The organism is Photobacterium atrarenae (genome assembly GCF_024380015.1).
GTDB lineage: Bacteria > Pseudomonadota > Gammaproteobacteria > Enterobacterales > Vibrionaceae > Photobacterium > Photobacterium atrarenae.
On the sequence record NZ_CP101509.1, the window covers coordinates 1,378,892 to 1,609,577 of the forward strand.

General features: G+C 51.1%; 183 protein-coding genes, 1 tRNA gene and 1 pseudogene (2 of these 185 cut by a window edge). 108 read left to right on the forward strand and 77 right to left on the reverse strand.

What is annotated here, in order from left to right; translation table 11 throughout:
• A protein-coding gene (locus tag NNL38_RS22255) for a hypothetical protein (protein ID WP_255391048.1) crosses the window boundary here: on the reverse strand, positions 1-542 show its 5' portion. It extends 67 nt beyond the left edge of the window; 542 of the gene's 609 nt are visible here — the first part of the coding sequence; its start codon is at positions 540-542; its stop codon lies off the left edge, out of view.
• A gap of 567 nt (positions 543-1,109) precedes the next feature.
• On the opposite strand from NNL38_RS22255, the gene NNL38_RS22260 reads away from it, so the two are divergent.
• A complete protein-coding gene (locus NNL38_RS22260; protein WP_255391049.1) occupies positions 1,110-2,318 on the forward strand; it encodes a NupC/NupG family nucleoside CNT transporter in 1,209 nt (402 codons plus the stop codon).
• Positions 2,319-2,432: 114 nt separating this feature from the next.
• On the opposite strand, the gene NNL38_RS22265 is transcribed toward NNL38_RS22260, so the two are convergent.
• Entirely contained in the window at positions 2,433-3,305 is an 873-nt protein-coding gene (locus NNL38_RS22265; protein WP_255391050.1) for an NAD(P)-dependent oxidoreductase, read from the reverse strand.
• 238 nt (positions 3,306-3,543) lie between these two features.
• On the opposite strand from NNL38_RS22265, the gene NNL38_RS22270 reads away from it, so the two are divergent.
• The 6 genes from NNL38_RS22270 (at position 3,544) to NNL38_RS22295 (ending at position 9,769) form a co-directional block, all read left to right on the forward strand.
• Positions 3,544-4,089: a hypothetical protein gene (locus tag NNL38_RS22270; protein ID WP_255391051.1), complete on the forward strand. Its 546-nt coding sequence runs from the start codon at positions 3,544-3,546 to the stop codon at positions 4,087-4,089.
• A gap of 245 nt (positions 4,090-4,334) precedes the next feature.
• Entirely contained in the window at positions 4,335-6,152 is a 1,818-nt protein-coding gene (secD, locus tag NNL38_RS22275; protein ID WP_255391052.1) for a protein translocase subunit SecD, read from the forward strand.
• Position 6,153: 1 nt separating this feature from the next.
• On the forward strand, positions 6,154-7,050 hold the full coding sequence (secF, locus tag NNL38_RS22280) for a protein translocase subunit SecF (protein ID WP_255391053.1): 897 nt from the start codon (positions 6,154-6,156) through the stop codon (positions 7,048-7,050).
• 266 nt (positions 7,051-7,316) lie between these two features.
• Positions 7,317-8,021: a hypothetical protein gene (locus NNL38_RS22285; protein ID WP_255391054.1), complete on the forward strand. Its 705-nt coding sequence runs from the start codon at positions 7,317-7,319 to the stop codon at positions 8,019-8,021.
• Between the two features lie 83 nt (positions 8,022-8,104).
• Positions 8,105-9,295, forward strand: a complete 1,191-nt coding sequence (locus NNL38_RS22290; protein ID WP_255391055.1) for a cystathionine beta-lyase — start codon at positions 8,105-8,107, stop codon at positions 9,293-9,295.
• 132 nt (positions 9,296-9,427) lie between these two features.
• Complete coding sequence (locus NNL38_RS22295; protein ID WP_255391056.1) at positions 9,428-9,769, forward strand: hypothetical protein; 342 nt, start codon at positions 9,428-9,430, stop codon at positions 9,767-9,769.
• Positions 9,770-10,044: 275 nt separating this feature from the next.
• Here NNL38_RS22295 and NNL38_RS22300 read toward each other — a convergent pair whose 3' ends face one another.
• Positions 10,045-10,320 (reverse strand): hypothetical protein, encoded by a 276-nt coding sequence (locus NNL38_RS22300; protein WP_255391057.1) that lies wholly within the window; start codon positions 10,318-10,320, stop codon positions 10,045-10,047.
• A gap of 343 nt (positions 10,321-10,663) precedes the next feature.
• Entirely contained in the window at positions 10,664-10,879 is a 216-nt protein-coding gene (locus NNL38_RS22305) for a hypothetical protein (RefSeq protein ID WP_255391059.1), read from the reverse strand.
• 210 nt (positions 10,880-11,089) lie between these two features.
• Here NNL38_RS22305 and NNL38_RS22310 point away from each other — a divergent pair, with 210 nt between their 5' ends.
• The 4 genes from NNL38_RS22310 to NNL38_RS22325 all read left to right on the forward strand — a co-directional run bounded on the left by NNL38_RS22310 (position 11,090) and on the right by NNL38_RS22325 (position 16,388).
• Positions 11,090-12,013, forward strand: a complete 924-nt coding sequence (locus NNL38_RS22310) for a cation diffusion facilitator family transporter (protein WP_255391060.1) — start codon at positions 11,090-11,092, stop codon at positions 12,011-12,013.
• Positions 12,014-12,220: 207 nt separating this feature from the next.
• On the forward strand, positions 12,221-12,607 hold the full coding sequence (locus tag NNL38_RS22315) for a hypothetical protein (RefSeq protein ID WP_255391061.1): 387 nt from the start codon (positions 12,221-12,223) through the stop codon (positions 12,605-12,607).
• Positions 12,608-12,963: 356 nt separating this feature from the next.
• Positions 12,964-14,301 carry an N-succinylarginine dihydrolase gene (astB, locus tag NNL38_RS22320; protein WP_255391062.1) on the forward strand — a complete coding sequence of 446 codons (1,338 nt, stop codon included), beginning with the start codon at positions 12,964-12,966 and terminating at the stop codon, positions 14,299-14,301.
• Positions 14,302-14,678: 377 nt separating this feature from the next.
• Positions 14,679-16,388, forward strand: coding sequence for a phospho-sugar mutase (locus NNL38_RS22325; RefSeq protein WP_255392311.1), 1,710 nt, complete (start codon positions 14,679-14,681; stop codon positions 16,386-16,388).
• A gap of 83 nt (positions 16,389-16,471) precedes the next feature.
• Here the strand turns inward: NNL38_RS22325 and NNL38_RS22330 are convergent, their stop codons facing one another.
• On the reverse strand, positions 16,472-16,924 hold the full coding sequence (locus tag NNL38_RS22330; protein ID WP_255391063.1) for an exoribonuclease R: 453 nt from the start codon (positions 16,922-16,924) through the stop codon (positions 16,472-16,474).
• A gap of 179 nt (positions 16,925-17,103) precedes the next feature.
• Here NNL38_RS22330 and mrcB point away from each other — a divergent pair, with 179 nt between their 5' ends.
• The 8 genes from mrcB to NNL38_RS22370 all read left to right on the forward strand — a co-directional run bounded on the left by mrcB (position 17,104) and on the right by NNL38_RS22370 (position 28,769).
• A complete protein-coding gene (gene mrcB / locus NNL38_RS22335) occupies positions 17,104-19,458 on the forward strand; it encodes a penicillin-binding protein 1B (RefSeq protein ID WP_255391064.1) in 2,355 nt (784 codons plus the stop codon).
• A 52-nt stretch (positions 19,459-19,510) separates the two neighbouring features.
• Positions 19,511-20,059: an NUDIX domain-containing protein gene (locus tag NNL38_RS22340; protein WP_255391065.1), complete on the forward strand. Its 549-nt coding sequence runs from the start codon at positions 19,511-19,513 to the stop codon at positions 20,057-20,059.
• A gap of 273 nt (positions 20,060-20,332) precedes the next feature.
• The gene (locus NNL38_RS22345; RefSeq protein WP_255391066.1) at positions 20,333-23,581 is read left to right on the forward strand and encodes a CHASE domain-containing hybrid sensor histidine kinase/response regulator family protein; all 3,249 of its coding nucleotides are present in this window, start codon (positions 20,333-20,335) and stop codon (positions 23,579-23,581) included.
• Entirely contained in the window at positions 23,562-24,767 is a 1,206-nt protein-coding gene (locus NNL38_RS22350) for an EAL domain-containing response regulator (protein WP_255391067.1), read from the forward strand. Before NNL38_RS22345 ends, NNL38_RS22350 begins: the two co-directional genes overlap by 20 nt.
• A gap of 466 nt (positions 24,768-25,233) precedes the next feature.
• Entirely contained in the window at positions 25,234-26,871 is a 1,638-nt protein-coding gene (locus tag NNL38_RS22355; protein ID WP_255391068.1) for a methyl-accepting chemotaxis protein, read from the forward strand.
• 158 nt (positions 26,872-27,029) lie between these two features.
• A complete protein-coding gene (locus NNL38_RS22360; RefSeq protein WP_255391069.1) occupies positions 27,030-27,614 on the forward strand; it encodes a YceI family protein in 585 nt (194 codons plus the stop codon).
• Between the two features lie 242 nt (positions 27,615-27,856).
• Positions 27,857-28,474 (forward strand): fumarylacetoacetate hydrolase family protein, encoded by a 618-nt coding sequence (locus NNL38_RS22365; RefSeq protein WP_255391070.1) that lies wholly within the window; start codon positions 27,857-27,859, stop codon positions 28,472-28,474.
• Positions 28,475-28,550: 76 nt separating this feature from the next.
• Complete coding sequence (locus tag NNL38_RS22370; RefSeq protein ID WP_255391071.1) at positions 28,551-28,769, forward strand: DUF3820 family protein; 219 nt, start codon at positions 28,551-28,553, stop codon at positions 28,767-28,769.
• Between the two features lie 75 nt (positions 28,770-28,844).
• Here NNL38_RS22370 and NNL38_RS22375 read toward each other — a convergent pair whose 3' ends face one another.
• Complete coding sequence (locus NNL38_RS22375; RefSeq protein ID WP_255392312.1) at positions 28,845-29,267, reverse strand: DUF3010 family protein; 423 nt, start codon at positions 29,265-29,267, stop codon at positions 28,845-28,847.
• Positions 29,268-29,473: 206 nt separating this feature from the next.
• On the opposite strand from NNL38_RS22375, the gene NNL38_RS22380 reads away from it, so the two are divergent.
• Entirely contained in the window at positions 29,474-29,926 is a 453-nt protein-coding gene (locus NNL38_RS22380; RefSeq protein ID WP_255391072.1) for a methyltransferase family protein, read from the forward strand.
• Between the two features lie 72 nt (positions 29,927-29,998).
• Here NNL38_RS22380 and NNL38_RS24815 read toward each other — a convergent pair whose 3' ends face one another.
• Together NNL38_RS24815 and NNL38_RS22385 are read right to left on the reverse strand one after the other, a co-directional pair.
• On the reverse strand, positions 29,999-30,262 hold the full coding sequence (locus NNL38_RS24815; protein WP_369414625.1) for a Rho-binding antiterminator: 264 nt from the start codon (positions 30,260-30,262) through the stop codon (positions 29,999-30,001).
• Positions 30,263-30,326: 64 nt separating this feature from the next.
• A complete protein-coding gene (locus NNL38_RS22385; RefSeq protein WP_255391073.1) occupies positions 30,327-31,109 on the reverse strand; it encodes a RelA/SpoT domain-containing protein in 783 nt (260 codons plus the stop codon).
• 332 nt (positions 31,110-31,441) lie between these two features.
• Between NNL38_RS22385 and NNL38_RS22390 the strand changes: the two genes are divergently transcribed.
• A complete protein-coding gene (locus tag NNL38_RS22390; RefSeq protein WP_255391074.1) occupies positions 31,442-31,780 on the forward strand; it encodes a UbiA prenyltransferase family protein in 339 nt (112 codons plus the stop codon).
• An 84-nt stretch (positions 31,781-31,864) separates the two neighbouring features.
• Here the strand turns inward: NNL38_RS22390 and NNL38_RS22395 are convergent, their stop codons facing one another.
• The 3 genes from NNL38_RS22395 to NNL38_RS22405 form a co-directional block, all read right to left on the reverse strand.
• Positions 31,865-32,221 carry a HopJ type III effector protein gene (locus tag NNL38_RS22395; RefSeq protein WP_255391075.1) on the reverse strand — a complete coding sequence of 119 codons (357 nt, stop codon included), beginning with the start codon at positions 32,219-32,221 and terminating at the stop codon, positions 31,865-31,867.
• A 150-nt stretch (positions 32,222-32,371) separates the two neighbouring features.
• A complete protein-coding gene (locus tag NNL38_RS22400; RefSeq protein ID WP_255391076.1) occupies positions 32,372-32,767 on the reverse strand; it encodes a DUF2750 domain-containing protein in 396 nt (131 codons plus the stop codon).
• 104 nt (positions 32,768-32,871) lie between these two features.
• Complete coding sequence (locus NNL38_RS22405; protein WP_439651428.1) at positions 32,872-33,912, reverse strand: transporter; 1,041 nt, start codon at positions 33,910-33,912, stop codon at positions 32,872-32,874.
• A 482-nt stretch (positions 33,913-34,394) separates the two neighbouring features.
• Between NNL38_RS22405 and NNL38_RS22410 the strand changes: the two genes are divergently transcribed.
• The 6 genes from NNL38_RS22410 to NNL38_RS22435 all read left to right on the forward strand — a co-directional run bounded on the left by NNL38_RS22410 (position 34,395) and on the right by NNL38_RS22435 (position 39,059).
• The gene (locus NNL38_RS22410) at positions 34,395-35,000 is read left to right on the forward strand and encodes a hypothetical protein (protein WP_255391078.1); all 606 of its coding nucleotides are present in this window, start codon (positions 34,395-34,397) and stop codon (positions 34,998-35,000) included.
• A gap of 41 nt (positions 35,001-35,041) precedes the next feature.
• Positions 35,042-35,374 (forward strand): carbon storage regulator, encoded by a 333-nt coding sequence (locus NNL38_RS22415; protein WP_255391079.1) that lies wholly within the window; start codon positions 35,042-35,044, stop codon positions 35,372-35,374.
• Between the two features lie 208 nt (positions 35,375-35,582).
• A complete protein-coding gene (locus NNL38_RS22420) occupies positions 35,583-36,128 on the forward strand; it encodes a hypothetical protein (protein WP_255391080.1) in 546 nt (181 codons plus the stop codon).
• A gap of 106 nt (positions 36,129-36,234) precedes the next feature.
• Entirely contained in the window at positions 36,235-36,909 is a 675-nt protein-coding gene (locus tag NNL38_RS22425) for a C39 family peptidase (RefSeq protein WP_255391081.1), read from the forward strand.
• Positions 36,910-36,917: 8 nt separating this feature from the next.
• Positions 36,918-37,421 (forward strand): hypothetical protein, encoded by a 504-nt coding sequence (locus tag NNL38_RS22430; RefSeq protein WP_255391082.1) that lies wholly within the window; start codon positions 36,918-36,920, stop codon positions 37,419-37,421.
• Positions 37,422-37,715: 294 nt separating this feature from the next.
• The gene (locus tag NNL38_RS22435; RefSeq protein ID WP_255391083.1) at positions 37,716-39,059 is read left to right on the forward strand and encodes a sigma-54-dependent transcriptional regulator; all 1,344 of its coding nucleotides are present in this window, start codon (positions 37,716-37,718) and stop codon (positions 39,057-39,059) included.
• Positions 39,060-39,201: 142 nt separating this feature from the next.
• Here the strand turns inward: NNL38_RS22435 and NNL38_RS22440 are convergent, their stop codons facing one another.
• Positions 39,202-39,333: a hypothetical protein gene (locus NNL38_RS22440; RefSeq protein WP_255391084.1), complete on the reverse strand. Its 132-nt coding sequence runs from the start codon at positions 39,331-39,333 to the stop codon at positions 39,202-39,204.
• 400 nt (positions 39,334-39,733) lie between these two features.
• On the opposite strand from NNL38_RS22440, the gene nrdD reads away from it, so the two are divergent.
• The 3 genes from nrdD (at position 39,734) to NNL38_RS22455 (ending at position 42,840) form a co-directional block, all read left to right on the forward strand.
• Positions 39,734-41,854, forward strand: a complete 2,121-nt coding sequence (gene nrdD / locus NNL38_RS22445; protein ID WP_255391085.1) for an anaerobic ribonucleoside-triphosphate reductase — start codon at positions 39,734-39,736, stop codon at positions 41,852-41,854.
• Between the two features lie 69 nt (positions 41,855-41,923).
• Positions 41,924-42,406 carry an anaerobic ribonucleoside-triphosphate reductase-activating protein gene (gene nrdG / locus NNL38_RS22450; RefSeq protein ID WP_255391086.1) on the forward strand — a complete coding sequence of 161 codons (483 nt, stop codon included), beginning with the start codon at positions 41,924-41,926 and terminating at the stop codon, positions 42,404-42,406.
• A gap of 170 nt (positions 42,407-42,576) precedes the next feature.
• Positions 42,577-42,840 (forward strand): DUF2960 domain-containing protein, encoded by a 264-nt coding sequence (locus NNL38_RS22455; RefSeq protein ID WP_255391087.1) that lies wholly within the window; start codon positions 42,577-42,579, stop codon positions 42,838-42,840.
• Positions 42,841-42,885: 45 nt separating this feature from the next.
• Here the strand turns inward: NNL38_RS22455 and NNL38_RS22460 are convergent, their stop codons facing one another.
• The 3 genes from NNL38_RS22460 to NNL38_RS22470 form a co-directional block, all read right to left on the reverse strand.
• On the reverse strand, positions 42,886-43,692 hold the full coding sequence (locus NNL38_RS22460) for a ceramidase domain-containing protein (RefSeq protein ID WP_255391088.1): 807 nt from the start codon (positions 43,690-43,692) through the stop codon (positions 42,886-42,888).
• 3 nt (positions 43,693-43,695) lie between these two features.
• On the reverse strand, positions 43,696-44,112 hold the full coding sequence (locus NNL38_RS22465) for a globin (protein ID WP_255391089.1): 417 nt from the start codon (positions 44,110-44,112) through the stop codon (positions 43,696-43,698).
• 143 nt (positions 44,113-44,255) lie between these two features.
• Positions 44,256-44,852, reverse strand: coding sequence for a class I SAM-dependent methyltransferase (locus tag NNL38_RS22470; RefSeq protein ID WP_255391090.1), 597 nt, complete (start codon positions 44,850-44,852; stop codon positions 44,256-44,258).
• A 240-nt stretch (positions 44,853-45,092) separates the two neighbouring features.
• Here NNL38_RS22470 and NNL38_RS22475 point away from each other — a divergent pair, with 240 nt between their 5' ends.
• The 4 genes from NNL38_RS22475 (at position 45,093) to NNL38_RS22490 (ending at position 47,533) form a co-directional block, all read left to right on the forward strand.
• A complete protein-coding gene (locus NNL38_RS22475) occupies positions 45,093-45,446 on the forward strand; it encodes a DUF2750 domain-containing protein (protein ID WP_255391091.1) in 354 nt (117 codons plus the stop codon).
• A 222-nt stretch (positions 45,447-45,668) separates the two neighbouring features.
• Positions 45,669-45,917, forward strand: a complete 249-nt coding sequence (locus NNL38_RS22480) for a hypothetical protein (RefSeq protein WP_255391092.1) — start codon at positions 45,669-45,671, stop codon at positions 45,915-45,917.
• A 102-nt stretch (positions 45,918-46,019) separates the two neighbouring features.
• Entirely contained in the window at positions 46,020-46,610 is a 591-nt protein-coding gene (locus tag NNL38_RS22485) for a TetR/AcrR family transcriptional regulator (protein WP_255391093.1), read from the forward strand.
• 77 nt (positions 46,611-46,687) lie between these two features.
• Positions 46,688-47,533, forward strand: a complete 846-nt coding sequence (locus NNL38_RS22490; RefSeq protein WP_255391094.1) for an alpha/beta hydrolase — start codon at positions 46,688-46,690, stop codon at positions 47,531-47,533.
• 50 nt (positions 47,534-47,583) lie between these two features.
• Here the strand turns inward: NNL38_RS22490 and NNL38_RS22495 are convergent, their stop codons facing one another.
• Positions 47,584-48,339 (reverse strand): 1-acylglycerol-3-phosphate O-acyltransferase, encoded by a 756-nt coding sequence (locus NNL38_RS22495; protein ID WP_255391095.1) that lies wholly within the window; start codon positions 48,337-48,339, stop codon positions 47,584-47,586.
• Positions 48,340-48,926: 587 nt separating this feature from the next.
• Here NNL38_RS22495 and NNL38_RS22500 point away from each other — a divergent pair.
• Together NNL38_RS22500 and NNL38_RS22505 are read left to right on the forward strand one after the other, a co-directional pair.
• The gene (locus tag NNL38_RS22500) at positions 48,927-49,466 is read left to right on the forward strand and encodes an NlpC/P60 family protein (RefSeq protein ID WP_255391096.1); all 540 of its coding nucleotides are present in this window, start codon (positions 48,927-48,929) and stop codon (positions 49,464-49,466) included.
• A 129-nt stretch (positions 49,467-49,595) separates the two neighbouring features.
• Positions 49,596-50,108 (forward strand): aminoacyl-tRNA deacylase, encoded by a 513-nt coding sequence (locus NNL38_RS22505; protein WP_255391097.1) that lies wholly within the window; start codon positions 49,596-49,598, stop codon positions 50,106-50,108.
• A 114-nt stretch (positions 50,109-50,222) separates the two neighbouring features.
• Here NNL38_RS22505 and NNL38_RS22510 read toward each other — a convergent pair whose 3' ends face one another.
• From NNL38_RS22510 to NNL38_RS22535, 6 genes are all read right to left on the reverse strand, one after another.
• Entirely contained in the window at positions 50,223-50,756 is a 534-nt protein-coding gene (locus NNL38_RS22510; protein WP_255391098.1) for a protein disulfide oxidoreductase, read from the reverse strand.
• Positions 50,753-52,900, reverse strand: a complete 2,148-nt coding sequence (locus NNL38_RS22515) for a protein-disulfide reductase DsbD family protein (protein WP_255391099.1) — start codon at positions 52,898-52,900, stop codon at positions 50,753-50,755. Before NNL38_RS22515 ends, NNL38_RS22510 begins: the two co-directional genes overlap by 4 nt.
• A gap of 60 nt (positions 52,901-52,960) precedes the next feature.
• Positions 52,961-53,365, reverse strand: a complete 405-nt coding sequence (locus NNL38_RS22520) for a hypothetical protein (protein ID WP_255391100.1) — start codon at positions 53,363-53,365, stop codon at positions 52,961-52,963.
• Between the two features lie 187 nt (positions 53,366-53,552).
• On the reverse strand, positions 53,553-55,547 hold the full coding sequence (locus NNL38_RS22525; protein ID WP_255391101.1) for a flavohemoglobin expression-modulating QEGLA motif protein: 1,995 nt from the start codon (positions 55,545-55,547) through the stop codon (positions 53,553-53,555).
• Positions 55,531-56,559: a glutathione synthase gene (gene gshB / locus NNL38_RS22530; RefSeq protein ID WP_255391102.1), complete on the reverse strand. Its 1,029-nt coding sequence runs from the start codon at positions 56,557-56,559 to the stop codon at positions 55,531-55,533. Before gshB ends, NNL38_RS22525 begins: the two co-directional genes overlap by 17 nt.
• A 145-nt stretch (positions 56,560-56,704) precedes the next feature.
• On the reverse strand, positions 56,705-57,055 hold the full coding sequence (locus tag NNL38_RS22535) for a MaoP family protein (protein ID WP_255391104.1): 351 nt from the start codon (positions 57,053-57,055) through the stop codon (positions 56,705-56,707).
• 164 nt (positions 57,056-57,219) lie between these two features.
• Here NNL38_RS22535 and hdfR point away from each other — a divergent pair, with 164 nt between their 5' ends.
• The 3 genes from hdfR (at position 57,220) to NNL38_RS22550 (ending at position 58,931) form a co-directional block, all read left to right on the forward strand.
• The gene (gene hdfR, locus NNL38_RS22540; protein WP_255391105.1) at positions 57,220-58,080 is read left to right on the forward strand and encodes an HTH-type transcriptional regulator HdfR; all 861 of its coding nucleotides are present in this window, start codon (positions 57,220-57,222) and stop codon (positions 58,078-58,080) included.
• A gap of 305 nt (positions 58,081-58,385) precedes the next feature.
• On the forward strand, positions 58,386-58,559 hold the full coding sequence (locus NNL38_RS22545) for a 60S ribosomal protein L13 (protein WP_255391107.1): 174 nt from the start codon (positions 58,386-58,388) through the stop codon (positions 58,557-58,559).
• Between the two features lie 186 nt (positions 58,560-58,745).
• A complete protein-coding gene (locus NNL38_RS22550; protein ID WP_255391108.1) occupies positions 58,746-58,931 on the forward strand; it encodes an ATPase in 186 nt (61 codons plus the stop codon).
• A gap of 236 nt (positions 58,932-59,167) precedes the next feature.
• Here NNL38_RS22550 and brnQ read toward each other — a convergent pair whose 3' ends face one another.
• Both brnQ and yjjG read right to left on the reverse strand, forming a co-directional pair.
• Positions 59,168-60,460, reverse strand: a complete 1,293-nt coding sequence (gene brnQ, locus NNL38_RS22555) for a branched-chain amino acid transport system II carrier protein (protein WP_255391109.1) — start codon at positions 60,458-60,460, stop codon at positions 59,168-59,170.
• Between the two features lie 412 nt (positions 60,461-60,872).
• Positions 60,873-61,547, reverse strand: coding sequence for a pyrimidine 5'-nucleotidase (gene yjjG / locus NNL38_RS22560; RefSeq protein ID WP_255391110.1), 675 nt, complete (start codon positions 61,545-61,547; stop codon positions 60,873-60,875).
• A gap of 280 nt (positions 61,548-61,827) precedes the next feature.
• Here yjjG and ribA point away from each other — a divergent pair, with 280 nt between their 5' ends.
• Positions 61,828-62,880, forward strand: a complete 1,053-nt coding sequence (gene ribA, locus NNL38_RS22565) for a GTP cyclohydrolase II (RefSeq protein ID WP_255391111.1) — start codon at positions 61,828-61,830, stop codon at positions 62,878-62,880.
• Positions 62,881-62,950: 70 nt separating this feature from the next.
• Here ribA and NNL38_RS22570 read toward each other — a convergent pair whose 3' ends face one another.
• Positions 62,951-63,709, reverse strand: coding sequence for a substrate-binding periplasmic protein (locus NNL38_RS22570; protein ID WP_255391113.1), 759 nt, complete (start codon positions 63,707-63,709; stop codon positions 62,951-62,953).
• A gap of 43 nt (positions 63,710-63,752) precedes the next feature.
• Between NNL38_RS22570 and NNL38_RS22575 the strand changes: the two genes are divergently transcribed.
• Entirely contained in the window at positions 63,753-66,221 is a 2,469-nt protein-coding gene (locus NNL38_RS22575; RefSeq protein WP_255391114.1) for a response regulator, read from the forward strand.
• A gap of 26 nt (positions 66,222-66,247) precedes the next feature.
• Here the strand turns inward: NNL38_RS22575 and NNL38_RS22580 are convergent, their stop codons facing one another.
• Complete coding sequence (locus NNL38_RS22580; protein WP_255391115.1) at positions 66,248-66,541, reverse strand: hypothetical protein; 294 nt, start codon at positions 66,539-66,541, stop codon at positions 66,248-66,250.
• A gap of 142 nt (positions 66,542-66,683) precedes the next feature.
• On the reverse strand, positions 66,684-67,586 hold the full coding sequence (locus NNL38_RS22585) for a chemotaxis protein (RefSeq protein WP_255391116.1): 903 nt from the start codon (positions 67,584-67,586) through the stop codon (positions 66,684-66,686).
• 486 nt (positions 67,587-68,072) lie between these two features.
• Between NNL38_RS22585 and NNL38_RS22590 the strand changes: the two genes are divergently transcribed.
• From NNL38_RS22590 to NNL38_RS22600, 3 genes are all read left to right on the forward strand, one after another.
• Positions 68,073-70,268, forward strand: coding sequence for a glycosyl hydrolase family 18 protein (locus NNL38_RS22590; RefSeq protein WP_255391118.1), 2,196 nt, complete (start codon positions 68,073-68,075; stop codon positions 70,266-70,268).
• 193 nt (positions 70,269-70,461) lie between these two features.
• Positions 70,462-70,644, forward strand: coding sequence for a hypothetical protein (locus NNL38_RS22595; protein WP_255391119.1), 183 nt, complete (start codon positions 70,462-70,464; stop codon positions 70,642-70,644).
• A gap of 228 nt (positions 70,645-70,872) precedes the next feature.
• Positions 70,873-70,947: transfer RNA gene (locus NNL38_RS22600), tRNA-Gly, on the forward strand.
• Between the two features lie 216 nt (positions 70,948-71,163).
• Here NNL38_RS22600 and NNL38_RS22605 read toward each other — a convergent pair.
• Positions 71,164-71,327, reverse strand: a pseudogene (locus NNL38_RS22605) (helix-turn-helix domain-containing protein).
• A gap of 225 nt (positions 71,328-71,552) precedes the next feature.
• Here NNL38_RS22605 and NNL38_RS22610 point away from each other — a divergent pair.
• The 12 genes from NNL38_RS22610 (at position 71,553) to NNL38_RS22665 (ending at position 110,748) form a co-directional block, all read left to right on the forward strand.
• Complete coding sequence (locus NNL38_RS22610) at positions 71,553-80,309, forward strand: non-ribosomal peptide synthetase/type I polyketide synthase (protein ID WP_255391120.1); 8,757 nt, start codon at positions 71,553-71,555, stop codon at positions 80,307-80,309.
• A 17-nt stretch (positions 80,310-80,326) separates the two neighbouring features.
• Positions 80,327-83,644: a non-ribosomal peptide synthetase gene (locus tag NNL38_RS22615; protein WP_255391121.1), complete on the forward strand. Its 3,318-nt coding sequence runs from the start codon at positions 80,327-80,329 to the stop codon at positions 83,642-83,644.
• Positions 83,645-83,647: 3 nt separating this feature from the next.
• The gene (locus tag NNL38_RS22620) at positions 83,648-89,182 is read left to right on the forward strand and encodes a non-ribosomal peptide synthetase (protein ID WP_255391122.1); all 5,535 of its coding nucleotides are present in this window, start codon (positions 83,648-83,650) and stop codon (positions 89,180-89,182) included.
• Entirely contained in the window at positions 89,175-93,623 is a 4,449-nt protein-coding gene (locus NNL38_RS22625; RefSeq protein WP_255391123.1) for a type I polyketide synthase, read from the forward strand. The genes NNL38_RS22620 and NNL38_RS22625 overlap by 8 nt, the downstream gene beginning before the upstream one ends.
• Positions 93,620-97,627 (forward strand): non-ribosomal peptide synthetase, encoded by a 4,008-nt coding sequence (locus tag NNL38_RS22630; RefSeq protein WP_255391124.1) that lies wholly within the window; start codon positions 93,620-93,622, stop codon positions 97,625-97,627. The genes NNL38_RS22625 and NNL38_RS22630 overlap by 4 nt, the downstream gene beginning before the upstream one ends.
• Positions 97,624-100,986: a non-ribosomal peptide synthetase gene (locus tag NNL38_RS22635; protein WP_255391126.1), complete on the forward strand. Its 3,363-nt coding sequence runs from the start codon at positions 97,624-97,626 to the stop codon at positions 100,984-100,986. Before NNL38_RS22630 ends, NNL38_RS22635 begins: the two co-directional genes overlap by 4 nt.
• Before the next feature lie 11 nt (positions 100,987-100,997).
• Positions 100,998-101,744 (forward strand): thioesterase II family protein, encoded by a 747-nt coding sequence (locus NNL38_RS22640; RefSeq protein ID WP_255391127.1) that lies wholly within the window; start codon positions 100,998-101,000, stop codon positions 101,742-101,744.
• A 686-nt stretch (positions 101,745-102,430) separates the two neighbouring features.
• Positions 102,431-104,524, forward strand: coding sequence for a TonB-dependent receptor (locus tag NNL38_RS22645; RefSeq protein WP_255391128.1), 2,094 nt, complete (start codon positions 102,431-102,433; stop codon positions 104,522-104,524).
• A gap of 33 nt (positions 104,525-104,557) precedes the next feature.
• Positions 104,558-105,766 (forward strand): MFS transporter, encoded by a 1,209-nt coding sequence (locus tag NNL38_RS22650; protein ID WP_255391129.1) that lies wholly within the window; start codon positions 104,558-104,560, stop codon positions 105,764-105,766.
• 108 nt (positions 105,767-105,874) lie between these two features.
• Positions 105,875-107,062 carry a thiolase family protein gene (locus NNL38_RS22655; RefSeq protein ID WP_255391131.1) on the forward strand — a complete coding sequence of 396 codons (1,188 nt, stop codon included), beginning with the start codon at positions 105,875-105,877 and terminating at the stop codon, positions 107,060-107,062.
• A gap of 27 nt (positions 107,063-107,089) precedes the next feature.
• Positions 107,090-108,940 carry an ABC transporter ATP-binding protein gene (locus NNL38_RS22660; RefSeq protein ID WP_255391132.1) on the forward strand — a complete coding sequence of 617 codons (1,851 nt, stop codon included), beginning with the start codon at positions 107,090-107,092 and terminating at the stop codon, positions 108,938-108,940.
• Positions 108,940-110,748 (forward strand): ABC transporter ATP-binding protein, encoded by a 1,809-nt coding sequence (locus NNL38_RS22665; RefSeq protein WP_255391133.1) that lies wholly within the window; start codon positions 108,940-108,942, stop codon positions 110,746-110,748. Before NNL38_RS22660 ends, NNL38_RS22665 begins: the two co-directional genes overlap by 1 nt.
• A gap of 98 nt (positions 110,749-110,846) precedes the next feature.
• Here the strand turns inward: NNL38_RS22665 and NNL38_RS22670 are convergent, their stop codons facing one another.
• The 3 genes from NNL38_RS22670 to cysI form a co-directional block, all read right to left on the reverse strand.
• Positions 110,847-111,836, reverse strand: coding sequence for an AraC family transcriptional regulator (locus NNL38_RS22670; protein WP_255391134.1), 990 nt, complete (start codon positions 111,834-111,836; stop codon positions 110,847-110,849).
• Positions 111,837-112,264: 428 nt separating this feature from the next.
• Entirely contained in the window at positions 112,265-112,975 is a 711-nt protein-coding gene (locus NNL38_RS22675) for a type 1 glutamine amidotransferase family protein (RefSeq protein WP_255391135.1), read from the reverse strand.
• An 18-nt stretch (positions 112,976-112,993) separates the two neighbouring features.
• Entirely contained in the window at positions 112,994-114,700 is a 1,707-nt protein-coding gene (gene cysI, locus NNL38_RS22680; RefSeq protein WP_255391136.1) for an assimilatory sulfite reductase (NADPH) hemoprotein subunit, read from the reverse strand.
• 322 nt (positions 114,701-115,022) lie between these two features.
• Here cysI and NNL38_RS22685 point away from each other — a divergent pair, with 322 nt between their 5' ends.
• Together NNL38_RS22685 and NNL38_RS22690 are read left to right on the forward strand one after the other, a co-directional pair.
• On the forward strand, positions 115,023-116,222 hold the full coding sequence (locus NNL38_RS22685) for an MFS transporter (protein ID WP_255391137.1): 1,200 nt from the start codon (positions 115,023-115,025) through the stop codon (positions 116,220-116,222).
• 165 nt (positions 116,223-116,387) lie between these two features.
• Positions 116,388-116,732 (forward strand): DMT family transporter, encoded by a 345-nt coding sequence (locus tag NNL38_RS22690; protein ID WP_255391138.1) that lies wholly within the window; start codon positions 116,388-116,390, stop codon positions 116,730-116,732.
• A 234-nt stretch (positions 116,733-116,966) separates the two neighbouring features.
• Here NNL38_RS22690 and iolB read toward each other — a convergent pair whose 3' ends face one another.
• Entirely contained in the window at positions 116,967-117,791 is an 825-nt protein-coding gene (gene iolB / locus NNL38_RS22695; RefSeq protein ID WP_255391139.1) for a 5-deoxy-glucuronate isomerase, read from the reverse strand.
• Between the two features lie 419 nt (positions 117,792-118,210).
• Between iolB and iolD the strand changes: the two genes are divergently transcribed.
• The 8 genes from iolD to NNL38_RS22735 all read left to right on the forward strand — a co-directional run bounded on the left by iolD (position 118,211) and on the right by NNL38_RS22735 (position 130,337).
• Entirely contained in the window at positions 118,211-120,145 is a 1,935-nt protein-coding gene (gene iolD / locus NNL38_RS22700) for a 3D-(3,5/4)-trihydroxycyclohexane-1,2-dione acylhydrolase (decyclizing) (protein WP_255391140.1), read from the forward strand.
• Between the two features lie 473 nt (positions 120,146-120,618).
• Entirely contained in the window at positions 120,619-122,529 is a 1,911-nt protein-coding gene (locus NNL38_RS22705) for a bifunctional 5-dehydro-2-deoxygluconokinase/5-dehydro-2-deoxyphosphogluconate aldolase (RefSeq protein ID WP_255391141.1), read from the forward strand.
• Positions 122,530-122,557: 28 nt separating this feature from the next.
• The gene (gene iolE / locus NNL38_RS22710) at positions 122,558-123,448 is read left to right on the forward strand and encodes a myo-inosose-2 dehydratase (protein ID WP_255391142.1); all 891 of its coding nucleotides are present in this window, start codon (positions 122,558-122,560) and stop codon (positions 123,446-123,448) included.
• An 82-nt stretch (positions 123,449-123,530) separates the two neighbouring features.
• A complete protein-coding gene (locus NNL38_RS22715) occupies positions 123,531-124,289 on the forward strand; it encodes a sulfite exporter TauE/SafE family protein (protein WP_255391143.1) in 759 nt (252 codons plus the stop codon).
• A gap of 517 nt (positions 124,290-124,806) precedes the next feature.
• On the forward strand, positions 124,807-125,793 hold the full coding sequence (gene iolG, locus NNL38_RS22720; RefSeq protein ID WP_255391144.1) for an inositol 2-dehydrogenase: 987 nt from the start codon (positions 124,807-124,809) through the stop codon (positions 125,791-125,793).
• A 123-nt stretch (positions 125,794-125,916) separates the two neighbouring features.
• The gene (locus NNL38_RS22725) at positions 125,917-127,605 is read left to right on the forward strand and encodes a solute:sodium symporter family transporter (RefSeq protein WP_255391145.1); all 1,689 of its coding nucleotides are present in this window, start codon (positions 125,917-125,919) and stop codon (positions 127,603-127,605) included.
• Positions 127,606-127,752: 147 nt separating this feature from the next.
• Complete coding sequence (locus NNL38_RS22730) at positions 127,753-129,615, forward strand: DUF294 nucleotidyltransferase-like domain-containing protein (protein WP_255391147.1); 1,863 nt, start codon at positions 127,753-127,755, stop codon at positions 129,613-129,615.
• The gene (locus tag NNL38_RS22735) at positions 129,612-130,337 is read left to right on the forward strand and encodes an exonuclease domain-containing protein (RefSeq protein ID WP_255391148.1); all 726 of its coding nucleotides are present in this window, start codon (positions 129,612-129,614) and stop codon (positions 130,335-130,337) included. Before NNL38_RS22730 ends, NNL38_RS22735 begins: the two co-directional genes overlap by 4 nt.
• Here the strand turns inward: NNL38_RS22735 and NNL38_RS22740 are convergent.
• Entirely contained in the window at positions 130,328-131,194 is an 867-nt protein-coding gene (locus NNL38_RS22740; protein ID WP_255391149.1) for a MurR/RpiR family transcriptional regulator, read from the reverse strand. The two genes, NNL38_RS22735 and NNL38_RS22740, sit on opposite strands and share 10 nt — an antisense overlap.
• A gap of 451 nt (positions 131,195-131,645) precedes the next feature.
• On the opposite strand from NNL38_RS22740, the gene NNL38_RS22745 reads away from it, so the two are divergent.
• Positions 131,646-132,485 (forward strand): MurR/RpiR family transcriptional regulator, encoded by an 840-nt coding sequence (locus NNL38_RS22745; protein WP_255391150.1) that lies wholly within the window; start codon positions 131,646-131,648, stop codon positions 132,483-132,485.
• A gap of 620 nt (positions 132,486-133,105) precedes the next feature.
• Positions 133,106-134,398, forward strand: a complete 1,293-nt coding sequence (gene ltrA / locus NNL38_RS22750; RefSeq protein WP_369414645.1) for a group II intron reverse transcriptase/maturase — start codon at positions 133,106-133,108, stop codon at positions 134,396-134,398.
• A 146-nt stretch (positions 134,399-134,544) separates the two neighbouring features.
• Here the strand turns inward: ltrA and NNL38_RS22755 are convergent, their stop codons facing one another.
• The 4 genes from NNL38_RS22755 to NNL38_RS22770 form a co-directional block, all read right to left on the reverse strand.
• Positions 134,545-135,717, reverse strand: a complete 1,173-nt coding sequence (locus NNL38_RS22755; RefSeq protein WP_255391151.1) for a Gfo/Idh/MocA family protein — start codon at positions 135,715-135,717, stop codon at positions 134,545-134,547.
• A gap of 207 nt (positions 135,718-135,924) precedes the next feature.
• On the reverse strand, positions 135,925-136,947 hold the full coding sequence (locus NNL38_RS22760; RefSeq protein ID WP_255391152.1) for an ABC transporter permease: 1,023 nt from the start codon (positions 136,945-136,947) through the stop codon (positions 135,925-135,927).
• An 81-nt stretch (positions 136,948-137,028) separates the two neighbouring features.
• Complete coding sequence (locus tag NNL38_RS22765; RefSeq protein WP_255391153.1) at positions 137,029-138,522, reverse strand: sugar ABC transporter ATP-binding protein; 1,494 nt, start codon at positions 138,520-138,522, stop codon at positions 137,029-137,031.
• Positions 138,523-138,603: 81 nt separating this feature from the next.
• A complete protein-coding gene (locus NNL38_RS22770) occupies positions 138,604-139,617 on the reverse strand; it encodes a sugar ABC transporter substrate-binding protein (protein ID WP_255391154.1) in 1,014 nt (337 codons plus the stop codon).
• 635 nt (positions 139,618-140,252) lie between these two features.
• Here NNL38_RS22770 and NNL38_RS22775 point away from each other — a divergent pair.
• Together NNL38_RS22775 and NNL38_RS22780 are read left to right on the forward strand one after the other, a co-directional pair.
• Complete coding sequence (locus NNL38_RS22775; RefSeq protein WP_255391155.1) at positions 140,253-141,764, forward strand: CoA-acylating methylmalonate-semialdehyde dehydrogenase; 1,512 nt, start codon at positions 140,253-140,255, stop codon at positions 141,762-141,764.
• Between the two features lie 357 nt (positions 141,765-142,121).
• Positions 142,122-142,904, forward strand: coding sequence for an alpha/beta hydrolase (locus NNL38_RS22780; protein WP_255391156.1), 783 nt, complete (start codon positions 142,122-142,124; stop codon positions 142,902-142,904).
• Positions 142,905-143,055: 151 nt separating this feature from the next.
• Here NNL38_RS22780 and NNL38_RS22785 read toward each other — a convergent pair whose 3' ends face one another.
• The 6 genes from NNL38_RS22785 to NNL38_RS22810 form a co-directional block, all read right to left on the reverse strand.
• Entirely contained in the window at positions 143,056-143,772 is a 717-nt protein-coding gene (locus tag NNL38_RS22785; RefSeq protein ID WP_255391157.1) for a glutamine amidotransferase-related protein, read from the reverse strand.
• A gap of 5 nt (positions 143,773-143,777) precedes the next feature.
• Positions 143,778-144,947: an iron-containing alcohol dehydrogenase gene (locus NNL38_RS22790; protein WP_255391158.1), complete on the reverse strand. Its 1,170-nt coding sequence runs from the start codon at positions 144,945-144,947 to the stop codon at positions 143,778-143,780.
• Positions 144,948-145,058: 111 nt separating this feature from the next.
• A complete protein-coding gene (locus NNL38_RS22795; protein ID WP_255391159.1) occupies positions 145,059-146,447 on the reverse strand; it encodes an aldehyde dehydrogenase family protein in 1,389 nt (462 codons plus the stop codon).
• Between the two features lie 11 nt (positions 146,448-146,458).
• Positions 146,459-147,826 carry a glutamine synthetase family protein gene (locus NNL38_RS22800; RefSeq protein WP_255391160.1) on the reverse strand — a complete coding sequence of 456 codons (1,368 nt, stop codon included), beginning with the start codon at positions 147,824-147,826 and terminating at the stop codon, positions 146,459-146,461.
• Positions 147,827-147,953: 127 nt separating this feature from the next.
• Positions 147,954-149,387, reverse strand: a complete 1,434-nt coding sequence (gene eat, locus NNL38_RS22805; RefSeq protein WP_255391161.1) for an ethanolamine permease — start codon at positions 149,385-149,387, stop codon at positions 147,954-147,956.
• A gap of 187 nt (positions 149,388-149,574) precedes the next feature.
• On the reverse strand, positions 149,575-150,531 hold the full coding sequence (locus NNL38_RS22810; RefSeq protein ID WP_255391162.1) for a LysR family transcriptional regulator: 957 nt from the start codon (positions 150,529-150,531) through the stop codon (positions 149,575-149,577).
• 392 nt (positions 150,532-150,923) lie between these two features.
• Between NNL38_RS22810 and NNL38_RS22815 the strand changes: the two genes are divergently transcribed.
• Entirely contained in the window at positions 150,924-153,236 is a 2,313-nt protein-coding gene (locus tag NNL38_RS22815) for an FdhF/YdeP family oxidoreductase (protein ID WP_255391163.1), read from the forward strand.
• A 114-nt stretch (positions 153,237-153,350) separates the two neighbouring features.
• Here the strand turns inward: NNL38_RS22815 and NNL38_RS22820 are convergent, their stop codons facing one another.
• Positions 153,351-155,024: an asparagine synthase-related protein gene (locus NNL38_RS22820; protein WP_255391164.1), complete on the reverse strand. Its 1,674-nt coding sequence runs from the start codon at positions 155,022-155,024 to the stop codon at positions 153,351-153,353.
• A gap of 117 nt (positions 155,025-155,141) precedes the next feature.
• On the opposite strand from NNL38_RS22820, the gene NNL38_RS22825 reads away from it, so the two are divergent.
• The 8 genes from NNL38_RS22825 (at position 155,142) to NNL38_RS22860 (ending at position 163,617) form a co-directional block, all read left to right on the forward strand.
• Positions 155,142-155,714, forward strand: a complete 573-nt coding sequence (locus NNL38_RS22825; RefSeq protein ID WP_255391165.1) for a nucleotidyltransferase family protein — start codon at positions 155,142-155,144, stop codon at positions 155,712-155,714.
• Between the two features lie 333 nt (positions 155,715-156,047).
• Positions 156,048-157,235 carry an ectoine hydrolase DoeA gene (doeA, locus tag NNL38_RS22830; protein ID WP_255391166.1) on the forward strand — a complete coding sequence of 396 codons (1,188 nt, stop codon included), beginning with the start codon at positions 156,048-156,050 and terminating at the stop codon, positions 157,233-157,235.
• Between the two features lie 61 nt (positions 157,236-157,296).
• Positions 157,297-158,301 carry a N(2)-acetyl-L-2,4-diaminobutanoate deacetylase DoeB gene (doeB, locus tag NNL38_RS22835; protein WP_255391167.1) on the forward strand — a complete coding sequence of 335 codons (1,005 nt, stop codon included), beginning with the start codon at positions 157,297-157,299 and terminating at the stop codon, positions 158,299-158,301.
• Between the two features lie 29 nt (positions 158,302-158,330).
• Positions 158,331-158,810, forward strand: coding sequence for an Lrp/AsnC family transcriptional regulator (locus NNL38_RS22840; protein ID WP_255391168.1), 480 nt, complete (start codon positions 158,331-158,333; stop codon positions 158,808-158,810).
• Between the two features lie 241 nt (positions 158,811-159,051).
• Positions 159,052-160,572: an NAD-dependent succinate-semialdehyde dehydrogenase gene (locus NNL38_RS22845; protein ID WP_255391169.1), complete on the forward strand. Its 1,521-nt coding sequence runs from the start codon at positions 159,052-159,054 to the stop codon at positions 160,570-160,572.
• A 34-nt stretch (positions 160,573-160,606) separates the two neighbouring features.
• Positions 160,607-162,013, forward strand: coding sequence for an aspartate aminotransferase family protein (locus tag NNL38_RS22850; protein ID WP_255391171.1), 1,407 nt, complete (start codon positions 160,607-160,609; stop codon positions 162,011-162,013).
• Positions 162,014-162,192: 179 nt separating this feature from the next.
• Positions 162,193-162,627, forward strand: a complete 435-nt coding sequence (locus tag NNL38_RS22855) for a RidA family protein (RefSeq protein WP_255391172.1) — start codon at positions 162,193-162,195, stop codon at positions 162,625-162,627.
• 54 nt (positions 162,628-162,681) lie between these two features.
• Complete coding sequence (locus NNL38_RS22860; RefSeq protein WP_255391173.1) at positions 162,682-163,617, forward strand: DMT family transporter; 936 nt, start codon at positions 162,682-162,684, stop codon at positions 163,615-163,617.
• Positions 163,618-163,716: 99 nt separating this feature from the next.
• Here NNL38_RS22860 and NNL38_RS22865 read toward each other — a convergent pair whose 3' ends face one another.
• From NNL38_RS22865 to NNL38_RS22885, 5 genes are all read right to left on the reverse strand, one after another.
• On the reverse strand, positions 163,717-164,955 hold the full coding sequence (locus NNL38_RS22865) for an NRAMP family divalent metal transporter (protein WP_255391174.1): 1,239 nt from the start codon (positions 164,953-164,955) through the stop codon (positions 163,717-163,719).
• A gap of 104 nt (positions 164,956-165,059) precedes the next feature.
• A complete protein-coding gene (locus tag NNL38_RS22870; RefSeq protein WP_255391175.1) occupies positions 165,060-166,031 on the reverse strand; it encodes a 5-oxoprolinase subunit C family protein in 972 nt (323 codons plus the stop codon).
• Positions 166,028-166,816 carry a 5-oxoprolinase subunit PxpB gene (gene pxpB / locus NNL38_RS22875; RefSeq protein WP_255391176.1) on the reverse strand — a complete coding sequence of 263 codons (789 nt, stop codon included), beginning with the start codon at positions 166,814-166,816 and terminating at the stop codon, positions 166,028-166,030. The genes NNL38_RS22870 and pxpB overlap by 4 nt, the downstream gene beginning before the upstream one ends.
• Positions 166,816-167,625, reverse strand: a complete 810-nt coding sequence (locus tag NNL38_RS22880) for a 5-oxoprolinase subunit PxpA (RefSeq protein WP_255391177.1) — start codon at positions 167,623-167,625, stop codon at positions 166,816-166,818. Before NNL38_RS22880 ends, pxpB begins: the two co-directional genes overlap by 1 nt.
• A gap of 16 nt (positions 167,626-167,641) precedes the next feature.
• Entirely contained in the window at positions 167,642-168,451 is an 810-nt protein-coding gene (locus NNL38_RS22885; RefSeq protein WP_255391178.1) for a putative hydro-lyase, read from the reverse strand.
• 172 nt (positions 168,452-168,623) lie between these two features.
• Between NNL38_RS22885 and NNL38_RS22890 the strand changes: the two genes are divergently transcribed.
• Both NNL38_RS22890 and hemB read left to right on the forward strand, forming a co-directional pair.
• On the forward strand, positions 168,624-169,526 hold the full coding sequence (locus NNL38_RS22890) for a LysR family transcriptional regulator (protein ID WP_255391179.1): 903 nt from the start codon (positions 168,624-168,626) through the stop codon (positions 169,524-169,526).
• 160 nt (positions 169,527-169,686) lie between these two features.
• Positions 169,687-170,676 carry a porphobilinogen synthase gene (hemB, locus tag NNL38_RS22895; RefSeq protein ID WP_255391180.1) on the forward strand — a complete coding sequence of 330 codons (990 nt, stop codon included), beginning with the start codon at positions 169,687-169,689 and terminating at the stop codon, positions 170,674-170,676.
• Positions 170,677-170,733: 57 nt separating this feature from the next.
• Here the strand turns inward: hemB and NNL38_RS22900 are convergent, their stop codons facing one another.
• Positions 170,734-171,204 carry a Dps family protein gene (locus NNL38_RS22900; RefSeq protein WP_255391181.1) on the reverse strand — a complete coding sequence of 157 codons (471 nt, stop codon included), beginning with the start codon at positions 171,202-171,204 and terminating at the stop codon, positions 170,734-170,736.
• A gap of 235 nt (positions 171,205-171,439) precedes the next feature.
• Here NNL38_RS22900 and NNL38_RS22905 point away from each other — a divergent pair, with 235 nt between their 5' ends.
• Positions 171,440-171,910 carry a dCMP deaminase family protein gene (locus tag NNL38_RS22905; protein WP_255391182.1) on the forward strand — a complete coding sequence of 157 codons (471 nt, stop codon included), beginning with the start codon at positions 171,440-171,442 and terminating at the stop codon, positions 171,908-171,910.
• A gap of 67 nt (positions 171,911-171,977) precedes the next feature.
• Here the strand turns inward: NNL38_RS22905 and NNL38_RS22910 are convergent, their stop codons facing one another.
• The 3 genes from NNL38_RS22910 to NNL38_RS22920 form a co-directional block, all read right to left on the reverse strand.
• Entirely contained in the window at positions 171,978-172,547 is a 570-nt protein-coding gene (locus NNL38_RS22910; protein WP_255391183.1) for a YceI family protein, read from the reverse strand.
• Complete coding sequence (locus tag NNL38_RS22915; protein WP_255392314.1) at positions 172,544-173,086, reverse strand: cytochrome b; 543 nt, start codon at positions 173,084-173,086, stop codon at positions 172,544-172,546. Before NNL38_RS22915 ends, NNL38_RS22910 begins: the two co-directional genes overlap by 4 nt.
• A gap of 220 nt (positions 173,087-173,306) precedes the next feature.
• Positions 173,307-174,011, reverse strand: a complete 705-nt coding sequence (locus NNL38_RS22920; RefSeq protein WP_255391185.1) for an HAD family hydrolase — start codon at positions 174,009-174,011, stop codon at positions 173,307-173,309.
• A 268-nt stretch (positions 174,012-174,279) separates the two neighbouring features.
• Between NNL38_RS22920 and NNL38_RS22925 the strand changes: the two genes are divergently transcribed.
• Positions 174,280-175,086 carry an EAL domain-containing protein gene (locus NNL38_RS22925; RefSeq protein ID WP_255391186.1) on the forward strand — a complete coding sequence of 269 codons (807 nt, stop codon included), beginning with the start codon at positions 174,280-174,282 and terminating at the stop codon, positions 175,084-175,086.
• A gap of 25 nt (positions 175,087-175,111) precedes the next feature.
• On the opposite strand, the gene NNL38_RS22930 is transcribed toward NNL38_RS22925, so the two are convergent.
• Both NNL38_RS22930 and NNL38_RS22935 read right to left on the reverse strand, forming a co-directional pair.
• Entirely contained in the window at positions 175,112-176,500 is a 1,389-nt protein-coding gene (locus tag NNL38_RS22930) for a class II fumarate hydratase (RefSeq protein WP_255391187.1), read from the reverse strand.
• An 11-nt stretch (positions 176,501-176,511) separates the two neighbouring features.
• Positions 176,512-176,895, reverse strand: coding sequence for a hypothetical protein (locus tag NNL38_RS22935; RefSeq protein WP_255391188.1), 384 nt, complete (start codon positions 176,893-176,895; stop codon positions 176,512-176,514).
• 226 nt (positions 176,896-177,121) lie between these two features.
• Between NNL38_RS22935 and NNL38_RS22940 the strand changes: the two genes are divergently transcribed.
• Positions 177,122-177,403: a PepSY domain-containing protein gene (locus NNL38_RS22940; protein ID WP_255391189.1), complete on the forward strand. Its 282-nt coding sequence runs from the start codon at positions 177,122-177,124 to the stop codon at positions 177,401-177,403.
• A 16-nt stretch (positions 177,404-177,419) separates the two neighbouring features.
• Here NNL38_RS22940 and NNL38_RS22945 read toward each other — a convergent pair whose 3' ends face one another.
• Positions 177,420-178,808 (reverse strand): alpha-amylase family glycosyl hydrolase, encoded by a 1,389-nt coding sequence (locus NNL38_RS22945; RefSeq protein WP_439651430.1) that lies wholly within the window; start codon positions 178,806-178,808, stop codon positions 177,420-177,422.
• A 368-nt stretch (positions 178,809-179,176) separates the two neighbouring features.
• On the opposite strand from NNL38_RS22945, the gene glgC reads away from it, so the two are divergent.
• Positions 179,177-180,394 carry a glucose-1-phosphate adenylyltransferase gene (gene glgC / locus NNL38_RS22950; RefSeq protein WP_255391191.1) on the forward strand — a complete coding sequence of 406 codons (1,218 nt, stop codon included), beginning with the start codon at positions 179,177-179,179 and terminating at the stop codon, positions 180,392-180,394.
• A complete protein-coding gene (gene glgA / locus NNL38_RS22955) occupies positions 180,384-181,922 on the forward strand; it encodes a glycogen synthase GlgA (protein WP_255391192.1) in 1,539 nt (512 codons plus the stop codon). Before glgC ends, glgA begins: the two co-directional genes overlap by 11 nt.
• Before the next feature lie 92 nt (positions 181,923-182,014).
• Here the strand turns inward: glgA and NNL38_RS22960 are convergent, their stop codons facing one another.
• Positions 182,015-182,935 (reverse strand): LysR family transcriptional regulator, encoded by a 921-nt coding sequence (locus NNL38_RS22960; protein WP_255391193.1) that lies wholly within the window; start codon positions 182,933-182,935, stop codon positions 182,015-182,017.
• Positions 182,936-183,177: 242 nt separating this feature from the next.
• On the opposite strand from NNL38_RS22960, the gene NNL38_RS22965 reads away from it, so the two are divergent.
• The gene (locus NNL38_RS22965) at positions 183,178-184,827 is read left to right on the forward strand and encodes a glycoside hydrolase family 13 protein (RefSeq protein WP_439651402.1); all 1,650 of its coding nucleotides are present in this window, start codon (positions 183,178-183,180) and stop codon (positions 184,825-184,827) included.
• 167 nt (positions 184,828-184,994) lie between these two features.
• On the opposite strand, the gene glgX is transcribed toward NNL38_RS22965, so the two are convergent.
• Positions 184,995-186,944: a glycogen debranching protein GlgX gene (glgX, locus tag NNL38_RS22970; protein ID WP_255391194.1), complete on the reverse strand. Its 1,950-nt coding sequence runs from the start codon at positions 186,942-186,944 to the stop codon at positions 184,995-184,997.
• 371 nt (positions 186,945-187,315) lie between these two features.
• Here glgX and NNL38_RS22975 point away from each other — a divergent pair, with 371 nt between their 5' ends.
• The 3 genes from NNL38_RS22975 (at position 187,316) to NNL38_RS22985 (ending at position 191,488) form a co-directional block, all read left to right on the forward strand.
• Complete coding sequence (locus NNL38_RS22975) at positions 187,316-188,599, forward strand: carbohydrate porin (RefSeq protein ID WP_255391195.1); 1,284 nt, start codon at positions 187,316-187,318, stop codon at positions 188,597-188,599.
• A gap of 129 nt (positions 188,600-188,728) precedes the next feature.
• Entirely contained in the window at positions 188,729-189,592 is an 864-nt protein-coding gene (locus NNL38_RS22980) for a MalM family protein (RefSeq protein ID WP_255391196.1), read from the forward strand.
• Positions 189,593-189,682: 90 nt separating this feature from the next.
• Positions 189,683-191,488, forward strand: a complete 1,806-nt coding sequence (locus tag NNL38_RS22985; RefSeq protein ID WP_255391197.1) for an alpha-amylase family protein — start codon at positions 189,683-189,685, stop codon at positions 191,486-191,488.
• Positions 191,489-191,559: 71 nt separating this feature from the next.
• On the opposite strand, the gene NNL38_RS22990 is transcribed toward NNL38_RS22985, so the two are convergent.
• Positions 191,560-191,709, reverse strand: coding sequence for a hypothetical protein (locus tag NNL38_RS22990; protein WP_255391198.1), 150 nt, complete (start codon positions 191,707-191,709; stop codon positions 191,560-191,562).
• Positions 191,710-192,113: 404 nt separating this feature from the next.
• Between NNL38_RS22990 and malE (NNL38_RS22995) the strand changes: the two genes are divergently transcribed.
• Both malE (NNL38_RS22995) and NNL38_RS23000 read left to right on the forward strand, forming a co-directional pair.
• Positions 192,114-193,295: a maltose/maltodextrin ABC transporter substrate-binding protein MalE gene (gene malE / locus NNL38_RS22995; protein ID WP_255391199.1), complete on the forward strand. Its 1,182-nt coding sequence runs from the start codon at positions 192,114-192,116 to the stop codon at positions 193,293-193,295.
• A 118-nt stretch (positions 193,296-193,413) separates the two neighbouring features.
• Positions 193,414-196,233: an amylo-alpha-1,6-glucosidase gene (locus NNL38_RS23000; RefSeq protein ID WP_255391200.1), complete on the forward strand. Its 2,820-nt coding sequence runs from the start codon at positions 193,414-193,416 to the stop codon at positions 196,231-196,233.
• 133 nt (positions 196,234-196,366) lie between these two features.
• On the opposite strand, the gene NNL38_RS23005 is transcribed toward NNL38_RS23000, so the two are convergent.
• Complete coding sequence (locus NNL38_RS23005) at positions 196,367-196,546, reverse strand: hypothetical protein (RefSeq protein ID WP_255391201.1); 180 nt, start codon at positions 196,544-196,546, stop codon at positions 196,367-196,369.
• 147 nt (positions 196,547-196,693) lie between these two features.
• Complete coding sequence (gene malK, locus NNL38_RS23010; RefSeq protein WP_255391202.1) at positions 196,694-197,803, reverse strand: maltose/maltodextrin ABC transporter ATP-binding protein MalK; 1,110 nt, start codon at positions 197,801-197,803, stop codon at positions 196,694-196,696.
• Positions 197,804-198,436: 633 nt separating this feature from the next.
• On the opposite strand from malK, the gene malE (NNL38_RS23015) reads away from it, so the two are divergent.
• The 3 genes from malE (NNL38_RS23015) (at position 198,437) to malG (ending at position 202,158) form a co-directional block, all read left to right on the forward strand.
• Entirely contained in the window at positions 198,437-199,618 is a 1,182-nt protein-coding gene (malE, locus tag NNL38_RS23015; RefSeq protein WP_255391203.1) for a maltose/maltodextrin ABC transporter substrate-binding protein MalE, read from the forward strand.
• Between the two features lie 63 nt (positions 199,619-199,681).
• On the forward strand, positions 199,682-201,256 hold the full coding sequence (gene malF / locus NNL38_RS23020; protein ID WP_255391204.1) for a maltose ABC transporter permease MalF: 1,575 nt from the start codon (positions 199,682-199,684) through the stop codon (positions 201,254-201,256).
• 11 nt (positions 201,257-201,267) lie between these two features.
• Complete coding sequence (gene malG, locus NNL38_RS23025; RefSeq protein ID WP_255391205.1) at positions 201,268-202,158, forward strand: maltose ABC transporter permease MalG; 891 nt, start codon at positions 201,268-201,270, stop codon at positions 202,156-202,158.
• Between the two features lie 499 nt (positions 202,159-202,657).
• On the opposite strand, the gene NNL38_RS23030 is transcribed toward malG, so the two are convergent.
• From NNL38_RS23030 to NNL38_RS23040, 3 genes are all read right to left on the reverse strand, one after another.
• The gene (locus NNL38_RS23030; protein WP_255391206.1) at positions 202,658-203,824 is read right to left on the reverse strand and encodes a GGDEF domain-containing protein; all 1,167 of its coding nucleotides are present in this window, start codon (positions 203,822-203,824) and stop codon (positions 202,658-202,660) included.
• A 141-nt stretch (positions 203,825-203,965) separates the two neighbouring features.
• Positions 203,966-204,535 carry a DUF1415 domain-containing protein gene (locus NNL38_RS23035; RefSeq protein WP_255391207.1) on the reverse strand — a complete coding sequence of 190 codons (570 nt, stop codon included), beginning with the start codon at positions 204,533-204,535 and terminating at the stop codon, positions 203,966-203,968.
• 145 nt (positions 204,536-204,680) lie between these two features.
• Entirely contained in the window at positions 204,681-206,705 is a 2,025-nt protein-coding gene (locus NNL38_RS23040; RefSeq protein ID WP_255391208.1) for an exoribonuclease II, read from the reverse strand.
• A gap of 374 nt (positions 206,706-207,079) precedes the next feature.
• Between NNL38_RS23040 and NNL38_RS23045 the strand changes: the two genes are divergently transcribed.
• Positions 207,080-208,978 (forward strand): DEAD/DEAH box helicase, encoded by a 1,899-nt coding sequence (locus tag NNL38_RS23045; protein WP_255391209.1) that lies wholly within the window; start codon positions 207,080-207,082, stop codon positions 208,976-208,978.
• A gap of 111 nt (positions 208,979-209,089) precedes the next feature.
• Here NNL38_RS23045 and NNL38_RS23050 read toward each other — a convergent pair whose 3' ends face one another.
• Both NNL38_RS23050 and NNL38_RS23055 read right to left on the reverse strand, forming a co-directional pair.
• On the reverse strand, positions 209,090-210,058 hold the full coding sequence (locus NNL38_RS23050) for an alpha/beta hydrolase (protein ID WP_255391210.1): 969 nt from the start codon (positions 210,056-210,058) through the stop codon (positions 209,090-209,092).
• The gene (locus NNL38_RS23055; protein ID WP_255391211.1) at positions 210,021-210,980 is read right to left on the reverse strand and encodes a LysR family transcriptional regulator; all 960 of its coding nucleotides are present in this window, start codon (positions 210,978-210,980) and stop codon (positions 210,021-210,023) included. The genes NNL38_RS23050 and NNL38_RS23055 overlap by 38 nt, the downstream gene beginning before the upstream one ends.
• A 261-nt stretch (positions 210,981-211,241) precedes the next feature.
• Here NNL38_RS23055 and fabG point away from each other — a divergent pair, with 261 nt between their 5' ends.
• Positions 211,242-211,976 carry a 3-oxoacyl-ACP reductase FabG gene (gene fabG, locus NNL38_RS23060; protein WP_255392316.1) on the forward strand — a complete coding sequence of 245 codons (735 nt, stop codon included), beginning with the start codon at positions 211,242-211,244 and terminating at the stop codon, positions 211,974-211,976.
• 158 nt (positions 211,977-212,134) lie between these two features.
• On the opposite strand, the gene NNL38_RS23065 is transcribed toward fabG, so the two are convergent.
• The 8 genes from NNL38_RS23065 to NNL38_RS23100 form a co-directional block, all read right to left on the reverse strand.
• A complete protein-coding gene (locus tag NNL38_RS23065; protein WP_255391212.1) occupies positions 212,135-212,737 on the reverse strand; it encodes an MliC family protein in 603 nt (200 codons plus the stop codon).
• A 115-nt stretch (positions 212,738-212,852) separates the two neighbouring features.
• Complete coding sequence (locus NNL38_RS23070; RefSeq protein WP_255391213.1) at positions 212,853-213,860, reverse strand: substrate-binding domain-containing protein; 1,008 nt, start codon at positions 213,858-213,860, stop codon at positions 212,853-212,855.
• Positions 213,861-213,941: 81 nt separating this feature from the next.
• Entirely contained in the window at positions 213,942-214,859 is a 918-nt protein-coding gene (gene rbsK / locus NNL38_RS23075; protein WP_255391215.1) for a ribokinase, read from the reverse strand.
• A gap of 145 nt (positions 214,860-215,004) precedes the next feature.
• Positions 215,005-215,883: a ribose ABC transporter substrate-binding protein RbsB gene (gene rbsB / locus NNL38_RS23080; RefSeq protein WP_255391216.1), complete on the reverse strand. Its 879-nt coding sequence runs from the start codon at positions 215,881-215,883 to the stop codon at positions 215,005-215,007.
• A gap of 78 nt (positions 215,884-215,961) precedes the next feature.
• On the reverse strand, positions 215,962-216,945 hold the full coding sequence (rbsC, locus tag NNL38_RS23085) for a ribose ABC transporter permease (RefSeq protein WP_439651403.1): 984 nt from the start codon (positions 216,943-216,945) through the stop codon (positions 215,962-215,964).
• Positions 216,942-218,447, reverse strand: a complete 1,506-nt coding sequence (gene rbsA / locus NNL38_RS23090) for a ribose ABC transporter ATP-binding protein RbsA (RefSeq protein ID WP_255391217.1) — start codon at positions 218,445-218,447, stop codon at positions 216,942-216,944. Before rbsA ends, rbsC begins: the two co-directional genes overlap by 4 nt.
• Positions 218,448-218,479: 32 nt before the next feature.
• Positions 218,480-218,899 carry a D-ribose pyranase gene (rbsD, locus tag NNL38_RS23095; protein ID WP_255391218.1) on the reverse strand — a complete coding sequence of 140 codons (420 nt, stop codon included), beginning with the start codon at positions 218,897-218,899 and terminating at the stop codon, positions 218,480-218,482.
• A 170-nt stretch (positions 218,900-219,069) separates the two neighbouring features.
• A complete protein-coding gene (locus tag NNL38_RS23100) occupies positions 219,070-219,279 on the reverse strand; it encodes a hypothetical protein (RefSeq protein ID WP_255391219.1) in 210 nt (69 codons plus the stop codon).
• On the opposite strand from NNL38_RS23100, the gene NNL38_RS23105 reads away from it, so the two are divergent.
• Positions 219,272-219,502 carry a hypothetical protein gene (locus tag NNL38_RS23105; protein WP_255391220.1) on the forward strand — a complete coding sequence of 77 codons (231 nt, stop codon included), beginning with the start codon at positions 219,272-219,274 and terminating at the stop codon, positions 219,500-219,502. The two genes, NNL38_RS23100 and NNL38_RS23105, sit on opposite strands and share 8 nt — an antisense overlap.
• Here the strand turns inward: NNL38_RS23105 and NNL38_RS23110 are convergent.
• Entirely contained in the window at positions 219,499-220,302 is an 804-nt protein-coding gene (locus NNL38_RS23110; RefSeq protein ID WP_255391221.1) for a TOBE domain-containing protein, read from the reverse strand. The genes NNL38_RS23105 and NNL38_RS23110 overlap by 4 nt on opposite strands.
• A 185-nt stretch (positions 220,303-220,487) precedes the next feature.
• Between NNL38_RS23110 and def the strand changes: the two genes are divergently transcribed.
• Entirely contained in the window at positions 220,488-220,991 is a 504-nt protein-coding gene (gene def, locus NNL38_RS23115) for a peptide deformylase (protein ID WP_255391222.1), read from the forward strand.
• A gap of 88 nt (positions 220,992-221,079) precedes the next feature.
• Here the strand turns inward: def and NNL38_RS23120 are convergent, their stop codons facing one another.
• Both NNL38_RS23120 and NNL38_RS23125 read right to left on the reverse strand, forming a co-directional pair.
• Positions 221,080-221,703, reverse strand: coding sequence for a hypothetical protein (locus NNL38_RS23120; protein ID WP_255391223.1), 624 nt, complete (start codon positions 221,701-221,703; stop codon positions 221,080-221,082).
• Positions 221,704-222,026: 323 nt separating this feature from the next.
• The gene (locus NNL38_RS23125) at positions 222,027-222,473 is read right to left on the reverse strand and encodes a hypothetical protein (RefSeq protein WP_255391224.1); all 447 of its coding nucleotides are present in this window, start codon (positions 222,471-222,473) and stop codon (positions 222,027-222,029) included.
• A 313-nt stretch (positions 222,474-222,786) separates the two neighbouring features.
• Between NNL38_RS23125 and NNL38_RS23130 the strand changes: the two genes are divergently transcribed.
• The 9 genes from NNL38_RS23130 to NNL38_RS23170 all read left to right on the forward strand — a co-directional run.
• Positions 222,787-223,551 (forward strand): DUF3450 domain-containing protein, encoded by a 765-nt coding sequence (locus NNL38_RS23130; RefSeq protein ID WP_255391225.1) that lies wholly within the window; start codon positions 222,787-222,789, stop codon positions 223,549-223,551.
• Positions 223,552-224,886: a MotA/TolQ/ExbB proton channel family protein gene (locus NNL38_RS23135; RefSeq protein ID WP_255391226.1), complete on the forward strand. Its 1,335-nt coding sequence runs from the start codon at positions 223,552-223,554 to the stop codon at positions 224,884-224,886. It abuts the gene before it with no gap.
• Positions 224,887-224,963: 77 nt separating this feature from the next.
• On the forward strand, positions 224,964-225,446 hold the full coding sequence (locus NNL38_RS23140) for a MotA/TolQ/ExbB proton channel family protein (protein ID WP_255392318.1): 483 nt from the start codon (positions 224,964-224,966) through the stop codon (positions 225,444-225,446).
• A complete protein-coding gene (locus NNL38_RS23145; RefSeq protein WP_255391227.1) occupies positions 225,446-225,850 on the forward strand; it encodes an ExbD/TolR family protein in 405 nt (134 codons plus the stop codon). Before NNL38_RS23140 ends, NNL38_RS23145 begins: the two co-directional genes overlap by 1 nt.
• Positions 225,850-226,467, forward strand: coding sequence for an energy transducer TonB (locus tag NNL38_RS23150; protein WP_255391229.1), 618 nt, complete (start codon positions 225,850-225,852; stop codon positions 226,465-226,467). Before NNL38_RS23145 ends, NNL38_RS23150 begins: the two co-directional genes overlap by 1 nt.
• Complete coding sequence (locus tag NNL38_RS23155; protein ID WP_439651431.1) at positions 226,467-227,627, forward strand: tetratricopeptide repeat protein; 1,161 nt, start codon at positions 226,467-226,469, stop codon at positions 227,625-227,627. The genes NNL38_RS23150 and NNL38_RS23155 overlap by 1 nt, the downstream gene beginning before the upstream one ends.
• Before the next feature lie 299 nt (positions 227,628-227,926).
• The gene (gene fusA / locus NNL38_RS23160) at positions 227,927-229,951 is read left to right on the forward strand and encodes an elongation factor G (RefSeq protein WP_255391231.1); all 2,025 of its coding nucleotides are present in this window, start codon (positions 227,927-227,929) and stop codon (positions 229,949-229,951) included.
• A gap of 242 nt (positions 229,952-230,193) precedes the next feature.
• A complete protein-coding gene (locus tag NNL38_RS23165; RefSeq protein WP_255391232.1) occupies positions 230,194-230,568 on the forward strand; it encodes an MmcQ/YjbR family DNA-binding protein in 375 nt (124 codons plus the stop codon).
• 27 nt (positions 230,569-230,595) lie between these two features.
• A protein-coding gene (locus tag NNL38_RS23170; protein WP_255391233.1) for a VOC family protein crosses the window boundary here: on the forward strand, positions 230,596-230,686 show its 5' portion. It continues 278 nt past the right edge of the window; only the first 91 of its 369 coding nucleotides appear in the window; it begins with the start codon at positions 230,596-230,598; the stop codon falls past the right edge of the window.

Sequence of the window (230,686 nt, forward strand, 5' to 3'; positions counted from 1 at the left end):
TAGACATTTCCCTTCACTACCAGATATTGAGGTAACTCGGAGATTGCTGTGTTCGCCAAATACAGATCGCCCCCGACATATAAGTAGGGAGGTAGTTGTGTAATTTTGGTCCCCATCAGGCTTAAATCCCCCGGAACCTGTAACCCATTGTTAAGTGACGTTATCTCTGAGTGAGCCAGGTTAATGTAACCTTGAACAACCAGTTGCAATGGCAGCTTTTTGATCTTGCTGTAGGCGAGGTTCAGGTTGCCTTCAACCGTCAGTTTCCGGGGTAAATACTCAATATTGCTGTACTCCAGGTTCATGTTTCCCTGGACAACGAGAGGATCTGGCAGCTTGAGATGCTTGGCATTTCTAAGAAACAGGTTGCCATAGCTATCAAGATAGTTGAGTAGTTTTCGTTCTGAAATATATTGATTGGCCTGGGAGGCTGGAGAGAGAAGTAGGGCTGTGACCAGCAGAAAAAAAGTCATGCCCAGCCGCTGCGGCGTGGCTTGCCGCGCCAAACGCATGCCTGATAACTGGCTGGTTGCTTTGGACATCAAAAATTCCCGGATGATAACTCTTGGTTCATTATGCCTGGGTGCGGCAATGAGTCAATCTTCAGCTAAGTTTGTGATGAATCAAGGATCTATTGAGTTGTTCTTGATAACCCGCAGCAGGCCATCTGAGTTTTGATTTTATGAACTGGGCTGAGTCGAGCAAAATGCCTTAACATCGCGCAGGAGCAGCTTTCCCAAGGGGGCTGCTGATTTTCTATCCAAAGAAGCACCGATCACAAAAATATCAGTCTTTGGGGTTGTTAATGTGAGCTATATCTCTATATACTCCGCTTCCGGCCAGAACCCTTAAGTTCAGCCACCTTAGTTACAAGCTGTCACCATGGAAATGTGAACGACCCACGGAGTTGGACCGGCGTTACTTTAGCTTGTTATCAAGGTGACTTGTATGTTGTACATGTGGGCGGAAAACACGTCATTGACTGAACGTTATTGTTCAGCTCCTTCCTATTTTGCTTTTTCCCCGAAAGCGTTCGCTCCTTTGTTGCAACAGGCAGTAAAACCTTCATATTTCGGCTTTTCATTTATTCGAAGCAACAGGACGAAATAATGCAGTTGTTCATTAGTTTGGCTGGTATCCTAGTACTGGTCGCATGCGCTTGCGCGTTATCTGAAAATCGCAAAGCCATCAACTGGCGTACGGTCGGTGGAGCCTTGTTCTTACAAGCCAGCTTTGCCGCGCTGGTGTTGTACATACCGGTCGGACAGATGATGCTGGGCGCGATGAGTAGTGGTGTCGCCAGCATCTTGGGGTTTGCCGACGAAGGGATCAAGTTCCTGTTTGGTGATCTCGCTAATTCCGGCTTTATCTTTGCTGTTCGTGTCCTTCCTCTCGTGATTTTCATTAGTGCTCTGATCTCTCTTCTTTATTACCTGGGCGTCATGCAATGGGTTATCAAAGTGATTGGCGGCGGGATCCAAAAAGCACTGGGGATCAGCCGCGCCGAGTCTCTGGTGGCAACGGGGAATATCTTCCTGTCTCAGGGCGAGTCGCCATTGTTGGTCAAACCGTTTCTGTCCCGGATGACCCGCTCAGAATTGTTTGCCGTAATGACCGGTGGAATGGCCTCGGTTGCCGGTAGTGTGCTGGGTGGCTACGCTGGCCTGGGGGTTGATCTGAAGTACCTGATTGCCGCCAGCTTCATGGCTGCCCCGGGCAGCCTGCTGATGGCGAAGATCCTTGTACCAGAGCAAGGCAAGCCGATGGAGCAGACCGATATTGAAATGGCGACAAGCGATCACAGCAATGCCATCGATGCGCTGGCTGCCGGTGCCATGAACGGGATGCGGGTTGCGGTTGCGATTGGGACCATGCTGATTGCATTTATCAGTGTGATTGCGATGGCCAATGCCGGGCTGGAAATGGTCGGGGAGTGGTTTGGCATGCAGAGCCTGACGATGCAAAGCATTCTGGGTTACCTGTTCTCGCCGCTGGCTTTTATTATCGGAGTACCGGCGACTGAAATGCTGCAGGCGGGCGCGTTTATCGGCCAGAAACTGATCCTGAACGAGTTCGTGGCTTTCTTGGATTTCGTCAATATCAAAGATACCCTGTCTCAGAACAGCCAGGTGATTATTACTTTCGCGCTATGCGGATTTGCGAATATCGGCTCGATTGCGATTCAGCTGGGCTCAATTGGTGTGATGGCACCAGAGCGTCGCAGTGATGTTGCAGGCTTGGGCTTTAAAGCAGTACTGGCTGCAACGCTGGCGAATCTGATGAGTGCTGCACTGGCCGGGATCTTCGTGATGCTATAAGGCTGTTGCATGGGTTACAGGCAACAAACACAAAAACCGCCAGTGGTTGGCGGTTTTTTATTTCAGCTGGTGGATGCCAGCAAGTCGCAGCGTCTCTAAACACTGCGCTTATTGCTACTGATCAAACTGCTTGATCAGCACTGACGTATCCGCGCGGTTATAGCCGCGTGCTTGCAGCGCTTCGTACTTTTCATCGACCTGCTTGGTCAGGGGTAGCGCTACGCCTAGTTTTTCCGCAGCCTCAAAACAGATCCCGAGATCTTTGCGCATCCAGTCGATGGCAAAGCCGAAATCAAACTTATCTTCAGCCATGGTCACCGCCCGATTTTCCAGCTGCCAGGAGCCGGCGGCGCCGTGTTTGAGCACTTCCGTCATTTTTTCAATATCCAATCCGGCTGATTTGGCCAGCGTGATTGCTTCGGACAAACCTTGCAACACCCCGGCAATACAGATCTGGTTAGCCATTTTGGTGATCTGCCCGTAACCAACATCTCCCATCAGGGTGGTGGCTTTGGCAAAGCTGTCCATGACGGGTTTGGCGATAGCAAAGACGTCTGGCTTGCCGCCAACCATGACAGTCAGGCAGCCATTGACCGCACCGGCTTCGCCACCGGAAACCGGGGCATCCATAAATGCCATCTCTTTTGCTTCAGCCTGGCTGGCAATCTCGCGTGCAATCTCCGCCGAAGCGGTGGTGTTGTCGATCAGAATGGTGCCTGGCTTGGCGTGGGTGAGAATACCGGATGGGCCGCAGTAGACTTCACGCAGATCGTCGTCATTGCCGACACAGGTGAAGACAAAGTCAGCATTTTTGGCGGCATCGCCCGGTGTAAGCGCATACTGACCGTCATAAGTTCCGACCCACTGCTCTGCTTTGGCTGTGGTGCGGTTAAAGACGGTGACTTGGTGCCCTGCTTTGGCCAGATGTCCGGCCATTGGGAAGCCCATAGTTCCCAGTCCGATAAATGCAATGTTCTTAGGTGTCATCTTTTGCTTCCCTGTTTGTCTGAGTCGTCAGGCGATTGGGCATCACTATAAAGAACCCGCCTCGCGTCAGCAACGAAAAATCGGTTTAGTCCCTATGGGGCGCAACGTCAGGATATTGCAACATTTTCAACCTGAACTCGAAAAGTGTGCGCTAGCGCAAATATTTTCTTGTTTCATGGCAACAAGCATCTTATGATGCGAACATTGATGCATTGTGGCGATTGGGAGTGCTTGTCGTATGCTCCGGAAGTTTCTGAGCATGGTTTTGTTGGTGTTGTGGATTGGGCTGGGTGCAATTGTGCCGGCTTCTGCACATCTGCCAACACCGGTACAACCTGAATTGTCATCGGCGACGCAAGCCCACGCACGGTTGGCTGTGGCCGATCATTCCCCCTTTGAACAATCTGCATCGCAAGACTTTTGCCATACACTGGCAGATGTATTTATGTGGCATGCACCATGTGCGAAGACGACAGCGTCGCAGGATAGTGATAATCATCAACATGCACCCGCTGAGCGGCAACTGGATCCGGCGCTGATTGGCCCTTCCCGGATCGGAATTGGCAGCCGGGATGACGCGGACGACACCGAGCCGCTGTATCTGCTGGCCATTGAGTTGCCGATTGAGCCAGTACCGAGTTTTGTCGTCGGTTATCGTATCGATTTTCATGCCACACGGGACTGGACCCGCCGGGTGCGCCCATCTGCCGGGCGTATTGGCGGTTGGAAAGACAGTAACCGGCTCTATCAACCCTATCAACATCGCTTTTCTCTTCTCGACTGATCGCGTCTGATTGGACGCGATAACAGGCTTGCCGTTTTTGCAGCACCTGTCATACCAATCTGAAAACATTTCGGGTCATTTTCCTCATGAAAAGTTGTTCACCGACCGAGTCAGATTGGTATCACGATCAAGCGCCGCCAGGCCCTCAACAGTGGGCTGGCGTAACATCATTTTCCGACCACTGTCGGATATTGGACTTTGGCTTCTGTCTGACAGGGCCGGAGCCTCGTGTATGGTGAAAAACAATGAGAAAGAGACAAACCCAACGGCGGATGAATCACTACCCGGCATGGAAATATGCCGTGTTAGTGCTCTCCCTTGCCGTCATGCTACTGAGCGCCTTACCGAGCTGGTACGGTGAAGATGCTGCTGTTCAGATCGCAGCCACTGCCGGAGCCGGACCTGATATCGTCCAGCTTCAACGCGATTTAACTTCAAGGGGGATTGCGGTCAAACGGATTGATCAGCAACCGGATAAAACCGTGGTTATCCTGCAGCAATCCACCCAGCAGGCCGCAGCCAAGCAAGCACTGGCTGAACTGCTCGGCGTAAAAGGGAGTGATGCCCGGTTGACGCTGGCAATGTCAGCGGCGGCACCAGACTGGTTGCAGCGGCTGGGCTTTGCGCCGATCAAACTGGGACTGGATTTGCGCGGCGGGGTTCAGTTTCTGCTGGATGTTGACCTTGCACCCGTCTATCAGGCACAAGCGGAGCAGCTTCGCGAGAGTCTGCAGCAGGCCTTGCGCCAGCAAGGGATCCGCCAGGTCCGGGTGGCATTGGCCGGAGCGGATCACCTGACTGTGTCTGTGCCCTCATCGGAAGCGGCAGGGAAAGTTCGGCAGTACCTGCGACAACAAGCGCCACAATGGCAAGTGGCCCATGGCGTTGGGAATCAGCTGACCTTAACGCTGAGCCCGGAGGAGCAACGCGAGCTACGCCAACTTACGGTGCAGCAAAACTTGCAAATTATGCGCAGCCGGATTGAAGAGTTGGGGATCACCGAAGCGCTGGTGCAGCGTCAGGGAGAAAACCGGATCCGAATTGAGTTGCCCGGGGTTCAGGAACCTGCGGCGGCCAAACGGGTCATCGGGGCGACAGCCAGCCTGGCATTTCATGCTGTGCAGGCAACCGGGAGAACGATTGTTATCCCTGACGAGCAGGGGCAGTCGGTCCGCCTTGCGCGTCAGCCGGTGTTGACCGGCGAGCATATTGTTGATGCCCGGGCCGGTTTTGGTGAAATGGGCACCGCGGAAGTGAATATTACGCTCGACAGGGCGGGCGGACGACAGATGTCGGTATTTTCCCGTCAGCATATTGGTCAGGCGATGGCGACAGTTTTTCGTGAATACCGCCCGAATGCAGTCGGGGGCACTGAGCAGCACAGCAAAGTGATCAGTGTCGCCACCATTCAGAGCCAATTGGGGCATCGGTTTCGGATCACGGGGGCCGGCAGTATTACCGATGCCCAGGAGCTGGCCCTGTTGCTACGAGCCGGCTCGCTCACCGCGCCGGTGACGATCGTAGAAGAACGGACGATTGGTCCGACGCTTGGGGCCGAGAATATTGAAAGTGGATTTGCCGCTCTGGGGCTGGGCTTGGGGTTGACTCTATTGTTTATGGCGCTGTGGTACCGGCGTTTGGGCTGGGTGGCGAATGTCGCGCTGATCGCCAATATGGTGATGCTGTTCGGTTTGTTGGCACTGATCCCTGGCGCTGTGCTGACCTTGCCAGGGATTGCCGGTCTGGTGCTGACGGTAGGAATGGCGGTCGATACCAATGTGCTGATTTTTGAGCGGATCCGCGACAAGCTCAAAGTGGGGCATAGCCTGGCACAAGCCATTGACCAGGGCTTTCGAAGTTCCTTTACGACTATCTTTGATGCGAATTTCACCACGATGATCACCGCAGTGGTGCTTTATGCTGTGGGAAATGGCCCGGTTCAGGGGTTTGCCCTTACCCTGGGTCTTGGCCTGCTCACCAGTATGTTTACCGGTATTTTTGCTTCCCGTGCTCTGATTAACCTGGTCTGGGGCCGTGATGTACGACACGAGGTGCGAATTTAAGATGATGATTTCGATGAAAAATGCTACTCAGTGGCGCTATGTTACAACGGCTATTTCCGTGATTTTTCTGGTTGTATCTCTGGTCATGATCGGGGTGCGTGGCTTGAACTGGGGACTGGATTTTACCGGCGGGGTGGTCGCTGAGGTTCAGCTTGATCCGGTGGTGACTAACCATCAACTGGATCAGGTGCTGGAGACCGCGCTGCATCAGGATGTTAGTGTGATTGCCGCGGGAGAGCCCGGCCGCTGGGTACTGCGCTATGCCATCCCAGAGCCAGGCGCGCAAGTGGATATTACGGCGTCCCTGAAAACGCTGGATGCTGAAGGGTTGGTGCTGAACACCAGTATGGTCGGGCCGCAGGTGGGGCAGGAGCTGGCAGAGCAGGGGGGATTGGCGTTGCTGGTCTCTGTCTTGTGTATCCTGGGTTATCTCAGCTACCGCTTCGAGTGGCGGCTGGCTTCCGGTGCTGTGATTGCCCTGTTTCATGATGTTACTTTTGTGTTGGGCTTTTTTGCCGCCACACAAACGGAGTTTAATCTGACTGTGCTGGCGGCAGTGCTGGCTATTCTCGGTTATTCCCTCAATGACTCGATCATTATTGCGGATCGTATCCGGGAAGTGTTGCTTGCCAAGCCTCAGGCGCCGATCCGCCAGATCAGCAATGAAGCGTTAGCTGCAACCATATCTCGCACGCTGGTGACCTCCGGGACAACGCTGATGACGGTGGGGGCTCTGTGGCTGTTGGGCGGTGGAGCGCTGGCAGGGTTTGCTTTGGCGATGTTTATCGGCATCCTGACCGGAACCTGGTCGTCGATCTCTGTCGGGACAGTGTTGCCTGAGTTGCTGAAGTTGCAGGCCCGGCATTATCTGCCACCCCCGGTCAGCGAAGCACCGTGACTCTCTAGACAAAGGCCGCTCCAGCGGCTTTTGTCTTAGTTTTGAGACGAATAGAACTCTTTTATGACACTATTCATTTTTTGTGTGCAAATTTATCATTGCTTGTCGATACTAAATTTAAATTCACTTTTTAAACTGTACGGTTTGTCACAAGGTTGGGTTGCTTGAATCGCGATGGAAAGTGAATAGCAACCGAGGTTGCATTGATTGTTCGTGAGCGTGACGAGTCTCAACTGAATAAACAGATAGATGACAAAGGCAGTATTATGTACGACACAGAAATGAAGTTAAATCATCGAATTGTCCAGTTTGTTGATGCGCAATTGCATGAGCTACTTGACACTGAGTCGGTGACAGAGAGCTGTGCGGACAGCGGTAACCAAGCCATGCATGACGCCATGGTGTCGATCCTGACGCAGTACTTATCTGGGTTGAAGGCGATCAATTGTCTGCTGAATAAAGGATTTGTGGCCCAAACGCGAGGGATTTTTCAAACCCTAGGGGATGATTACGAAGATATTATTTTCCTTAGTCTGCCGTGCCAGGACGGGCAAATGACGCCGCTTCATCATGCGTACCTTAAAAGTGTTGCCGGCGCAGAATATCATGGTTGCTATAGCCCGATTTCCCGCTGTGAAATTCGCAATATGATCAAGCAGGCGAAAAACATCAATCATAATGTGTTTCAGCTCTATCCTAAGAAGCAGGCACTTCAGGTGCTGCGCCCTCATGGTGGGAAACCCTGCTCGGTTGAGGTGGCGATCGATCTGCACCGACATTTTGCCTATAAAGCCATTTTGCTGGCCGTGCTGACGGCTAAAGTGGCCGGCAACCTCGAGGTTATGGGAGCCTGCCTGAACTTCCGCGCCCATTTGGAAATGACTGACTCTCGGGCTGTGATGTTCGATTTGCCAAGTATGCCGCAGCCGCAAACAGTTCGCTCAGAACCGCGTTATGCTGCGGTGAGATAAAGTATAACTCCCTCGGCTACCCAAGATAATCTGAATTGTGTTAACGTCAAAGTAAGCCGTTCATAAGGGAATTTGGGTAGACCATGGGAAAAAAACAGTTAGACACCAAAATTATTACTGCCGGTCGCGATAAAAAGTGGACCCAGCAGCTGGTAAATCCGCCAGTCAGCCGCGCCTCAACGGTTGTATTTGACTCCGTTGCAGAGATGAATCATGCAACGGCAAATCGAGCCAATAAAACGTTATTTTACGGACGCCGGGGAACCAATACCCACTTTGCTTTTCAGGATGCGATGGTGGCGCTTGAAGGCGGGGTCGGCTGCGCATTGTATCCCTGTGGTACCGCAGCCATCACCAATGCGATTTTGTCTTTCGTCAAAGCGGGTGATCACATTCTGATGGTTGACGGGGTGTATGAGCCTACCCGGGATTTCTGTGACAAGATCCTCGACAAAATGGGGGTGGAAACCACCTATTATGATCCGATGATTGGAGAAGGGATCCGCGATCTGATCCGTCCGAATACCACGGTCCTGTTCCTGGAATCACCTTGTTCGATCACCATGGAAGTACAGGACGTGCCGACGCTGGCCAGGGTCGCTCATGAGCACGATCTGGTGGTGATGCTGGATAACACCTGGGCATCACCGATCCACTTCCAGCCGTTTGAACACGGGGTTGATATTTCGATTCAGGCTGCGACTAAATATATTGTCGGTCACTCGGATGTGATGCTGGGAACGGCGACGGCCAATGAACGCTGCTGGGACCAACTCCGTGAAAGCAGCTACCTGATGGGGCAGTGTACTTCTCCGGATGATATCTATCTGGCGATGCGTGGTCTGCGTACGTTGGGTGTACGCCTGAAACAGCATGAGCAAAGTAGCCTGAAAGTTGCGCAATGGCTGGCAGCGCGTGAGGAAGTGGATCATGTTCGCCACCCGGCCATGGAAACTTGTGAGGGGCATGCGTTCTTTCAGCGTGATTTCAAAGGGGGGAATGGCCTGTTCTCTGTGGTGCTCAACCGCGGCAATACCGAGGCACTGACGGCAATGCTGGACGGGATGGAGCACTTTAGTATGGGGTACTCCTGGGGCGGATTTGAAAGCCTGATCCTGGCCAATGAGAATATCAATGCATTGAGAACGGCAAAGAAGAAGGATTTCGCTGGGCCGATGTTGCGCCTGCATATTGGCTTGGAAGATGTCGATGATTTGATCCGAGATCTCGAAGCTGGCTTTGAACGCTTTAATGCGGTGCTCAATCACCAATAATCCGGCAACGTAAGCCCCAGGCTGCGCGAGCCGTAGCCTGAACCTCTCCCGCCCCTCACCGTTTCACCATACTTTTCAAAGAACTGTCTAGACTAATAAGACATTCGGTAAATAAATCAGTAGGGGCCTTTCATGAAGTACATTTTTCACTGGAGCGTTTTGACGACACTGATAGTGACACTTTTGGGGTGTAGCAGTTCAGAAATCGACGAATACCGGCTTTTTCCTGATGAATATGTCAGTGAGGTCGAATACGACAGTATTTATTACTATGGGTATAATCAGGGCTGTGAAAGCGCGCTAAATATCAGCGGTGTTGCGGACATGGATTATCTCAAAGATATCACGCTAGATAATAGTGACACCCGGTTTAACGAAGGGTGGGAAGACGGGAATACAGCTTGTGAGGGAGGCAATCGACAGATAATGCCGTCCTTGTTGATGACTGGCCAGGTTTCAGAGAAGGGCTATTGAACGAATTGACGTCATGATATTGTCGGAGAGTAGAAGGTATTTTGGCGGTTTGGTGATCAGGTTGAAGCCATGGCAAAGGCCGAAATTCAAACGACTCAATCTAGTTCGGATGATAAATATATGATACTGGTTTTATAATTGGTTGTGTTTGATGAGATAAAAAAAACAGACCATGATGGTCTGTTTTATTTACCAATATTACAAAAGCAAAAAATTAAACCTAGCCACATACTTCATGGTTATTCATTTTTGAACGTAATATTTTTTACAGTTGCTTATGCAGCATTAGGTTGGGTCAATGTGTGAACCTGGCCTTCTTGGAACGCTACGGGAACCACTGCATGGACTTCGGGCAGTAAAAGGAACGCATCTTGATTCGTTTCAATCACGACTTGCAGATGCTGATCCAATGCCTTGTATAGCTGAGGAGTTCGTAGTTGTTTACCTTGATTGCCAAACTGACTGTATTGACCTTTACTGGCGTAGACCCAAATCTTGAAGGGATCTTTGCCCCGTTCGAGCTGCTCGATAAAATCGGCAATATGTCTCATAAAAGTCCTTTTTGTTATCATCAATATTTTAATATTGACTGTCCTATTATGGGAGCAAGGTAATTTTTTTCAATTTGAAATCAGCTGTTCTTAGTAATTAATGTGATCTTGGTATTGTTCTGTGAAAATATCGAATGAAAAATTCATCAAACTGATAAGTCAGATAATAATAAGTGATTCAGTTCTGATTGATGAATATTTTATTAAAAGCTGAAGAACCATTTGTGATTCACACAAGATTTTAAACTGGTTGCATATTTTGGTGTCTGTTTATTGTTTCGGATTTACTCGGTCTTACTGAGCAACTTAGTCCGTCAGATCTGGCTGGCTTGGGATAGCGCCCTTAGCTGCTTGGTGTTGGCTTGAGGAGCAGAATGGGTTGCGGTTGCGGCATGGCTTCCTGCGTCCGGTACAGCTCCATATATTGTTGGCGGAACTGGTGTGCATCCACTCCGTGAGGCAGGCTGGTTTGAGTCAATGACGTTGAGCTGCAACCGGATAAGCTGAGGAATGCGGCCAAAACGAACTGACGTGAAAATGGAACGTGCTTACTGATCATTGGCTGTTCCGTGCTGTGTCATAACGACGACAATATTCGCCGTGATTTGGTAAACCTTCTGCCATACAATTATAACTCAATCTTAAGACATGTCGCTTTTTTGAGACGCGATGAAGTGTCATGATGCATCCTTCTGTTAAATATGCGACCGGTATTGCGTGTTTGTTGATACCACAACGCAAAATTGGTAATTCGTAAGCGAGTGAAAATATGTCTGAAAGCCCGGTTCAAGTGATTCGCAAAGCTACCTGGGTGGGCTCTGTGGCGAACGTTGGTCTGGCCATCGTTAAAATTGGGGTCGGGAAGCTGACTGGCAGCCAGGCTCTGGTAGCTGATGGCGTCCATAGTTTTTCTGATCTTGTGACAGATACGGCAATTTTGATTGGGTCCAGGTACTGGACGGCGCCGGCGGATAAAAATCATCCTTATGGTCACGGTCGCTTCGAAACCCTGACCAATATCTTTATCGGCATGCTGCTGGCTGCTGTCGGGCTGGGGATTGGATGGGATTCTCTCCAGGCGTTGGGCCAGCCGCCCTCTGCAACACCTGGCCTGCTTGCTTTTGCGGCGGCAGTAGTCTCCATCGTGGTGAAAGAAGGCCTGTATCGCTGGACGTTGGTCCAGGCGAAGCGGATTAACAGCCGCGCCTTGCACGCCAATGCCTGGCATCATCGCACGGATGCGCTGAGCTCACTACCGGTCGCTGTGGCCGTGATCGTCAATTACCTGGTCCCTGATTTGCATTATCTGGATCAAGTTGCAGCACTGCTGGTGACCGCGATGATCTTGAAAGCGGCTGTTGAGATCCTCTGGCCGGCTTTACTCGAACTGACGGAGGCAGAAGCGGATAGCCAGATTGAAACGAAGATCCAGCAATATGCGGCTGATGATCCGGATATCTGTGAAGTCCATGCCATTCGTAGCCGCCGAACCGGCAGCACGATATTACTGGATTTTCATTTATTGGTGGATCCTGCGATGAGCGTGGATCAGGCGCATACCATCAGCGAAAACTTTAAATCCCACATTCTGGTTAAGCTTGATGAGGTGGTGGATGTGATTATCCATATTGAGCCCTACACGTGCGCCGAGCGGGTGATTAATCCGTGTTGTGATGACCATTCCTGTGATTGATGCCCCAGGCCTGCGCTAATGTTGCACGGCGCAGGCCTGAAGGGAGATTTTCTTAGCTGTTTTTGTGGTTTTGGTACTTTTTTGCTGTTGTCTTATCGATGAGATAGGGGGTGCCCGCAGGTTTTCACTAGGCTTTAGTTGTTCCGTCAAATTGCGTCTTGGACGCTACAGGCACCAAGCGCCTGCAGGTTGAAGAAGGGATATACTATGCCGTTAATTCGAATTAAGTCGTTGCCGTTTGCACAGGAAGCCAGAGTGACTGAAACGGTGACCACCTTATCACAGGCCGTCTCGGATGCCGCTAAGATTCCGCTGCATCATATTATGATCACATGGGAATATTTGCCTGCCGGACATTTTGCCCATCACGGTAAAGTGGTCGACTGCCAACCTGAAGCCACGCATCCGTTACTGGTGGACCTGATCGCGCCGAATTTCAACACCGAAGCACAAATTGCGGCGATGCTGGAGCTGATCGCCCATACGATTGCCGAGCAGGTTCCCGTCGAAAAAAATAATATTTTCATCAATTTTACGCCGGCATACAGTGATGGCGTTTATGACGAAGGCCATGTCGTCGAGTGGGATTTATAACCTAATCGACGCTCAGAAGCCTGATCGCGTACACAAAATTGAAAAAAGTCAGCGTATTTTGGGCTGACTTTTTTGTATTGAGAAATGGGTAAATATGTATTCGTTATTTTACGCTGTTTACTGGCGAGCACAGGTAAATCGAGGCCTTGGTGGGTGAATAGGCTGAAAAATTCTAGCCTGGCATCGGTAGGGAGTATACATGGGGAAAATGGCAATTTCTTAACGGGTGAATAGTCATGCTATGTAGTAGTGATACTATCTAATATATGAGTAGAGCATGGCATATTGTGCCGCACTTGTTGATATTGTAAATGTTTTGTTATCTTTACGATGTTATGAACAAACATGGAATGTCTATGAAAGCACTTGAAGCAAATTTCGATGGGTTGGTGGGGCCAACTCATAACTACAGTGGATTATCTTACGGTAATGTGGCGTCGGCAAAAAATCAGGCTGCCCCGTCAAACCCGAAAGAGGCTGCTAAGCAAGGGCTGTCTAAAATGAAAGCTCTGGCCGACATGGGCATGGTACAAGGGGTATTAGCCCCGCAAGAGCGTCCGGATGTTCAGACGCTTCGTCGCCTTGGTTTTACCGGGAGTGATCAGACGGTGATTGAGCAAGCCGCAAAACAGGCGCCGAAAGTGCTGGCTGCGTGTTGCTCAGCCTCAAGTATGTGGACGGCTAACGCGGCGACAGTTTCACCGTCGGCAGATACAGCAGACGGTAAGGTCCACTTCACGCCGGCAAACCTGACTAATAAGTTCCACCGTTCGATTGAGCACGATGTCACCGGTCGGATCCTGAAAGCGACGTTTGCCTCTCCGGAACACTTTGCGCACCATCCGGCACTGCCAACCGTTGAACATTTTGGCGATGAAGGTGCAGCGAACCACACGCGTTTCTGCCATCAGTATGATGAGCAGGGCGTGGAGTTCTTTGTCTTTGGTCGGTATGCATTTGACAGTCGTCATCCGGCGCCGAAGAAATTCCCGGCCCGCCACACTTTTGAAGCTTGTGAGGCTGTTGCGCGTTTGCATCAACTGGATCCAAATAAAGTCGTGATCGCGCAGCAGAATCCGGATGTGATTGATCAGGGTGTATTCCACAATGACGTCATTGCGGTCGGTAACCGTGACATCCTGTTCTGTCACGAGCAGGCCTTCCTGGATCAGCAAGGTGTGTACAGCCAGCTGACGGAGAAAATGGGCGGTCAGTTCAATGTGATTGAAGTACCGACCAATGCGGTGTCGGTAGAAGATGCCGTGCACAGTTACCTGTTTAACTCTCAGCTGGTATCGCTGCCATCGGGTGAGACCATGCTGGTGCTGCCGGAAGAGTGTCGTAACAATCTAAATGTCTGGGCGTATGTCGAGCAATTGCTGGCTGAGAAGCGTGGCATCGATAAGGTTCAGGTGTTTGACCTGAAGCAAAGTATGGCCAATGGTGGCGGTCCGGCATGTCTGCGTTTGCGTGTGGTGCTGAATGAGCAGGAGCGTCAGGCGGTGAACCCGTCAACCCTGATGAACGATGCATTGTTCGGGCGCCTGAACCAGTGGGTCGATCGCCATTACCGCGACAGCTTGGTTGAAGCCGATCTGGCCGATCCGCAACTGGTGATGGAATCCCGCACCGCGCTGGATGAGCTGACCCAGATCCTGTCTTTGGGGAGTGTCTATCCGTTCCAGCGAGCGTAATATCTCATGGAAAGCGGTATCGAAGGGTACCGCTTTTTGTCCAAACCCCTCAATTCTTTCCTGATCCCGGCTGATCTACAAATTTTTGCTGTCTGTTGCCTTCATATCCACAGTCGGACTCCTCTTGATTGAAGCTGATGCTAAACCAGATTACAGGCAACATGGTTGCAAATGGGATCCCCTCTATACTTTCAGGTATCGCTTGAAAGGGGCGGCTTGTCATCGCCGGATAAGTCCCCAGCGCAGTGAAACAACCTGAAACCGATGAATCTTTGCGCGATTGACGTGTCAGAGAATCATATGATGAGAGTAATGGGTGATAATGACTATCATTTGTATTACTGTGTTCTGAAACTTGCGTTGTAGGAATAGTCATGATGAAGACAGAAATAGCACGTTGGTTAGCACGTGACCCGGATCCGAAAACCCGTGAAGAGCTGCAACAGTTGATTGATGCAAATGATGAGACCGAGCTGGCTGAGCGCTTCTCCGGACGTCTGGCGTTTGGGACCGCTGGCCTTCGCGGTATCGTCGGCGCCGGCCCGAACCGAATGAACCACTTGGTGATTCAGGAAACGGCAACCGGGCTGGGTCAGTATCTGCTGGCGACCGAGCCTGATGCGGCGGAACGTGGGGTGATTATCGGATTTGATGGCCGGCCTGACTCAAAGCGCTTTGCCCATGAAACCGCTTCGGCGCTGACAGCGCAAGGGATTAAAGTTTATATGACCACCCATGTGGCACCGACGCCTATGGTGGCCTTCGGCGTGAAGCATTTTGAGGCTGCGGCCGGGGTGGTGGTCACTGCTAGTCATAACCCACCGGCCTATAATGGCTTTAAAGTGTACTGGGGCAATGGCGCACAGATTATTCCGCCACATGACAGCGGCATCGCGGAGAAGATTGACCAGGCGACTCAGCAAGCGCTGAATTTATTGGATCTGGAGCAGGCAAAACAGAAAGGGCTCCTGTATTGGCTCAGTGAATCATTCTATGACATCTATCGTCAGGCGCTCAATCAAAGTGCCTTGCTCTCGAACCATACCCGACCTGAAATGGTCAGCATCGCCTATACCGCCATGCATGGGGTGGGCGCGCACATGGCCGAGTCGCTGCTGGCTGATGCCGGTTTCAGCAAGGTGTACAGCGTGGCTGCGCAGCGTGAGCCGGACGGTACTTTCCCGACGGTCAACTTCCCGAACCCGGAAGAGCCGGGAGCGATGGATATGGTCATTGAAGAGGCTAAAAAGCACGATGCTACCCTGGCGTGTGCCAATGATCCGGATGCCGACCGGTTTGCGGTGGCTGTGCGCACCGATGCCGGGGAATATCAGATGCTGACCGGTGATCAGGTGGGTGTGCTGCTGGGTCATTACCTGCTGACACATGCCGAGCCGGGACAAAATCTGGTGGGCACCACGATTGTCTCTTCGAGCCTATTGAAACAAGTGGCGAAAGCACTGGATGCGAGCTATTTCCAGACCCTGACCGGGTTTAAGTGGCTGACCAATGTTGCGATGCAGCGCCAGAGTGAAGAGAGACGATTCTTGTTTGCTTATGAAGAAGCGCTGGGCTACACCGTTGGGAGTGAAGTGTGGGATAAAGACGGTTTGTCCGCCCTGGTGGCATTTGCCCAGTTAACGGCGGAGCTGGCTGCCCAGGGGAAAACGATTTGGGATCAGTTGGAGTCGATCTACCGTGAACATGGCTTGTACCTGAATGCGCAGCGCAGTATTGCCCTGCGGCCGGGTGCGCCGTCGATTGGTGAGCAATTGCGTGCCGAGCCGCCGACCAGTATTGCCGGCCGCCAGGTGATGATCACCGAAGATCTGAAATCATCCCAGCGGATCAGTGCCGACGGTTCGGTTGAGCCGATCGATTTGCCGGCGAGTGACGTGCTGATTTACCATCTGGATGATGACTCTCGGGTGGTGGTGCGTCCGTCAGGGACCGAGCCGAAACTGAAGTGTTACTACGAAGTGGTGGAGGCCATTTCCCATGAGGATACGCTTGAGCATGCCCGGCAACGGGCTGAAACGGCAATGGAAGAATTGATCCGATATCATCAGGAGTCCCTGCTGGGCTGAGCAACCGTTTAGTAGCGTTATTGAATGAGACATACCGTCAGGCAGGGTACTGACGGTATGTTGTTCGTTTGGTTGACGAGCGCTTATCCTTTGCGCTTGTCATTCAGTTCGGCATAGCTATGCAGCAGATCGGTCAGAACTTTAATCCAGCCAAATGCGTCCTTCGGTGCTTGCTTGAGGATCATCTCAACTTGAGCGCAGTGTTGCTCCAGTGTGATCGCTTCTTCTAAATTGAATGAGATAGCGTAGAAGTGCCAGAGGAGCAAGCGGGTCATCCGCTCGATGTTTTGCTGTGCCTGTTCGGATTCGGCAAAGGCGTCGTTGACTTCACCCAAGGCGATTGCCGTCATGCGTAATAGGGCATCAAATCTTGCTGCCTGCATCCGCTCTTCATTGTCCACCTCTTCGTGATCAAAGGTAAACAACTCTTGCATTATGTCTTCCGGGACCATCCGGCCAATCACGCGTAAGCTGAATTCTTCAAGTTCATGGCGGGGCATGGTTAGCAGGCAATCAAGTTGGTAATCGCGTTCCATAGTTTTTCTCAGCAGCTCAATCAGGGCGCGTATTCTGCGTGATTTTGCCGTGAAAGGCCAGCCGCAGGGACAGGACGCCCGAGGTTTCTTTGACAGACCGATGACATTTGCGCACAAGGGCTCGGGTATCGTCTGGCCCGTTTATTCTCTGCTGCTTGCCCATTTTACTGCGAATGATCATGACAACATCCAAACAAAAACCGAATGTCCAACAACCCCCGACTGGTGATGCATCTCGTCAGGGGGCTTTTGCGTCTCCCGAACCGACACCACCGCCCGCTCGCCCCAAAAAGCGGTTGCTGAAAGTGTGTGTATTAGGCATGGCGTTGTTGGCCGGGGGTGGTGCCTGGATGGGCCACTCGCTGAACCAGGTGGTGACGGATAAATTTGAGGGGCAATTGTGGCAACTACCGTCTGTGGTATACGCCCGTGAGCTGACGTTGCAGCCTGGTGCGCTGATCCGATATGAAGACCTGGTCAATGAACTGGAAACACTTAAGTACCGGAAAGTCGTGAACCCGACCCAAAGTGGCGAGTATGCGACCAGTCGGCTCAAGGTGGAATTCATCCGTCGTCCGTTTGAATTTGCGGAAGGTGAGAAAGCACAGCAGCACGTGGTGGTAGAGTTCAGTTACTCGAAGGTCAAACGTATTTACGAGCCGGAGAGCGGTCGCGAGTACGGCACGTTCAGCGTTGAGCCGAAATTGCTCGGCATGCTGGAAGCCAAAACTGAGGAGCAGCGGATCTATCGTGCCAAAGAGGAGATGCCGCAGCCGTTGATCGATGCCTTGATAGCCACTGAAGATCGTGATTTTTACCAGCATGACGGCGTCTCGCCGGCTGCCATTGCCCGGGCCCTGGTAGCCAACCTCAAAGCTGGTCGGACAGTTCAGGGCGGCAGCACACTCACCCAACAGCTGGCCAAGAATATGTTTCTCAGTAGCGAGCGAAGTTTGTGGCGGAAACTCAAAGAAGCCTATATGGCGCTGATCATTGATTATCGCTACAGCAAAGATCAGATCCTGGATGCCTACCTGAACCAAATCTATCTGGCTCAGGCGGGCGCAGATGCTATCCACGGCTTTGAACTGGGCGCGCGGTTTTACTTTGGCCTGCCGCTTTCTGAGCTGCGCATTGATCAGCAGGCGTTGTTGGTTGGCCTGGTCAAAGGTCCTTCTTATTACAATCCCTGGCGTTATCCGGAGCGGGCAACAGCGCGGAGAAATCTGGTTCTGCGCCTGATGGTTGAGAATGGCAAACTTGAGCAGGCAGACTATGCGCGAGCCATCAAGCGCCCGTTGGATTTGCAGTCTAAAGGCCAGGTGGCGCACCGTCAGCCGGCTTACTTTGGGCAACTGGAGCGGGAGTTGGCGCAGAATGTCAAAGATTACCGTCCCGGTCAGGGCTTACGTTTGTTCACTACGCTCGATCCGGACTCGCAAGCTAAAGCGGAGCAGGCGGTGCGGAAGATCATCCCGCAACTGGAAAAGCGGGTCGGCAACGAACTGGAAACTGCAGTGGTGGTGGCCGATCGCCTGAGTGGTGAAATCCGCGCCATGGTTGGCGGCAGTCGTCCGGGGTTCGATGGTTTTAACCGGGCTGTGGATGCCCGGCGGCCGATTGGCTCTGTGGTCAAACCTGCGGTGTATTTATCCGCATTGGCGCAACCGGAGCGGTTCTCGCTGGCAACCTCCCTGGCCGATCGTCCACTGACGCTCACCGGCGCGAATGGTGAGCGCTGGTCGCCGCGTAATTATGATCGCCAGTACCGCGGTCAGGTACCTTTGTATCAGGCACTTGCCAAATCGTATAACGTGCCGACCGTAAATCTCGGTATGGCTGTCGGACTTGATCAGGTGATTGAGACGCTGGACTTGCTTGGGATTGATCGCCAGGAAGTGCCGAAATTGCCGTCCATTTTGTTGGGGGCCTTTACTCTGACCCCGGTTGAGGTAACCCAGATGTATCAGACCATTGCCAGCGGCGGGCTGAAAAGCGAGCTGACGGCGCTGAGCTCGGTGGTTGATAGTGAAGGAAACATCCTTTATCAGCGTATTCCGAAAGCGACCCGGGCGGTCTCGGAGCAGGCATCCTGGCTGACCTTGTACGCCATGCAGAAAGTGGTCACTGAAGGGACCGCCCGTTATCTGAATTCGGTGTTACCGTCATCTCGTTTGGCCGGCAAGACCGGGACTTCCGATAAAGGACGGGACAGCTGGTATGTTGGCATGGATGGCCGGGAAGTGGTGACCGTTTGGATGGGACGGGATGATAACAAGAGTGCAAATCTCACCGGATCATCCGGTCCCCTGCGTTTGTATGCCGACTATATCCAGCGTCGGGATCCGGAGCCTCTGGTGCTGCGCACGCCTGCGCAGGTGAAAGACTTTACCTATCAGCACAATTCGATGGGGGGACTCCAGCAGGCATGTATCGGTTCGACTAGTTTACCAGCATGGGATCCAAAAGGCTTACTCAAGCAAACCTGCGTCAAACAGGTCGAGCACTTCTTTCAGCGCTTGTTCAAGTGGTAACAGGTTCGCTAGAATGCCCGGCTTGTATGAAGTAGGAAGTAGATAAGCGAATATGCGATTACTGAGATCAACGGTTCACCCGGATATTGAAACCCTGGAAGGGCGTACATTTCATCGCAAAGCCGCCCGTGGCATTATTCTCGATGGAGAGAATATTCTGATGCTTTACACGGCGCGCTACCATGACTACACCTTGCCGGGAGGCGGGATTGATGCTGGAGAAGATGTGGTGCAGGGGTTGATCCGTGAGCTGGAAGAGGAAACCGGCGCACGCAATATCCGGGATATCCGTGAATTTGGTCGCTACGAAGAGTTTCGCCCCTGGTATAAGCCGGAGCACGACATTATGCACATGGAATCCTATTGCTATGTTTGTACCATTGATGCGAAGCTGGGGGAAACGCAATTTGAAGATTACGAAATCAACAATGGGATGAAACCCGTGTGGATGAATATCTTTGAAGCGATCCGCCATAACGAAGAAACGATGGCCAGCAGTGATAAGAAAGGAATGTCGATTGAACGAGAGACGTTTCTGCTCAAGCGCATTGTTGATGAATTGCTCTGCACACAGGATGGTGAATCCCGTCAGATCGCCTGATCTTGTCACCGTCCTGAGAAATCTGCCTGCAAAATCAGTTTCATCGGCTGGTTTGTGGGCGGATCACCCGCCGAACTTCAAAGAATGGACGCTTTCCATCTAAATCCTTTTAATTCATTGTTCTTTTCCGCCCTGTTGTACTAAACATGTTATAAGCAATGTGCAGTATATCAGGGGAGGCTGCCTTTTTATCCGGCATATTGCGTATCTTCCACTCGATCGATTGCCCGTCGCAGGATACAGGCTGGCAACATACTGAGATAAGGATAGCCAGTGCAGGAAGTTGGCCGCTCAAGAACCATTCCGTGGATCGTATTGCTGAGTTCGCTCGCCGTGACTGCTGTTGCCTGGCAGTTGGCGACCGCCTATGTGAAACGAGATGCGAATCAACGGTTTCAAAACGAGACCCAGGAAGTCACGGCACATATCAAAAATCGGATGGCGGTGCATGAACAGGTGCTGTTGGGCGGGGTGGCTTTGTTTGCCGCTTCGGAGCGGGTTGAGCGTCTAGAGTGGCAGAGTTATGTCAGAAAGCTGCGTCTCGGGATGCATTATCCCGGGATCCATGGGATTGGGTTTGCCGTTCCTGTCACAGCATCTGCGAAGGATGCCCATCTTCAGCAAATTCGGGAAGAAGGGCTGAGCAATTACCGGATTATTCCGGAGGGAGAGCGGGATACTTATACACCGACTGTATTTATTGAGCCGCTGGATGAGCTGAATTACCAGTATTACGGCTTTGATATGCAGATGCTTCCGGCCCAGCAGACAGCGTTGATTAAGGCCAGGGACAGTGCCACGCCGATGCTTTCGGGCAAAGTGGAGTGGACCGATCCCATCACGGAGGAGATACAGCCGGGGTTTGTTCTTTATATGCCTGTCTATGACACCGAAACACCGCCCGCGACCATTGAAGCGCGGCGACAGACGTTTATCGGTTATGTCTTTAGCCCATTTCGTGCCGGGAGTTTATTGCAGGGGCTACTGGGTCAGAATACAGGTGTTCACTTTCAGTTGTTTGACGGCAAGTCCAGTCATCCTGAGCAATTACTGTATGACGGCGGTCAGGTGTTACCAGGGGATAACCAAAGCGAATTGGCGGCCTTTCAGTCTACCACAGTGATTTATATCGCTGGTCATCCCTGGACGTTGATCTTTAGTTCAACGCCCGCCTTTGAGTCAACCATCGACTTTTCACTGTCGTGGATCATCCTGGTGGTCGGCGGTTTACTGAGTGCCTTGCTGTTTGTGATGAGCCGAATGCTCATCGGTTCGTATCTAACCACAGAGCGGCTGAACCGAGAAGTGCAGGCCAGGGAAAAAGCGGAAGGCTCTCTGCGAGATCTGAATTTACAGCTGGAAGTTCGGGTTGATGAACGCACCCGCCAGTTGAAACTCATGAATGAAGAGATTGCCCGGGAGCGGGAGCAATTGGCGCAGCGCGTGTCTGAGCGTACTGCTTCATTGCGAGCCACCAACGACAAACTGGAATTGGCCCGGGAAGAAGCGGAGCAGGCCAGTCAGGCAAAATCGGCATTTCTGGCGGCAATGAGCCATGAGATCCGCACCCCGATGAATGGTGTCATCGGGATGCTGGAAGTGCTTTCACACAGTGAACTGGACGCTCGCCGGCAGGATGAAATCAAAACGATACGAGACTCTGCCTTTTCGTTACTGAGCTTGATTGATGACATTCTGGATTTCTCGAAAATTGAAGCCGGTCGGTTGGATCTGGAACAAATACCGGTTGCGATTGAAGAGATCGTTGAAGAGGTCTGCACCGCGCTGATGCCGCTCGCGGAACGTCAGGGGGGTTCATTATACCTGTTTGTTGATCCTCGGGTGCCTTCCTGGGTAAACGCTGATCCGACCCGGCTCCGGCAGATCTTTTATAACCTGATTGGGAATGCGGTTAAATTCAGTGGTGGACGAAAAGAAGTAGCCGGCCGGGTCTGGGTTCGAGTGGAAATGGGGGAAGGTGAGCCCGAGCGGCTCATTGTCCGGGTGATTGATAATGGTATCGGCATGTCTGTCAGCGATCAGGGGCAGTTGTTCGAATCGTTCAGCCAGGCTGAATCATCCACAACGCGGCGGTTCGGCGGCACCGGTCTCGGGCTGGCGATTTGTAAGCGTCTGGTAGCCTTGATGACTGGAGACATTCAAGTCGAAAGTCGTCCGGGTCAGGGTGCCAAGTTTACGGTGACGCTGCCGGTTCAACCGGCTCTGGGGGCGCGGTTATTTTCGCCGCCTGATCTAAGCGGCATTTATGGCATTTTAGTCACCTCGCCGGAACTTCAGGTTGATGATTTAGCACTGTATCTGCACTTGGCTGGTGGCCGTGTTCAGATTGTCAGTTGTGAGGCTGAAGCGCTTCGGGTGGCCCAGGGATTAACGGACCGGGTGGTGGTGATCGCAGCCGGGGAAAAAGCGGTGATGAACGCTTTGCGGCTGCCGGAAGACGCTGAGGCTCAGCAAGAGAGCAACGATGCTCACCTCTATCATCTTGTACTGGCCGAAGGCGGGTTGCACTCCCTGCAACGGTTGGCCTCGAACCGGGTGATGATCAGCGGTCATGCGATGCGGCGGCGGGACTTCCTCAATGCAGTGGCAGTTGCCGCAGGCGTGATCTCGGCTGAAGTGAACGGCGAAACGGCTGGACGGACGTTGCCCCACCCGGCTCCAGCGCCGAGTGTCGCTCAGGCTCGTGCTGAGCAGCGATTGATTCTGGTGGCAGAAGATGACGAAATTAATCAGAAGGTGATCCTCAAGCAGCTGAATCTGCTGGGTTATGCCGCAGAGGTCGCTGTCAACGGAAAGCTGGCGCTGCAACAGTGGCAAATAGGCCAATATGCCTTGTTGTTGACGGATTTGCACATGCCTGAAATGGACGGTTATCAGCTGACTCAGGCGGTACGTGAGACTGAATCGGCTGGGACGCGAGTGCCGATCATCGCTCTGACCGCGAATGCATTGAAGGGAGAGAAAAAGCGGGCACTGGAGGCCGGCATGGATGATTTTCTGACCAAGCCGGTGCAACTGGAGACGCTTGAACGTGTGCTGGAACAATGGTTATGCCGCCCTGATGCCGAATTGAGTGAACATTCGCAGCCGGACGCAGAAATCGCTGTTTCCGATAGCGGTGACGGTGTGTTTGAACTCAGCAGACTGGAAACACTGGTAGGACAAGACCCGGTGGTCATCGGTGATTTTCTCCGCGACTACCTTTCCGTGATGAAGGCGCAGGAAAAGTTGCTGAAACAAGCTTACAGTGATGGGGAACTACGGCAACTGGCTGAAATTGCACACAAGCTGAAATCATCTTCTCGCTCGGTCGGAGCGCTGCAATTGGGGGAACTGTGTGCAGCGTTGGAGAATAACGGCATCAAAGGAGATAGCGCTGCTGTGGCATCATTGTTGCCGCACCTGGAGCGCGTGTTGGCGAGTACAGAAGCTGCCGTGAACAACTTTCTTGCCAGCGAAGCGGAAAAATTAGGAGAAGCTTATGGCCATCATGCTAATTGACGACGAGTCATTTTCTTTAAAGTTAATTGCGCACCAGTTATCGGAGCTGGTCAGCGATGCGCTGATCCTGCATGAAAATGCTGTCGATGCATTGCAAGAACTTGAGCAAGATCCGACGCGAGTGGATCTGCTGTTCTGTGACTTACGGATGCCGCAAATGGACGGTATTGAGCTTGTCCGCAACCTGGCCCGCATTGGTTTTCAAGGTGGAGTGGTGCTGATGAGTGGCCAGGAGCGCGCGATCCTGAAAGGGGCACGAGCATTTGCTCAAGCCAATCAGCTCAATGTGCTGGAGGGGCTGCAGAAACCAATCACTGCTTCCCAAATTAAAACGATTATTGCGAAGCGGCCGACGCTCAATACCGTGAGTTATGTTGACATCCCATTTGAATGCGACGCAGAAGAATTGCACCGGGCGATTCAGCAAGGGCAGCTCATCAATTACTATCAGCCGCAGGTGGATGTCAGAACTGGTGAGGTTCTGGGAGTCGAAGCCCTGGCACGTTGGCTGCATCCGGAGCACGGCCTGATAGCGCCTGAGCGGTTTGTGCCGCTGGCGGAAGAGTGCGGCCTGATTGGCGAGCTGACGGTGATTGTGCTGGCACAAGCACTGGAGCTGATGCAAAGCTGGCATGAGGATGATGTTCGACTGACGATGGCCGTGAATGTGTCGATGGAAAGCCTGACCTCACTGGCGTTTCCGGATTGGCTTCAGGAGGTCGCCGATGATTTTGGCGTTCCCTTGCCGGGTTTGGTCCTCGAAGTCACGGAGAGTCGTCTGGTGAAAGATCGCCTGGCGGCTTTAGATATTCTCACCCGCTTGCGGATCAAAGGTGTTGTGCTGTCGATTGATGACTTTGGAACCGGGCATTCCTCGTTGGCACAATTACGCGATACGCCGTTTAATGAACTGAAAATCGATAGAGGATTCGTGCATGACGCCCATGCGGACCCATCGCTGCGGGCTATTTTCGAAGCCAGTGTCAATATGGCGCGGCAGCTGGGAATACGCACGGTTGCTGAAGGGGTCGAAACAGTTGAGGACTGGACATTCCTGCGGACCACGGCTTGCGATGTTGCACAAGGGTACTATATTGCAGAGCCGATGCCACTGACAGCGTTGGTTGCCTGGATGGAGAAGTGGCAAAGTAATCGTCTGTCTCTGATGGAATCTTCACAGCCGTGAGTGTTCGTTGGGGTCATTGTGAGCGATGCTGGAAGTTTGCTTGAGCTCGTCCAGCGTCAGCCGGGCCCGGGCAGTTTTTTCCCGGGGGCGGTCCCGGCCGAAGTGAAAAATAATTTGATCGAAATCACATTGCGTCAGTGATTATTTTTCAACCACCTTTTCGTCAGCTATTCATCATTTATATGTAACCTAGTGCACTTACATTTCGATTTGACTTACATGGCAGGTCTGCGCAATAGGGAAATGATTGCCAGTCATATATCAGATGTGCTGTCGAACGCCTCCCTCTGCTTTTATCTCTGACTGACTTTGAATATGCCGGTAAATACTTTCGGCTGATTCAACCGGGTTGGTGTAGCGCGGCAACGACAAGTTGGCAGCATTGTACAGGCATGATCAACAATGCTTTGACCCTCAGAGTGAAACCAGCCCCGGAGTACAGTAAGGCGCTGGAAGGGAGTATGCGATGAACAGTTCATTGTCTCATATGACGATTGCAACACGGGTTTGGTTGATCCTCGCGCTGTTTGCTGTCGGCCTGGTGATGAATACGGTGCTCAATGCCAGCAAAACGCGCGAACATATGCGTGAAAACTATGAGCGGGGCGTCGTGACCTTGGTCGAAAGTGCTGTTGGTGTTGTCAGCTATTACCATGGTTTAAGTTTGAGCGGGGGAATGACTGAACAGGCCGCGCAACAGGCAGCTATAGAAGCGGTCTCAGCGATGCGGTTTGATCAAGGCAACTATATTTTTATCGGTGATGCGAGCGGCGTTCAGTTGGTCAGCGGTGTGCAGGCGTTGGTCGGTAAAAATACGATGGGCCTGAAAGATGCCAACGGGGTCGCGTTCGTCCGCGAACTCTATCAGCAAGGTGCCAGCGGCGGCGGGTTTGTCGATTACTTGTGGCCGAGCAGGGAAGACAAGGCGCGCTTGGAGCCCAAAACCAGCTATGCCTTCACATTCTCGCCTTGGGGGTGGCTAATTGGCAGCGGGATGAATATGGAAGCATTGCAGGCGGATATCAGGCGCTCTGAAACGATTGCGATGTTCAATGCGATGATGATCTCGGGCGGCTTGTCGGTCATCATTATTTTCTTCATCCGATCAATTACGAAGCCATTGGGGCAAACGGTCCAGGCGATGCGGGATTTGTCGCGCGGAGAAGGCGATCTGACGCAACGGCTGGCGGAAGACGGGCCAAGCGAGCTGGTCGCCCTGGCACGTTATTTCAACCAGTTTGTCGGCACTATTCAGAACATTATGCAGAACATTAGTGTTGCAGGTTCGCAAGTTTCGGCGGCGGCCAATCAAATGTCGGCTTCGACTGCAATTGTGGATGAGAGCCTGTCACAGCAACAAAATGATGTTGAGCAACTGGCTGCGGCGATGACGCAAATGTTGGCAACGGTCGAAGAAGTCGCCGGCCGGACTGTGGAGGCCAATGATTCGAGCATTGCGGCGGCAAAACGAACGGAAGAGAGCAAGGCCATCGTTCATGAGAACATCGCTGAAGCGAATTTGTTGGCTGAAAATATCAGCAGTGCGAGTACCGTGGTCGATCAGTTGGCGGCGGACAGTCGTAATGTGGATAAGGTGCTGGAGGTGATCCGCGGGATTGCGGAGCAAACCAACCTGCTGGCCCTCAATGCGGCCATTGAAGCGGCTCGGGCGGGAGAGGCAGGCCGGGGATTTGCTGTTGTTGCTGATGAGGTCAGAACCTTGTCACAGCGGACTCAGGAATCCACCGTTGAAATTCAGAACATTGTTGAAAAGCTGCAAATTGGTGCTGAGAATGCTGTTCAGGTGATGAGCCAGGGGCGCGAGAAAGCCCAGAATGCATCCCGTATCTCCGCCACGGCTGGGGAGGTGTTAATTGAGATCCATCGGGAGGTGGACGTGATCCAGGCGATGAATCAACATATAGCCACCGCGACCGAGGAGCAAAGCCTGACAGTCAATGATATCAATCGAAATGTGGTGAGTTTGAAGGATATGTCGATGTCCGTGTCTCAGGAGTCATCGCAAACAGCCTCTGCCAGTGAGGAGCTGAGCCGGGTTTCGGATAACTTGATGGGGATGATTAACCGCTTCAAAGTCGGCTAGTTTGCTTTGAACCTGCCGGAGGTGGCGCTAAAAATGGTGTCTGCGTTCAAGAATAATCCCGCCATCATGCTGAACTTCGCCTATAGTGTTAAACGTAAGATTAAAACACATTTTGAAAACAACGGCTTATTGAAGTTCAGCTGAATAGGGAGAAGACAATGCGCGTGATGTTGCATGGGTTACTGATGGTGATGTTACTCGGGGTTTGTCCGCAGGTCTGGGCAGGTTGGAAGCTGGACAATCCCCGCTCAAATGTGAATTTTTTGTCGGTCAAAAATGACGCGATCATCGAACCTCACTATTTTCGAAATATAAGCGGTTCGGTTACCCGAGAAGGGGTGGTGAAGGTCATGATTGATCTCTCCAGCATTGATAGTCAGATTTCCATTCGTGATGAGCGAATGAAAAAAGAGCTGTTTGAGGTGGAGGGCTTCCCGCTTGCGACGCTGACCGCAAAGGTGGATCCGGCACTGCTAACGTCAATGTCTCCAGGCAAAACGCAGGCCTTTGAAACAGAATTTACCCTGGATTTACATGGTAAAACCCAGACGCTGAAAGCCAGGCTCCAAGCCACAGGCCTGGAAAATGGTGGGTTGCTGGTTTCAACAACCTGGCCGGTGATCCTTAGTTCAGAGCCTTTCGGGCTAGATAAAGGCATTGAGGTGCTAAAAAATATTGCAAACCTGAACTCGATCCTGCTGAGTGTGCCGGTCAATGCACAGCTGATGTTCGTAAAATCATAGCTTCCCGTGATTGTTCATATAATTCAGTGTATTGACTCATAAAGCTGGCTGTTGCCAGCTTTATTTCTTTGCCCGGAACCATTATTCTGTATGCGCTGCTGAAGCGAGAAAGCACCTGGCGTTGATTGTGGACCAGAATGAGGTACGGTGTCAGCGTTGATGAGGTATGCCGATCTGATCCAATCAATTGCATTTATTGTGTTCAGCAGGTTGCGCATAATCACTGGACAGAAGGAACATGGATGAAGACAGTTAGCTTTCAACAAACTCAAGTTGTACCCGGAAAAATTGTTTGTATTGGCCGTAACTATGTGGCGCATGTGCATGAGCTGGGCAATGAAATCCCGGATGAGATGGTTATTTTTAATAAGCCAAACTCAGCGATCGCCGACACCTTGTCAGCGACGCACAATGGTGATGTGCTGCATTATGAAGGTGAGATTGCCTATCTTTTTCAGGGGGGCCGTTTTGTTGCCGCTGCATTTGGCCTCGACTTGACCAAGCGTGATGTGCAGAGCGCGCTCAAAGCCAAATCATTACCCTGGGAACGCAGTAAAGCCTTCAATGGTGCAGCGGTGTTTAGTGAATTCGTTCCGCTCCCGGAGGACGGGGCGCTGTTGGGGCTGACGCTGGATATCGATGGTAAGCGGGTCCAGCAGGGAGATACTTCTTTGATGATGTACAAGCCGGAGCAGATTCTGGCTGAAATCCAAAGCTTCATGCAACTCAATGATGGCGATGTGGTCATGACTGGGACGCCGGCCGGCGTAGGCCAAGTACGCGAGGGTGCCCTGTTCAACGGAGCACTGGTGGCCGACGGACAACCCCTGCTCAGCCATCAGTGGGAAGCACAGCCTTAATGGGTATGACGGGTGTCCCTTCGCTTGAATCTGAGTGGCATTTCAGCGATCCTGAAGCGGTTGTGAGGAGAGCACCATGTTTCAAAAAGAGCATCTCATCAAGCTGACAAATGTTAAAATGCCGTTTGGGAAATACAGCGGCCGGGTTCTGATAGATCTCCCGGAGGAGTACCTGCTTTGGTTTCGGAAACAAGGGTTTCCGGAAGGTGAGTTAGGCACGCTGATGGCCCTGGCTCTGGAGTTCAAGATTGAAGGGCTTGAGTCGGTCATCCGACCGTTAAAACAGGATGATTAATCCGTGACGAGAAGTGTGTGAAGATGAGACGGGGGAAGCCATGGGCTTCCCCGTTTTGTGAGCGCTCAATCGCATTTATTTGCTCAGGTAGGCATAACCGGTGGTAAAGGCAGCTTCCTGGAACTGGCGCAGGCCGGTGGCACGGAAATCGATGGACAGCGGATTGCGTTTTAATTTTTGCTTGATTTCGCTGCTGGTGATGAAATCCACCTCGATGCCGTCAATGAGCTGAATGGCAGCTTCCAGTTTAAAGCCAACCGCACTGCCGGCAAATTTACCCCGAGTTTCACGCGTACGGATCACAACACGATCGACCTGATAGTCTTGCAGCAGCTTTTTGAAAGCGAATTGGAAATCTTTCATCTGCACGTTGTCGAGCGAATCTTGCATCACGAACTTTTGTGTTCGGCAATCCGGCAGATCAAACATGCCATTCGATTGCGACAGTAGACAAATAACAGCTTCGTTGCTTCTCAGCTCCACAGCACAAATTTTCATATCAACACCTAAATATTTTGTCAGCGGCTCATTGTAGGCGATACGCGAGCCGGTGTCAGTCTTTACTTCAGGGCTGGCGGGTCGAGTGTTGTGGGTTTGCGCTATCTGTTGGAGTGTGGCAACTGAACAGGTCATACTGTGTTGTTTTTCAAGGATAGTTCTACAGTTATACTGAGAAGGAAAAAAACGCTCGAGGGAGAACACATATGCATCTGAAATTACCACCACCGTTACTGATGCTGATTGCTTTGGGGGGCATGTATGGGCTGTCTGAATACTGGCCGCTGTGGCGGTTTTCATTTTGGGGCCAGTCTGCCGTGGTTTTTTTGTTTTGCTTTATCGGTACACTGATTGGGTTGGCCGGTGTCGTTTCGTTTGCGAAAGTCCGGACAACGGTGGATCCACATCGACCGCGAAAAACCTCGGCGCTGGTGACCTCCGGGATCTATCGTTTTTCACGTAACCCCATGTACTTGGGACTGGTGCTGCTGTTGTTCGCCGCTTTTTTCTATTTCTCGGCACTCTCGGGCCTCATCATGATTCCTCTGTTCATTCTCTATATGAATAACTTTCAGATTCAACCCGAGGAAGGGGTGCTTGAAACCCTGTTCGGGGATGAATACCGTCGCTATTGTCAGAAAGTGCGGCGGTGGTGCTGATTTTTTGCTTCGGGTGCATCAGCATGAGAGTGTTGTTTGAGCGCAGCCCTGCAAGTTCATTATGGGCTGCGTTTAACATTCAATTGTGGAGAGTCGAGCACCGGGAGTAATTGCCGTCATTCGGCGGATCTGATCCAGCCGGATGGAAATGCGCTCTGATGGTGATACGTTAAGGAGTAACCATTCAGATTTATCCGGTGTGACTTGCGTGTCGATACATTGCCCTTCAAGGGTACGTGAGTCCTTTAATAGCAGGCTGACTCGGTAATGGTACAGGCAGGCCAACTCAAAATAATCGTATAGGCTGCAATCAATCGGTTGGTAAGTATCCGCCATTATTTTATCTTCCCGTAAGCAGGACTTGTCTAATCATCGCTTATTTTACTTGTTTCAGCCAGCTTTAGCTGGCTAGAGCGCGGGGCTGTAAATACTGCTGCCAGGCTGTTTGGTACAGCTGCTGGGAGGATTGACGAAGCCGAGCAATCTTCGCCTGCTCCAGTGGTGACAGGGCGCGGTTTTCTTCGAGTCCTCGGCGTTCTATCTGTTGGATGTGCTCATATAATTGGTGCTCGGGGCCGCTTTTGACTTCTGCAATCGCGGCAAGGTGGAATTGCACCTCGGCAACCAGCTGACTCTGGGGAAGACGAACCAGAACATTGAGGTCACGATACCCGGAAGGCGCCGGGGTCTTAAACCGGTTCTTTACCGAAACGATGGTCAGTTCCTGGCTAAGCTGCTCAAAGGCCTGTACCAAAGTTGGGATATCGTCAGCGATCAATGATCCCCGGGCTAAGTCCGTGATCCGACGACAGTCGCCTTGTAAATCTGTTGCGATTTTTTCTTTGGCACGGTGGGCTGACTTGATGTTCGCGATCAGCGGCTTGGTTGCGGTTGCTGCGCCGATGCGTTTCAAGACCCCGTCCAGCTCTTGTTGCGCCCCTCGTGCAGCCTGATAGAGGGGCGAAAAGGTTGGATAGGGTTGGCGGATCTCGGCAGCCTTCCAGCTGTCGATACTGTACAGACCGCTCAGGTTTTGCTGGAAAACCTGCTTATTGAAAAAGCTCCGATCAGAAGCCGTTTCCAGATCCGGCTCGGTAAAGCGCTGCTGCGCTGCGATCAGGGTATTGGGGCTGAGCAAACAAAACAGAAAAAAACCAGTACGAAACAGGGTTCTAGCATCCATTAAAGCAACTCCATTATGCTGAGTTTCAGCAGGGTACGTAAAAAGAGAGTTTGAAACCTCGCGGATTCAAAATGTGCCGTACCAAATTGTTTGGATGTGTATGGTTCGCTAGTTAATTTTGTTTACTCGATGTGGGTTGAGCATAGCAAGTGAAACTGAACAGAAGATGAATCATGGTCGGTATAAGGTAGGTATTGGTGCCAGGCATGCTGATACATGGTTTGTGCCTGGCGGCGTAGCGCCGTCAGTGGCTGTTGTTTTGTTGGTTGACTGGCAGCCTGCGGGGGGAGAGTGCTACACTGGCGCCGTTAGGGTTTTGAGGTGTGGATAGAATGGTACAGCAAGAATTATTGGTCACATTTGCGTTGATATGGCTCGGGTTGTCGGTGGGGAGCTTTATGCTGTTTCAACGCGGGGAAGATGCGGCGCGTAAGCGTCGGTTGTGGCCTGCTTATACAATTTTCAGCAACACTGTGATTGGCGCTATGCTGATTTATATGCAGCCGCCGACGCTGATGCTGCTGGGGTTGCTGGCATTTATGGTGCCGTTAACCTGGCTGACAATTCGTGCGACAAAATTCTGCAGTCGTTGTGCCCGGGCGACCCGAACGCCTTTCTTTTTGAAACCGGCGACAAAATGTTCTCATTGCCAGAAGTCATTCAATGACTGAGTCGTCAGCTCAAAGGGGGCGGTCGTATTGGGCGAGAGCGGCGCATATTAGTCTCACCGACTTGAGCTGATCGCATTAAGGCCGTTATTCGTGCTTTTGCGCCAGGGCCTGACCGGTAAAGTGAATGCCTTGCCAGCCATATTTCATGAAATTTCGAATATTCAAATGATCTTGGCCGTCTGGGTTCTGTAGAACATCCTGGCGGTAGAACTGGCCGAAACAGGCTAAGGTTTCGGCTTCGGATAATTGGTGCTGCTGCGCAAAGGCAAAAATACGACAGGAGCCTTCGTTGCTGCCGGCATGGTTGACTAAGGTTTCCTTGCCCAGGCCATTGCTGAACGTGGTCGGGGTGTAGTGGTAGTGGGTGTTAATGGTATTGATAACATGTTCAAAGCTTACCTGCTCAGGGCAATGCTTGAGATGATTCAGTAGCACTTCCATTGCATGATCTCTCCGTTGTTCATGAGGGGTTAAGCCGGCTGCTGCAACTGCCGTTGATTGGCGTCCCGTTGATAGCGCTTACCAAGGGCGAATCCCGCCCTTGGTGTTTATCGCTTCAAAATGAGACCCATGCATCATGGCTGTCAACAGTTATCGCTGTTGTTTGCGTGCCTGCTGCTTGAGTTCATCATCCAGCTCGTCCGGATAGACGACCAGTCCGTCTTCTTCCTGGTTCGGGAAAATCACAATAGCCAGTTCATCGTCTTCCAGGCCGGCGGTCCAGCGGCTGTGCCACTTGTTGATCGAAATGGCCTCGGCCTTACAATGTTCCCATTCACCGGTTGCCCAGGCCTCAGCAAATTCTTGATTTGGCCAGACCGGCACACAGTCTTCATCTTCAGTATTTAACATGACACAGCCATGCTCATCGGTAAGGATCCAGATCTGTCGATTGGCGACCACTTCTTTCACCAGGTATTTATAGCGTTTTTCCGCATCAAATGCCTGGATTTCAGCGATCCGGGAAGCATCAAGTGAGTTGGACATGTCTTCTTTCCTGTTACTGCGATTGTAAGCGATATAGCATAGAGGAAAATTAGACTTTAGTCATTGAAAGGTGGGCCCCGGTATTGAACCGGGGCGGATTAAATTTACTTGAGGGTGTAGGGTACGCGGACCGAGAGCTGGAAGTCCGGTGCATCGGCCGTCAGGCCTGCGGTGGCGCCAATGTTGATTGTGGTGTCCCGATCCACGGCATAATTTGCACCAAAGGAGAGCGAGTCAAGCTGCAGCAGCTTGGCATCGGTTGCAGTAGATCCGTTGATTTTCGATTTAAGAATGGTTTTATGACTCAGGCCGATACTAAACGAAAATTTAGGGTTGACCGCAAAGCCCATCCCGGCACTGAAACCAATGGTGTCGCCCAAGTCAATGGTATCGACCCGGATATCCTGAGCATTTTGGCCATCTTCATCGGCTACGGTGATGTCGACTTCCACGTCATCTTTAATGTTCCAGATATAGCTGAAATTCATGAAGATGACGGCCGGGTCAATCGGCATGATCATTGAAATACCGGGTTCGATACTGGGGAAGCCGGAACCGGTTGGCAATTCTTCAAAGTCGTTGAGGTTGTTCACCGGGACATCATAGGGGGACTTCCCGGTTGTACTTTTAAACCGCAGGCTCCCAATCCAGTAAGGTGCTTCTTGCATGTTGATTTGATACTTGAAAGCCGCTTCGATATCACCCAAGTCACTGCCGTCCACGGTTCGCAACGAGGCTTGGTTGGAGCCACTATTCAGATCACGCTCGGAAATGGAGTCGGAGCGATAAACCCAGGGGATCCGAGCCTCAACTTCTAGGCGGTTGGTGATACCGTAGCGCCCGGAGACACCCAGTGTGAGTGTGGTTCGGTCGATGTCACTGGCGCGGATCAAGCCGATGATCAAAGAAGGGAGGACGGTATAGCCAACAACGGAGACCGAGTTGGATGAGTTCTGGGTATAGGACAGGGACGTATCCAGCACGAAAGAGCCCTTGGGCGTGAGGACACCGGGTTGCTCGAGGATATCGGCAACAGTCTGGACTCGTTTGGGTTTTTCATTTTTGTTGGATGCACTGGACTCTTCTGCTGCAACTGAGACAGAGAAGAAAGCAAGCAGCACGATCAGACTTTTTAACTTGAAAATACTCACAGTTCCCTCACTTACCTTACATAGGTATGCCCCAAAATATTATGGATAAAGTGGTGTAACGTTATGATTCAGAGATATAACTGAATGAAATTTTTGTCGATGGTTTCATTATGATTTTGTTGTCAGGTTCAGGTTGGCTCATTGATAAGAAAATCCTAGCTTATCTGAGAAATTCATGTTAGCTGAGAATAAAAAATAGATGTCTTGGGGTTGAGAGGGTCATAATTTTTTATGAATCAGTCATATTTTGAGAAATTGTCTTAGAAATAAAAATAATCCATTGTATCAGAGAAATTTATCATGAGTTGGGCGTTAGAATGCAAAGTCATTGATGAGGTAAATTTTATGCTCAAATAGCTCCGGATTTATTAAAAATAATACAAAAGTGCGAGTTGCCAAAACTATGATTAAGTTATCTCGCGGCACAACGCGAGTGATTATAAAAAATAACAACTCAACATATTTGGAGTAGGATCATGCGTAAATCACATATCGCACTATTGGTAGCAGTTGTTAGTTCTCCGCTTGCTCTGGCTGACGACCCATATGGTTATCATAATGACCCATATTCAAATTCTGGCAGCTCAAGCTACGGATATAATGATCATGATGACGGTGATATCACTGTTACAGACTCATTTAATAAAGATATCGACAAAAAATTAACCGTCTCTCATGAGAAAAATGTAACCGTCAAAGATAGTTACAATAGTGATGATGATACCATGAAGCTGTATAACGTAAACAATAAGAACATCTATGAGTTTACCGACAACAGCAAATGGGACTATAGCAAAAACATCAAAATTGATATTGATGAGAAATACTACATGGCAACATCCTACATGGATGGCTCAGTGACCTACAGTGATGTGACCTATGGCGGTGCATGCTGTAATCAAGGTGGCTGGGGTCATTATGGTGGTGATGATGCTCCATCTTCAGTCCAAGTTACACACAGTAACTCAATGCAAGATGCTTACACCGGTGCGTCAGGGATTAATATTGCAGGTCAAAACGCAGGGAACAACTCGCTGGTTCAACAAAGCGCGAGCACCAATGCAATGTTAACCAGTCAATAACACATAGCTGAGGGCTGTTCGTCAGCCCTCAGGAGGAAGTCATGAAATATTTAACACTGATTGCGATGGCTTTCATCTCGTGTGGGGCAATTGCAGATGAGTTGGATATTCTAGCAAACTCTGATTCTTTGGGTGAAGATGTAATGACCATGTCTCGTGGTGGTCAATACGAATTACAAATTGATAATATTCACGCAAGTTCAGATATGTATGGCGATGTTGCAGGTAATGGAGCATATAACAATATAACGGGAGATAACATTATTGCTGAGGGTACCTTTAGTGATACTTCCGGGATTGTCAATGTGGTTCAAAACACTGGTAACAATGTGTTAATTCAAAATGCGACCGTGGTTAACCTGACATTGAAGTAAATTGTTAGTCTATCTATGCTGGCATATGAAAATATGTCAGCGACCAAAAAACTTTGGGATGTAAATTGGTTTCGCAGGACATTATAACAAATACTTCTGTTGTCGTATCTCGGCTGTTCAAAACAGCTGACAGTACAATAACAATGCACGGATATTAAAAATATAATCATATAATATTTGGAGTAAGATCATGCGTAAATGTAATCTTATGCTAGTAGCAGCACTCGTGGCCTCTCCATTAGCTCTGGCTGATGGATATGATTACGGCTATGACCATGATGGTGATGTCACCATTGAAGGTAGTGGAAACCTCTCGGTGTATAAAAATGCTGAGTTTTCCAAAACCAAGAATATTTATAAAAGCAATGTCGGCAATACGGATGATGATAAGTTGATTTTGAAGGATGTCGGCAATTACTACAAAAATACCAAGGAAATTAACAAAGAAGTCGATGCTTCCTTTACCAAAAAATTCTCGAAGGAAGTAGAGAAATATCTGGCTGAATCCAAACTTTATGGTGACGTGATGGACGCGAGTGTTACCTATGGTGGTGCATGTTGCAAAGGCAACCCAAGTACAGTTGTGGTTGATCATGAGAACAGCATGTACCGTGCGTTTGGTGACTCGTCCGGCATCAGCATGGCAGGCCAGAACGTAGGTAACAACTCGATGGTACAACAAACAACCAGCACAAACGCGGCGTTGGTTGGCTCAGGTGGGGGCGTAGTCAGTCCGGATACCGGCAACTACTAACCAGGGTTAAGGGCCGTTTACGGCCCTTTATTCCAGTAGGTGAACCATAGAATGCAACAATGGTTTTCTTGGAGCTCTAGGAACACCAGAAACTTCGGTATCGATTATGAAAAGAGCAGTTATATTGACATTGGGCCTGTTTGCAAGCAGCAGTCTTTATGCGCTTGATTATTTTCCGAGCCGGGGAGCGTATAATGTTCATGTAAAAAGTTATCAGGAAAAACTATTTGGTGATGTTTATCGCCAGCAATATGATTTTAGCTGCGGCTCTGCGGCGGTAGCTTCCCTGGTGACGTATCACTATGGACGGACAACCCAGGAAGAGGCAGTATTCGAATTCATGTTCAAGAATGGTAATAAAGAGAAAATTGAAAAGCAGGGCTTTTCAATGTTGGATATGAAGAACTATTTAGTATCGATTGGTCTGGATGCGAATGGATATAATCTACCACTAGATAAATTTAGTGAGTTAAAAATTCCGGCAATTACAATTGTGAACTTTGATGGTTATATGCACTTTGTCGTGATTAAAGGTATGAATAGCCGTCAGGTGATTCTGGGAGATCCGTCACGTGGTACTATGGTGATGCCAATCAATGATTTCAAAAAATATTATAAAGGCGCCGTGCTGCTAGTAAAAAGCCATGTGAAGCAAGGAAGAGAAAGTTTTATAACAGATGAAAACTATAATATATATACGCCGTCGCCAGCGTCAGAAGCGATAGCTAGGGATTCACTTGCAACCTTTAGTATTACACTACCGGGAGCAAACGATTATTAGAGGCTAGTATGAAAAAGTTAACTCGTATTTTCGTGGCATCAGCAATCGGAGGTGCTGCTGTTGTTGCTCATGCATCAATCAACTTTATGGATGAGTTGAGACTGATGTCTCTTAGCGAGAGCGAGATGGCTTCTATCCGAGGTGGGTTTGTGTCAATTAACGACAGTGTTATTAACATCGGCCTGTCGATTACTACGGCGATTAATGGTGAAAAAGTACTGTCGACTCATATAGCAGATTTTACCATTAATAATGGTATGCTGGTCAGCTCATCCGGAGAAAAAATGGTTAAGATTGATGATCCTCTGAAGCATATTCGAGTCGAAAATAATGAGGTACAGCTTGGAACAATTGATTCGGATGCATCTGGATTTGTGATCCAAAACTTTGATGATGGGACCCAAATTAATAGTCAAACCATCATGGATGTGGAAGCGGATATGGATGGCTATATCAAGCAGACCATTTACCAAAATCGGTTAAATAATTCTTTGCTGTTCAGCAGCCACTAAGGCTATATCAATATTAAACAGAACACATAGTAATTTTTTGTCATTTGATAAGGTACAGTGCATCCACTGTACCTTTTTTGCTGTTACCAAGCGATTCCTGTCGCATTGGGTATTATTTTGTTACTGATTTTGTTGTTTGTAACTGATTGAAGTCAAAGTGTATTATACCTGTCTCATCATGACTAATCCTTTTTGAAGATAATTCTTACATCTGATACCCTGCAGATTCGTTATTTATTGCCTATATTTTTAAGACATCAATAATAATATGTACATTGAAAGAAGGTGACTTCTATGGTGGCTCAATGTCAAAATAAAACAATCAATGGTCGACTTGTTGCAATTGGTTGTAACTACGAACCTTGGATTGCGCTTCTTGAACAATCAGGTTGGAAAACCCATTGTTGTTATGACTTACGTACGGCTGATTCAATCCTGGAAGAGTTCAGTCCTTGTATATGCATTGTTGATTTAAGCAATAATGATTTTAGCTTAAATAGCATTTCTTTAAGGGCAAATAAAACAAAGCAAGTTAAATGGATTGCAATCATTAAAAAAGAACAGTTGAAAACGGATGCCATCTGTCAGTTCATCAATAACTTTTGTGTCGATTATTTCTCGGTGCCGATTCCGGGAAGTCATTTACTGGACACTGTTGGCCATCAGCTGGGCATGTTGGAGATTGAAGCCAGCTCATGGGTAGAAGTGACCTCGCAGCATGATATGGGGCTATTCGGTGAGTCTAAGTCGATCAAGCAGTTGCGAGACATGGTCCGCCGCGTTGCAATGACCGAAGTCAATGTGTTTCTGACCGGCGAGAATGGCACCGGAAAAGAGTTAATTGCCAAATCTATCCATAACCTGTCAAAACGAAGAAATGAGCCGTTCATTACCGTCAACTGTGGCTCCTTAACCAAGGACGATGAAAAAGCCTCATTTTTGGATGGCACTTATGTCCAAGAGGATGGTTCTCATTTCAATGGTACGATCTTACTCGACAATGTCGAGGAGCTCTCAAAAGAATTACAGGACGAATTACTTACATTCCTCCAGACACCTGCGGGAGATTCGCTGGAAGAGGACTCGTCGGCAGATGTTCGCATTGTTGCCTCATCCAGCGCCGATCTGGAAGCGGCAGTCGCTAATGGTGAATTCAGCAAGGAACTGTATTATCGCCTGAATGTCTTTCATATTAAGGTACCGACCTTACGTGAACGAGGCTCCGATATTTTTCTGCTTGCCGAGACCTTTCTCACCAAGTTTGCCCGTGAATACAGCACGATGGCATCAAGTTTTTCCGAGGATTCCAAACAGTTGCTATTGCGCTACAGCTGGCCGGGTAATGTACGCGAGCTGATCAACCAAGTTAAGCGGGCAGCACTGTTGGCCGAGGGCAACGAAGTTCGGGCCGAACACTTTGACTTGCCGAGCAAGGCGAATCTGAAGCAGAGTCTGAGAAATATCAAAGATGAAGCGGAAAAAGATGTCTTGGTGGCGGTGCTCGAAACACACCGCGGGCAGGTGGCTTCGGCTGCTAAGGATCTTGGCGTCTCCCGGGCAACGATGTATCGCTTACTGAACAAGCACAACATCGTGCCCGATGTCAGGCACTACAACAATGGGTATGCGCGAGAATAGCACATAAAAAAAGTCCGGCTTGCCGGACTTTTTTATGTGCCAGAGAATTTCTTGATAGGGAGCAGTGCAGCTTCCCGGCCCTGTAGCCCTGGCTGATTCTATCGGAAATTACAGCCTTTCGAATCCAGCCATTTGCGTCAATTTAACGCAGAATAATAATATCGTTGGCCAACCCATCGTCCTGATCGCCTACCAGATAGATGGTGTCGGGTTGCTCAACCATGAGCTCGTCTTCGGTTGGCGCAACAAACGTGTATTGGTTTAAAGCGTCCATAATTTTCCTGTTTATGTATGCAGCCTGGCTGCGTGCAGTCTTATCTATAGAGCCAACAGTAATGAGATGAAATGACAATTCGATGAAAGAGAGATCAAGATCTCATGACAGTGGGATGCCTGGTTAGTATTTGCTCAACTATCTGCGCCGGACGGATGCAGAAAGTTGACAAAGATTGAGATTCAATGGTTGACAACGGGTATTCATATCAAGCGTTTCAATAAATTCTGGCTCCGGTTCAAAATCATCGGCTGTTCTCTAATCGGCCCTTGAAGAAGCATGATTCAGATCAAGGTTTCTTGTGGGGAAGTATCGCCTAATACCCAACATCTTGTATTAACTTGTCTACCACGCACTACATTTTGTGTTTTTGGTGACAGTGTCATGTTAGGAGCCCCGAGTGAAACCTGTTGTGATCAAGCGCGATGGATGCCGTGTCCCATTTGATGCCAGACGCATTAAGGAGGCGATCTTAAGCGCTGCTGAACCAGTGGAAGCCATGGATGAGTCTTATGCTGCATCGGTTGCAGACGGTGTGCTGTCGCAGTTTATGGCGGAGGGGGAGGTAGAGATCCATGCCATTCAGTCGGCTGTTGAAAATCACCTGATGGCAGGCCCATATAAGGAAGTAGCGCGGGCATATATCGAGTACCGCCATGACCGGGATATCGCCCGGGAGAGAACCAGCCGGCTTAATGCTGAAATTCGTGGGCTAATTGAGCAGAGCAATGCTGCTTTGCTCAATGAAAATGCCAACAAAGACAGCAAAGTGATCCCGACTCAGCGTGACTTGCTGGCCGGTATTGTTGCGAAGCATTATGCCAAGCAGCACATTTTGCCGAGAGACATTGTCCAGGCACATGAGCAGGGGGATATTCATTACCATGATCTGGATTATTCACCTTTCTTCCCCATGTTTAACTGTATGCTGATAGATCTCGACGGCATGCTGACGCGCGGTTTCAAAATGGGCAACGCAGAAATTGATACGCCCAAATCAATTTCAACCGCCACGGCGGTGACGGCACAAATTATTGCGCAGGTTGCCAGCCATATCTACGGCGGTACCACCATCAACCGAATTGATGAAGTCCTCGCGCCTTATGTTGCCTTCAGCTATGAAAAGCATCTGCGCATCGCTCGGGAATGGGACATCGCGGAGCCGGACGCCTTTGCCCGGGCCCGGACTGAAAAAGAGTGCTTTGATGCGTTTCAGTCGCTGGAGTATGAAGTCAATACTTTGCATACCGCAAACGGGCAGACGCCGTTTGTCACTTTCGGGTTTGGTTTGGGCACGTCCTGGGAGTCGCGGTTGATCCAGCAGTCGATCCTGAAAAACCGCATCGCCGGCTTGGGGAAAAATCGCAAAACCGCGGTCTTTCCGAAACTGGTGTTCGCCATTAAAGACGGGTTGAACCATAAACCTGGGGATGCCAATTATGATATCAAGCAACTGGCTCTGGAGTGTGCCTCCAAGCGGATGTATCCCGATATCCTCAACTATGACAAAGTGGTGGAAGTGACCGGCTCGTTCAAAACCCCGATGGGATGCCGGAGTTTTCTCGACGTGTATGAATCACAGGGAGAGCTGGTTCATGAAGGGCGTAACAACCTCGGGGTCGTCAGCCTGAACTTACCGCGAATTGCGATTCTGGCCCAGGGCGATGAAAACCGCTTCTACCGCTTGCTGGATGAGCGACTGGCATTGGCTCGCCGTGCGCTGGAAACCCGGATCAGCCGCTTGGAAGGAGTGAAAGCCCGGGTCGCGCCGATCCTGTATATGGAAGGAGCATGCGGGGTACGGCTTCAGCCGGATGACAATGTCGCAGAGATCTTCAAGCACGGCCGTGCATCTATTTCGTTGGGCTATATCGGGTTGTATGAAACCATCAATGCCCTGTACGGGACCGAGACGCATGTTTATGACAGCCAAGCGTTGCGGGATAAAGCGCTGGCGATTGTGAACCATCTGAAAGCGGCCGTCACACGCTGGAAATCGGAGACTGGCTATGGGTTTAGCCTCTACAGTACCCCAAGTGAAAACCTTTGCAGCCGTTTCTGTGCGATTGATGCCAAGAAATTCGGGGTGGTAGCCGGGGTGACGGACCGTGGGTATTACACCAACAGTTTCCATCTGGATGTAGAAAAGCAGGTTAACCCGTACGACAAGATTGATTTTGAAATGCCTTATCCGGCGATCAGCAGTGGTGGGTTTATCTGCTATGGCGAATATCCGAATATACAACATAACCTTGAAGCGCTGGAGAATGTCTGGGATTACAGTTACTCCCGGGTGCCTTATTACGGGACCAATACCCCCATTGATGAGTGTTATGAATGTGGATTTACCGGAGAGTTTGACTGTACCAGTAAAGGCTTTACCTGCCCGAAATGCGGCAATCATGATCCGGCCAGTGTCTCGGTAACGCGTCGGGTTTGCGGCTACCTTGGTAGCCCGGATGCGCGCCCGTTTAACTTCGGTAAGCAAGAAGAAGTGAAGCGTCGGGTGAAGCATTTGTAGCAGTGGGCTGAGCGCGTCAGGAACATTGGGAAAAAGCGGGCGCCGTGGGCCCGTTTGCTTAGGAACCGTATGAATTATCACAACTATTACCCAGTTGATGTCGTGAATGGCCCCGGTACCCGGTGTACTTTGTTTGTTTCCGGTTGCGTGCACCAGTGTCGCGGCTGCTACAACCAAAGTACTTGGCGTCTAGACAGCGGCCATTTATTTACCCCGGAGATGGAAGCGCAGATCATTCGTGATTTGAATGATACCCGGATCCCAAGGCGTGGGCTGTCGCTGTCGGGTGGTGATCCGCTTCATCCGGCAAATGTGGCTGATGTGCTGCGGTTGGTTAAACGGGTTCGGGCTGCATGTCCGGGCAAAGATATCTGGCTGTGGAGCGGATACGTGCTGGGGGAGCTGAGCCCCGACCAGCTGGCTGTGGTGGAGTATATTGATGTCTTGATTGATGGTAAATATGTCCAGGCAGAGCGTGATCCGAGTCTGCTCTGGCGTGGCAGTGCTAATCAGGTTATTCATTATTTCCACAGAGGTGAGCTTAAATGTTAATCTGTTGTAAAATCTTGTGGGTGAAACTCCGACTTATCCACTGTTTCTGTGTATAAGTGTGGGAAAATCAGGTGAATGAATCACTTGTGGCAGGCTGTCTATCCACGGCTTCCATCTGTTGGCAAGTTAGGGTACATTCGCTGCCTTTGAGAATTGCGGCGGGAGGCGGTATGTCACGCACCATTATTTACACTTTTAAAAACGAAGAGAAGCGGCTGGTTTTCTCATACGATCATTACCGGACGATTCATGAGGCGGTTGCTGCTGCCGAGGGAATCGACCTGACCGAGTACCTGCGGATGGAGCAGCAGGTTGAAGCGGTGTCGTCTGGTGCCAAAGCCGTGAAGGACTTTCGCGACAGCCATTTCAGAAAACTGGGCTTTGGTAAAATTTCCCTGGCAAAGAAAGTCAATCGTGGGGTTGGCGAGAAGTGATCCCAGTGGGTGTGCTTGGTTGCCAAAAACAGGGCTGGCGTATTGTCAGCCCTGTTTTTTTTGTCCGTCGGACATGCTTTTGTAGACCAAATATCCACCGATACCCGCCAGTAGATGTTTAAGGCTGTGGCCGCTGAGCGCTTCGCCTGTCAGTTGAAATAACATCCCGTCATTGGACTCTGCCCATTTTGCCAGCAGGTACGCCAGTAATGCACCAAGGTAATAGAAACGGGTGACTGGGGCGCGGGTGAGCGGAGTTGGTCGGAACAGCCAGAGGATCAACGGTAGATGAACAATGGGGACCAACTGAACCAGAATATAGGCTGACAGATCGCCTCGTCCGGCAGCAAGATCGCTGGCATACCAGTAATAGACTGCCCCGAAGCTATAAATTAGCAAAGGCAGCAGTAAGCGCCTCCCCAGCTTCGAAGAAATATACTCTGCCAGGACGATGCAATAGAAGGCCATAAAGCTGATACAAATCGCCAGACGATCCACCATGAGTGTGAGTGGACCGGGCGTCAAGTGATAGTAGCCGGAGCCAAAAAAAGCGGCGATAAGACCAAGATAGAAAGTACTGTAAAGTAAGCGGTTGCCGGATGCCAGGTGACGTGGATTGATGCCGGCGTGTGCCGGCCACGTGCGTGCCAGGCCCAGTATACCGACGAAGAGAAAAGGAAGGTTGCTGATCACATTGGCAAAATTCGGAATGCCGAGCCATGTTCGCGTATCGACATATTGATAAAAATTCCGGTTCTGCGTGATTGGGGCGAAGTGATAGAGCAGGGCTGCCAGTAAGACCACAATCGCCCCCAACAATAGCAGGCGGGCACGTTTGGAGAAGGGCTGCATCGCTTAGTGTCCGAGCGAGCCGGAGGGAGCCCGACATGCTTCTTTCATCAGGTTGAATCCGGTTTCGAAGCATTGCCGCCATGCTGCTTCAACTTCAGGTGAATAGTTGGGATCGCACTGGCTGACGGTATGTAACAGGCAGTCGAGCCAGATCTCAAAATCATCTGCGGTCACGCCGATACTGGCGTGGCGCTTGCCGAAGTTGCGCACAGAGTCCCGGGCTTGCTCAGAGGAAGGCGCCAGTAAGATAATGGCAATTGATGCTTTGAGCATCCGGATCTGACCGAGCATGTCAACGCCCTTGAACATTTGCCGGAACCGTCTGTCTTGACGGCAGAACTTGTCGTAGAAAATATCGAAAAATTGCGAATTCTCATTACAGCGGGCGTAGCTGTTATTAAAACATTCATGAACATCCATCGCCTTCTCCCTGAAATGCACATGGGCTTGCTTTCTAGGTTATGTGATTGTGAGCGTATTCGGCAATAAGATCTGGCGAAATTCGTGCGTTGAATAGCGATGAATTTGGGAAGGAAAGGGCAGGAATTGTCATGGTGTTGCTTCTAGCGCTTCATGGCTATAACAGTATGAACCAGCCAGGCGCGTTTTTTGCCTGTCAGCTGGGCTGAGTATTCACGCTTTTCTTTCCAGGACACAATATAAAAATTGGTAAACAGCTGCTCCAGATCCTGGCGTGTCCAGGTCAGCACCGGTAGGTTCGTGTCGTAGTCCTGAGCATCCTGCTCCAGAAAGTGGCCGCAGAAAATACCACCGCTGAACAAGCTCTGTTCAATGTTGTGCCACAATTGAGGGAATTCGGGACGGGGGCTGAAAAACAGGCAGGCACTGGCATTGAGCAGGTGCGCTCGGGGAAAACGATAATCAGCAAAGCTGCTTTGCTGGACATCAAGCTGCGGGGTTGCAGCAGCCAGTGGGTGCTCTGACAAGATTTTCAGGCAGCTTATATCAATATCAAATGCGTAAACCTGGTAGCCTTGTTCAAGTAAAAACAGCGTATCGCGGCCGGTGCCACAGCCGCAATCAACGGCGATCCGGTCTTTGGCAAAGTGGCCAAGAAACTGATGTGCTTCGATCAGATGGCTCCGTGGCGGTAATAGTTTCGGGTTATTAAAGTAATTCAGCCAATCAACAGTTGCCATGGATGCGCCTCATTGAACTCAGACCGCACAAGTTTTTAAAGTATAACGACAGACACGCCCTAGTTATTAGAATATAGTTGAAAGGTTATGATCTGGCTGCCTGCATTCCTAAACTTGCTGTTTGCTCAGACAATTGTGTCAGGGCTGGGCTAATGCATCACTCTCCAGTGTTTGGTAAGATACTGGCCCGGTTGCCTGATGTGAATATTACGCGGCAGGCCAAAGAGAAGAGAGAATGAAATGACAAAGCTAACTGCAGATATTCAAGCCAACTGTGAGCTGTTTGTGGCCGAAACCAAAGACACGCAGGTGGTATGGGGACTTTGTAACGAAGAGGGCGACTGGCTGTCTGTTGCCTCCAGTGAGTTTGAAGATTCTGAAGTCATGCCGTTTTGGTCCAATGAAGCGGATGCCAAGCACCATTGCACTGAAGAGTGGGCAGAGTTTACTGCAACGATGATCCCGCTTGACGTCTTTGCGGAAGACTGGATGGTCACGCTGGCTGAAGATGGCGTACTGGTTGGTTTGAACTGGAATGAACAGCTGGAAGGTGGAGAGAAAGAGCCGGGCGACGTTGCCAAACTCTATCTGTAATCTGCTGTTGGTGTCGGGCCTGAACTGGGTGCTCAGGCCGGCACCAGTGAACGATCGCGAGGCGTAGTCGGGCATTCACCACTGATACTGCTCCTTGCTGAATAAGCCGTATTCTTGGATACGGCTTTTTGCTGTCTGGCGCTGATAATCCCGTTGCTACTTTTATTGTTCATTTCATTATTAGCTATATTTAGAAAGAGTCATCCGCTTGAGGAGGTTGATATGGTGCTTTCTGAATGTCGGCAAATGATGGCTGAGCATAACTTTGTTCAGGCGCGCCTGACCCATGACTTTTTAAGTGCTGGCTGGAGCGTGCATTTCAGAGATGCCGAGGGCAACGACTACCCGTTAACGGATACCTATGGGATCCCCTGTAGCTTTGATTCGCTGAAACAGGCGGAGGATATGGTGCATCAGGTTGGGGATTGCCCAATTAATATCGACAGTTTGTTCCGCTTCGCTGGGCGTTAAAACGGGGAAGTCGTCAAGTTAGAGTAGAATGTTTAAAAAAAGATTGCATTAAAAAGTACGGTCGTGCTATTAGTAATCAGTGATCACTGATTGAGAAACAACATGAGCAAAGGCCGCCTGACTCGAGAACATATCCTGAAAACTGCGTTCGATCTGGCCAGCATCAATGGGCTGGACAGCTTGACGATTGGTCAATTGGCCAAAGCATCCGGGATGTCGAAGAGCGGCCTGTTTGCTCATTTCAATGCCAAGGAAAACCTGCAGATTGCGGTACTCGAATTTACCAGTGAGTATTTTGTCGAGCGGGTGATCACCCCGGTTCGCCAGGCAGAGCCGGCATCAATTGAACAAAAACTTAGGCTGCTGTTTCAGCGTTGGCTGGACTGGAACCAATCATTTCAGGGCAGCTGTATGTTTTTGGATGCCTGGAAAGACGGCGCCAACAGCGATGATCCCATCCAGCAGACCCTGGCGGCGATTACCCGCCGATGGCTGGAGTATTTACACCGCCAGGTGGAAAAAGGTAAAGAGAGCGGCGAGTTTTGTGCCGACCTCGATGCATGGCAGTTTGTCTATCGGCTTTATGGGGTGTATTTAAGCAGTCACCTGTTTCGCTCGCTGCAACTTGAAAGTGCAGAGCATCACCGTTTCTGGCTGGGAATTGAGGCCCTGATGGCAGAAGGCCGTCGGTAGGCCGATAGGAAAAACGACAATGGATAATATTGGTTTGGCTTAAAAAAGCACGACCGTTCTTTTTAGGGGCGACAAAAATGAGCAGCAAAATTTATTTCAGGCAAGACAAGAAGCTAAACCTACGTCGGGTACTGGTGAATCTGACCACCCGGTTCCACCACAATGTTGCACCCAAGCATGCGCGTAAAGTGGCGAAGCGGCTGTTGCTGACCCCGGAGCGTGGCCGTCGCAACCTAGCAGAGCCTGCCGGGCTGATCCGCAGGCAAATTGAGACCACGGAAGGTAAGTTGATGACTTATCAACTGGGAGAAGGGCCGACCTGGGTGCTGGGGCACGGCTGGTCCGGATCAGCCAATCAGTTTTACACCCTGATGCAACATATTGCAGCATCGGGATATACCGCGCTGGCTTTCGATAATCCGGCCCACGGCGAAAGTGAGGGGCAGTATGGCCATCTGCCGGGGTTTGTCAAAGCGTTTGACGCCGTCCTGGATCAGCAGGCGCAGATTGCCGGTGTAATTGCCCACAGCATGGGGGGCGCAATGGTACTGGAAAGCCGCCATCCTTTGTTGGCCGATAAGCCGATCCTGCTGGTGGCCCCGGTGCTGAACTACACCGAGAACCTGCTAAACACGGTGAAGCAGTCGGGTTTCTCCATGAAGTTATTCAATGAAGTCGTCGGTGAAGTGGCTGCGCAGTACCAGTACCCGCTAGAAACCATCGATCCCCTGGCGCGACTGCAACAGCATCCGGGTAGAGTGGGGATCGTCCATGATACGGACGATCGGTTTGCATCGTTTGAATACTCCCGCCAGGCCGGAGAATGGACACATGTCAGCCTGGTGGCGACGGAAGGCCTGGGCCATGGTCGAATTTTGGCCAGTGTACCTTTGCAACAGGCTTTTGATGCGCTGGCGCGATAACTGCTTGGAAGGGGAATTTGGCTCCGGAGTACAGAGCCGAATTCGGTGAGTTAATTGGAGCGCAGGGCGACTTTTTCCTGCCCTTGCTCTAGCTGCGCCACTTCTGCATCCAGCTCGGCGATTTTTTCCTGCATGAGCTGATGGCATCGATCGGCCAGCTCACGGGCATCCTGGGTGCCGTAGGCTGAGGTATCTATCGGCGGCAGCATTTCACAAATCACGGTGCCGTTATCACGACGGTTGAGAAAAATCTTCTGGTGCGTTGTACTGACACACATTGGAATGATTGGCACCCCGGCTTCGATGGCCATCCGAAACGCCCCGGTTTTGAAGGGCAGCAAGCCGCGCCCTTTGCTGCGGGTCCCTTCCGGGTACATCCACACCGACAGGTTGCGTTGCTGAATGGCCTCTGCGACTTGCTTAATCGTATCACGTGCTTTGGTCTTGTTTTCCCGATCGAGCAGAATATTGCCGGTGATCCAGTATAACTGGCCGAAGAATGGGATCCACAGCAGGCTCTTTTTCCCGATGGAGACTGTTCTGGGCATCACCATGCCCGGTGAGGTGGCGAAATCAAATACGTCCTGATGGTTGGATATATACACGGCATTACCGATGTTTTCAGCATGCTCTTTTCCTCGCTCAATTAAGCGTAATCCGATGAGTCGGTGGAGTTGGTGAAACCAGCGGCAGAAAAAATGAACATGCTTTGGATCGCGCGGGCTGAGCAGGCAGTAGACTAACGCAAACAGGGTCATGATGATGATAAATAGCGCCGCAGAAATTAATCGAAAAGCAGTAAGCACAGGGACTCCTTGTTTACCGGGGCTGCCGGGCCTCTGGCTCCGCGTTGCGAGGTCATCGATATTCAGGAGGTCAGAGGAGTTGTATACAGATTAAAAAAACATACATCAATTAGATTCAAAGATAAATCATTCTGATTGCGCAACGCGCATAAATTTGGGCTTTTTTCGGACTTTCTTGATCCCGGGGCCGATGGGGCTGTGAAGTCACTCGCATTGATATTATGCGCAATAAAAAAAGATGGCGGATGTTGGCCATTAAAGCGATAAATAGAGCCGATGAATCGGTGAAATCGCTCGGCTCGAGTGAAAACACCGCCGTGTGATATCTTTTCTGTTGTGTGGTAGGTTGGGGCAAAGCATCGTTTTGCCTCTTTTTTTTACAGTTTGCGGATTTTGCGCTGCCGTTTGGGAAAAGGAGGCTGGTATGAATTCGCCACTTTGGTCGGGTTCTGGTCCTTTTTTAGGTAGTATTGTCAAAATTTGTCATCAGCGCTGGTCAAAAAAGTGCAATGGTTTACTCTAAGGGTCGATTTTGTATCGACTTTCAATTCAAGGTGGCAAGAACGCCTGAGTAGCTCTGACTGGCAATGATGAATCTGAACTTTCCCCGATATTGGATTGGCACCGGACTTGTGCTGATCGGCCTGACAGGATGCGCGACGCCTGCTGCAATTGACGACATGGCACCTGCGGACCCGGCGCAGGTGCAAACGCCATCCGAAAACCTGAAACCGTTTCAGCCCGTACCGATGCGGTATAATTCGAACCAGCCCTCATTTGATTTGGTCTACCAAACCTGGAAAGGCACGCCGTACCGTCTGGGGGGAAATAGCCGCCGGGGGATCGACTGCTCCGCGTTTGTTCAGATCGGTTATCAGGAAGTTTTTGACCGGATCTTGCCCAGAACGACCCTGGAACAAGCCCGGCAAGGACGCAAGGTGTCGCTGGGCCAGGCCCGAAAGGGCGATTTGGTTTTCTTTAAAACCGGGCGAACTCTCAGGCATGTCGGTATTTATTTAGGCAATCGTGAGTTTTTGCATGCATCGACGTCGCGGGGAGTTGTGATCTCCAGCCTGGATACGCCCTACTGGCGACGGGCATTCTGGCAGGCTCGGCGGATCGAATAGCGGCTCGTTGTTTCAATGGCAGCATGTCCTGCTGCCTTTACGCAATTCTGATGTTTGTTCTCTCGCAAAAACGGCTAACCCCTCCCATACTTTGGCTGTAGGAATCATTTCCTGGAGGTGAACATGGCCATGGCAATCACTGTAGGGCAATTCCTTAATAGCCATAATGTAGACTTTAGCCTTACAAAACATAGACATACAGATACATCTTTCAGCTCGGCGATCTCAGCACATGTCCCGACTTCTCAAGTCGCGAAAGCTGTGATGCTGAAAGACCAGGACGGTAAATACCTGATGGCAGTTGTTCCGTCAAACCGGCGTGTCATGATTGACAAGATCAGCCGGATGATGGGTCGACAGTTCTTCCTGATTGGTGAGCACGAACTACCGGAAATTTTCCAGGACTGCGAACCCGGTGCGATACCGTCATTAGGACAGGCATACAAAGTGGACATGCTGGTTGACGATCTGTTGCTGGAGCAGGATGAACTGTATATTGAATCCGGGGATCATGAAAACTTGATCCATCTGGATAACAAGCAGTTCCATAAAGTCATGCATGACATTCCGCATCAGAACATCAGCGGCTATCGGATGATGTTCTCCCAAGAGCATGAAGGCAGGCACTGGGAGTGGGAATAAACGCAGGACGTCGACCAAATCGCTAATGTCGGCTGTATCATGCCTTTGAGTCACACCCGCCGAATACTGGGTTTAATGCAGTATCGGCGGGTGTTTTGGTCTTAAGCGGACAGTTTATTCGTTCAACAGCAGCCGTAACCAGAGTCCGGGCGGGGTTGTGATTCCGGTCGTTGCGCTCTGGACTTGACCGTTTTTCAAGACCACGATGGTTGGGGTGGCGTTGATCCCCCAGGCTCTTCCCTGTTGGCCCTGATGATCGTTCACCACCCGAAAACTATAGTCATGGCTGTTCAGGTACGCCTTCAGCCGACGGCTCTCTCCGGAAGTCAGTGCAATGGAGACGACGGGGTAATGATCGCTTATCCAGTCGACGGTTGGCGTGACAAATCTACATGCACCGCACCAGGTTGCCCAGAAATAGATCAGTACGGGGTGGTCCTGGCTCATTGCGATTAAATCAACCAGTTCACCGTCAATGGTTTGCAGTGTGGTATTCGGCAGCATTGCTTCAGGCATATCCTGGGTACGCCAGAAATCCACAGCGCTGCTGATTGCTATCCACATCACCAGAATGATTGCGCCTTCTCTTAACCAGTGTTTCACGCCTTTGCGCCTGGGCGTTGCCGATGGTGTCGTCGGTTTGCTCATGAGGCCTCCGGGGAAAGCTGAGGGGAAGACGCAGCCTTGAGTGCTTCCAGTACTGCGTCGTGGGTTAAGATCACCGGCAGCGCGATCCCTTGCGGCGCGCCCGGCCCATAGACGATATTGAACGGGACCCCGAAGCGACCATAAGACTGCAGGTAGCCGGTGACATAGTCGGACGGGTGGGTCCAGTCACCACGCATGAGGACCACTTCCGGCTTGGCGAGTGCGCTATAGACCGGCTCCTGAAGCAGCACGCCGATTTTATTGGCTTTACAGGTGATGCACCAGTCTGCGGTAACATCGACCACGACCACTTTGCCCTGGTTCACGAGTTGTGCGATCTCATTGGTGTCTAGCGGTTGCCAGGTATGATCGGCAGGCAGCGGAGTGGACCACTGATCGGCGGTCACACTGCCAATCAGTAGCCCGCCGGCTGAGCCAAAAATCAGCATGGCGAGTACGATGAGTACCGGTTTTCGGCCTTTCTGGCGGCCAAGTTGCCACAGCATTAGCGTCAGCAGCAGGGCGGCAATGACGACAACAAGCCCGGTGGCCAGGAAGTTCGTCATCAGGCTGAGTAACCACAGGCTGGTTGCCAGCAGCATCAGGCCAAACAGGGCTTTGATCCGGTTCATCCACAGGCCGGGCTTGGGCATCAGCCGGGCCAGGGCAGGGAAGGCGGCGACCAGGAGCCAAGGGGCGGCCATGCCGATTGCCAGGGCGGTAAATATGACAAATAAGGTCAGCAGGTCGGCACCCAGGGCAACTGCCACCGCGGTGCCCAGGAACGGCGCGCTACACGGGGTGGCGAGCAGGGTGGCGAACATGCCCTGGATAAAATGGCCGAAATGGGAGTGATCGCCGCGGGTGGCAAGCCAGGTGCTGGTATTGCCGGGCAGGCGAATTTCGAACAGGCCAAGCATATTGGCGGCAAATAAACCGGTGATAAGCACCATGACGCCGATAAAATACGGGCTTTGGAACTGAACCCCCCAACCGAGCGCCTGGCCGGAGAGCTTCAGTGCAGACAGGAATCCGGCCAGGAGCCAGAAAGAGACCAGGATCCCCGCGGCAGAAGCCAGGAACTGGGTCCGGACGTGGCGCTGTTCGGAATGATCGCGGGTCATGACCGTACTGAGTTTGAGTCCCAGCACCGGCAGCACGCAGGGCATCACATTGAGGATCAGGCCGCCGAGCAGGGCGATCAGCAGGATTTCAGCCAGGTTGTGATCCGTTGAGGCGAAGCCTGGCATGCTCACCGGGGTATCTGTCACTGCCGCTTCAACTTCCACTGCGATATTGGTATCGCTCAGGGTAACATTGACGGACTCTCCCAGCAGTGCCGGGACGCCAAACCAGCTTTTGACCGGAATCCGGGCTACCATCTGTTGGCCGTCGATGGTGATCTCCGGGGCCAGAAATGCAGCATCTTTCACGGCCTGGGTCTGGCCGTCGATAAAGACATCCGGCTGCTGCCAGCCCATGGTGTTGGTGGCGGCCAGGGTGAGTACCTGCGTTTGTTCATCCCAGGAAACCTGCTCTAGCGAAACGGCCGGAGAAGCTTGCGGAACCAGGCTAAGCCCCTGATTGTACAGGTGCATCGCATCCTGTGAGAGCGTCAGTTTGGCGGGCGTGAAATCAAGTGTCAGTTCGTAATCCGTGAGTACGCAGATGTTGGTACAGGACGACATGGTCAGCTGGCCGGATAAAAAGACTGGCTGGCTCATGTCCTCGATATGCAGCGTAAGCGGAAAAACGATGTGATCCTTATACCCCAGTGTTTCGACGCCAAGAAACTCGTATCGTTTGGGGATCGGCCATTGCCAGTCGACGGATGCCAGGTTATTTGACAGCGACCAATCGACACTCGGGGCGACACCACTTTCACCCGGGCTGCGCCAGTAGGTTTTCCAGTCGGTGTCGAGTTGGACTTCAAGCAGGGCTTTGACGGTTTTGGCTTGCGGATCTTGCTGGCCGGTGAGCATGAAGCGAACTTCCACCGGCGGATGTTGTGGGTTGGTCAGCCAGCCGGTGCTCAGATCGGCGGCAAAAGCGGCAGGTGCCGCCGCGAGGCTGACGCTAAAGAGTGCCAGCATAGCCAGTAGCGTCGATGTAAAGCGCTGCCGGCAGGATTGAAACATTGTCATGAGTTGTACTCCAAATAATTAAATCAACGTAGGCCGCGATGCAGCAGGAAACGTTTGATGTCATTCCCGGAATACACAAAAGGTTAAGTGGCGACGCCGGGGCGGCGGGATCGGCTCGGTGAGCAAGGGAACCCGATAGGGTGTCCCGATCAGCTGCGGCAGCAAAAGCAGCAGGGTCACGGCGTAAAGCAGGGCATGACCCAGAGACTGCTGATGGAGCTGGAGTAAGTGATCGGTCAGATCGCAGGACTTCTCAACGTCTGTTGTTTGCTTGTGCTGCGTGGGGGAGTGTTGCGGCGCCATCGCGTGCGATGTGCCGATTTCGGCTGTTTGCACGGCGGCGGCTACTTTAAAAGGACAGCCAAGGATCAACCCGGCACGCTGGCCGGAGCAAAGAAAAACGACCAGCATGACCAGCAGCAGTGACACTTGGGCACAGCGATGTCTTGTCGGCAGTTGATGCATTATGACTCCTGAGGTTGACCAGAACGTCGGTTATAGACCACGGCGGCGCGTATTGGTTTCATTCTGGCGGGATTGTCGTTGTTTTTCGCGCAGGCTGCAAGGGGGAGTTTCAGCACGCGAAGATGCCGATGAGCCGAGGATGAAGCCCGTGGTGCCGGAGTCGGCACCACGAAGATTGCGGAGGTTGTTACTTAATGCAGTGCAGCAGGAAGTCGATGATTGGGTCGCTTTGTGCCGGTTGCGTCAGCGCTTTGGGCATAAAGCTGGGCGGGTTGAGAATTTCCCGGGTGATCAGCTCATCCAGCAGAGGTTTGAAATCAAACCCGGTTTTTCCGACCAGCAGGGCGCTGAGATCGCCGGCCTGGTAACAATTTAACGCATCCCGAAGTCCCCTGAGGTAGAGGTAGTCCTTGGTGAAGCCGCCGCCCCGATAGGCTCTGGCTGTGATCGTAAACGCCTCATCCTGTCCCAACTGATAGTCGTGCTTGAGTTGGTGGTAGGTGTCATTGAAAGTGTCTCCCCGTACCAGCAGATCGACGGCAATCACCCGCAGCGCCAGGGTTTTCAGGCGATGTAGCGGGAAGCTTCCCGACAGGTGTTCACACAAAATTGCCAGGCCTTCCTGAGTATGGGTGTTGCCCGGCAGCCCCAGTTTCAGGACCTTGAGCGGCTGCCGATCAGCATTGACACTGGTGACCAGGTGCACGCCTAATTCATGATGGATCAGGGCATTGAGATCACCTGGCGAGAAACTGCTGTTCAAATTGACCTTAATGGTCTGGCCGCTGACCATCGCCCGGGCAATCAGTTTGCGCGATCCCACAACTTTACACGGGATCCCGTATTCATCTGCAGCCTGACGAAAAGCGGCCATTGCCTCCTGCGCACTCAGAAGTGAAGGCTCCGGCGCTTTTTGCGCTTGGGCATGCAGGATAAACCGGGCGTTAGCAATATCCAGATCATCTGGCCGGCCATAATAGCGGAGCGAGTTATACAGAAACTCGTCGTGGCCGATACTGGCCAGCAAGTCGATCCGCACCGCGAGCTGATCAATAACCTTGCGGTACATTTTCTGGATATCAGCATCCCGGATCGCCTCGACAGGCAGGCGATACAGAGCTTCCCGGAATTTGTACGGGTCAATATCCAGCTGCCGATACGTAAACTGCGGCTGGTAGTCGTAAGGCCGATGCAAGAACCGCCGTTTCTCCTGCTTGAGGTTCGACGGGTTGATGTAACTGAGGGTATTGATCCCCTTTGCCAGCGCATACAGCTGGCGGTCCAGCTGGAGCACTTCCCGTGGTAGCCGGGACGCCAGCACGTGACTGCCGGTGAGCCGTTTGGATTTGGTCCGCCGGGCAATCGTGGTTGCCGCGTGCTCGGTCAGCACCGTTTTCAACGCTTCTTTCAACTTCTCGATGACCAGCGGGTAGCTCTCGCCGCGGGTCTCGTCCATGTAGATCTTCTTGATCTCGATTGGCATGATTAAGGTTCGGGTAAAGTGCTTGGCAACGAAAGTCGCCTGATAACCCATTCCCAGGAATACATCATTGGCTTTGGCGTCAACCTCGATATTCGGCAGCTCGACCTCGTTGAGCAGGTTTAACAGAGATTTGATCTCCCGCTGCCATTTACGCATATTGATCTGTTTGGTGCCCAGGTTGAATACCGGCGCGATTTTCTCTGTGGTGCTTTCGATCCGCTGGTAGTTATAACTGTGCAGATCATAGATCAGACACAGGCCGAAGCGGCTTTCGAGCATATCAATCAAACAGCTCAGGATCCGGTAGTAGCATGCATGCTTTGCGACCGAGACCGCCTGCTCCGCTTCAGAGAGTGGGCTATGCCAGACTGGGCGCCCCCAGGCCTGATCATAAATACAATGCTCCGGTGATCGGTTCAGGTCATATTCATAGCGGGAGTCTTCCCCCTGCAACACGATCGGCAGCGACGAGATAAAATCACCGGTAAAGGGATCTTCCTCGTAATAACGTTCTGCTTCGCTCAGGCGGCAGCTTGGGATGAGTGTGTCCCGCAACCGCCGACCATGGTGCAGCGCTGTGGCAAGATACGGCTGATATTCGCTGATCCGAATGGTCAGACTGCCGTCGATCAGTTGCGCCTCAAAGGGGATCCCCTGACGGATCCGATCCAGTACTTCGGTTTCAGTAAGTTGCAGCATCAGCGATCACCTGGCGATATTCATTCTTACGGGCAATGCTGACCTCTTTGGCGAGTACGACGCTTTCGGCAAAGTCCATCACATCCCGTTGCAGCTTGGTGCGATTGAGGCGGTTGATCCGGGTGATCCCGCCCGGGCTCAGGACATTGACTTCGACCAGCTTGCCGTTGATGACATCCAGGCCGACAAAATACAGCCCGTCGCGCACCAGTTTCGGTCCGATATGTTTACACAGCCTCAGTTCCTGTTTTGACAGGGTATGTTTGACTTCTTTGCCGCCGGCATGGATGTTTGAGCGTACATCGCCCTGAGCCGGAACCCGGCGCATGGCACCGATGGGTTCGCCGTTGAGCATCATGATCCGAACATCGCCCTCTTCGGCGCCTTCGATATAGTCCTGCAGGATGACGTAGTTTTTATCGTCGCCGATATAGAAATCCAGCAACGACTTGACGCTCGACTTGGCGCTTTTTTCCACCAGGATCACGCCTTTGCCGCCATAGCCATTGAGCGGCTTCATGATCATCCGCTCATTCGGACTTTCTGCCAGAACGCGTTCCAGGTACTCGCGGTTTTTCGACACATGGGTGACCGGGATGAACTCGTTGGTCGGATCCGGCAGGGATGTAGTGTAGAGCTTATTGTTGGCGACACGTAATCCGTCGATATCGTTCATAATGAAGGTATCGTCACGCACCGAGTCGAGGAAGTTCAGCGCCATGGTGTCCAGCGGCGGATTCGCACGCATGAAAATGACATCAAAGCCCGCCAGTGGCAGTTGTGCCTTGCGAAATTCCGCTTTGCGATAAAAGCTTGGAATATTATTGGACACTTCACCGTTTTTCAGAACTTTGCAGAAAGCAATGGCCGTACTGTGGCGCATGGTCAGATTATTCGGTGTCGTGATGGCAACGGTATGTCCGCGGGAGGCGGCTTCATGGATCAGACGCAAGGTTGAATCTGTATCCGGCTCAACTTTTTCCCATGGGTACATCACAAAGCATATTTTCATTTCAGGTGTTACCATTTCAAGTGTCGTTATCGACAGGCACTAGAAAACAAAGCCATCGCACGGCAGTGGATGGCTTAATCGTCAGAAATTGTAAAAATCTGGCGGTCAGGGTGAACTGCCAGCAGGGCGTTTCAGGGCAGCGGAATTAATAATCTAAGTCGTCGCTGCTCACGTCACTTTCATTATCATCGTCGTAGCTATTGGCTGGTTTCCGCTGCGAAGCGCAAAGGGTGTAGCTTTTGACTTTATTGGTCGTCTTATAGACATATTTCAGCCAGCATTTGGCAAAGTTGGAGCTTGCTTCTGTCTCACCACGAACCTCGGCAAGAAACTGTGCCTCCGAATCAGTGGCCGGCACCATAGTACCGTTTGCCAGGCCGGACATGGTTCGGCCGTAATTCTCTAATAAGGTGGCTTCGTTAATGGTAAATACACCGGAGCGGTTAAAGCCGCGTGGGAAATTTTGATCGTCGTAAAATTTGCCTTCACTTCTCATGTCAATGCTTCCTGATGAGATTTTCGGTGATATTCTTTCAGGTGACAGGTGTTGTAAAACAAAATTTTTTCTTGGTAACGATAAAGAATTTCGATTAATAATAAGCGTAGCGGACGTGTACTATTGCGCCTTGATTCATTCACCCGATATATGTTGAGAATGCTGTGGATACAGAACTACTTAGAACTTTTCTTGAGGTGACCAAGACCCGCCATTTTGGCCGGGCTGCGGATAACTTATTTCTGACCCAGTCTGCGGTGAGTTTCCGTATCCGCCAGTTGGAATCCCAACTGGGCAATGAGCTGTTTTCCCGTCAGCGGGGGAATGTGCACCTGACGGCCGCCGGTGAGCGGCTGCAGCCATACGCGGAAGCCATTTTGCAGACCTGGGGGCGGGCGCGGCAGGATGTGGCGCTGTCCGATAGCCTTAATAGCCAAGTCACACTGGGGGCATCTCCGGTGTTCTGGGAGTTTGATGGGATCTCTGACTGGATCAACCGTCTTTATAGCACGGTGCCGGGGCTGGCCTTGCGGCTCGAGTCGGTGTCGCGGCAGAGTATGGCCCGGCGGTTACTCGATCGCAGCATTGATGTGTCGATCACCAGTGAGCCCCCGCGGATCGAAAACCTGCAGGTCAGTAAAGTCAGGGATTTCCAGCTTCAGTTAGTCAGTCAGGACCCGAAGTGTACGATGGCAAACGTGAAAACCTACCCTTTGGTTTACCTGGACTGGAGTACCCGATTTTCTGTGGAGCATGGCCGGGTGCTTGAGCAACCCGAGACACCGATAATGCACACCCATTCGAGTAAGATGGCGCTGGAATATTTGCTAAGCAATCGGGCGGTGGGTTATCTGCCGGCACCGGTTGTTGCTCAGAGTGTCGAGGATGGCGCCTTGTTTGCCGTGCCGGATTCACCGGTGATGGAGCAGTCGCTGTATCTGGTTTGGCGCGAAGACAGTGACAAGTCCGACTTGATTGAAACCATGCTGGCCGTACCGTTTAACCAGGTGAGTGAAAGCGTGTAGATTTGATAAAGATATTTGCATGTGACCAGCAATAAAAATTGTTGTACTTGTTAGGGGGAGATTGCGTACGCTTCGCGCTGAAGGAGGCGACGAATCAGCCCAATGAACAGTTCAATGCTTATGACATTTTTCCTGGTGACAGTTTTTTTCTTTGTCGGGCCAGTAACATTTAGCATTTTTGTCATAATTGAATATTATTATTCTGTACCTATTGGTAATGATATCTGGTTAATCACCAATATCGTTGCAGGTGTTCAACTAATCTGTAGCAGTTTTATACTCTTGAGCTATGTCAGGAAACGTGTATGGCAAAGTTAGATCAAAAGTTTAGTAAAGGATCTAAATTCAAACCTAAATTTGATGATGATGAAGATTTATATGACTTCAATCAGCCATCGAAGAAGAAAAAGCGTCGTATTGCACGCCAGCGTGATGAATATCAGGATTTTCAGGATGACCGAGACTGGGATTACCAGTAAGCCTTAGCATTGAACGAAATCGGCAGGTGCAATCAGCCCGAATGATGTGACCGGAGCCCATGGCTCCGGTTTATTACTTGTATCTTCAGTCGTGGCTTTCTGGAGACTCACTGGGATTGGATCAACCTTTTCCGGTCACTTTACGGTATACTGCGGCCAGATACACATTCGCGAAGAGTTTGAACTATGCTAGAGAACCTGAGCCTGCCGGAAGGCATTGAACAAGAGCCTGAGCTGCCAATCCCATCAATTGAAGAGCAAAAACGGATTGTCGCAGAGCTGAAGCGACTGGAAGAAGCGGGCGAACTGACCCCGGAAATCCTGGAAGCGTATATCACAGGTCAGCATACGCGGGAAGATACCTCGTCCTGAATGGCAGTCTGACTGAGCATAATGATGGAGGATACTAATCGCAGTAAATAACGGGTCATCCCAGCTTGTTAAAATGCTTGATAACTACGTTAGAATTTTTGATTGTAGCGTAACTACTTCTCAAAAAATTCTGCCTTGCTCTCAAATATTTTTCCTGCGCTATTTCTGATCACTTACTTTGATTGGTATGACAAACGGCACCCTCGGGTGCCGTTTTTGATCGGAGTGCGCGTAACTCAGCTCGCTGTCACCTGCCGGGCACGCGCCGGTTTTGGTCTCAGGACCATGTGGGCCAGCACGAGTAGGCTCGGGATGAACCAGCTCAGGTGCTGCGGGTAGAGCGGCAGCCACTGTTGCAGCAAGTGCTCCAGGCCGTCTGGCATCAACGCTAAAACAGACAGGGTATCCAGGCTGCCGAACAGGGCGGCGGTGTAGACCAGATATTTCAGTGATGAGGTTTTCTCTGCCGGGAGGCAGGCGGCCAGGATTAGCGCTACTGCCACTGGGCACAGGGTCAGGATCAGCGGTAGGCTGAATGTAATGAGTTGCTCCAGGCCAACATTGGAGACAATTGCTGCCAGGATGATAACTCCGGTTGCAACATGGTTGAATTTGAGGCGGTAAGTTTGCTGAAAGTACTCCGCGTTGGCATTGGTCAGGCCGATGACTGTGGTCAGGCAGGCCGTCAAGGTGATGATGGCGAGCAGGCTCTGACCGACAGGCCCAAGAATAGCGCCCGCGTAAGATGTAAGGAGCATCCCGCCATTCGTCGCGTTGGCCGCAATGGTGGATGACGTGGCCCCGAGATAACCCATGGCCAGGTAACACCCCGACATCAACACGACGTAAATGCCGGCAATCGTGTAGCTGTAATGACGAATTTGATCAGGTGCCTCGACGCCCTTGGCTTTGATGGCCTGAATGATAACCCAGCCAAATGCGACCGCTGCAATGGCATCTAAAGTCATATAACCTTCCAGTAACCCTCGTGTCAGAGGGCTGGCCTGATATCCGTCTCGTGCGGGGGTCGTTGTCCCTTGGGGCTCAAAGATGGCTGCGATAACCAGGGCACTGAGCATGGCGATAAGAGCCGGGGTCATATACTTGCCAATGATATCCACTAACTTACCGGGCCGGATAGCGAGCAGGAGGCTCACAGCGCAAAAGGTGCTAGAGAAGGGCAGCAGTTGATCGGTCGATGTAAAGGGTTGAATGCCCATCTCGTAGGCAACATTCACCGCCCGGGGCAGGACAAATGCCGGCCCCAGAGTAATAAATACCGTTAGCCAGAATGTTTTATCCAGCCAGGTCGGTAAGGCGCTGGTTAATTTGCTGGCAGAAGACAAGCGCCCGAGGACGATGATGGTCAGCGCAGGCAGACCGACGGCGGAGATTAAAAAACCGGCCATGGCAAATAGCCACAGTTCGCCAGCTTGTTGCGCCATCATCGGGGGGAATATCAGGTTACCTGCACCGAGGAACAGGGCGAAGGTCGTAAAGCCTATTGCTGTGATATCTCTCTTTTTCAATGGAACCACCTTGAGTGTGATGGTCAGCTTGGTTGGATTGAAAAGAGAGGGAACTCTGTTTCCGCCAGCCAGGCTGACGAAAACCAAAACCGTCAGCGTCAGTGAATGACGACGACGACAGAGACCAGTGCGTGCGAATGCCCAGCACTAAGTGGCTGGTTAACAGACAGATTGTTTGCTTTTTCGATTTGCATACATCACGCATTGGTTATTTAACAATTGAAACTAACATAATATGAGTCAGTTGGGCTGTAAAGCCCTATTTTGTCTGGAAGCATGTGATGTCGAGTGACTTAGAGCAGGGAAATGTCGCATTGATTTATAAGTTATTTATAATCAATAGGTTATTTTGACTTATTGATTTCTCCGCCGTGCCAACAGCGTAGTGACGGAGAAACCAAGTGATGACAGATTAAGCAAACAGCAGGGTGTTCAGCTCATTCAGGCTTGCGACCTGGAAATGTGGTTGGATTCCTTCCGGCGCAGGCAAGCCTTCCGGGTTGAGCCAGCAGGTGTCAATCCCGGCGTTGAGCCCACCAAGGATATCGGAGTGCGGGTTGTCGCCTACCATCAGGATCTGCGCTTTATCCGGCTGACCCATCTCAGAGAAAGCATGCTCGAATATTCGGCGATCGGGCTTAGCCACGCCGACTTGTTCCGAAATGATCAGTGCGGAAAAGTGATCCTGTAACCCATTTCTTTCCAGTCGAATTTGTTGCAAATCGGTAAAGCCATTGGTGATGATCCCAAGCTGGCAGTGTGCTTTCAGATTATCCAGCAGCGTTTTGGCCCCCGGTAGCGGTGTACAGATGTCGGCCATCGCATCTAAAAAGGCGCTGTTCATCGCCTGAGTCGTTACGTTGAGGCGCTCGGCCCAGGATTGGAAGCGAATGTGCTGGAGTTCTTTTGCACTAATCACGCCATCCTGATAATCGACCCAGAGCGGCTTGTTCACTTCCTGGTAGGTTTCAAAATCCTGAGGGGAAAAATCAATCCCATAGCGGGAGAACATCAGACGCAGCCCTTCGAAGGCATTAAAGTGAAACAGGGTTTCGTCTGCGTCAAATAAAATCCATTGATACTTCATTATTACTTGTCCATCGGCATGACTGCTTAACAGGGTGTGCGATGTGCATCACCGGGCATTCATTTTAGCGTCTATTAGCTATCAAACGCCAGTTTTGCCTGCGTGACGAGAATTTAACCGCGCTCTTGCCATACCCTTCGGATAAATAAATCCTGTACAGGAAAAAATTTTGTGGTGATTTTGTGCGCTTCACTATACTGAGAAGTACAGGGAGTGATACATAGAGGGGGATTTATTTCTTGCGGTTCTATCTTTCTTTTAATGCCAGGGAGTGAAATGAATGATTGAGGAAATACAGTTTTATGAGCCGGATGATCACCATGGATTTCTTTCAAATTTTGCTTCGAGTCCAATAAATCTCAGTGGGAATGTTTGGCCCACCAGTGAACATTATTATCAGGCCCAGAAATTTACAGATCCCGAGCTCCAATCGAAAATTCGAGAAGCTGCCACGCCGGATGAGGCATTCCGGTTGAGCCGCGTCTATAGCGATCAAGTCAAAGATGACTGGATGGAAGTACGTACTGCCGTGATGCGGTTTATTGTCTTTGAAAAGTTTCGCCAAAACCCCAAACTTGCGCATCTGCTGGTCAGTACGGGTGATAAAGTGCTGAAAGAACATTCACACAAAGATGACTTTTGGGGAGATGGCGGCGACGGAACCGGTCGTAATGAGCTAGGAAAGGTTCTGATGGAAGTTCGGGATTATTTTGCCAATCTGGAGCCTTATAATCTGGTCTATTTTGTTGATAGCGCGAAGCTGCCAACAAAATGGGGCACGTTTCAAATGTATGGTTTCATCGAGCAGGCCACCGGCAAAGAGCATCTGGCGCTTGTTTATGGTGAACTGGGTGAGAGCGAACCACCGCTGATCCGCCTCCACTCTGAATGCCTGACGGGTGATGCCTTATTCAGTGCCCGCTGTGACTGTGGGTTCCAGTTAGCCCGTGCGATGGAAAACATCGTTAACGCTGGCAGCGGCGTCTTGTTTTATTTACGTCAGGAAGGGCGGGGGATCGGGTTGATCAATAAAATCCGGGCCTATCACCTGCAGGACGATGGCGCAGATACGGTTGAAGCTAATGAGCGGCTGGGCTTTGCTGCAGATATGCGTGACTACTCTTTCTGTCGGGGCATGCTGAGTTTTCTGAATATTGGTTCGGTGCGTTTGATGACCAATAATCCGCGTAAAGTGAAAGCGTTGGAAAATGCCGGGATTCAGATTGCTGCAAGGGTACCGTTGCAGGAAGGAAATAATCCGCATAATGAAAATTATCTGAAGACAAAAGCGGCGAAGTTAGGTCATATGTTCGATTCAGCGTTTATTAAATGACAGTTTATCGAAATGAATTTCCGCGCCCATCAAGCCTTGCTGGTGGGCGCAACTATAGCGCGTCGGATAATTATAAATATTGATGGATAATGTCATCCATTCTGCCACTTGATTTCAGCTCTTTCAGGCGCTGGTTAATAAATTTCTGCACCTTTGGACTCATTTTTGGGTCGAATGCGAGGTATATTGGATAGTCTGGGATGACAGATCGGAAAGGTTGAATCTGATAATTGGTTAGTGTTTCATTTAATTTTGCTAGGTTATACTTCACTCGTGATTCCATCTCGACAAAAGCTGCATATTCAGGGAACTTATTAATAATGCGAAATGCAGCCTGGTAATCCTTGACTCTTAATTCTTCTATCTCACCTTGTTCAAAGTAAGGTAGGAGTTGTGGGTAATCAAAGCCATGGAGCAGTACAATGATTCTTTGTTGCATGTCTGCAATGGACTCGAACCGAATCGTGCTGTTGTGATTGCTGACGAGTACATGCTTGACGGTATAGATTGGGATCTCAGATAAGTTCTCAGACTGGACTTTCCCCCACTCAGGGCTTCCGTAGGTGATCCAGTTCGGCTCGCCACCTGCTTCCAGCAGAGAAATCATTCGGTTGAATGGATAAGTATGATAGTTAATGTTGTAGGGGCTGTCTTCGAAAACGGCTTTGACGATATCCGTCACAATACCGCTGTGGTTATTTTTTCCCTCTTCTATTTGAAAGGGCGTTGCCTGCTTGGCAATAACATAATAGTTAATAGACCCGGCTTGAAGGCTAAAGCTGACTGAGGCGAAAGCAAGCGCTGAAAAAACAGAATAGATTTTTTTCATAATGTGTCCTTACATTAACTATCTGATTGAAGAAGCTACTATTATGTTAGTAGAAGAAAGAGAGGATGCGAGTTTAAGGATGAATAATGCGAGCTGGGAGCAGACACCAAAACGGAAGTTGGGCATCGCCAAGCAGTTGCTGATATCAGTTTTGTTGATCAGTACTCTGTTTACTTTGCTATCCACCTGTCTGAATCTGTATTTGGATTATAAGCAGGAGCTGGCACGAATTGATGAGCGCTTCGTTCAAATCGAAGAGAGTTATTTGTCCAGCTTGATCTCAAGCTTATGGGTAGAAGATCGTGAGCAGTTGGCGACGCAGGCTGAAGGCATCATGAATTTACCAGGGATTCATTACCTGGAAATCAAAGATAAAAATGGCGTCATTATTCGTCTGGGCTCAATTTTACCTAAATATGTCCATGAAACATCCTGGGATATGGTGCATTATTTGGGCGAGCAACCTTTGCAACTCGCGACCTTAACCGTACAGTCTGACTTGTATCAGGTCTACCAGGGCTTGGTGGATAAATTTGTTTTCCTGTTGATGAGCCAAGCGGTCGAAACGTTTGTGATCGCCGTGGTAATTATCCTGATCATGTATCATCTGGTGGTGCATCCTCTGACGATTATGTCGCGCACTGTCCGGGATTTCGGCGACGACAAAGTACCGCGCCCCATTTCCTTGCCGAAACGGCTGTTTCAGGATGAAATTTCGATCCTCTCCCATAGCTATAATCAATCGATCGACCAGATCCGCCAGCATTACAGCCAGTTGGAAGATGCTCGGGCCTCCGCTGAAGAGGCAAACCGGAAGAAAAGTGAATTTCTGGCCAATATGAGCCATGAAATTCGAACACCCATGAACGGCATCATTGGCCTTTCTGGATTGATGAAAGAGATGGAGATGCCCGAGGAGCAGAAAGAGTTCGTCAATATGCTCAATACGTCTTCGTTGTCGTTGCTGGATCTCATCAACGATATTCTGGATTTCTCAAAGATTGAGGCCGGGCGACTGGAGCTGGAGCATAGCCTGCTGAATCTATATGAATTGAACAAGGAAGTGGAGTCGGTGTTTCTGCTACGGGCAGCAGAGAAGCAACTATCCTTCCAGTGCACGATCGATCGTCGGATCACTCCCATGCTCTTGGGGGATGCCACCAAGCTGCGTCAGGTCCTGAATAATCTGATTAGTAATGCGATTAAGTTTACCGAAAAGGGCTATGTTCAGTTGAAAGTTGAACGGATTGAGGAAGATCCCCATACCGTTAAGGTCCGTTTTGCCGTTGCAGACAGCGGCATTGGTATCCCGCAAGAAATGCACAGCGCAATATTCGAGAAGTTTCAGCAGGCTGATGGGACGACGACCCGTAAATATGGCGGAACTGGCTTGGGGCTGGCGATCTGCCGGGAAATTATTCGCCTGATGGGCGGCGAGTTGTTGCTTGAGAGCGCGCCGGGGAAAGGCAGCATCTTTTCGTTCGTGGTTGCATTGCAAAAAAATGAGCTAACTATGCCACCGGAAGGGGATAAAAAGGCGTTGTCTGAATTATCTGTATTGCTGGTAGATGATAGTATGCTTAATATGCGGATCACATCAGCTCAGTTGAAGAACTTTGGTGCAAAATCAACCTGTTGCGAGAATGCTTCGCAGGCTGCTGAAGTGGCTTTAACTGCGATCCGAAATCATGAGCCGTTTGATTTGATCTTTATCGATAAAGTGATGCCGGGCATGAATGGTTTCGAGCTGGCCGAGCAACTGAGAGTGCAATTTGGTGAGCGGTGTCCAAAACTCATGATGATTTCCGCAGGTCCGGAAGAAGGAGACGAACTTAAGGCCAGGCAGGCAGGGTTTTGCTCCTATCTGGCTCGGCCTTACAAAGAAAGCAACTTGAAATGGGCCGTTCAGCATGTCGTCCAAAGTGAGCATATTCATGTGGAAGCGAGAGGTACAGCACGGCCTGCTCTGACAAGCTCGGCGCAATTTATTGAACCTAAACAAACCATGCCGGAGGCACTACTCTCTTCGCAGACTCATACGACAACTTATACGGGTAGTCGCCGGGAGCGTCATGATGGCTTGCGTGCTGAAACTTTGACTGTCGAGCGAAAGGCATCTGATATTTCACGCCAGCATATGACTGTACTGGTCGTTGAAGATACTATGGTTAACCAGAAAGTAGCGCAAAAGATGCTGGAGAAATTGGGTGTATCAGTGGCGCTGGCTGATAATGGGCGACATGCCATTGAACAGTTTCAACAACGTCAGTTTGACTTGATCTTTATGGATTGCCAGATGCCGGTGCTCGACGGCTTCGCGGCCACTGAAGAAATCCGGGCTCTTGAAAAGCCAGGGGAGCATGTGCCGATTATTGCCCTCACCGCAAATGTGGTGAAGGAAGAGCGGGATAAATGCTTGGCAGCCGGAATGGATGATTTCGTTTCTAAACCGGTGAGCCAGCAAAAGCTGGCCCAGGTGCTGGATCAATATCTGACCACAACTCGCGGATAACTAGGTCGGCAACCGGGGCGCCCGGCCTAGGAGAGGTTATTACTCTGCCCTTGATTGTAAAGGTTGATCACAACCGTCAGGGTATCGTGCCGGGTATCTTCGGAGATGTCCTGGATGACATAAAAATCGGACTGTTTATTTTCGAGTGTTGCTTGGATCAGTCGGAGGACGCTGTCTTCTATATTGCCATGGACTTCAATGGTTTCGATGTATTGAAACGGCCCATATTGGACTTCAGAAGGCGCGAGTAGCTCCGGACTTGCGTGAGAGTGGGCGGCAATACAAAGGAAGATGAGGGAAAACAAGGCGCGTTTTATCATGACTGTTCTCAAATCGGGCTAGCGAATCATAGAGGAACTAATTTGCCTGATTAGAACTTTTTTAATGTCAATATCACGTTAAACCTTAAAAAAATCCGGTTTAACATTGAACTTTTCGGGGGCCGACTGCCCCCATTGTTGCTTAGGCGACCTCTTCACTGATTTTTTCTGCCCCGCGGAGCATAGCGTGGATCAGCTCATTGGCTTCAAATTTAGTCAGCGCTTCATGGGCACCGACCTGGTGTGCTTGCGAGACACTGATCTCGCTGGACAGAGAGGTATGAAGAATAATGTAGGCGTGATTCAGGTCGTGACTGTTCTGGACTTCAAAAGCCAGCTCGTAACCATCTAATCCCGGCATTTCAATATCACTGACCAGAATATCAAACGGATTGCCACTACTGGCGGCATGGCGCAGCATATTGAGTGCATCTTGACCATTAGACGCAATAAAGTAAGGGATGCTGATGCTGTCGAGAGCCTGTGACAACTGGCGGCGAGCAACGGCAGAGTCATCGACCAGTAAAATTTTCAATGGCCGCAACACTTCACGCTGAACATCTGTCAGTACAGGGTGCAAATTGTCCGGCTTATCCGGGAAGACTTTCGACAGTAAGAGCTCGACATCCAGCAGTTGAACGAGTTTGTTTTCAACTCTCATCACCCCAGTGACAAACACGTTGCTGCCAAGTGAGCTTGGCGGCGCTTCAATTTCGTGCCAGTTACAGGCAGTAATTTTATCAATCCCACGAACCAGAAAGCCGACCAGCATCCGTCTGCAGTCGGTGACAATGATATAGCAATTTTTTAGCTCTTCTTTGCTCAGCGGAGGATAGCCAACGGCCTTGGCCATATCAATCACCGGAAGAGTATCGCCGCGTAATGTTGCTGCGCCCAAAACCGTCGGGTGAGCTTGGGGAATGGCTGTGAGTCGGGAATAAGGGACAATTTCTTTGACTTTCAGGGTTCCAATGGCAAAAGACTGGCGCTGTGTCAGTTGAAACAGCAGCATTCCCTGAGATTGATTTGTCGCATTTTTGATCATAATGCAATCCCTGTTTGCGCGAGAGCAATGACGTTGGACACACCCAGTATAGTAACGTTTTCCGACAGAAATAGGAATGGATGTTATTGATACAAAAGTGAATGAGTTCCGAACAAATGCCCGCAGTTTTCATTACCGATGCGTTTGCAATCGAGCTCGGAACGCATGAAATTTCTTATTTCTCAGGAGAAAAATTCCTCCTGGGCATTTGCCAGGATCAACTTCAGGAATCCAAATTGTTGGAAGATAAATTCAGGATAGACTGAAATTCTTGCACAATTATCACCCATTTTCTTGAGCTGATGTTAAAAAAACTCAATCGTTTTCGCAAAGCAAAATAACTACGCTATGAATGAATACATCCCCGGACAAAAAGGCTATCGGTGTGTGCTTGCGATGTTTGTGGTAGCAGCGGCGGATGTCACCCGGACCGAGTGAATCGGCATAAACCGGATATAAGTGAATAACAATAGCGTGGAGTGAAACATGAACAAGGGATTCAACCGAAGTAAAGTTGCGGGCGTTGTTGCTGCAATGCTGATGGCTGGTGTCGCCGGCATGGCGCATGCAGCACCGACACACGATAAGCAAGTGATCGGGTATCTGACGCAGTGGGAAGCATGGAAAGGTCCGAATGAAGGGTTTAGTGTGAAAGGGGAAGCCACGCACTTAAACATTGATATGGACATTTACTCGATCCTCAACTTTTCGTTCTTCGGTGTGGCCAAGGATGGCTCGTTACACAGTGGTGACTTACGCAATAAAAATATCTACCAGCCTGATGTTCAGCAGGAGCCTGGGCCCTTGTTGCACCCGGACGTATACTCCAGCTGGGATTTCCACATTCTTTGGGGGGAGCTGGAGTATATTCACCAATACCCGGTTGACGAACCCTGGAATGCAGAACAGTTGAAAAAGGTACGGGATCAGGGGTTTGTTCCACATGCTGGAGGATGGTTACATGAACCCACCGGGATCACCGGCCAGTTTCCGATTCCGCTCAAGAAAGCTGGCGGTGCTCCGGGTCTGATTGACCTGGCGCATCAAAAAGGGGTCAAAGTGATGGCTTCGCTTGGGGGGTGGAGTATGTCCAAACACTTCCCCGAAATGGCCGCTGATCCGGTGAAGAAAGCCCGTTTCTTGGCCGATATCGACAAGCTGATGGCACTTGGGTTTGACGGTATCGACATTGACTGGGAGTTTCCGGGCAGCGGAGGGATGAACTTCCCGGGGAATCCAACTGACTTCGCAGATTTTGAACAACTGATGGAAGATATCCGTGAGCGGATCGGACCCAACAAACTGCTTACTGCCGCCTTTTCGGCTGCGCCGTCAAAACTTGAAGGCTATAACTGGCAGCGACTGGTTGCCTCGATGGATTACTTCAACATGATGACCTATGACCTCAATGGGGGTTGGTCAAATGTCGCAGGTCATAACTCGCCATTGTATGGCTATCCTGAGGAAGAGTTCGCCGAGTTCAACCTCGATTACTTGCGCAACTGGATGGCTGCGAAGGGTGTGCCGGCCAACAAGATTAACTTCGGCGCGGCCTTTTATGGCCGGGGTGTCCAAACCACAGAGGCAACGGCCTATGTGGGGGCACCGACAGACAAGCGGACCGTGAATTTCAGTGTTGATGGCCCAACCTTATCTGCAGTCGACCTGGACAACTGGAAGCTCTTTGAAGGCCAGCCGAACTATAACTACATCATGAAGCAGCCGGGGTGGGAGCATAAATGGGATGCCAATGCCCAGGTGCCTTATGCCGTCAAAGGAAAATATTTCCTCAGTTATGATGATGTTCAGGCCATCGAGAAAAAAGCACAGTACATCGTGGATAATCAACTTGGCGGGGTGATTGTCTGGCAGGCCCACGGGGATATTGAATGTAAAGGCAGCTTCATCAGCCATGGACCGAAACTAAAAGAATGTACCCAGCTAAGCTCGCCGTTGGCTGAGGCCATTGATCGGGTCTTTAGTGCCGGAACAGTGCCTAATGCCGCGCCGGTCCTGACAGTGCCAGCTGCACAAAACGCCAACGCCAGCCAGGTAATCAGCTTCGTTGTCTCCGCAACGGATGCCGATGCCGATCCGCTGACCTTCAGCGTCGCCAATGCGACGGTTGTGGATCACGGGGACGGGACGGCAACTGTGACCTATCAGGCGCCGAATACTGCGTCGGATGTGCAGGATGTGGTAACCGTCACGGTGAGCGACGGGCGTAAGCAAGTGGCTAAAGATATTGTGGTCAATGTGAAAGGCTCCGGTGATGTCGGCAATACGGTGCCTGAACTTACAGCACCAGCTACAGCGATGGTCGCTGGTGGGCAGCAGGTCGTGATTTCTGTGTCGGCTGATGATGCGGATGGCGATGCACTCACTTACACGGCTTCCAGCGGGACGGTGACTGCCACGACAGCGGGGGCCGATATTACCTTTACTGCGCCTGTTGTGACTGCTGATACTAACGTTGATTTGGTCGTGACGGTCTCCGATGGCCAAGCGACAGCCAGCGCAACCGTCGTGGTCACCGTGACAGCAGATACGGTGCCGGTCTGGGATACAAACCAGGTGTATGTTGGTGGCGATGTTGTTGTTTATAACGGCGTGAAATATAAAGCGAAGTGGTGGACCCGAGGTGAGCAGCCCGATTCCAGTGATGTTTGGCAACAAATCTGACAGCCGTTAAATAGCAACTCGTTTTGAGTTGATGATCACAGCCCTGCATCCCGCAGGGCTGTTTGCATCGGCGGCACCGGTAGGACAAATACCCGCAGCGGCACTATAGTTAAGTTGACAAGGATGGTCGGTTCGGCTCTACACGGATGGTCATGAGTCAGGGATGCTTGGCTATTGATGAAGGTGGGCGGTTATGGAGCTACGGAACAAGTCTGGAGAGATTGCCAAACTTGCTGATAATCTGACTTTGAAAGAAATTGTCGATATGGGGTTCACCTTAGATATTTGCGATGAAAGCTACGACCCCGATGAACATTGGCAGGCGACGGGTCGAGAACGTCGGCGTAAACAAGGTGAATATCCGTCTGATAAGTAGGAAGGACTGGAGTTGAGCAAAAGCTGGCAATCGCCGGCTTTTGTTGTTCTGATCCTCTATTGTTGACCCATCTTGTTGAGTAGCGGCCGTCCTGGGTGATGATTTTTCATCCACTTAGCTGCCTTGAATGTGATATCGGTCATGTCCATTGAATCAATGCTTTATTTTTCGCGGTGATCTGACATGATGAATCTACGCATCAGGCTGCTGTCCAGCATTGCCGACGATGCGGGCATCGTATAATGGCTATTACCTCAGCCTTCCAAGCTGATGATGCGGGTTCGATTCCCGCTGCCCGCTCCAAGATTTTTCAAGAAAAGCCCGCACCTAGGTGTGGGCTTTTCTGTATCCGCTAAAAATACGGTAAAGTTTGAAAAAACAATCAGTGATAATGAATTTCATTTAATATTTGAAAGTAGAACTTAGCTATAAAATGATTAATGTCGGTTTGTTTGGCGAGCTTGAATACCCAGGTTGGGCTGATGAATGTTGCAGTGACTATAGGGTTGGTTTGGGTAATCATGTTGTAGGATCACATTCTCGTGCTTTCGTCAATCGGTACATTTTTTTAGCGTCACATTGACTGCCCTTCTCTTGATTCGCCCCACGTAGCTTCGATCAATATCTGTCATTAATGCTAATTTTCTTGTGAGATTTTTCGGGGGATTATCGTTGGAGAGCATGTTTATACGACTATGCTTGTTGAGAAACTTGTAGAGAACCGATGGCAATTTAGAGTTGTTTGATGTTGGTATTCTGTGGCTCCTCAGGTGTAAGCGTAAAGCCTTAGTGATGTAAATAAATCTCATTCAAAAATCCGTTTTACCGTGAAAATGCTCCGTTAACTGGCATTATTCAGTAATTTGTTGACGTACTATTCCTTGTCTTCACTGACTTAGGAAGTGTGTATGTCATATAACCCCATCGCCATCATCGGCATGAGCTGCCGTTTCCCTGAAGCGAATGATATCTCTCAATTTTGGGAAAATATCAGAAATGGAACTAGTGTGATTCAGGATTACTCTCAGCAAGATTTCCTTGGTGAGCGGATTGACCCTATAGTCTGGCGTTCTCCTGACTTTGTGAAAGCAGGGACTAAGGTCGATGGGGTTGCAAATTTTGACCATCAATTTTTCCAATACTCTTACCACGAAGCTGAATTGATCGATCCCCAACAACGTTTATTTCTAGAGGCTTGTGTTCAAGCTTTAGAAGACGGCAACTATCCTTACGCTTTATTACCCAAGTGGCAACAAGCATGCGTTGGCATTTTTGGCGCAACACGCCAAAGCAGCTATGAAAAATACCTGCCAACAGCATATGCCGAACAAGTCACCACGCCAACAACGATGTTGCAATTGCTTGGGAATGACAAGGACTATTTGGCGACTCGGGTGTCGTATAAGCTTGGTCTGACAGGGCCCGCTTTAACTGTTCAAACCGCATGTTCAAGCTCTCTTGTAGCCGTTCATTATGCGTGCCGCAGCCTTCAAAATGATGAGTGTGATATGGCTTTGGCGGGCGGTGTTGGTATCTCTTTCCCTCAAGGGTTGGGTTACTATCGTCAGGAAGGTTCTATCTTTGCCGATGATGGCTGTTGCCGACCATTTGGTGAAAAAGCAAGTGGTATTGTGACAGGGAATGGTTTAGCCGTGGTTCTTCTTAAGCGATTAGAAGATGCAATTGCTGATAATGATCAAATCCATGGTGTTATTCTCGGCTCTGCGGTCGGCAATGATGGCAACGACAAAGTCGGTTTTACTGCACCCAGCGGCTTGGGGCAACAAGATGTGATTCGCCAAGCGCTAACAGTTGCGGATGTATCAGCTGATGAAATCGGTTTAATAGAAGCTCATGGTACCGGGACTTTAATTGGTGACCCGGTCGAAATCAACGCGTTGACTAGTGTTTATCGTGAAGAAACTCAGCGAAACCAGTATTGTGGCATTGGCTCCGTTAAAGGAAATTTGGGCCACTTAGAATCTGCGGCTGGTATTGCCAGCCTTGTTAAGGCGACACTCAGTGTACGGGATGCTGTTTTACCTCCTACCTTGGGCGCAACGCCGACTAACCCTCATTTAAAACTGCAAGATACTCCATTCTTTATCATTAATGACACCCAACCTTGGAAGCAACCAGGGCGACGGCTGGCCGCTGTTAGTTCATTTGGGATTGGCGGTACAAATTGTCATATGATTATTGCTCAACCGCCAGGCCACACGCCTGGCTGTCAGCAAATTGATGATGAAATGCATACATTGTTGGTTCAGTCGCATTCCAATAAGACGTTAGAAAAAGGGCGTCAGCTTTATAGTGAGACTTTAAGTCGTGAAAGTGCTGACTCTGTTGCCCGAACGGCAGTATTACGTCGTACTCCTGAGCGCTACCGTGTGGTCGTTAGTGGTAAAAACAGAGAAGAATTACGTGAAGCACTGGCGCATGCCGTGATAAGCAAAGTCCCGGAAGATAATCACGGGCTTTGGATATTCAGCGGCCAGGGAAGCCAGGTTGCCGGAATGGGTAAGCGATTATATAGCCAATGTGCTGAATTTCGTCGTGTTGCTGATAGTTGCTGTGAATTGTTTACTCAGCATGGCGTGGCGAATATAAAAGGGGAGATGTTTGCATCATCCGATACTTCCGGCCTGGATCAAACAGACATCACTCAACCAGCTTTGTTTACTTATCAATATGCCCTGGCACAACAGTTGCGTACATGGGGATTAAAACCTAAAGCGGTGTTAGGCCATTCCATTGGTGAGTTTGCGGCTGCGGTTGTGGCGGGCTTCTTGACTTTAGAAGCGGCGGTGGCAATTGTTGCCCGTCGTGGGCAACTGATGCAGAGTCAAACAGCAGACGGCGCAATGGCGGCTGTGAATATGTCGCCAATTGAGTTTGAGACGATTGGGGCGAACTGGCCGGGGGTATCAATAGCTGCTGTTAATCACCCGGAACGTATTACTATCAGTGGAGATAGGGCTTCAGTAAGTGAGTTTGTTGATGTTTATGCAGACAAAGCCAAGATGTTGTCTGTCTCAAAAGCATTCCACTCACACAGTATGGAGACGATTAAAGCTGAATTTTTATTATCGCTTGAGGAAAATAGTTCCCCAACGACAGATACGTCTATTGAGTTTATATCGACTCTGACCGGGCAGCCATTGAGCGTCAGCGAAATGGATAAGGAATACTGGTGGCATCAGCTGCGCCAGCCGGTTCTGTTTGCTCAAGCGCTGAAGAGTGCAAAGAAATTTTTACCTGAAGTGATTGTTGATTTAGGTCCGGATGGCAGCTTCGCGCGCCTTGCCCGTCATCAAGGATTATTTAGTGATGACGTGCAATTCTTGGGAATTCAGAAAGGCGATAAAGAGTTTGCTTCTATATTAGAGATCGTTACGCGGTGTGGCATTGATGAACCTTTGAAGGAGTATTACAACCAGCACTCGGCACCTTGGGTCAGGATCCCGACCAAACAATTTGAAGCATCTCGCGTTTGGCCTGATAAAGATGAGTTGGCGTTGCCATCGCTAAAGCGTGTTTGTTGGAAACCGCAATCATCACTGCTATCTAACATACGTCAGGCAAGTAAAACGGTTGATGGTTTACGTATCTTGCTCATTGGTGAGTATCAGTGTGATGTCTGGTTAAAACATCTATCGTCTTTCGATTTTCAAACAACCAGTATGTCGGATTTGCATGAAGAGAAGGACTTATCTGGCTTTGATTTGGTGATTTATCTGCAATCTCCTGTCTCTGACAACAAGCAGTTGGCTGCCAGCTTTGATGTTGCGACGAAAGAGCACTTGCAGTTGCTACATAGGGTGCATCTTCACGCGTCATTGCCACTTATTTCTATCCTGCCGAGAACGTTGTCAGTAAATGGTGGTTCCAGTGAAAATAACTGGACATATGCTGCATTAACTTCTCTCTATCAGGCCGCGTGCAATGAAGAGCAATCTAAACGTTACCTGTGCTTGGATATCGACTCTGAAGAGTCTATTGCCACAGCTTGTGGAATGTTAAATCAATTGCCTGGTTCAGGCCCTGTTTTGGCATTACGCGGAACCAAGTTTTTTGAGCCTGTTGTTGAGCCTACTCGTGCTTCATCTCTTACGCCGATGGTGATGACAGACAAGGATACAGCATTAATTGCTGGCTACGGTGGGCTTGGTCAGTTAGTCGCAACATGGCTTTCAGGGCAAGGTATTAGACGCTTTGGTTTATTGCTTCGCCGCCCTTGTTCGGCTGAGCAACAGAAAGAAATTGAAACGTTACGTGACAGGGGGGCAGAAGTTCAGGTGATTGTGGCTGATATTTGTGAGCCACAAGCACTAAAGCTGGCGTTGAATAATCACAATATTAGCCCGACACTGGTTTACCATACCGCCCACTCCGGACAAGACTTTTCTGTTTTTGATGCTGAAGAAGAAGCCTTCAGTGAAACGCTACGAGTCAAAACTCATGGTGTTATGGCGTTAGCAGAAGCAACAGAAGCATGTTCGCTCAAACAGTTTTGTTTGTTTGGATCGATTGTCAGCTGGTTGAATAGCCCATTCACATCAGCATATGCAGCTGCGAACCGTTGGCAGGAGTATGCTGCAATGGCGCTACAAGCGAAAGGCTTGCCTGCCGTTACTGTTCTTTGGGGGCCATGGGATTGCGGTCTAACCCAGAAAAAACAAATTGTCGATCAAATTGAGGCTAGCGGACTGAGTTTATTAAATCCTGATATTGCACTGAATGTATTAGGGATGACTAATGCTCATGGGCTTATGGTGTTCGAGAACCGTGAGCCTGAGTTTAGCCGGGCATTAGAAAAATTGGTTGCAAGTTCGTCGATGTTCGCTCGCTGTATTGAACACGGCATCGAAGAGTCAGCGAATCAAGATTTCATAAGAACAGTGGATAGTGGCGTACTGACACCGAGCCAACTGGCTGATTTACCTGTAGAAGAACAGCAAGAAAAGCTACGGGCCATGGTAAGTAATTTCGTTGGGAAATTGCTAAAAATCGATGCTCCAGTACCAGAACAGGCATTTCCGAGTTTAGGTCTGGATTCATTGCTTTTGATCGAATTGATATCAACGTTACGAAACCAGTGTGGGTTTGAAATCTCGGTGCGGGATGCATTTCAGTATGACAGCGTTGCTGCTTTGAGTGCTTATTTACAGAAGCAGTGCCAAAAACGTGGCGATATCGCTTTCTCTGCCGCGCAGCAAAGCAGTGCAGTGATGATAGAACTGGATACTGAAAATCGCTATGCGCCATTTCCGCTAACAGATCTGCAGCAGGCATTTTGGATTGGACGTAACGACAGCCTGGAGCTCGGTAACGTTGCATGTCATCAGTATATTGAAATCGAGCTTGATAATTTACATCCGGAGCGATTAGAGCTGGCGTGGAATCGACTCATTCAGCGTCATGAAATGATGCGCTGCATTATTTTAGAGTCCGGCCAGCAACAAATTTTGCGGCAGGTTCCGCATTATCAGGTTGCAGTCAGTGATATGCGTTACTTACCAGATGATGAGTCTGAACAGCAATTGAGCGCTCTTCGGGAAAGGATGAGTTATCAGGTGATGGACCCTTCTCAGTGGCCGTTGTTTGAGCTGAGAGCTTCTTTGCTGCCTGGGGGAATCACTCGTATTCACTTAGATATGGATCTGCTGGTATTTGATGTTCAGAGTTTCCGGATAATTTATGGCGAGCTCAATCAATTACTGAAAGAACCTATGGCTGAGCTACCAGCGTTGGAGCTTTCGTTCCGAGATTACGTGTTGGCGGAATCTCGTCAGCGAACAACAACTGCGTATATACAATCGCAGTCATTCTGGAAGGATAAAGTCGAGACCATGCCTGGTGCACCGCAACTGCCATTGCGTTGTGACGCTGAGTTATTAGCTAAACCGACTTTCAGAACGTTGGATCACCGTTTGTCTCCAATGCATTGGGAGCGTTTTCAGCAACAGGCAAAAGCTCGTGGTTTAACGCCGAGTGCTGTGATGCTTACTGTATTTACCCAAGTGTTGGCCCAGTGGTGTAAATCGCCTGCGTTTACGTTAAATATCACGTATTTCAACCGGAAGAATGTCCACCCTCAGGTGATGTCTGTGTGTGGTGATTTTACATCACTAATGTTGCTTCCGGTTGAGTTTGATGGCAATGAAAAATTCACAGAAGCAGCGCAACGTACTCAGCAGGAACTGTGGGATGCTCTGGAGCACCGCGATTACAGTGGTATTCAGGTCATGCGGGATATGGGGCGAGTCAACTCTGCGGCGGCAGACCAAATCAACATGCCTGTAGTATTCACCAGCATGATTGGAATGGACTTTGACGATCCATCCCAACCGGATTGGGAGCTGATGAGCAAGCAGGTGTTCCAAATTAACCAAACACCTCAGGTATGGCTGGATTATCAGGCAACCGAATATGGTGGTGCTTTGGTTAACCGTTGGTTTATTGTTGATGAAATCTTCGAAGCCCGTCTGATTGAAGGATTATTTGCAGCATATACAAGTCAATTGGAAAAACTGGCGCGGGAACCTGAATGCTGGGACAACTTAAATAGTGATTCTCGGGATGAAAAAGACAGGCAACTGTTGGCCAATGTTAACGATTGGCAGCAGCCTTATCCTGGGTCGACATTGCATGACTGTTTCTTAAAACAGGTGGAATTAACACCCGAAGCTCCGGCAGTACTGACACCGACAAGTGAGCTAACTTACCGGGAGTTAGCGGAAAAGAGTCAAATTGCCGCGCGTGCCATACAGCAGCATAAAACAATAAATGCAAAGAATGTTGTTGTCTTGCTTCCTAAAGGAGACCAGGCGGTGATCGCAGCATTAGGTGCCATGATGGCGGGCTGTGTATATGTGCCGGTGAACCCGGATTATGACAATATGCGTTTACAGCACGTGTTGGCTGAGGTCGATCCGGTTTTGATCCTCTGTTCAGAGTCAATGTCCGGTCGCTTGGTTGAACTCACTAACGCAGTGTGCTGCTCCTTAGAAAAACTCCTTGATAGAGGTGAATTAATCAGTACAGCGTTGCCGGTTGTTTCTCCCGATGATCTTGCCTATATCATTTTCACCTCAGGAAGTACCGGAACACCGAAAGGCGTTCTCCTGGATCATCGTTGTCCACTTAATACCCTGTTGGCGATGAACCATGTCTTTGCCGTTGGTAGCAGACAAAGAACGTTATCACTGTGTGCATTACATCATGATATGTCGGTGTACGACATTTTTGGCATGCTGATTTCTGGCGGCGCTGTAGTGATGCCGGATGCAAAACAGCATTTTGCATCTCATTGGTTATCTTTGATGAGTATGCATAAAGCGACTGTCATCAATAGCGTTCCGGCCTTGATGCAGTTGCTTGTTGAAGCCGCAGAAAACGACGAACAAGGTAAAGAACACTTGTCAAGGTTGAGCAAGGTTATGCTTGGCGGAGACTGGATCCCGCTGACTTTGCCGGATCGAATTAAATCGTTTGCACCGAACTGCGATATTTACAGTATTGGCGGCCCAACAGAAACTGCTGTGGTATCCAGCTGGTATCACATTGAATCTGTTGATAAAGAGTGGGAAAGCATTCCTTATGGCAGACCGTTGCCTAACCAACACCTTGAACTCTTGAATGCCGCCGGACAACCGGTGCCAGTTGGTGTGGCAGGGGAAATTTGTATGGGGGGGCTGGCTATGTCTCAGGGTTACCTCAACGACTCGGAGATGACAGCGAAAAAGTACCGTGTTGATCCTTATTCTGGGCATACCCTTTATCACACTGGCGATTTAGCGGTTCTGGATTCTGATGGTGTGATGACATTGCTTGGCCGAATGGATAACCAGGTGAAGATTAACGGCGTTCGCATTGAGCCGGGAGAAATTGAGAGCACTCTCGAGAAGCATCCTTTGGTTAATCAAGCGGTTGTTTTAACTCACAATGATCGTTTGCATGGCTTTGTTACACGGTCGCAAGAGAGTGTGCGAGATACCGAGCAAAGTGCTTTAGCTGATAGTGAATTGCTGAGAATAAATGACATGTGTTGTCAGCAAGTTGATGCAGAGTGGCAAGCTTTAGAGCTGGGCGGACAAGTTTCCTGCCAGGTGATCGCGGATGATTTTGTTCCACAGAGCTATGAACAGCATTATCAAGAGATGGAGCTGCTGAGTACTTTGGTTATGCGTTATGCATTACATCAAAGTGGTCTGTTTGAGCGAAAGGGACAGAGTTGTCGTCTGGCTGATTTGGTCAGCGAACTGAATGTTTGCGACAAATACTTGAAGATCTTGCAAAGCTGGCTCTCGGTACTTTGTCAGGACGGTTATTTTACTCTTGAGGGTGAAAATATCGTCTGCCTAGAACCATTAAAGGCTGAAGAACTCAACGGCCTGAGGGAAAAGATTGCTTCTGATATCGTCGAAGGAAAACCTTATCAACAGAAGTTCTGGCGATTGTATCTGGGTTGTGTTGATCGAATTGAAGAGCTTCTTCAGGGGCATTTTAACCCGCTCGATCTGATGTTTGAGCAAGGCCAAACTGACTTTGTAGAAAGCTGGTACGAAGACAATCCGGTATCGCAGCACTTTAACCGCGTGGCAGCTGACGCAGTTGAGGCACTGGTCAATGCCAAACTTAAAGGTACAACATTCCGCGTGCTGGAGTTTGGTGCAGGGATTGGCAGTGCTGCGCGCCAGGTGCTGCCGCGATTACCAGCGGATAATTGTCAGTATGTATATACCGATTTGTCTGATTATTTCTTTGCCCATGCCAGGGGTAAATTTGCTGACTATCCATTCATTGATTTTCAGTTCTATAACATCAACGAAGATCCGAGTCTGTTTGGTTTGGAGGACGGTGGTTTTGATTTAATCATTGGTGCCAATGTTCTCCATGATGCTCATGATGTCAATACATCAAGTCGTTTGCTTAAAAGACTGCTTAAGCCGGGAGGTGTTCTACTGCTTATTGAAGGCACATGTAACCCACGCTTCCAGATGGTGAGCCTCGGTTTTGTTGAAGGGTTGTCTCACTACGAAGATATTCGTCTGGATACGCACTTACCAATGTTATCGGCAGAGACATGGCAGGCAACACTGAGAAAGGTCGGCTTTCCCAGAACAACTCAGTTCCCTAAGCAGGGAGAAGTCGCCGAGTGTATGCGTTATCACCTGATTGCGGCACAAAACACAACTACAGTCACTCATTTCGATACTGCTGCGTTAATTGACTGGGCCGGAGAGCACCTTACCAGTCAGTTGGTACCGCAACAGATACTCGCATTGGATAAGTTTCCTTTATCTGCTAACGGCAAAGTTGATCGTCAGCGCCTACAGCAGTGTTTAACACTGAATACTGATAGAAAACTTGCCACAGATTTCAAAGAGAGCATACCGCCATCCACTGAAACAGAATGCACTTTGGCACAGATCTGGGGAGAAGTGCTTAATTATGAAGTTACTAATATTGAAGCAAATTTCTTCCTGTGCGGCGGTGACTCTTTGTTGATGACCAGGATCAGTGCCTTGATCCGTGAGCATTTCAATGTAACGCCATCGCTTGGCCAGTTACTTCGTATGCCAGAGCTCAGACAGCAAGCTGCATGGATTGAACATCAATATTACTGTGAAGTGGAAGACGTAGAGGAAGGGTTCTTGTGATAGAGAGTGAACAGCGAATGGATATGCATGATCTGAAGCTGGTGCTGGATAAACGTAATATTCGACTGTCGTTAGAGGGTGAGCAACTCAAATTCTCAGCGCCTAAAGGGGCGATGAGCGAAGAGATTAAGCAAGCGATTAGGTTTCATAAGCCGCGTTTGCTCACTGAACTAAAAATGGAAAGTTTACCTGAGCTGTCTGGCATTACCAGACATGTTGGGGATACCTATCAGCCTTTTCCGATGACACCTATTCAACAGGCTTACTATGTGGGGGAATGCGGGGGGTTGAAACAAAGCACGCTTCCCTGCTTTTATCATGAGTATCGCTTACATGACGTGGATTTGGGGCGTCTTGAAGCCGCAATCCGTGCTTTGATCAGGGATTTTCCCGTTTTACGCCTGAAGTTTTTTGAAGATAACCGCCAGCAAGTGGTTCCATGGAATGATGATTGGCGCCTGGATATCAGGGATTTTAGACAGAACTCAGTTGATGAATGTAATGCGGTGAGCATAGACCTAAAGCACCAACATTTGAATGAGTTACCTCCTCTGGATAGCGGTCAGCCGTTTCGGTTTACCGTAATCAGGCGGTCTGATTCAGATCGTCTTTTAGTGACTATTCGACTGAATATTATTGATGGCCCCTCGCTGGCGATGTTGTTGCGGGGCTTGGTAGCACGTTATGGAGATCTCGACGTTGGACTGCCTGAAGGAGCGTTAGAGTATCGCGATTATGTCCTGGCAACCCAAAAGCTAAAGAACACGCCAAATGCGGCTATCAGTGAAGAGTATTGGGAGAGAATGCTACCGCTATTACCATCTTCTCCTGCATTACCGCAAACGGGGAAATCGCGCCAACAGGCAGTATTTCAGCGTCACTCTCGTCACTGGGAAATGGATAAATGGCAGGTATTTCGTCAGACTGCGAGTAAACACGGAGTAACGGCAAATGCCGCACTACTGGCTGTTTACACCACTGCGTTGTCCCGATGGAGTAGTGAGCCGTCTTTTACCCTGAATGTATTGGCGAATTTCCGTCCTTTCACCGACCCTGAGCTAAAAAGTATGGCTGGTAACTGTAGTAATACAGTACCAATTGATAGCCATTCAACTTCAACGTTTATAGAGCAAGTGAAGCGTTTACAGAACTGTCTGACAGAGCGTTTGGAGCATGCAATTGTGCCGGGTGTTGAATTGATGCGGCGTATTCAGCAAGCAAGCGCCAGTGAAGATCCAGTGTTGCCGTATGTATTTACAAGTGGATTGCAATCCGGGCAATTGGCTGAAGTGTTACCGGATATGCATCGGTTTGAGCTGTTTGACAGTCATTTGCAGACTCCTCAGGTTTGGCTTGATCACCAGGTAATTGAAAATCATGAAGGGTTAATTTGCTATTGGGACTGTGTCGAGGAAATTTTTGAGCCAGGCATTATTGAGGGTTTGGTAGAAAAATCGTCACACATGATTGATGCATTGATTGCTACTGAGTCGGCATGGCTGGAGCAATACCCGGGTGATAGTGCGAACCAATCGCTAAAACCTTGGGTCACAGGGCCTGAAGTGGCGTCAGATAAGCTGTTATGCAGTGATTTTATCGGTCAGGCCAAGCTTACTCCGACACGTACGGCTGTTCAATTTGGTAGTCAAAGCATTTCTTATGGTGAGCTGCTGAGTAAAGCCCGGACTGTCGCCGCTGGGCTTGCCGGCCGAGGGGTGACTGAGCACGATATTATTGCTGTTCAGCTTCCCAAGTCGATTGAACAAGTTATCGCCCTTTACGGTGTTTTACTCAGTAATGCCGCTTATTTACCGCTTTCTGTTCATTGGCCTGAAGCGCGAGTAGATCACATTGTGCAAGCCAGTGGAGCTAAGTTGCTGGTATCACAAAGTGAGCAGTTCCTGGAGCAATGTGTTTCGATTCAAACGTTATTAGAAGCGAAAGATCAACCTCCGGTTCTGATAAATAACGGCGAGAAATTGGCTTACGTTATTTATACCTCGGGGTCCACGGGAGAACCTAAAGGGGTCATGATCACTCACAGTGCAGCACTTAATACGATTGAAGATATTAATCGTCGTTTCACTATGAATGAAAATGACAGAGTTCTTGGTGTCAGCGGGATCTATTTCGACCTGTCAGTACAAGATATTTTCGGCACGCTAAGTGTTGGGGCTACTTTGGTTCTGCCGGATGAAACCGAGCGTCCAGAGCCTTCAGAGCTTATTGAGTTATGCCGAACGCAACGCATCACAGTGTGGAACTCAGTACCTGCCATTCTTCATATGCTAACGATGATTTCGGAGCCAGATCTTCCGGCACTGTCGTCATTGCGGTTAATTATGCTCAGTGGAGATTGGGTCCCACTGCCATTGGCAAAGCAGTTAAAACAAGCGTGCGCTCAGGCTGAGCTGATTTCATTGGGCGGTGCAACCGAAGCTTCTATCTGGTCTAACTGGTTTAAAATTGAAAATATATCTCCGGAGTGGCGCTCTATCCCTTATGGCTACGGCCTATCTAATCAACAGCTTTATGTTTTGGATAGAGAGGGGAAAGAATGCTTAACAGGGGCAATTGGTGAAATTCATATTGCTGGTGCCGGCTTGGCGCTGGGCTATTTGAACGATCCGCAGCGTACGGCAGCGCAGTTCGTTGAACATGTTTCCGGGCAAAGGTTGTACCGTACCGGCGATCTGGGGCGTTATTTTCCTGATGGCGCTATAGAGTTTCTTGGAAGAAAAGATGCTCAGGTGAAGATAAATGGTTTCCGTGTGGAACTAACCGAAATTGAAACCCAGCTTACGCAAGTTGATGGTATTGAAAATGCGGCCGTTGTGGTGCATCGCAATGAGTTTGCCGGGGCTAATTTACTTGCTGTTTATTCTGGCTGTTTATTGGATGAACGCCTTATTTCAAAAAAATTAGTGGCTCAATTACCGGGGTACATGGTTCCTGTGCGCTTTATTTGGTGTGAGTCATTGCCAATTAGCCAAAACGGAAAAATTGATCGTGAACAGGCACTGGCGATAGCGCGGCAATTTATTGAGCAAGAAACCTTAAATCAAGCCGATGCTGTTCATTCTGAGCAGCATGAGGTAACGAATAAACTTATTGTGATTTGGCAAAGTTTATTTGATGCAGTCTCAGTTAACGAGCAATCACATTTCTTCAGGTTAGGTGGTAACTCACTGCTGGCAGTTCGACTTTCTAGTGGTATAGAGAAAGCATTCGGCTGTCGTTTATCTCTGCACCAGTTGTTTAGCTCACCTTATCTTTATGAACAGTCTGAGCTGATATTAGCCCGGATATTCGAGGATGTGGCAAATGTGGAGTGATAGATGAATTACCAACAACTGAACAAGACCCTAATTAACTTGCTGGCAGAACTGTTGCAGCTGCCTGCTGATATTATTTCTCCGCAAACTCCTTTTAGAGAGCTGGGCATGAGCTCGGCGTTGGGAGTCGCTTTTATAGACAGGCTCGGAACTGAGTTATCACTGCCTCTTTCCAGTACGATGTTATATGACTACCCGAATGTACAAGCGCTTCAAGTCTGCCTAATGGCGATGTTGGAAGAGCGGACAGACTTGGGAGTAAATAACGAAAAGCCGAAGGCGAGTGTGGAGAACACTGTTGGAGAAAGCAAAGCTGATGAGTCGATCGCTATTTTAGGGACTGACTGCCATGTCCCTGGGGCTGATAGTCCGGAAGCTTTCTGGAAATTGGTTAGTGAGGCTGGAGCCAGTGTGGGGAAAGTACCCGCTGACCACTATTTTTATCAGTTTGCTCAACAAGCCGGCTTTAACTCAACCAGCGCTATCTTTAAGGCTGGTACTGTAAATACCCATGCTCAGTTTGATGCAGATTTCTTTGGTATCGCAGCCGCTGAGGCGCGCACGATGGATCCACAGCAACGCTGGTTGCTGGAGTCATGTTGGCAAGCTATACAAAATGCGGGCATGGATCCGCAACAGCTGAAGAAAAGCAAAACAGGCGTATTTATAGGCGCAAGCGCCCAGGATTTTCAGCGCTTGCTGATGAGTGGTAATGAGCTATGTGATATTCACTCCGGAACCGGAACGGCGTTATCCGTTATCGCAGGGCGGATTGCTTACCAATTCGACTTTATCGGTCCGGCCTGGGCTGTAGATACTGCGTGTTCGTCGTCTCTTGTTGCTTTGCATCAGGCATGTCAAAGCCTTTCATCAGGCGAATGTGATTATGCATTGGTATCGGGGGTGAACCTTATTCTAGATCCTCAGTACGCCCGTTCGCTGGAAAGCGGCAATATGCTGAGTCCGTCCGGTCAGTGCCATACATTTACAGAGCTTGCTGATGGTTATGTTCGCTCTGAAGGGTACGTCACTCTATTTCTTAGTCGTACAGATATACATCATGCGATTGCGCCGATAGCAAGGATTTGTGCCACAACGGTAAACCAGGATGGTCGCAGTAACGGCCTGACGGCACCTAATGGAATGAGTCAGCGCTTATTGGTTACAAGTGCGTTAGAGAAAGCGGGAATTAGCCATAATCGGCTGGCTGCTTTCGAATGCCATGGTACAGGTACTCCACTGGGTGACCCGATCGAAGTCAATGCATTGGCGAGTATATTTACCAGTGAAAATGAGCGTGAACAACCTTGCGTATTAGGCTCTGTTAAATCATGCATTGGCCACCTAGAAGCTGCTGCCGGTTTAGCCGGTGTGTTAAAGCTCGCTATGTCGCTGCATTTCAGGCAGTGGCCGGCTCAACCTATGAGTGGGGCAGTTAACTCCCGCTTGGCATTAGAGCAAAGCCGGTTGACACTTCCGCTTGAGACCCAGGCTTTGCCGCCTCAGGTGACAAACTATGGTGGTGTTAACTCCTTTGGCTTCAGTGGTACAAATGCGCACGCGATTTTGAGCTCGGAGGTAATGGATGTGGGGGAAGCGTTTTCTCAACCTGTCTGCCAATGGCTGTATTTGAGTGCACACAGCGAGGAGTCGCTGAAGCACCAGGTTGAGCAATGGCGCCAGGCGCTTCCTGATCTTTCGTCAAAATATGGCCTGTCATTAGTGCTGGCATCAGCGCTTCGGCGCTGTGGAGCATTAGCTTGGCGAGTGGCGGTCTATTGTCCGGATTTACATTCAGCAATGGAGGCGTTACAAGAGGTTGAATACCATCATTGTTGTCAAAATGATTCAATTGATGTCACTGATGCGGCAGTCCGCACATTTCTGAATGGCGGAGAAGTACCAAAAGTAGAAGGGACATTACCGCGAATTTGGGGCTTGCCAAAGTATTCTTTTATTCACAAATCATATTGGCCGGAATGCATTGGTAAAGCTGTCCGTCCTGCGCGACGAGTTGATATGCGCAATTTAGGTTCCGAACGTGATCACTTATGTGAAAAAACGTGGTGGGATTCATTAGTTGTGCCTGAGGAGAAAAAAGATCCAAACGCTTCTCTGATTTCTTTGGGGGGGACATCTCTGATAGCAAGCCGGATCGCCGCAGAATTACAACATTGCCTGGCTATCCGGATCAGCGTAACTGATGTTTTGAAAGTTCAAACGTTGGCAGGGCTTCAACAGCTGGTGGCTAAAAGTATGGCCGCTTCTCAAGTTTTGACTGCTCTGCCTCAGAATGTTGAGGTTGAGCCTGTTTTACCTGAAGTTGCATTTCCGCTAACCGACATGCAGATGGCGTATTGGCTCGGGCGTGGTGAAGGCGTTTCCGGCCGGATGCCGATACAGATTTTCTTCGAGCTTGAGGCAGAATCGCTGGATGTTGAGCGTTTACGGGCGGCATGGAGAACCGTTATTCAACGCCATCCTAGTATGCAATCGGTTGTGACCAAAGATGGCCAGCAAAAAGTCATTGCTGCGGCAGAGCAACCTCATTTCGTGTGTGAAAGACTTGAACAGTCTGTTGCAGAATGCCATCAGTTTATTGAACAGCGTCGGGAAACGCTTTGGGCATCATCCCGAAACCTTGAGCAGTGGCCTCAGCACTTTGTATATGTTTATCAGTGTCATGATAAACATATAATTCATTTCTTGTTTGATGGATGGTGTATTGATGGCGCCAGCTACGAGATTTTTTTCAGAGAATTGCTGGCTTTATATCAAAACCCTGACGTTGATCTTCCGGAAATAGAGCTGACTTTTTCTCGTTATATTAAAGTGCTGTCTGAGCTTGAAAATACTGAGGAAATGACCAGGGCAAAGCAGTATTGGGAGAAAAAGTTGCCTGAACTCTACCCGGCACCAGCCTTGCCTCATGCAATAAAAGCTGAGGATATCGGAAAGAGTGTCATGAAGCGTCATCGGCTGTTCCTTTCCAGTGAACAGTGGCAACAGTTCCAAATACAGGGAAGAACACATCAATTGACACCGTCAAGTGCTCTTATGGCAGCTTATGCCCTTGTATTATCACGCTGGAGTCAACATCAGAATATTACGCTGAACGTCCCGCGTTTCAATCGTTATCCTCTTCATCCTCAGGTCAATGACATTATAGGTGAATTTGCATCGTTCACCCTGCTGCCTTGTCAGCGAAATAAACAAGATTCCTTTGTTGATTATGCCCAGCGTATGCAGCAGACATTGTGGGAACAGTTGGAGCACGGGTTGGTGAGTGGTGTTCAGTTGCTACGCGATCTTGGTAACAACGTCATGATGCCTTATGTGTTTACCACTATGCCTGATCATCAAGAGGAGACCTTGCACGATCATCTTGGCAAACTGGGGAAGATTACTGAAATGCGAACCCAGACACCGCAAGTCTGGATTGATTGCCAGTACTGGGTATCAGCTGCCGGGGTTGAGCTTACTTGGGATGTTCTGGAAGAGAGGTTTCCACCGTTGCTGGTTGATGAAATGTTCTCAGCTTTTACTTCGCTGGTGGAGAATCTGTGTTCGGGTGAAGGATGGACTCAGAAAGCAACACTTTCGCTGCCAGAACGTCAAAAGAAAATGATTCAGACCATTAATGCAACAGAAGCATCTCTACCTGTTCCGTCTCTGTTTGAGATGTTTGAGCAGCAGGCGCTTACTTCCCTTCATGCCGATGCGCTGATCACTTCAGGAGAAAAATGGACTTATGCGCGTTTGCTTTCAATCGCAGAAAAAATCGCGGCGACTTTGCCTGAAGATGCCGAAAGTATTGCGATCTGCATGCGGAAAACGCCGTTATTTGTAGCTTCCATATTGGCTGTGCTGCGTCAGGGGATGGCTTATGTGCCGATTGATTCTGAGCAACCGCAACAGCGTCGTACGGAAATACTGACAGACAGTGGTGCAAGTTTGCTGCTTATTGATAAAGAAAATGCTGAGCTTGATTGGTCATCTTCCGTATCGCCGTTAGTTGTTAGTGAACTTAGTCTTAACGGGCAGGTATTACCAGTGCCCGGAAAAAGCATTAATCGGGAAGGGCTGGCTTACATTCTCTATACCTCTGGCTCAACGGGGAAACCCAAAGGTGTTGAAATAACAAACCAGGGAATTTGTAACCGCATTCATGATCTGAAAGCGCGATTTGAGTTTACCGAACAAGATCGCACCATGAGCATATCTGCTTTTCACCATGATATGTCGGTCTTTGACCTGTTCATTACCTTATCTTCTGGGGGGGCACTGGTTATGCCGGATGCTGAAGATAAACGTGAGCCAAGTGCTTGGCTTGACATGATGAACACGCATAAGGTTACGGCTTGGAACTCAGTTCCGGCATTTATGAATATGCTTGTAAGTGCTTGTGAACAGGCATCTAAGCCACTTCCAGATACCCTGAGACTGGTCTCCATGGGAGGCGATTGGATAGAGTCCTCATTGGTGAAAACATTGCTTGAGCAGCTTCCGGGTTGCCGTTTTGTTAGTGTGGGGGGCCCGACTGAAGTATCTCTGCTCGATATTATTCATGAAATTTCCAGTAAGGAAGTCATGGTAAACAAGGCTATTCCTTATGGCGCTCCAGCCTTAAATGCCCGCCAGTATATTGTGAATGAGCTTTTGGAAATCTGTCCTGAAGGCGTTATTGGTGAAATAGTCCATGCAGGGGTAGGTATTACCCCTGGATACCGTAACCTGCCGGAACTGACTGCGGAGCGTGTGCTAACGAATAGCTATGGAGCGCTTCCTGAGGGGGAGGAGCGAATTTTGTGTTCTGGCGATCTCGGCTATCGCCGCCATGATGGCGAGTTGCAGTTTGTAGGACGTAAAGACTTCCAGGTGAAAATTAACGGGCAACGTATAGAACTTGGTGAAATTGAAGCTCAGTGCAAGCAATTACAAGGAGTAAGACAAGCAATCGCCTTGGTGTTGAATGTGAATAACAGCCCGTACATTGGGGTGGCTCTGGTTAGCCCTTGTTCTGATTTATATCACAAGTTGGCCGACTTACGACGCGATCTGGGGGATTGTTTACCGGAACATATGTTGCCTCGCCGATTTGTTGTTTTGCCTTACCTGCCCGTGACGGTGAACGGCAAGGTCGATCGCCGAGAGCTCGAAAACCAATTAGCCAACGCGAACATTGAAACTTCTGCGGCAGAGAGGAGCTTGAGTCAGCTGGAAAGCTTAATTGCTGACGAATGGAAAGTGTTGTTACAGGTCGAGACAGTGACCTCTAATGATAACTTTTTCTTATTAGGCGGCGATTCACTAAAGGCAGTGGCACTCAATGCCCGCTTAACTGTAATGACCGGCGAAGAAAAGCCGGTTTCCCACATATTTGCCAATCCAGTTTTGAAACAACTGGCCAGTAGTTATGGCAGTCAACCAGAGCAAGACAGTAGTACTTTGTCAGCTATTGCAAGGGGACAGCGTCGCCGCAGACGTCAAAACAAAGTCAAACAATATTCAATGTCTGAGGTAAAGATTAATGAATAATAGTGATGCTATCGCCGTTATCGGGTTTGCCGCTCGTGTGCCGGGAGCTGAAACTGCAGAAGAATTTTGGCACAACATAAAATATGGAAAATGTGCAATTGAAATCGTTGATGAGCTGGTGGGAAATAATGCACCTGATTACGTCAATAAAAAGTTTCCATTAAAAGATGCGACCTGTTTTGATGCGGCGCATTTTGGTATTTCGCCTGCTGAAGCGAAGATGATGGATCCTCAACAACGAGTATTTCTGGAAATATGCTGGCATGCTTTGGAACATGCTGGATACGGTCAATCCGATGATACGTTTAATACCGGTGTTTTTGCCTGTGCAGGATACAATGATTATGCGACGAAGCATGTAAAGCCGCAAAGTTATCAACAAGGTGGGGCAGAGTATTTCCGTATGCTGGTTAACTGCGATAAGGATTTTATTGCGACTAAAACTGCCTATCACTTGAACCTCAAAGGACCTGCAATTTGTGTTCAGAGTGCCTGCTCGAGTGGTTTGCTCGCTGTACATCTGGCTGTTCAGTCTCTGTTGCAGGGTGAGAGTGATATGGCTCTGGCTGGTGGTGCGGCAGTGTGTCTGGACCTTGACTTAGGTTATGCCGCCGAGCCTGGAGGACCGATGTCTCCGACAGGAAAAGTGGCTCCGTTTGATGCGTCAGCCGACGGTATAATTGGTGGTAATGGTACAGCGGCAGTGGTACTGAAGCGCCTTGACGATGCTATCGAAAACGGAGATACCATCCATGCTGTAATTCATGCTACAGCGGCAAATAACGATGGTGCTGACAAGGCGGGATTGGCGGCTCCGAGTGTAAAAGGGCAAACCGCAGTGCTTGCAGAAGCATTGGCATTAAGTGGCCTGAATGCAGAGGATATCCGGTATATTGAAACGCATGGTACAGGTACGCGCTTAGGGGATCCCATTGAGTTTGAAAGTATTCGGAAAATATATGGTGACGCTTCTCAAAAATGCTATCTGGGAAGTGCTAAAGCCAATATAGGACACCTGAATACAGTTTCTGGCGTGATTGGCTTGATCAAAGCTATTTTTACCGTCAGGGATCGCCAGATCGCACCGCTTTGTAATTTCACTCAGCCGAATCCTGAATTGCCAATGGAAGGAAGCCGTTTCCATTTTAATCAGCATTGTCTGGATTGGGATGAAGATCAGTCGTTACCCTTTGCTGCAATTAGCGCATTTGGTATTGGTGGCACCAATGTTCATGCCATTATTAGTGGCCCACCGACAGTACAGCGTCATGCGTTACCTGAACAAGAGCAACCACATGTTCTGTGTTGGTCAGCAGGTACCGAGTTGCAAGCGAACGAGCAGCGACACGCTTTAGCGCAATATCTACGTGAGTTTCCTGGCAGTTTGGCTAATGCGGAATATACCCTGTTGTCAGGGCGCCGACACTTGGCTGAAAGGCAGGCTGCGTTGCTAAACCCAAAGCAACATTCCGACCAATGGCTAACCGCAAATAGTGTATTGCGCTCTGCTCGAACAGATAAGAGTAAAAAAAGGGATGTGGTGTTTCTTTTCCCAGGCCAGGGAAGTCAGTTTGCGGGAATGGGAGAAAGTTTATACAGGCAAGAGAGTGCCTTTCGTGAGCGAGTCGATTTTGCGGCGAGCTACCTGCAATCACGATTAGGCTATGACATACGAACAGTCATGTTTGGTCATGACGATGAAGTGCTCAGGGCAACCCTGAATACGCAATTAAGCCTATTTATCGTTGAATATGGGGTAGCAGAATTATTGATTCAAAAAGGCATTAAACCGATCGCAATGCTTGGACACAGCATAGGTGAATATGTTGCTGCTGCTCTTGCTGGTGTGATGTCGTTTGAGGAAGCGTTACAGCTTGTTTATGAGCGAGGTTCTTTGGTAAGCGGCTTGCCTGGAGCCGCGATGTTGTCAGTGTCATGTTCGCAGCAACAAATTACCCCGCTGTTAGACTCCCGGTTCTCTGTAGCGGTTATCAACCGTGCTGATCGTTGCGTTATCTCTGGCGAACCTAATGATATTGAGGCGTTAGCTCTGCAACTATGGGAGCAAAATGTCGACAGCGTGCGCCTGAATGTTTCTCATGGATTCCATTCTCATTTGTTAGAGCCCGTTTTGGACTCTTTCAGGCAGTGTTGTGAAAAAATCCACTTCAAATCACCTCGTATACCCGTGTTTAGCAATGTAACGGGACAGTTACATGAGCCGGAACTTGCGGTCTCTGCGGAATATTGGGTAAGACATCTGCGGGAAACAGTGTGCTTTAGCGATAATATGCACTTGATGGAAATGTTGTATCCGGAAGCGCAGACTATTGAGGCTGGCCCCGGGACTGTATTGTCTAACCTAGTCCGCTCACAGTGTAGGGAACACAATATTGAAACAGTACAGACGTTGAGTTCATATCTGCAGCAGGAAGAAGATTGGTTGATCAGCCAGGCTCGCCTTTGGGTTGAAGGATGGGACATTTCACCTGTTGTGGTCGAATCTGGTCAGCGCATTCCGTTGCCATTGTATCCGTTTGTGCGTGAAGAACATATGTTGCCAGCGGTGAAGTCTCATGAAAATTGTGATGAAGTACAGCCAGAGCAGGAGCTGCTGCCGGAATCTGAATGGATAAAGACGGTAAAGTGGTCGCAAGTACCGTCATGGTCTTTGCAACAAGAAGAGAGTGCTGGGGAATTACAAAATGTTCTTTGTTTCTTGCCTGCCGATGAAAATTTAGTCGAAGGGATCCAGGTCCAACCTGCTGAATATTTCGAAAGTACGTCGCAAGGCTTTTATATTGACCCGACTCAACCTGAGCATTTCAGCGAACTGTTTAATCGGTTAGGTTCGCGGCTTGATGATTGCCAGAACGTTATTTTTGCCTGGCCAATGCAGGTATCGGATCGGCAGTTTGAGGAAGGAAAGCAACTGAGTTATGACGCTTTAGTCTATCTATCCCGTGAATTAATCCAACGCCAGTGGCAAGGGCAATTTACCTTGGTGGTTCCAGCATTACATAGCGTCGTTGGTTGTGAGGTCCTGAATCCGATTGGCGCGTTATCTATTGGTGTTGCAAGAAATTTATCGCTTGAGAATCAATCAATCTCGGTAAATACAATTGAGTTAGATCAATCTATCAACTGGCCAATGATTAACAAGCTTGCGTTTGCTGCGCCTGTTCGGGGGGATGATTTTTCCTATGTTGCAGAACGGTTTGGGCGATTGTGGCGTAAAGAGTGGGTTTCTGTGTCGTTGGACTCTCAAGGCCGAATGGGTCCACATTTAGGTAATCGCCCGGAAGACAAGAATAATGTTGTATTGCTGTTCGGTGGAACTGGCGGTATTGGGCTCCAGCTTGCGCATCATCTCGCGGGCCAGGCCGAACATTTGGTGTTGACGGGACGAGCATCTTACGAAGAACTCGAAAAGCGTTCGGCATTTGTTGCGCTTAAATCGTTTTTGGAGCAGTCGAAAACGTCGCTGAGTTATTACCAGTGTGATCTTGGTGATTCTGATTCTCTAAACACATTGTTCGCTTCGATTAAATCCAAGCATAGCTCGGTAGACAGTGCCTGGCTCCTGACGAGCCGATATATCAATCAGGATCTAGAGCAACTCGACCCGCTCAATGCGGACAGCAATGTTCACTGTAAAGCTCGGGCGGCCTGGTATCTCAGAGAAAAGTTAAGCCAAGTTCATTGCCGTAATCTGGTTTTGTTCTCATCTATTACTTCAGAAATTTCCGGTGTTGGTTGTGCTGATTATGGCGCGGCAAATATGTTTTTAAATGCGCTGGCGGAAGAACAGACATCTTTGCCTAAGATTCAGACTATCGCGTGGGATGCATGGCAACCAGTTGGTGAGTTAGGGCAAAGTCTGGATGCGTCGGAAGAGCTGTTCCGAGATAGTTTGTTGGGTGCGGTTACCGTTGAGCAAGGCATTTCGATCATGGTTGCATTAATGAGGTTATCACTGCCGTATTCTGTGGTATCTCCCCTGGGGATGGATAAGCGACAAGCCATGTTGACTCAGGTACTGAGTCAAGACAAAGCGGGTTTATCGGTTGTCGCTCTTGGTGAGGACACGGGTTCACAGTCAGATCTTGAACGTTGCTTATGCCTGATTTTTGCAGAAGCCCTGGGTCTGAATTCCGTCAATGTCACTGGTGACTTCCTGCAATTGGGCGGTGATTCATTAGCTGCGGTCCGTATGGTTTCTAAGTTAAGGAGTATCTATAAGACGGAGATGGGATTGGCTGATTTTATTCGGTGCAGAACGCCCAGGCAGTTGGCTACGGAACTCGCAGATACGGCACAGGCCGAAAGAATATCCTCTCTGTATTTGAAATTAAATCAGATGAGTAGCGAAGAAAAACGTGGGCTAGCCCAGTCAATCCAATATAAGAATAACCAGCCCCAAGAGGTAGTGTCGGAATGAGTTATATTGACGATAACGTAAGCGATGATGAATTGTTGCAACAGTTATTAGCGGTATCAGAACCGAAGTTTCTAGCGGTCAGTACGGAAGATGAAAAGTATGAGCCTTTTCCACTAACAGAAATTCAGAAAGGGTATTTACTTGGCCGTAATGCTTCACTACCGCTTGGTGGTGTTCCATGCCAATTTTACTATGAGCTGGATTGTTCAGAGCTCGATCCTGTTGCTTATCATGCCGCGTGGCTGCAATTGATTGACAGACATGAAATGCTTCGATGCATCATTTTAAATCATGAGGAACAGAAGATATTACCTTCTGTGCCTGATCTGACCTATACCGTGCATGATTTGACGATTTGTAATGATCCTGAGTCGAAGTTAGATGATATTCGCCAGCGAATTGCGACTGAGATCCGTCCCCATGAGCAGTGGCCATTATTTGGTCTGGAGTTTTCGCGTTTACCTGACTCAAGCTGGCGAATTCATTTTGGCCTTGATCTACTGATTATGGATCAGCAAAGCTTTTTGACTTTGCTGGATGAGGCTGCCGTGCTTTATCATTCGCCGAACGAAACGTTACCAGCAATCGACTTTTCATTCCGTGATTATGTACTGTTGGATTCGAAAGAGTCGGTTGATCCATTGGCAGTTGCCTATTGGAAAAGTAAAGTCGCCCAAATTCCGTCGGCACCGGCGCTGCCGCTCAATAATGCTCCTGATGAAATGAATGTTCCGTCATTTCATCGTCTCGTTAGAACAGTTAATGCCAAAGTCTGGCAAGAATTTAAACGTACCTGTATAGATAAAGGGTTAACTCCTTCGACATTGTTGTTAACGCTGTTTGGTGAAGTGCTTTCACAGTGGAGTGATAATGCCCATTTCAGCCTGAATATGACGATGTTCAACCGAAAGCCTCTTCATTCAGATGTGGATCGCTTGGTTGGTGATTTTACCAATACCATGATTTTTGAAATGGACATGAGGCCGCTCGAGACAAAATTGGAGCGGGCTAGGCGTCTGCAGCAACAATTGTGGGATGACATCGAGCACCAGGATTACAGTGGTATGAACGTGATGTCTGACATGGCAACTGCTGCAAACCAGTTGGGAGGCATCTTGATGCCGGTGGTATTTACCAGCACATTAACTCAAAACGATGCACGGTTGCTGAAAAACCAGCATCTACAGCCCGGATATCCAGTGCATGCCCGAGGCCAAACTGCCCAAGTTCTTTTAGATAACCAGATAACTGAAATGTCAGGTGAGTTGCTGGTTCAGTGGGATGTGGTAGAAGGGGCGTTTCCGGCTCAATTGATTGAAACCATGCTGGAAACATTTATTGCAAATATTCATGGCATTTCAGCCGGGCATAGCTCACTGGATGTGGTTTGTTATCAGGCAGCTAAGCCAAGTTCTACTGATTTGGTTATGCAGGCACACGAGGACCAGCCGAATGCTCTGCTGCAGTCTCTATGGCTTCAAAATTGGGGGGCGCATGCAGATAAGCCTGCAATTATTCAGGATGAACAGGTTATCACACATGGCCATTTAGCGAGGATTGTTGCGGCACTGGTTGAGCAGCTAAATGATCTCCAATTGAAATCTGGGGAGCCTGTTCCGGTAATGCTTTCCAAAGGCCCGGCTCAGATCGCTGCGTGTTTAGCCATTTTAATTGCCGGCGGTGCGTATGTTCCTGTGTCCCTGCAACAGCCTCAAAAGCGTAAAGACAAAATACTCACTGACTTAAATGCCCGGGTAGTGCTGAGCGAGTCGACTGAACTTGAGTTGCCCTCGGGTATATCGGTGATATGTACTGATATAACAATGTCTGGTGATCTGGCGTGTCTAGAGGAGTCTCCTTGTCAAGCGGCCAATGAGCTGGCTTATATTATTTATACGTCAGGTTCGACGGGAATGCCTAAAGGAGTGATGATCACTCATCAAGCCGCCATGAATACCGTGCTTGATATTAATGCTCGTTTTAATATCACAGAAAAAGATTGTGTTTTATCGTTGTCTGCATTGCATTTTGATTTATCGGTCTACGATATTTTTGGTGTGCTTGGTCAAGGTGGTGCATTAGTTCTGCCGAGTGAAGAGCTCGCACTGGATCCGTCTCATTGGGCATCATTGTGCAGACAGTATGAGGTGACGCTATGGAACTCAGTGCCAAGCTTATTCGCCTTATTCGTTGACTATGTTTCTTTACATCCGAATCAGGCTGCTGAAATTCCATTACAGACTGTGATGATGAGTGGAGACTGGATCCCGCTGGATTTGCCTGAGTCGGCTTGGAAGTTATGGCCGGAACTCACCCAATACAGTTTGGGAGGGGCAACGGAAGCCTCTATTTGGTCAATTTACTATCCAATTAAACAAGTTGAATCGGACTGGGTAAGTATCCCATATGGCAATGCTCTTGGTGGGCAGCAAGTTTATGTGCTTGATCAGCAATTAAATATTGCACCGAACTGTAAGGAAGGAGAAATCTACATTGCAGGTAAAGGGTTAGCTTGTGGTTATTTTTCCGATGAAGATAAAACTCAGCAGAGCTTTTTCTCGCACCCAGAAACTGGGGTGGAATTATATAAAACAGGGGATCACGGCCGTTATCGGGATGATGGTTCAATTGAATTCCTTGGTCGTAAAGACAATCAGGTCAAAGTTAATGGATATCGGGTTGAAACCGGTGAGATAATGACGGTAATCAATAAGCATCCGAAGGTGAAAGATGCGTTGGTTATGGCCGTTGGCGAGCGCCATCAAATGCAGCTTGTGGCTTTCGTTGTTGGCTCTGAGCGGCTTGAAGGGGAGCTGATTGAACTGTGTCAATCGGCGCTGCCATCATACATGGTGCCGGTGGCCTGGTATTTCCTGGAACAATGGCCTTTAACTGTGAATGCGAAGCTTGACCGTTCTGTATTGAAGAATATGCATTCGACACCAGAGCAGCCAGCAATACCAAGTCAGGATATTTCGTTTAGCACGAATATGACGCCCCAAGTATTAAGCCTGTTAGGCGAGGTATTAAAACAACCGGCGATACAGATCCAAGATTCATTACTGGACCTAGGTGCCACATCGGTGGATTTGATTGCGATCGCCACCCATATTGAAGCCAGGTTTGGTTTTAGGCCCCGGTTGCCTGATTTGGCTCGTAGCCCGACCGTAAAAAGTATCGTCGATTTAATTTCTCAGCATTGTAAGCACAGTGAAAAAACAACTAATTCAGACACAATGCAATGGTTTGCTGATCAGACAACAGCCAGTGACTATTTTGCCAGTCACCAAGCACTGAACGATCAAAAATCGCGTCTGTTGTTCAAACAGTCACGTGTTGCGATCCGTAATGATCTAGTTGAGCAAATATCTCTGCCTCAGTTGGAACTGCCGGATCTGAAATGGTTCCGGGAAAGTAGAAGATCATTTGCGCAGGTACTTCCGACTGAAACACAACTGGGCCAGTGGTTTGAGCCTCTACGCAGTTATTTTTCAAATGGGCAAAGAAAGTTTAATTATGGGTCTGCAGGTGGCCAGCAAGCGGTACAAACTTATTTGTTAATAAACCCTAAGTTTAATACAGAGCAACTTTCCGGTGCATTTTACTATCAGCCTGATTTGCACCAGCTACAGCGGATTGCTTCGGAACTGTCAGACGAGCTCTTTAGCCGCTTTTCAATTGGAAATGGCACCTGGGTTAATGATGCTTCATTTATGGTGGTGTTTGTTCTTGAACTGGCGGCAATTGCCCCGCTCTATGAGCAGGCCAGTGTTCCTTTTGGTCTTATTGAAACGGGGGCTATTTCTCAGTTACTCGAGATGTCGGCGCAGCAATGCGGTCTATCGGTATGCCAGATAGGCGATGCTCGTCCTGAGCTTTTAAAAGAGGCACTGTCGTTAGATTCATCCCAGTTATTTTTATCGTGTATGGTCGGTGGTGCTACAAATTCAACGTCCCTGCCACAACTGTCTTTCACCCAGTCGTTTGAGGAGGGCTCGTTATGACAATGATTAACCTGCTGAATACGCTTGCAGAGCGCCATATCGAAATATGGCAAGAGTCTGGACAGCTTAAATTCAGGGCCCCAAAAGGCGCGATGGATGAAGTATTAAAGCAACAGTTGCGTCAGAATAAAGCTGCGTTGATAGAACAGATTCAGGCAAATGATAAGAAAAATAAGGTAAAGGAAGTCGTTCACAATAGTCGTGAAAGATATCTGCCGTTTGAAATTACTCCGATTCAGCAAGCTTATTTAGTCGGTCGTTCCGATGCATTGAATTTAGGTGGGGTTGCAGCACACTCTTATGTGGAGCTTGAACACCCGTCAGCCAGCCTGGAAAGCACAGAAATAGCACTGAATAAGGTGATTCAACGTCATGATATGTTACGTACTGTGATTACGAAGAACGGCTTTCAGCAAGTATTGCAGGAGGTACCGTTCTACACGATTTCATGCCGTGATTTGCGTGGGGCATCATCAGATGATGTGAAAAAGGCTCTGAAAGATATCCGCAATGAGATGGAGACGCAGATTCGACCTGCGGATCAATGGCCGCTATTTGATATAAAAGCGACACTACATGATCATGGTTTGCGATTGCATACAAGTATCGACTTGATGACGCTTGATGCATGGAGTTGTCAGCTGATGTTCCGCGAATGGTTTAGCTTGATAGAACACCATCACTTGCCATCGACACCTGCTGTGACTTTCCGTGATTACCTGCGGTATGTTCATGGGAATGAATTTTTAACCCGACGTGCAGAAGCGAAAAGATACTGGGATAACGAGCTTGAGGGATTACCTCCGGCTCCGAAGCTGCCGGCCGCGGTTCGTGATGAAACCCAGAATGGGTTTCATCGTTTAAGAGGAGAAGTGGATGCTGTTTATTGGCAGGCATTTAAGCAACGTTGCCGTCAGCTAAATGTAACGCCATCGACAGCAGTCATGACTTTGTTTGCAGTTACTTTGTCGCGTTGGAGTACGAACGAAGCACTGACGCTCAATGTAACATTATTCAATCGCCACCCTGTCCATGAGCAGGTTCAGCAAATTCTCGGTGAATTTACCAATAATACACTAATCGACTTTGATGAGATGGCTCGGCCATTTATTGATCAGGTTCGGCAGGTGCAGGATAAGTTACTGGAGAGAATTGAATATAGCTTAGTCGATGGTGTTGATTTACTGCGTCAATTAGCCCGTATACAGCAAAATTATTCTGGTGCTCTGATGCCTGTTGTATTTACCAGCCTGTTGATGGGAGAGGAGAGTACAAGCTTTGAATCCCTTGGCTGGCAAGAGGTTTATGGTTTGAGCCAAACACCGCAGGTGACTTTTGATCACCAGCTACGGGAAGAAAATGGCAAACTGATGTTCAACTGGGATATTTCCAGACAGGCCCTGGATGTAGCAGTGATAGAGGTCATGTTGGAACAATACCTCCATTCTCTGAAAAAGTTAGCCTTGCAGGATGATGCCTGGACAACGCCTCCAGCGCGAACGCTACCCAATGAACAAGCCGGCGTACGAAACAAAATCCATTCTTTTGAGGCTGGCTACTCAACGCGGGCACTGACTCTTCAGCAGCCAGTGTTAGATAGTATGCTTAGCTTCAAGGAGCGAGTCGCCGTCGTTGATGGTAATGGTGAATCCCTCACTTATGAGGAACTGCATCAATGGTGTTGTACGTTGGCAAAGCAAATACAGCAACAAGGTGTGGTTGTCGGCGATCATGTGTTAGTGATGTTACCTAAAGGCGCCGAGCAAGTTGCCGCTGTTGTTGCGTGCCACATGGCGGGTGCAGTTTATGTACCGCTTTCAATCGATACACCAGTGGAGCGTTACAAGAATATTATCTCGCAAGCGAACCCTGCTTTGGTCTTGTACAGTGAGCAACACCCGGTGCCGGATATCAGTCAACTGGCCTCTTTGGTTGTAGAGCCGAGTTTTGAAAAGGAACACAAGGCCGAGTTAAACATGGCTGCATACGATGGTGATCATTCTGCTTATATCATTTTTACATCAGGGTCGACCGGGACACCGAAAGGTGTGGAAATGGGGCATGGCGCGGTCCGAAATACACTTGATGATATGGCGTTACGATTTGGGGCGCACCCTGAAGATCGAACGTTCGCACTTTCTGCATTGAATTTTGATTTATCAGTTTATGATATTTTCATGCCTCTACTGTCGGGCGGTAGCGTCCTTTTCCCAGAAGAAGGAAATGAAAGAAACCCAGAACATTGGTATCACAAACTGCATCAAAATCAGGTAACAATTTGGAATTCAGTGCCAGCATTGCTTGAGATGCTGGTGACTTGGTGTGAAAGCCAGAACTTGAAGCTGCCCGAATCATTGAGGCTGGTTTTGCTTAGTGGTGATTGGGTGCCGCTTAATCTTCCGCAGCGAATTAAAGCGATAGCTTCAAATGCACGTATTGTTGCTTTGGGTGGTGCCACTGAAGCTGCTATTTGGTCTAACTGGCAATCAGCAGATAATGTACCAAGTCATTGGGCGTCTGTTCCTTATGGAAAGCCATTAACGCATCAATATTACCGTGTATTAGATAAGTATATGAGCGACAGGCCTGATTGGGTTGAGGGTGATCTGTATATTGGTGGGGCCGGATTAGCAAAAAGCTACTGGGGTGATGAAGCCAAAACTGTTGCTGCTTTTATTGCGCATGGGCAAGAACGACTATACCAGACCGGTGATAGAGCTAGGTTTTGGCAGGATGGTACGCTAGAGTTTCTTGGGCGAAATGATCATCAGGTGAAGATCGGTGGTCACAGAATTGAGCTTGGTGAGATTGAGCATGTATTGCAATCACATCAGTCCATAGAGCGAGCAGTTGTTGAAGTACAGAAAAATTCAGCTCAAAGCGTGTTGGTGAGTTATGTTGTCGCTCAGCGTTCTTCGATGATTAGACCTGATACCCTAAAAGAGTATGCCGCTCAATACTTACCTTACTACATGGTTCCTCGGCATATCGTTCTGCTACCGACCTTACCTCTGAGTGCCAATGGAAAAGTTGATCGAAAGGCATTGCCAGCGATTGAATTCGAATCCGTAGATACCGCTTGTGATTTGTCCAGAACGATGTGTGTACTGAAAGATATTCTGTGTGAAACATTGCAACTTTCTGAGTTGCATCCGGATGAGAACTTCTTCGAAGCTGGGGCCACATCAGTTACTTTGGTTGCGGCGCATGGGGATATTCAAAAAGTATTACAAAAAGAATTTCCCGTTACGTGGTTATTCACCTATTCATGTTTAAGAGCGTTAGATGCTGAGTTGAATAACAAAAAAACGTCTAATTCTCGTCAGCGACGAGAAAAAGGCAAGAGTATTACATTTTAAGGAGACTTAGCATGTCGAATAAGTGGATACCGTTTCCGTCAACCAAAAAAGCAGCAAAGATTGATTTATTGTGTTTACCTTATGCTGGTGGAAATGCCAGCATTTATCGCCAGTGGGATAGCTGCATGCCTGAGTGGATAGCTGTTCAGCCAATTGAGCTGCCAGGCCATGGTTCACGAATCTGTGAAGATCTAATTGCCTCGGTAGAAGTTCTTACAAAACAGATTTTTGCTGATATTTTGGCTAAACAACAGCGTCCTTTTGCGCTTTTAGGGCATAGTATGGGGGCCGGGTTAGCATTTCATTTATCTGATTATGCGGCACAGCGGGGAGTTAGCCCCCAAGCATTGTTTGTTTCAGGAAGACAGGCTCCGGTTATCGGTAAAGGAATTCGTCCTCGTTTTAATTTATCTGATGCAGAACTAAAAGAAGAGTTGAAGTTCTTAAATGGTTCACCACCGGAAGTGTTGGAAAATGAAGAGCTTATGTCATTCTTACTGCCCATAATTAGAGCTGATTTTTCATTGAGCGAGTGGCTTCTTCACAATGATATCAATACAAAAATATCAGTACCCATAAGAGTAATTGGTGCACGAAATGATGTTGAAGTAGATTACCAAAAGCTTCATTTATGGCAGAAGAATGCGAGCCAAGACATCAAGATATCTTTGATGGAAGGTGAGCACTTTTTTATACATGATTGTATGAAAAATTTATCTGATTTAATTATTTCAGATCTTAAGTTAATCAAGAGTTAATTGAATAACCCTCAGGTGTTGTATTGATAAAAAGTCAGGGTGTTAGTTAAATAGTAGAATTAGCTCACATACGGATTTTTGCTGTGTTAACTAGATTAAGATAAATAATCGTTAATGGCACTTCTTGTTGAGGGTTATATATCTTTGATGATATTCATGGTTTTGAGTAGATTTATCTTCTCTTATGGAAACACTGGAGGGGATATTCAGTAACAGAGGTTTTTATATACTCGATTTTTGCGTTCATTTACTTTTATGATATTGTTTTTATTGCTGGCCTTTGTCCTTTCCGAAAGCACTTTGGCTTCAGTCATTCATTCAAACTGTGTGAGTTCTGGCAATGTTAATGATAGGTTGGATATTTGAAATTTTACTGGAATTGTCTGGATTTGATCTGTTGTGTTTCAGTTAATCTTTAGCGTGAGGTTTCGTTATAATTAACCTTGGTAAGATGCGGTAAAATTTTTACTGATACCAAAACTAGAAGGGGGATTAAAGCCCCCTTTCCCAGCAAATTTATATCAATTTACAAGTGATTTCAATTTATTTGCTACTTCTATGAGATTCGAGCGAGTTAAATTGAAACTCCGTATTCTGCTGAAAAAAATCCTTTTTTTAATATTTATTGCTAATGATAATGGTTATCGTTTGTGGGTTTTGGATCATAACATTTCAGAGGATCTCACATGCAGACTCGTATGACACTGCTCGCCGCATCAGTGGTGTTCGCTCTATCATCAAATGCACAAGCTTCAGTGGAAATTGACTCCCCAGACCGTTCAACTTCAGATCATGATGGATTAGAAGTCATGATTGTAACTGCAACTAAAACGGAAGAAAACGTTAGAGATATTCCTGTTTCGGTACAGGTGACTTCAGGGGAAGAGCTTGAGAAAAAAAGAATTTACAGCCTTGAACCATTTATTAAGACACTTCCAAATGTGGCAATTTCAAATAACTATGGGGTGTTTTCTTCGCCAAACTATCGTGGTTTAGCGACATCTGCGTTTGCTCAAGAATCTCCTATTACTGTTTACATTAATGGCGTACCACACTCTTCTGTTTATGGTATGGACTTAGGGTTGTTGAACGTTGAGCGTGTCGAATTCTTAAGAGGCTCACAGAGTACCCTATATGGCCAGAGTAGTTTGGGGGGCGTAATTAATGTAATTACCCGTCAGCCAGATGGTATGCCCGAAGGAAAATTAGTTGCAGAAGCTGCCGAGTATGATGGTCGAATGATTTACGGTTCATATGGCCAAGCATTAATAGAAGATGTTTTGAGTTTTAATATAGCCGGCCGATATCGTGAAAGTTCAGGGTACTTAACAAATAATTATCCAGGTTCCCGCTCAGACTATGATGAATCAGAAGCGTACCAATATAACGGTAATTTAAGGTGGAATATCACTGATAGAACCCATGTAATATTAAGTTTTAACGGTGAAGACCGTGATAATGGTGGTCTGCCGTTTTATGCTGAAAATGATGGTTCTTTAATGACACGCCAGGAAATTGATGCGAAAAACCGAGTTAAAGTATCTGATCAGGCTCTTAAAATTGAGCATGAATCAGATAACTTTGTGACGACTTACTTGGCAGCTAACCAAAAGACATCAGCAGATCATGTTTCTGATATGGACCGTACCAATGGCTCAGCATCACCTGTTATAGGTAATTTTGACGGTGCAAAATTTATTGATGACTCTAAAGTCAACACCCAAACTCATGAGCTGAGGTTTAATTCGAATAATAGTGAGATTCGATGGGTTGGTGGTGTTTTTTACCAAGACCATTTATATGACGCAAAAGATAATGGCACAGTTGTCCCAAATTCAAACTTCGGTCATATGGAAGCACACAATATGTCTGATGTATCTGGAGAGCAGTTCGCTATTTTTGGCCAGGGCATCTTCCCGGTGACAGACAGGCTTGAAACTACGCTGGGTCTAAGGTGGCAAAAAGATGATAAAGAAATTGATTCATCAAATCGAAGCGTAATGATGGGAAACAATACCACTACTAATTACAAACGAGAAGACTCTTGGGATGTCTGGTTGCCAAAATTAGCTTTTGGTTATCAGTTGGAAGGGGAACATTTGCTTTATGGTAGCGTGTCAAAAGGTTATCAATCCGGAGGTTTTAACTTTACTGAATTGAATCCGGATAAGGCGAAATATGAACCACAGAGAACTATTGATTATGAGCTTGGGATTAAATCTTCATGGTTAGATAATCAGCTGAATTTAGATCTGAATCTTTTCTATCTGGATATTGAAGATGCTCATGGACGGAGTATTAGTGCACTTAATAATATTAATTTTTTCAATGTGGATAAGGCGCGAAGTTATGGTGCAGAATTCGATCTGAACTGGTTTGTTAATATGGATTTGTCACTGAGCGGTACACTTGGTATGAATAAAGCTGAGTACAGGACGAATGAATTTTCCGGGAAAAGAATGGCGAATTCACCAGAATTTACGTCATCATTAACGCTGAGTTATGGTGGTTATGAGGGTTTTTATGGAGACCTGACTTATAACTATCGTTCATCAACTTATACAGATGCTGAAAACACCCTAAAAATTGATGGTTATGGTTTGCTTGATACACACTTGGGTTATCGAGTAGACGACTACACGGTTTATGTCTTTGGTACAAACTTGCTTGATGAAGACTACACCACTAACTACTACGCCTTGCCTTTCCCGGGCCCCGCGCCTATTGCCGGTGCTGGCCAGCCACGAACTTTGGGCTTGGGTGTGTCTGTAGATTTTTAACATCGTGTTGAAATCAAAAAGAAGGTGAAAGTTATGCCAAAAATAACGACTTGGATACTTCTTTGCGGACTGGCGACGGTTGGCGCAGGACAGTCGATCATATTTTCTGTGCTGCCGCCGCTCGGGCGACAAATTGGTATGCCTGATTATCAGGTTGCTTTGATTTTTACGTTAGCCGCGATCGCTTTCATGGTTTCCGCTCCATATTGGGGTAGGAAAAGTGATCAGTGGGGGCGGAAGAAGATGATTGCGTTCGGGTTTCTTGGATACGCAGCTTCCACTGGTTTATTCGGTCTGTTTGGTGATTTAGGTCGGTTCAGTGTCATCACGGCAACGTCGGCTTTCTTGCTTATGACAATTGCCCGGCTTTGTTATGCATTGCTGTCCAGCGGGGTGTTTCCGGCAGTACAGGCCGCAATTGCAGAGTCGACTGGTGAGGAGAATCGCTCGTCAGCAATGGCATCTATTCAGGCCGCGTATGGAATCGGTATGATCGGTGGCCCCGGAATTGCGTCCTTGCTGGTGGTGATATCCATTACTTTGCCGTTGTATGTTTCCGCGGCGATTTCAGCTGTTGCTGGTATATTGGTTTTGGTCTTGATGCCAGAAACAAAAAGAGCAAAATCTGTCGATAAAGCAAAAATAAAGTTGAAGGTAACAGATTCACGCATCTTCTTCTTATTGCTCAGTGGCTTTGCGTATTTTATCGCACTCTCTGGGTTACTTCAGCTCGCAGCTTTCCGGTATCAGGATTTGTTTCAGTTAACACCTGAACTTGCTGCGGCACAAACCAGCATTGGCTTTGTCTGTTCGGCTGTTGCCACCATTATCACCCAATTGTTGATCATCGGTCGTTTGCGTTTGGCTCCTGCTAACCAGATTGTGATTGGTCTTGTTTCTGGTGCCAGTGCTTTTTTCCTGATGACCATGCCTGAGCATGTATGGCAAATGCACGCACTTTTTGTGCTGTTTGGTTTATCTACCGGATTGATGACAACCGGTTTTAATACTGCTGTAACTCTGGCGGTTGATAAGGATGAATTAGGGGCGGTGTCAGGTCTTGCTGCTGGTACTCAGGCGGCTGGTTATGTGGTTGGTCCTTTGTTGTCAGCATTGCTTTATCAAATGGCGGCAGAGGTGCCTTTCCAGCTGTTTGCATTATTACTAGGGCTATTTTGCGCTTTAGTATTATTGCGTTGGAAAAGTATCCCCGGCCAACCTGTTCAACCTGCTGAACAATAACTTATATCCGTAAACTTTCAGTCACTTTGTTCTTATTCGACAAAGGCTTTTCTTGAATTCAGAACGGAAGGTGATTGGAAGTTTGCCAGCAGATAAAGGAATCGAGCAATGCTTGAAGAAGTAGTTATTGTAAATGCTGTCAGAACGCCCATGGGGCAGTTTCAGGGGCAACTTAGTTCACTGAGTGCACCTAAATTGGGCTTAGCGGCTTGTAGAGGTCTCATCAATGATGAACCCTCATTATGCGGTATTGTCGACCATGTTGTTATGGGGCATGGGCTTCAGGCCGGCAATGGACAGAATTCATCACGGCAGGTTGCAATACAGCTTGGGCTTGTTCCGTCTTCGGTTGCATTCACCGTTAATCAAGCGTGTAGCAGTGGACTATTAGCTGTTATTCAGGCGTCTCAGTGCATTGCATTACGGGACTCTGAGGTTGCAATTGCAGGGGGAATGGAAAGCATGTCCAACGCCCCTTTCTTATTAAATCGCTCTTCAATGGATACGGCTACGTTAGGGGATTTACGTTTGAGCGATAGCCTGGCTCAAGATGGGCTGACTTGTGCGATTAATGGCGAAAAAATGGGGCTAACAGCAGAGAGGATTGCTAAGAGTTATCAAATTAGTCGATATGAGCAGGACGCATATTCGCTGCTATCGTCGCAGCGAGTGAGGGAAAGTGCATCAGCTGGGCTGCCGGCAAGAGAGGTTACACCTGTTCATTATTTAATGGATGGACAAGCACATATCGCCGTTCAAGACCAGCTATATGGTAACGATGTGGATGAAAAATCATTGGCATCTTTGCGACCAGCATTTACTCCGCAAGGAACTGTGACAGCCGGCAACTCATCAGGAATTAATGATGGTGCTGCTGTGTTATTGCTTATGTCAGCATCTCGGGCGGCCAATGAAGGTTTTGAACCTATGGCAAGGATTATTGCTTGGACCTCTGTTGGACATTCACCGGAAATGATGGGTATGAGTCCGGTGCCGGCGATCAAGCAATTATTGCAGAAAGCTGGGATGTGTATTGCGGATATTGACTATTTTGAAGTCAATGAAGCCTTCGCGGTTCAAGTGTTGGCGATAATGCGAGAGCTTGGTTTAGACCATGAAAAAGTTAATCCCAATGGAGGCGCTTTGGCTATGGGACACCCAATTGGTGCATCTGGTGCACGTATTCTTGTTACTCTCTTACATTCAATGAGAATGAAAGATAAATCAATAGGTATTGCTGCTGTATGTGCCGGAGGAGGCCAGTCAACAGCAATGCTTATTGAACGTCTATCATGATAATTCTCAAGATAAAGGACTGTTTGTGTGAATAGAAAACAATCAATTCAGGATGGTTGGAAGATAATGTCGCCTGTTAAGGGGCAAATAAGATTTGCAATGGCATTATCGGTGTTGAGTTCGTTATCCGTCTTGGCCAGTTTATACGCCCTGGCTCTTGCTGTGGAAGTGATGGTAGACAGCAATCAAGCTTGGCCGACAGTTGAAATTGTTGCAGCAACTTTCTGTACTATTTTGGCTTATGTACTTCGGTTACGTTCTTTTGCTGTGTCTCATCGTGCGGCATTTCGTTTGGAAACGATTCTAAGAACTCAACTAAGTGAACACCTTGCGAAAGTTTCGATGGGGTATATACAACAATTAGGCGCAAGTAGGCTAAGTAAGGTGATTCAGGATGATGTAAAAGAACTTCATGTGTTTGTTGCAGACAGTACACCGCTCTATGCCAGAGCCTATGCTGCACCAATAATGACGCTTATTGGGTTGTTAGTTCTTGATTGGCGACTGGCAGCCGCAACCGTTGGTCTGCTGGTTGGTGGTTTTCTGGTTCTTGGCATAGCAAGGCGTGATCACGGGGATCTTTCAAAGCGTTATATGGAAACTCGTGAGCAGGTTAGTGCGGCTGTTATTGAATATGTGCAGGCGATGCCAGTGGTAAGAACCTTTGATACTGGTTCCAGTACATTTGGCCGCTACTATGAGGCGCTTGAGGCGTATCGTGAAATTGTTGTTAGTTGGTATCGTAGTGTAAGTTTTTCTTCCCGCTTTTCTATAGCGTTGCTTAATCCTATGCCGACTTTGGTTTTGTTACTGTGGGCTGGTGTCTGGCTTTTCTGGAATCATGAACTTGAGTTTTCCACATGGTTAGCCACTTTGCTTATTGGTACAGGTATGGCGGAATCAATGATGCCTCTGATTTCACTTCAGCATTTGGTTGGTAAAGCGAAGATCAGTATTACCCGGATAAACCATGTATTAAGTGAAAAGCCACTGCTTCAGCCCGATAAAGAACATATTCCTCAAGGCTGGGATATTTGTTTTGACAACGTAAGTTTTCGATATACAGAAGATAGTGGTGATGTCTTGCGAAATGTTAGTTTTGCAGTAGGCGAGGGGACAATAACAGCTTTAGTGGGTCCATCTGGTGCAGGAAAAACAACAATTGCTCGCTTATTACCACGTTTTTGGGATGTGAGCGAGGGCAAGATCACCATTGGTGGTGTAGATGTGAGAAATTTAACGTCGGAAAGATTGATGCAATATGTTGCATTTGTTTTTCAGGATACTTTTTTGTTTGCTCAAAGTATTGCAGACAATATTCGCCTAGGGAATCCGAATGCAACGATGGAAGAGATAGTTGAAGCTGCTAAATTTGCTCAGGCCCATGAGTTTATAATGCAGTTGCCAAATGGTTACGATACTTGTGCCGGTGAGCGTGGGACATTTCTTTCTGGTGGTCAAAAGCAACGAATCACTATAGCACGTGCAATTCTTCAGAACCGCCCAATTCTGGTACTTGATGAAGCGACTGCATTTGCTGATCCGGAAAATGAAGCCTCGATTATTGAAGCGCTGGCTGCCTTAGTGAAAGGAAAGACTGTCCTTATGGTTGCTCATCGTTTAACCACAATAAAGGATGCCGATCAAATCCTAGTTTTTGATAAAGGAAGCCTTGTTGAATCAGGTAAACATTGTGCTCTGATTAGTGATGACGGGACTTATGCTCGTTTGTGGCGCAGTTATGAACGCTCACAGGCGTGGACGTTTAATTCCGAGTCGAAAACGAGTTCTGTTGGTAGTCGTGCTTTTTTGCCTGATGAAAAAAAGTTTGTGGAAGCGGAAGCTATTTCAGTGAATCTTTCTGTGGAGGATGCTTAATGAGCCATTCAGAACAGTATGATAAAGACGAAAGTAATCTTTTGTCTTCTCACTCATTAAGTTGGTGGGAAATTTGGAAGCGCTTGATTGAAATTAGTCATGTTTATGGTCCCAAATTAGTGCAGAGCATGTGGTTGCTGGTTTTGGCTGCTTTGCTACAGGGAGGGGCTTTGGCATGCATAATGCCGTTATTTGTGGCTGTTTTTACGACTCAAGATGCTCAGCTTGTCTTTTTTTGGCTTGGGGTGATGACGGTATTGATGTTATTGAGTTCTGCTGCAAGATGGGGAGCGCAAGGTTTCGATTTTCGTGGTGACATGGCACAAAATACCCATCAGTTACGAACTCGTTTAGGGGAGAAGCTTCGGATTGTCCCATTAGAGACACTGAAAGATAAACGTGCGGGTGAGGTTAATGCAACCCTGCTGGGGAATGTCGATGAAAATATGGCTTATACATTAACTATCGCTAATATGCTGCTTAATGCTCTGTTGTGTCCATTCGTTGTTGCTGTGTTTACGCTTTACTACGATTGGCGATTGGGATTACTGCTAATGCTCATTTTTCCAACCTTGATTCCTCTTTATCGCTGGTTGGCACCTCGTTTCAGTCGGGGAGTTGATAATTATGTGGCAGCACATCAGCAAATGAATGCAAATATTCTTGAGTATACGCAAGGTATTCAAGTGATGCGTGCAACAGGATGTGTCGGGGAAAAAGCAGAACGATTACAGGAGAGCCTGGCTTATTTAGAAAAAGTCCAAGTTGAAGGACAGGAAAAAGGAACAAAGCCGAACTTATTAATTTCAAGTGTGTTTGAACTGGGGATGCTATTTGTATTTGGTTGTGGAGCATACTTAGTGACCAAAGGTGAAACGGATCTTGCTGTTTTGGCTGCATTACTCGTTGTTATCGTCAGGTATGCTGAACCTCTATCATCATTTATCGGCTATACAAAGATTATTCACTTGGTGGAAGCTTCTTTGGTTCGCATTGAAACATTGCTAAAAGTAACCGGACTGCCGCAATTACCACCACAAGAGCCGCAATCCTATGATATAGAATTTGAAAAAGTTGATTTTTCATATCAGGGTTCCAAACATTCTGATTTGAAAGAGTTTGATTTAAAGATACCAGCGCGCAGTATGACTGCGTTAGTCGGCCCTTCAGGCGCTGGGAAAACGACAGTCACGCGGTTGTTGATGCGTTATGCGGATCCTCAGAACGGATGCGTGAAGATTGGCGGTGTTGATGTTCGAGCTATTCCTGCAGAATCTATCAATCACTTGATTTCAGTTGTTTTTCAGGATGTGTATCTGTTTGATGATACGATTTTGGCTAATATTCGAATGGCACGTCCTGAAGCTAGTGAACTGGAAGTGCAACAAGCAGCTATCGCAGCGAATTGCCATGATTTTATTCGTAGCCTGCCTCAAGGTTACCATACTCGTGTTGGCGATATTGGCTCTAGGTTATCAGGGGGAGAGCGTCAACGCATTAGTATCGCCAGAGCTATTTTGAAAAATGCGCCAATTTTAATTTTAGATGAACCCACCGCTGCACTTGATACTGAAAGTGAGGTGGCTGTTCAGGCGGCGATTGATCATTTGATTAAAGATAAAACGGTAATTGTAGTTGCCCATCGTTTATCGACCATCACATCGGCAAGTAACATTGTTGTTGTGGATCAGGGGATGCTTGCAGAGCAGGGAACACATCATGAGTTACTTCGCAAGCGAGGAAGATACAGTGTAATGTGGCAGGCTCAACAAAGAGTTAAGCATTGGCACTTAGCAGAGGGGGCCTGATATTTTTTGTGACGAAGGTCCTGTTGTATAAGGCGATGCGACAGGACTTTCTCAAAAAGATAGTAATTATGTAGGTCCATCTATTTTATTTTGTGCTTTTATCCTTGTTTGCGAAGATGTTTCAAGTCTCTTGGCTTAACTCCGTAATGTTTAAAAAATGTAGAAGAGAAATGACTCGTGTTGTTATAGCCAAGGTTTTGAGCAATGGTAGTAATTGGCATATCACTATTAATAATCGAGTGATAGGCTTTTTCCATTCTACACTTAATTACGTATGCATAAGGGCTTGTGTTAAAAACGGATTTAAAGTCTTTTTTTAGTTTAAAATCATTAGTACCAACTAAACGAGCAAGAGTTGGTAACTTAGGAGGGTTAAGTAATGAGCTTTCAAGAATGTCTCTTGCTTTGTATACCCTATGCTTTTCCTTCTCATTGATATTAGAGTCGGGGGTTGGCTGGCTAAACATAGACTGGATGCTTAGAGAAATTAGTTCATACGCTTTCCCTTGTAAGAAGACTTGTTTGATCATTTCCGTGACTGGAGGGTTTAATAGCATGTCTACGCATTTTTGCATGAGGAGGTTATTTGTCATGGGAATGCTCATGTAACCTTTTGCTTGATTCGCATTGCAGTTTTCAATATTGCAGTTTTCAATAATAGTATCGAATTCCATAAGGTATTTTCTAGGAAAACATATAGATACAATCTTTAAATTCTCTGTAGGGGAAAAGTGTGCTGTGCCGTCGAAACTGCTATGACAGCATAGACTTGCGCTTCCTGGTGTAGCAGTGCTTTCATAATTACAGAGGTTAGATTTTGTTGTAACCGTGCCTTCTTTTACAAAAGCCAAAGATAAGTATTCACGATTATCCCGAATAGGAATTTCAATTTCTTGATATATGTGGCCCTCTAATAAAACAATTTGGATTTCAGAAAATAAGTAGGTTGAAATGTTTAATACAGATTTTTTAATTTGAATCGTCTGATGGTTTTCAGAGCCTTTATTGAAAACATCGTTCGATAGGCATTGCAGTTTATCAATATCCAAACATGTGTTTTCAGTATCATGAGAGGTGTGTTTTTTCATATTGTAGTGACTCTGCTTCTTTATTCTGAGCACGGCAAGATCGCGAACGCACATAGATCATACTTTTTAATTCTATTCGATTGTAAAGGGATAGAATTCTGGATTTTCTTGGCCTGCACATCACTAAAAGTGTGATTTAGATCTGTTCATGTTCTCACCCTGGTACTCTGAGTATATCATTGTTGATAATGATTATCATTTTATAGCTAGTGGTTTTTTTTTACAATATTTTGTCTTGACCCGAATTCAGATAACAAGTGCGACACTTCATGGGTCGGAATACCATATCACTGACGTGGTAGCTCAGGGGGGCAGAAGTTAAATGAAAGTGATTTAACTTCTAATGACAATAATGACAATAATGACAATAAAGAAAATAAAGCAGGAACAACGGTGGAGGATTCAGTGCGGCTGAAGCTGCTTGTCGTTCAATGCAACGCTCTCGACACCGCGCCATAGGTCATTAAAAACCGATGGAGTAATGCGGTGCCCCAGGTGTCATGCAAGCGACTCTCGAGTACGGCTTCGTTGCCGGGCAAATACTCCGGATGATTGATGAGCCAGGTGACCATCGCAGACCAGCTCATCCCGATGTGGGCATGGGTTGAGTAAGTCCAGTTATTGTGCTTGAGCAGATAAAAGGGCTCTGATGGACTACTGGCGAGCGGGAATGAACCGGCAGGTTTTCGGCTGATGGCTTGTCGACTGAGTGACCAGCTCCAGTTTGTGGGCGAAAGGCCGGCCGTTAAGCTGTCTTGGCGACTGGCACTTACGTCGACGAAATGAAGCCCCGCGGTACACTTGCACGTCCCTCCCGTACTTTCGCCGCCAAGCGCTTCGACCAGATAATGGTGCGCATCACCGAACGCAAACAGGGGGCGCCGTCGATGGGCGACTGCTTTTAACCAGGTAACTAAGTGTTGCCGGAAACGGTGATAGGCCTCGCGATGCCACAATCCGCAGATGATAAAACACGAGTAGTGGTCAATATTGATTCGCTGCAGTTCTTCCAGGCTGTGAATGACAACAAATGGGTCCGTCTCGTGGAGGAGTGTTTCAGTCCATTGACGCCCGACAAGATGAGCCACCTCAGCAGGTGGCTCGTCAAGTCGGATAATGGCAATCGGGAGTTGATGCATTGTTCCCACCATGACAACTTACGCTTCAGAAGTCAGGTCGTAAAAATCGACGGATGAGTTGTAGACAGGTTTGACGATCCCGACCCGAATGGCAAAATCACCAAAATCTTCATTTGGCTCACCTTCTTTCGACCATTGGCCAATGTAGCCATCGAGTAAAGCCAGGATCTTGTCAATCGGCATGTTGCTCTGGTGTAGTCGTGGGATACGGGTCCCCATGACATTGCCGCCGATATAGAAATCGTAACGATTGAGGGCACGCCCAACTAAGCCGACTTCTGCCAACATCGCCCTGCCGCAGCCATTTGGGCAGCCGGTGATACGAAAGACAAAGGGGTGTTCAGTCATTTGGTGCTGTGCCATCATGCGGTCAATTTGGGCTGAGATTTCCGGCAATGCCCGCTCTGCTTCTGCCATGGCCAGTGGGCAGGTTGGGAAAGAGACACAAGCCATGGCGCTTTTGCGCTGTAGGCTGACGGTATCGTCGATCAGCCCGTATTCGCGGGCGATCTGATCGATCTCTTCTTTTTGCTCCGATGGCACGCCGGCAATGATCACATTCTGGTTCGGGGAAAGGCGAAAATCCCCCTGGTGGATCTGCGCGATCTTGGCCATCCCGCGCTTACGTGGTTTCTCGGGAGTGTCAATCACTCGGCCGCTGGGGATAAACAGGGTGAGGTGATGTCTTCCGTCAACGCCTGCAGTCCAGCCAATCCGGTCTCCGCGGGCCGTAAATTCGTAGGGGTGAACCGGGGAGAATTTGACGCCTGCACGTTGCTCAACCTCTTGCTTGAATGCCTCCACCCCGACGCGATCCAGCGTATATTTGGTTTTCGCATTCCGGCGATTGGAGCGGTTCCCCCAGTCGCGCTGGGTTGAAACGACGGCCTCGGCGACTGCCAGCGTGTGTTCGGTCGGAATAAAACCGAATTCGCTGGCCATCCGTGGATAGGTGGTTTTGTCGCCGTGGGTCATGGCCAGGCCACCCCCGACCAGAACATTAAAGCCGAGCAGCTGATCACCTTCGCCGATGGCGACAAAACTTAAATCATTGGCGTGAACATCGACGTCGTTCTGCGGCGGGATCACGACCGTGGTTTTGAACTTACGCGGCAAGTAGTTGTTGCCTAAAATGGTTTCCTCTTCTTTCTCGATGGAAACCTTTTCACCGTCCAGCCAGACTTCAGCGTAGGCATTGGTTTTGGGCAACAGGTGCTCCGAGATCTTCTTGGCCCATTCATAAGCGGTTTGATGCAAGGTGCTTTCAATCGGGTTCGAGGAACAGAGGACGTTCCGGTTGACATCGCCAGCGGTTGCTCGTGAATCTAACCCAAGCTGATTCAACAGCTTGTGGACCGGTTTGATGTCATGTTTGAGTACGCCGTGCAGCTGAACGGCCTGGCGGTTGGTGACACGGATGGATTCATATTGGGTATTGGTGGACGCAAACTCATCAATGCCAAGCCACTGTTTGGGTGTAATAATCCCGCCCGGTAAACGAACGCGCAGCATCACGGTATGCAACGGCTCTAGTTTTTGTTTGACGCGTTCGGCCCGGATGTCCCGGTCGTCCTGCTGGTACATGCCGTGGAAACGGATCAGCTGAAAGTTGTCGCTTTCAAAGCCACCGGTGATCAGGTTTTGCAGATCTTCCGTAATGGTGCCCCGTAATAATTTACTTTCTTGTTTTAGTCTTTCGTTGTCAGAGAGTTTTTCATTGCTCATCGTGATAGTCCATTGCCAGATTATATTGCTCACCGGTGCGTCAATGCACGGCACCGTCAAGAAAACTATCACTCGCTGTTGAGCGGAAACAGGTACAGATGGGTGTGAAAAATGGCATAACAGATTGTTTTTAATAACCGTTTGGAATTTCTTAAAACCAGAGTCGTTGAATCAGGCGAAATCCCCGCGAAATTAATGAGATATAGTTCTTATTTAGTTCATTTCTTTATATCAATAAGCATGAGGTTGCTTATTTAAATAAAATTGAGAATTATTATCGTGTAATATCCATTCATCATCGGATGGTGTTCAGGCTGGGTTTATGAGTATTCAATTTGGGTTTATCTATTTTTTCCTGTTAATGGTCGGGGCCGGGCAGTCGATTGTTTTTGCCATATTTCCGGCTCTATCCCGTGAATTAATGATGACGGAGCTGCAAGCTGGTTTGGTGATCAGTGCTGCGGCATTGATGTCATTTGTCGTGTCTCCGTTCTGGGGACGCCGGGTGGACAAAGCAGGCAGTAAGTCATCCCTGATCCAGGGTGTTGCAGGTTATGGTTTCTTCAATTTGGCATTTGCCGGCGTGCTCTGGTTGGCGATAGACACGACCATGTCCGTTGTCGCTGTCTTTCTGCTATTGGTACTGATCCGCTGCTTGTTTGCCTTTTTTACGGCTGCAATTTTGCCTGCGGCGCAAACCTACTTGATCGCTCACACTTCCGCTGAAGAGCGTCCGGCAAAAATGGCGATGATCGGCATGATGTTCGGACTCGGGATGATCCTCGGTCCTGCGGCAGGGAGCGCGCTGGTCTCGGTCGGCATTCTGGCGCCGATTGTGCTGAGTGCGTTGATTATGCTGTTGCCGCTCCCCTTTGCGGCCAGGCATTTGCACGAAGCGCCCGTCATTCAGAAACAGCAATTCGAAGGGGCTGGAAAGATCCGTTTTCGTGATGCCAGAATTCGTCCGTATTTCCTGCTGATGCTGACGGTCTATGCAATTTTCTCTGCAATTCAGCAAACGATCGCGTTTTCTTTGCAGGATTTATTGTCCTTTGATGCCGTCACGACTGCGCAATGGGTTGGTATCGCGTTTATGATCTGTGCGGTTGCCTCAGTGATTTGCCAAGGGGTGATTATTCAGAAGTGGCAGTTTAGTGGTCAGCAACTGATCGCGATTGGACTCGTGTCGATACTGATTTCGCTGACGGTCTTTATTGCCGGGCAAGGGGTAGTGGCCGTGGTGATAGCGTTCGCGGCCCTGGGCGTTGGCTTCGGATTTGTCTATCCGGGCATTGTCAGCAAAGCATCTCTGTCTGTCACCGGGCAGCTTCAGGGACAAGTCACAGGTGCGCTCCAGGCGGCAATGTCTCTGGGATTTATCGTCGGTCCCCTGATTGGCGCGGGGCTCTATGCCGAGATCGGGCAGTGGGTTTATGGGGTGCTGCTCTGCTTGCTGGTCAGTACATCACTTTATGTCTGGTTTAATCGGGACAAAAGCGAAGAATCTGAAGTGCTGGTGTGAATGATGTGGTCATCAACGAGAATCCCGTCCTATCATTCATGCTCAAAGCGGGTCTTTAATGCATGAGGCCCGATGAACAATGTTGAAGTGGGCAAACGTATTGAGTTGACTTTTTAGCGACATATCTTTATCAAGCATGTTTTTGTATTTCTTGTGAAGATTGTGATGTTGTCATCTCTCCCGCCACTTGTAACCCTATCGTTTGCTATTGTCTTAGAAGTGTTGGCGACTTCGTGGCAGCCCAGAACCAATCAGTTTACTGCGGTTGTGCCCACCGTCGGCGTCTTGCTGGGCTATGGTCTAGCGTTTTACCTGCTGTCTCTGACGGTCCAGAATATGCCGCTGGGGATCGCTTATGCGATTTGGTGCGGCGCGGGGATCGTACTGGTCGCGTTGATTGCCTGGTTATTACATGGCCAGAAGTTGGATGGGTACGCGATAGTCGGCATTGCCTTGATTCTGCTTGGCACCGTGATCATTAATGTATTCTCGACGGCGATCGATCATTAATCGGCACACAAACAAAAAAGCCCTGACGTGAACAGGGCAATAATACCAATCGCAGTAAATAACTGGTCATCCTAGCTTGTTAAAATGTTCGATAACTGCGTTAGAATTTTTGATTGTAGAATAACTACTTATCTAAAAATTCTGCCTTGTTCTCAAACATTTTTCCTGCGCTATTTCTGATCACTTACTTACTTTGATTGGTATAAACAACATCAACAAAGGTAGAGAATGGGGTTAGGCGTGCTTTTCAGCGTAAGCCGGGCTGTTGACCCAGTTGTGGTCTTCTTCCCAGGTAAAGAGCCATTTTCGGGTCGGCCCGGCCATGACGTTCAGGTAGTAACTGTCGTAGCCGGCCAGGGTGGCTACCGGGTGATAGCCTTTCGGCGCCATCACCACATCCTTGTTGTACACGGCCATTGATTCATCCAGCGACCGGTCATCGGTATATACCCGCTGCATGCAAAAGCCCTGGGAAGGATTCAGACGGTGATAATAAGTTTCTTCCAGATAAGTTTCGTGTGGCTCATTATCCTGATCATGCTTGTGGCTTGGGTAGGAGCTGGTGTTCCCTTCATCGGTATAGACTTCCACCACCAACAAGCTATCGGCCGCTTGGTCATCCGGCAGGATGTTATGAACATAACGCTGGTTATTGCCATGGCCGCGTTGCTCGGCGCTGATAGCATCCGGAGCGATTAAGCGGGTCGGGTAGGTGCCTTTTCCCGGTGCCTGACAGACCGCCAGTTCCAGCGTCGTATTGGCCACCACGGCATAACTTTCCCCCTGCGTCACATACACCGCGTAAGGCTTTTTGCGCTCAAACGGACCCATGCGATCCCCGATATTTTCAAAGGTTGCAGTCGGAGTGCTGATCGTCGCTTTACCAGCGATCAGCACCAGGCAGACTTCACACTCAGAGGCCGGCATGTCGATTCGTTGGCCAGCTTCGAGTTCAAATACCTCAAATCCGACATATTTCCATGCTGCAGATGCGGGGGTAATGTGCTGCGTCCGGCCTTGTGCGTCGGGCGCATGATATTTTGATAGTAACTTGGACATCCTGGACCTCTGCTTGCGTGGGGCTACGGGCACCTACGCTTCCTGTTAAAGGGTATGATCTGATTTCAAACTTTCATTTAATCTACCATGTGGAATTTTTATTTCAACTCTAGGCGATCATGAAATTACGAACATGTCGCACTCACTGCAAAGCATCAGGCGCATTTCGGTGATGGAGCGCAGCGAGGTGCCAGTTGCCAGTCAGACGCATGAATCCTTGATGCTGGATGGACAAGTACATTGAAGGCCGACCCGGATCACAAAAGAAGTTGATATTTCATAATTATCTTGAAATGAAAAAAATGTTCCATATAGTGATTTTAATCAAGTGAAACGATCCCTCGGATGAGGCAGAACCGGCTTCGACAGGCAATCAGAATGGATTCTGCCAGGATATGATTTATTGGAGAGACAGTGGTATGAGCACCTTACGAATGACGACCGCCCAGGCGCTGGTGAAGTTTATGAATCAGCAATATGTCGAAGTGGACGGTGAGCAGCATCGATTGATCCACGGCGTGTTTACCATTTTCGGGCACGGGAATGTTGTTGGTTTGGGCCAGGCACTGGAGCAGGATGCCGGCGAACTGGTGGTCCATCAGGGCTGTAACGAGCAGGGCATGGCCCACATTGCGATGGGGTTTGCCAAGCAGCACAAGCGTAAGAAAATCTATGCTGTGACCTCTTCGGTTGGTCCGGGTGCGGCGAATATGGTCACGGCTGCTGCAACTGCCACGGCAAACCGTATTCCGGTTCTGTTTCTGCCGGGAGATGTGTTCGCGACCCGCCAGCCGGATCCGGTGTTACAGCAGGTCGAGCAATATCATGACAATACGATCAGTACCAATGACTGTTTCCGTCCGGTGTCGCGTTACTGGGATCGGGTGTCCCGACCGGAGCAATTGATGTCGGCGATGATCAATGCGATGCGGGTACTGACGGATCCGGCAGATGCCGGTGCAGTTACGGTCTGTTTGCCGCAGGATGTACAGGGAGAAGCGTACGATTTCCCTGAGTATTTCTTCCAAAAACGGGTGCACCGGATTGAGCGCCGTCCTGCAACGGAAGCCATGATTCAGGAGGCGGTCGAACTGATCCGCCGCAAGAAGAAACCGATGCTGATTTGCGGCGGCGGGGTTCGCTACAGCGAAGCGCATGAGGCATTTCGTCAGTTTGCCGAGCAATTCAATATCCCGTTTGGCGAAACGCAGGCGGGCAAAAGTGCCATTGTCTCCGATCATGAACTGAACCTGGGCGGCGTGGGAACCACCGGTGGCCTGGCTGCCAACCTGATTGCTAAAGAGGCGGACCTGGTGATCGGGGTCGGGACCCGCTTTACCGATTTCACCACAGCCTCGAAATCTTTGTTCCAGCACCCTGAGGTTGAATTCCTGACCCTGAACGTGGCTGAGTTCGATGCTCATAAACTGGATGCCACCGCGGTGGTGGCCGATGCCCAAGTAGCGCTGAGTGCGATTGGGCAGCAGCTGGCCGAGGCTGGCTATCGCAGCAGTTACCGTGATGAAATTACCGACGCCAAAGCGACCTGGAACGCAGAACTGGCGCGTTTGTTTTCGGTTGAATATCAGGAAGGGTTTTCCCCTGAGATTGCAGGCCAGCTGGATGACAAACTGCCGGAATACAGCGATGCGCTGCAAACCCGCCTGACCCAGACCCGGGTGCTGGGATTGCTGGATCAACACCTTGAAGACGATGCAATTATCGTCGGTGCGGCGGGCTCGCTGCCGGGTGATCTGCAACGGGTCTGGCAGCCGAAACAGCCGGATACCTATCACATGGAATACGGTTATTCCTGCATGGGCTATGAAATTGCGGCATCCGTCGGGGCAAAAATTGCCCGTCCGCAGCAGCCGGTTTACGCGATGGTCGGCGATGGCTCCTACATGATGTTGCACTCGGAGCTCCAGACTGCGATCCAGGAAGGGCTGAAAATCACGGTGTTGCTGTTTGATAATGCCGGTTTCGGCTGTATCAATAATCTGCAAATGAGCCAGGGGATGGGGAGTTTCGGTACGGAAAACCGCCATCGCGATCCGGCGACCGGCGGCATGACCGGCAACCTGGTGAAAGTCGATTTTGCCAAGAATGCCGAAAGTTATGGCTGTAAAGGGTATACGGTTCACACTGAAGCCGAGTTGCTCGCCGCGCTGGAAGATGCCAGACAACAGCCGGTTTCAACCCTGATTGATATTAAAGTGCTACCGAAAACCATGACCCATGGCTATGAGTCCTGGTGGCGTACCGGCACCGCCCAGGTGGCCGAGAATCCGGACGTGGTTGCGGCGGCAGAATCGATTCAACAGGTGCTTGAGACCAAGGCACGGCAGTATTAATACTTGCGATGGCAGTGAGGGGCGGTGAGCGCTGCTCATTTGCGTCAGGCGATCACAGCCCTGTATTCAAGCGCGTTGCTGAATACAGGGCTGTTTTTTTAGGCCGTTGTTGTCTCAGTTCGCATGGTGAAATGCACATTTCATTTTAGGCTGTTTCGATGAACTGCCGTTTGGCTTCGACATCGGGTGGGAAGGCCGGAGCCGGGTGAACCAGGTGCCTTCCGGCCAGTGCCAGCCAAGGCCCGTAACAACGAGCGGTAGACGGAAACTTCCTGTGAGATCACATAACGAAATGCTTGTTTTTAAATTGATTGAAAATAAAACAAATATTTCGTATAAATGATGTATCGAAACAAATGGTGCTTTGCAGTCACCCAGCGTGAAAGCAGAGGCAACCCGGTTGCTTGTGCTGGCAGGCATTCAGGACCCACACGCCGCTGGTGTAAGGCAGGAGCTGTTAAGGAGCTATGGAAGTGAATACCGAAAAAAAGTTTGATGTGATTTGTATGGGCCGGATCGCGGTCGATTTATACGGTCAGCAGATTGGTGCCCGACTGGAAGATATGGGCTCATTTAACAAATACCTGGGCGGTTCATCGGGCAATGTGGCGTTCGGCACGGCGCGCCAGGGGCTGAAATCGTCCATGCTGGCCCGGGTCGGGGATGAGCATATGGGTCGATTCTTGCGTGAGGAGTTGGCGCGGGTCGGTTGTGACACCAGCCACCTGATCACCGATAAAGATCGTCTGACCGGCCTGGTGATCCTGGGCATCAAAGACGAAGATACGTTTCCGCTGATTTTCTATCGTGATAACTGCGCGGACATGGCAATCACCAGTGAAGATTTTACTGAAGAGTACATTGCTTCTGCACGCTGTCTGGCGATCACAGGCACCCATTTGTCCCACCCGAAAACCCGTGAAGCCGTGTTGACCGCGCTGAAATATGCCCGTCGCAATGGCGTTAAAACCGCGCTGGATATTGACTACCGCCCGGTACTCTGGGGCCTGACTTCACTTGGTGACGGCGAGACGCGTTTCATCGAATCAGAGCAAGTCACAGCACAACTGATGGAAGTGCTCGGGCTGTTTGACCTGATTGTCGGTACCGAGGAAGAATTTCATATTGCCGGAGGCTCGACTGATACTGTCGAAGCGCTGCGTAAAGTACGCGAAGTTTCCCAGGCTGAATTTGTCTGTAAGCGCGGGCCGCTTGGCTGCTCAGTGTTCTCTGGCACGATCCCCGATACCCTGGATGAAGGGATCACGGTTCACGGCGTGCGCGTCGATGTACTGAACGTGCTGGGGGCCGGTGATGCATTCATGTCCGGTTTGCTGCGCGGCTACCTCAACGGTGAAAGCTGGGAGCAGGCATGTGCCTACGCCAATGCCTGTGGGGCGCTGGTTGTTTCCCGTCACGGCTGTGCCCCGGCGATGCCAACCAAGATTGAACTAGATAACTACCTCGCGCGTGCTGAAGCGGTGCCGCGCCCGGATCTGGACGCTGAGCTGAATCATCTGCACCGGGTCACGACCCGCGATAAAGCGTGGGATGAACTGTGCGTGATGGCGTTTGACCACCGGATCCAGTTTGTCGATATGGCTCGTGCTGTCGGTGCCGATGTGTCCCGCATCAAACCGCTGAAACAATTGATCCTCAAAGCCAGCCAGGCCGTGGCGGAAGAAGCCGGGTTGCAAGGCAAAGCCGGCTTGCTGTGTGATAGTACATTTGGCCAGGACGTGCTCAATGAAATTACCGGCCAGGGCTGGTGGATCGGCCGACCGATTGAGCTACCGGGCTCGCGTCCGCTGGAGCTGGAGCACGGAAACATCGGCTCTCAACTGGTCGACTGGCCGCTGGAGCACATTGTGAAATGCCTGGTGTTCTTCCACCCGGAAGATGATCACCCAACCCGATTGCGTCAGGAAAGCAAGGTTAAAGAAGTTTACGAGGCCTGTTGTAAGTCCGGCCATGAACTCTTGCTGGAAGTGATCCTGCCGGCCGACATGGAAAGAAGTGATGCGCTCTATCTTCGGGCCATGCAACGCTTCTACAACCTGGGCGTGAAACCGGACTGGTGGAAACTACCGCCGATGTCGGCACAAAGCTGGCAGCAGGTCTCCGATCTCGTCGCCGAGCGCGATTCTTTCTGTCATGGCGTGGTGCTGCTGGGGCTGGATGCGCCGCAGGAGGAGCTGAAAGCCGGGTTTGCAGCCGCTGCGGATCAGCCGCTTGTGAAAGGATTTGCAGTCGGGCGGACCCTGTTTGGTCAACCGTCCCGCGAGTGGCTGGCCGGCAGTATTGATGATGACCAACTCATCCAGCAAGTCAAAGCCAACTATCACAACCTGATCACCCTGTGGCGTCAGCGCGGCCAGGACTAATATCAAATCGAAATAAAGGAGTTTCACCATGGCTGTTCAACTTGGAATCAACCCTCTGACCTGGACCAATGATGATTTACCGACGCTTGGCGCGGAAACGCCGCTGGAAACGTGCCTGACGGAAGGCAAGCAGGCGGGTTTTGCCGGATTTGAGCTGGGCAATAAGTTTCCGCGTGAAGCCAGCGTCCTCGGTCCAATCCTGGCCGGGCACGATCTGCAGCTGGTCTCTGGCTGGTATTCGCTGGAGCTGCTGACACGCTCTGTTGAAGAAGAAATTGAAGCCGTACAGGGTCACTTGACCTTGCTGCGTGAACTGGGTGCGACCGTGATGGTGGCTTGTGAAGTCACCGACTGTATCCACGGCGCGCAGGACACGCCGGTCCATCTGCGTCCGCAATTCCCGGCAGAGCGCTGGGAAGAGTACGGTCGCAAGCTGACTGAATTTGCCCGCTATACCCAAAGTCAGGGCGTTCAGATTGCCTATCACCATCACATGGGCACCGTGATTGAAACCGCGGCGGATGTCGACAACCTGATGCAACACACCGGGCCGGAAGTCGGTCTGCTGCTTGATACCGGCCACCTGACGTATGCCGGAGCCGATCCGGTGGCCGTCGCCAAGCGCTGGGCCGATCGGATCAATCACGTTCACTGTAAGGACATTCGTCCGGATGTGCTGGCCGATGTTAAAAACCGTAAGCTGAGTTTCCTCGATTCCGTGCTCAATGGTGTTTACACCGTTCCGGGCGATGGTTGCATCGACTACCCGGCTGTGTTTAAGGTTCTTAAAGAACACAACTATAGCGGTTGGCTGGTGGTGGAAGCCGAGCAGGATCCGGCTGTGGCAAATCCGCTGACCTACGCGACGCTGGGTTACAACAACCTCCACCAGTTCGCCAAGGACGCCGGGCTGTTGTAAGCCGGATGATCCAAAGATTGAGTTAAAAAAGCGCCGGATGGCGCTTTTTTTTTCGCTTTTCACATCGGAAGGAAGGATAAACATGATCGTGACGGACCCCTGGTTTTATGTCACTGCGGTCCCGGCGGTGTTGATTTACGGTATCGGCAAAGGCGGGCTGGGCGGGGCGCTCGGTATTATTGCGGTGCCGCTGATGGCGCTGAGTGTATCGCCCGTTCAGGCGGCTGCGATCATGATGCCGATCCTCTGTGCGATGGATTTCTTTGCCGTTCGCCAGCATTACCGTCATGCCGACCGAGAGCAACTGAAGCTGATGTTACCGGGATCTCTGGTGGGTGTAGTGTTGGCTGGTCTGCTGATGGGCGTGGCGCCTGAATCAGTATTGAAGTTGCTGATAGGCGGCTTGTCGCTGTTTTTCTGCCTGCAATATCGGATGAGCCGGGAAGCACCCGAACCACCTGCGGGAGGAGGGTTCAGTCAGGTCAGAGCTTGGTTCTGGAGCCTGCTCAGCGGCTTTTCCAGCACCACAATCCATGCCGGTGGCGGGCCTGCCAGTATTTATCTGCTGCCTTTAAAACTGGAGAAGGTCACCTTGATTGCCACCATGGCGGTGCTTTTTGGCCTGGTGAACCTCGCCAAGCTGGTCCCTTTTACGCTGTTGGGGAAATTCGACAGCGTGAATCTGATGACGGCGCTGGTGTTGATGCCCCTGGCTCCAATTGGGGTGAAAACCGGGGTGTGGTTGTTGCACCGGATCAGCCAGGATTGGGTTTATCGCTTGTGTTACCTGTTCTTATTTCTCTCCGGATGCAAGTTACTGGTCGATGGCTTGGCCGGATGAGGACGCGCCGGGCAATGTTGTCATGCTGACGGCTGTTCAGTGCCATCCAGGCTGGCAGATGAATTTGAATCAATGGAATGACGCGGCTGAAAAATAAACGGGGTTTCAATAGATGAAATGGTTATTTTGTTTTGCGGGCGTTTTGTGTTCCATTGTCTTCTTGGCCGCAATGGTCATTGCGGCCAATATGCACCTGGTTTAAATGGGTGGTTTTGAAAACGCTTTATTCATCGAGTTAAGCGAATATTTAGTGATTAAAGGTGTGAGCAGCATCCTTGTTTTTTACAGGATCACTCCCTTTCTACGGAATAATGTTACCTGGCAAGCAAAAATGAATGTTTCGTTTTTATTTTTGATGAAATAAAAATTTCCACTTGGTATATTCTTTTTATCAACTGAGTCATCACTTGCTTGCGCACTCAAGGCTTGAAGCGACCCTGAAACAGGAACCGTCAAGGCGGATACAGCAAGGATGAAACGGACGAGACAAACTGGGTTCTGTTTATAAGGAGTAGTCATGTACAACATTGCACTGTTCGGCGCCGGTCGAATCGGCCAGGTTCATGCTGTCAATATTGCCGATCACAAGGAAACGCAGCTTTATTCAGTGATTGACCCGTTTTCACCCGGGACTGCAGCACTGGCCGAGAAATATGGCGCCAAGCAGCAAACGACGGAAGAAGCGCTGGCGGATCCGAATGTACACGGCGTGCTGATTGCCTCAGCAACGGATACACATGCGGAGCTGATTGAGCTGGCCGCCAAAGCCGGAAAGGCCATTTTCTGTGAAAAGCCGGTGCATTTGGATATTGAGCGGGTGCGCAGCTGCCTGGCAATCGTTCAGCAACACCAGGTGCCGTTGTTTGTCGGTTTTAACCGCCGCTACGATCCGCAGTTCCGCAAGGTGCGTGAAATGCTCAGTACCGGTAGTATCGGTAAAGCCGAGTCCTTACTGATCACCTCCCGCGATCCGTCGCCACCACCGGCAGAGTACGTCAAAGTGTCCGGCGGTATGTTCCGTGACATGACCATCCACGATTTCGATATGGCCCGCTTCATCATGGGCGAAGATCCGATCTCTGTGTATGCCCAGGGCAGCAACCTGGTGGATCCGGCCATTGGTGAGGCCGGTGATATTGATACCGCCTTTGTGGTGATGAAGTTTCCGTCCGGTGCGATGGCCACCATCTCCAACAGCCGCCGTTCCGGTTATGGCTATGATCAGCGCATCGAGCTGCACGGGGAGAAAGGTCTGCTGACTGCGAAAAATATTCATGAGAATGCGGTAGAGCAGTGGGGAGAGGCCGGCTGCGTGGCTGCGAAACCTGAGCACTTTTTCCTTCAGCGCTACGAGGCGGCCTACAAAGCAGAATGGGCGCACTTTGTCGACGTGCTGGCTGGTCGCGCCGAGCCGGAGTGTAACGGCAACGATGGTGAACAAGCGCTGCTGCTGGCAGACAAGGCCATTGAATCCATGCTGAGCGGTAAAGAAATTAAGTTATAACCAGCTTCGCGGGCTGCACAGGCAGCCCGCACTTTTCAATTCAGATCCAATCACACCAGTGCCAACGGACTTGCCAACGGACTTTGGCTTTGGAAAAGCGTGTTATACAAGCTTGGAGGTATCATGCTTGCTTTTCTCTCGTTTATGGGATTTACCCTGTTTGTGGCAGGGTTTGCTTACTATAAAACCCGCAATGCCCATCTCACGGATTCCGCGGAAGGTTATTTTCTCGGCGGGCGATCGCTGACCGGGGTCTATATCGGCGGCTCCATGTTGCTGATGAATTTATCGACTGAACACCTGGTTGGCTTGAACGGCCTGTCTTTTCGAACCGGCTTTATCGTCATGGCCTGGGAAGTCATGGCGGCGATGACCATTGTGCTGTTTGCCATCTTCTTTTTGCCGCGCTACCTGAAGCTGGGGATCTCGACGATCCCGGAATATCTGGAGCGCCGTTTTGATAAACAAACTCTGACCATCACCTCCATCCTGTTTCTGGGCATGTATGTGATTTCGCTGTTGCCGATTGTGCTCTATACCGGTGCCATCGCGTTGGAGAGCCTGTTCCAGGTCTCGCATGTGTTTAATGTCGATAAAGACACGGCTATGTGGATCATGGTCTGGGGTGTCGGCGGAATGGGCGCGCTGTACGCCGTCTTTGGCGGTATCAAAGCGATTGCCGTGGCGGATACCATGAACGGGGTCGGTTTGATTGTCGGCGGTTTGATGGTGACCCTGTTTGCGCTGGCTTACGTCGGCGACGGCAACGTCTGGTCCGGATTGGTTGAGGTATATCAGAGCCACCCGGAGAAGTTTAACTCTATCGGCGATCAGGACTCGCTGGTGCCGTTCTCGACCTTGTTTACCGGCCTGATCATTTCCAACATGTTTTTCTGGTGTACCAACCAGTCGATCGTGCAAAAAGCGCTGGGCGCGAAAAACCTGGCGGAAGGGCAGAAAGGGGTGTTGCTGTGCGCCTTCTTTAAACTGATGATCCCCCTGATCATCATCTTGCCGGGCATCATTGCCTTCCACGTGTTCCAGGGACAAATCGATAACCCGGATCATGCCTATCCAAACCTGGTCCAACTCGTGTTGCCGGAAGTGCTGGTGGGCTTTTTCGCCGCTGTGGTCGTTGGCGCTGTGTTCTCCACCTTCAGTGGCGGCCTGAACTCCTCGGTGACCCTGTTTACGGTCAATATCTTCAAGAAGTCGCTGAAACCGAATGCGACCGAGGCGGAAACGGTGAAACTGGGTAAATTCCTCGGTCTGGGGCTGGCGTTGGTGTCGATGATTGTCGCGCCGTTGGTGGCCAATGCGCCGGATGGTCTGTTCTACCTGATCCAGCAATTGCAGGGGATTTTCAACTCGCCGATCCTCAGTGTGGTGCTGGTCGGGCTGCTGACCAAACGCGTTCCCGCTATCGCGGCTAAGTTGGGCTTGGTGTTCGGGATGTCCGCTTACATCCTGTTTAATTTCGTGGTGAAGATCGATATTCACTTCTTCCACCTGGTCGGCCTGCTGTTTGTGATCAACGTGCTCTTTATGCTGATTGTCGGTTACTTCTATCCGCAACAAGCTTATGAAGAAGTGTATACCGAACAGGTTGATATCAAGCCCTGGTCAATGTCGCTGCCGGTTTCTGTGTTGATCACCCTGGGCTCTGTCTCCATGTATATCTTCTTGGCCCAGAACGTACCGGGTTGGCTGATGAATGGGTATTACATTCTGGCTTCCGTCGCCCTGGCCTATGTGTTCTGGTCGATTGGTCGTGAGCTGATGAAAAGCCCGCGGATGGTTGCCCGTACTTAACCAGAGTCGGCACAGCACAGGCAAAACATCATTAAAACGTAACCCCGGTCTGATACACCGGGGTTATACCCAAGTGACCTTTAATCGGTGTTTCTTCTCTTAAGATCCGGCGCGAGGTGACTTGGGTATACGACGTTTGGACATACTATGGAACAGTCACTTTTACCCAATATTTTTGATTATCTGTCGACGGTTGATCCCTTTGATCACCTCACCGCTGAAGCGCGCAATGCCCTGGCGTCTTCGGTGGACATTCTCTACCTGATGAAAGGCGAAGCCCTGGACGGTCATAAGATTGTCGGCCAGGGCTTGTTTATTGTCCGGCTCGGAGCGGTCGAGCAGTGCAACCCGGATCGTTCGCTGCGGGCCCGGCTGGCGGACGGCGACCTGTTCGGCTTCAGTCAGCTCCACAGAAACGGGGCGTGTGATTACACCCTGACCGCGATTGAAAATACGCTGCTTTACCGGATCCCCAAACAGGTGTTGATGCAGCTGATTGAAGAGATCCCGGCGGTTCGGGATCACTTTGCAGCCCAGGAATCGGTGCGGCTGGCCAGCACGGCGGCTATGGCTGAAGCGGCGGATGAAGCCATGTACTTGCGTCCGGTCAGTGAAGTCACCAATCGCAACCTGGCCCTGGTGTCGGCATCGACCCCAATCCGCGACGTTGCACAGGCCATGGTCGCGCAGCATCGCTCCAGTGCCCTGGTGATGGCTGGCGATCAGCTGGTTGGGATCGTCACCGATCGGGATATGACCAAGCGGGTGATCGCCGAAGGCATTGCAACGACCGAGCCGGTCGAGATGGTGATGACCCGGGATCCCCAGATCATTGATGGTCAGTCATCATTGATCGAGGCCATTGAAGCCATGATGCTGCATAACGTCCGTAGTTTGCCGGTGATTGAGCAGGGCAAAGTCACCGGCGTGCTGACCGCGACCAGCCTGGTGGAGAAAAGCCAGGTCCAGGCGGTGTTTTTAATCAACCGGATCTATCGTCAGGAATCACTGGCGCAACTCAAGGCATTGCTGCCGCAACGTCAGGCTGTGTTTGAGACGCTGGTCGAAACGGGGATGCATGCGCGCTCGGTGCAGCAATTAATGGCGTTGGTGGCCGATGCATTCAATAAACGGCTGCTGCAACTGGGCGAGCAAGCGCTGGGCGCTGCACCCATGCCTTATGCCTGGTTTGTCGCTGGCTCCCAGGCGCGCAATGAAATTCACGGTTTTTCCGATCAGGACAACGGACTGATCTTGGCCCGCGAGCCTGATCCTGAAGAGAAAGATTATTTCCGCCGTCTGGCTGAATTTGTCTGTTATGGTCTGGCGGAATGCGGCTACAGCCTTTGCCCGGGGCATATGATGGCAACCAACCCGCGCTGGTGTGTCTCCCTGGATCAGTGGCTGGCGTATTACCGCGAATGGATTGTTCACCCCGAGCCGCAGGCCTTGCTGGACATTTCGGTGTTTCTCGATGTGCGTTTTCTCTATGGTCAGGCCGAGCTGGTCGACGTGCTGAAGCACAAGCTGACGACGTATACCCGGGGCAATCGGCGTTTCCTGGCGATTCTGGTCGCGAACTCGTTGCGGGTGTCCCCGCCGCTGGGGATGTTCCGCCAATTCGTGCTGGCCAAAGATGGTGAGAATCGCAGTGTGTTTAACATCAAAAAGCAGGCGCTTAGTCTGCTGGTCGACCTGGCACGGATTTATGCCTTGGCTGCGGAGAGCCGGGAGACGGAGATGACCAAACGGCTCCAGGCGGCCGTGGATGGCGGGATTATCAGCCCGGCCAGCCGGCAGGAGCTCCTGGAAGCGTTTAGTTTTATTAATCAGGTGCGTTTTCGTCATCAGCGGATCGCAATGCAGCGCGGTGAAACGGCAAGTCATACCATTGCGCCGGCGCTGTTGACCCAGTTTGAACGCAACCATCTCAAAGATGCGTTCCGGATCATTGCCCGCTATCAGGAAGCGGCACAGCAGCGGTTTCATGCCAGGGGAGTGTTACGATGATCAAGCGGCTATTTCAATCCTTTCATCCGCTGGAACAACTCGAAAAGCAGCGTCAGGCAGAATGTGGCAAAGGCACGGTGGCAAGCCATCTCAAGCCGATATTTCAAGCGCCTGTCCCGCCGCCGGACACCCCGCTGGAAACATTGGATTTGGTGGTTCTGGATCTCGAAACCTCGGGGTTGGATCCGGAAACGGATGCCATCTTGTCAGTCGGAATGGTCGAGATCCGCCAGCAAATCCTGTCGCTTTCCTCCGGCCAGCACTATTACCTGCTGGCAGCAGATGCGGTGAAACCGGAAACTGCGGTTATTAATCATATTGTGCCAGAAACCCTGGCGGGCGGAATGACCGAGCAGGCTTGTGTCGAGAAAATCATTGCCACCCTGGCCGGCAAAGTTGTGGTGGCCCACGGAGCGGCGATCGAGCAAGGCTTCCTGCGCCGTGCCTTTCAATTGGCTCCCGATGCGCCCATGCCGCTGGTCTGGATCGATACCCTAATGCTGGAGCGGTCGCTGTCGGCCAACCGTGGCAAGGTGAATCCGGATCTCAGGCTGTGTCATATTCGCGAGCAGAAAGGGTTACCACCGTATCTGGCGCACAATGCGCTGGCTGATGCAGTGGCGACCGGAGAATTATTGTTGGTGCTGATCCGGGAAATCTTTGCCGGAAAAACCCCGGTGCTGGGACCTTTGGTCCAACGGTCGCTGAAAGGTTACGCCTGAGAGGCTTCGGGCGGTTGGGGTTGCTGGTGTGGGCCCGACTGCTCGAAAATCAGGGCGACCGCCAGGGTTTGAACCAGACACTGAGTCGCCGACAGCGAGCGAAACGCATCAACCTGGGCTTCTTTGACCACAAAGCAGATATCACTGAGAGAAGCCAGCGGGCTGATTTGGCTGTCTGTCAGTACGATTTGCTGCGCGCCTTTGGCGGCTGCAATCTGACTGGTGATCAGGGTCTCTTCCGCATAGGGTGAGTAGCTGATCGCAATCACCACATCCTCCGGACCAACCATGCTGATCTGCTCCTTGAACATCCCGCCACTACCATCAACCAGTGAGGCTTTGCGATCCAGGTGGCGCAAAGCATAGGTCAGATACGAGGCAATGCCGAATGAGCGGCCCAGTCCGACAATGTAAATATGGTTGGCCTGATTGAGCAGGGTCACCGCCCGCTGCAGCATGTCGGGCTGGATCTGGTTGGCCAGCCGCTCCATCGCCACGGCATTGGCGTGGGTAAACTCGTACAGAATATGCTCCGGTCGCTCCTTGACCGCTTGATCGCCCTCGAGTTGCCGGAACAGGCTGGCACGCTCGGTGTAACTAAACGTCTCTTCGACCAAATGCATTTGAAAGATCTGTTTGATCTCGTTAAATCCGTTGAACTCAAACGCGCTGGCGAAGCGGATCAGGGTTGACGGGGGCACTGCTGCTGCTTTGGCAATGGCAGCAACGGTATCGAAGGCGACGCTGTTGGGGTTATCAAGCACATAGCCGGCCACTTGCTGAAGGCGCTTGCTGAGGGTCGGGTAGCGTTGTCGTACATCCTGCTGGAACTGACTGACATTGGTAATTGGGTTCATGGAAATACCGGTTGAAATTTTTATTTCGCCATTCTCGCTTAATTCTCATATTGGTGCAATTTATGAAACGAAAATTCCATTTCATATCACGGTTGTTATTGCACCTTCTTCAAACGTTACAGCGTGGGCCGGCGCCACCAAGTTACCCTGTTGTTGAATCGGATGTTTAAAAGGTGAATTCTTTCATGATGTTAGCTATTTTTCTGCGCATCATTCAGGGCCAGGTCTGATCACTGACTTACTTTGATTGGGATAAGCCGATAGATGTACTGAGAGATCAGATAGTTAGATGGTGCAATATGAATGAAGCATACTCGGGAAGAATGGCCGCTAAAATCCGGATGCCCAACTTGAATGTTTGCATTATTTGTGGGCTAAATCTGGAAAAAGCATTTCATCTTGTCGGGAAAAGTGAATACAATGGCGTCGGTATGCCTATGGGGAGCTTGATATGAATGCCGCAAACAGCCTGACTGAGCTACAGGATCAAATTCGTGAAAAATACGATGGTCTCAGCAAGCGATTACAACAAGTTGCAGGCTATGTGCTTGATAACAATAACAGTGTGGCCTTCGATACGGTCGCAGTGATTGCTCAGCATGCGGAAGTTCCGCCCTCGACGCTGATCCGGTTCGCCAATGCCTTCGGTTTCAGTGGCTTTAATGAAATGAAACAGCTGTTCCGGCAAAACTTGCTGGAAGAGACAGCCAACTATACCGATCGGATCCGCTTGCTCAAAGAGCTGGATGATGACGCTGCGCCGCCGGAGCAGCCGATTGATATTCTGCAGGCGTTTTCCCGTGCGAATGCCCAGGCTATGCAGCAGCTGGCGGCACAAACCGAGCCGGAAAAACTTGATGCGGCGATCAATATTCTCAATCAGGCCGAAAGCATTTATCTGATTGGCCTGGGGCGCTCATTCAGTGTCGCTTCCTACCTGACGTATGCGCTGCGCCATCTGAACCGTCGGGCGTTTCTGATTGACGGGTTGGGCGGGATGTTCAAAGAGCAGATCAGCATGATTGGCCCGAAAGATGCGGTGATTGCGGTCAGCTTTTCACCTTATGCCAAAGAAACCGTGATGCTGAGTGAAGTGGCGGCGCAAACCGGCACCAAGCAGGTGATTATCACGGATAGCCAGATCAGCCCGCTGGCCTCATTCAGTGATGTCTGTTTCGTGGTCAAAGAAGCCCAGGTCGATGCATTCCGCTCCCAGGCCGCATCGTTGTGCCTGGCTCAAACCCTGGCGGTCTCGTTGGCGTTCCGGCAGGATGGAAATAAGAAATCCTGAGTCGGGGGAATCCGTAACCAAGTTTTTAAAACGCCTGACTGAGTCAGGCGTTTATGTTTGTGCGCCGAGCATGGCGTTGTTCTAGGAGGTGAAAGTCCTCTACGGGCTCAGTCGAGCGAGAACCGTTAGCCTATGCAAGGGTGCCCACCGTGAGGTGGGATCTGAAGGAAGCAAACGGCAAAACTTGGGTGTGACGAACAGAAACCTGATAGTAGGCCAGTACAACTTGGGTAACCTAGCAATATATAGAACAGCCCAATGCCTCGACGGGAAGTGTGTACGGGTAAATCAGGCACAGCCAAGGGAAAGAACAACGTCTTACCTCGGGAGATCTTACGACCTGTCTCGGATGAGACTAATACAACAGTGATGTTGTGTGACGGGGAATAAGAAGTCAGCAGAAGGCATAGTACCTTGGGGAAGTACAACCCAAGGGAAGGCCGGAACTGAATATATCAAGAAGCAGTCACTAGACACTCAATCATGTGGGGTCATAGCAAGATGAACAACATCTCTACGTACTACTGGGCAACACCGCAAGTGACGCTCATGGCCACGAAGAATGACAAGCATGATCGACGTAGACAGGAGGACGAGTCTTGGTGACCTCAACTCAGTTGATGGAGCGGATCTGCTCCTCAACAAATCTGAACCAAGCCCTGAGAAGAGTGAAGAAGAACAAGGGATGTGCTGGGGTTGATAAACTCGACATAACAGCGACTATCTCGATGCTTCGGCAGTCTTCTAATGGGCAAGCGCTCCGCCAGAGCCTTCTGGACGGGAGCTACCAACCCCAACCCGTTCTGGGTGTAGAAATTCCCAAACCTAGCGGGGGAGTGAGGCAGCTAGGTATCCCAACTGTACTTGATAGGGTAGTCCAACAGGCCATTACCTCAGTACTGACAGATATCTACGAACCTCAGTTTTCAAGCAACAGTTATGGGTTCAGGCCTAACCGCAGTGCCCACCATGCATTGGTGGCAGCAAGCCACTACATCAGGGAGGGGCGGGGTTATGTAGTCGACATAGACCTGGCGAAATACTTCGATACTGTGAACCACGATAGACTGATGCACAGGCTATCGGAGGACATCACAGATAAACGGGTCCTGAAGCTGGTCAGGTCATACCTACAGGCAGGCATAATGCGAAACGGGTTAGTTGAGCAGAGGCAACGAGGGACGCCACAGGGTGGACCATTATCTCCGCTGCTATCAAATATCGTATTAGATGAGTTGGATAAAGAGCTTGAGCGAAGAGGGCATAAGTTCTGCCGATATGCAGACGACTGCCAAATCTACGTGCACAGTGAGGAAGCCGCCAATCGAGTAAAAGCCTCAATCACGGAGTTCTTGGAGCAGAAACTGAAACTCAGGGTTAACCGTGAGAAAAGTGCGGCAACGAGAGTGACAGAGCGGACTTACCTAGGCCATCGCTTTCACCGAGATGGAAGCATCCATATCTCGAAGACAGCACAAACTCAGATGAAGAAGCGAGTGCGTCAAATAACGAAGCGGAATCGAGGGCGAGAGTTGAAGACAGTCATAGTCGAACTCACTCAATACCTAAGAGGTTGGCAACACTACTTCAAGCTTGCCATACGGAAAAGCGCGATGCAGCGCTTGGATGAATGGATAAGGCGGCGCTTACGGTGCTATCGCCTCAAGCAGCGCAAGCGCAGATACAGCATAGCGACATGGTTACGCCAAGAGGGTGTAAGCGAACGCAATGCGTGGAAGCTGGCGATGTCAGATAAAGGGTGGTGGCACTTGGCTTTATCGCCCCAGCTCAATCAGGCCATGCCAATGAAATGGTTCAAGGAGATGGGTCTGTACTCGTTGCGAGATGGGTACGAGTCACTGAAAATATATTCGGAACCGCCGTATGCGACCCACGCTTGTACGGTGGTGTGAGAGGACGGAGGCCGTGAGGCCTCCTCCTACTCGATTGGTGATCTAACGAACTACGCTTCGGGAAAACTCCCAGGTTGTGAACAGGCTGCGATGTTTGGGGGAACGGCAGCCTGTTCACTGGGTATCAGTTTGAGCAATAGGGCAGGTTAAAAGTCGACCCAGGCGGACTGGCTATCGGCGGATTCGACACATTTCTCGCACAGGCGCACCCCGTTGATCCCGGCATCAATCCCCGGGATCCAGATGCTGGCTGCCGTTTCCTCATCGCCGCGATTCATTGCATCAAACACCAGGGCAAAGCGATGATACAGGTTAGCCCAGGACTCAAAATAACCTTCGGCATGGCCGCCACCAATGTGGCTGGCGGCAACGCCCTCAATTTCCTGATACAGGTAGCCCATGCCGCGATCCAGGATCCGTGGCGGCTCTCCCTGAATTTCGAACCGCAGTTGGTTCGGATGCTCATCCCACCATTCGATGGAGGCTTTCGAGCCGACAATCCGGATTTTCTGCTGATGCATCGAACCGGCATTGACTGCAGATGCCCATAGTGTCCCGACGGCGCCACCTTCAAACTCCATCATGACATGAGCGTTATCTTCGAGCGGGGCGCGGGACGGAATAAAACTCTGACGCATACAGGACAGGCGGCTCACTTGCATGCCGGTGATCATTTCACACAGGTAGAACGCGTGGGTGCCGATATCACCGATCACGTAGGTTGGGCCGGAGACTTCAGGGCTGACGCGCCATTTCAGGCCCGGCTCTTTTTCTTCAAAGGCTTCGTTGTGAAACCCATGGGCGAACTGCATGTTGACGACGCGGATCTCACCGAGATCGCCCCGGGCGACCATTTCACGGGCCTGGTGGATCATCGGGAAACCGGTATAACCGTACATCACACCAATCACGCGCTGCTTCTCTGCAGCCAGTGCTTTCAGCTCCTCGGCTTCTACGGTGGTAAAAGTAATCGGTTTTTCACACACCACGTGTAAACCGGCATGCAATGCGGCTTTGCAGATTTCGTAATGGGTGGCGTTCGGGGTGGCAATGGATACGGCCTGAATGCCGTCTTCGCGCTGTGCTTCGGCTTCGAACATCGCCTGATAGTTCGGATAGCAGCGCTCGCCGTCCAGGCCGATATTGACGCCAAAATCGCGGCAGCGGTCCGCATTCAGGTCAAAAGCGCCGGCCACCAAGCGGAACAAGCCATCTCGCTGTGCGGCGTTGCGGTGCGAGTAGCCAATCTGGCTGCCCCGGCCACCCCCGACCATGCCCCAGCGAATGGGTTGTTCGAATCGACGTTCTTCATGAAACATAATTAAATCTCCGTAAAAAATGGGGTCAGTCGCAATAGGTGTTCTTTTGTCGTCGCTGATACCCGAAATGGGATTGGAACCACGTTGAACATGATGTGAACAATATAGTCCAATCCAAATACAATTTGAAATATATATTTCGTGATTTGTGATTTTGGAATAAAAAAGAGCGGCGCCATGCCGCTCTCGAAAGTCATGAAGGGGAGATCAAGCGCTTTTCTTGTGGCGCTTCATATCAAAGATAACGGCAATCACAATCACCAGCCCTTTGACCATTTGCTGCCAGTAAGCCGAGACATTGAGCAAATCCAGCCCGTTTTGCAGCACACCCATGATCATGGTGCCGATGATGGTGCCCTGAATCGTGCCAATCCCGCCGGCATGAGAGACGCCGCCGACAGTGGCGGCCGCAATGGCATCCAGCTCATACATCACGCCCAGCCCCGGTTGGCCGGAGTTGATCCGCGCGGCCAGGATCAGGGCCGCGATCCCGGCCAGCACACCGGCGTAGGTATACACCAGGATCTTGTATTTTTTCACGTTGATCCCCGAGACATAAGCTGCTGTTTCGTTGCCGCCGATGGCGTAGGCGTATTTGCCGAAACGGGTATAGTTGAGCAGGATGTAAGAGACCACAGCCATGACGATAAAGATCAGTACCGGCACCGGCAGGCCGAGCACGCTCCCCTGGCCAATCCACTGGTATGATTCAATCAGGCTGCTGACCGGGCGACCGTCGGAATAGAGCAGGGCCGCGCCGCGGGCAATAATCATCATCCCCAGGGTGGCGATAAACGGTGGGATCCCTGTATAGGCAATTAAGGCGCCGTTGATATAACCGCACAGGGCACCGACCGCCAGCGCCGCCAGGATCGGTACGATCACCGGCAGCTCCGGTAAGTTCGGATACATCCGCATACCCCAGTCGAGGCTTTGCGCCATACTGGCAGAGACCACCGCAGCTACGGCGAGCACCGAGCCTGAGGAAAGATCAATGCCCCGGGTAATAATGATGATGGTTACCCCGAGTGCCAGCAGGCCGATACTGGCCATCTGGGTCAGGACATTGAGCAAGTTCGCCACGGTCAGGAAGACCGGGGAGAGGATTGACATCACGATACACATGGCGATAAAGACCATATAAATCGCATACTTCGACATCCAGCGGCCGTAGCGCTGGCTCGGTGCTGCCTTGCCATCAGCGGTGGCAGCCATGATTTTCGCAATCATAATACTTTCCTTGTTCAGGAAGACGACCGGGTTGAATGTTCATCGGACGATCTTCCGTAGAGACAAAACGGGAGAGGGCGGTTAGTTTAGCGCCATCGACATAATTTTTTCCTGGGTGGCTTCGCTGCCGGTCAGCTCGCCTTTGAGGTTGCCTTCATGCATCACCAGAATGCGATCGCTCATGCCCATGACTTCCGGTAATTCCGAGGAGATCATCACCAGGCTTTTGCCCATTCCGGTCAGCAGGCGCATCAGCTTGTAGATTTCTGATTTCGCGCCAATATCTATGCCGCGCGTCGGTTCGTCGAGAAACAAGATATCCGGTTGGGTCAGCATCCAGCGTGCCAGCAGTACCTTTTGCTGGTTGCCGCCGCTGAGGTTATCGATGGTTTCCTGTAGGTTCGGGGTTTTCACCTTCAGCTGCTGGCAGTGATCTTCACTGTCCCGGCGCATCTTGCGGACATCGAGCACATTAAGCAGCGAGTGGCGATAGGCATCTAAGTGAGCAATGGACGTATTGGCGAAAATATCCAGCATCAGGTACAACCCGGAGTGGCGTCGGTCTTCGGTCAGAAATGCCATTTTGTGGCCGATGGCATCCTGGGGGGTGCGGATCTCGACGGTTTCGCCGTTGATTTGAATGTCTCCGCTACGCTTGGCACGGACCCCGAACAGAGTTTCAATCAGCTCGGTTCGTCCGGCACCGACCAGGCCGGCGATGCCGAGAATTTCCCCTTCCTTGAGCTCGAAATTGATCCCGGAAAAGGCACCGTCGGATGACAGATTGCTAACCGCCAGGCGGGTTTTTCCCGGAATGGCGGTCGGCGGCGGGAAAACGTCCCCCAGATCCCGTCCCACCATCATCTGTACCAGCTCATCATGGTTGGTCTGGCTGGCTTCCCGTTCGCCGATAAAGGTGCCGTCACGAAAGACGGTGATGTCATCGCAGATACGGAATATTTCATCCATTTTATGGCTGATATACACCATGGCGACGCCCTGGGCCTTGAGCCGCTCGATGATCTCGAACAGGTGAGCAACTTCTTTGTCAGTCAGGGCAGAAGTCGGCTCATCCATGATGATAATCTTGGAGTGATAGGAAATTGCTTTGGCAATTTCGACCATCTGCATGGTGGCAACCGTCAGCTCGCTCATCGGTGTGCGCGGATCCAGGTTTAAATCCAGCGTCCGGAGCAAGGCTTCGGTATCCCGGTACATTTTGGCATGATCGATCAGGCGGAGTGGGCCTTTGACGGGCTCACGTCCCAGCCAGATATTTTCCGCGATGCTGCGGTGCAGCACCGGCGACAGCTCCTGGTGGATCATGGAAATCCCGGCTTCCAGCGATTCCCTGGCACCGGTGAAGTTGACCGGGTTGCCCTGATAACAAATGGTACCGCTGTCACGTTGATAGATGCCAAACAGCACTTTCATCAGGGTCGATTTGCCTGCACCGTTTTCCCCCATCAGCGCCATTACGCGGCCTTTCCGCAGGGTCAGCTGGACATTGTCGAGGGCTTTGACGCCGGGGAAGGTTTTGGTGATCCCCCGCATTTCCAGTAAAACCTGGCTCATTCTCAGTACTCCGAGTGTTGTTCCCTGCCTGATGCCAGGCAGGGATAATCTGTAAATAGAGGGTGTGATTGAGAGCGGGAGTTAGCCTTTCTTCGCCTTGAACGCGGCTAAGTTCTCTTGGGTGATCAGCTCTGCCGGGATCCAGGTGATTTTGTCGAATGGCTTTTGTTCGACGGCGTTGATGGCCGCATCAATGGCGCCGCGGGCCTGACCGCCACCATCCTGAAATACCGTTGCATCCAGCGTCCCGTTTTCAACGGCCATCAGCCCATCCGGTGTCGCATCAATTCCCACCACCAGGGTGTCTTTCAGTTTGCCGGCAGCCTGTAGCGCCTGAATTGCTCCCAGGGCCATGTCGTCATTGTTTGACAGGATCACATCCAGCTTGTCGCCGGCGTTGAGCCAGTTTTCGGTGACTGACATGCCCAGTGCTCGCTGCCACTGGCCGGTTTGCTTACGGGTGACGCTGAAAGCGGCATCCTGGGCAAAGAATTCTTCGATCCCTTCGGTGCGCATCAGGGAAGCTTCCTGGGTCAGCATCCCCATCAGGATGCCGATATTAGCGCTGTCCATTGTGTCTTTGACGTACTGGGCCTGGGTTTCACCGAATTTCTTTTCATCCGAGCCGACATAGTAAACCCCGTCAGGCAGGTAAGAAGGGCGACGGTTGACATAAACCAGCTGGATACCCGCCTTGGTCACGCGGTCGGTCATCGGCTGAGTGGCGTCGGTATTTACCGGCACCACCACAATGGCGTCCATCTGTTGGACAATAAAGTTCTCGACCTGACCCAGTTGCTTGGCCGTATCTTCCTTGGCATCGACGATGGTGAGTTCGACTTTGCCGTTCAGGGTTGCAGCATAGTCGTTCATGGCATCTTTCATGTAGACGATAAAGGTGTCATCAAAGTTGGGGATCGCAACGCCAATGCGAATGGTATCGTCCTGCACTTTTTCTTCGCCGCACCCGGTCAGGGCCACTAAGGCGCTGAGACACAAGGCAGCCCCGATCCCTTTTGCGGGCTGGCGGATCCAGTGTTTCAACGTTTTGAGAAGCCCGGTCGGGCGGGTGTTTTTCCATAAAGCAGATAGCATGAAAGCCTCCTTGGCACCGGTTTTTACCCCGGTATGGGTTGTTTAGTTATTGGAATAAAATTTTTGTTTTGGGGCTATTTGTTACCCATGTTTCTTTCTGAAAATGAAATCAACATGGTTAATTTAAATAATTCAAAAACGAAACGTTTGTTCTGTTTTATGGTTTGAACTATATGCCGCTGGCGTTTTGATGACCACATCAAGTGTGATTTTTGTGTTAAAAATGTTAACTAGATCGGTGTGAAACGTATGATAAATCGATGAGTTAACCCTAAGTGATTGATTTAACTTATTTCAAAATGAGCTGCTGAATCAGTGTTTTGTTGGGACGGATGTCAGTCGATATTTGGCGACGGCCACCGCCACGCCACTCAAACCTGATTCAGCTCCCGCCTGTGTTCAATGTGTGATCGTGAGAAGGTTTTGCGATTTTTGTGTTTTAATTATTTTGTCTGTGTTGAAAATGAAATAAACATTTCGTATAGTCATGCCAAGTCATGATTCGGGGCAAACCTGCCTCGGTTGTCTTGTGATGTTGAGTGAATCATCAAACAGCGCACCGGCTTGGCCATCTGATTGACTGAGCATGATGCTGAGCTGCTTGGAAGCGAGAGACGTAATTTAGGAGCGAATCAATGGAAACAATTCAGAACTTCATCAACGGTCGGATCAGCGAAAGTCATAGCCAGCGTTTTGCTCCGGTTTTTAATCCGGCGACAGGTGAGCAGACCCGCCAGGTGGTCCTGAGTTCTGCACAAGAAACGGCCGAAGCCATTGCTGCGGCTGATCAGGCCTTTGCAGCGTGGGCGAAAACTTCGCCGCTGAAGCGTGCCCGGATCATGTTCAAATTCAAGGCGCTGCTGGAAGCAAATACAGATCGGCTGGCCCGTATCATCTCCAACGAGCATGGCAAAGTGTATTCCGATGCCGTGGGTGAACTGACCCGTGGCCTGGAAGTGGTTGAGTTTGCCTGTGGGATCCCGCATCTGCAAAAAGGGGAGCATTCTGCCAATGTCGGTACCGGCGTCGACAGCCACTCGCTGATGCAGCCATTAGGGGTTTGTGCGGGGATCACTCCATTTAACTTCCCGGCGATGGTACCGATGTGGATGTTCCCAATCGCGCTGGCAACCGGCAATACCTTTGTGCTGAAACCTTCGGAAAAAGATCCGTCGCTGGGCATGGCGTTGGCGGAATTGCTGCAGGAGGCCGGTCTGCCGGATGGCGTCTTCAACGTGGTGAATGGCGATAAAGAAGCGGTCGACGTGCTGCTGACCGATGCGCGTGTACAGGCGGTCAGTTTTGTCGGCTCGACGCCGATTGCGGAATACATTTACAGCACGGCTTCTGCCCATGGCAAGCGTTGCCAGGCGCTGGGTGGGGCAAAAAACCATTGTATCCTGATGCCGGATGCGGATCTGGATATGGCGGCGAATGCTATCATGGGCGCTGCTTTCGGGGCTGCCGGTGAGCGTTGCATGGCGTTGTCTGTTGCGGTTGCCGTCGGTGATGAAACCGCAGACAAGCTGGTGGCGAAACTACGTGGTCACATTGATGCGATGCGTGTCGGGCCGGGGATCGTGGACGGTCCGGAAAACGACATGGGGCCGGTGATCTCCGAGCAGCACAAAGCCAAGATTTGTGACTATATTGCCTCGGGCGTCGAGCAGGGAGCTAGCCTGCTGGTCGATGGTCGCGATCTGTCGGTTGCAGGTTATGAGCAGGGCTATTTTGTCGGTCCGACCCTGTTCGATAATGTCTCTCCGGAAATGACCATTTACCAGGAAGAAATTTTTGGCCCGGTGCTGGCGGTGGTGCGGGTGCCGGATTACCAGACGGCGCTTGAACTGATTAATCGCCATGAGTACGGCAACGGGACTGCGATCTTTACCCGCGATGGTGAAACGGCACGTCAGTTCAGTGAAGACGTGTGGGCCGGTATGGTTGGGCTCAATGTGCCAATTCCGGTCCCGATGGCGTTCCACAGCTTCGGTGGTTGGAAGCGTTCGGTCTTTGGCCCGCTCAATGTTCACGGTAACGACGGCGTGCGTTTCTATACCCGAATGAAAACGGTCACCAGCCGCTGGCCGGCCAGTGTTCGTCTGGAGCAGCACGCCAGCGCGTTTACCATGCCAACCATGGATTAATGAACTTTGTGTTGATCGTACGAGACAAAGCAGCCCCGGTGGTTCCCCACCGGGGCTGCTTTTGTGATGACGTCTGAAAATCAGTCCGAATGGAGAGGTGTTGCAAACTCGGCCAGTGCTGCTTGAGCTGCTGCAGTTGCCTTGTCGCTGAGGTAAGGGGCCATGGCCTCAAATAAACTGAACAACTCCGCCCCATACTGTTGTTTAAACGATTCGCTTGCGTAAACCAGCTCCAGCTCATTGGCGACCGTCAGCTCGCAAAAGGATTTGGCTTGCTCATCGGTTAACGGGAAGCAGGTGCCGGTAAACTGAGGCGGTTTCCTATAAGATCTACTAGAATCTCACGGAATATGTGCTTTGGGTATTCATCAACCGTATCAACGAGAAGGCTTATCTGATTGGGAGACATGTCTGTTCTCTCTGAAAATAGCCGTGGAGGTTGTTCGTATGTCTGGCGAGTTAAACATTCTGTTGGTTCATGGAGCCTGGGGAGATGGTTCACATTGGCGTCATGTGATCCCTGGGCTACATAGCAAAGGCTATCATGTTCGCGCTGTGCAGAACCCGTTAACCTCACTTCCTGATGATATTGAGCGTACAAGTAACCTGGCAGCTTCGTTAGAAGGGCCGGTGCTGATGGTTGGCCACTCTTATGGGGGAATGGTGATTACTGGTGCGGGAAATGCGCCTAATGTTGTCGGCTTAGTCTACATTGCCGCATTTGCGCCTGATGAAGGCGAAAACCCTGGCGGCTTGTTTGGGCTGAGAGAGCCGCCTCCCGGAGCCGCCATCATCCACCCTGACGATCAAGGTTTTTTGTGGTTGGATCCGGATCAGTTTCATGAGAATTTCTGTCCGGACGTCGATGAAACCGAAGCGCTTGTTATGGCGCTCAGCCAAAAACCAATTGCAGCCCGTTGCTTTGAAGATAAATCGGGTTCTCCGGCATGGAAAGTAAAACCGAGCTGGTATCAGGTGTCAGCGCAAGATCGAATGATTCCACCTGAAACAGAGCAATGGTTTGCAGAACGGATACAGCCTAAGAACACGATCACGTTACAAGCCGGGCATGCCCCTATGGCTTCTCACCCCAATGAAATCATAGAATTCATTGCTGAAGCAGCACGCCATGTCAGTTAGTGCTACTCCTATGTGACAGGCAGCGTAAACATCACTCTAATTGCGTTAGTATGAGTCTGAATGTAGAAAAACACTGAGCACTTTCGGGCTCAGTGTTTTGATGTTAGTAGTTTTGTTTGAGGCAGGAACAGACTCATGGCCTCGTGCAGTATCAGGCGCGTAGGAAGTCGAGGATCCAGCCGGTGACGCGTTCGCTGTCGACCGGTTTTGCCAGCGAAGTCAGGCCGTCGTCGAGGACCTGAGGCGGCAGCAGGTGCTGGCGAAAGTGCATCAGATCTTTCGAGTAGGCTTTGCTGAACTCCGGGTGGCCCTGAATCCCGAGCAGGTGCTGCCCGACCTGGATCATCGCATTCGGGCAGAAAGTACTGCCGGCAAGCACCTGGGTTTGTTCCGGCAGTTTGACCACCTGATCCTGATGACTAACGACCAGCGACAGGGTTTCCGGGACGGTGGTCCCTTCATTGAGCCAGCCCGGTGTTTGCCGCATTTCATGCGTTGCGACGCCAACGCCCCAGCCCTGAGGGGCCTGGATCACTTCACCGCCCAACGCCTTGGCAATCAGCTGGTGGCCAAAGCAGATCCCGACCAGCTTTTTCTGCTGCTGATGCAGCTGGCGAATGAAGCCCAGCAAATCACCAATCCACGGATACGGGTCGTTGACACTGTGGCGGCTACCGGTGGTCATGTAGACATCACACTCATCCACATCCTGTGGCAATTCCCCGTCCAGCGCCCGGTAGAAGACCAGCTCAAGCGTGTTATCCTGTTGGTGCAATAGCGCCTCAAACATCGCAGGATAGTTATCATGTTGCGGTTGCAGCTCAGTTGTGACGTCGTCACATTGTAAGATTCCGATCTTCACGTCCATTTCTCCTAAGAATCATTGAGTCGTCCCATGACAGCATCGGTAAAGATGCGGCTGTACTCGGCGGCTGAAAATTGGATCGGGTTACCGCCTGCGGAAGGATCGGCCACGGCCATTTCACCCACACGTTTGGCTTCTTCGATGGTGATATCGATCTCCGCCAGGGTATGCGGGATCTTCAGCTCGGCGCGTAGGTCGAGGATCCACGTCATAAAGGCATCAAAGCCCGGGTTGTCTAAATTCAGGTAGCGGGCCAGATTGGTGATTTTGTCCTCAATCACACTGCGGTTGGCCTCGAGCACATAAGGCATCAGAATGGCGTTCAACAGACCGTGGTGCTTGTTGTACAGGGCGCCCAGCGTGTGGGCGATGGCGTGCATCCCGCCCAAGCCGCGTTGGAAGGCAGTGGCACCCATGCTGGAAGCGACCAGCATCTGGGTGCGCGCCTCCAGATTATCGCCATGAGTGACGGCGATTGGCAGGTAATCTTTAATCAGGCGGATCCCTTCAAGGGCGATCCCTTCGGCCATCGGGTGATAGCTGGTGGCACAGAAGGCTTCGAGGTTATGCGACAGGGCATCCATCCCGGTGGCGGCGGTTATATGGGGCGGCAAGCCGGTAGTCACCTGCGGGTCGAGCAACACTTTCACTGGCAGCATCTTCGGGTGGAAGATGATCTTTTTGACATGGTTCTGGGTGTCGGTGATCACCGAAGCACGACCGACTTCAGAGCCGGTGCCGGCCGTGGTCGGGATGGCGATGACCGGCGCGATCCCGGCTTCATCGGCCTGCAGCCAGTTATCACCGACATCTTCAAACGCCCACAACGGAAGGGACTGACCAGCCATCAGGGCGATCGCTTTGGCGGCATCCAGACTGGAGCCGCCGCCAAAAGCGATGACCCCGTCAAAGCCACCCTGACGGTAGACTTGCAGACCATCTTCGACGTTTTCGCCAGTCGGGTTACCCTGAACCCGGCTGAAAATCTCGCATCCAACTCCGGCGTCATGGCACAGTGAGACGGTGTTAGCCACCATTGGTAGCTCGGCCAGCCCCGGATCGGTCACCAGCAGGGCTTTGGTGATCCCGGCTTGCTGACAGGCTTGACCGATTTGGTTCAGGCTGTTTTCGCCCACGGACATGGCGGTCGGATAGTTCCAGTTTCCTTGCAATTGCATGAGGCTCTCCTTGTCGCCGCGCCGACACCGGGTCAGCGCAGCGGTTTGTTCTATGATCGTGTGTTGCTGTCGTTTGCTTTAGTTGTTTGATGCTTCCAAAAGCGATCGTGATTAAAGCTGCTTGATATGGAATGACTTTGGCCGGGTAAAGGCATCGAAGCCGAGTTGCGACAGGGTGCAGCCGCGGCCGGATTGTTTCACCCCGGTCCAGGCCAGTGCCGGATCCAAGTAGTCACACCGGTTGATAAAGAAGGTGCCGGTTTCCAGCTGCTCACCCAGGGCGACCCCGGTCGGGATGTCGTTGGTAAAGATGCTGGCGGTGAGGCCAAAGTCACTGTCGTTCATCAAATCAATCGCCAGCGCATCACTGTCGACTCTCATGATCCCGACCACCGGGCCGAATGATTCTTCATTCATCACCCGCATGCTGTGATCCACGTTGGTCAGCACCTGTGGTGCCAGATACGGCGTACCGGACTCACTGGCCGGGAAATGGGCTTCATCGATGTGAGCAATTGCGCCCTGAGCCACCGCGTCCTGGATCTGGCCACGAACGAAATCGGCCGCGCCAGTTCGAACCACAGGGCCCAGCGTGGTGTCCGGATCGTCCGGGCGTCCCAGTTGGTACTGATTCACAAGCGCCACGGCTTTATCGACAAATGCATCATAGATACTGTGGTGGACGTAAATCCGCTCAATGCCGCAACAGGACTGACCGGCGTTAAAGAATGCGCCGTCAATGGTGGTTTCGACCGCGACATCCAGATCGGCATCTTCACGCACGTAGGCCGGATCTTTGCCGCCCAGCTCCAGCCCGACGCCGATAAAGCGACCCGCTGCAGCGCGCTCGACATGGGCGCCGCCCTGAACCGAGCCGGTGAAGGCCACGTAATTGACATCATCGGACTGAATGATGGATTGGGTGTCATCATGGCTGAGATGCAGGTACTGGAATACACCGTCCGGTAATCCCGCGGCTTTGAACGCTTCAACGAAGCGCTCGGCACACAGCGGCGTTTGCGCTGAATGCTTCAGCACCACACTGTTGCCCGCCAGCAGTGCCGGAACGATGGCATTGACTGCGGTAAGATACGGGTAGTTCCAGGGGGCGATAACGAAGGCTACGCCGACCGGCTCACGTTTGATGTAGCGGGTGAAGCCGGGTTTTTCCGGCAGCGTCAGCGGTGCAAGGGCCTGGTCGCTGGCTTCAATCATATAGCGGGCCCGTTCGGCCAGGCCGCCGACTTCACCGGCGGTATAGCGGATCGGGCGACCCATTTGCCAGGTCAGCTCCTGGCCGATTTCATCTTTATGGGCCTCAAACCAGTCGACAGCTTTGCTGCAAATCGCCTGACGCTCGGTGAGGGCGGTGGCCGCCCAGCTTTTTTGTGCGCGCTGGGCATTGTCCAGCGTGCGCTGAATTTCAGGTTGGGTCGCCAGCTCACGGCTGACATACACGCTGCCGTCCACCGGCGAGACTGTGTGTTGCATGGTTGTCATGATGCGCATCCTTAAATGATTTCGAAGTAACGGTCCATTTCCCAATCGGTGACATGCTTTCTGAATTCGCGCTCTTCCCACTCCCGGCTGGCGGCGAAGTGATCAACGAACTCATCGCCGAACATGGTCCGGGCGGCCTCGGATTGCTTGAAGCGTTGCGCGGCTTCCCACAGTGTCCGTGGCAATTCTAATTCTGGCGCATGTTGCTGATCATAGGCATTGCCGATCACCTGCTCGCCCGGCTCCCACTCCTGCATGATGCCGTACAGACCGGAGGCGAGTGCGGCGGCCAGCGACAGATACGGGTTGGCATCGGCAGCGCCGAGGCGGTGCTCGATCCGTTGGGACTTTTCTGAGCCTGGGATCACGCGCAGGGCGGTGGTGCGGTTCTCAATCCCCCAGGTGGCATGGGTTGGTGCCCAGAAGCCGGGGATCATCCGGGTGTAGCTGTTGATGGTTGGCGCGATCAGGCACAGGAACTCCGGCATCAGGCGTTGCTGCCCGGCCAGGAAGTGGCGCTGCAGTTTACTCATGGTGTTGGGCTGCGTGCTGTCATAAAACGCTGAAGAACCGTCTTTGTTTTTCAGCGACACGTGGATATGACCACTCTGGCCCGGATAGTCGCCGGACCATTTGGCCATGAAGGTGGCCATTAAATCGCGTTTCTGCGCCAGGATCTTCATGAAGGTTTTAAACAGGGCGGCTTTGTCAGCGGCTGAGGCGGCGCTGTCGACGGCCAGCGCGGCTTCGAGCACACCGGGGCCGGTTTCGGAGTGGATCCCTTCAATCGGGAAGTCCATTTGCTCGGCCATGCCCAGAATGGCCTGATAGAGATCAGAATGGACGGAGTTGCGGATCATCGAGTAGCCGAACCAGTCCGGGGTGATTGGTTGCAGGTTACGGAAACCTTTTTCACGCGCCGAATGCGGGGTTTCATTGAACATGAAGAATTCATATTCCAGCGCTGCAAAGGCTTCAAAGCCCATGCCGTCCGCTTTTTCCAGGATGCGGTTCAGGGCGCCACGCGGGCAGACCTTGGCGGCTTCGCCGTCAAATTCGGCGATAAACAGCAACATGCCGTCTTCTTCAAACACCTCGCGGCAAGTGTGCGGCAGAATGCGTACCGGGGCATCCGGATAGCCGGTATGCCAACCGGTGTACTGGGTATTGTCGTATAGCTGATCTTTGGAATCCCACCCTAAAACAACGTCACAAAATGCGAACCCGTTTTCCAGGGAAGAGAAGAACTTGGCCTTCGACATGTACTTGCCGCGCATGATCCCGTCGTTATCAAAGATCCCGACTTTAATATGGGTCAGTTGGCGCTCTTCCACAATTGCCATCGCATCCGCGATTGTCTTTACGTCTCTTGGTTCCATGTGTACCTCTATCGTTCTGAGGGCTCGTTCCTGAGCCGGTGTGACTGTTGGTGAAGGCGCGCTCGCGGAAGCTTTCTGGGTTCGGCTTCCATGCGCCGCGCCTTATTTAATGTTGTGTTGTTCTGGCTTAGCTCAGCTCTGATTCCGCGTTGGCAATCAGGTCAAACTCTTCTTCCGGCGCATTGGCCACGATGCGGTGGCGGCTGTAGAGCAGGAAGTAGGTCAGCATGACGACATAGAACAGGGCCGACCACAGCGCGGCCTGGGTGCTGACTACGAAGGTCGATGCCAGGGCAATTAGTGACAGTACCAGCGCAATGCCTGAAGTCAGGGTACCGCCCGGCGTTTTGTACGGACGCGCCAGTTGTGGCTCTTTGCGGCGCAGAATGATGTGCGACAGGCTCATCAGCGCGTAAGAAACCGTGGCACCGAAGACGGCCATGGTGATCATCAGATCGCCTTCGCCGGTCAGCGAGAGCAGAAAGCCAAGGATCCCCGGGACAATCAGTGCCCAAACCGGTACCTTGCGCTCACCTGACAGCGATAGGAAGCGGGGCAGGTAGCCGGCACGGGACAGGGCAAACACCTGACGCGAGTAGGCGTAGATGATGGAGAAGAAACTGGCGATCAGACCAAACAGGCCGACGATATTGACAAACTTAGCGGCCAGCGAATCGGCACCGTAGACAAACTGCAGGGCACCCACCAGCGGTGCACTGTGTGATTTCATCGCTTCGGCACCTGCGCCACCCGGCACCAGGAACAGGACTGCGGCGGCGAAGATCAGTAGGATGACCATCGAAGCAATGATGCCGCGTGGCATGTCCTTCGCCGGGTTGCTCGCTTCTTCAGCTGCCAGTGGCACCCCTTCCACGGCCAGGAACAGCCACATAGCAAATGGCAGCGCAGCCCAGATCCCGACATACCCTTCAGGCAGGAAGGCGCTGGCACCGGCGACATCCGGGTTTGCTGGGATGGTGAAAAGGTTATTGACATCAAAATGCGGCAACATCCCCAGGACAAACACGACAATCGCAATGACGGCGAGTACGGTAATCCCCATCATAATGCGCAGCGCTTCTCCGGCACCCCAGAGGTGGATCCCGACGAAGACGCAGTAAAACCCGGCATACACCACAGGGCCGTCAATGCCGATCAGCTCGTTGACGTAACCACCGATGAATATGGCAATGGCGGCAGGCGCAATGGCGTATTCCAGCAGGATCGCGGTGCCGGTGAGGAAGCCACCCAGCGGGCCCAGGGCACGGCGGGCAAAACTGTAACCACCTCCGGCGGTCGGGATGGAGGATGACATTTCAGCCAGGCTCAGCACCAGGCACATATACATCAGGCCCATGATGATGGTGGCTAACAGCATGCCCCCAAAACCTGCGCGCTCCAGACCAAAATTCCAGCCGGCGAAATCACCGGAAATCACATATGAGACGCCGAGGCTGGCGAGAAGGACCCAGCCGGCCACGCCTTTTTTTAACTGACGCTTACTCAGATAGTCGTCAGAAACTGCTTCACTTTCGACTGCTCGGTTATTGCTGTTAGACATAACATTTCCTTATGAACGGTGAATGGAGTCAATCGCACTTCGTGTTACAAGTTCTTAACATAAGGGCGGCTGTCTATTGACTGCAACAACAATTAGTTACGCTAACAATGCGCTATTAATTTTCTTAATAGTTGTCAGCAGAAGTGCCCGGAGTGCGGTACGTCAACACTTTTGCTTGGGAAAGGATCTAGCCGACAGACAGCTCTTTTTCCAACCAGGGCAGCTCGCGCAGGACCCCCGGCAGGAATTTTTCGGTCATGATCTGGCGGCTGTCTCCGGCAAGGATCTGAGGGAGTTTACCCAGCTCGTTGGGGCGGCTGACCAGGGTCAGATTACGGTGCAGGGGCTCATCGGCAGGGAGCGGGAGGCAGGTCAGCTTGTCGCGGGTTAAACCGCTCTGAAACAGGCAGAGCGGGGTGGTGATAGTCCAGCCTAAACCGGCGGCGACACTGGAGAGCACGGCAAAAGTATTATCCAGTTGCATGTGTGAAGGGGCATTGACGTCCAGCCGCCGCAGGTAGCGCTCAATGGTCGTGCCGATGAGGGAATCGCTGGTATAACGGACAAAATCAAGCTCACGCAGCAGATGATGGAACGAAGGATAGGATTTGGCATATTGGCTGGGGACCACCAGCACGAAGGGCTCACGCAGGATCCGGTGGCGGCTGAGCGAAGCATGATCTTCCAGGGCGTCATCGGAAATAATGATGTCTACGTGCCGAGTGAGTAGCGCCTGGGCATGCATGTGGGAGCGCCCGGTACTGATGGTCCAGCTTTCGGTATGCCGTTTGATGACTTCGACCAGCGGTTGGCCCAGCGAGGTGGCCAGGGAGTCGACCATGGCGACACGTAGCAGGTGGAGCTTCTGAAAATCCCCTTTCGACATCACCTGATGGGTTTTTTCGGCCTGCGACAGTAAGTGGCATGATTGATCGTAAAAATAACGGCCGGCCACGGTGAGTTCCATCGGGCGGATACTGCGATCGAGCAGCGCAACATTGAGGTTGTTTTCGAGGGCGGAAATAGTTTGCGAGACTGAAGACTGGGTGAGTCTGAGCTGGTTCGCGGCCAGCGTCATATTGCCGGCTTGGGCGGTGGTGACAAAGACCTCCAACGCCCTGAGATCGAATCCGAATCCTTTCAAGATAGTTTTCCTGTATTGCGGATGTTCTTTCCCTGAACATCTTGGTTCAATAACTCAACGATGCCAATTGAGTGAATACTTTAGACTAATCCCTTCTGCGCATGAGCGCAATTCATGAATTTGAACTTTTGCCATAAACTCATTCACTTATAACCGGAGCGGCAGGATTAGAAAATGGGGGCTCACTGTCAATCTGTTCGAATTGCCTCCGAATGATGATTTCTTGACGTGCGCACCATGGGAATCATACTTTTTATACATTAGGTCTGTTCTTGCATCTTACATATCGAACCGCGAGTGAGCCGTGGTGCTGGTGGCCTTGATCCGCCATACCTTGATATCCAGCCGACCCAGCGGGTCATGCTTCCCATCGTACAGCAAAGGTGAAATCAATGAGCTTTAAGGAATATTCAGGATCGGCCGGTGGCTGGGGCGCATTGAAAAGCACGGCAGAGCATTTGTTTAAAAGTAAAAATGTCGCCCAAAATATCTCAAACCTGTTGCGAACCAATCAGGATCACGGATTTGACTGCCCGGGCTGTGCCTGGGGGGAGAAAGGTGTGCCGGGCCGGTTCCGGTTTTGTGAGAATGGTGCGAAAGCGGTTAACTGGGAGGCGACCACCCGGCGGGTCGGCCGGGACTTTTTCAGCCAATACACCGTTTCATGGCTCAACAAACAAAGCAGCTATTATCTCGAATATCAGGGGCGGCTGGCAGAGCCGGTGCGCTACAACGCTGCCACCGATCATTACGAGCCGATCCGCTGGGATGATGCCTTTAACCTGATCGCCCGGCACCTCAATGCGCTGGAAGATCCCAACCAGGCCGAATTCTACACCTCGGGGCGGACCAGCAATGAAGCGGCCTTTTTATACCAGCTGTTCGGCCGCCGATTCGGAACCAATAACTTCCCGGATTGTTCCAACATGTGCCATGAGTCTACCAGCCATGCCCTGGCTCAATCGATTGGGATTGGTAAAGGGACCGTCACCATGGATGATTTTGAGCACGCCGATGCCATTTTCTTGTTTGGCCAAAACCCGGGGACCAACCACCCGCGGATGTTGGAAACACTGAGCGAGGCGTATCGACGGGGGGCGCGGGTCGTTGCCTTTAATAACCTGAAAGAAAGGGGACTGGAGCGCTTTACCAATCCGCAGGATCCGGGTGAAATGCTGAGCAATGGGTCGACCCGGACCACCAGCGATTACTATACGCCCAAGCTCGGCGGGGATATGGCTGCCGTGCGCGGTATGGTGAAGGTACTGGCGGCGCGGCATCAGGCGGCACTTGAAAAGGGAGAGTCGGTGTTCGATCAAGCCTTCATTGCCGAGCAGACCGAGGGGCTGGATGATTATCTGGCAGAAGTCGATGCGACCAACTGGGCGCAGATCACCGAACAGTCCGGCCTCAGTCGGGAGCAGATTGAACAGGCGGCGACGATATATCAGGCCGCCGACCGGGTGATTGTCACCTGGGCAATGGGGATCACCCAGCACAAGCACTCGGTCGCAATGATTCAGGAACTGGTGAATCTGCAACTGTTGTGCGGACACATCGGCAAGCCGGGCGCGGGTCTGTGTCCGGTGCGCGGTCACTCGAATGTTCAGGGCGATCGCACCGTCGGGATCAACGATAAGCCGCCGAAATACCTGCTGGATAAGCTTGAGGCAGTCTTTGGTTTTACCCCGCCACAAGTACCTGGTCACAACGTAGTGCATGCTATTCAGGCCATGCGGCGGGGAGAGAGCAAAGTGTTTATAGGTCTTGGCGGGAATCTGGTGGCGGCAGCGCCGGATACCCAGCAGGTAGCGAAAGCCATGCGCCAGTGTGACCTGACGGTGAATATCGCCACTAAGCTTAATCGAAGCCATGTCAACCCGGGCAAAGATGCCCTGATCCTGCCGTGTCTCGGCCGTACGGATATTGATCCGCAGGCCAGTGGCCCGCAGCGGGTGACAGTAGAAGATTCTTTTTCTATGGTTCATGCCTCGTCCGGCCGGGTAGATATGAGCGATGAGCAGATGCGTTCTGAACCGGCGATTGTCGCTGGCATCGCTAAAGCGACTCTGGGCGCGCTGAACCCGGTCGACTGGCAAAGTCTGGCGGATAACTACGACCGAATTCGCGATTTGATCGCACAGGTGATCCCGGGTTTTGACAATTTCAATCAGCGTCTGGATGCTCCGGGCGGGTTTTATCTCGGTAACTCAGCACGGGAGCTGAACTGGCAGACAGCAAACGGCAAGGCAAACTTCCGCACTAATGTGCTGCCAGCTTCGGTGATCCCATTTGATCCCCGGGCCTTGACGAAAAAGCCGGTATTCATTTTGCAGAGCATGCGTGCGAACGATCAATACAACACCACAGTGTACGGGTTTGATGATCGCTATCGCGGAATCCATGGCGAACGTGAGGTGGTGTTTCTCAATCCGGCAGATATCGAAGCGCAGGGGCTGCAAGCCGGAGATCGAATCGATATTGAAACGCTGTGGACCGATGATGTGAAGCGCCAGGTCATCGGCTTTAAGGTTGTTCCCTACCTGATCCCCAAGGGCAATATTGCTGCCTATTTTCCGGAGTCCAATGCGTTAGTGCCGCTCAGCAGTACCGGCGATATTAGTGATACACCGACTTCCAAGTCGATTGCGGTGGTGATCCGCCCGTCCACCCTGAGCCCGCCGCTGGCGACTACGGTTGACTAACCATTGGGATCTGCCGGAGGCTAGGTTGAACTGACCCCCGATGAATGAAATAAAGCCCGCACATCGTTGCGGGCTGCTTTTTTATGGGCAGGGTCGTTTTGCTATCCTGTGACGCTACCACTGGGTAAACTGTTTTGCAGTGTTTAGCTGAGTCAGTGCATTTTTTATTCCCAGCAAATGCATCAGGCAAAGCAGGGTGAAGGGCGCTTTTTTGATCAGGTTATGCCGGCTGAATCGGATCACGGTCAGCCAGTTAGACAGTATATCGTGCAAAGGCACCAGCTGACGGCGCTTGAATTGCCACTGTGATTGTGACGAAGCGCTGTTTTCCAGGGCAATCGGGCAAGGCAGGTGGCCCGGATATGCCTGCCACGGCGCTTTCAAGGCTTTTGGATAAGAATGCTTGAGCCAGGCATGATAAAACGCGTGCTTTCTTACTTCCTCCACCGGCTGAGAGAGCGGATATTGCAACACTTTCCAGGAATAGAACGGATGGAAAAATTCCATCTGATAATCGGCGATGTGCTCGGCGGGCAGGGACAGGTGGTGATGCTGATCGTTGAGGAACAGAAACAACTGGTAGGCCTTCTCCAGCGGGAGAGAAAGCAGGGGTTCGAAGGCTAGTTTCAGATTGTCGGTCAGCCGATCCTGGAGGAGCCGGGCATGGTTGACGACAGATTGGGGCAGATAGGCAAATTGCTGCTCCAGATAGGCGTGGATCAGGGTCTCCAGGTTCTGGGTTTTGGCGGCCCGGTAGACTTTATCGCTGAAATAGATCAGGCCCATGCCGACACTGCCGCCGTTACCGGACCAGGCCAGCTGTGGCCGCGAAACGCTGCCGTAGTCGGGATGGGCAATACGGCGCCAATAATGACCGATCTTTTGCTCGACAGAGTGAGCCTGGGTATCTCGAACCTGAATGACTTCCAGATCGATTTGGTTCTGCTCGGCAAAAATCCGGGCGCAGTCGAGATCCTGGCTCTGCCGCTGGGAAAAGTTAAAGGCTTTAAACGGGAGTTTGCGTCGCAGGAGTTCACTGGCGATGAGCCGGGAGTCCAGTCCGCCGGATAAGGTGGTGAGCGCTTTCTCTGTGCCTTGGGTGGTTTTGGCAAAAACCTGCTTAAAAGCCTGATCAACGCCGCGTAGTGCTTCTTCAAACGGTACGGGCTGGCTGGCTAATGCCGTCCAGTCAAAATAGCGCTCAGAATGAAATCCCGCGGTGGAGATAGTGATGATTTCACCGGGGTAAGCGCAGCGAACTTCCGTGTATGGGGTATGATCGAGCAGGGTGTAGCCGAGCGTTGCCAGTTCACACAGCGCATCACTATGGGTGGTTAACGGCAATTTCAGCTGTTTGAACAAGCTGAGTTGAGAGCTGAACAGGTAGCCGTTCTGATAGGGCATCCAGTAAAAGGGACGCAAGCCTAAGGGATCGGTGGCGATGGTAAGCTGGCGTTGTTGTCGATCAAAATGTGCCAGGCAAAACACCCCTTCACAATCTTGCAGTACCTGCGAGCGGTTGGCGGCGGCATGAGCGAGGGTTGCCAAATCAGCTTCGCGGTCGTGGGTGAGCAGTGGATGGCCAATCAAGGTCGCAATTTGCGAGTCATCCTGCAACCAGGCAGGCTGATGGTAGGCATCAAAGTCATATTGCAGTAACACGCCGTGCGGACAGGAAAAACGCTGAAGATGTTTTGCGGGATACCCGGCAAAGGCCCGGGACAGCTGCCGAATGACCTCAGAGTCGGGTTGTTTGGTCAATGAGATGTAACCTGCAAGGATAGCCATCGCCACACTCCTTTGTCGATATGGAATTTCTGAGAGGCTTGCGAGGTTCGTGCCAGTCTGAATTCGACACCGGCCATGGTATGCTTTGGGTTTGTTTTCAGTGAAGGGAAGCGACGGGTGACGAAGCCGCAACCGAAGCCAATAGCAACGAAGGCGCAGCAGATTATCGACTGGGTGTCGCAGGATCCACTGCGGCAGCAGGCGCTGGCGTGCGTCAGCCAGCTGAACTTACCCCAAGGTTATATTGCGGCGGGGTTTGTGCGCAACCTGGTCTGGGACGCGCTGCATCATTATACTGAACCGACCCCGCTCAATGATGTCGACGTGATTTATTTTGATCCGGCAGAAGACGATCCCGAGACTTGTGAGAAATACGAATCCCAGTTGCAGGCGCAAGTGCCGCAACTGAACTGGCAGGTCCGGAACCAGGCCCGGATGCATGTACGAAATGGTGATCGCCCCTATCAGAGCGTGCTGGATGCGATGTCTTTCTGGGTGGAAAAAGAAACGGCGGTGGCCATCCGGCAGATTGCGCCGGGCCATTATGAGTGTATTGCTGCGTTTGGCCTGGTGTCATTATTCCGATTGCAAGTCACCTATAACTCCAAGCGGTCGGGCACTGTTTTTGAAGACCGGCTGCGTTCGAAGAACTGGCTTCAACAATGGCCGAAGCTGACAGTTGTTCAGTGAACTGTCCGGCGAGCTGAGTTATCTAAACGGTATTAAATGAAGTGTCTTCCTATCTTTCCTAATCTTGCATCTTCTGCAAAATGTGCTTGATAAACCCTACTTTAACAATCTACGTTTAAATAAAGATGTGTTCCGGCATTCAGGAGCACATCCATGAATTGTCGATTCATTTTCGGTCATTACAACTGTCGTCAGATGCTGCCTTGTGGTCGCCCATACGCCCAAAGCGCTGACAGTGAATTTCATACAATAATCATTTGATTCTGATGGTCGTTGATGATCCTAACGTCCCTGAAAGCCAATCAGGCTCAATACAGGTGAAGGAGACGGGCAATGAGAGGCGCTGCAATGTCGTTTTCTTTGGAAGAATACCAATCCCGGTTAGCCAAAGTCAGATACTCAATGGAAGAGCAGGAGCTGGATGTTCTGATTATCCATGATCCGTCGAATATGTCCTGGTTGACCGGCTATGACGGTTGGTCTTTTTATGTGCCCCAATGCGTGGTGGTGGGCCCGAGTGGCGATCCGATCTGGTTTGGCCGGGTACAGGATGCCAATGGTGCCTATCGAACCGTGTATATGGCGAAAGAAAATGTCACCTTTTACCCGGATCATTACGTGATGAATCTGCCGCTCCATCCGATGGAGTTTCTGGTTGAGGCTGTGCTGGCGCCGAGGTTATGGGATCGCGGCCGGATCGGGGTAGAGAAAGACAACTATTATTTCAGCGCCACCGCTTATGAAGCGCTTACCACTCACATGCCCAATGCATCCCTGGTTGATGCCACCGGATTGGTGAACTGGTGCCGGGCCGTGAAATCGGATCAGGAGCTGGCTTATATGTATACCGCCGCCCGGATCGTGGAAAACATGCACCGGGTCGCGTTTGACATGATTGAGCCGGGGCTGCCCAAACATCATCTGGTGGCGGAATTGAATCGTCACGCTGTGCTCGGTCATGATGGTTATTACGGTGATTACGCGGCGATTGTTCCGTTGTTGCCGTCCGGCGCTGATGCCTCTGCCCCTCATTTAACCTGGGATGACCGCCCGTTCCGGAAAGGAGAGGGCACCTTCTTTGAAATTGCCGGTGCTCACCGGCGTTACCACTGTCCGCTGTCGCGCACCATTTTTCTCGGTGAGCCGGGGGATAAATTTAAGCGGGCGGATGAGGCGTTAACCCGTGGCATTGAAGCCGGTCTGGAAGTCGCGCGGCCGGGCAACACTTGTGCTGATATTGCCAATGCGCTCAATGATGTGCTGGATAAAGCCGGCTTTTCCCGCAATGGGGCCCGTTGCGGCTATCCGATTGGGCTCAGCTATCCACCGGACTGGGGAGAGCGGACGATGAGCCTGCGGGCCACCGATAGTACTGTGTTGCAAGAAGGGATGACCTTTCATTTTATGCCAGGCCTGTGGTTTGAAGACTGGGGGCTGGAGACCACTGAGAGTATTGTGATCACCCGCTATGGCGCCAAAACACTCTGTGATTTTCCACGCCATCTGTTCGTTAAACATTAAGTCATTCGCGGGGGGGAGGATTCAGCCCCGAATTCAATTGCGCACCAGACAAGGATGGGACATGCAACCAACATCAATCAGTGCCAGTGTGGATTTTGATCAGGATGGCGTGCAGTACGGATTTTTGAAGCTGCCGTATTCCCATGATGGCTCAGCCTGGGGCGCGGTGATGACTCCGATCACTGTGGTGAAAAACGGGGCCGGGCCGACGGCGCTCCTGACGGGTGGGAACCATGGTGATGAATATGAAGGGATCACTAGCTTACTCAAGCTCTCGCATCAGCTCACACCGGAGACTATCCACGGGCGGGTGATCATTGTGCCGATGATGAACCATCCGGCGGTGGTCAATGGCTCGCGGACTTCGCCGATTGATCGGGGCAATTTAAACCGGGCCTTTCCGGGCAATCCAACCGGCAGTGTGACAGAAAAGATCGCCGACTATTTCAATCGTTACCTGGTGCCGCTGTGCCAATACGCGTTGGATATCCACTCCGGGGGCAACACCTTAGATATTATCCCGTTTGCTGCGGCGCATCGTCTGCCCGATCCGGAACAGGAAGCCGCCTGCTGGCAGGCGGCGAAGGGGTTCGGCGCGCCGTATACCATGCGAATGGTTGAGATGGACCCTGCCGGATTATATGACACCGCCGTTGAATCGCAGGGTAAAGTATTTGTCACCACTGAGCTGGGCGGCGGCGGGAGCAGCACGCCGGCGTCAATTGCCTGCGCTGATCGCGGCATCCGTAATTTTCTCCGGGTGGCCGGTATTTTGCTTGGAGAGGTCGAGCCGCCAGCCCAACCCACCCGGGAGTTGGACATGGCCGATGCCAATTGCTACCTGCAAAGTGAGCATCACGGGATCGCCGCGTTTGAGGTATCGCTGGGCGCAGCAGTACGAGAAGGCGATGTCATTGCCAGCATCTACTCGATGGCGCGGACGGGTGAGCCGCCTCAGATCTACCGGGCGCAGCGCGACGGGATTCTGGCAGCCCGACGTCATCCGGCGCTGGTCAATATGGGGGATACGATTGCAGTGATAGCCCGGGTGCTGCCCGAGTCATAATTGCTACACGTCAACCAGGGAGGAGATTTATGCGACTTGATCGCTATGATGTGAAAATTTTGCAGATTTTGCAGCACAATGGGCGGATCACCAAATCACACTTGGCCGATGCAATTAACTTGTCCGTCAGTCCGTGCTGGGAGCGGGTGAGAAAGCTTGAATCCGCCGGGGTCATTGAAGGATACGGCGCTCGAATAAATCAGGAGCTGTTGGTCAAATGTACCGCCGTGCTGGTGGAGGTTGCCCTGAAACAACACCATGCCGAAGCGTTCCGCCGTTTTGAGTCTTATATTGCCGAGTGCACTGCCGTCACCGAATGTTATGCCACCGGCGGCGGGGTAGACTATATCCTCAAAGTGCAAACCGAAGATATTGATCAGTATCAGCGTCTAATCGATAGCTGGCTTGAAGCGGATCTCGGTATTGAGCGCTACTTTACCTACATAGTGACCAAGACCATTAAGCGCGATGAGCCGGCGCTGAACCTCTCGCCGCACCTGCTGCGCTGAGCAGTGGCCCCAGCAGCTTGCCGCTTTCGCAACGCATCGCTTTTGAAACGTTGTGCAAACGCTCTGACGACGCTTCATTCCCACTTCGATCAAGGATCGGCCCACGGGAAAAAAGCCAAACAATAACCTTCCTTCCAGAAAAATCACCAAGGTGGTGTGCGCTGCTTCAGAAAAAGACGAAGGTGGATTTGTTTAGGCTGAAAGAAGAAGCCTCAAGTCAACACGCAGAGGAGGAGGTCTGATGAATGTGGCTAATCACCGTGACCACAGCGAGCTGAAACCCTCGCACGCCATGATGGCCGTGATGGATGACATTCGCCTGGTCCGCAGCCTGGCGTATGTGAACGGGAAGTGGATCACCGGCGAGCGCTTTCTGGCCGTCGAAAACCCGTCAAATAATGATGTCATTGGCTATGTGACCCAATTGAATCAGGCGCAGATCAGTGAGGCCATTGATGCGGCAGAGCAGGCATTTCAATCTTGGCGTACTCTTCAGGCGGATGAGCGTGCGGACTATCTGTTGCGTTGGCATGATTTGATCCTGACAGCCAGAGAAGATCTGGCCCGGTTGATGGTGATGGAGCAGGGTAAGACCATTGCGGAAGCGCGGGGAGAGGTCGACTACGGGGCCTCCTTTATCCGCTGGTTTGCTGAAGAAGGGCGCCGCAGTTATGGCGAAACCATTCCCAGCCATATCCCCGATGCACAACTGCTGACGTTTCGCGAGCCGGTTGGTGTTGCGGCCCTGATCACCCCTTGGAATTTCCCCAATGCCATGGTGACCCGCAAAGCCGCGGCGGCCCTGGCTGCCGGCTGTACGGTGCTGATTAAGCCGGCCAGCGAGACGCCGTTTTCTGCTCTGGCGCTGGCTGAACTGGCCGAGCGTGCCGGGATCCCGGCCGGGGTAGTGAATGTGATCACCGGGAGTGGTGCGCTGGTTTCAGAGGTGCTGTGTCAGTCCGAGACCGTCAAAGCGCTGTCATTTACCGGTTCGACCCGGGTGGGGAAACACCTGCTCCGGTCAGCTGCCGCAACCGTCAAGAAATGCAGTATGGAGCTGGGCGGCAATGCACCTTTCATCATGTTGGAAGACATGGATGTATCAGCTGCTGCCAAAGCCGCCGTGGCGGCGAAGTTTCAGACTTCGGGCCAGGACTGCCTGGCCGCGAACCGTATTTTTGTACCTCGCCAGTCTTATGCCTTGTTTTTAGAAGCTTTTGCCGCCCAGATGCGTCAACTCGAGGTGGGGGACGGCTTCGACCCGTCGGTGAGCCTTGGTCCGCTGATCAATCGCGCAGCGGTGAGTAAAGCCCATGCGTTGGTGCAGGATGCCCTGGCGAAGGGGGCCCGGTTGATTGCCGGCTATGATGAACTTCATTTAGGGCCGAACTTCTTTGCGCCCACCTTGCTGGCGGATGTGACCCCGGCGATGGATGTCTATCGCGAGGAAAACTTTTGTCCGGTGGCCGGGGTGCTGCCTTATGACGATCTGGCCGAGGTGATCCGGATGAGCAATGCAACAGAATATGGCCTGGCGGCTTATGTCTATGGCCATGACATCCGCCGGATCTGGCAGTGCCTGCGCGGGCTGGAATTTGGCATGGTCAGCGTGAACTCGGTCAAAATGACCGGCCACCCGATCCCGTTCGGCGGTGTGAAACAATCCGGTTTGGGCCGGGAAGGGAGCCGTTATGGGCTCGATGAATTCAGTGAAATCAAGTACGGCTGCTTAGGGGCGCTGCCTGCAGCGCATGGCGAATGAACAAAGCTGGCTGACATGGATAAGGAGAACATCGATGAAAAAACAAACGCAAACCTTACTGGAGCTGGACCGTCAATGTGTGTTTCACGCCTCAACCCATCTGAAGCAGTATGCGGCCGGGCAAGTGCCGGGTCGGGTGGTGACCGGTGGCCACGGGATCCGCATTCAGGATTCGGAAGGCCAGGAATTGATTGACGGCTTTGCTGGCCTTTACTGTGTCAATATCGGCTACGGGCGCAGCGAGATGGCCGAGGCGATTTATGAGCAGGCGAAAAAGCTGGCCTTTTATCACACCTATGTTGGTCATACTAACGAAGCCGTGGTTCATTTGTCTGAACGCTTGCTGGCGATGGCGCCGACCGGGATGAGCAAAGTTTATTACGGCATGTCGGGCAGTGATGCCAATGAAACCCAGCTCAAGCTGGTGTGGTATTACAACAATGTGCTCGGGCGGCCGGAGAAGAAGAAAGTCATTGCCCGGGATCGTGGGTACCACGGCTCCAGTATTGCGTCGGGCTCGATGACCGGGCTGCCCCTGTTTCACGCCTACTTTGATTTACCGCTGGATCGCATCAAGCACACCGTCGCGCCGTATTACTACCGGCGCGATGACGACAATATGACGGAGCTTGAGTTTTCCCGGTTCTGTGCCGATCAACTGGAGGCACAGATCCTGGCCGAGGGGCCGGAGACCGTTGCCGCCATGATTGCCGAGCCTGTATTGGGAACTGGGGGAATAGTCCCGCCGCCCGAGGGCTACTGGCAGGCAATCCGCCCGGTGCTGGATAAATATGATGTGCTGCTGATCGCCGATGAAGTCGTGTGTGGCTTTGGGCGCCTCGGTGCGGCATTTGGCTCGATTTTATATGACATGAAACCGGATCTGATCACCGTGGCGAAAGGACTGACGTCCGCCTACCAGCCGCTTTCCGGCGTGATGGTCGGGGAAAAAGTGTGGCAAACCCTGGAAGCGGGGACCGATACCTGGGGCGCCTTCGGTCACGGGTATACCTATTCCGGCCACCCACTTGGGGCGGCTGCGGCGCTGTGCAACCTGGATATCATTGCCCGGGAGAGTCTGGTCGATAATGCCCGGGATGTCGGGGCGTACCTGCAGCAGCAGATGAACGCGGCGTTCGGCGACCACCCGCTGGTTGGGGAAAGCCGCGGGATCGGTATGCTGCATGCGCTGGAATTTTCGTCTGATCGGCAGCGGCGGCGTCATTTTGATCCCAATTTGAAAGTCGGCCCCCAAGTGGCGACGGCTTGTCTTGAGCAAGGGTTGATCGCTCGGGCGATGCCGCATGGTGATATTCTGGGTTTTGCCCCACCGCTGATCGCGACTCGCGAGGATATCGATCAAATCGTGGCGAAAACAACCCGGGCAGTGAATCAGGTGATGGATCAACTGGTGACCAGCAAGCAATGGCAGCCCCGGTAGTGTCTATTTGAACGCCTGATCTGACCCGGTCCTTGGGCGCCTGGCGAGCTAAGGGACGGGTCATCAGCGCTGGTAAAAAAAAGACTGAATCTTTCTTCTTGACCTCAGGTTAACCTGAGGTTTTATGCTGTTTCCTATTCACATATAGACATAAACGTTCAGCATAAAAAGGAATCGCCATGAAAAATTCAACCGCTCGAAATGCCCTGAACCATCACAATCCTGCCGCGTTGTTTAATCCGACCCCTTTTGGGTTTTGCCATAGTGTCGCTGCACCGAACTCGGGAGAGCTGGTGTTTATCTCCGGCCAGAGCGGCGGTGAAGATCTTGAGCATACCCTGAGCCATGATTTCAGCCGCCAGGTGGAATTTGCCCTCAAAAACCTCGGCATTGCGCTGGCCGAGCATGGATTGCAGTTCGAAAATATCGTCAAAATTACTGTGCTGATTGTCGATCATAACGCGGACAAACTGGCAATCTGGAGCGACGCCGTCAGCCGCACCTGGGATCCGGCACATCTGCCGGCCAGCACCTTGATCCCGGTCCCGGCATTGGCGTTGGAAGGGATGCAGATTGAAGTCGATGCCATCGCGTTCAAAGCTGCGACAGAATAGACGTTTTTAGAAAGGGCATTGTATTTTTTGGGAATTGGATGTGCGGAGCGCTTGATGAATTATAAGAACTATCTGTTATTAGCCGCGATTGGATTGATCTGGGGTTCCCAGTTTTTGTTTCAGGATGTGGCGGTGGCTGAAATCTCACCCTTCTGGGTCGGAGCGAGTCGTTCGGTGATTGGGACACTGACCTTGGTCCTGCTATGTCGGGTGCTGAAATTGCGTAGCCGGAGCCACAGCAGAAACCAATGGGGATTATTTGCCCTGATTGGCTTGCTGGAAGCAACGATTCCGTTCGTGCTGGTTCCCTGGGCACAGCAACAGCTCGATAGCTCCGTTGTCGCTGTACTGATGGGGACGATCCCGTTCTTTGCGCTGCTGTGCGCGCCGCTGTTGATCCGCAGTGCGAGCATTACCCGCTATGGCTTGATGAGTGTGTTACTGGGGTTCGGTGGCCTGGTGCTGCTGTTCTGGCCGGCGCTATCGAGCGGCATTGGCAGCGTGGAACCCGTCCGGGGGCTGGCAGTGATGGGCGCAGCCGCCAGTTTTGCCGTAGCGCTGTTGTTGCTCAACCGGGTGAAAGAGGAACATCCGCTGATTGTGGCCCGGAATGTATTAGCGATGGCGAGTCTCCAGTTGGTCCTGATAGCTTTTGTGCTCTCGCCGCTTGAAGCCAGCGATTACGCAGCTCGTGCACTGGGCTCGCTCGTTTATCTTGGTGTGATGTGTGCCGGAGTCGTGTATTACCTTTATATGGCGCTGTTGCAGCGAACCGGGCCAGTGTTTACCTCAATGACCAATTACCTGGTACCGGCGATTGGTGTGGTGATTGGGGCGGTGTTTAATCATGAAGTGGTTGAACTGACGACCTGGCTGGCTCTGGCGGTGATTGTTGCTGCGTTGATGCTAAACAAACCACCGAGCGCGGAGAATAAAGCGAGGCCAGCGCCGCACGGGGTGCCGACAACCGAAGAATCTGCGGCTGGTTAAGAGCGGCGCAGGAAAACTCAGGAAAGAAGTCGGTATTTAACAAAAAAGCCAGCGACTCGTTAACCGGTCACTGGCTTTTGTTTTGTTGTCGCGGAAGTGTTATTTCAGCAGCATGTTATACAGGGTGTAAAGGCTCATCATCGCCATCATCACTGTGATCCCCCAGCCAATCAGTGACATCCAGGCCGGATGTTGATAGCTGCCGATAATTGCCTTCTTCTTGGCTGCCACCAGCATGGTGCCCAGGGTCACTGGTAGAATGAACCCGTTCAGGGCACCGGCGATGATCAGCAGGGCAACCGGCTTACCGATAAAGCAGAAGATCAAAGTCGAGGTGACAATGAATCCGATGATGAATGCACGGGCGTGCTTTTCAATCAGCGGATGGAGCGTTTTCAGGAAAGAAACCGAGGTATAAGCCGCACCGATCACGGAAGTGATGGCTGCCGCCCACAGCACCAGCCCGAAGATCTTATAGCCGACATTACCGGCGGCGTGCTGGAACATTGAAGCCGGTGGGTTGCTCGGATCGAGCGTGACGCCCTGGCTGATCACGCCGAGTGCGGCAAGGAACAGGATGATGCGCACCAGAGAAGCCAGACTGATGGCAGAGATAGAACCACGGTTGACCTGCGGCAGGGCCTCCTGTCCGGTCACGCCCGCATCCACCAAACGGTGGGCTCCGGCAAAGGTGATATAACCCCCGACAGTACCGCCGACCAGGGTCACAATCGCAATCACATCAATATGCTCCGGCCAGACTGAACGGTACATCGCCTGCGCCACCGGCGGTTCTGTGGAGAACAGCACATAAAGGGTCATCGCAATCAAAGCGCCGCCCATGAGTACGGTGAAGCGGTCCATGACTTTTCCGGCATCTTTGAGCAGGAAAATCGTCACCGCGATGACAGCACTGATACCGGCCCCGGCAATCGGCGACAGAGACGGGAACAGGACGTTCATTCCCATGCCGGCCCCGCCGATATTCCCGATGTTAAACGCCAGGCCACCTAGTGCGACGGCGCCTGCAATGGCAAAGCCCAACCCCGGCAGCAGCTCATTGGCAATATCCTGCGCGCGTTTTTTGGACACAACGATGACCCGCCAGATGTTCAGTTGCGCGCCGATATCGAGCAGGATCGACACCAGAATCACGAAGGCAAAGCTCGCGCCCAGCGTCTGGGTAAATACGGTGGTCTGGGTCAGAAAACCCGGACCGACCGCCGAGGTGGCCATCAGAAAGGCCGCGCCCATGATCAACGACCAGTTAAACCCGCTGCGGGGGGATGCCGATGCTTCGGTGCCACGCGATGGGAGGATGATTTTTTCAGCTGCCATATGGATACTCCTGTAAAAAGTTGGCCCTTGTCCGTTGGGCTGTTTGTTGTTGTCTGTTGTGGTGTACTGAGTGCAGGGCTGTTCTTGCTGCCCAATCTTGCGGCTTAGGTTGTCAAAGCCTGATTGATGATTGCTTCTGCCCGTTTTTTCCCGACATAGCTGTGGAAAAAATGTTGCTCGATCATTCGCTCAGCTTCCGCCTGATAGAGGTCTTTTTCGACAAAGCGAATTTGTGCGCCGGGCTGACACTGCGCCAGTTTGCTCAGGCTGCTGGCGGTGAGGCAGCCGATTTTGGGGTAGCCGCCGATGGTCTGGCGGTCGCGCATCAGGACGATGGGCTGGCCATCGGCAGGGATCTGGATTGCGCCCAGCGCAATCCCCTCGGAGATCAGGCTGGTGGTCTGGCAGGTGATCGCTTCGCCGGCCAGGCGGTAGCCCATGCGATCGATTTGCGGTGTGACGGTGTAGGTATGGCTGAAAAAGCGTTGCTGCTGCTCGGGTGCAAACTGCGCATATTGATAGCCGGGGATCACTTCCAGCGTCACATCCTGACCGTACTGCGGGATGAATTGGCGCGGTACCCGGCGCAAAGGCTGCGCGGGCGTGGCGCTATAGTGCAGGCAATCTTGCGCGGCTAACTTGCGGCCTTGGGTATCCGGGCCGCCGAGGCTGTCTCGCATCACGGTTGCACAGCTATTGAGAACGGGATCAACAACGAAGCCGTCCTTGACGGCCAGGTATGCTCGGATCCCGGCCTGGCTACCCCTTAGGGTCAGTTGGTCGCCGGCCCGTACGCTGAAGCTTTGCCAGGGCGAGATGGGTTGCTGGTTGAGTTTTGCCGCCATGTCCGCGCCGGTCAGGGCGATAGTGGTCTCGGTGTGAAACTGACAGCTGAACTGCCCCATGGCAATTTCAATCTGGGCGGCATGGTTCGGGTTATCCAGCAGGCGGTTGGCCCACAAAAATGCATGCTCGTCCATCGGGCCGCCGGGGCTGACCCCGATATGCTGGTGGCCGTGGCGTCCCAGATCCTGAAGCAGGCTCAGGGGCCCCGGTGTGACTACGGTTAAACTCATGCGACCTCCCGGATGCCGCGTTCTCGACGTGTGTTGCGGGCACTGGTATTGGCACTGACATCGGTTTGCTTGCTGCGAGCAGCAAGTGCTGCCTCTTCCGCCGTGATAACCCCGCCCAGCTCCAGAAACTGGGCGCGGGAGATCGGGGTGAAGCGCACCTGAGCGCCCATTTCAAACAGGGTCAGGTTTTCGCGCTGGTAATCAATCAGGTCAACCGGGGTGCGACCGATGATCTGCCAGCCACCCGGCGAGGCTTTGGGATAGATGGCGGTTTGTTGATCGGCCAGGGCCAGACTGCCTGCCGGGACTTTGGCTCGTGGGGTTTGTTTGCGCGCAATGTGGAGCCGGGGATCGGTATTACCCAGATAGGCAAATCCCGGTGCAAAGCCAATGGCATAGACGCGGTACAGGGTGCTGGCATGAATATCGATAATTTGCCCGAAAGCCAGTCCGGTATGGCGACAAAGTTCGTCCGCATCCAGCGCTACTTCCGGTCCGTAATACACCGGCAGCTCGATCAACGGGCTCGGGCTGTGCTGATGTTGCTGCTGTTTGGCTTCATTCAGCAGGCGTTTGAGCTGCTGCGTGAAGTCACGGAGCCCGATGGCCATCAGATCAAAGCTGATCAGAATGGAAGTGTAGGAGGGCACCAGATCAATCAGGCAGTTTCCTAACCGGGCGCGCAGGAGCGGCAGCAGTGCGGCAATCTGATCAGCCGTCTCCGGTGAGGTTTGGTCGGCCAGATAAACCATGACCGTATTTTCGTTCACTGGGGTGATGGTCATCAGCGGCCTCCGCAGTGTTGTTGGGCCAAAGAAGTCGTGGACGTATCGGCATCACGACCTTGTTCACGCTGTAATTGCTGCGTTTGTAGTAGTTGTTGCAACAGCTGGGCGGTCGGCAAGGCTTGCGGGCCATCACCGTGAATGCACAGGGTGTCTGCACGTACTGGGATCACCTCCCCTTCCAGTGTTGTCACGCTGCCGTGCTCGATCAGTTGGGTTGCCTGCCGGCGAATTTGCGTCAGTTCATGATAACTGGAGCCGGGTTCGGAACGGGGCATTAAGCGACCGTCGGTATCGTAGGCGCGATCGACAAAGGCTTCAAACCAGAGCTCGATGCCGTATTTATCTGCCATGGCCTGATAATGGTCATGATTGGGCACTGCCATCACCACCAAGGGCAGGCTGGCATCATAGCGGTGCAGGGCGGCCAGCAGGGTGGTGAACACCTGATCATCTTTCATCATGGTGTTGTACAGAGCGCCATGGGGTTTGACATAGCTGAGTGGCATCGACTCACTCTGGCAGATCGCGGCCAACGCGCCGATTTGATAAATAAAGAGTGCAGCCAGTTCTTCCTGGCTCAGGTTAAGCGGGCGACGGCCGAAGCCTTGCAGGTCGGCGTAACCGGGATGGGCACCGATCGTGACTTGATGCTGTTTCGCCAGCCGGACGGTATTAAGCATCACAGTGGGATCGGAAGCGTGCATGCCACAGGCAATATTGGCCATATTCAGATACGGCATCACCTGCGCATCATTACCCATGTTCCAGATGCCGAAGCTTTCGCCCATATCACAGTTGATTTTCATCTCTTCTCTCCCTGATTTACAGCACAGCCAAGGCGTTGTTGAGTACGTCAGTGATCAGCATTTTGCCCGGCGCATGGGTGATACAAATTGGTGGCTTGCTCTGGCGCAGGACATTCTGAGGTGTGACGCCGCAGGCCCAGAACACCGGCACTTCGTCGGCATGAATATCGACGGCCTCACCGTAATCGGGGGTGTTAATATCCTGAATCCCAATTGCTGCCGGATCGCCGAAATGGACCGGTGCGCCATGGGCTTTCGGATAGCGGCTGGTGATCTGAATCGCGCGGATCGCGTCTTTGGGGGTAAACGGGCGCATGGAAACCACCATGTTGCCGTGAAACCGCCCGGCGGGCTGGCAGGTGATTTGGGTGTCGTACATCGAGACGTTGCGCTGCTGCTCGATGTTTCGCACGGTTAACCCGGACTGAATTAGGGCTTCTTCAAATGAAAAGGAGCAGCCCAGCACGAAAATCACCAGGTCATCCCGCCAGTACACTTCGAGATCCGGCACTTTGGCCGTGAACTGACCGTCGTGGAAAACGTGATATTCCGGGACGTCGCGGCTGATATCAATGGCTGCACCAATCTCATCCAGAAACGGCTGACCGGGCTCGGTGACACCAATCAAGGGGCAGGCGACCGGGTTTTTCTGGCAGAACAGCAAGAAATCAGTGGCCCAGTCTGCAGGCAGCATCACCAGGTTGGCTTGCAGATAGCCCGGTACCAACCCGCTGGTCGAGCCGGTATAAGTATTGGCTCGGATCTGCTCTCGCAGCGCTTGCCGGGAAAGTGAGGCCAGAGATTGTTGTAATCCGGACGTGTCCATCGTACCGCTCCTTGGTAGCTATTGTGTTAATACTTGGTAAAGATACGGCTTCCTGAGATAATGTCTATTCGTGATTTTTTGAGTGTTCCGATAAAAAAAATTTATCTGGCAGCATGATGTGTGATGTCTGCAGGGGAAATGAACGCGATATTTCGACACAGGAGGTGGGGTTATGCTGAATCTCAAACAGCTGGAAACCTTTGTATGGATTGCAAATTTGGGAAGCTTTCGTCAGGCCGCGGAACAGTTGTGTACCACGCAACCAGCGATCTCCACACGGATCGCGAATCTGGAGCAAAGCCTCAACACAACTTTGTTTCACCGTGAAGGCGGGGTGGTGTCATTGACCGCAAAAGGTCGGGAGTTGTTACCCCTGGCGGAGAGCATCCTGAGAAATACTGAGCAACTGCGACTTAAGGCCGACGCGGCAACCGCTTTGTCAGGCATGTTACGGATCGGGGTGTCGGAGACCTTGGTCCATACCTGGTTGCCGGATTTCTTAAAGCTGATCCACCAGCAGCTGCCGGAAGTTGAGGTGGAGCTCATTGTCGATGCGACTGTGAACCTGAGCAAAGAGCTGCTGGCGAGAAATATTGATATCGCGCTGATGCTCGGCCCGGTTACCGAGCCGGTGGTGGTCAATCAGATCATTTGCGGTTACCCCTTGTATTGGGTCGCCAGTCCCGAGCTGCTGGGCAGACAAAACGCGACGATGGCGGATTTTGCCCAATGGCCGTTGATTACTTATGCCCGTAATACCGCGCCTTATCATGAGATTGCCCGTTACTTTAAACAGCAGGAGACGGCGGTCCGCTTTTATTCTGCCAGCTCGTTGTCAGCCAGTGTTCGTCTGGTGGAAAACGCTGTGGGCATTGCGTCGCTACCCAAAGAGGTGATTTGTGATCAGCTGAGCAGTGGCCGATTGGTCCTGCTGGATGCCGAGTGGCAGCCCAGCCCGCTGCAATTTACCGTTTCTTATATCAATGCGCCGGCCAGCCAGTTAACGGAGCAAGCAGTGAAACTGGTCACTTGTGCCGTAGCCCGTTATGAGCAGCTTGAGAGGCGCTGCGAGTGATCCGGGTGTAGTTGTCCAGGCCAATATATCCAGGATTGGAGATCCAAAGGGTCCAGGCTTGAAGCACGAAAGCATTCAGGCTGTAAGTGAATGTTTCTCAACGCGTCGCATGAGTTGTGATAATATTTGTTATACAAATAAATAAAAGAGACTGATCACCATGACCACACTGCCAAAGCCAGAGAAACGCCTGCGCCGCCTGCGCCATACCCCTGCGATGCGAGCATTGGTTCGCGAACATGATTTTGAGCTATCGGATCTGATCCACCCGTTGTTCATTGAAGAGAATATTGTCGATTCGGTCGAGCTCTCGACCATGCCGGGCATCGTACGGTTGCCGGAAAATCAGTTGGCAGATGAAGTCCGGGCGCTCTACGCCCTAGGGATCCGTTATGTCATGCCGTTCGGGATCTCTCACCATAAAGACGAAGCGGGGAGTGACACCTGGGATGATGAAGGCCTGCTGGCGCGGATGGTCCGCACCATTAAGTCCGCGTGTCCGGAGATGATGGTGATCCCGGATATCTGTTTTTGTGAGTACACCACCCACGGCCATTGCGGGATTGTGCATGACCACTGTGTCGATAATGATGCCACGCTGGAAAACCTGGTGAAGCAGAGTGTGACTGCTGCCAAGGCCGGGGCCGATATGCTGGCACCGTCGGCGATGATGGATGGCCAAGTGAAAGCAATCCGGGCCGGCCTGGATGCGGTGGGATATGAACACGTGGCGATTCTGGCCCATGCCGTGAAGTTTGCTTCGTCATTTTACGGGCCGTTCCGCGCCGCTGTGGATAGCGAGCTGGATGGCGATCGCAAAGGGTATCAGATGGATTACGCCAATGGTCGTCAGGCGCTGCAGGAAGCCTTGCTTGATGAAGCGGAAGGGGCGGATATTCTGATGGTGAAACCCGGGACGCCATACCTGGATGTACTGGCGAATTTGCGTCGGGAAACGCATTTGCCGCTGGCGGCTTATCAGGTCGGTGGTGAGTATGCGGCGATTAAATTTGCTGCCCTGGCTGGTGCTCTGGATGAAAAGGCGGTGGTGTTTGAAACGCTGACCGGGTTCAAGCGGGCCGGGGCGCAGCTGGTGGTGAGTTACTACACCAAGCAGGTCGCGCAGTGGCTGGCGGACGAGCAGGCATAACGCAGACGAGATAACTAAGCCCATCAAATGATGGGCTTGGTGATGTGATCGCTGTTGTTACTGCAGGTAAGCGTTGAGCATCCAGGTTTCTTTTTCCTGTTGGCTGATGTAATCGCTCAGCAGGGAGACGGTCCCTTCATCTCCGAGCTCGCTGGCTGCACTCAGGATCTGGCGCTGTTTGATCAGCAGCGTACGGTACGCATCCAGAATATGGCGAATCGCTTGGGCGCCGTCGGTGACATCCAGCGTCTCCGGGATCGCTGACAGGGCCAGGTATTTTGAATAGCCATGGACCGGCTGGGATTCCAGCGTCAGGATCCGTTCGGCAATTTCATCCACTTTGATCACCAGATCGTTGTAGATTTCTTCAAACTTTGCGTGAAGTTCAAAGAAACTGCGGCCTTTGATATTCCAGTGGAAACCGCGCACATTCATGTAAAGCAACTGGTAATTGGCCAGCAATGTATTCAGTTCTGTTGAGAGTGCTGATGTCTGCTGTTTGTCGAGGCCAATCATATTCTTTTCCATGGTCGTTTCCTTCATCTGTTCAGTAGGATGTGAGTTCTTGTTTCACTCGGCTATGGAGTAAGCATAAGGCGCACCGAGGGCAAAATATAATCGATTGAATATATTGTTTTGATAGGTCATAGCAATTGAATTGCGCATGTTGGGCACGGTGAACGCGTTTGCACCGGAATCGGCGCTTGAGCCGTTCCTTGAACTTATGCACAATAGTGCGAATTGATAAGCAAAGGTAAAGAGCATGATTTCGAAGTGGGCTGTGCGCTTTTTTCAAATGGCTGAACTGGTAGGGTCCTGGAGTAAAGATCCGTCTACTCAGGTCGGTGCTGTGATCACACAGGGAAACCGCATTGTATCTGTTGGTTTTAATGGCTACCCACATGGTATTTCCGATAGTGCCTATGTCGATGATCGTGAAATGAAGCTGTTGAAAACCTTACATGCGGAAGAAAACGCGATTCTGTTTGCCAAGCGTGATCTGGCCGGTTGTGATATCTGGGTGACTCATTTCCCGTGTCCGAACTGTGCTGCCAAAATTATTCAGACCGGGATTTCAACAGTGCATTGTCCGGAGCAGACTGAGGATTTTCTGTCCCGCTGGGGGGAGAAGATTAAAGTCAGTGAAGAGATGTTTGCTCAGGCAGGCGTTGCCGTCGACTGGTTGCCACTCGAGGAGCTGATGGACAGGAAGACGGCTTCAGAAAGCGCTTAGTGAAGCGTTGACAGTAGTTACAAAAAATCCGGCGACTGCCGGATTTTTTTGTCTGAAGGAGAGGGCCTTACTGGCGAATCCCTTCAACATGCAGTTCAAGATCGGCATAGCTGGAGTCACCCATGACCTGAATGCCGAAGTCTTTCAGCTCGATGCGGGTGGTCCCGGTAAAGCCCGCGCGGTAGCCGCCCCATGGGTCTTCACCTTCCCCGACCAGCTGCGCGTCGATGGAGATTGGCTTGGTCTGACCGTGTAGGGTCAGGTTGCCGTCAATCGTCATCGCGTCATCGCCTTTCGGTGTTACCTTGGTGCTGGTGAAAGTCGCGGTGGCGTATTTTTTCACATCCAGAAAGTCTTCGCTGCGTACGTGCTTGTCACGTTCGGCATGGTTGGTGTCAAAGCTGGAAGTATCCACGTTGACCTTCACTTGGGATGCCGCAAGATTTTTCGGATCATAGCTGAAAGTACCGTCAAACTCGTTGAAGCGGCCTTTGATCCAGCTGTAACCCAGATGTTTGATTTTCAGGTTGATAGAGGCGTGTGCGCCTTTCGTATCAATGACATAGTCTGCTGCTGAAGCAACTGAAGGTACAGAGACTGCTGCTAATAATCCCAAAGCAAGCATGTGTTTTTTCATTTTTCCTTTACTCCCAACATTTTTTTCAAGGTGTTGTCTTTATTGACAAAGTGGTGTTTTAAAGCAGCAGCTGCATGAAGCGCAGCCAGTCCAATCAGGGTGTAGGCCATGTATTCGTGAATTTCACCAGCGATATCAGCCTGGTTCGGAAACAGCTCGCCTAAACCGGGGACGGAGAACCAGTCAAAAACATCGATGGCGCGGCCATCCGCGGTAGAAATCAGGTAACCGGAAATAAACAGACCAAACATGAGCAGATAGATCAGCCCATGGGCAGCCTTCGCACTGATCATCTCCCACCGTGCTCCTTCAATGGCCGGATGACCTTTGAGGTGCTTCCACACGAGGCGAATCACGGTGGCGAACGCCAGACACAGGCCGATAGATTTGTGCCAGTGGGGGGCCGGTTTATACCAGGGAGAGTAATAGTTCAGGTCAACCATCCATAAGCCGACGGCAAAGAGGCCAATGACTACGACGGCAGACAGCCAGTGCAGTGTAATGGAGAGCCAGTCATAGGCTTTGGGTGTATTTTTCATCATGAAAAGTCTATCTATTCCAGGGTATTAATACCGAATAGTTATAGTCTAGTTTGAATCAACGGAAAGATAAGCCCTGCGAGTTGAACAACTACTTCAAATAATTTGAATGAACTATCTGAGGGATAGGTGAACGGGTGAAAAAATGAGCGTAGCAAAACCGCGGGGAAAGAAAAAGGCAAGCGCAAATGCTTGCCTTGAAACGTCGGTAAGTGCGCAATCAGCGCAATATATTGTTTTCGTGACGCCAGTCCATAATCGTCCAGTCTTTCATCTGGGCATGCAGCGCCAGCGCCGGATCCGGGTTCACGGCAAACGGGCGATCGACGGCATCCAGCATCGGCAGGTCGTTAATCGAATCACTGTAGCCGTAGCTACCACTGAACTCGATTTCCTGCGCTTCTAGCCAAGCTTTCATTCTCACCACCTTTCCTTGTTGATAGCTGAGCGTTCCGGTTGTTTTACCCGTGAAAATGCCGTTGATTTGCTCTAGGTTGATCGCAATGGCGTCATCGGCTCCTAATAATTTTGCAATGGGCTTTACCAGGTGTTCACCGGTTGCGGAAATAATCAGAATAAAATCGCCGCGCTTTTTATGCCATGCAATGCGGGAAAGGGCATCTTCATACAAGGCCGGCTTAATTTTCTGTGCCAGAAATTCGGTCATCAGCTGGTTCAGCGTTTGGGTGTCCATGCCCACGATGGGTTTCAGTGTCGTGCGCAAATAGGTATGCATGTCCAAATTGCCTTTGGCGTAAGCTTCCATCAGCTCTTTTTCTTCTACCAGAAGGGATTCAGGCGCAAGGCCCTTTTCAACGATAAATTCGTTCCAGAGGCTGGCAGAGTCGGCGGCAATAAGGGTTTCGTCCAGGTCAAATACAGCCAGGTAAGGCTTCTTCTCCATAGCCTGATGTGCGTCGTTCAAACTCTCTATCCTTTAATCTTTTTCAGTTCTTCGTCTATGGAGGGTGAGCATAGATAAGAAATGTGACATTTATCTTTCAGTACTATGTAGATTTCAAGGCACTCGCCTGGAGATTGTCTGCTTTTCCGGATGTACTTGGCGGTATTCATGACAGTGTCTCAAGTGTGAGACAGATGGGCCGGGGGAATCTCTGTATAGTGCAGACAGCTTTTTTCAGTTCAATGGAAGATAAGTGACAATAGATGACGATAGCACGAAGGAAAGCCCTGTGAGCTGTGCATTGACGTCAGGAGGAAAGCTTGCGCAGTGCCTGGCACAGGGTGCGGATAAAAGCATGTACGCAGTGTATCAAGATTACACCCTGAGAAGTGCTTTTCAGCCTATTGTTGCAGCAGACGGCTCCCTGTTTGGCTACGAAGCCCTGCTGCGGATTTATGATCGTGAAGGAAGACAGCTGAAAACTGAGCCTTTTTTCAGTACTGGTTTGCTCAATGTGACTGACCGTCTCAATCTCGAGCGGCTGGCAAGAAGCATTCACCTGCACAACTATGCGCAATTTCTGAGCCAGGGCGCTTTATTTATCAATATGACGCCCATTGCAGCGCTCGATACCGCCAGTCAGCAGTGTTTGCAGCACTCTTTTATGACTCAGGTGACTGAGCTTGGTGTTTCCGCTGAACATATCTATTTCGAACTGCTGGAGCACTATACGTCCAATGACAGGCTGCTGTTGCACTCATTGAAAAACATGCAGCAACATGGCTTGCGGATTGCCATGGATGATTACGGTGTCGATGGGTCTTCTGAAACCCGGGCTCGTTACGTGAATCCGGAGGTTATCAAAATCGACCGCAGCCTGCTCGTGCAGCTTCGGGCCGGGAGGCCCCAAGCGTTGCTGGATGTTGTTACGTTAGCCAAAGAGCTCAAAGCCCGGGTGCTGGTGGAAGGCGTTGAGAGTGAGGCGGATTTCGAATCAGTACGCGGCATTGGCGTAGATTATATGCAGGGCTATTATATTGGCCATCCGGAGCTGGCCTGCTATTTGCCCCGACATTTTGAGCCGGTTTGTGGCTGATCGGGGCAACAGGTGGTCGATACGGTTAGTTGTGGGCGACTCCGCCCTGGGTCAGTTTTTCCGGATTCAGTAATTGCTCGAGTTCATCCCGGCCGAGTTCGGTTTCTTCAACGGCAACATCAATAATTGGCCGTTGCTCCTGATAGGCTTTTTTGGCAATTTCAGCTGCTTTGAGATAACCAATGACTGGGTTGAGGGCGGTTACCAGAATTGGGTTTTTGGCCAGCGCCTGTTGTAGGTTATCTTCACGCACCGAGAAGCTGCTGATGGCTTTATCGGCCAGCAGGATGGCGGCATTCGACAGCAGTTCAATACTTTGGATCAGGTTATAGGCGATCACCGGTAGCATCACATTGAGCTGGAAGTTGCCCGACTGGCCGGCAATGGTGATGGTCGTGTCATTCCCGATCACTTGCGCAGCGACCATCGCTGATGCTTCCGGTATCACCGGGTTGACCTTGCCCGGCATGATCGAAGAGCCGGGCTGTAGCGCTTCCAGTTCAATTTCCCCGAGTCCCGCCAGTGGGCCGGAATTCATCCAGCGTAAATCATTAGAAATCTTCATGATCGCGACTGCTGTGGTCTTCAGTTGGCCGGACAGCGCCACGATCGCGTCCTGGCTGCCGAGGTTGTAGAAGAAATTGTCGCTGGCGGTAAAGCTGATCTCGGTCGAGACTGAAATATTGTTGGCAAATATCGCCGCAAACTCCGGTTCAGCGTTAATTCCGGTGCCGACTGCGGTACCACCTTGCGCCAAAGCGGTGACATTTTCCAGCGCCTGGCTGATCCCGTGGTGGGCTTTTTCCAGCTGGGATTTCCAGCCTTGCAGTTCCTGACCCAAAGTCACCGGCATGGCATCCATCAGGTGCGTCCGACCGGTTTTGACCACCTGGCCAACCGCTTGGGTTTTGTCGTCGATGACGGTAATCAGGTGTTCGATCGCCGGGAACAACTGGGTATGGCAGGCCAGGGCGCCACTGACCTGGATCGTCGTTGGGATCACATCATTACTGCTTTGTCCCATGTTGACGTGATCGTTCGGGTTAACGGCCTGATCACATTTCTGGCTGGCCAGCGTGGCGATCACTTCATTGGCATTCATGTTCGAACTGGTCCCCGAGCCGGTCTGAAAAATGTCAATCGGGAATTGTGCCAGATGCTGGCCGTCAATGATTTCCTGACAGCTGTCAATAATCGCATGGGCGATGTCGTGATCGAGTAACTTGAGTTCCAGGTTGCTGCGTGCCGCGGCTTGCTTGACATAGGCTAGCGCCTGAATGAACTGCTGGGGCATCGGGATCCCGCTGATCGGAAAGTTATTCACCGCACGTTGAGTCTGAGCTTGATAAAGCGCGTCCTGAGGGACTTTCACTTCGCCCATACTGTCTTTTTCGATGCGATACTGGGAAGTCATGTTCATTATCCTTAGAGTCCAGAGTGATAGTGGATTTGTAAAAGCCCGCGCTGCAGAGACTGAAGCTGCTTTTGCCCATAGGCGGAGTTGCCATAACATTTTTTGAGTGCCAGCAGCGGGCAGTGAAGGTGATCCGCGCAGATGCGCCGGAAGATTCGGGAATGGCCGGTATGGCGAATCGCTTCCACTAAGTTGAAGAATACTCGCCGCAGAAGCAGCTCTTGCAGCAAGGGGTTATAGCTCGGGGTATGACGACAGTAATAAGCCGCCAAATTGAGCCCTGACTGCACAAAGTCAATCACGATATCCGGTTCGAAGCCGGGGATGATTGGCGGTGAAATGAAGCGATCTTCAGCTTTGAAGAACTGGGAGTAGAGCTGGGCCTGTTTTTCCATAGAGCGCTCCGAAACTTAAAACAAATTATGATACTGATAACTATTATCATTTAAGTCTGGATCGTGCAAGTGAGTTGAGCTTACTGTTCAGTGTATACGATCCTGCCTGGGGACTCGCCGGATAGAATGCGTGATCTGATTCACAGCCATGGCCGTAAAACACTGCTTATCCGGCATAGAGCTCTGGTATGATGAGTGAAGTTCAGGTTGTTTGGTGGAACGTATCATGAAGAAGACGAAGGCGCTTAAGGTCGGTTTATGGCTGGCTACCGGGATGGTGATGTTGCCGGCTGTGGCTGAAGCGTCGGGAAATGTGGAGCGTACGGCGTTGAGTGTCCCGAAAGCGATGAAAATATTGCAAGGTCAGGGGTATCACGATTTCAGGAAAATCAAAGTGGAGCGTGATGATCATGAAATTGAAGTCGAAGCCCGTGATTCGGATGGACAACGGGTAGAGATCGAAATGGATCTCTACACCGGAAAAGTGATCAGTATCGAAGCAGACTAGCCTGTAATCATAGCCGTTACTTATTTTTTGTTGCGATCAGCATCGCCCCGGAGCGTGCCGGTAAGCGCAGTTGCAGCTGTGGGCCGGCTTTCTCGAACGATTCGACGACCACCCCGGGCATGGCTAGCCAATCGGTATATTTACCGGTTGGCAGGGTAATGACCTGCTCGCGTTGACCTTTGTTGATCGCTACCACACCCTGTTCCCCCCGGCTAAACACCAGGTGGCTGTCACTGTATTCAAGGCACTGCATTGGCTGACCGTGGACCTGGTTATGGAAGTGGATCATCCGCTGGAGTAACGGATTTTGCCAGCTATCGACCCATCTGGGTCTACCGGCCTGATTGCTAAGACCGCTGGTATCCAGATCGGCATAAATCAAAGGACTTCCCCCATCGCGACCGAGCAGGTAGCAATAGGCTAATTGCTCATTTTCCTCACACATCACCTGATCGAGAAATACATCGTTGTTTGGCATGTCGTGGGTGACGGCAAAGGTGATAGCCCGATCAAAAGCCAGCGCTTGCCCGACAGAGTAGGGGTTGATCAGCTCGGCCATTGAACCTTGCTGCTCGAAAACCTTGAATAGCGCGTGGAACAGCGGGAAATCGTACGCCCCAAGGCTGGTCTGTTCCAGGTAGGGCTTGAGAAACAGCTCATACTCCTCACGTGTCGCGCCGCCGTCAGTAATGATTTCACCAAAGATATGAACGCCATCCGCGATTTCAGCATCCCAGACCTGTTTAAGGTGTGTCAAGGTCATATGCTTGGCTGCGTCAATGCGAAACCCGCTAACGCCCATCGTTTTCAGCGCACGTAGGTATGCTTGTTGGGCTTTTACTACATTTTCATTGCAACTGAGCGTCGGCAGGCCGGGATCTTCCTGCCCGCCGCTGATCCGGCCATGCTGAACCTGCCAGGGATCGGTCCAGTCCCGGATTGGAAAGGCCGAGACAAAGTCCTGCTCTGTAAACAGGGGTTCGGACAGATCGCCAAATAATTTTAGTGATTCGTAGTGAGCCGCTTGCTGTTGGTAATCCCGGAGTACGGTCTGATCTGGGTAATGCAGATCGCAGCGAGTTTTGGACTCATTGGCCATATGGTTAAACACCACGTCTGCATACACTTCCAGATTCAGCGCCTTCAGGCTGGCTGTCATCTGACGAAAGTCTTCGGTATTGCCGAGTTGGTTGTCGATAACCCGATAGTCCTGTGGCTGATAGCGTTGCCACCAGGGAGTGGCAGGACTGGCACGGAGAGATTTCATCGGCGGGGAGACCAGGACCGCCTTGAATCCGGCATCGGCAATGGCTTGTGCGTGTGCTGTCACGCGGTGATAGGGCCAGTCGAAGGCATGGAGGATGACGTTGGTTGCCTGCGGCTGGCAAGCGGCGAAATCGTGCATCGTCATGTACGTATATCCATCTGAAAAACTGTGTCCAGTCTACTGAGAGGAAGGATAAAAGTATTCACCTCCGTCGTGCCCATTTCGGGATGAGTTGGGGGGAGTAGTTGTCGTTAGCCTGAAATTACAGGGGGTGGGGTCAAACATTCTGCGGTTAAATTTGTACTTTGTCAGTTTGTTTTCTATCAATGGGAGGTCACCGGAAAAAACAAGGCATTAAATATAGTCGACAGAACGGAATCTGTGAACGCTGTAATAAAATTCTAACGCTGTAATTTATGTGTCATGTTTTAGTGCAAAAACATTCTCATAAAGAATTTACCTATGGTATATATGAATGTTATTGCTTATTAACAAGGAGGTACATCATGGCAGGTGTTTTGGGAATGATCTTAGCAGGTGGGGAAGGCTCCCGTCTGCGACCGCTTACCGTAACCCGTTCGAAACCCGCTGTGCCCTTTGGTGGTAGTTACCGCCTGATAGATTTTGCGCTCAATAACTTCCTGAATGCGGATCTGATGAAGATCTATGTACTGACGCAGTTTAAGTCGCAGTCGCTTTATGTTCACTTGAAAAAAGGGTGGAATGTCTCGGGGATCACTGGACGGTTTATCGATCCGATTCCGGCCCAGATGCGGATGGGTAAGCGCTGGTATGACGGCACTGCAGATGCAATCTATCAGAACCTGAGATTTATTGAGCTGGAAGAGCCGGAGCAGGTCTGTATTTTCGGTAGCGATCATATCTATAAGATGGATGTGAAGCAGATGCTGAACTTCCACCTGGAGAAAGAGGCCGCTCTGACGGTTTCTGCGTTACGTATGCCAATCCGTGAAGCCAGCGAGTTTGGGGTGATCGAGGTGGATGAGCGGGGTTGTATGATCGGTTTTGAAGAAAAGCCGGCCCAGCCGAAAGCAATTCCGGGCGATCCGGAGCATGCCCTGGTATCGATGGGTAACTATATTTTTGAAACAGATGTCCTGTGTCGGGAGCTGGAAGCGGACGCCGTCAATGAAGACTCCAGCCATGATTTCGGCAAAGATATTATTCCGAAACTCTTCCCGCAGGGGAAGGTGTATGTGTACGACTTTACCACCAATAATATTCCGGGTGAGAAGTCGACCGGGTACTGGCGGGATGTCGGGACCATCGATGCGTACTGGCAGGCGCATATGGATTTGCTGTCTGAAGATGCACCGTTTTCTCTGTATAACCGCCAATGGCAACTGCATACCTATTATCCGCCGCTACCGCCAGCAACGGTCCTCGACAGCGATGATTGTAAAGTCGATATTAACAACTGCATGATTTCAGCAGGCAGCTATATTCGCGGTGCCAAGGTGTATAAATCGGTGCTCGGATTCCGAACCAACGTTGACCATTGCACAACGATTAGTGAATCTGTGATCCTGGGGGATGTGAAGATTGGCGCTGGCTGCTCGATTCGCCGTGCTATCATCGATAAAAATGTCCAGATCGCGCCGGGAACCATGATTGGAGAAGATCTGGAAGAAGATCGCAAGAAATATCATGTGTCTGAGGATGGCGTCGTCGTGATACCAAAAGGAGCAAAAATTGGTTACTAGGAAGAAATCGAAGCAAGCGCCGTTGAAGGTATTATTTGTTGCCTCTGAAGTCGAGGGGCTGGTAAAAACAGGCGGTCTGGCGGATGTTGCGAAGGCGCTGCCTGTCACGTTGCAGGCCATGGGACACGATGTCCGTGTGGTAATGCCCCTGTATCGAAAAGTCGCGGGCCGGGAGCAGGCCCGGACGGTATTAGAGACAGAGTTGTTCGTCTCCTCTCAGCCGCAGCCGGTGGGTTATCAGGTCAAAACCCTCAGCCTTGAAACGGATAGTGACCCTGTCACAGTTTATGGAGTCGATGCGCCTTATTTTGACCGCCCAGAGTTATATGCGGAAAATAATCAGGCTTATGCGGATAACGGTGAGCGGTTTGCTTTTTTCAGTGCAGCTGCATTGGATCTTTGTGACAAGCTCGGCTTCCAGCCAGATGTGGTTCACTGTAATGACTGGCATACCGGACTGGTTCCGTTTTTATTGCGTACCCGGTATGCCGATGCCCCCTGCTTTGCTCAGACAAAGAGCGTGATGACTATCCATAACGCCGTGTTTAAGGGAGTTTTTAATTACGATCAGTACAGCTTGATCCCTGAATTAATCCAGCAGCGTTATGTCCAGTTAGAGATGGATCCGGCGCATGTCAGTATGCTGAAAGCCGGCGTAGCGTATGCCGATAAAGTCAATGCCGTGAGTCCGAACTATGCCGCAGAGTTGCTGACAGAGCTCGGCTCCCATGGCATGGCCGCAGACTTTACCGCCCGTGCTGATGATCTCTACGGCATTATTAACGGGTGCGATTACAGTGACTGGAACCCGGAAACGGACCCGTATATTAAGCAGAACTTCAAAGCCGGTAAGGTGAGCTTAAGCCGGGGCAAGAAAGCCTGTAAACGAGATTTACAGCAACAGGTAGACTTACCAGTGGCAGATGTTCCGCTCTATGGCATGGTTTGCCGCCTGACGGAGCAAAAAGGCATTCACTATTTGCTGCCGATCCTTAAAGATTTCCTGGTGAATGATGTTCAGGTCGTGATCGTTGGCACCGGAGATCCGGCACTGGCTGGGGCATTGCGCGAGATTTCACAGCAGTATCCCGATAAGTTTGCGTTTGTTGAAGCCTATAACAACGCATTGGCCCACTGTGTTGAAGCGGGGGCGGATTTCTTCATGATGCCGTCGGAGTTTGAGCCTTGTGGCTTGAATCAGATGTACAGTCTGGCCTATGGGACACTGCCGATTGTGCGTGGGGTCGGGGGATTGAAAGATACGGTGATCGATTATGATCAAACGCCGCAAGTGGCAACCGGGTTTATCTTTGAGGCACCGACGCCGGAAGCCTTGCTGATCAAACTTCAGCGCAGCCTGCTGCTCTATTGCCAGCAGCCTCAGGAGTTTAAGCGCCTGCAGCAAAATGCGATGGCGTGTAAATTTGAGTGGCGTGAGTCGGCTGAGCAGTATATTAGGATGTACCTGGGGGAGGAGCAGGGCGTTCGTGCTTCAGTCATTAGCAATACGGAGTCGCTAAACGCCTGATTGCCCTGAAGCTGGATAAAGCCTTCAATGACAGGTCAAGCCTCCATCTCGGAGGCTTGATTGTTTGACTCAGGACGAGGTAAGAATTTGAGTCAGGGGTAGGTTTCAGCCGGCGGCACGTTTTGAATGAGTTGTTGTTTGAACTCTTCGACATGGTCGGCCTGGAGTTGGTTGAGCTGATAGAGGCCGACGGTACTGGTCTGTCCGAGCCCGTCGCTTGGCAGCGGGACAATGCCGGCTCGAGCAAAAAAAACGGTCATGGACTTGGGATACGGCATAATGGCCCGGGTATGGCGGAGCATATCGAGACTGGCTGACAGACTGTTGATTTCATAAACAATCCGCTCCGAGGCTTTTTGGCGCTCCAAATTGAGTTGCTTGGGTTGTGGGTTCTCCAGTAATTGACGGAAGTGCTCTGAATCCGGAGTTACCTGGAGTAAGGGGTATAATTCGATGTCGGTTGCCGTGCGCTGATTGACCAGCAGCGGATGCGACTGGTGGACAAACAGCGCTTCTTCATCTTGCAACAACGGAATAAAGCGGACCGGGCATTTACGTGACAGGCCGACAATCTCATGACCGACAAACAGATCGATATGACCGTGTACCAGTAAATCCATCAGTTTCAGGTGGTTGCCGAATTCGAGTTGCACCGAAATGGACGGGTGATCGGCACTGTAGTGCTGGAGCGCCTGCTTGACGAACAGCTCCCACCAGGCATCCCCGGTGCCGATTTTCAATTTGCGGGTTTTGCGGGCTTTCAGATCGGCCATGGCATGGAGCAGGGCATGATGACGGCGTTGCAGATCCAGCGCTTGCTCCTGGAATTTGAGACCATACTCGGTCAGCTCAACCCCCTTGGACCTGCGAATAAATAACGGTACATCAAACGCAGCTTCCAGCTTCTTCATATTATTGGTCAGGGTCGGCTGGCTGAGACCTAGATGCTCGGCTGCCTGGCTGATATTGCCGAGTTCGGCAACGACGAGAAACTGCTGATAATGCTTGTCCATATCTTGGGCCTATTCAGGAGGGGCGCTGGGAAAAGGCGAATAGCGATAAGTCTCACATTTCTGGCTTTTAAAGAAAATCCGTCAGTCGGCAATCCTGTGATCTGGATCGGTATAAACGCTAATGATATTGGTTTTTTGAATATCATTGTCGGGGGATCGTATTTTTCATCGCCTGTTTAGGCTTCTATGATATTGGAAATCAAGATATCTGCTGTTCTTTTTCTCTCACGGAGTGTTTTGCGATGTATACGATGCCGAACTGGTGGCATGACGCCGTTGTTTATCAAATTTATCCCCGTAGTTTTTGTGACTCGAACCAGGATGGGATGGGGGACTTGCCCGGGATCATCAGCAAACTGGATTACCTGAAAACCCTGGGTGTGAACGTCCTGTGGCTCTCGCCGGTCTACCGTTCACCGATGGATGATAATGGCTACGATATATCGGATTACCAGGATATTGCCCCGGAATTTGGCACCATGGCGGACATGCAGCAGCTGCTAGCCGAAGCAAAGCGACGGGATATCCGGATTATTATGGACTTGGTGGTCAACCATACGTCGGATGAGCACCCATGGTTTGTGGAAGCACGCAAGTCGAAAGATAACCCGTACCGTGATTATTATATCTGGCGTCAGCCGAAAGAAGATGGCTCGGCACCGGATGATCAAGGCTCAATTTTCGGTGGCAGCGCCTGGCAGTTTGATGAACAAACGGGTGAATACTACTTCCACCTGTTCTCCAAGCGTCAGCCGGATCTGAACTGGGAAAACCCGAAAGTGCAGGAAGAAGTCCACCGGATGATGAACTGGTGGATCGAGAAGGGGATCGGCGGATTCCGTCTGGACGTGATAGATCTGATCGGCAAAGAGATCGATAAAGGGATCACCGGTAACGGCCCGCGTCTGCACCCGCTGATCCAGCAGATGAACCGTGCTACCTTTGGCGATAAAGATTTGCTGACGGTGGGTGAGACCTGGGGCGCGACCCCGGAAATAGCCAAGCTGTACAGTAACCCGGCACGGGAAGAGTTTTCCATGGTGTTCCAGTTCGAGCACATTACCCTGACCTGGGAAAACGGCGATAAATGGCAGCCGATCCCGCTGGATCTTCCGGCGCTGAAGCGCGTGCTGACCAAGTGGCAGGTGGAACTGGCAGATGAGGGGTGGAACTCGCTGTTCTGGAACAACCATGACTTGCCGCGGGTGGTCTCCAAATATGGGGATGAAGGCCAATACCGGGTTGAGTCGGCCAAGATGCTCGCTACTTCGCTGCACCTGATGAAAGGCACGCCCTATATTTATCAGGGCGAAGAGATTGGCATGACCAATGTCGCCTTTGACAGCATTGATGACTACCGGGATATCGAAACCCTGAATTTCTACCAGGAGCGGACAGCCAATGGTGTTGCGCCGGAGACCATGCTGGCAGCGGTACATGAAAACAGCCGCGATAACGCTCGAACGCCGATGCAGTGGGACAGCTCAGCGCATGCGGGCTTCTCCACGGCGCAGCCTTGGCTAGCGGTGAACCCAAATTACCCGAGCATTAATGTGGCTGACGCTCTGGATGATCAGAACTCGATTTTTTACCATTATCAAAAGTTGATTGCCCTGCGCAAACAGCTGCCGGTGATTGTGCGTGGTGCCTTTGAGCCGGTCTTTGAAGAGCACGACCAGGTACTGGCCTATATTCGTCAGGATGACAACCAGCGCCTGTTTGTGCTGAGTAACTTCAGCGCAGAAAAAGTGACCCTGGCCATGCCATCAGCGCTGCAAACATCACAGGCTGAATGTGTGATTGCCAACTATGCGCCGCGTCAGCAACTGGAAGCGACGGTGACACTGCAACCGTATGAGTCGTTTGCCATGCTGTTATCGTCATTGAAATAGATCCTGAAATCACTCCGGCGCCGGGCTTGAATGGCGCCAGGGATTGATGAAAGAGCGCCCGGCTTATCATGGATAGGCCGGGCGCTTTTTTGTATTTGTGGATGTAGGTTCCTGCAGGAACCCGACTTGTGTTTTTCGCCGGGTCCGGCTTCGCCTTGCGTTTAGATTTAGGCTCGGTGCAGGATCGTCAGTGACTTGGCACTTTGCATATAAGTCGTCTGGATCTGGCGCGGACGGAGCTGAGAATCCGAAGTATCGCAAATGACCGACCATTTCCCGCCTTGCGGCAGCCGGTAGCGGGTCGGGATGCTGGAGTGGTTGATTAAAAACAGCAATTCTTCGCCGTCTTTATACAAACCCAGGTACAGGGCAAAGGCTTCCAGGCCTTGCCAGTCTTCGGCGTTCATGTGCTGGCCGTTGGAGCGGCGCCAGTGGATCCGGTGATGACCGCGATCTTTGCCGCTGAAAGCCCGGATAAACGGACTCATCCACTGTTTACGCGCGGCAATCATCTGTGCCAGCCAGTCCCTGAACTGCTCGCTTTCTTCGGATAGTTGCCAATCTGCCCAACTGATCTCGTTATCCTGGCAGTAGGCGTTGTTATTGCCACGCTGGGTGTGCGAGAGGCTGTCAACGGCCAGAATGTGCGGGATACCGAAGCTAAACAACAGGGTCGCCATCAGGTTACGTTTTTGCCGTTCCCGTTTGTACTGTACCGACAGACGGGTGGTTTCACCTTCGATCCCTTGATTGTTGGAGCGGTTGTCGCCGTGGCCATCTCGGTTGTTCTCGCCGTTCGCTAGATTGTGCTTATGGTTATACGACACCAGATCGCGCAGGGTAAAGCCGTCATGGTAGCTGACAAAATTCACCGGCAGTTTGTCGGGCCAGCACCCGGCGCTAAACAGATCGCGGGAGCCCATAATCCGGGTTGCCAGCTCTTTGATTGGGTTGTGATTGCAAAGCCAGTAGCCTTTCACAGTGTCGCGGAACTTGTCATTACACTCGTTCCAGCCCCGTGGGAAATGTCCCAGTTGGTAGCCGTTCGGGCCGACGTCCCATGGCTCTGCGATCAGCTTGACCTGGCGCAGGAGTGGATCCTGAGCAATGGCTTTGAAGAAAGCGCCGTGGATATCGAAGTGCTCCCGTCGTCTGCCCAGCGTCGCGGCCAAATCGAATCGGAAACCGTCAATATGGTAGTGAGTGACCCAGTGGCGCAGGGTGTCGAGGACAATATTCAGGCTGGGTTGGTAGCTGAGATCAAATGTGTTGCCACAGCCGGTGAAGTTCACGTAATCCTTCCCGCTGTTAAGCAGATAGTGGCTTTTGTCCAGGCACTTAAAATGGAACTGTGGCCCGCCTTCACCGCCCTCAGCAGTGTGGTTAAAGACGATGTCCATGATCACCTCAATACCGTGCTGGTGCAGGGTCCGTACCATGGTTTTCATCTCGGTTACGGCATCGTGTACTGCATAGCGGGGCTCTGGTGCCATAAAACACAAGGTGTTATAACCCCAGAAGTTGATTTTGTTCATCTTCAGCAAGTGGGGCTCAGACATGCAGGAGGTGACCGGCATTAGCTGGAGCGAGGTGATTCCCTGAGCTTTGAAAAATGCGAGCATTTCCGGCTGACACAGGCCGAGATAGGTGCCGCGCCATTGTTCATTCATCTCCGGATGACGTTTGGTGAATCCTTTGACATGGGTTTCGAACAGGATGGTTTCTTCGTAAGGCACTTGCGGGCGTGGTGTATCTTGCCAGTCAAAGTCATGATTGGTGACGACCGATTTGGCAAACGCCCAGCTGGCTTCGGCAGAGAACGGCTCGGTGTAGTGGGGGATCTGATTCAGCGCCTGGGCGTACGGATCGAGGATCAGGCGTGTGCCACTTTTGTCCTGCACCTGGTAGCCATACACCTGTCCGGCTTTGACACCGTGGACAAAGGTATAACGAATTCCCATTTTTTGATGCTCTAATTCAATGACGGTTTTGTTATTCCGCTCATCAAATAGAATTAATTGAATATTGTTACTTTCCGGGCAATGAATTGAAAAATTACAACCTTGATCACATAATGTAGCCCCTAGAGGATAGGGCTGCGCTAATTTAGCGAACATTTACGACTTCTCTGTTTATATTTTTTGCGGTTTATAGGTGTTATTAAATCGGGAATTGAGCAACAGTCAAGCAGTGATTTTTTTTGAAAAAAATTAAATGCTCACCCAATAACTGATTTTTTCATTCTGATTTCAATTAAGTGATATAGCTCTTAATTTTCTTTTTCATTCTGTATCTTTATTACAGGCTTACGCCTAATCTTCGTGATGCGCCTCACGAATCCTGTCTACGCCTTCATAACTACGCCCTGCTCCTCCTCCTGCCTACGCCGGGGGCTGGGAGGATGCGTCTTCCTGACAGAGAGCTGAATATGAGTCCCGAAAAGATTGCTTCACCGCAGTCGAATACAAAAATTAGAAGGGACATTCCTATGAAACACAAGTTAGTACCTGTAGCAGCGGCATTATTGACAGCACTTGCTTCCGGGCAAGTTGCAGCGGAATCAGCAACGGATGTTATTTCTGACGGTTGGGAAGTACATGGTTACGGCTCGATGAATTACCGCATGGTCGAAGGCGAAACTGTCGATACTGAATATGGCAAGCCGGATTACAAAACGGCGGGCACGCACGGTAAAAGCACCAACCAAGTCGAATTTGTTGTGAAAAAACACACGGAACATCAAAATGGTGTTTGGTCTGACTTCGTGGTTCGTTCCGAATTCGGTAATGGTAACTCCTACGCTTACACTTCTTCTGGCAGCCAGAAAGACAACACTACAGCACAGTTCGAAGTAAAAGAAACCTTTGTTGAAATCGGTGGTTTTTCTTTCCTGGGCGAAGATACTTCGATTTGGGCAGGTCAGCGCTACCTGAACCGTGCTGCAGGCCTGCTGTCTGGTGAGTTCTGGAAACAGTCTTCCGGTGTGGGTGCCGGTATCCAGACCAAGATGGGCGGAAACACTGCTGGGGTTGCCGTGGTTTCAGCTGACCCGGATGCCGGTGCTGCTGAGCCAAATGACGAGCGTAGCACCCTGACATCTCTGGACTTCTACTACTACGGTGTAGAAGCGCTGGGCGGCAGCTTCGACTTTGACTTGAAAGTGATGTCTCAGGCAAACAAAGACTCTGACTCAGACAGCGGTATTGGCGCTGCGATTACCTATAACCGTGACTACTACGGCCTGGACGGCTGGACGCAAACTGCCATTGCTTACGGTGAAGGTGTTGCACAAAACCGCGGCGTAAACTTCGGTGGCTGGAGCGGCGGTGACGATGATGCGCAGTCTCTGTTCATCACTTCATACGGTGTGCTGAATATCACGGATAAGTTGCAAATGGGTTCTGAGCTGACATATATCGGCGCACTGGACAAGCTATGGGGTGCAGAAGATCTGAAACGTTATCTGATTGCGGTTCGCCCATCGTACAAAGTAAACGATAATCTGCGCCTGGAAATGACCGCATCTTACGGCCATGAAGAAGGGAAAGAGGGGTACTTCGGGGGACGCACGGGTGATTCAGTAGAAAGTGACATCTACAACCTGGAGCTGGCGTCTGCATTCACTGTGAACGCGGATTACTTCGGTCGTCCACAAATCAAGCCATATGTGAGCTATGTAAAAGCGGATGATCAGGCAAGTGCTGATATCATCGGTATCAAGAGCGGCGACAACGACGTGATTGTGGGTGTTCACACTGAAATCTGGTTCTAAACCGGTTTTGGAACAAGGCAGCCCTCGGGCTGCCTTTTTGAGTATATATCTATTGGTTTCTGCGGTAGGTTTGATTGCAAGGCAATAGATATATACCCAATCAGTCGTTTCGGGTATGGGAGAACAAAGATGAGTAAAATGAAAATGACCTTCGCTGCCTTATTGACCGCGAGCCTGATTGGCTGCGCTGCCTCACCCGTGGCGGTATCAAAAGATGTTGCTGTGAATGCAACGGTCTGCTGTAACACCTATGGTGAGTTTTCCTGGGTGCCGATGCAAGGGGACGAGATTGACTTTGTTGTTGATGAATACTCGCAGGTGGGCCAGTTCCCGGATGGCAAAAGCTATTTTGCGGCGTTTGCCCTGCCGGAAAATGTCGAGCGGATGCGGGTTACACTGAACAGCTGGATGAAGTCAGAAGGGGTGTTTGCGCCAAAAGTGTTGCTCCTGGATCCGAATTTTCAGCCGGTGAAAAGCATCGAGCTGGATGAATTTAAGGTCGCCCCGTCGAAGCTGTTCAGCCTGAACAGCTATCAACATCGGTTCACCATGGAGCAGGCCACAACGCCGTATCTGGTGGTGTATTCGCCACGAGATTATCGCCAGGACTCGATCACTATTCCGCATCCGGAGCGTCTTCGTGCCGAAGAGTTGGGCCTGGCTCGGCCAATGGTGACTGATCCGGTCATTGAGCATCAGCGCTTTGGCTCCCTGACCCTGGAGCTGAAAGCGCTCAACATGCGGGCATATCGCGTTGGGGAAACCCAGCCGTCGCGCGGCACAACACAGGTCAAGCCGGCATCTCAGCCAGCGGCCGTGCCGGTGACTGCTGGCGCCCCGATGTTGGCGGAAAGCGAAGCCTTTTATAATCGCCAAATCAAAGCTGCTGTGGCACAGAACGATATTCAAAAAGCCCTGAAGTTGATGGAAGAAGCAAAACGCGCTGGATCGACCACCGCGGAAGCGACCTTCATTGAGCTGATGCAAAAGTAGCTCGCAAATCTCGTCTGGCGCAGGGCTGGCCTTTGTACGGCCTGTGCCAGTACCTCATCTGATTTTTTAGCCTGCCTGAGTCTTACGAAAATGAGTTATTCCAATGCTGCCTGTCCAAAGCATAAATATGTGGTCTACCAGGTGTTCACCCGGCTGTTTGGCAATAAAAACCGCACCAATCGCCTCTGGGGAACGATAGAAGAAAACGGTGTCGGCAAGTTCAGTGACTTTACTGACACCGCGCTGCAAGCCATACGCGAATTGGGCGTGACCCACCTGTGGTTTACCGGCGTGCCGCATCATGCGCTGGTGACCGACTACAGTGCGTTCGGGATCCAGTCCGATCACCCGAGTGTGGTTAAAGGCCGTGCCGGCTCGCCCTATGCGGTGAAAGACTACTACAACGTCAACCCGGATCTGGCGGATGACCCGGCCAACCGTCTGGCTGAGTTTCAGGCGTTGATCGCACGCACACACCGCCACGGGATGAAGGTGATCATCGATATCGTGCCCAATCACGTCGCGCGGCGCTACCAGGGGCTGAGCAACCCGGAAGGGGTGGAAGATTTCGGCGCATCTGACGATACGAGCCTAGCGTATCATCGTGACAATAATTTCTATTATATCCCTGATGAAACTTTTGAAGTGCCGGATCCGGAAAATGGCTATCGTCCGCTGGGCGGCGAGGCACATCCGGCACTGGCGCAGCCATACCAGGAATTTCCGGCCAAATGGACCGGGAATGGCTCCCGACTGGCCAAACCGGCTTTTGATGACTGGTATGAAACGGTCAAGGTGAACTATGGCGTCCGCCCGGATGGCCGCAAGGATTTTGCCGAATTACCAGCCGGGTTTGCACAGCAAAGCGCTGAAGCGCATTTTGCGTTCTGGCAGAAGCAGTCTGTACCGGACTCATGGCACAAGTTTCGGGATATCGCCCTGTACTGGCTGGCGCTGGGCGTGGACGGTTTTCGCTATGATATGGCTGAGATGGTGCCGGTAGAGTTCTGGAGCTATCTGAACTCGGCCATTAAACAGACCAACCCCGATGCTTTTCTGCTGGCAGAGGTGTATCAGCCGGACTTGTATCGTGATTATATTCATCTCGGCAAAATGGATTACCTGTATGACAAAGTCGATCTGTACGACACCCTCAAGGCTATCCTCCAGGGCCAGGGTTCGACGGATGCGATTGCTGTGGTTCAGGATCAGATGCTGGATATCGAACACCACATGCTGCATTTCCTTGATAATCATGATGAACAGCGGCTAGCCCATGAAGCATTCGCCGGGGATGCCCGTAAGGGAAAACCGGCGATGCTGGTGTCGGCAACACTGAGCAGCTCGCCGACTATGGTGTACTTTGGTCAGGAGGTGGGGGAAGCGGCAACCGAGGATGCCGGGTTCGGCCTGAAGTCCCGCACAACGATATTCGATTACTTCGGGGTACCGAGCCATCAGCGCTGGATGAATGAAGGCTGCTTTGACGGCGGGCAATTGAGCAATGGCGAAAAAGAACTCCGTGATTATTACCGTCGCTTGCTGAATTTTACCTTGAACAATTCGGCGATGCTGGGCGAGTACCGGGAAATTCACCGCGATAACCGTGCGTCGAATGCTGCCTATCCGGAGTCACTGTTCTGCTTCAGTCGTTATGACGGCACGCAACAGCTGTTGATGGTGGCAAACTTCGCCGATACGGATTTGGGTACCGTGCCGATTCAGCTACCACCGTCACTGGTTGATAGCTGGCAGTTGCCGGATGGCGAGTATACGCTGGTCGAACAGCTCTACGGTGATGAGCGCATACCGCTTCAGATTGTGCAGACCCGTGGCGAGATTGCGGTTCGGGTCCCGGCCCTTGGCGCAAAGATCTTCAAACTAGAGCGTGTTTGACTGGGCGAAACGATCGAACAATTGTGTTGATGATGAGAGCCGCTGATTTGAGTGCAGCGGCTTTTTCATGCTTATTTTTTGTAAGGCTTATGATCATCTGCTGGGAAATAAGGGGTACACCAGCCACGATCCTGGATATACCAGGTGCAATGGCCTGATGCCATCGCTACATTCGCAAACAGTAAGCTGACAGCAATGAAGAGTGCTTTTAGTTTCATCATTCATCTCCTCGATGAGCGTGACCGCTTCTCAAACAAACCCATTTCTTTTGCGCGGCCTGACACAAAAGCCTGCTTGTTGAGGTTAAGTCTAGTCTTAATCCGCGAGCTGGGGCCAATCAGCGGATTTCTATTCTGAGAATCGCCATCGTTGTGCCTACTGTTGGCAGGTAGCCACCGTTATGTTTGTCCTACAAAATGTGTAACGCTTCACAGTGTTGCCTGAAACCCCGAGGGGGCGTAGGGCGGGGGAGGATGCTCATCCCGGGGGCGGAGAGGGACAATACAGGGGTTCAAAAACAATAATTAATACCAATCACAGTAAGTTATCGAGCTTTTTAACACGCTAGGATGATCAGTCACTTACTACGATTGGTACAACTGACTCTCAATAACGGAAATCGACTATGAAACGTGTTCTGAAAACGCTGACCCTCTGCTCTTTGACCACTGCTTTGGCATTCCCGTTTGCTGCTTCTGCGATGCAGGAAGGCGAGCTGCTGATCTGGATTAACGGCGATAAAGGTTACGAAGGCCTGGCTGAGGTGGGTCGTCAGTTCGAAGAAGATACCGGTATCAAGGTGAACGTTCAGTATCCGGAATCGCTGGAAGCCAAGTTTCAACAGGTGGCAGCCACGGGTGGCGGTCCGGACATTATCTTCTGGGCCCATGATCGTTTCGGCGGCTACGCCAAAGCCGGCCTGCTGGCGGAGGTGAATCCATCGGCGTCCTTTAAGCAGAAGTTGGTCGATTTCAGTTGGGATGCCGTGACCTATGAAGGCAAGCTGGTAGGCTATCCGGTTGCGATTGAATCCCCGTCGCTGATTTATAACAAAGATTTGCTGCCTGAGCCGCCGAAAACCTGGGAAGAGTTATATGCCATCGACAAGGCGATGAAAGCCAAAGGCAAGACCGCCATTATGTGGGATGTGAAGAATGCTTACTTCACCTGGCCGATGATCTCTGCCAACGGCGGCTATGCCTTCAAGAAAACTGAAACCGGTTTTGACGGTAAGCAAATCGGGATTAACAGTGACGCCGGTGTTGCCGGGTTAAGCTTCCTGGTCGATCTGGCCAAGAAAGGCGTGGTATCGCCGGATATGGATTACGCGGTTTCCGAGGCAGAATTTAACAAGGGTAATGTGGCCATGACCATTAATGGCCCATGGTCTTGGGGTAACCTGGAAAAATCGAAAATCAATTATGGGGTGGCTGTTTTCCCGACCCTGGATGGCGGTGCATCCAACCCGTTTGTTGGGGTGTTGAGTGCCGGGATTAATGCGGCCAGCCCGAACCAGGATCTGTCAGTCGAATTTCTGGAAAACTACCTGTTGACCAATGAAGGCCTGAAAGCGGTGAACGATGATAAGCCACTGGGCGCAGTGACGCTGAAGTCTTTCCAGAACGAGCTGGCGAAAGACAGCCGGATTGCAGCAACCATGACCAATGCTCAAAATGGCGAGATCATGCCGAATATTCCGGAAATGACCGCTTACTGGTTTGCTGAAGGTGCCGCGATTGAAAATGCGTTGCTGGGCCGCCAGAGTGTGAAAGAAGCGCTGGATACGGCTGCCAAGCAGATCAAGTAACAGGGATTTTACCTGAGTGAATACAATGCGCAGCTTGCTGCGCATTGTGCGTATTTCAGGCCGGGTCGTGCAGGTATTTGCAATTCCGGCTTGCTGCTAAGACAAGGGATAAAAAGACGTGAATGGGTTAACAGCGATGCCATACAGCGAGACACTGTATGTAAAAGGTACCTTCAATGGCTGGGGCAATGATACGCCGATGCATTACATGGGCGCCGGCCAGTATCAGGCCGTGATTTGCCTGCCGGCCGATCAGCATAGTTTCAAAATTTCCGATCAGGCGGGAAGCGAGCACCTGACGTTTTCAGCCGACAAATACAAAGCCGTGCCGTGCAGCGTGGATAATGCTCAGACGCTGGTTCCGGCTAAGGGAATTGGGAATGATTTGACGTTTCTGGCCCCGGCGACCGGGCTTTATACCCTCACGCTGACCGTGGCTGATGCGCAAGCGCCATCGCTGCTGATTGGCCTCGGTGGCGAAAATCGGGATGCAGCGCTGGAGCGGGCACTGTTTTCCGGTAAATTTCAGATCATGGCCGGGCAGGCTGCCCTGCAAGGTAAAGCAGCCCCGGTACTGGCGCCAGCGGAGCTTTTCAGGCAACTGACCATTTGCGAGACGGCATCTGCTCCCTTTGTATTTGGCGATAACGTTGACGGCTACTATGAAGGGAGCACGCATGGCTTTGTTGCCGCGGGCAAATACCGCCATCAGCAGGGTTGGTACCTGGGCACTTTCGCTTCGTTTATCGATGGTCAAATCCAGGATAAAACAACGGCCAGTCAGGCGGATATCCTGCCGTATGGTGTCACTCACCATTTCGAATCGGGAGTCAGCGACACCCTGATGTTACTGTCCCGGCAACGGGCCGCAGCCCTGACGGTTCGCGCGACTGAGCCGACGACGCTGGCTATCGCGTCGCAGTTGAATCTGGCGATCAATGCCTCAACGGTGAAAGCCTTTGAGGGCGGGGTGGTGTATGCGCTGGCGCCGGAATTGCGCCAGGAAGCGACGCCTTCATTTATCGCAATCACAGCCAACCGGCCGTTCCGTTGCCGTGAAGTCACGTTTGCCGAGGTCCCGGCGTTAAATGAGGTGGTGCACCTGAGCGGCAGCCATGTCAAACCGATGATTGAGTCCCTGTCGCCTGAAACGCAGATGACCGTCTACCTGACGTTTGCCCGCAGTGAAGACGAAGCGGTCGCTGCCGCGCAAGCCCTGGTGGCGGAAGATGGTTATACCCGCCATCAGCAGCAGGTCTATGACATGCTGACCCGCTCTTATCTGTGGACGTCGGACATGGACTATAACCGGGCGCTGATGTGGGCCAAGGCGTCGGCAAAAGTCTTTGTATCGAATGAGTACGGTAAAGGGATCTGGGCGGGTTTGCCGTGGTTTAAGGATTGTTGGGGACGGGATTCGTTTATTGCGCTGTCGGGCACTTGTCTGGTGAATGGCGATTATGACGATGCCCGAGCGATCCTTGATAACTTCGCGGCGATGCAGCAAACGGATGAGACTGATATCAACTTTGGCCGGGTCCCGAACCGAGTGACAAGCCTGACCAACCGAATTTATAACACCACTGACGGGACCCCCTGGTTGGTAAGGGAAGTCTGGGACTATCTGCGCTACAGCGGGGATGCCGCTTATGCCCAGGCCATCTATCCGGTGGTCCAGACCTATATCGCCGGGATCGAGAAAAACTACCTTGACCCCCATGGCCTGATGACCCACCGGGATCCGGATACCTGGATGGATGCCAAGCTGGAAGGTAAGCTGCCGTGGTCAGCCCGTGGCAACCGGGCCAATGATATTCAGGCGCTGTGGTATACCAGCCTCAAGGTGGCAGTTGAGTTGGCACGGCTGAACGACGACCACGATGGCGAGCTGCATTATCAACAACTGGCGGATCGGGTACAAGCCAGCTTCCAGGCGCTGTTCTGGGATACCGACCAGGAGATGCTGGCCGATCGCCTGCACGCAGATAACAGTCGTGACCTGCAGGTTCGACCCAACCAGCTGATGGTACTGACCGTGCCGTTTGAGGGCGATCTGCTGGAGCGAGCCATCGGTGCCAAAGTGGTAAAAAATGCGGTCAGCGAGCTGCTGTTCCCGTGGGGTATCACCTCGCTGTCGCAATCCGATCCCCATTTTCATCCTTATCATGCCAACCGGGCCGAGTATCACAAAGATGCGGCGTATCATAACGGCACCATCTGGGGCTGGAATGCGGGCTTTACCGTCAGCAGCCTGACTGATTATGGTTATTCCGATTTTGCCTATCAGCTGACCCAGAGCCTGTCCCGGCAAATTCTGACCCTGGGTCATCGCGGGACCATGAGCGAAAACCTGGATGCGTTCTTAACCGAGCAGGGTGAGCTGACCACGACCGGGACGTATGCCCAGGCCTGGTCGGTTTCTGAGTTTACCCGCAACGGCTATCAGGACTATCTGGGTTTCCAGCCGGATCTGATGGCTGGCCAACTGACTCTTGCGCCATGTGTGCCGTCGGCCTGGCAGACGTTCGATGCGGTGGTGGGCTTCGGGCCGGAGCAGCCTGAGCAGCAGGCGCTGCAAGTGCGTTTTCAGCGCAGGGAAACGCAGCAAGTGTATCAGCTGCAGCTGAGCGAGCCGGCTACAGCAAGCCGTGCTGAGCAACTGGCCCTGATCCTGACCGGCGTTAATTGTGCCAAGTATCAGCTGTTGTTGCCGGTTGGGAACGAGCCCGTCACGGTGACGTTTGACTCTGAAACCGCAGCTGCCGAAGTGGACGGGCAGGATGTAGCCCTGACAATTCTTGAGCCGGGTTACCAGGCCGAGATTGGTGAGCTCCGCTTTGCGGAGCCGGAGATCGAGCGGACATTCCCGGTGTTGCAGTCACCACATTATTTGCAAGGCCTGGTGGAGAGCTGTGATCTGGCACAAGCCACAGATTAAGTGAAGATGAGGCGCAACGATAATAAAGCGCAGCCGGTTGGCTGCGCTTTTTGTTGGGTCGTCGGTGATGGTTGCCTGGTTATCGGGCAGAATGACTGGCGGTGCCAGTGTTGAAGCCGTGGACTCGTATCGGCTACTCGTCTATAAATACTTTGCCTTCAATTGAGTAGGGCTCATTGTCATCGTACAGGTGTGCGTCCCCCCTTAACTTTTTGACTTTCGCCTCAAGGGCTTTGGCTTCCTGATAGTCGCCTTCCTGATAAGCCATATAAATGCGCTGTTCGAGATCTTCAATTCGGTCGTGGCTGCTCATCAATGATCCTCCATCAACGATTCGTCTATCTCAACCGGGTGTAAACACTAAATCTGTCCCACCAGCATGTATAAGTTTATACAAAAAAGCGCTGCTCAGCATGAGCAGCGCAAAAAAGGAAAGTGGTGAAAAGGAAGGAATCAGAAATTAAACGCCCGGCTCCTGGTACAGGCGGCGGCAGGCACGGCCGTCGCTGTGGAACAGGTGGCAGCGGTGTGCCGGAATGCCGACTTTGTAGCTGTCGCCGACTTCAACCGGCAGGGTATCCGGACGGCGGTAGATGAAATCAGCGTCCATGTGTTCCAGGTTCAGGTAAGTTTGGGTTTCATAGCCCAGTTTTTCGACCACTTGAACTTTACCTTCAACACAGGCATCACCTTCGTCACAAGGCACCAGGTGCTCTGGACGGATCCCCAGTGACATGCGATCGCCTTTGTTAACCGTGGTGCCGTCCACCGGGATCCAGAAGCTCGCCCCGTTCGCAAGTTGAACCATCACGCGCTCGTCTTCAACCTGCTCAATCGCGACACTCACAAAGTTCATCTTTGGTGAGCCGATAAAACCGGCGACGAAGCGGTTTTGTGGGTAATGGTACAGCTCCAGCGGTTTGCCGACCTGAGAGACGTAACCGCCATCCAGCACGACAATCTTCTGGGCCATGGTCATGGCTTCAATCTGATCATGGGTCACATAAATCATGGTGCAACCCAATTGCTTGTGCAGCTTGGCAATTTCAATCCGCATCTGAACCCGAAGCGCGGCATCAAGGTTAGACAGTGGCTCATCAAGCAGGAATACATTGGGTTGGGAGACCAGGGTCCGGCCAATGGCAACACGCTGGCGTTGGCCGCCGGAGAGGGCTTTCGGCTTACGCTCAAGCAAGTGACCCAGTTGCAGGATATCTGCGGCGTGGTCGACGCGCTGTTTAATTTCGGCTTTGTCGGCTTTGGCCAGCTTCATGCCGAATGACATGTTGTCGAACAGGTTGAGGTGCGGGTACAGGGCGTAAGACTGGAACACCATCCCAACCCCACGCTCGGACGGCGGCACATCATTCATGCGCTCTTCACCGATGTAGAGATCACCTGAGGTGATATCTTCCAGGCCGGCGATACAGCGAAGCAAGGTCGATTTACCACAACCTGACGGCCCTACAAAAACCACGAATTCGCCTTCAGCAATATCGAGATCCACATTCTTGGATATCAGGTTATCTCCATATGCCTTACATACATTTCGTAACGTGACACTTGCCATCAAGCCTATTCCTCTAAGTTTGTTGTTGCCTGCAAGGTACCTTGCGAGGGAATGATATTCATGCTGTACCTTGCCGGTAAAGAATTTTTCGGCAGTAGAGAAGAAAAAAAGCGGGTAGCAGGCACTCATTCAGGCAGTGGAATGAATCGCTACCCTGACTAAAGCCGTGCTACTTACTTCCCCAAGAAGTAGCGCGGTACTGTCGTTTCCAATAAAAAAGAACAAACTGTGATTGGTATTAATTGCATTGAGCAAACAGTTAAAACATCTTCATCTACCCCATTGGGTATGATGCTATTTTTACCCAGCGCCACGGGAGAAACATCCTCCTTGAGAAGAAATTCACAGGGGGATGAGGGGGGGAGGAGTGCTTGGATCACACTTTGTTGTTTACCCTGCTGATGTTGCAATTTGAACGCAGTACCATGTGCGTTGCATCACAATCAAGTGTCGTTTTTAGATCTGCATCACTCATCGGGACGACGAAGATCACGCTTTCAAATCTGGGGGGGAGGGGGCGTAGGACTCAGGATGATGTTGAGTGCTGACGACTGGTGGATGATACAGACTGCAAATTGCGCTGACAGAGATAATTCTGCAGCAGACAAATAACAATCATGAAGGATGTTAACAATGAAGAAAGTCCTCAGCACTGTCGCTTTTTGTACCCTGGCCGCACTTGGCTCTGTAAACGCACACGCCGCGATTGAAGAAGGTCAACTGACGATTTGGATTAACGGCGATAAAGGCTATAACGGTCTGGCTGAAGTCGGTAAGAAGTTTGAAGAAGACACAGGGATCCAGGTGACAGTTGCTTTCCCGGATGGCCTGTCTGAAAAATTCCCGCAAGTTGCCGCGGCTGGTGATGGCCCGGATATCGTGTTCTGGGCACACGACCGCTTCGGTGGTTATGCCAAATCCGGCCTGCTGGCAGAAATCAAACCGTCTCAGGACGTGAAAGACAAGATCATCGACTTCACCTGGGATGCCGTGAAATACGACGGTAAGTACATCGGTTACCCGATCGCGGTTGAGGCACTTTCTCTGATTTACAACAAAGACCTGGTTCCGACCCCGCCGAAGAACTGGGAAGACATTGAAGCCCTGGATAAGAAACTACAGAAAGATGGCAAGAAAGCCATCATGTGGAACCTGAAAGAACCGTACTTCACTTGGCCGGTGCTGTCTGCCGACGGTGGTTACGCGTTTAAATTCACTGCCAATGGTTACGATGTGAAAGATGTGGGCGTCAATAACGCCGGTGCCAAACACGGCATGAACTTCATCAAGGCCCTGATCGACAAGAAAGTGATCTCACCGGATATGGACTACAGCATCTCTGAAGCTGAGTTCAACAAAGGCAACGTGGCGATGACCATCAATGGTCCGTGGTCGTGGGGCAACGTTGAGAAGTCTGGGATTAACTACGGTGTAGCCGTCTTGCCAAAACTGAACGGCAGCCCGTCGAAGCCATTTGTCGGCATCTTGACCGCGGGGATCAGCTCTGCATCGCCAAACCAGGATCTGGCGGTTGAGTTCATTGAAAACTACTTGCTGACTGACGAAGGCCTGGGGATGGTCAACGATGACAAACCGCTGGGTGCGGTAGCGCTGAAGTCCTTCCAGAGCAAGCTGGATAATGACTCACGCATCGCCGCCACCATGGATAATGCCATGAACGGTGAAATCATGCCGAACGTGCCTCAGATGACTGCATTCTGGTATGCCCAGGGTAATGCGATTAAGAACGTTGTTGATGGTCGTCAGGACACGGACGCGGCGCTGAATGACGCAGCCCGTCACATGCTGAAGTAATCTTTTCCGGGGAGGGAATTCCTCCCCATTTCTCTTTTGTCATTTTGCTAGCGAGGAGCTGAGATGCAGTCAGTTCAAGGTGCAGGGCTTTTAGATTCCCAAGAAGAAGGCCCGAAATTTAATTATCGTCAGTGGCTGAAATGGTCACTGCTCGGCACGATCGGCGCGGTCAACGGTTATGCCACGATCCTGATGTATGCGCAGGGTGAAATCCCGTTCGCATTGCTTACAGTTGTTCTTACCGCACTGGCTCTTTATATCTTCGGCAGTAACCGAACTTACGCCCATCGCTATATTTTCCCGGGCATTGCCGGGATGCTGATTTTCATTATTTTCCCACTTGTTTATACCGTCGGGCTGGCGTTCACCAACTACAGCGCATCGAACCAGTTATCCCTGGAGCGGACTCAGGCAGTGCTGGAGCAACGGACCTTCCAATCGGGTGAAAGCTACCGCTTCGATTTGTACAAAGTCGAGCAGGGGCACCAGATTGTCATCAAAGATGGTAGCGTGCTGCTGGGGTCTGATGTGTTTGATCTCGCGGCACCGGGTACTATGAAGCTGCGCGAAGTGGATGCCGTGCAGGGCGAGAAGGAAAAAATCAAAACCATCGTCAAAAACCGCACTAACCTGTCTCAGGCAGAATTGCTGATGCCGGACGGTCACGCGATCACCATGAGTGGCCTGCGCAAATTCGCTGCGGAAACCTCGTTGTTTACCTTGCAAGACGATGGCCTGACGCTGCTTAATAACCAGACGCAGCAACGCTACAAACCGAATATGGAGATTGGTTATTACCAACCGGTTGACGATCAAGGCAACTTTGTCGATAAACCGATCTCCCCTGGATTTGTCGTCGGTGTTGGCGGGGCGAACTTTGAGCGTGTCCTGACTGACGACGGGATTAAAGAACCCTTTGTCGGGATTTTCATCTGGACGGTTGTGTTTGCCTTCCTGGCTGTGGCTTTGACGCTGGCGGTTGGTATGGTCCTGGCGGTGGTGGTGCAGTGGGAACCCCTGAAGTATAGCGGTATCTATCGTGTGCTGCTGATCCTGCCGTATGCCGTGCCGTCATTCATCTCGATTCTGATCTTCAAAGGTCTGTTTAATCAGAGCTTTGGTGAAATCAACATGCTGCTGGAAGCCCTGTTCGGCATCAAGCCGTCCTGGTTCTCGGACCCGGTAATGGCTCGGGTGATGGTGGTGCTGGTCAACACCTGGCTCGGTTTCCCTTACATGATGATTCTGTGTATGGGCCTGCTCAAGGCAATCCCGGAAGATCTGTATGAAGCCTCTGCCATTGATGGTGCTGGCCCGGTACAGAACTTCTTCAAGATCACACTGCCAATGCTGATCAAGCCGATGACGCCGCTGCTGATTGCCAGCTTTGCGTTTAACTTCAACAACTTTGTAATGATCATGCTGCTGACCTCCGGTGGCCCGAATATGGTCGGCACATCAGAGCCGGCGGGCTACACCGACTTGCTGGTGAGCTATACCTACCGCATCGCCTTTGAGGGCGGCGGCGGTCAGGACTTTGGTCTGGCGGGTGCAATTGCCACCATCATTTTCCTGATGGTCAGTGTGATGGCACTGCTGAATCTGAAATTCACCAAGTCGACCCTAGAGCAGGATTAAGGAGAAACGTCATGCCAATGGTTCAACCAAAATCTCTGAAATACCGGGTGTGGGCAACTCATATCGGACTCTGCCTGTTTCTGGCGATGATCCTGTTCCCGCTGTTGATGATTATTGCCATCTCGCTCCGTGAAGGTAACTTTGCCAGCGGTGAGCTCATCCCGAGCAATCCGACGCTGGATCACTGGCGTCTGGCACTGGGCTTCTCGGTGACCAATGCGGACGGCAGTGTGACACCACCGCCGTTCCCGGTCCTGTTGTGGCTGTGGAATACCGTCAAAGTGGCCGGGATCACGTCGATTATCATCGTCGCGCTGTCAACCACCAGTGCTTACGCCTTTGCCCGCCTGCGTTTTAAAGGCAAGAGCACCATTCTGAAAGGGATGATGATCTTCCAGATGTTCCCGGCGGTTCTGGCGCTGGTGGCACTGTATGCCCTGTTTGACCGCTTAGGCCAGTACATTCCGTTCCTGGGGCTGAACACCCATGGTGGCCTGATCTTCTCCTATCTGGGCGGGATCGCGCTGCACGTGTGGACGATCAAAGGCTACTTTGAAACCATTGACGGCTCTTTGGAAGAAGCCGCGGCCCTGGACGGTGCAACACCGTGGCAGGCATTCCGCCTGGTGCTGCTGCCGCTGTCGGTGCCAATTCTGGCGGTGGTATTTATCCTGTCGTTTATCGGCGTGGTAACCGAAGTGCCGGTAGCCTCCCTGTTGCTGACCGATGTTGATAATTACACCCTGGCGGTGGGGATGCAGCAGTATCTGTATCCGCAGAACTACCTATGGGGCGACTTTGCTGCGGCTGCGGTTCTGTCGGCAATTCCAATCACCACAGTGTTCCTGCTGGCTCAGCGCTTCCTGGTGGGTGGCCTGACTGCGGGTGGGGTGAAAGGCTAATCACTTTTCACCGCTTGAACTGTCGTATTTCAAGGCTTACCTGGATGGTAGGCCTTTTTGATTTTCAGCTTTTTCAGATTATTACGACATATTCAGGTCCGGTTTGCCTTGGATGTCGATAATGAAGGCTGAGTTAATTGTTATCTTTATAAAATAGTTACAATTGCCGCATCTTTTTGTTTGAAACCGTGCATTGGGTTGCTAGTATAATGCGTAGAAGGCATTTATCCTGCTGCACACAGAATTGATAATAATAATGCCCACTTCACTTATGGTGGGCAACTCCCGGGTACAGTCCTGATGATGGTTTGGCCGCCGATCGATTAGGAATCCACTGTACTGCATTGATATTGGCGTTGCTGCATAGCTGGGCTTACGTTTGACTGCAAAGAAAAGGGTAAGTTGAATTAGTAACCGAAACCCGATGTGATTCATCGGGTTTTTTTATGCCCGGCGTTTGGCGGTGACGCGGACGACACCATATTGATAACGATTGGTATTAACTGCAGGTCTGGTTTCGGCCGGCTTTTTTGGCCTGATACAGCGCTTCGTCGGCGGCTTTCATCACAGCTGTTGGGTGCGTGTCGGGAAAGCTGTCGGCGACCCCGATGCTCACCGTGACCTGAACCGTGCCTTGATTGGTTTTCTTCCCGCGTTTCTTTCGGCCTTGCTGGTCTTCCCGAGGTCGGGTGTCATGCTGACGCAGTGTCATTTCGTAATCAGCAATGCTCTCTCGCAGCGCCTCCAGATGAGGAATGCACGCCTGTTTATCTTTACCCTTGAACAGGATGGTAAATTCCTCTCCGCCATAACGATACACTTCGGCACTCCCTTTGACCTGCTGCATCTTTCGTGCAACCAGCTTGAGGACATCATCGCCGGTTTTATGACCATAGGTATCATTGAAGGCTTTGAAGTGGTCAACATCCACCATCGCCAGGGTGTAGTTACGGCCCAGGTGTTTGAGCTCGGTTTCTAATGCCCGGCGACCGGGAATCCCGGTGAGTGGGTCGATATAGGCCAGCTCGTGGCTACAGCTGATGAGATTGAGCAGCAGGATCAGGCCCGTCAGGGAAAAGGCCACGGCAGAGATATACGCTTGTTGAAAGGTTACGAAGGTGATCCCGGCAAACAGCAAGCAGGTGAATACTGACTGATCATGACTCAGATTACGTTTGAGCACCGCTGAGCCGCAGGCGAGGGATGTCCCGAGATAGAGCAGGATCAGCAGCAGTGGTAAGGGGGACAGGGATTTCAGCGTATAGAAATAATTTTCCCAAAGTTGGGGCAGGGGGTGCTCGGCAAAATGGCTAACCACCAGGGCTCCCCAGCCCAATTGGGCGCACAGGAACAGTACATAGCCGGTGCCGAAGCGGGAAAATAATCGTCGTTCCGGTAGGATGTGGACCTGGAGCAGGTTCAGCGGCAGCAAGGTGGCTAACAGTAAGTAAATCAGCCGGGTTTGCGGTTCGCTGAGCGGGGACTGCAAATAATTCTGAATGATATAGAAAGCAATCATCATCATCATCGCCGTCAGGGCGGTTTTGCTCTGATTAAACGGCTGGCTGAGGAGGATGACTATGCCAAATAGCAGATAAGGGAGTACCAGCAACAGGTCCTGGTACCGAGCGAACACAGCCAGAACCGACTCTAATGACAGAAGCATGAAAGTCGCAACGACAAGCGGTGTGCTAAATCGCACGCCGGCGGTTCTGAGTTGGGTGAATGAGACGGTCGGCATAACTACAGGATTCTTGGTTCAGGTGCTCGGTATGATGCCCTTATCTTACGATTGTCCGCGTTTCGCTTAACTTGACAAGGATTTGAAAAGAAAAGGAAATAACTCTTTGACTTGGGCTTTGGACAAGCCTTCCACGCAAGCAATATTGCGTTCGGGGATCCCTTCCGGATCCGGGTAGTGTTTCAGCACTTTCTCAACGCTGGCTTCACGGATCAGGTGAAAGATCGGGAACGGCGAGCGGTTGGTCAGATTCTCAGCATCATCCGGGTGGGTGCCGTAGAAGCAGTAATTCGGATGGAAGCTCGCGACCTGGTAGGTGCCTTCTTTACCGAGCTGGTGCAACAGGGCGTCGACCAGGTCCAGAAACTGGTTGTAGTTCTCAAATTCAGAAAACAGCGACGGGGTGACAATCAGCGTGGTATCTAGCACGTCACTCGGCGTGTTATCCAGCGTTGTGATTTGCTGATAAATATCTTCCAACAAGTCGGCTTCGGTGTCGGTATCGCTGACGTGAATTTTAATCTGTTTGTTACGGTTGGGTTTGGCGGCAAACGGGCACAGGTTCAGGCCGATGACCACATCTTCCAGCCACTGTTGAACTTGCTGAATAACGTCTGATTTTGCGATGTCCGACATGGGTAACTCAATGTACTGCTAAAACAAGAGGAATGGGGTAAGAGTAACAATATTGGAGGAGAAAGAAAGCGGAACTGCTCGGAAGCGTTAAAAAAGGGCCGTTAAAAACCGGCCCTTGATAAAAAATAGACAGTGAGTCAAGCGATTAGGCTTTCTCTTCTGCCGGTTGCTCAGACTGTGGTTCATCCGCTTGTTGCGCTTCAACAAGTGGCGGGAACGCTTTGACCGGTTTGGCAACCAGCTGGCGTGTTGCAGCACGTACTTCAGCCAACTTCACTTCAAATATGTCGCCGAGCTGGAACTCGCGGACGTTATCGATGCTAATGATCCCCAGATCACCGTTACATTCGATGCGCTTCTTGTTGTCCAGGATCAGCGGACCCGGAATAAACGCCGCTGCCCCGTTTTCAATCAGGCGGACACGCATCCCGGCACGGTTGATGTCGAAGACTTCTGCGGTAAAGACAGTCTCTTCTTTGACGGCGTCTTTCAGTAGGCGTACATACAGCCAGTCGGCAACATCGCGCTCTGCCATACGGTGATGACGACGGTGGTTGGCAATTTCCTCGCCCACTTCATCATCGGGGATCTGGCTCGGCTCCTGTCCGCTGATAATGGCTTTCAGCAGGCGGTGGTTGATCATATCGCCGTACTTACGGATTGGCGATGTCCAGGTCGCGTAGACATCCAGACCCATGGCGTAATGCGGCGCCGGTTTGTTACCAACTTCGCTGTAGGCCTGGAACTTACGCAGACGGTTGTCCAGGTAAGTGGTTTCTTGTGCGTTCAGCCAGCGGCGCAGGGCACTGAAGCCATCCAGGCTCAGCAGTTGCTCTTTTTCGAATGGTGCCCCGGCTTCGGTCAGGAACTCCATCGCGGTATCCAGTTTTTCCGGATTAAAGCCGTTGTGGTAGTTGTACACCCCAAAGCCAAACTTGTCCTGAAGCACACGGCCGGCACAGATGTTGGCGGTGATCATGGCTTCTTCAATCATGCGGTTCGCAGTGCGGCGCGGATCTGTATGAATCGCGACCACATCGTTGTCTTCGCTCAGCTCAAAGCGGTAATCCGGACGGTCCGGGAAGACCACGGCGTTGTTGGCACGCCAGTCGCTACGGGCGTTAGCAAAACCGTGCAGGGCATCAATTTGCTGACGGATCACCTCGCTTGGCGCCCAACCTTCTGCATTGCCGTGCTCCAGCAGGTCAGAGACGTTGTCGTAAGAGAGGCGGCCCTGGGACTGGATCCAGGCAGCAAAGAATTCAATGTCGTCCTGAATCACACCATCTTTGTCGATGGTCACCTGGCAGCATAGTGCAGGGCGCTTTTCGCCCTCCATCAGAGAGCACAGCTCATCGCTCAGCTCACGTGGTAGCATCGGGATGTTACGGCCCGGCAGGTAAATGGTAAAGCCACGTTGGCGCGCTTCTTTATCCATCTGATCGCCAACCTCGATATAAGAGGTTGGATCGGCAATCGCAACGGTGAGTTCGAAGCTACCGTCTTCTTTCGCAACCGTATAGAGTGCATCGTCCATATCTTTGGTCGATTCACCATCAATCGTAATGAATGGCAGAGCGGTCAGGTCACGACGCTCCAGGCCTTCTTCCAGCATGTTCCAACTGTCCTGCGGTGCCGGCTCGGCATTTGGCAGGTTATGACGGGCCAGGGTAACCCACCATGGAGCAATTTTATCATTGCTGTCGGTGATCTTTTCTTTCACTTCGCAGAAGAAAGTTTTGTTGTCGCCGACCAGCGGGTGACGCGTCATGTTCGCAACAACCCAGTCGCCTTCTTTCAGCAACTCCGGGTTCAGGCCTTTCATGGCACGGGCTTTAATCGCATCTTTGAGCTGCGGGTGATCCGGCACAACATGAAGACGATCGCGGATCAGTTTGATGCGGCCGATAAAGCGAGTCATAAATTGCTCGACCAGCTCCTGCGGCTCTGCAACTTCACGCTCTTTTTCAGTCCGAATCACGGCAATGACACGATCGCCGTGCATGACGTTTTTCATGTAGTTCGGCGGAATGAAAAAGCTGTCTTTGCTGTTGTCAATCTCCAGAAAACCAAAGCCGCGGTCCGTGGCTTTAATGGTGCCTTCTTTCTTCGGCAGCGTTTCCTGAATTTGCTTTTTTAGCTGTGCTAATAGTGGATTGTCTTGAAACATTATACCCGGTCTCAGATTGTGAACCGACACACTATAAGGCCTTCGTGATTTAAAACCAAGGGTAATCCCCGGCAGAGTTGGTGAAGAATTCACCTGTCTCCTTGTTGAGATGCGGCCTATAGGTGCCTGCAAGTCCCGGGTGAGCTTGCTAATCTCAAGGGAGTGCGCGTTATTTGGTTCAATGTGAATATAATTGATTAAGAAATAGGTGTTTGAAAGTTAATTTGTGACAACGCTCAATTTTTTCTGGCATTTTATCAAGTAAACGCGCACAATACGCGCCTCAAAGTCGAGGCCCATGCTTGTGGTTGCTGTTGTAGAACCGTCTAAAGCAAAAGGGGCCCGTTTTTTTTAGATCACATATTGGGATCCCAATGCAAGAATCTGTTACAGAATTTCGCCAGTTAGATCTGGCCGACACACTACTATCCGCACTTGACACTATGGGCTTCGTTGCGCCGACTCCTATTCAGGCGGCGTCTATTCCTCTCTTGCTAACCGGTACTGATGCGCTGGGTAAAGCGCAGACGGGTACTGGTAAAACTGCGGCATTCTCTCTGCCGCTGCTGAACAAGCTGGATCTTGACCAGCGTAAACCACAAGCAATCGTGATGGCGCCAACGCGTGAGCTGGCAATCCAGGTGGCTGCTGAAATTAAAGTCCTTGGCCAAAACATCAAGGGCCTGAAGGTTCTGGAAATCTACGGTGGCGCATCGATCGTTGATCAAATGCGTGCGCTGAAATCAGGTGCACATATCGTGGTGGGTACACCAGGTCGTGTGAAAGATCTGATCTCCCGTGATCGCTTGCATCTGGACGAAGTGCATACTTTCGTGCTGGATGAAGCCGACGAAATGCTGAAAATGGGCTTCGTTGACGACGTGACCTGGATCATGGAGCAAGCGCCTGAAACAGCGCAGCGCGTACTGTTCTCCGCCACCATGCCGCCGATCGTGAAAGAAATTGTTGACCGCTTCCTGCGCGAGCCTGCGCGTATCGATGTTGCCGGCGAAAACCGTACAGTTTCAAAAGTTGAGCAGCAATTCTGGGTCGTGAAGGGCGTCGAGAAAGACGAAGCCATGATGCGTCTGCTGGAAACAGAAGATACGGATGCGTCTATCGTTTTCGTTCGTACCCGTCAGGATACTGAGCGTCTGGCGGACTGGCTGTCTGCCCGTGGCTTTAAAGCGGCTGCCCTGCACGGTGATATCCCGCAATCACTGCGTGAGCGTACCGTTGAGCACATCAAGCGCGGCGTGATTGATATCCTGGTTGCGACCGACGTGGTTGCTCGTGGTCTGGATGTGCCGCGTATTACGCACGTATTCAACTACGACATTCCGTTCGATGTTGAGTCATACATTCACCGTATCGGTCGTACCGGCCGTGCAGGTCGTACCGGTAAAGCGATTCTGTTGGTTCGTACCAACCAGATCCGCATGCTGCGTACCATCGAGCGTGTGACCAAGTCTCGCATGGAAGAAATCCAACTGCCGCTGCGTGACGTGGTTGCCGCGTCTCGTCTGAGCCGTCTGGGTGAAGAGCTGGAAGCACAGAAAGAAGAAGCGAGCCTGGAATCTTTCGTTGAGCTGGTTGAGAAGCTGCAGGAAGGCATTGAAGTTGATGCGACCACCCTGGCTGCGATGCTGCTGAAACGTCAGCAGGGCAACCGTCCGCTGTTCTATAAAGGCCCGGACCCGATGATTGCGGCCATTGAGCGTGAGAAGCAGCGTCGTGACCGTCGCCGCGACGAGCGTGGTGGTGAACGCGGTGAACGTGGTGAGCGCCGTGAGCGTCGTTCATTCAACACCGCTGACTGGGATACGTACCAACTGCAAGTTGGCCGTGAGCAGGGTGTTCAGGTGAAAGATATCGTTGGCGCTATTGCGAACGAGCTGGGTCTGAACAAAGACAGCATCGGTGCGATCAAACTGGCCCCTGAGCACACGTATGTTCAGTTGCCGAAGAAGATGACCAACGAAGTTGTCTCACAGCTGAAGAAACTGCGTATTCGCCAGAAAGAAGCGCAAGCGGTTGTGGTTGAAGATGACGTGCTGCGTGAGCACCGTCGTGGTGGCCGTGATGGTAACCGTGGTGGTTTCCGTGGCAACGGTAACCGTGAAGGTGGTCGTGGTCGTCGTGACGGTGAGCGTCGCTTTGACCGTAACCGTGGTGGTGATCACCGTGGCAGCTACCGTGGTGAGCGTAACCATGGCAACGGTAATGACCGTCGTCGCGGTGAGCGTAGCAGCAAGCCACGTTTCGAAGCTTAAGTTGCATTGCGTGATCACACGCTAGCGAACGAAACATGAAAGCCAAGCCGGTCAGTTTACTTGACCGGCTTTTCTATATCTGCAAGATGTGCGGGTGAGGCTATGGTGGCATCAGTGATGCGGCTGTATAAACTCACGAATGGATTGATATGTCATATCACACGCGTTCGGCACCAGTGTTTCCAGGTTGAGGTAGGCGTGAATCATGTCTTTCAGATGTAAGTGCTGGCAGGGAATGCCGGCTCGTTGCAACCGTAACCGGTAGTGTAGGCCATCATCTTTGATGGGACAGAAACCGGCGGTGATGACCAGGGTTTCCGGGTGGTTGAGGTTGATCTCTCCATACAATGGGGACACTGACTCCCGGCATTCCCGCTGTTGCAAGTATTGCTGGAAATACCAGTCAATCTTTTTCGTCTCCAGCACGTAGCCAGTGCTGTTCTCACGTAATGAATCGGCGGTCAGAGTATAGTCCAGGCTGGGATAAATCAGGACCAGCTTATCCACCTTCGGGAATGAATTTGGCCGGGGAGAGCCTTGTGCTGTTCCTTGGGACGACGACTGCGACTGGATGACGGTAGCGGCGAGGGCACCGCCGGCTGAATCACCTGCCAGAATCACTTTATTTCGATAACGGCACTGATAGTGATCCAACGTTGGAAACAATTGGCAGAGGCTGAGAGAAGCATCCGTCAATCCGGCCGGGTATGGGTGCTCCGGAGCAAGCCGGTAATCAATACTCACAACGATGGCCTGGCTATAGTGTGCAAGTTTCCGGCAAATCGGGTCGTAAACATCAAGATCACCGCACATATGACCACCACCATGGAAAAATAGCATCACCGGGAGTTCGCTATCGGGCTCAGGGTGGTAGATACGGCAGGGGATTGCGCTTTGGCTGATGGTGCCGTCAACGACTCGGGCGATATCGGGAGCATGGGGAACAAACTGGGCGGTGAGCCCGGCCAATCCTTGACGGGCTAATGCCGGACTTGGTGCGATCCCGGCTTGCTCAGACTGGCGTAGCAGGGTGTTGAACTGCTCAAGCCAGATTTGTAGTGGTTGAGGAAGCGTGGCCATCGTAAATTCCTTTTTTTCGGATGGATTCTATTTCTGGGACCCGCTTAATGAGATAGTCCTTAAAATTCGCGCAGCGGGCCGGCATGTATTTTCGAGGTTTAAAGTATAAGTTGAGTTCGAATTCGCTGCTAATGTAATTTTTCAGCACCGGCACCAGATGACCCCGGGCGATGTCTTTGCTGATCAGGCTGATTGGCAGATAGGCGACCCCGCCACTGGCCAAAGCGATATTTTTCAGAATTTCACTGTCATCGGCTTCGACTGTCTGGGCAATTTCTACCGAAGTACATTCACCATCAAGTTCAAAGATCCAGCGGTTGCCGCCGACCAGGCTGCTGGCATACAAGCACAGGTGCTGTTTGAGGTCGTCCGGAATTTTCGGCTCACCAAACTGTTCGATATACGTCGGCGAGCAGCAGGCCATCAAAGGCTCTCGTAGCAAGGAGCGTTTGACCAGCAGGCTGTCTTTGTCCTGAAAGCCGCGATAGGTGGCATTGGCTCGAATCGCGAAATCTACCTCATGGACGTGGTCGACTTCAAAGGCAGTTTCCAGCACCACAAAGTTAATTGACGGGTGCTCGGTTAGGTATTCACCGATGATTGGGCTGAGATAGTGTTTCGCGAACAAGGGGGTGCTGGCCAGGCGGATGGTGCCGCGATCTTCACTGCTCATGTTCTGAACTTCATTGAAGATGTCGTCAATTTCGCTATGGATCCGGGTAAATCGATCATAGAGCCGTTGACCGGCCTGGGTCGGACTGATTTTACGGGTGGTTCGTCTGAGCAGGCTAACGCCCATACTCTCTTCCAGTTCATTCAGCCAACGACTGGCAGCGGATGCCGAAATCCCGTTTTGTTTAGCAGCTTCACTGATCGAACCTGACCGTACGACATGAATAAAAAAGACAACCTTGTCTAGCATGTTCAGCCCTAGTGAATATTTAGTCACCACCCAGTTATAGCAAACGAGCGTTTGAGAAACCAATGAAATCACTGTGACATCAAAATCTTGCTATTACTTCATCCCTAATACGAAAAGGTGATTTGCAACAATGTTGGTAATGGTATTGCATATTTCATCTAAGATAGGGGGAAATAACGGAGTTAGTGACGAAAAGTGTTTCCCACGCTGTTCACTTTCTGGATGTCATACCTGGTACAGGTATTAAGGATGAGGGAAATGATGCTGAAAGATAAAATTTGTGTTGTAACCGGTGGCGCGCAGGGGATTGGCCGTTGCATTGTGGAAACGTTTGCAAACCAAGATGCAAAAATGGTGTATGCCTGCGATATGAATACATCGGACATGACGGATCTGGAGTCGCAATTTGCGAATGTTCGTGCGATTGAGCTCAATGTGTGTGATCGCTCGAGCATCGTTCATTTTGTTGAGCAGGTTAAAACGGAATTTGGCCGCATTGATGTGCTGGTGAACAACGCTGGGATCACCCGGGATAACCTGATTGAGAAAATGACCGAGGAAGAATGGGATTTGGTCGCCGATGTGAATCTCAAAGGGGTCTTTAACATGACGCAGGCCGTGGCACCCCTGATGATGGACAATGGCAAAGGCTCAATTATTACCATGTCTTCCATTGTCGGCACAGACGGTAACATCGGCCAGAGCAATTATGCAGCGACCAAAGGCGGCGTAATTGCCATGACCAAAGGCTGGTCGAAAGAGTTTGCCCGCAAAGGTGCGGAGGTACGGGCAAACTGCATTGCCCCCGGATTTATCGAAACACCGATGACCGTAGATCTGCCGGAGAAAGTGCTGGATTATATGAAAGGAAAAACGGCTCTGAAGCGGATGGGGAAACCCCTGGACATCGCTGAGGGAGCTTTATTCCTTGCCAGTGACCGCTCGGCCTTTATTACCGGGCAGACGTTGAAAATTGATGGCGGGTTGGTGATCTAACAGCAGGCTTGCAGCCTTTAGGCTCGCTGTTTTCAAACACAAAAGCCACAGGTTCAAGTCCGTGGCTTTTGTGTTCCCGGCATTTGATCATTACAGCTGTGATTCCGCCAAGAGCGCCATAGTTCTACCAAGAACTCGGTTGCAGTAACCAGGCCTGTTTATTTTCCAACTGGCTGGCAGGTCAGCGTTTCACTGAGCCAGGTCACTCTGGCTTCCCCCTGATGCTCCCAGTACTCGACATTACGGCCGGTGTATTTGCTGCCGCTGGCAGCAGGGGCGATGAGAGCAATGACTTGATCATCCCCCCAGGTCAAGACGGCACTGTGCGGATCGGTTTGCGAGTAGAATACGGCGGTGAACGGTTTGTCCGTTTCATTGCACTTGAACGCGACCGGTTCAGGAACCTCCAGCAGGCCGCCGGTAATTTGTAATTCTACAATCCGGTTTTTGTATTCTGATTCAACACAGGCTTTTTTGTCATCGGCTTTCCAGCAATCATTGCGGCCTTTGATCCAGCCTCGCTGCATCGCTTTGGCCGTTGCTTGCTCTGACTGCGGATAGTTTGCCATCGCGGCCGGGAAGACTTCTGCCATGTGCCGGTCCAGCGTGGCGAGATCATCCTCCTGACAGATCAGCTCCTCAATGGTGCCGGATGCCTGACTGCAGTCAAAGCTGGGGGTTGCGGCCAGTGCGGCGCCTGGCAACGCGGAAACAGAAAGCCCGGCACAGAGCAGAACGGGGAAAGTCAGTGGTTTATTCATAGTAACCTCATTGAACAGCATGGGGAGAATGGCAATAAGTATGGAAGCAGGCCAGACAGAATGAAAGCGGGCAATGGGATGTTAGCCGCTTCTGTATCGAAGCGGCTGGATAGCGTTAGGGGGTGAGTGTCTTGACGCTGTCACGGACCATCAGGGTCGGTTCCAGTTGGATCACCTGGTTGGTTGTCCGTTTGTTCTGGATTTTATCCAGTAGGGTATCGACCGCTTGTTGCCCTAAGCGGTGCTTGGGCTGGTGGATTGTGGTCAGGGAGGGTGTGATATATTTTGCCAGCTTGATGTCGTCATAGCCTACAATCGACAGATCGTCCGGGACCCGGATCCCTTTTTTGTGCGCGGTGTTGATCACGCCCATCGCCATCATATCGTTACAGACAAACAGGGCTGTCGGCAGTGGGCCGCGTAGATACAATTCATTGAAAGCCGCTTCTCCGCCTTCGCACTCGAAACTACCGGCAATGATCCAGTCCGGATTGATGATCAGCCCGGCTTCTTCCATTGCTTGAGTAAAACCAGACAGGCGCTGCTGTGCCGTCAGTTTATCCAATGGCCCGGTCAGGCAGCCGATTTGGGTATGGCCCTGTTCAATCAAGTGGCGAGTGGCCAGATAGCCGCCATGATGCGAGTTATCCTGGATTTTGTCACTCGGGAAGTCGGTTGGTCCCCAGTCCATGACCACAGTTGGCACCGGCTGGTGACGGCCGAACAGATCAAATGACTTTTCTTCGACTTCGCTGCACATCAGCAGCAGGCCGTCGACCCGCTTTTGCAGCAGGGTATCGAGGTTGGCGTGCATGCGCTCGATATCCCCTTCGGTATTACACAGGATCAGGTTATAGCCGTGCTGATAGCAGCGGCGTTCAACACCCTTGACTACTTCACCGTAGAAGGGATTGGTCGAGGTGGTGACCAGCATCCCGAAGGTGCGGGTATGGTTGACTTTCAGACTGCGTGCCAGGGCTGACGGGGCGTAGTTGAGTGCTTCAACCGCCGCCATGACCCGGGTAGAAATGTCTTCACTGACAAAGCGAGTTTTATTCAGCACGTGGCTGACGGTTGAGGTCGAGACCCCGGCCTGTTTTGCCACATCTTTGATTGTCGCCATAATGACTCCCTGAACGCTCTCGTGAATAGGAGAGCAGCCTGCCGCCAAGGCCGTCGTTTCGGCATCGGGCAGGCGGTTCAATTAATGTTCCATCAGAAAACGTTCGACTTCGCGCCGATATGGAATAGATGTTTGTGCCCCCATGCGGGTCACAGAAATCGCCGCCGCAGCATGGGCAAAACGAATCGCTTTGTCCAGCGTGATGCCTTCTTGCATCGCCGTCAGCAGGGCGCCGTTGAAGGTATCGCCGGCAGCTGTGGTATCGCAGGCTTCGACACGGAACCCCGGCACTTGGCGACCCTGGCCCTGCTCACTGATCCACACACCCTGGCTGCCGAGGGTGATCATGACTTGCGGGATCCCTTTGCCGTGCAGGATATCGGCAGCCTGTTGGGCCGAAGCGGTGTCTGTTACCTGAATGCCCGTCAGCAGCTCGGCTTCGGTTTCATTCGGGGTGATGAGGTCGACCAGTTGCAGCAACTTATCTGAGAGTGCTCGGGCCGGCGCCGGATTGAGCACGACCCGGGTACCGGATTGTTTGGCAATACGGGCTGCCGACTCGATAGTTTCTACCGGTGTTTCAAGTTGCATCAGTAAGGTATCGGCTTGTTCAATCAGCGGTTGGTGCGGGAGGAGGCGCTCGGGTGTCAGTCGGGCGTTGGCTTCCGCGGAAATACAGATACTGTTCTCGCCGGTTTCGGCAACCTGGATCATGGCAATGCCGGTTGGTATATCGGCTTCAATCATCACCGCATCAGTGTTGATGCCCTCACGGGCAAAGGTTTCACGCATCTCGTGGCCGAAGCTGTCATCGCCGACACAGGCGATAAAGGCGATGTCTGCCCCCAGACGCGATGCAGCGACCGCCTGGTTCGCGCCTTTGCCCCCCGGGATCACCTGATAGGTATGACCGTGTAATGTTTCTCCCGGGCGCGGGAACGAGGCGACTTGCAGCACATGGTCGGCATTGACACTGCCGAGGACGACTAATTTGTTCATAGTGAAACCTTTATAATTTTATACTTGCCGTGACAATCGGGCCAAAATCTATGGGTTAACCGGGCGCTGGCGTGGCTAAACCATACACACTGGGTGGATGACAGGGCAGGTATCCGGGTGGCACCGGGACACCTGCCTGTGGATTTTACTGAGTGATCACTTTCAGTGGTACCGGAATGTTGGCTTCAACTTGCTCACCTTTCAATACCTTATCGGCAGTTTCGACGCCCAGCGCACCAATCAGGTCGGGTTGTTGCGCGATGGTGGCACCCAGCTTGCCGCGTTTCACTGCTGCAATGCCGTCATCTGTGCCGTCGAAGCCGACAATCAGCACCTCTTTGCCTGATGCCTGAACCGCACGCAGGGCACCGAGTGCCATTTCGTCATTCTGGGCGAATACGGCCTGGACATCCGGGTTGGCAGCCAGCATGTTTTCCATCACGTTGAGGCCCTTGGTGCGGTCAAAGTCAGCCGGCTGGCTGGCCAGCAGGTTCAGTTCGTTGGTTTTCACGGCGTTCATGAAGCCCTGACCACGTTCACGGGCAGCAGAGGTACCGGCAATCCCTTCCAGTTGGATTACCCGGGCTTTCTCGCCGACTTTTTCCATGATGAACTGACCGGCCATTTCACCCCCGGCAACGTTATCTGATGCGATATGGCTGACCACTTTGCCCCGGCTCGCGCCGCGATCCAGGGTCAGGACCGGGATCTCAGAGCGGTTGGCCATGCGAATGGCATTCGAGACTGCATCGGAGTCCGTCGGGTTGATCAGGATGGCTTTGACGCCGCGCACGGTCAGATCTTCGATGTTCGACAGCTCTTTGCTCGGATCGTTTTGTGAATCCAGCACAATCAGTTTGTAACCCAGCTCCTGTGCTTTGGCTTCCGCGCCTTCTTTCATGGTGACAAAGAATGGGTTGTTCAGGGTGGAGACGACCATGGCCATGGTGTCCTGGGCAGCCGCAGTGGTGCTGAACGAGGCGGACAGGACGGCAGCAGAGATAAGGGTGGCTAACTTTTTCATTGTGATTTCCTTCTACAGTTGTCGGGTGATTGCGGGCCGGGGGAAGCCCGCAGTGCCGGCCGAAACCGGCGTCAGAGGTTACTTGTTTTTGTTATCGACCATGACCGCCAGCAGGATCACGCTTGCTTTGGCAATCATTTGGTAATAGGACGAGACGTCCAGCAGGTTGAGGGCGTTGTTCAAAAAGCCGATGATTAGCGCGCCGATCAAGGTGCCCATGATGCGGCCTTTACCGCCGGCTAAACTGGTGCCGCCAAGAACAACTGCGGCGATGGCATCCAGCTCGTAGCCCATCCCGGCAGTCGGCTGCGCTGACGAGAGGCGAGAGGTGACAATGATCCCGGCCAGGGCTGCCAACAGGCCGCAGATGGCGTAGACACCAATCTTGACGCGATCCACGTTGATCCCGGACAGGCGTGTAGCGGATTCGTTGCCGCCCAGCGCATAAACATAGCGGCCAAAGCGGGTGTGGTTCAGCAGGTACCAGATCGCAGCAAAAACAATCACCATCAGCCAGATTGGCACCGGGATCCCCAGCGCGTAGCCGGTTCCGAACCAGGCAAAGTTGTCAGCCACATCGGTAAAGCCTGTCGATACCGGGCGGCCATCGGTGAAGACCATGGTCACACCGCGCAGCAGGGTCATGGTGACCAGCGTTGCAATGAAGGCCTGAACCTTGCCTTTGGCAATGATGACCCCACTGATGGCGCCGAGCGCAGCACCGGCCAGCAGGGCTGTCGGTACCGCCACCATCACCGGTACTTCCATGCCAATCAGGGTTGCGGCAAAGGCCCCGGCCAGAGCCAGAACGGAGCCGACGCTGAGATCAATCCCGGCGGTCAGGATCACCAGGGTCATCCCGACGGCGATAATGGCATTGACCGAGGTCTGGCGAAGAATGTTGAGAATATTGTCGAGGGTAAAGAAGTTCGGGTTCAGAAATGACACCACGACAATCAGAAAGATCAGCGCGATCAGGGACTTTTGTTCTATCAACCAGGCTTTACTGAACAGCTTTTTGCTGCCGTTGGTCGGGGAGTTGGACATTGCGTTGGTGCTCATGCTGCTACCTCATTGATCTGTTTGCCCACCGCACAGGCAAGTAGTTTTTCTTGGTCGGCCTCTGAAGCCTTGAATTCGCCGCTGATCCGGCCTTCGTGCATCACCAGGATCCGGTCACTCATCCCCAGTACCTCAGGCATTTCCGAAGACACCAGGATGATGCTCATCCCTTCCGCTTTAAACTGGTTAATTAGCTGATAAATCTCTTTTTTAGCACCGACGTCTACGCCGCGGGTCGGTTCGTCAAGGATCAGTACTTTGGGCTTGGTCATCAGGCCCTTGGCAATCGCAACCTTCTGCTGATTACCGCCCGACAGGTTGCCGATGATTTGATCCCGGCTCGGGGTTTTGATGTTAAACAGACGAATGAAGTCTTCGACGGCTGTCACTTCTTCGCTGTGATCGAGTTGGATCCCTTTTGACAGCTGGTCCAGCGCACAGATCGACATGTTTTCCTTGACCGACAACCCCAGCACCAGGCCATCACCTTTTCGATCTTCGGAGATGTAGGCGATCCCGTGAGCTAGGCCTTCCTGTGGGGTGGTCGGATTGATTGGTTTGCCATCCAACAGGATATCGCCGGACTCCCGGGGCAGGGCGCCGTAGATGACTTTCATCAGCTCGGTGCGACCCGCACCCATCAGGCCGGAAATCCCGAGGATTTCACCGCGATCTAAGGTGAAGCTGATCTTGTTTAATCCGGAGCCGCTGAGGTTTTTGACTTCGAGGCAAGTGGTGCCGTGCTGAACATCGATTCGGGGGTACTGATCATCCAAGCGGCGACCGACCATCATTTCAATCAGGGTGTCTTCATCGGTGTCAGCGACTGCGCGCTCGCCGATGAACTTGCCGTCACGCAGCACCGTAATGTCGTCACAGATTTCAAAAATCTCTTTCAGGCGATGAGAGATATAGACAATCCCGCAGCCCTCATCGCGCAACTCGTTGATCACCTTGAACAGGGACTCGGTTTCAGTATCGGTCAGGGCGTCGGTCGGCTCATCCATAATGATGACCTGGGATTCAAAGGAGAGCGCTTTGGCAATCTCGACCATTTGCTGCTCACCCAGGCTCAGCTCGCCCAGCGGTGTCCGGGCACTGTGCTTTACGTTCAAGCGTTGCAGCAGGGCATCGGCATCGCGATACATTTTGCCCCACTGGATCCCGCCGAAAGTGCCGGTCGGCTCGCGGCCCAGAAAAATATTTTCGGCAATGGTCAGTTCCGGGATGAGGTTCAGTTCCTGGTGGATGATGCTGATCCCGGCTTCCTGGGAGTGGCGTGGTCCGTTGAAGTGAACCGGCTGGCCCTGGTAGTGAATTTCACCGGCGTCCATGGCATAGATGCCGGTCAGGGTTTTCATCAGGGTCGATTTACCGGCCCCGTTTTCACCCATCAAGGCCATCACCTTGCCCGGATATACATTGAGGCTGGCGTGATCCAGGGCCTTCACACCCGGGAATGCTTTTTCGATGCCTTGTAGCGCGAGAATTGGCTGTTTCATGTCATTTCCTTGCAGCTCAGCAAAAAGTCGGGTTAAAACACCACGCCAGACTGAAAAATCACATTGGCGTACGGGGTGCACTCGCCGGTGCGGATCACCGCTTTACTCGCGCGGGTCTTGGCCTTGAATGCCTCGTGGCTGATATAGGAGACCGTAATTGCCTTATCAGTCTGTTGCTCTTCCTGGTGGATCAGGGCCAGCAGTGCCTGATGGTGTTCCGGGCTTACCTCGGCAAATTCTTCAGCTATGACGGCGCCTTCAATCTGCATTTCGCTTAATACCGCTTTGATGGTGTCGATGAATGCCGGAACACCCGGGATCAGTGCCAGATCGATACGCTGGGTTTCTGCCGGGATTGGCAGCCCGGCATCGCAGATGGTCACTTCATCCGTGTGGCCGAGGGTTGCAATCAGATGGGACAATTCGGCATGAATCAGAGCGCTTTTTTTCATGGTGGCACCTTAATCAGTCGTGTCGTGTGAGTGAGCCTAAGCACGACTCGTGTGACGACAGTTGTTGTTTTTATAGCCATCGAAACGATTACGCAAACGTTTCGATGGCTTGAAATGTAGATCGAAACGTTTCGATGATCATCGTTTTCCCCGACAAAATGTGACATATATCAGAACTCGACCGGATAATTTGCACAAAAGGAGGGAGCGATCACAGACCAGGGGGATGACAGGGCAGTGACATGCGGCAGAGAAATGTCATTTAATGTAAATTGTTGCAGGGGCGATTGGTTAGAAGCAGAAAAAGCCTTATCATGAACGCTTTGACCGTATTTGTCTGAAAAATGATTCCCGGCTATGGTATTTTCTGAAATGAACATGCTCCCTGCTTTGCTGGTCACAGCGCCTGCTTTGGTGTTGTGTCTGATGATCGGACTCAAAACACGAAAAACCTGGATGGCGAGACTTTCTCTGATTGGGCTTACGTTTGCTTTGGTCTTGCTGGTGAGTTCGGTGTATATGGATTATCAGTATTTCGAGGATTGCCTGCTGCCGAACTCAGAGTTTGATATCTTCCTGGAGGACTGTATTTCGCTGCATTAACAGAGAGTGGCTATGATCACCTGAGTGGAAGCAAAGTATGCCATTGCCGGCTGATCTGTGGCCAGCGGTTGGTTGTCTTCCAGGCTGTAATCAATCAGCGCGCAAATCTCATCCTGCTCATCCAGTTTGAGCAGCACTTCTGCTGTCCCCCCATCTTGCTGAACTGCAGAAACAACCCCTTGCAGGCAGTTATCCCAAACCGGTTCAATATTAATGGCTTCATTCGGTGCTTGCGGACGAATGTGAATCGCGGGCCCCTTGATGAGCGCAATGACATCCTTTTCGGGAGCTAATTCCAGCCGTTGGGTGCTGCCGTGGGTGATCGTCGCGCAAAGTTGCTGGCCGCTTTTCAGGGCAATCCAGACCTTGTCGTGCAGGCTGTGGCGCTCAATGTGACTGATAGTGCCAAATAGCTGATTTCGTGCGCTTGTCTGGAGTGAAAATTTGGTCATTACCCCCAAAAGACTGTGCAGCGGGGCATCGGGATCATTCAAGGCTTTCAGGCCCATGTTCTGAATGGTATCGAGCAAGTCATACATTTGCACCAGGCGGCTGCCAAATTCGGTGAGCGCTGCGCCGCCGCCACCTTTGCCGCCTTTTTCGCTGGCAATCAGCGGTGTATCAGCGCGCTTATTCATGTCCTTGATCGCATCATAAGCGGCTTTGTAGCTGATCCCGGCCTGTTTGGCACCCTGGCTGATTGAACCGGTTTGTTGGATGGCCTTCAATAGGGCAATCCTGCGGGGGTTGGCAAACACTTTACCGTTTTCAGAGAGCGTCAGCAGGGCGTCAAAGTCCATGGAGTACCAGTTTGTTTGTTCAGGAGCGGAATGCCGTTTGATTATAACAATGAAGGTATTGATTTGAATATAAAAAAGCTGCGTGTGAGCTTCTTTGGAATTCGACCCGGTATTTCATGTAATCAATGGCACCTTCGGGCTGGAGTGTGCCAGAATAACCCTTTTGGACAATTGATAGAGGATACATGGCAGTACTCGATATTTTAGCAGCGCCGGATAGTCAGCTGCGAAGTCAGGCCGTTGAGGTGAAAGATATTGATGCGGTTCAGCCATTCATTGATGACCTGCTGGAGACGATGTATAGCACCCCGAATGGGATTGGCCTGGCTGCAACTCAGGTTGGGCGAACCGAAGCCATTGTGGTTATTGACATTTCTGAGCAGCGCAATGAGCCGCTGATCCTGGTAAACCCGAGAGTTGTTCACGGGGAAGGGGAGTCGGTGGGGCAGGAAGGTTGTCTGTCGGTGCCCGGCTATTATGCGGATGTCCCGCGCTTTACCAAGGTAACGGTGGAAGCGCTGGATCGCCATGGCCAGCCGATCATACTGGAGCGCGATGATTTTCTCGCGGTGGTGATGCAGCATGAAATTGATCATTTGCTGGGTAAGCTGTTTATTGATTATTTGTCGCCGTTGAAAAAGCAAATGGCGCTCAAGAAAGTCAAAAAGCATTTGAAGAACATGGGATAGCGATGGCCTGAAACAAGGCCGCGAGAGCCAGGGCTCTCGCGGTTGTGATAATGTCTGGCAGCTAGTTGTCGCATCGTAGTCAGCCGCTTTAAGGTCGGCTGGACGTCAGGCGGACATCTGTTTCGGCCAGCATGACCGGGGTAAAGGTTAGTTGCTCCAGCTCAGGGTGCATTTCTCTGAGTAAAGGCTGATCGCGCTGTTGTGCGTCACTGTAGGTGATGTAGCCATAGCCGCTGGGGTATTCGATGTTCCATAGCTTACTTTTGGCAACCAGGCTGGACGTAATAAACTGGCCGATATAGGTTACCTGGCCGGGTGCGATGGTGAACACCAATCCCAGCTCTTCGGAAGATTTAGAGCGAATTGACTTGTTACCGTTGCTGCCCTTAAAGCCGATCGAAAAGAGTTCATACTCGCCGGCCGGTAACGGTAGGTAGAACAGCTGGCCTTTCAGGGTTTCACTGTCAAAATCTGTGTCTTCGTGGTTACTGGCGACGGTCAGGAAGGCATCGTCGCCACGTTGACGAATATAGAGGGTGGTGATCAGGCCTTCTCCCGAAGCGGGCCATACGGTGGTCGCGCTCAGACTTCCGGCTAAAAATCCGACGGGCTGCTCTTCAGTCGGTTCGTACTTTTCAGGCAGTGAAACGTAAACGCCGCTGCTACAGCCAATGAGTAACTGGCTGATAAGAATGAAAATGAAGACTCTCATCGGATTGCGATCCCTGCGCTGTTCTGGAAATACTATGTCAGTGTGTTAGCGACTTGTCTTACCGCTATTCAGTGACAACAACGCCTCTATATATGCCACATATTGTATTAAGTATCACTGAGTAAATGCGTTTTGCTGCTTTTTAAGGTCAGATTTATGAGGTTGTACACGAAAATTCTGGTGGGGTCTTACATCATGCCTGTTTGGCTGAGAGGGGACTCTGATGCTAAGTGCTTCAGTAAAAAAAGGAAAATACAGAGAGAAAGGTCAAAAAATCAATCAGCCTGTGTGTCATCGCCAGGCTGATTGAAGCGAATGGGGGATCAGGACTTATTTTTAAGTTTGTCTGTATCGATCACATTCTTAAACTTGCCGGCTTTACTCAGCAGGTAGTCGACGTCTGGCGGGAAGTCCTTATTGGACTTGGCATGCTTCATCATATCAAACACGGTAAATTCGGTCAGAATGGCATATTGATAGGATGAAAACTCGCCGTTGGCTTGCAAGGTCGGATCAAAATACTGATCACCTTTGCGAATAATGGCATGGTCAACGATAGGGTCTTCGCAACGATAACCCAGGACATAGCGATCGCCTTTGCCGTAGATAACATTCATATAGCTGTTATAAAAGCACTCGCCTTCTGTTGCGGTGCAGCTTTCCAGAGCCGCTTCATCCAAGGCCGAGACCGTTACAATCCGAATTTTATCTGCTTTATAGTTTAACGCTGTCAGTTGGCGACGTACTTCGTCAAGGTTTACATCTGTCACTTCTTTTACCGTCTCTAACAAAAAACGGCGGTATTATACCTCTCCCTCTGAAAAATGACACGGTAACACATGGCAAGAACCTGAGGATTGGGGCGAAAAGCCGTGGGTTGACAATCACCTGAAGCTTCTTGCCATCAAACGATGATAAGAAATGGCATTTTTTTATAGATATAGATATTTAAATGAGATTTATTTTCAATTAAGATGACATCCGTTTACTTGAGCAAGCTGGACGTAGAAGCTTGTAATTTCAGTAAAATTCACTCAGTGAATTTTTAATTTGCGTGCATTCCCGTAAAAGATGAATTGCCAGATGAACTTAAAGAAATCCAGTCTCGCGCTGATCATGATCAGCCTGAGTGCCGGCGCACAAGCCGATAGTCTCGATACTGCCCGAGCCATTGAAAGCAAAACCAATGCAGCGTCGGTTTACAGCCAGAAGAAAATTGACAAAAGTGCTGAGGCGGCACTTGCGATGAAAGCGGAAGTTGAAATGCTTCAGGAAGAAGTGAAGAACCTGGAGGTTTACCGCGACCACCTGGCCCGGCTGGTAGCCAGCCAGGACGCCGAAGTGGACAGCTTGAACCATCAAATCGTCGGTATTCAGGAAACCCGACAGGGGGTGGTGCCGCTGATGTACAAGATGATTGACGGGCTGAAGCAAATCGTGGCAACCGATAAGCCGATTCGTCAACAACAGCGTCTGGCCCGGGTGGCCAAACTTGAATTTATGATGGCGCAAGCAGATGTCAGTGATGCTGAGAAATATCGCCGGATCCTGGAAGCTTACCAAATCGAGATGGACTACGGCACCAAACTGGGTGTATTCCAAGGGCCGCTGGCACTGTCGGAGCAGGAATCGATAGAAGCGGATCAATTGTATCTGGGCCGGATTTCACTGGTTGCCCGCAGCCTGGATGGCACCCGCTACTGGGCCTGGAATGACACCAGCGACAGCTGGCAGAGCCTGGATAACCAAATGGCGGCGGATGTGGACAAGGCCTTTGCGATTGCGACCAAACAAGCTGCACCAAGCCTTGTGACCTTACCTGTTTCTGTGAACGTGGAGAGCAACTAAATGAAGATCAAAGCGTTAGCAGCAGCACTCTGCCTGTTCACCCTGCCGGTTACAGCGATGGCGAATACTGAGCTGGTCGACAAGACCCGCCAAGCGCAGCAGGTGCAAAAAGCACATAATGCTGAGCGTGAAGCCGGCTTTAAGCAAACGGAAAAAGAGATCCGGGCACAGCTGAATGCGTTGAAGGCGAAGAAAAAGCAGCTGCAGCAGGAAACGGATCAGCTGAGCGAAACCTTCAGCGACAATGAAAACAAGCTGGCTCAGCTGGAAGAACAACTGCGACTGGAAACCGGGAGCCTGGGAGAGTTGTTTGGCGTGGTGCGTCAATCCGCCAAAGAGCTGGACTCCGAAATGGAATTTTCGGTGACCGGGGCTGATCGGCATGCCTTCAAAGATGTTGTCGAAGAAGTGGTTGAAGCCAAAGCACTGCCGTCTTTGTCCCAGCTAACTGCCTTATGGCAGGGCATGAGCGATCAAATTACCGCCAGTGCAGAAATGCGTAAAGTGACCGTCCCTTTTATTAATGGTGAAGGCTATCAGTCGGATGTTCAGGCTTATCGCCTGGGGAGCATCGGTCTGATTGGTGAGCAGGGCTATCTTGCCTGGGACGGCAAGCGTCAGGTCGCCACGCCTTATCTGAAACAGCCGGAGCACGGGCCATTATTTGGCACCCTATCACCGCTAATGGACTCCGGGATACAGGCGGCTGTCGTCGACCCGTCTCGCGGGATCATGCTGGAACAGCTGGCCAACACACCGGAGCTGAAAGATCGGATCGAGCACGGCGGTGTGGTCGGCAAGATCATTCTGGGTCTGCTGGCCGTTGGGGTGGTGATTGCGCTGTTCCGCGGCATCAAGCTGCTGGTGATCCGTCAGCAAATCAAATCACAGCTGAAGACTCCGGCACAACCGGGGAATAACCCACTGGGCCGGGTGCTGAGTGTATACGACAAAGAGCAGAACCGTTCGGTGGAAGCTCTGGAACTGCGCCTGCTCGAAACGATTGTTGACGAGCAGCAGGGCCTGGAGAAAGGTCTGTCGATGCTGAAACTCCTGGCGGCGCTGGCGCCGATGCTGGGTCTGCTGGGCACCGTGACCGGGATGATTGAAACCTTCCAGGTGATCACCCAGTTTGGCAATGGCGATCCGACCGTGATGGCCGGCGGGATCTCAATGGCGCTGGTCACTACCGTGCTGGGCCTGATTGCGGCAATGCCGCTGCTGTTGGCGCACAACGTGCTCAGCACCCAGGCCGAAACGATCCGTAATATCCTGGAGAAGCAGGGGATTAGCCTCGTTGCCGCACAAGCAGAACAAGCAGGAAGTGCAGCCTGATGGAAACATCACTATTTGAACTACCCATATTGCAGACCCTCGGTGTTGAAGGTTGGTGGTTCACCTTGCAGCATTTCATGAACCAGGGCGGCCAGGTGTTATGGTGGCTGGCTGCTGTGGTCCTAGTGAAGTGGTTGCTGGTGATTGAGCGGGTGTTGTACCTGCTCATCACTTATCCGAAACAACAGCAGGGCTGGCTCCGGCAGTGGCAGGCCAGAGCCGATCAGACGTCCTGGCATGCTCGTGTACAGCGAGAGGGCTGGTTGAGTGAAGCGCGAATTGCTTTGAGTCAGAATCTGAACTTAATCAAGGTGCTGGTGGCGATTTGTCCGATGCTGGGCTTGCTGGGCACAGTGACCGGGATGATTTCGGTGTTTGATGTGATGTCGACCCAGGGCAGCAGTCAGCCGAAATTGATGGCCTCCGGGATCTCCCTGGCGACCCTGCCAACCATGGCCGGGATGGTCGCGGCTTTAGCCGGAATGTTTGTTCACGCACGTTTGGCGAAGGTGTGCCACTGGCGTGAACTGAAGTTAGAAAAGTTATTGAGGAGTCAGTGATGAGACTGAATCGTCCGTCTTCCGCCCGGGAAGAAGCCCAGGTGGATTTGACCTCCATGCTGGACATCGTATTTATCATGCTGATCTTCTTTATTGTGACCAGCTCGTTTGTCCGCGAATCCGGGGTGGAGGTGAACCGTCCCCAGGCCAGCCATGTGGTGAGCCAGAAAGATGCCGGTATTTTTGTCGCCATCACCTCCGCCAACGATATCTATATTGATAAGCGGGTGGTGGATGTGGAGCGGGTTCAGGCCACTCTGGAGCACTTGTTGCTCGATCAGCCGGAAGCCTCGATGGTGATCCAGGCCGATGAGCATGCATACAACGGCACGGTCGTGAAAGTGATGGATGCGGCCAAAGGGGCCGGTGTGAAGAACATTGCCCTGGCTGCGGAGAAAGGCTGATGCTGCGATTACTCATTGCTCTGCCTGCTGCGCTGGCAATGGCTTTGGGGCTGTTCACCTTTATGGCCTGGATGGTCGACAATGGTGACAAGTCGCTGCCGGAAGACAAGCCTTTGCTTGCCTTTGATATGGTGATGGTGGAGCAGGAAACGGAAGTTCGTCGCCGGCAACGTGCAGTGCCGGAGCAACCGGAAATGCCGGAGCCGCCGCCGGAGGCCAAGCCTGCGGCATCGCAGCAGGCAGTGGCGACCGATATTGCACCAACCATGCCGAACCTGTCATTAAATACGACGGTTGCCGGTGTTCAAGTGCAAGCGCCGCAGTTTTCTGATTTCGGTACTAATCAGCAAGCGATGCCGCTGTATCGGGTTCAGCCGAATTATCCGCCACGTGCCCAGAAGCGGGGAATGGAGGGCTATGTCGTCCTGTCGTTTACCATTGATCCGCAGGGTAGGCCGACGGATATCAAAGTGGTTGAAGCCAAACCGCGTCGGATTTTTGAGCGGGATGCGGTGCAGGCACTTCGACGGTGGAAATACCAGCCGAAAGTGGTGGACGGGGCTGCGATTGCGCAGGTGGGTCAAACGATCAAACTGGAGTTTAAGTTAAATAAATGATGAAGAAATTCTTACTATTGCTTGCTCTGGCTATTCCATCAGGCGTTGTGCATGCTGAGCTGACGCAATTTACCGCCAATAAAGTTCAGCGCGCCCATAATCTGCAACAGGAAGATAAACTCCCTGAGGCGATTGAATTGCTTGCCGGCCTGAATCCGGCCAAAGCGTATGACAAAGCATTTGTGAAGCGCATGCTGGGGGTGTTTTATTGGCAGCAGGGCAGTATCAAGCCGGCCATCGACAACCTGGCTGATGCGGTGGACAGCGGTTTGCTGAAGGATGAACAGGCCTGGACTACTCAGCGGATGCTGGCAGATATTTTGTTGACGGATGCGCAGTACAAACGCGCACTGCCACATTATTATCAGCTCACTAAGAATATCCCGGAGCAACAGCAACCGGAGAGTTTGTGGCTGCGTATCGCCCAGTCCCATTACCAGTTGGGTGAATGGCAACCGGTGCTGAAAGCGGTGCAGGTTTATCAGCGCTATGTGAAGCAGCCGGATGTGCCCATTCTGTCGATGAAGCTGGGAGCTCAGCTGCAACTGGAGCGGTGGAAAAGCGCTTTGCCGACCTTGCAGAGCCTGATTGCCCTGGAGCCGGATCACCTGGCCTGGTGGCAACAGATGGCAGGGCTCCAACTCCGTCTGGGCCGAACCAAAAATGCCCTGGAGACGTTGGCGCTGGCCAAACGTCAGGGAGTGGCTTTGACCCAGCAGAACCTGACCACTTTGGCACAGCTGTATGCCCAGCAGGGGATCCCTGAGCGGGCTGCGATCATTTATTCGCAACTGGATGGTGCAAACAATGATGCTGAGTTGATGTCGATGCAGGCGATGTACTGGCAGCAGGCGAAGGAGTGGGACCATGCGATTTCAGCCTGGAAAATTGCGGCGAAGCTCGATGATCGCCATCGCTGGGCTTTGGCACAGTTGCTCCTGCAGGAAGGTCAGTTTGATCAAGCGCTCGCTCAGTTGGATAAGGTGAAGCAAAAAGCGAGCAAAGCTGAAGTTGAGCTGGCGCGAGTGCAGGCCTACTACAAAATGAAAGACTACGAGAAAGCAATCATTCATGCCAAACAAGCGAACAATATTCAGTCGAGTGCGACATCGAAAAGTTGGATCAAATATCTGAATCAGATGCGTGAGATGGACGGTTAATTGAACCGCGAACGCTGAATCATGAAAGGCCCCATTTTGGGGTCTTTTTTATATCTGAACGACCGAAAATAAGGCGGGTGGGTTTTAACTTGTACGTGTTTAATTCGAGAATCGGGTCTGATTTTCCGCGTCTGAAGCAATCAGGCGATAAGCTATAACTAATCGAAGCGATTAGGGAAGCAAAATGACAGTCCCGATACGAAAAATGACCTGGAAGACGATCGGGCGGTCTTACCGCCCGAACTTATGCACTTTTTTAAGGTTTTTCGTATCACATTGAATCTGTTCAGGGGGCTTGCATGGCTGTTCACGATATCCGAAATATTGCGTTTGTTGGTCAAAGCGGGGTGGGGAAAACCAGCCTGGTGGAGCGCTTATTGGCTGATTCCCAAACTATTACTCACCTCGGGAGTGTGAAGACCGGGGACACAGTGAGTGATTGCGATCCCCAGTCGATTCAATACCAGCACAGTATCGAAACCACCCCGGTGACGCTCAACTGGCAGTCTCACACCATGAATATCATCGATACACCGGGGGTGCTGGAACTGCTGGGCCGCACGTTCAGTGTTTTTCCTGCCATCGAATCGACAGCGCTGGTACTCGATGCCAATACCCCGCTCAACCAGGTCTCTGATCGGTTATTCGCATTTGCGCAAGCGCAGCAGAAGTGCCAAATGGTGATTATCAACAAGCTGGATCTGAATCCGGATAAAGTGCCGGCGTTGGTCGCTGAACTGGCATCGCACTTTGGCGCGGAATGTCTGCCGATCAATCTGCCTGCACGGGATGGGGAAAGCGTGGTCGATTGCTACTTTGAACCTGATTATGTGCAGGCGACGCTGATTGACTCGGTTGAAGAGGCCCATGAACGCCTGATTGATCAGGTAATTGAAGTGGATGAAGCACTGATGGCGCTCTACCTGGAGCAGGGCTCAGAGCTGTCACCGGAGCAGTTGCATGAGCCATTTGAGGCTGCACTGCGGCTGGGCCATGTCATTCCGATCTGTTTTGTTTCAGCCGAAAGTGGGGCTGGGGTTGATTTGCTGCTGCGAACCCTGACGGAAATCATGCCGACACCCGCAGAAGGTAACCCGCCGTTATTGGTAAAAAACGGAAAGCAAGTGCCGGTCAATATCGAGCAAAGCGATCACAGCGTTGCTCATGTGTTTAAAATCAGTGTTGATCCCTATTTGGGCAAAATGGCCTATCTGCGGGTCTTTCAGGGAGTAATCCGTGCGGGAAGTCAGCTGTTTATTAACGATAGCAATAAAGCGTTCAAGGTCTCTCACCTTTATCAGCAGCAAGGTAACAAGCGATTTGAAATTACGTCAGCGAGCGCGGGGGATTATTGTGTTCTGGCGAAAATTGATGATCTCTATTTTGACGCTGTGATTCATGATTCTCACGACGAAGACGGGATCAAAATGCGGACTCTGGATTTTCCTGAGCCCATGTACAGCCTGGCGATCAGGCCGATTAAGCGGGGAGATGAGCAAAAGTTGTCCGAAACACTGCAAAAGATCGCCGCAGAAGATCCGAGCCTCAGGTTAGAGCACCGGACCCGGACCAATGAAACCGTGTTAAGTGGTCAGGGGGAGTTCCACCTGAAAATTGCCCTGGAGAAAATGGCTTCGATCTATAAATTGGAAGTTGAGACAACTGAGCCTGATATAGAGTACTTTGAGACGGTCACATCGCCGGCGGAAGGCCGTTATCGTCACAAAAAACAAAGTGGCGGTGCCGGTCAATTCGGTGAGGTGCAACTGAAAATCAGGCCGTTGGCGCGCGGGGAAGGATTTCAGTTCATCAACAAAGTCGTGGGTGGTGCAATCCCAACCTCGTTTATTCCCGCGGTGGAGAAAGGGATCCGGCAGGCCATTGAAGAAGGTGCGATTTCGGGCAACCCCATCCGTGATGTGGAAGTTACGGTTTATGACGGCAAGCATCACCCGGTCGACTCGAAAGAAATTGCTTTTGTGATCGCCGGGAAGAGGGCGTTTCTTGATGCGGTGAACCAGGCAAGCCCGATCATCTTAGAGCCAATTGTTGAACTATCGTTGCGGGTACCGACGTTGTCCGTCGGTGATGTGACCGGTGAACTTGCCGGTAATCGCGGCGTGATCCTCGGCACCAATGCTGAGCCAAATAATTTCACGGCATTACAAGCGCGGGCTCCGTTAAATGAACTGCAAGGTTATGCCCAACGGTTGCGGGCCATGACGGGCGGTGAAGGGAGTTTCAGTATGGTGCTCAGTCATTACGAGCCAGCGCCGCATCATGTTCAGTTGCAAGTGTGTCAAGGTGGACAGAACGCTGAATGAAAAGAAAAACCTGGCGGTTTATCGATGAACCGTCAGTTTAATTCGCTTTATTTAATCCTTTGTTTTGCTTCGCATTTAGCAACCATTCATACCAGTAGTCGATGTTGGTATGTTATGCTTTGTTGCACATATGAAAAGGACGTTGCGGGATTTGGTTATCTTTGGCGGTAGCGTGTCTCGGCCTAAGTTACCTGTTTCTGCGCAAATTTAGCTATCTCTGCAACAGTAAAAAGGTACCCGGCATGAATTACGATGAATTCAACCACTTTTGTGGCGCTTTCCCGGCATCAACCCACGTTGTGCAGTGGGGGAATTCGCATGTCTGGAAAGTCGGTGGCAAAGTCTTTGCGATTGGCGGCTGGGGAAAGAACGATAAACCCGCGTTTACATTTAAAACATCAGACTTGAATTTTGTTTTTCTCAGTAATCATGATGGTTATATTCCGGCACCGTATTTTGCAACACGGGGGATGAAGTGGATCCAGCAAACCGAAACCGCGGGTGAATTAGACGAAGAGCTCAGATACTACATTTCAGAATCCTACCGCATTGTGTCACTTGGCCTGAGCAAGCGAAAACAACAAGAGTTAGGGATAAATCCTCACTCGGAGTCTTGAATCATGCTGATAGCTAACGAGAGCACCATGATTAGTCATATCGACCATCTTGTTTTAACCGTTAGTGATATCGATGCGTCTGTTCAGTTTTATCAACGCGTGCTGTTGATGGAAGCGG

What these genes read in the sequence shown, in the direction of transcription:
- NNL38_RS22365 (WP_255391070.1), top strand. Translation starts at nt 27,857, where the DNA reads ATGAAGACAGTTAGCTTTCAACAAACTCAAGTTGTACCCGGAAAAATT.
- NNL38_RS22840 (WP_255391168.1), top strand. Translation starts at nt 158,331, where the DNA reads ATGCGACTTGATCGCTATGATGTGAAAATTTTGCAGATTTTGCAGCAC.
- doeA (WP_255391166.1), top strand. Translation starts at nt 156,048, where the DNA reads ATGAGAGGCGCTGCAATGTCGTTTTCTTTGGAAGAATACCAATCCCGG.
- NNL38_RS22960 (WP_255391193.1), bottom strand. Translation starts at nt 182,935, where the DNA reads ATGGACAAGCATTATCAGCAGTTTCTCGTCGTTGCCGAACTCGGCAAT.
- NNL38_RS22470 (WP_255391090.1), bottom strand. Translation starts at nt 44,852, where the DNA reads ATGGCAACTGTTGATTGGCTGAATTACTTTAATAACCCGAAACTATTA.
- fusA (WP_255391231.1), top strand. Translation starts at nt 227,927, where the DNA reads ATGGCTGTTCACGATATCCGAAATATTGCGTTTGTTGGTCAAAGCGGG.
- yjjG (WP_255391110.1), bottom strand. Translation starts at nt 61,547, where the DNA reads ATGAAGTATCAATGGATTTTATTTGACGCAGACGAAACCCTGTTTCAC.
- NNL38_RS22485 (WP_255391093.1), top strand. Translation starts at nt 46,020, where the DNA reads ATGAGCAAAGGCCGCCTGACTCGAGAACATATCCTGAAAACTGCGTTC.
- NNL38_RS22260 (WP_255391049.1), top strand. Translation starts at nt 1,110, where the DNA reads ATGCAGTTGTTCATTAGTTTGGCTGGTATCCTAGTACTGGTCGCATGC.
- NNL38_RS23045 (WP_255391209.1), top strand. Translation starts at nt 207,080, where the DNA reads ATGCAAGAATCTGTTACAGAATTTCGCCAGTTAGATCTGGCCGACACA.
- NNL38_RS22425 (WP_255391081.1), top strand. Translation starts at nt 36,235, where the DNA reads ATGAAAAGAGCAGTTATATTGACATTGGGCCTGTTTGCAAGCAGCAGT.
- NNL38_RS22610 (WP_255391120.1), top strand. Translation starts at nt 71,553, where the DNA reads ATGTCATATAACCCCATCGCCATCATCGGCATGAGCTGCCGTTTCCCT.
- rbsA (WP_255391217.1), bottom strand. Translation starts at nt 218,447, where the DNA reads ATGAAACAGCCAATTCTCGCGCTACAAGGCATCGAAAAAGCATTCCCG.
- NNL38_RS22850 (WP_255391171.1), top strand. Translation starts at nt 160,607, where the DNA reads ATGAAAAAACAAACGCAAACCTTACTGGAGCTGGACCGTCAATGTGTG.
- NNL38_RS22775 (WP_255391155.1), top strand. Translation starts at nt 140,253, where the DNA reads ATGGAAACAATTCAGAACTTCATCAACGGTCGGATCAGCGAAAGTCAT.
- NNL38_RS22535 (WP_255391104.1), bottom strand. Translation starts at nt 57,055, where the DNA reads ATGAGAAGTGAAGGCAAATTTTACGACGATCAAAATTTCCCACGCGGC.
- NNL38_RS22890 (WP_255391179.1), top strand. Translation starts at nt 168,624, where the DNA reads ATGCTGAATCTCAAACAGCTGGAAACCTTTGTATGGATTGCAAATTTG.
- NNL38_RS23040 (WP_255391208.1), bottom strand. Translation starts at nt 206,705, where the DNA reads ATGTTTCAAGACAATCCACTATTAGCACAGCTAAAAAAGCAAATTCAG.
- NNL38_RS22545 (WP_255391107.1), top strand. Translation starts at nt 58,386, where the DNA reads ATGGCAAAGTTAGATCAAAAGTTTAGTAAAGGATCTAAATTCAAACCT.
- NNL38_RS22360 (WP_255391069.1), top strand. Translation starts at nt 27,030, where the DNA reads ATGCGCGTGATGTTGCATGGGTTACTGATGGTGATGTTACTCGGGGTT.
- NNL38_RS22880 (WP_255391177.1), bottom strand. Translation starts at nt 167,625, where the DNA reads ATGAAAATCAACTGTGATATGGGCGAAAGCTTCGGCATCTGGAACATG.
- NNL38_RS22500 (WP_255391096.1), top strand. Translation starts at nt 48,927, where the DNA reads ATGATGAATCTGAACTTTCCCCGATATTGGATTGGCACCGGACTTGTG.
- rbsD (WP_255391218.1), bottom strand. Translation starts at nt 218,899, where the DNA reads ATGAAAAAAAGCGCTCTGATTCATGCCGAATTGTCCCATCTGATTGCA.
- iolE (WP_255391142.1), top strand. Translation starts at nt 122,558, where the DNA reads ATGGCTGTTCAACTTGGAATCAACCCTCTGACCTGGACCAATGATGAT.
- doeB (WP_255391167.1), top strand. Translation starts at nt 157,297, where the DNA reads ATGCAACCAACATCAATCAGTGCCAGTGTGGATTTTGATCAGGATGGC.
- NNL38_RS22330 (WP_255391063.1), bottom strand. Translation starts at nt 16,924, where the DNA reads ATGGAACGCGATTACCAACTTGATTGCCTGCTAACCATGCCCCGCCAT.
- NNL38_RS22975 (WP_255391195.1), top strand. Translation starts at nt 187,316, where the DNA reads ATGAAACACAAGTTAGTACCTGTAGCAGCGGCATTATTGACAGCACTT.
- NNL38_RS22585 (WP_255391116.1), bottom strand. Translation starts at nt 67,586, where the DNA reads ATGATCAAAAATGCGACAAATCAATCTCAGGGAATGCTGCTGTTTCAA.
- NNL38_RS22645 (WP_255391128.1), top strand. Translation starts at nt 102,431, where the DNA reads ATGCAGACTCGTATGACACTGCTCGCCGCATCAGTGGTGTTCGCTCTA.
- NNL38_RS22795 (WP_255391159.1), bottom strand. Translation starts at nt 146,447, where the DNA reads ATGACAACCATGCAACACACAGTCTCGCCGGTGGACGGCAGCGTGTAT.
- NNL38_RS22395 (WP_255391075.1), bottom strand. Translation starts at nt 32,221, where the DNA reads ATGGAAGTGCTACTGAATCATCTCAAGCATTGCCCTGAGCAGGTAAGC.
- NNL38_RS22625 (WP_255391123.1), top strand. Translation starts at nt 89,175, where the DNA reads ATGAATAATAGTGATGCTATCGCCGTTATCGGGTTTGCCGCTCGTGTG.
- NNL38_RS22635 (WP_255391126.1), top strand. Translation starts at nt 97,624, where the DNA reads ATGACAATGATTAACCTGCTGAATACGCTTGCAGAGCGCCATATCGAA.
- NNL38_RS23105 (WP_255391220.1), top strand. Translation starts at nt 219,272, where the DNA reads ATGAACATGCTCCCTGCTTTGCTGGTCACAGCGCCTGCTTTGGTGTTG.
- gshB (WP_255391102.1), bottom strand. Translation starts at nt 56,559, where the DNA reads ATGAAAATATGCTTTGTGATGTACCCATGGGAAAAAGTTGAGCCGGAT.
- NNL38_RS22435 (WP_255391083.1), top strand. Translation starts at nt 37,716, where the DNA reads ATGGTGGCTCAATGTCAAAATAAAACAATCAATGGTCGACTTGTTGCA.
- secF (WP_255391053.1), top strand. Translation starts at nt 6,154, where the DNA reads ATGATGATTTCGATGAAAAATGCTACTCAGTGGCGCTATGTTACAACG.
- NNL38_RS22440 (WP_255391084.1), bottom strand. Translation starts at nt 39,333, where the DNA reads ATGGACGCTTTAAACCAATACACGTTTGTTGCGCCAACCGAAGACGAG.
- NNL38_RS23030 (WP_255391206.1), bottom strand. Translation starts at nt 203,824, where the DNA reads ATGCTTCTGTCATTAGAGTCGGTTCTGGCTGTGTTCGCTCGGTACCAG.
- NNL38_RS22685 (WP_255391137.1), top strand. Translation starts at nt 115,023, where the DNA reads ATGAGTATTCAATTTGGGTTTATCTATTTTTTCCTGTTAATGGTCGGG.
- NNL38_RS22655 (WP_255391131.1), top strand. Translation starts at nt 105,875, where the DNA reads ATGCTTGAAGAAGTAGTTATTGTAAATGCTGTCAGAACGCCCATGGGG.
- malE (WP_255391199.1), top strand. Translation starts at nt 192,114, where the DNA reads ATGAAACGTGTTCTGAAAACGCTGACCCTCTGCTCTTTGACCACTGCT.
- NNL38_RS22855 (WP_255391172.1), top strand. Translation starts at nt 162,193, where the DNA reads ATGAAAAATTCAACCGCTCGAAATGCCCTGAACCATCACAATCCTGCC.
- NNL38_RS22730 (WP_255391147.1), top strand. Translation starts at nt 127,753, where the DNA reads ATGGAACAGTCACTTTTACCCAATATTTTTGATTATCTGTCGACGGTT.
- NNL38_RS22375 (WP_255392312.1), bottom strand. Translation starts at nt 29,267, where the DNA reads ATGAAAATTTGTGCTGTGGAGCTGAGAAGCAACGAAGCTGTTATTTGT.
- glgX (WP_255391194.1), bottom strand. Translation starts at nt 186,944, where the DNA reads ATGTTCGCTAAATTAGCGCAGCCCTATCCTCTAGGGGCTACATTATGT.
- NNL38_RS22520 (WP_255391100.1), bottom strand. Translation starts at nt 53,365, where the DNA reads ATGCATCAACTGCCGACAAGACATCGCTGTGCCCAAGTGTCACTGCTG.
- NNL38_RS23070 (WP_255391213.1), bottom strand. Translation starts at nt 213,860, where the DNA reads ATGGCGACAATCAAAGATGTGGCAAAACAGGCCGGGGTCTCGACCTCA.
- malK (WP_255391202.1), bottom strand. Translation starts at nt 197,803, where the DNA reads ATGGCAAGTGTCACGTTACGAAATGTATGTAAGGCATATGGAGATAAC.
- NNL38_RS22515 (WP_255391099.1), bottom strand. Translation starts at nt 52,900, where the DNA reads ATGACAATGTTTCAATCCTGCCGGCAGCGCTTTACATCGACGCTACTG.
- ltrA (WP_369414645.1), top strand. Translation starts at nt 133,106, where the DNA reads ATGGAGCGGATCTGCTCCTCAACAAATCTGAACCAAGCCCTGAGAAGA.
- NNL38_RS23130 (WP_255391225.1), top strand. Translation starts at nt 222,787, where the DNA reads ATGAACTTAAAGAAATCCAGTCTCGCGCTGATCATGATCAGCCTGAGT.
- NNL38_RS22910 (WP_255391183.1), bottom strand. Translation starts at nt 172,547, where the DNA reads ATGAAAAAACACATGCTTGCTTTGGGATTATTAGCAGCAGTCTCTGTA.
- NNL38_RS23100 (WP_255391219.1), bottom strand. Translation starts at nt 219,279, where the DNA reads ATGTTCATTTCAGAAAATACCATAGCCGGGAATCATTTTTCAGACAAA.
- NNL38_RS23035 (WP_255391207.1), bottom strand. Translation starts at nt 204,535, where the DNA reads ATGTCGGACATCGCAAAATCAGACGTTATTCAGCAAGTTCAACAGTGG.
- NNL38_RS22510 (WP_255391098.1), bottom strand. Translation starts at nt 50,756, where the DNA reads ATGAGCAAACCGACGACACCATCGGCAACGCCCAGGCGCAAAGGCGTG.
- NNL38_RS22305 (WP_255391059.1), bottom strand. Translation starts at nt 10,879, where the DNA reads ATGATCAGTAAGCACGTTCCATTTTCACGTCAGTTCGTTTTGGCCGCA.
- NNL38_RS23140 (WP_255392318.1), top strand. Translation starts at nt 224,964, where the DNA reads ATGAACCAGGGCGGCCAGGTGTTATGGTGGCTGGCTGCTGTGGTCCTA.
- NNL38_RS22525 (WP_255391101.1), bottom strand. Translation starts at nt 55,547, where the DNA reads ATGCTGCAACTTACTGAAACCGAAGTACTGGATCGGATCCGTCAGGGG.
- NNL38_RS22465 (WP_255391089.1), bottom strand. Translation starts at nt 44,112, where the DNA reads ATGGATGTTCATGAATGTTTTAATAACAGCTACGCCCGCTGTAATGAG.
- NNL38_RS22715 (WP_255391143.1), top strand. Translation starts at nt 123,531, where the DNA reads ATGATCGTGACGGACCCCTGGTTTTATGTCACTGCGGTCCCGGCGGTG.
- NNL38_RS22785 (WP_255391157.1), bottom strand. Translation starts at nt 143,772, where the DNA reads ATGGACGTGAAGATCGGAATCTTACAATGTGACGACGTCACAACTGAG.
- NNL38_RS22690 (WP_255391138.1), top strand. Translation starts at nt 116,388, where the DNA reads ATGTTGTCATCTCTCCCGCCACTTGTAACCCTATCGTTTGCTATTGTC.
- NNL38_RS22315 (WP_255391061.1), top strand. Translation starts at nt 12,221, where the DNA reads ATGCCGTTAATTCGAATTAAGTCGTTGCCGTTTGCACAGGAAGCCAGA.
- NNL38_RS22860 (WP_255391173.1), top strand. Translation starts at nt 162,682, where the DNA reads ATGAATTATAAGAACTATCTGTTATTAGCCGCGATTGGATTGATCTGG.
- fabG (WP_255392316.1), top strand. Translation starts at nt 211,242, where the DNA reads ATGCTGAAAGATAAAATTTGTGTTGTAACCGGTGGCGCGCAGGGGATT.
- NNL38_RS22350 (WP_255391067.1), top strand. Translation starts at nt 23,562, where the DNA reads ATGGCCATCATGCTAATTGACGACGAGTCATTTTCTTTAAAGTTAATT.
- cysI (WP_255391136.1), bottom strand. Translation starts at nt 114,700, where the DNA reads ATGAGCAATGAAAAACTCTCTGACAACGAAAGACTAAAACAAGAAAGT.
- NNL38_RS22800 (WP_255391160.1), bottom strand. Translation starts at nt 147,826, where the DNA reads ATGGAACCAAGAGACGTAAAGACAATCGCGGATGCGATGGCAATTGTG.
- NNL38_RS22325 (WP_255392311.1), top strand. Translation starts at nt 14,679, where the DNA reads ATGAAGACAGAAATAGCACGTTGGTTAGCACGTGACCCGGATCCGAAA.
- NNL38_RS22870 (WP_255391175.1), bottom strand. Translation starts at nt 166,031, where the DNA reads ATGAGTTTAACCGTAGTCACACCGGGGCCCCTGAGCCTGCTTCAGGAT.
- NNL38_RS22935 (WP_255391188.1), bottom strand. Translation starts at nt 176,895, where the DNA reads ATGGAAAAACAGGCCCAGCTCTACTCCCAGTTCTTCAAAGCTGAAGAT.
- NNL38_RS22265 (WP_255391050.1), bottom strand. Translation starts at nt 3,305, where the DNA reads ATGACACCTAAGAACATTGCATTTATCGGACTGGGAACTATGGGCTTC.
- rbsC (WP_439651403.1), bottom strand. Translation starts at nt 216,945, where the DNA reads ATGAGCACCAACGCAATGTCCAACTCCCCGACCAACGGCAGCAAAAAG.
- NNL38_RS22765 (WP_255391153.1), bottom strand. Translation starts at nt 138,522, where the DNA reads ATGAGCCAGGTTTTACTGGAAATGCGGGGGATCACCAAAACCTTCCCC.
- NNL38_RS23120 (WP_255391223.1), bottom strand. Translation starts at nt 221,703, where the DNA reads ATGAGAGTCTTCATTTTCATTCTTATCAGCCAGTTACTCATTGGCTGT.
- NNL38_RS22410 (WP_255391078.1), top strand. Translation starts at nt 34,395, where the DNA reads ATGCGTAAATCACATATCGCACTATTGGTAGCAGTTGTTAGTTCTCCG.
- eat (WP_255391161.1), bottom strand. Translation starts at nt 149,387, where the DNA reads ATGTCTAACAGCAATAACCGAGCAGTCGAAAGTGAAGCAGTTTCTGAC.
- NNL38_RS22965 (WP_439651402.1), top strand. Translation starts at nt 183,178, where the DNA reads ATGTATACGATGCCGAACTGGTGGCATGACGCCGTTGTTTATCAAATT.
- def (WP_255391222.1), top strand. Translation starts at nt 220,488, where the DNA reads ATGGCAGTACTCGATATTTTAGCAGCGCCGGATAGTCAGCTGCGAAGT.
- malG (WP_255391205.1), top strand. Translation starts at nt 201,268, where the DNA reads ATGCCAATGGTTCAACCAAAATCTCTGAAATACCGGGTGTGGGCAACT.
- NNL38_RS22480 (WP_255391092.1), top strand. Translation starts at nt 45,669, where the DNA reads ATGGTGCTTTCTGAATGTCGGCAAATGATGGCTGAGCATAACTTTGTT.
- NNL38_RS23050 (WP_255391210.1), bottom strand. Translation starts at nt 210,058, where the DNA reads ATGGCCACGCTTCCTCAACCACTACAAATCTGGCTTGAGCAGTTCAAC.
- NNL38_RS22370 (WP_255391071.1), top strand. Translation starts at nt 28,551, where the DNA reads ATGTTTCAAAAAGAGCATCTCATCAAGCTGACAAATGTTAAAATGCCG.
- rbsK (WP_255391215.1), bottom strand. Translation starts at nt 214,859, where the DNA reads ATGAACAAATTAGTCGTCCTCGGCAGTGTCAATGCCGACCATGTGCTG.
- NNL38_RS22770 (WP_255391154.1), bottom strand. Translation starts at nt 139,617, where the DNA reads ATGCTATCTGCTTTATGGAAAAACACCCGCCCGACCGGGCTTCTCAAA.
- NNL38_RS22990 (WP_255391198.1), bottom strand. Translation starts at nt 191,709, where the DNA reads ATGATGAAACTAAAAGCACTCTTCATTGCTGTCAGCTTACTGTTTGCG.
- NNL38_RS22815 (WP_255391163.1), top strand. Translation starts at nt 150,924, where the DNA reads ATGAGCTTTAAGGAATATTCAGGATCGGCCGGTGGCTGGGGCGCATTG.
- NNL38_RS22790 (WP_255391158.1), bottom strand. Translation starts at nt 144,947, where the DNA reads ATGCAATTGCAAGGAAACTGGAACTATCCGACCGCCATGTCCGTGGGC.
- nrdG (WP_255391086.1), top strand. Translation starts at nt 41,924, where the DNA reads ATGAATTATCACAACTATTACCCAGTTGATGTCGTGAATGGCCCCGGT.
- NNL38_RS22640 (WP_255391127.1), top strand. Translation starts at nt 100,998, where the DNA reads ATGTCGAATAAGTGGATACCGTTTCCGTCAACCAAAAAAGCAGCAAAG.
- malE (WP_255391203.1), top strand. Translation starts at nt 198,437, where the DNA reads ATGAAGAAAGTCCTCAGCACTGTCGCTTTTTGTACCCTGGCCGCACTT.
- NNL38_RS22590 (WP_255391118.1), top strand. Translation starts at nt 68,073, where the DNA reads ATGAACAAGGGATTCAACCGAAGTAAAGTTGCGGGCGTTGTTGCTGCA.
- NNL38_RS23165 (WP_255391232.1), top strand. Translation starts at nt 230,194, where the DNA reads ATGAATTACGATGAATTCAACCACTTTTGTGGCGCTTTCCCGGCATCA.
- NNL38_RS22845 (WP_255391169.1), top strand. Translation starts at nt 159,052, where the DNA reads ATGAATGTGGCTAATCACCGTGACCACAGCGAGCTGAAACCCTCGCAC.
- NNL38_RS22630 (WP_255391124.1), top strand. Translation starts at nt 93,620, where the DNA reads ATGAGTTATATTGACGATAACGTAAGCGATGATGAATTGTTGCAACAG.
- NNL38_RS22885 (WP_255391178.1), bottom strand. Translation starts at nt 168,451, where the DNA reads ATGGACACGTCCGGATTACAACAATCTCTGGCCTCACTTTCCCGGCAA.
- NNL38_RS22475 (WP_255391091.1), top strand. Translation starts at nt 45,093, where the DNA reads ATGACAAAGCTAACTGCAGATATTCAAGCCAACTGTGAGCTGTTTGTG.
- NNL38_RS22285 (WP_255391054.1), top strand. Translation starts at nt 7,317, where the DNA reads ATGTACGACACAGAAATGAAGTTAAATCATCGAATTGTCCAGTTTGTT.
- secD (WP_255391052.1), top strand. Translation starts at nt 4,335, where the DNA reads ATGAGAAAGAGACAAACCCAACGGCGGATGAATCACTACCCGGCATGG.
- NNL38_RS22900 (WP_255391181.1), bottom strand. Translation starts at nt 171,204, where the DNA reads ATGGAAAAGAATATGATTGGCCTCGACAAACAGCAGACATCAGCACTC.
- NNL38_RS22945 (WP_439651430.1), bottom strand. Translation starts at nt 178,808, where the DNA reads ATGCACGATTTCGCCGCTTGCCAGCCGCAGGCAACCAACGTCATCCTC.
- NNL38_RS22980 (WP_255391196.1), top strand. Translation starts at nt 188,729, where the DNA reads ATGAGTAAAATGAAAATGACCTTCGCTGCCTTATTGACCGCGAGCCTG.
- NNL38_RS22385 (WP_255391073.1), bottom strand. Translation starts at nt 31,109, where the DNA reads ATGGATGCTAGAACCCTGTTTCGTACTGGTTTTTTTCTGTTTTGTTTG.
- hemB (WP_255391180.1), top strand. Translation starts at nt 169,687, where the DNA reads ATGACCACACTGCCAAAGCCAGAGAAACGCCTGCGCCGCCTGCGCCAT.
- NNL38_RS22455 (WP_255391087.1), top strand. Translation starts at nt 42,577, where the DNA reads ATGTCACGCACCATTATTTACACTTTTAAAAACGAAGAGAAGCGGCTG.
- NNL38_RS22620 (WP_255391122.1), top strand. Translation starts at nt 83,648, where the DNA reads ATGAATTACCAACAACTGAACAAGACCCTAATTAACTTGCTGGCAGAA.
- NNL38_RS23135 (WP_255391226.1), top strand. Translation starts at nt 223,552, where the DNA reads ATGAAGATCAAAGCGTTAGCAGCAGCACTCTGCCTGTTCACCCTGCCG.
- NNL38_RS22355 (WP_255391068.1), top strand. Translation starts at nt 25,234, where the DNA reads ATGAACAGTTCATTGTCTCATATGACGATTGCAACACGGGTTTGGTTG.
- NNL38_RS22490 (WP_255391094.1), top strand. Translation starts at nt 46,688, where the DNA reads ATGAGCAGCAAAATTTATTTCAGGCAAGACAAGAAGCTAAACCTACGT.
- NNL38_RS22930 (WP_255391187.1), bottom strand. Translation starts at nt 176,500, where the DNA reads ATGACTTCCCAGTATCGCATCGAAAAAGACAGTATGGGCGAAGTGAAA.
- glgC (WP_255391191.1), top strand. Translation starts at nt 179,177, where the DNA reads ATGGCAGGTGTTTTGGGAATGATCTTAGCAGGTGGGGAAGGCTCCCGT.
- NNL38_RS22650 (WP_255391129.1), top strand. Translation starts at nt 104,558, where the DNA reads ATGCCAAAAATAACGACTTGGATACTTCTTTGCGGACTGGCGACGGTT.
- malF (WP_255391204.1), top strand. Translation starts at nt 199,682, where the DNA reads ATGCAGTCAGTTCAAGGTGCAGGGCTTTTAGATTCCCAAGAAGAAGGC.
- NNL38_RS22740 (WP_255391149.1), bottom strand. Translation starts at nt 131,194, where the DNA reads ATGAACCCAATTACCAATGTCAGTCAGTTCCAGCAGGATGTACGACAA.
- NNL38_RS22905 (WP_255391182.1), top strand. Translation starts at nt 171,440, where the DNA reads ATGATTTCGAAGTGGGCTGTGCGCTTTTTTCAAATGGCTGAACTGGTA.
- ribA (WP_255391111.1), top strand. Translation starts at nt 61,828, where the DNA reads ATGATTGAGGAAATACAGTTTTATGAGCCGGATGATCACCATGGATTT.
- NNL38_RS23055 (WP_255391211.1), bottom strand. Translation starts at nt 210,980, where the DNA reads ATGCTAGACAAGGTTGTCTTTTTTATTCATGTCGTACGGTCAGGTTCG.
- NNL38_RS22745 (WP_255391150.1), top strand. Translation starts at nt 131,646, where the DNA reads ATGAATGCCGCAAACAGCCTGACTGAGCTACAGGATCAAATTCGTGAA.
- NNL38_RS22460 (WP_255391088.1), bottom strand. Translation starts at nt 43,692, where the DNA reads ATGCAGCCCTTCTCCAAACGTGCCCGCCTGCTATTGTTGGGGGCGATT.
- NNL38_RS23155 (WP_439651431.1), top strand. Translation starts at nt 226,467, where the DNA reads ATGAAGAAATTCTTACTATTGCTTGCTCTGGCTATTCCATCAGGCGTT.
- NNL38_RS22380 (WP_255391072.1), top strand. Translation starts at nt 29,474, where the DNA reads ATGCATCTGAAATTACCACCACCGTTACTGATGCTGATTGCTTTGGGG.
- NNL38_RS22300 (WP_255391057.1), bottom strand. Translation starts at nt 10,320, where the DNA reads ATGAGACATATTGCCGATTTTATCGAGCAGCTCGAACGGGGCAAAGAT.
- NNL38_RS22340 (WP_255391065.1), top strand. Translation starts at nt 19,511, where the DNA reads ATGCGATTACTGAGATCAACGGTTCACCCGGATATTGAAACCCTGGAA.
- NNL38_RS22550 (WP_255391108.1), top strand. Translation starts at nt 58,746, where the DNA reads ATGCTAGAGAACCTGAGCCTGCCGGAAGGCATTGAACAAGAGCCTGAG.
- NNL38_RS22570 (WP_255391113.1), bottom strand. Translation starts at nt 63,709, where the DNA reads ATGAAAAAAATCTATTCTGTTTTTTCAGCGCTTGCTTTCGCCTCAGTC.
- NNL38_RS22505 (WP_255391097.1), top strand. Translation starts at nt 49,596, where the DNA reads ATGGCAATCACTGTAGGGCAATTCCTTAATAGCCATAATGTAGACTTT.
- NNL38_RS22760 (WP_255391152.1), bottom strand. Translation starts at nt 136,947, where the DNA reads ATGATTGCGAAAATCATGGCTGCCACCGCTGATGGCAAGGCAGCACCG.
- NNL38_RS22415 (WP_255391079.1), top strand. Translation starts at nt 35,042, where the DNA reads ATGAAATATTTAACACTGATTGCGATGGCTTTCATCTCGTGTGGGGCA.
- NNL38_RS22865 (WP_255391174.1), bottom strand. Translation starts at nt 164,955, where the DNA reads ATGGCAGCTGAAAAAATCATCCTCCCATCGCGTGGCACCGAAGCATCG.
- iolB (WP_255391139.1), bottom strand. Translation starts at nt 117,791, where the DNA reads ATGTCCAAGTTACTATCAAAATATCATGCGCCCGACGCACAAGGCCGG.
- NNL38_RS23150 (WP_255391229.1), top strand. Translation starts at nt 225,850, where the DNA reads ATGCTGCGATTACTCATTGCTCTGCCTGCTGCGCTGGCAATGGCTTTG.
- NNL38_RS22310 (WP_255391060.1), top strand. Translation starts at nt 11,090, where the DNA reads ATGTCTGAAAGCCCGGTTCAAGTGATTCGCAAAGCTACCTGGGTGGGC.
- rbsB (WP_255391216.1), bottom strand. Translation starts at nt 215,883, where the DNA reads ATGAAAAAGTTAGCCACCCTTATCTCTGCTGCCGTCCTGTCCGCCTCG.
- NNL38_RS22595 (WP_255391119.1), top strand. Translation starts at nt 70,462, where the DNA reads ATGGAGCTACGGAACAAGTCTGGAGAGATTGCCAAACTTGCTGATAAT.
- NNL38_RS22915 (WP_255392314.1), bottom strand. Translation starts at nt 173,086, where the DNA reads ATGAAAAATACACCCAAAGCCTATGACTGGCTCTCCATTACACTGCAC.
- NNL38_RS22755 (WP_255391151.1), bottom strand. Translation starts at nt 135,717, where the DNA reads ATGTTTCATGAAGAACGTCGATTCGAACAACCCATTCGCTGGGGCATG.
- NNL38_RS22430 (WP_255391082.1), top strand. Translation starts at nt 36,918, where the DNA reads ATGAAAAAGTTAACTCGTATTTTCGTGGCATCAGCAATCGGAGGTGCT.
- NNL38_RS22295 (WP_255391056.1), top strand. Translation starts at nt 9,428, where the DNA reads ATGAAGTACATTTTTCACTGGAGCGTTTTGACGACACTGATAGTGACA.
- NNL38_RS22390 (WP_255391074.1), top strand. Translation starts at nt 31,442, where the DNA reads ATGGTACAGCAAGAATTATTGGTCACATTTGCGTTGATATGGCTCGGG.
- astB (WP_255391062.1), top strand. Translation starts at nt 12,964, where the DNA reads ATGAAAGCACTTGAAGCAAATTTCGATGGGTTGGTGGGGCCAACTCAT.
- NNL38_RS22400 (WP_255391076.1), bottom strand. Translation starts at nt 32,767, where the DNA reads ATGTCCAACTCACTTGATGCTTCCCGGATCGCTGAAATCCAGGCATTT.
- iolD (WP_255391140.1), top strand. Translation starts at nt 118,211, where the DNA reads ATGAGCACCTTACGAATGACGACCGCCCAGGCGCTGGTGAAGTTTATG.
- NNL38_RS22985 (WP_255391197.1), top strand. Translation starts at nt 189,683, where the DNA reads ATGAGTTATTCCAATGCTGCCTGTCCAAAGCATAAATATGTGGTCTAC.
- NNL38_RS22580 (WP_255391115.1), bottom strand. Translation starts at nt 66,541, where the DNA reads ATGATAAAACGCGCCTTGTTTTCCCTCATCTTCCTTTGTATTGCCGCC.
- NNL38_RS22725 (WP_255391145.1), top strand. Translation starts at nt 125,917, where the DNA reads ATGCTTGCTTTTCTCTCGTTTATGGGATTTACCCTGTTTGTGGCAGGG.
- NNL38_RS22270 (WP_255391051.1), top strand. Translation starts at nt 3,544, where the DNA reads ATGCTCCGGAAGTTTCTGAGCATGGTTTTGTTGGTGTTGTGGATTGGG.
- NNL38_RS23005 (WP_255391201.1), bottom strand. Translation starts at nt 196,546, where the DNA reads ATGAGCAGCCACGACCGAATTGAAGATCTCGAACAGCGCATTTATATG.
- NNL38_RS22575 (WP_255391114.1), top strand. Translation starts at nt 63,753, where the DNA reads ATGTTAGTAGAAGAAAGAGAGGATGCGAGTTTAAGGATGAATAATGCG.
- NNL38_RS22615 (WP_255391121.1), top strand. Translation starts at nt 80,327, where the DNA reads ATGGATATGCATGATCTGAAGCTGGTGCTGGATAAACGTAATATTCGA.
- NNL38_RS22665 (WP_255391133.1), top strand. Translation starts at nt 108,940, where the DNA reads ATGAGCCATTCAGAACAGTATGATAAAGACGAAAGTAATCTTTTGTCT.
- NNL38_RS24815 (WP_369414625.1), bottom strand. Translation starts at nt 30,262, where the DNA reads ATGGCGGATACTTACCAACCGATTGATTGCAGCCTATACGATTATTTT.
- mrcB (WP_255391064.1), top strand. Translation starts at nt 17,104, where the DNA reads ATGACAACATCCAAACAAAAACCGAATGTCCAACAACCCCCGACTGGT.
- NNL38_RS22670 (WP_255391134.1), bottom strand. Translation starts at nt 111,836, where the DNA reads ATGAAAAAACACACCTCTCATGATACTGAAAACACATGTTTGGATATT.
- NNL38_RS23065 (WP_255391212.1), bottom strand. Translation starts at nt 212,737, where the DNA reads ATGAATAAACCACTGACTTTCCCCGTTCTGCTCTGTGCCGGGCTTTCT.
- NNL38_RS22735 (WP_255391148.1), top strand. Translation starts at nt 129,612, where the DNA reads ATGATCAAGCGGCTATTTCAATCCTTTCATCCGCTGGAACAACTCGAA.
- NNL38_RS22940 (WP_255391189.1), top strand. Translation starts at nt 177,122, where the DNA reads ATGAAGAAGACGAAGGCGCTTAAGGTCGGTTTATGGCTGGCTACCGGG.
- NNL38_RS22290 (WP_255391055.1), top strand. Translation starts at nt 8,105, where the DNA reads ATGGGAAAAAAACAGTTAGACACCAAAATTATTACTGCCGGTCGCGAT.
- pxpB (WP_255391176.1), bottom strand. Translation starts at nt 166,816, where the DNA reads ATGACCATCACCCCAGTGAACGAAAATACGGTCATGGTTTATCTGGCC.
- iolG (WP_255391144.1), top strand. Translation starts at nt 124,807, where the DNA reads ATGTACAACATTGCACTGTTCGGCGCCGGTCGAATCGGCCAGGTTCAT.
- NNL38_RS23145 (WP_255391227.1), top strand. Translation starts at nt 225,446, where the DNA reads ATGAGACTGAATCGTCCGTCTTCCGCCCGGGAAGAAGCCCAGGTGGAT.
- NNL38_RS23110 (WP_255391221.1), bottom strand. Translation starts at nt 220,302, where the DNA reads ATGGACTTTGACGCCCTGCTGACGCTCTCTGAAAACGGTAAAGTGTTT.
- NNL38_RS22820 (WP_255391164.1), bottom strand. Translation starts at nt 155,024, where the DNA reads ATGGCTATCCTTGCAGGTTACATCTCATTGACCAAACAACCCGACTCT.
- NNL38_RS22675 (WP_255391135.1), bottom strand. Translation starts at nt 112,975, where the DNA reads ATGCATCAACTCCCGATTGCCATTATCCGACTTGACGAGCCACCTGCT.
- NNL38_RS22420 (WP_255391080.1), top strand. Translation starts at nt 35,583, where the DNA reads ATGCTAGTAGCAGCACTCGTGGCCTCTCCATTAGCTCTGGCTGATGGA.